Here is a 230,686-nt window from a genome sequence, read left to right on the forward strand (position 1 = left end):
ATTGCCGTCAGCGGTAAACCCGCAGGGCATTTTTGGAACGGCCTGATTCAGATAGCGTGCTACCGCAGCCCCCGAGAGGGCCCCTATGCTTGTGGCAGAACACGACTCTAGATGATCCATTTGAGATTGGACCCAACGTTCAAAATCAGGTAGCTCAGCTAGAGTTCTTGCAGCGGAGCGATCAGCCTTCAGGGGTTCGCCTACGACGACACCTATAAAATGGGTTAATTCATCTGCCTCCAAGCCTCCGACATAGATGGTGCAGCTCGGTGGATACCAAACGAAGGCACCGACTTCGTCTGGTAGCTCACGGCCGTCGACATCAAGCATTATCCGGCCAACTATTTCACCTGAGGCGTCGGTGAGATTCGCCGCGTGTCGCTCAAAGTTCGATCGCCAGTAGAGGTAGGTATCATCTCCCTCGCGTGCTCGAAAATTCGATCGTGGATCGACGAGCCGATCGAAAAGCTCTCCCGCCTTTATGAATTTCCAGTCATTCGCCCTAATGATTCTGACCGGCGTGGCCTCTGTCGGTCCTTGGACTTCAATGTCAACGTCGGCTAGCGCGCACATCGTGCGCATCCTTGATCGCAACAATTCATTAAGCGATAACGACGAGTCGACCTGGGGATCTTCCTGGTCAGGCCAGCTATACGACCAGAGAATGCCCTCGTCCTTCTGAAGTGGATGCGCACGGAGGCGTGCACGGACTACGGTGCCGCCAAACTGCAAGTGCTCATCCTCCTCCGCCCTACGTAGTAAGGGGCGAGTTTGTAGGCCGCTCTTGAATTCAAGGACGTGGGTGTTTTCAGGCTGATCGAACCAACGCAGACTAGTCACCGATACTTCATCCGCAACCATAAATATAGCGTAAAATCCGATTCCGAAACGTCCTGTTGACCTGAATCCCTTTGCCAACAATCGCGGATAGCGCGCAATCATGTCGTTGGATTGCCAGTTCGACCGACCGAAATCAGTGAGAGCGGCCACCAGAGTCGCTGCATCCATACCAATTCCTTGATCTGTGACCTCTAGCCAGAAGGACGGGTTCCCTCCCGCATCCTCCTCTTGCCGAAGCCTGATCTTAACGACGGAATCACTTCCGCCGTGCATAACCTGACGCACTCGGGTAGCGTCGGCAGCATTTGCTGCTAATTCCCTGATTGCGGCAAGGCGATTTTGGCCGTATAGGGCGCTGCCGCCGAGGGTTGCTACCAAGTGGGGCACATTCGATACTCTTAGGCGAGCGTCAACCGGCTCCCACTGATCGGTAGGGATGTAATTTGCGAGACGGGATGGTGTGTCGGCGCCTGCCACAGAGCGAGCAGCGAACCTTTGCCGTCCCAGGTCAGCGCATAGCGCATCCACTTTCCGCAACTCGCTATCGATCATGCGAATGGTTTCGTATGCAAGCCACCATGCGCCGGCTTCATCCTTGCGAAATTGCACAGAAGACGTATATTCAAGTCTGTCACCGACGCGTCGCGGCCTCATCAATCTCTGCTGAAAGTCCCAATGATCCCGCGAAGGACCAATCGGATTGCGGAAAGCATGCAGGAAGGTGGGCGCCCGCCTGCTATCGATGTGAGCAGCGTCGGCCAAGCGCAGAATGCAGGCAATCTTCAATGGGTCGATGTGCCAGTCGGCTGGATAGTCGGCTAGCGATCCCATCACTTGTCCAAACTGCTTAGGGAGGTTCTCGACCTCCCACCAATGGCTATGAGCGATACGGCCGATGAGAGGACCATATGCTTGCCGAAGTTGAGCATCTTGCAGGAGGTAGAATCCCTGCCGATTCGGAAGTTGGAAGAATTCCCCCACTAGCCTTTCAGCTCGCTTGGCATGACGGAGTCGAAGGATCGCAGCGACTGTCTCATCCAACGCAATCTCGGTTACCGCTGCTCCAGTGGCGTTTGGCAAATCGTTCGTCAAGCGCGCGACTGCGGCATAGTGTAGATCATCGAATAACGCATCCTGCTTGACTTCGTCAATTCCTCCCGGGTATGCAACTAAACCCATCCCGAGGTCGTGCAGTAGGAAAGCGCCCCCCAGGACGAATGCCTCGGCCGGATTCATCTCAAAATCGTCACCGCAAATGATAGAGGCAACGTCCCATAGCGCGTCTATGTGGTTGATCGAGTGATCGGTAAACATGGGCATGGACTGCGATATCTCAGACGCTAGTGGTTCGACCGTATCACGGAACTGCATGTAAGCGTGGCGCAGAGTCTCGCATTCCCTCTCGTATTCGCCGGCCTCTCTGCCGAGCGTCAACTGCCAAAGGGGTGTGCGTTCGAAAGCATGCGTCATGGGTTCTTCCCTGCGTTTCGGTGCTTAGCGGAACGATCTCTTCGGATGCGTCACTCTTGGCTCTTATGGACCGCCCCGGGGCCTGCGGTAGGTTCGCGTCACACTTTCGACCTCTGCTCCCTCTCGTGCGACAGCCTCATCCCTCACCAGAGTGGCTCCGATATTGATGCCAAAGATCGCAGCAAGTTCTGCATCGGCGGGGACTTCCCGATGGATCCGCTCAAGGTCGATGCTGCGAGGCGGTTCCTCCCCGGGCAAAAAGGCGGCAACCTGAGTGCCCCTGCCGTGCTCAGTAATGGCAATACCCTCGTGTCTCAAAAGCGCAATTGCCTGTCGAATCGTGCCGCGGCTCGCATTGAACTCTGCGGTGAGCGAACTTTCAGGGGGTAAAAGTGATCCGCGCGGGATGGAGCCGGCCTCGATCCGTCTTCTGAGCTCGTCAGCGATGAGGCGGTATCGAGGCTGTCCGTAGTGCGAGGTGGGCACCTGGTTACCGTACCTGGCACTTGTCTTACCAAGTGTCAACCAAGTGACCCCTTTCGACTGCTAGACAACTCGTTCACTTGTAGATACGCTTCCCTGTGTGCGGCTGGGGTGACGACTCGTGTCAGGGGTGGCCTCGCGCTGGCCCTCCTGGTCGCACCTGACGCGCGGCGTCCTGTCGGACCGGTTGCGGTAGCCGCGCGGACAAGTTGGCTCGGCGATATCCGACCCGTCCCCGTCGGGCGGTGCGCCGTGCCTCTATTCGAGTTGGCCACCGGCTGCATTGCCCCGTAGTCGGCCACCGGCTCTCTTCTACCTGTGGAGGTGCGATGTCCAGCCGTCCTCATCGACGCCGCCGGCTCTTCCTGTGGTGGCTCCGGAAGCGGCACCCCGTGCGTTCAGCCGAGGCTAAGGTCCCTCCGCGCACGCGCCTGGTGGTTGTCCCACGGGCATCGCGATGGTCAGTCGAGCAGACGCAGGAGTCGTCCACGTTGTGGCTCAGCGCGCCGATCACGCAAGTCCAGATCTACCCGGGCGGTGTCGGGTGGTGGCCACGGTGACGCCTACGAACAAGCCTGCAGGCATCGTGAACCATCCAAGCTGGTGTGCCCCCGATCGCTGCGGTCACCTGGTCCCGCCGCTGATGACGGAGATGACCCGCTATCATCGCGGTGCGACGCGCCGGATCGGCGACGCTCGCGCGGGCGGGATGGTGGTCGCGTACATCATTGGCGTCGACGCTCGGACTCCCCTAATTGCGCTGCATGCGACGTGTCGGGCCGGCATCGGCTGGGCCGAACTGCCCCTGACGCAGGCCACTCAACTAATCGAGCGCCTCAGTGGCCTGGTGGTCGAGGCCGGTGGAGATACCGGGAGCCACAGTGGCTGAGCCGAAGATCGAGCGGGAGAGCGTCATGGGCTTGGTGACGGGTGCTGTCGAATGCCCGGCGTGGTGCCGAGGATGCGGACCGAACGACCCGATGCACCGAGGCTTTCTCGCCACCGTTGGTCAGGAACGGACGGGCTGGGTCAGCGTTCAGATGCTCCTCGATCGGTTCGCGCGAAGGGACCTGGTCGTGAAGCTCGACGCCACTCGCAACGGCTCGACGCAACCCGTCCTGCTCGACCGGATCCGCCTGGACCGGCTCATTTACGAACTGAGCTATGCCCGGCTGGTGATGATGACCAAGGGCCAGTACCTGGAAGAGCGCGATGAGCAACCCTGAGCGCCGGCGCCCCGGCCGGGCTCCCTGGCTTGCTGGACGACAGACCAAGCGGCCTGCGGCGCCGGTTGCTCCGGTCCCCGAACGCCCGGCGGGGGGGACCACCTGGCAGACGTTGGAACGTCTAGGGGGTACGGTGACCGGTGTGCAAGGCCGGGACTGGCGCCCTCGATACCTGCAACTCGCGGAGGAGTTGCGGGCAAAGATCATGGGCGGAGAACTGGCTCCCGGCACCCTGATGCCGAGCGAAACCGAGCTTGCCGAGTCATCCGGCCTGTCCCGCACCAGCGTTCGCAACGCGATCCGGCAGCTCCGCGAGTGGGGCCTGGTCCGCGCCGAGCAGGGACGCGGCACCTACGTGCGAGCACCCCGCCAACGTGTACGCCGACGCAACGCCGAGCGCTACCAGTGGGAGAAGGACCGGGTCCTGCTCGACGAGGACGAGCGGCTGAAGACCGGTGCCACCGAGCACGACACCGGCCTGACCGTCGACGACCTCAAGTTCCACGCCGAGTACACCCGCGTGGAGGCCGATGCGGAGATGGCGGCGGCCTTGCAGGTCGACCCGGGCACGACGCTGCTACGCCGGGTCTACTGGACTTCCTCCCGGAATGAGAACGCGCCGCTGACGGTGTCGTACTCGTACCTGCCATACGACTTGGTGGCCGCGAACCCGGACTTGCTCGATGAGGGCAAAGAGCCGTGGCCGGGCGGTACACAGCACCAGCTCCACACCATCGGCATCGAGCTGGACCGGATCGACGACGAGATCCGCGCGCGTCCGCCGTCGCCGGACGAGGCCGAACTTCTGGACATCGACCCGGGCGTCTCCGTCCTCACCGTCCGGAAGACCTCAGTCGACACCACGGGGCGTGTCGTCGAGGTCGCCGACGTCGTGATGCCGGGTGATCGCACCGAGCTTGTCTACTCCCACAAACTTCAGCGGTGGAAAACGTGACGCAGCTCGTCTCGGTCGTCACCCCGGTCCACGCGCCCAGCATCGAGCACCTTGCTGGTGCCTACGAGTCGTTGGCTAAGCAGGAAATGCCCACCGGGTGGGACTGGCAATGGCTCGTCCAGGAGGACGGGCAGACCGGCGTCCTGGCCGACGAGCTGCCTGACGATCCCCGGATCAGCCTCGGCACCGGTCGCCCCGGTGGGCCTGGCGTCGCCCGTACCCTCGCTCTTTCCCGGGTCTCAGGCGATCTCATCAAGGTCTTGGATGCCGACGACCAGTTGACCCCCGGCGCGCTCGCCCGGGACATCGCCGCGTTCGACGCGCACCCGCAGATCGGTTGGACCACCTCGCGGGTACTCGATCTGCTGCCCGACGGGTCAACCGCCGGCTGGGACAAGGATCCAGCCGGCGGGGTCGTCGACCGCGGTTCGGTCCTGTCGTTCTGGCAAGCCAACGACTACCGGGCATCGGTGCACCCGGCGACGCTGTGCCTGCGGCGGGATCTCGTCTTCGCCCTTGGCGGCTGGATGGCGCTTCCCGCCTCCGAGGACACGGGCCTGCTGCTCGCCGCCAACGCCGTAAGCGCCGGCTACTTCACCCGGGAGTACGGGCTGCTCTACCGCAAGTGGCCCGGCCAAGTCACCAGCCAGGCAGCGCACCGGGAACCGGCCGAGTATCAGGCCCGAATGCGGATCATCGAGGCCAGAGCCAAGGCCCTAGCCTCGATGCTGCCCAACGGCTTGTCTCTCGATCGCCTGGTCTAGATCGAATTTATTCGACCTCGATCTCGAAAACTTGCTCTCTTTCGAGCCCTTCTCCGTTTTCGGTTTCCCTCCAGCCCTGGGGCCACACATTGGCACGCGCTCCATCCTTCTTCGAAATGACGGCTGCGGTGAATTCGAAGCTGCCCTTGATTTCAGAGACTCGAAAGAAGGTGGTTCCTTCGAATCGTGAACTATCGAAGCTCGCATCGCCGCCGAATGCTGTTCCATCGAATGCCAGTCTGTCAAGAAAGCGGCCGTTGTCGAACCATACATCATTTCCAAACTTGGTTTTGAAGAAGCGAGTACTATCCCGAAATGTGCAAAAGGAAAAGTCGCCATCAGCTAGAAATGAAGAGTTATCAAAGAATGTAACGTTCTCGAACGCTCCTGACGTGAAATCCGCTTCTCCTTCAAACTTAGTCTTATTAAATCTAGCTCTGTTCTGAAAGTGGACCTGGATAAAGTCTGCTCCTAGGGCGAAACGAGCGCCCGTGAAAGTTGCCTCAGCTGAAAATTTGGCTGCTCGAAAGTCGGGTCGCTTGTGAAAAGTTGAATCCCTAAAGCTGGCGTGCCCAAGGAACTTCGACCCTCTGCAGTTCAGTGAGCCAATTTGTGTCCCGGAGAAGTCGGCATCTATCAGTGTGGCTTCTGCCAGGTCCAAGTTGAGGCTGCCCCAAAATGCTCCCTCTGCCACGGTTTGCGCATCATTCTTTGCGTGCTTCACGAGAAGTCGCTGTGCTGCAAGCCTGACCTGTCGCTCTCCACCCCACTTCTCGGCATGCTGAGACTGTTCGGCAACATCGTCTGACGATTCACCTTCGCCGTACACGATAGGAAGTGGCATCCGCAGGTATGCGCAGATTACCTCAGTGATGCTTTGTCGGTGCATAGGATTGGCTTGTGCTAGTCGCTCAAGGGCGTAAAGACCCGCAAGTCGGACAGGCGCTTTCTCTGATCCCAACTGCTCAGCTGCCTTCACATATAGCTCTGTCACGCGCTTCTCACCCGCGTCGTACTCTGTGGCCTGCTGACTTCGCTCCGCCAGTTGTTGGCGACGAAGCGCTAGCAGCAGGGCAAGAGCGCCGACAGCGCCTGCGCCCACCGATAGGCCTGTCCGGATGGCATTAATTCGCAGTTGCGCCGCTTGCGGGTTCGTGCCCTTAGGAGCTGCTGATTGCAGCCATAGGACGGCAATCCAGGTGACTAATACAATGATTATGGCCCCGACGGGGAAGGTCCACGTTGGAATGGGCCTTAGTTGCCGATCCGGCGGGAGGGGCGCCGCGGAAGGTGGGCGTCCAGATCGGGGATGGCGACGAAGCCTCAGCCCGAAGGTCAGTGCGGCTGCCCCTAGTGTCGCGATTGCAGCAGCGAGCCAAAAATCAGTCAGCTTGCTGAATGCTTTGAGCCACCAATCAACTGGCACCGGAGTCAGGATGGCCAACAGCACCAATGCCGCTCCGACGATCAGCATGGCGGTGGATGCGCGGATAGTCACGCGAACATGATCCCGTATGCCTTTGTGCGCGGCGCGCTCGATGTTCAGAACAGACATAACAGATATTGAGGGCGAACCTCCGATGGTCGAGCTGGAGACTTGTTGACTTGTCTGCCAAGTGCCATCTACCTTGGACCGCGACTTGGCAGACAAGTTAACAAGTTGGAGGTTGGGCGATGGCTCTGCGAGGCGGAACCCGGTTCGCCGTGCGGTTCGAGGACGTGTTCCCGGCGGGGTGCGCGTTGGTCCCCGAGTCGATGGGTGAGGTCGAGGACTACGACGAGAAGACCGGCCGGCGTAGCCCGGCGAAGGACAAGCTGACCGGCCAGAGGGTGTGGCAGGTGCGCGTGATGGATCTCGACCCCGAGTTGGGCAAGCGGTCGCGGGAGACGACGGTGAAGATCTCTGCCGACTACCAGCCGGTGCCGCCGACAGGTGCGCCGTTCGAGGCGGTGGAGTTCGACGGGATGACGGTCACGCCTTACGTGAGCAACAACAACCGGATGGCGTACTCGCTTCGCGCGACCGGACTGCGGGCGCCAGCGGGCGTGACCAAGAAGGCGGCGGCGTAGCCGCATCTGGTGGGGGCGGGGCTGTCAGGTCTTGGCGGACGGCAGCCCCGCCCCTGTGTCTCTTTCCCCTGCTCTGTCGAGAGAGGTAGTGACGTGTCCAAGGGTATGCGTCCGGCTGGCCGTGGCTGGCCTCGGTGTGGCGTGTGTCAGTCGCGGTTCGATCCGACCACTGGCGCCGACGGTCGGTGTGAGGGCTGCGTGGGGCAGCTCGTCCTTCCGTTTCCTCCGGTCCGGGATGCGTCGGGCCGGTTCGTGTCGCTGCGGGGTGCCCAGTGATCGGGCGGCCTCGCGGTGAGGTGGTGACGACCTCGGCCGGTGACCTGCTGGTGTTCCGTCCGAAGCGGTTAGAGCTGCCCGTCTGGGCGGTGGCGGTCGGCCTGGTGCTGCGCTGGTCGGGGCGGCTGCTGTGGTGGTGCCTGCGTCACCCGGTGGCAACCGGCGCGGTGGTGTTGGCGCTCTGGCTCTACGTCGAGTTCGACTGGCCCGGCCTGGTGGTGCCGCTGGTGCTGGGAGCGGCGGTCTCGGCGGTGTGGCGCTGGCGGGATGAGTCGTCGTGGTGGGCGTGGCTGGCGGGTCCGCTGCTCGGGTCGTTCCGGCGGGTGTTCGTCTACCGGCGGGTGTGGCGTGAGGCCATGACGCTGTGCGGGCTCGCCGAGACGTTCGACCGTCGACACGTTCTCCCCGAGCTGCTGCGGGTCCGCTCGGATCAGGCCCTCGACGTGCTGACGGTGCGGATGGTCCGGGGGCAGACGCCGGAACAGTTCCAGCGAATGAGCGCGAACCTGGCCTACGCCTTCGGCCGCCGGCACGCCCGGGTCTACGCGGAACGCCCCGGCGACCCGCCGACGCGTGCCGGTCGGGGTGCGTGGGTGCTGCGGCTGGTGGATCGGGTGCGGTATCGGGACCGGCCGACGGTGGTCTACGTGGCGTTGGTGCGTACCGATGCGCTGCGCACGCTGGTGCCGCCGTTCCCGGTGCCGGCGGTGCCGGACTTCACCGCGCTCCCACTGGCCCGGCGGGAGGACCTGCGTCCCTGGTCGCTGCATCTGCTCGCCACGCACGTCCTGGTGGGCGGCGCCACCCGGTCGGGGAAGGGCTCGGTGCTGTGGTCGCTGGTCCGAGTCCTCGGCGGCGGTGTCGCCTCCGGGCTGGTGCGGCTGTGGGTGGTCGACCCCAAGGGCGGGATGGAGTTCGCGCTCGGCCGGCCGATGTTCGCCCGGTTCGCGTGCAAGTCATTCGAGGCCATGGCGGACCTGCTCGACGAGGCCGTGACCGTGCTGCGGGAACGTCAGACCCGCCTGGCGGGAACGGTTCGGGTGCACACGCCGACCGAGGCGGACCCCCTGGTCGTGGTCGTCGTCGACGAGATGGCGGCGCTGACCGCCTATTTGCAGGATGTCGAGCTGCGCAAGCGCATCGCGTCGTCACTGGGGTTGCTGCTGTCGCAGGGTGCCGGCGTCGGCGTCCTGGTGGTGGCCGCGTTGCAGGACCCGCGTAAGGAGGTGCTGCCGTTCCGGGACCTGTTCCCGACCCGCATCGCGCTCGGCCTGACCGAGGCGTCACAGGTCGACATGGTCCTCGGCGACGGGGCCCGCAACCGGGGCGCGCTCGCGGATCAGATGCCCCGGTGGGCAAAGGGCGTCGGGTACGTGATCCTCGACGGCACCCCCGACCCGATGCGGGTCCGGTTCTCCTACGTCAGCGACGACGACATCCGCGACATGGCCCAGCGGTTCCCGGCGCCGGCTGACGCCTCGGACATCCTCGCCCAGGTCGGCCGGGAAACCGCCACCGAACCGGTACGCCTTCCCTTGCCCCGCAAGCCATCCGGGCGACTGCTGCCCGACGCGTTGCGCAACCTCCTCGACTCCGACGGCGGGGGTGAACCGCGGTGACCACCCTCCCGAACGGTCGCCGCTTCTACCGGCTGCGCACCCCCGAACCCGTCACCGCCGTGTCCGTCCGCGTCGACCCGCAACGGCCCGACCCGTACCCGGTCTATCTCGCGGTCGGCGCGGGCCGGCGACGGATGTCCCTGACCCCCGACGAGGCATGGGCGCTGTGGCGCTGCCTCTCCGAAGCCGTCGCCACCCTCGGCGCCCCTCCCGACTACATCCGCACCGACATCCGACCGGCCAGGAGGTAACCCGTGATGACCACCCTCACCCGCATCGTCAACCGGCTCCGACGCCCGCTGCGCATCCGCCTGGTCGGCCCGGCCAACCAGACCGCCGCCGCCCTGCACGGCCTGGCGCACATGGTCAACCGCCGCCCCGACATGGCCGACCGGCGCATCCGCATCGACCTGACCATCTGTGAGAAGCCGTTGCGGGAGTGGCGATGACCGAGCGCACCGAATCGGCCGTACGGCTGGTGATCCTGCTCGCCATCGGCGCCATGGCCGGCGCCGCCGCCTTCACCCACGTCCACGACCTGTCCGTCGCCCACGGCCAACCCAACTGGATCGGCTGGGCCAACGCCGTAGCGGTCGAGCTGATGACGATCTACCTCGGCCTGGAACTACGCGCCCGCCGTCGCACCGGTCGACCCGTCGGCCTGGTCGGCTCGCTGCTGGTGGCGTTCGCGTTGCTGTCCCTCGCGGCCCAGGTCGCGGAAGCCGAATCGTCGGTGTGGGGCTGGACCGTGGCGGCGGTGCCGTCGCTGGCATTCCTCGCACTGGTCAAGGTCGTCCTGTCCAACGCCCCGGTCACCCCGCCGGCTGTCGAGCCGGACCAGCCCGGCGCGTACCGGTACGACGAGCCGGCGGAAGCCACCGAGGTCGAACCGGTCCGCCCGACCGTGCCGACGCCGCCCGTCGTCCCGGCGGCACTGCCTCCGCGCGCTGTCCAGCCCAACCGGCCGCACGTCGTCGGGATCATCCGATGACCGCTCCAACGCTGCCCGGCCTCGCGCCGGCCGCCCCGACCCCGGCCGCTGCTCCTCTGCCGGGGTCGCGGGCGGCCCGCATGGCGCTTCCCCGCTCGGTGGACGTGCTCAAGGAGATCGCCGCCGAGTACGGCGTCTGCGTGCGCCCCCTGGCGATGCGCCGCACGGATCTCGACACCGGCCTGACCGACGTCATCGACCTGCCCTGCGGGGCGACCCGGGAGGACAAGTGCGCGCCGTGCGCGAAGAAGAACCGCCGGCTGCGGCAGGCGCAGATCCGGGAGGGCTGGCACCGCGACGACGAGCCGCTACCGCCCCCGGAACCGGCGACCGAGGAACAGTCGTCCCTGATCCTCTTCCGTGCACACCTGGAGTTCTCCCGTGACGAGGCGTCCCGGGCGTGCCAGTGGGACCAGGTCGAAGACCTCGACGAGGCGATCCGCGAGGTGGAAGAGGCGATCGCGGCCGAAGGGCTCCGGGGACGGGTCGCCCCTCCGCACGCCACCGCCGACGAGGACCAGGGCGACGACGACATCGGCCCGCGCCGCAAGCGCTCCACCCGGCGGCGGCAGGACGCCCCGGAACTGCCTCGGCGCAAGGTCGAGGCGCGCACCGTCGGCAGGACATACACCGGATCGGACGGGGCCACCTACCGGCCGTCGATGTGGCTGACGCTCACCCTCGACTCCTACGGCCCGGTCCGCCCCGACGGCACCCCGCTCAACCCCGACCGGTACGACTATCGCCGCGCGGCGTGGGACGCGGTGCACTTCCCTCGGCTGCTCGACCGGTTCTGGCAGAACCTGCGGAGGTGTGAGGGCTGGAACGTCCAGTACGCCGGCTGCGTCGAGCCGCAACGCCGCCTCGCCCCGCACGCGCACTTCGCCATCCGGGGCACGATCCCCCGGGACATCCTGCGTACCGTCGCGGCAGCGACCTACCACCAAGTGTGGTGGCCGGCGGTCGACGCCCAGCGGTACACCGTCGAGCGGCCTCCGGTGTGGGACGAGGACGCCTGCGCGTGGGTCGACCCGGACACCCGCCAGCCGTTGACCACCTGGACGGAAGCGCTCGACGCCGTCGACGCCGACCCGGACGTGGAACCGGTGCACGTGGTGCGCTTCGGCGCCCAGGTCGACGCTCGCGGCGTCATGCCCGGCACCGCTGACGCGGAGCGGACCATCCGGTACGTCACGAAGTACATCACCAAGCACACCGGCGACTGCCACAAGGCGACCACCGATAGGCAGCGGGCGCACTTGGACCGGCTGTGGCGGGAACTGCGGGTGACCCCGTGCACCGACCGGTGCGCGAATTGGCTGTTGTACGGGGTCCAGCCGAAGAAGGCACACGCGAAGCTCAAGCCGGGCCGCTGCAAGGGCAAAGTTCACCAGCGGGACACGCTCGGCATCGGCGGCCGGCGCGTCCTCATCTCCCGCGACTGGTCCGGCAAGACGCTCTCCGACCACAAGCACGATGTGCGGGCCTGGGTGCGGGCGCTGCTCGGCGTCACCGTCGGCCTCGATGGCGTCGACGACCAGGGCGCCACCGTCGAAAGGGTCCGCCACGCCTGGGAACTGGCCCGCCCCGATGACCCGGACGTGCCGGCGATGGCTCACCGGCTGCTGCGGTCGATCAGTGAACGCGCCCGGTGGCGCTCCGAACTGCTCGCCGCCAAGGACCGCGCGGCCCAGCTCCCCGACGACAGCTCGACGACGGAAGCGGACGACAAGACGGGGGAGGGGCTGTGATGGCCAAGGACGAGCTGTGGACGGTTCGGGACGTGTCGGCGTATCTCCGGGTGCCGCAGGAGACGCTGTACCGCTGGCGCAAGGTCAAGTACGGTCCGCCGGCGGCTCGGGTCGGCCGACACCTGCGCTACGAGCCGGAAGCGGTCCGGGCATGGGTACGTGAGCAGGCGGCGGCCTGATGGGGCACGTCGAGGATCGCTGGTACAAGGTGATCAAACATCCCGGCGGCCGGAAGGAACGGATCAAGTCGGATCTGTTCGGCAAGGGGATGCGCTATCGGGTCCGGTACATCGGCCCGGACGGCCGGGAACGCAGCCAGTCCTTCCCGGACCGGGCCAAGCGCGACGCTGATGCCTTCCTCGTCTCCACCGAGACGGACAAGCTTCGCGGCTCCTACGTCGACCCGTCCGCCGGCCGCATCACCTTCGCCGAGTACGCCGAATCCTGGCTCCGAACTCGTTCCTTCGATGAGTCGACGCGGGAGGTTACTGAGCATCGGGTACGCAAGCACCTGTTGCCGTTCTTCGGCTCTCGGCAACTGGGGGCGATCAAGCCGGGCCACATCCGGGAGTGGGACGCCGCGTTGGTCGGCAAGCTGGCCCCGGCGACCCGGGCCGTCATCTTCGCGCACCTGCGGACCATCCTCGGCGCGGCCGTCGACGACGAACGGATCGCGAAGAACCCGTGTTCGGCAAAGTCGGTCACCGAGCCGCGACCGGTACAGCGCCGGGTGGTGCCGCTGCGCCACGACCAGGTCTCGGCAATCCGCGGTGGCCTCGCCCAGCGGTACCGGGCGATGGTCGACCTGGGCGCCGGCTGCGGTCTGCGGCAGGGCGAGATCCTGGGGCTCGGCGTCGACGACATCGACCTTGACGCCGGGTGGGTGCACGTCTCGCGTCAGGTCAAGCTCGTCCGGTCCCGGCTCGTCTTCGGCCTGCCCAAGAACGACCGGGACCGCCGGATACCGCTGCCTGACTCCGTCGCTTTGGTGCTGCGTCAGCACATCGACGGCTTCCCGTCGGTGTCGCTCACCCTGCCGTGGGAGAACCCGGCCGACGATGAGCGGGTGACGGTGCCGCTGCTGTTCACCACCACCCGGCGGGGTGCGATCAACCGACACACCTTTGACGACAAGAGTTGGCGCCCCGCCGTACGGGCGGCCGGCATCACGCCGACCCGGGCCACTGGTATGCACGCGCTGCGCCACTTCTACGCCTCGTCGCTGCTCGACGCGGGGGAGAGCATCAAGGCCCTCGCGTCGTATCTCGGGCACTCCGACCCCGGCTTCACGCTTCGGGTCTACACCCATCTGATGCCCGCCAGCGAGGAACGCACCCGAAAAGCGATCGACGACATTTTCCATCGCAACAGGCTCTAGTCTGTCGGAATTAATCACTATGTGGGTCTTTCTGTGTATCGCTCGATGGGGCTAGAGTGGTGGATGTGGCGGGAACAATTACTATCGGTGTGCGGCCGGTCCACATCTATCAGAGGCGTTTCGACTCTACGGATCTGGCGGTCGCTCTTCAGAGCTCGCATCTCTATCTGATTTCGCGCCGGCCGCAAGTGCGCCTTGACCCGGCTAGCGTCCTTTCGAAGCCTTACGGCGTGAAGGTCGACGTCGTAAGTCGACGAGAAGGTCATGCGGAAGAATGGCGTCAGAGGCTCGTGATCCCTGCGCCGGATGGTGAAGTGATTTCCAGCTTCCGACTACATGCCGATGGAAGCTACTTCTCGTTGCGTAGCGGTGATCACACAATCCACGGCGACGCATGGGCGTTTGCCAGCTTCTTCATGGACGCCAACGAAGAAATCGCCGGGCAAGAAGTCATGTACGTAGGTAAAGCGTACGGGCAAGATGGTTCAAGCAATGTGTGGGAACGGACTCGCAAGCACGAAACCCTGTCGAGGATCTACGAGGACCATCTCCCAGGCGGCTGGGATGTCTTCGTGACCCCACTGGAGGTCGAGTACGCCACCATGTCCTCGTCCGACCACATAAATGACTCCGATGATGGGCCTGACCTGTTCGGGGGATATTACGATCGCTACGTAGAAATGAAAACGGGTCGAGTGCTGGGGTCGGGGGTAGATCTCGCCGAGCATGCAATGATCGCTTACTTCGTACCTCATTACAATAAGAACTTACTCGACTGGTGTGCGGCGAAACCCACAAAAGATATGCAGACAATGCGGTCTGGCGGGTTCAGGCTCTTGCAGGTTCATTTGAATGGATGGTGGGGGTTGTCTCGCTTCTACTCTCGTCAGGTGCCCGCGAGGGTCCGTAGTCACTTGATCTCGCACGACCTCCCGCCGAACCCCTCCCCGTCAGTAACAAGAGGCATTGGATCTGCCGACCTGGACAACTGGCGTGCACAGCTGAGCTTGGTGCCGAACGGTCACGAGATATTTGCCAGCGATGCTGAGAGGGCAGGGGTCGCGCTACGAGTCTTCGGTGAGCACGCTCCAGAGGAGCGTCGTCCTCCTGAAGTCATCCTCGATCGCTGAGGTTGGCTGACTTCGGGGGGCCTTAGATTGGGCTGACGGCCGGCGCAGTTGCCTGTACGGCCTGGCGACGGCCTACAGCGGCCTTCACCAGGTTTCGCCCCAGGTCAGCAAGGGTGCGATGATCTTAATCCGGCGTACAGGTCGACTCGTCCGTCGCCCACCAGCTCAGAGCCGTGATCATGGCTCTGAGCTGGTTTTATGTCCGGGCGTCGATGGTCGTCGTCGGTCAACTTTGGCCGGCGTTTGACGCCCGGCGACGCCCTGGAGACGTCTTGAGCGCCGACTCAGTTGGTCTCGTCTCGGGTCGGTCGGGCCGTGCCGTCGTGGGGCCTCTCCGGGCCGGCATTCGTTGGTTACGGAGTCGGGGCAGGCGGCGGTGTGGGAGGGTCGGGCACGTCCTGTCGGTGGACGAGCTTCCCCCGGTTCGCCGGAGGGTTGACCTGGCGCCGGTGGGCTCAGGCTGAACGATAGCCGTCTCGTCCGGTCGGGCCTGGTGGGTGTGCCAGGCGGTCTCGTACTCGTCTGGGGATCGCCAGCCGAGGTCTTTCTGGATGCGGCGGGTGTTGTACCAGCCATCGATGTAGGCGAAGATCGTGTTCTCGGCCTCGTCGCGGGTCCGCCAGGAGTTGCGGTAGACCAGCTCGATCTTCAAGGTCGGCCAGAAGTTCTCCATCAGGGCGTTGTCGAACGAGTCGCCGACCGACCCATGGAGGGCAGGATGCCGTTGTCGGGCGGCATAAGGCCGTGGTCCTACCTTTGGAGGAAACCTGGTCGGATCGCTACGGTCTCGGGCGTGATTCTGTCGGTGAGCAGTCGCGTGTTTGATGAGTCCTGGCGCCACGCGACGACGTTGGAGGAGAAGGCTCAGTTGGTCGAGCTAACGATGGACCGGCTCCCATCTGACGATCTTGCCTGGTTCGGCATCGCCGACGGGCCCGTCAGTGACGACGAGCTGACGTCAGACACCTGGCTCGCCGTCGCGGTCAACAAGACCGCCGGTTACGGAGCCTTGATGTGGTGCGTCGATTCCCGCAGCCCGAGACGCGGCGGCACCAATGAGCACGTCTGGCTGACCGACAACCCAAGACCACCGAAGGTCGACCCCCAGGTCGTGGCGAACCCCGACGCTGGACTGATCCACAGCCCCCGCAGCACGCTGCCCAGACTTCAGATTCGTCTGGCTGTAGAAGAGTTCTGCTACGGGGACACCGGCGACCGGCCGGAACGAGTCAGCTGGGCACGCGGCGACCTGAACGGCCACCGCCACGACTGAGCCGGGCACGTCAGCCGCCCCAGTCTCACCAGCGTTTGGAGCCCGCGCCAACACCGGGCACCGAGACTTTTGCAGGCTTGCACGAGTCGCTTCGGCAGGCAGGATCGAGCAATGGAACGACGCCTCTCCATCCCTGGCGACCGCGTCGAGCTTGCCTGCGAAGCAGTCGACTAGGTGGACCTCCCTCGTTCCCGGCTGTGGTGCGGGTCGTGTTCACCGACGCGCAGGGCCGCGAATGGTCGCTCGTCGACAAGGCTCCGATCTTCGGCATCGGCATCGGCATCGGCGTCGGGCCCGAGCCCGTGTTGCCGAGTCCGGCTGCGGTGCGGTGCGTCGTAAGGGCACTGCGGACACGGCGTGTCGTGTCGTCGACTCCACTGGTCCTGGTGTCGGCGGAGGCCGATGGCGTGGCCGCCGACGACGGGACTGCCGTCTTCCTCGTTCGTGCGGACCTCCTGGGTTCCGGCGGCGCGTCCTTGATTGCCGCTGAACGCGACTCGCGCGCCTTCCCTGGCGTCGGGTGCGCCGCGCCGGTGCGGGAAACACGACAAAGTTCACCGGTGCGGGTGATCGCCTGCCTCCGGCCATCGGCTGAGGTGCCGCTCGACGACCTCTCGTACCTGACGACGGAGGTCCCGGTGCTCGCTGCCGCTCATCCCCTCGGCCGCGAGCACCGCGTCGGTGAAGCCGTCCACCCCACCCGGGGGCGACTCGCGGAGCAGTCGGCTCTCCGCCGGTGACAGGCAGAAGCCCAGCCTGACGCAGAGTTCGTCGAGGAGCCGGGGGATATCGGACTCCCGGTCGCTTCGATGGCCCATGGGATACAGCATGGCCGGGCGTCGCCCCTCCCTAGGGGAAGCATGGGTGCGGTTCCGGATGTCGGTCGCCGTACCGGCCGCGCAGGATCGGGGTATGAGCCTGCCCCGACAGCGCCTCCCGCTCCGGGACGCCGACGGCCTACGCCGCTTCCGGCTCTTCCTGGTCGCAGCCGCGCTCACCGTCGCGGTGACCCGGCTCTACCTGGCGGCCACCGGCTTCCCGCAGCTCGGCTCCGGCGAGCTGCACGTGGCGCACCTGCTCTGGGGTGGGCTCGTCATGCTCGTCGCGCAGCTGCTCCCGATGCTCTTCCTGGGCCGGGCGGTGCGCACCGCCGCCGCCGCACTGGCCGGCGTGGGGTTCGGGCTGTTCATCGACGAGGTGGGGAAGTTCGTCACCCGGGACCACGACTACTTCTACGAGCCGGTCGCCGCGCTGATCCACACCACGTTCCTCGCCGCGTGCCTGTTCGTGGTCCTCGTGGTGGGCCGCCGGCCGCCCACCGAGCGGGAACGGCGGGCCAACACGGCCCAGACCCTGGCGTACGCGGTGGCGGCGGGTGACGTTCGCCGTCCCGGGCTCCGCTGGCCGGACCGTCTGCATACCCCGGTCGAGCTGCTGTCGGGAACGACTCGGTCGCCGGCGCTGGACCGCGCCACGGTGGTGGCGGTCGGGCTGCTCGCCGTGTTCTCGCTGGGCCGGCCGCTGGTGTTGTTGTCCCGTGAGCCGGGGCCGTGGCGCGGCGTCCACGTGGCGGCGTCGGTCGCCGCGCTGCTCGTCACCGCCGTCGGGCTGGGCCTGTGGGTGGCAGGCCGGCGGGCCCGCGCGCTCGGCGCGCTCACGTTCGCGCTGGTGCTGCACCTGGTCGTGGTGCAGTTCTTCTGGCTGCTCGACCACGAGTTCGCCGGCTTCGCGCTGGTGCTGGTCACGCTCGCCCTGCTCGGCCGCTGCCGGGGGATGGCCGCCCGCCACCGGACGCCGGCGGGTGACGCGGACGGTCGGGCGCGGGTCGCGGTCTGAGTCGTTGGTGACATCAGCTCGACAGGCGGCGAGAACCGAGGTCCGGTCCCGTCCGGCGGTGTCGCCGACCGTCGGTCGCCGGACCGCCGGCGGGCAATTGACCGCCCCACCGCCCACCGCCGCTACCGGCTCAGGCCGACCAGCTCAGCGCCCGGCCGGCCCGCTCGTAGTGGCGCGCCAGCTCCGCGTCGATGCGCGCGGCGCGCTCCTCGGTCAGCTCCACCGCCGGCTGCCAGGGGCTGCGCGCCGTCAACATCCGGTGCCGCAGCCCGGCCGGCGGGTGCGAGGCGAACAGCGAGGCGTCCTCCCGGATGGTGAGCTGCCGTTCCAGCGGCAGCCGTTCGGCCGCGCCGTCCAGGGAACGGTTCATCCCCACCCGCCAGGTGGCCGGGCCCTGCCCGCCGCGCACCGCGTTGCGGACCACCATGGCCACCGACTCGGTGCGCAGCAGCACGTCGATCAGACGGGTCGCACCCGCCGTGCCGGCGGCCCGGGCGGCCATCTCGTCGGCCAGGTACTCGGCCCGCTGGCTGTCGCGCAACGCGGTGGCGACCAGCACCACGTGGCCGGCGAACAGCAGGCGGGACAGCGTCCAGGACACCAGCCGGCCCAGCCACTCGCCGACCATCGCCAGCAGCCCGTCGGCCTGGGTGTCGCCCCGCGGGCGGAACAGGTCGGCGGCGTTGCCGAGCATGGTCAGCGCCGGCTGGGTGACCGGGCCGCGTCGGATGTCGCCGTTGACGAAGTGACCGAGCTCGTGGCCCAGCAACGCCACCCGCGCCGGCCCGTCCAGCGCACCCCACAACGGCAGCCCGAGGCCGAGCACCCGCCGTCGACGCAGTCCCACCGACGTCGCGTACGCGTTGATGTCGTCGTCGACGCCGACCAGGTGCGGCAGCGGCGCGTCGACGGCGGTGGCCACCTCCCGGATCAGCGCGTGCAGCTCCGGCGCCTCCTCCGGGGTGAGCACCTCCAGATCCGGGTCGAGTCGGCCGAACCGGGGCCGCAGCGCCACCGCCAGCGCGATCAGGGCCACCCCGCCCACCACCGCGAGGTTCGGAAACGGGTACGCGACCAGCAGCCACACCCCGGCCACGGCGACTCCCACCACGCCGAGCAGGAGCAGCAGGGACATGCCGACGGTGACCGCGCCGGCGAGTGAGCGCCCGGTCGACTCCAGGGGCCGGCCGACGAGCGCGGCGTACTGCCGGCGGGTGAGGCGCGTGGCCAGTCGGTGGGTGCGCCTGTCGACCCAGGACCAGCCGAACTCGGGCGGCCGGCGGTCCGCGTCGTAGGCGTCGAGGTTCCAGTCGCATCCGGCGCACCAGGGCAGCGCCCCGTCCAGCGACACCGGCGTCCGGCCGCATCGCGGGCAGGCCCCCGTGCCCGTCGTCATGGTGATCACGAGCGGTCATCCTGGCCGGTGCGGACCGTCCGTGGTACCGGCCGTTCGGACGACGGTGGTCGCTGCGGTTGTTCCTCCATTCCCCGCCCCGACCGCCACGACCAGGTCTAATGTGGAGAGGGCGACGACTATTTGTGGCGTTCCGGTGGCGGCCGGGCGGTTCCCGGTGCACAGTGATCGCATGAGCGACGACGGAAGTGGTGGGCACTACTACTGGTGCACGCGACACCACCGGGTCGAGACCGATGCCGACGTGTGCCCCGCGAAGCACGTTCTCGGACCGTACGCCTCAGCCTCCGACGCGGAGAACGCCCTGCAGCAGGTGCGGGAGCGTAACGAAGCGTGGGATGCCGAGGACGCCCGTTGGGCCGGGGAGGGCCGCTAGACGGCGCGGGAGGGCCCGCGTCGAGGTGATCCGTGCTCCGCGAGGGCGAGAGCACGTCCCCAGGAAAGGGAACCGAGATGGCCGAAGCACAGCAGGCCACCCGCCCGGCCGCGAAACGGACGACCGCGAAGAGGACCACCGCGGGCAGGACGACGACGGTCACCAAGGCGTCGCCGAACGCCTCGGGCGCCGGCGCCGGACGGACGCCGGCGAAGAAGGCGGTGGCGAAGAAGGCCGCCGCCAAGAAGGTCGTGTCGGCGGCGCGTAAGGCGCCCGCCACCAGGGCCACGGCGGCCAGGACGACCGCCAAGAAGACCGCGGCCAAGAAGACCGCCGGTCGGACGGCGCCGGCCACGAAGACCACCGCCAAGAGCGCGCCGGCCAAGAAGGCCACCGCGAAGAAGACGGTGGCGAAGAAGGCGCCCGCGAAGAAGACCACGACGGCGGCGAAGAAGACCACGGCGGCCCGGAAGACGACCACCGCCCGGACGGCCACCGCGAAGAAGGCGCCGGCGAAGAAGAGCACCGCCGCCAAGAAGACCACCGCGGCGAAGAAGGCGCCGGCCAAGAAGACCACCGCCTCGACGCGCCCCGCGGCGCGCAAGACGGCGGCCAAGAAGGCCCCGGCGAAGAAGACCACCACCGCGCGCAAGACCACCGCGGCCAAGAAGACCACGGCGGCCAAGAAGGCGCCGGCCCGCAAGACCACCACGGCCAAGCGGACCACCACCGCCCGCAAGGCCCCGGCCCGCCGGGCCTGACCCCGACCGCTCACCCGCGCGGCGGGAGCTGACGCCGTCGCGCCGGTGAGCGGAACGTGCGGGACGCTGTCAGGATTGACCGCGTGGTGATCCGACGCGTACTGGCGCCCCGCATCGACTTCGGCGCGCTGCGCCGCGAGCTGGGACTGCCCGAGAGCTTCCCGGCCGCGGCGCAGCGCGAGGCCGACACGGCGGCGGCCGCGCCGCCGCCGGCCGTCGTCGACCGCACCGACGTCCCGTTCGTCACGGTCGACCCGGCGACCTCGCGCGACCTCGACCAGGCGATGCACCTCGCCCGCCGTCCCGGTGGCGGCTACCGCGTGCGGTACGCGATCGCCGACGTGTTCACCCACGTACGCCCCGGCGGTGAGCTGGAGGCGGAGACGTGGCGCCGGGGCCAGACGGTCTACCTGCCGGACGGCAACGTGCCGCTGCACCCGCACACGCTCAGCGAGGGGGCGGCCAGCCTGCTGCCCGACGCCGACCGGGCCGCGGTGCTCTGGACCATCGACCTGGACGCCGACGGTGGCACGGTCGCGGTCACCCTGGAACGGGCCCTGGTGCGCAGCCGGGCGAAACTTGACTACGGCGGGGTGCAACGCGACGCCGACGCCGGCCGGCTGCCCGAGCCGATCGCCCTGCTGCCCGAGATCGGGGCCCTGCTCACCACCCGTGGTCTGCACCGGGGCGCGATCAACCTGCCGCTGCCCGAGCAGGACGTCGAGCCCGACGGCGACGGCTGGCGGCTGGTGCTGCGCGGCCCCGGGGCGATGGAGGAACACAACGCCCAGATCTCGCTGCTGACCGGCATGGCCGCCGCCGACATCATGCTCGCCGGCCGGATCGGGCTGCTGCGGACGATGCCGCGTCCCCGCGCGGAGGCGGTCGAGCGGCTACGGACCGCCGCCGGCCCGCTCGGCGTGCCGTGGCCGGACGGTGTCCCGGTCGGTCAGGTGCTCGCCGGGCTGGACGCGTCGCGACCCCGGGCCGCCGCCTTCGTCGACCAGGCCGCCGAGCTGATGCGCGGGGCCGCGTACACCGCCTTCGACGGCGCGGTGCCCGAGCAGCCCGAGCACGGCGGGGTGGCCGCCGCGTACGCGCATGTCACCGCGCCGCTGCGCCGGCTCGCCGACCGCTACGCCACCGAGGCGTGCCTGGCCCTGCACGAAGGCCGGGAGGTACCCGAGCACGTCCGGGACGCGCTGCCGAAGCTGCCGGAGGTGATGGCGACGACCGACCGTACCGCCGGCGCGGCCACCCGGGGCGCGATCGAGCTGGCCGAGGCGGTGCTGCTGGCGCACCGGGTGGGGGAGACGTTCGAGGCGGCGGTGCTGGACGTGGACGAGCCGCGCCCGGCGGGCAACGGCCGGGCCGGCCGGCCGCCCGGCGGCACTGTCGCGCTGGACGAGCCGCCGGTGCGGGCCCGCTGCGTCGGCGACCTGCCGCTGGGCGAGCGCGTCCGGGTCCGGCTGACCGTCGCCGACCCGGTGGAGCGCAAGGTCGCCTTCGAACGCGCCTGACCGGCGGTGGACGTCCCGCACCGACCCGGCGGGGGCGGGGATTGTCACAGCGCCTCGACGCGCCGACGCCGGGCACCCTTTGCGAGGATGACCGCATGGCTTACGACGCGACCACGCTGCCCGACGTCTCCGGGCTGACCGTCGGCATCATCGGTGGCACCGGCGACCAGGGGCGGGGACTCGCCTACCGGTTCGCCCGGGCCGGGCAGACCGTGCTGATCGGCTCCCGCGCCGCCGACCGGGCCGCTCAGGCCGCCGCCGAGATCGCCGCCCTGCCCGGGATGCCGGCCGGCGCGACGGTCACCGGCGCCGACAACGACGAGGTCGCCCGGCGCAGCGACGTGGTGATCGTGGCGGTGCCGTGGGACGGGCACGCCGCCACCGTCGCCGCGCTCGCTGAACCGCTGGCCGGCAAGATCGTCGTGGACTGCGTCAACCCGCTCGGCTTCGACAAGCAGGGCCCGTACGCGCTCACCGTGGCCGAGGGCAGCGCCGTGCAGCAGGCCGCCGCGCTGCTGCCCGACTCCCGGGTCTGCGCCGCGTTCAACCACGTCAGCGCGCCGCTGCTGGCCGACCCGGAGGTCGATCGGATCGACCTCGACGTGCTGATCTGCACCGAGGACCGGGACCTGGTGGGCGTGGTCGCCGCGTTGGCCGCCCGGATCCCCGGGATGCGGGGCATCTACGCCGGCCGGCTGCGCAACGCCCACCAGATCGAGGCGTTCACCGCGAACCTGATCGCGATCAACAAGCGCTACAAGGCGCACGCCGGCATCCGGGTCACGGATCTCTGAGCGGCGCTCGTTAAGAAGGGGCCCCTCCTCTACGCCAGGCGTTAAGAAGGGGCCCTTCCTTACACCTCAGAAGGTGTGTTCGGGGGCGGGGAACTCGCCGCCGCGTACCTCGTCGGCGAACCGGCGGGTGGCGTCGGTGAGCGCGCCGGCCAGGTCGGCGTAACGCTTGACGAACCGGGGCGCCCGGCCGGTGCGCAGCCCGGCCATGTCCTGCCAGACCAGCACCTGCCCGTCGGTGTCCGGGCCGGCGCCGATGCCGACGGTGGGGATGCGCAGCTCACCGGTGACGCGCTTGGCCACCTCGCCCGGCACCATCTCCAGCACCACCGCGAACGCGCCCGCGTCGGCCACCGCCCGCGCGTCGGCGAGCACCTCCTCGGCGGTGTCGCCCCGGCCCTGCACGCGGTAGCCGCCGAGCGTGTGCTCGCTCTGCGGGGTGAAGCCGATGTGCGCCATCACCGGGATGCCGGCCCCCACGATCGCCTCGATCTGGGCGGCGCAGCGCCGGCCGCCCTCCAGCTTCACCGCGTGGCAGCCGCCCTCCTTCATGAACCGCACCGCGGTGCGCAGCGCCTGCGCCGGCCCCTCCTCGTAGGAGCCGAAGGGCAGGTCGCCGACGATCAGCGAGTGCCTCGTGGCCCGCACCACGGCGCGGACCAGCGGCAGCAGCTCCTCGGCGGTGACCGGCAGCGTGGTCTCGTAGCCGAAGACGTTGTTCGCCGCCGAGTCGCCGACCAGCAGCACCGGGATTCCCGCCTGGTCGAAGATCGAGGCGGTGTACTGGTCGTACGAGGTGAGCATGGCCCACCGCTCGCCGCGCTCCTTGGCGGCGATCAGGTCACGGGTGCGGATCCGCCGGGTGGCCGGCCCGCCGTAGAGGGCGGTCACCTCGGTCGGGGTGGACTCCACCATGACAATCTCCTTCCTCGAGGCCGCGCGCGCGGTCCCCGGGTTCCCCGCGATCGTCGCACCGGGCGGCCGGTCGGGGGCAGGTCGGAGTGGAGGAATTCACTCCCGGCCGAGGCCCGCTCAGCCGTCCTCGCGCCAGCGGTTGGTGATCGGCAGTCGCCGGTCCCGCCCGAACGCCTTCATGGAGATCTTGGTGCCGGGCGCGGACTGCCGCCGCTTGTACTCGGCGGTATCCACCATCCGCAGCACCTTGTCCACCACCGCCGGGTCGTGGCCGGACTCGATCAGGCCGTCGCGGCCCAGGTCACCGTCGACGTAGCCGATCAGGATCGGGTCGAGCACGTCGTAGTCGGGCAGCGTGTCGCTGTCGAGCTGGCCGGGGCTCAGCTCGGCCGACGGCGGCTTGCCGATCGAGTTCTCCGGGATCGGCGGGGTCTCCCCGCGCCGGGCCGCGTCCGCGTTGCGCCACTTCGCCAGCCGCCAGACCAGCGTCTTCCACACGTCCTTGACCGGGTTGTAGCCGCCCACCGAATCGCCGTAGAGCGTCGAGTAGCCCACCGCCAGCTCGCTCTTGTTGCCGGTGGTGAGCACCAGGTGGCCCTCCTGGTTCGACAGCGCCATCAGGATCACGCCGCGCACCCGGGCCTGGAGGTTCTCCACCGCCACGCCGGACAGCGACATGTTGGCCAGGAACGTGTCCACCATCGGCTGGATCGGCTCGACGCGGTAGTCGAGGCCGGTCCGCTTGGCCAGGTCCTCGGCGTCGGTGCGGGAGTGCTCGGAGGAGTGCTGGCTGGGCATCGAGACGCCGACCACCCGCTGCGGGCCGAGCGCGTCCACCGCGAGGGCCGCCGCCACCGCCGAGTCGATGCCGCCGGAGAGGCCGAGCACCACCGAGGGGAAGCGGTTCTTGTCCACGTAGTCGCGCAGCCCCAGCACCAGCGCCTGCCACACCTCGGCCTCGTCGGCGACCGGCTCGATGATCCCGCCGATCGCCGCCTCACCGGTCGGCGCGGCCGGGATGCCGGAGACCTCGTGGCGGACCAGCCGCATCCCGTCGGCCAGGTCGGTGGCGCCGCCGGTCGCCTCCGGCGCGGCGGGCAGCTCCACGTCGTGCACCAGCAGGTGCTCGACGAACTGCGGCGCCCGGGCCAGCAGCGTGCCGTCGGCGGCCACGATCAGCGAGTCGCCGTCGTAGACCAGCTCGTCCTGGCCGCCGACCATGTTCACGTACGCGATCGCCGCGCCCGCCTCGGCGGCGCGCCGGCGCACCAGCGGCAGCCGCGCGTCGTCCTTGTTCAGCTCGTACGGCGAGCCGTTGATGCTCAGCACCAGCCCGACGCCGGCCTGCCGGGCCACCGCGAACGGGCCGCCGGCCTGCCACAGGTCCTCGCAGATGGTCAGCGCCACGTCGACCCCGCCGACGCGCACCACGGTCAGCGTGTCGCCGGGAACGAAGTAGCGGTCCTCGTCGAACACCCCGTAGTTGGGCAGGTGGTGCTTGAAGTAGGTGGCCACCACCTCGCCGCGGTGCAGCAGCGCCGCCGCGTTGCGGGCCCCCCGGCCCGGCTCGGCGTCGGAGCTGACCTGCGGCGGCCCGTCCGCGTCCAGGTAGCCGACCAGGACCGGCAGGTCGCCGAGGCCGTCGGCGGCCAGGTCGGCGGCGAGCCGGTGCAGCGCGGCCCGGGACGCGGCGACGAAGGACCGGCGGAAGACCAGGTCCTCGACCGGGTAGCCGGTCACCATCAGCTCGGGGAAGAGGGCCAGCTGGGCGCCGGAGTCGGCGGCCTTGCGGGTCCACGCGCGGACCCGCTCGGCGTTTCCGGTGAGGTCGCCGACCGTCGGGTTGACCTGGCACAGGGCGAGACGCAGGGTGGGCATGTCCCCATCTTCCCCCAGTCGTCCCGCCCCAGTCCCGCCGGTCGCGGGAGACGCGGGCCACCGCCCGCCCGGCGTCCCCCGGGGCGGGACACGGCAGGACGACCCGCCGGGGGAGGGCGTAACGTCGGCGTAACGAGGCCGGTGAAGACTGAGCGGTCAGCCGGGCCGGCCCGACCGGTGCAGGACGTACGTGTCACGAGGGGTGGATGTGGACCGTCAGCAGGAGTTCGTCCTCCGTACGCTGGAGGAGCGGGACATCCGTTTCGTCCGGCTGTGGTTCACCGACGTGCTCGGCACGCTGAAGAGCGTCTCGGTGGCCCCGGCGGAGCTGGAGGCGGCCTTCGAGGAGGGCATCGGCTTCGACGGCTCCGCCATCGAGGGCTTCGCCCGGGTCTTCGAGTCGGACATGGTGGCCATGCCCGACCCGACCACGTTCCAGGTGTTCCCGTTCGAGGGCGGGGTCAGCGGCGAGAGCGCGCGGATGTTCTGCGACATCCTGCTGCCCGACGGCAGCCCGTCCTGGGCCGACCCGCGTCACGTGCTGCGCCGGATGCTCTCCCGGGCGGCCGACAAGGGCTTCACCTTCTACACCCACCCCGAGATCGAGTTCTTCCTGCTGGAGAACGGCCCGCAGGACGGCTCGGTGCCCGTTCCGGTGGACACCGGCGGCTACTTCGAGCACACCACGCACGCCGTGGCGCGGGACTTCCGCCGCCAGGCCGTGCTGGCGCTGGAGCGGATCGGCATCTCGGTGGAGTTCAGCCACCACGAGGTCGCTCCGGGTCAGCAGGAGATCGACCTGCGCTACGCCGACGCGCTCACCACCGCCGACAACATCATGACGTTCCGGCACGTGGTGAAGGAGGTGGCGCTCTCCACGGGGGTGCAGGCCAGCTTCATGCCGAAGCCGTTCACCGACCAGCCGGGCAGCGGCATGCACACCCACCTGTCGCTGTTCGAGGGGGAGCGCAACGCGTTCCACGACGCCGGCGACCCGATGAAGCTGTCCAAGGTCGCCAAGTCGTTCATCGCCGGGCTGCTCACCCACGCCCGGGAATACACCGCGGTCACCAACCAGTGGGTCAACTCCTACAAGCGGCTGTTCCCGCAGGCCCTGCCCGACCGGATCACCGAGAGCCCGGCGTACGTCTGCTGGGGTCACCTGAACCGCTCCGCGCTGGTCCGGGTCCCGGCCTACGGCAAGCCGAACTCGGCCCGGGTCGAGGTGCGGTCGCTGGACTCGGCGACCAACCCCTACCTGGCGTTCGCGGTGATGCTCGGCGCCGGCCTCAAGGGCATCGAGGAGGGCTACGAGCTGCCCCGGGCGCCGAGGACGACGTCTGGTCGCTGAGCAGCGCCGAGCGCCGCGCCATGGGCTACGAGGCGCTGCCGGAGAACCTGTCCGAGGCGATCGACGTGATGGCCGGCTCCGAGCTGGTCGCCGAGGTGCTCGGCGAGCACGTCTTCGACTTCTTCCTGCGCAACAAGCGGGCCGAGTGGGAGCAGTACCGCCGCGAGGTCACCCCCTACGAGCGGCAGCACTACCTCTCGCTCTAGATCACCGTGGCGCGGTGCCGCTATCGTCTGCGGCACCGCCCGCGCACCCGCGCCGGGCGAACGGAGCCGGGGAGGGCGTTCGGTGCTGGGAGACCTGCTCAACGGGGCGTGGCAGAGCATCGTGTTCGGGGTCGTCGGGGTGGGCCTGATGGCCGCCGGGTTCCTGCTGGTCGACCTGCTCACGCCGGGCAAGCTGCGGGAGCTGATCTGGACGCGCCGCAACGGCAACGCGGCGCTGCTGCTCGCCGCCAACCAGCTCGGCATCGCCGGCATCGTGTTCACCGCCGTGCTGACCAGCTACAGCTCCTTCGCCAAAGGGCTGGCCTCCACGGTGATCTTCGGGCTGGTCGGCCTGCTGGTGATGGCGCTGGCGTTCCTGGTGCTGGACCTGCTCACCCCGGGCAAGCTCGGCGACGTCATCGCCGCCGACGAGCCGCACCCGGCGGCCCGGGTCAGCGCCGCCACCCACTTCGGCGCCGCGCTGATCGTCTGCGCCTGCATCGCCTGACGGTTGTCGGACCCGGGGCATAGCGTCCGGGACGTGAACCGCACCGACCGTCTCTACGCCCTGGTCGAGGAGCTGCGGGCGGTGTCGCCGCGCCCGCGCAGCGCGCGCTGGCTGGCCCACCGCTTCGAGGTCAGCACCCGCACCGTCGAGCGCGACATCAGCGCGTTGCAGGGCGCCGGGGTGCCGATCTGGGCCGAGCCGGGCCGCACCGGCGGCTACGTGGTCGACCGGGCGCGCACGCTGCCGCCGGTCAACCTGAACCCGGCCGAGGCGGTGGCGATGGCCGTCGCGCTGCACCGCCTCGGTGGCTCCCCGTTCGCCTCGGCGGCCGGGGCCGCGCTGCGCAAGCTGGTCGCGGTGATGCCGCCCGCCGCGGTGGCCGAGGCGCACCGGCTCGCCGGCCGGGTGCACCTGGTGGGCGAAGGGCCGGGCACCCCCGTCCCAGCCGCCGTCGCCGACGCGGTCGCCGCCGGGCGCGTGCTGCGCCTGCGGTACGCCGACCGCGACGGCGCCGACTCGGCGCGTGACGTGGAGCCGCTGGCCTACCTGGGCAACGCGACGCACTGGTACCTGGTCGCCTGGTGCCGGCTGCGCGACGGGCTGCGGTGTTTCCGCACCGACCGGATCCGTTCGGTGCACCCGCTGGCCGAGCCGGTGACCCGGGAACTGCGCCCCGACGACCTCGACCTCCCGGTCGACCGGGTCCGCCCGCTCACCCTGGTCTGAAACCCGACAGCGTTTCCGGTCCGGATGGGGGAGGCTGGCGGGTCTGCCGCCCCGGGGGAGGAACACGCGTGCCCGACACGCTCAGCTACGCCGACGCCGTACGCCTGTTGGGCGGGGAGAAGAGCAAGGTCGTCGACTGGTTCGACAAGCTGACCGGGGGAGTGCTGCTGGCCGCGTCGGTGCCGGTGCCGGCGCTGCTCGGCCTCTTCGACGCCAAGGCGGAGTTCGTCCGGCTCGGCCACGAAGTGGTACGGGTCGCGTCCGAGAAGCGCTCCGGGCTGTCCCGGTACGGGCGCACGCAGCGGTTGGAGGCCGCGCACGCGGTGATCGCGGTGACCGCGTTCTTCGAGGCGCTCGCCGAGGCGGACCTGCCCTTCGACTTCGCCGACCTGGAGCTGCGTCGGTCCGAGCAGCTGACCCTGGCAGGGGCGGGGTCGGAGAGCAGGCGGTCCGTCGCACGGGTCCTCTTCGAGATCCCGGCGCCGCTCCCCGCGCCCGAGGTGCCCTATGCGAGGCTGCGGGAATTGCTGCGGAACCACTACGTGCTTCTGGTCGGGCGGGTCGCGGACTTCGTCGACGGGCTGGCCGTGGGCGAACGGCTGACCGACGGGGAGAAGCAGTCGCTGCGGCAGGCGCTGGAGCGGATACCGGAGTTCGCGGTCGAGCGCCATCGTGATCTGCTCACCGCCTTGGCGGCGGATTTCCCGGAGGTCGCGTTCTGGGCCGGGCTGCACGAGCACGAGGCGACCCGCGGAGAGGTACGCCAGCTCGCGGTCGGGTTGGTCGAGCTGCGCGAGACGTTGGCGGCGATGGCCACCGGCGGCACGCCCAGCGACTGGCGGGAGGCGTTGGCCCGCTCGTACCGCGCACAGCTCGACCGGCCGATCATCAACTCGGGTGAGGTGCCGGACGGTCTCCGGGTCCCGGCGCTCGGCGTCGCGTACGTGCCGCCGTCGTACCGGGTGGCCGCACTGGGCGAGCAGTCGCGGCCGAGCGACGAGTCGTGGTGGGCGGTGCAGCCGGCCCGCGAGGATCTCGTCCAGTTCCTGATCGGGCATCTCACCTCCCCCCAGGCGGTTCACGCGCCGTTGCTGGTGCTGGGTCAGCCCGGTTCCGGCAAGTCCGTGCTGACCCGGGTCCTCGCGGCCCAGCTGCCGGCCCGTGACTTCCTGGTCGTCCGCGTGGTGCTGCGGGAGGTCCGGTTGGAGGCGGACCTTCAGGATCAGATCGAGCAGGCCGTGCGGGACGCCACCGGGGAGCGGTTGGCATGGCCCAAGCTGGCGCGGTCGGCCGGCGACGCCCTGCCGGTGGTGCTGCTGGACGGCTTCGACGAACTGCTCCAGGCCACCGGCGTGACCCAGACGGACTACCTGCTCAAGGTGGCCCAGTTCCAGCAGCGCGAGGTGGATCAGGGGCGACCGGTGGCGGTGCTGGTCACGAGCCGGACCAGTGTGGCCGACCGGGCGAAGCCACCGCCGGGGACCGTCGCGCTCCGGCTGGAGCCGTTCGACCCGGCACGGGTCGCCCGCTGGGTGACCACCTGGAACGCGGCCAACTCCGACGGTTTCGCGGTGCTCGGCGTGCCGCCGCTGGATCCGGCGGCCGTGCTGACCCACCGCGAGCTGGCCGGGCAGCCACTGCTGTTGCTCATGCTCGCTCTCTACGCCGCCGACGGCAACGACCTGCGGTCGGCCGGCACGCTCGGCCGGGGTGAGCTGTACGAGAAGCTGCTGCGTAGCTTCGCCCGGCGTGAGGTGGTCAAGCACCGGGAGGGGCTGTCCGAGCGGGAGTTGTCCCGCGCCACCGAGGCGGAGCTGCGCCGGCTGGCCGTGGTGGCCTTCGCGATGTTCAACCGGGGCGTGCAGTGGGTCACCGAGGAGGAGTTGGAGGCGGACCTCGGCGAGCTCGCGTTCCTGGCCGGCGGGGCGCCGCAGGCGCGCGCCGACGGCAGCCTCCGGGTGCCGTTGCGGGCCGCGGAGATCGTGCTGGGGCGCTTCTTCTTCGTCCACCGGACGCAGGCGCTGCGGGGGGACCAGCGGACGGAGACGTACGAGTTCCTGCATGCCACCTTCGGCGAGTTCCTGGTCGCCCGGACGACCGCGCTCGTGCTGGAGGAGTTGGCTGCACGGGAGGCGGCGACGACCATGTTGCGGAGCGCGTCGGTCGACGACGATCCACTGCACGCGCTGCTGTCGTTCGCGACCCTGACCGGGCGGGCGCCGGTCGTCGCGTTCCTCGTCGAGGCTCTCCGGTCGTCTCCGGGCGATCACGCGGCGGGCATCCTCGACGTGCTGCTGCGCCTGTTCCAGAGCGTGCACCACGGACGGCCCGGGCGGACGTTCGCCTCGTACCGGCCCCGGGCGCTGTCGGTGCCCGAACGGCACGCCGTCTACAGTGCGAACCTGCTTGTGCTGGCGCTCTGCGCGGTCGAGGAGCTGGCCGGCGGTCAGCTCTATCCGGCGGAGCCGGACGTCCGGGTGCCCTGGACGCGCCAGGCACTGCTCTGGCGCTCGCAGCTCGCCGAGGGCGAGTACCGGAGTCTGGTGAACGCCGTCGCGCTGGACCGGCGGGGCGACGGCCGGCGCCGGGAGATCGGCCTGAGCCTCGCTCCGGAGGGATGGAGACCGCCGGACGTGGACCTCGGGTGGACGTTCCCGCCCACCTCGTCGTCGGAGTCGAACTGGTTGCAGGTGGAGTCCGGGCCGGACGCCGCCTTCCTGCGTTCGGTGGCCAACTTCGAGTGTGGCGTCGCCGGTGACGCGGTCCAGCACGCGCTGGAGCCGCTGGTGGAGATGTTCCCACCGGGGTTCGCCTGGGTGGTACGTGGTGGCGACACGGGGCAACTGTCGGTGGGCCGCATGCTCGTGACGACGGTCCTGGGGATGCCGGGCCTCGGGCCCGCGGACCGGGCGGCACACTATCGCGTGGTCGCGTCGCTGGTGATCGCCTTCCACGGCTCGGACGAGCGGGACGAGGTCGACATGGCGGTGGTGCTGCTGGACCGGCTCGCCGCCGATCGCCTCGTGACCCGGGCCGCCGCGATCGCGGTGCTGAGCAGTCTCGAGTTCGTGCCGACGGCCGGGGACCGGGCCGCCGGCGCCTTCCTCCGCTGTTGCCTCGCGCTGATCGGCGCCGACGACCCGGAGACCCGTCAGGTCGCCCGCATCGTGGGGCGAACGTTGCACGCCGACCAGGGCTCGTGGAGCGCGTACACCGAGGAGTTGGCGGTGGAGGCGGTGGTCCGCCTCACCGAACTGGGGATCGACGAGTTCCACCTCAGCCCGGCGGAGGCCGACCGGCTCGCCCGGCTGTTCGCCGGACGCCGCCCGGATCTCGTCGATCGGATCCGACCGCTGGTGCTGGCTCCCGTGCCGCCACGACCGTCCACCGGACGGGCTTTGTCCGGCGGTGACGTGGCGGTGTGATTCCGAAACACCGACAGGACGGTGTCGCGGCGGCCGCTCAGGCTGACTTCTGACGACGCCGGCCGGACGGCCGGCGCGACGACAGGAGGCAGCATGTCCAGCACGCCCGTGACCTGGTTCGAGATCGGCTCCGACCGGCCGGACGAGGCGCAGCGGTTCTACGCCGAGATGTTCGGCTGGTCCTTCGAGGAGCAGGGCGGCCCGGGTGGGTCGTACCGGCAGACGGCGGCCGGCGGGAAGCCGGGGATCGGCGGCGCGATCCGGGGCACCGACTCCGCCGCCGACAACTACGCGATCTTCTACGCGCAGGTGACCGACGTGGCGGAGACCTGCCGCCGCGCCGAGTCGGCGGGTGGCACGGTGCTGGCGCAGCCGGTCACGACGCCGAGTGGGCTGACGCACGCCCGCCTGCGCGACCCGTCCGGCAACCTCCTCGGCGTCTTCACCCCGCCGGCCGCCGGCTGACCGCACCCTTGCTCCCGGCCGGTGGGCCAGCCGGGAGCAAGGTGTTGCGGTGGGTGCAAGTGGTTGCGCGCATCGTCGATTGTGAACCCCTGGTTTCCGGGGATCGAAGCTGGTAACTTCCTGGCACCACGCGTCGCAAGTTCTTGCAACGCCTTCATCCCCTTGCGCCCGTCGTGCGGGCGGGGGTGTCAGGAGAGCGCCATGAGGGGCACGACCACCACCACCCGCCGCCGGTGGGGAGCGCTCGCGCTCGCCGCCGGCGTGCTCGCCGCGCTGCTGCCGTTCACCGCCGCCGCGGCGGCGAACACCGTCACCGTCTACTACCAGCCACCGGCCGCCTGGGGCGCGTCGGTCAACATCCACTACGGCGTCGACGGGCAGGCCTGGACCGCCGTGCCCGGCGTACCGATGGACACCGCCTGCGCCGGGTGGCGTCGCCGGACCGTCGACCTCGGTGCGGCCACCGGCCTCCAGGTCGTCTTCACCAACGGCAGCGGCGTCTGGGACAACAACAACGGCGCCAACTACCGGCTCACCGCCGGCGCGGTGACCGTCGCCGCCGGGCGGATCGGCGCGGGCGATCCCTGCGCCACGCCCCCGCCGACATCCACGCCGACGCCGACACCGACCGGAAGCACCGGCGGCGGGAACACCGCCGAGGTCTGGTACCACCTCACCCCGCGCGGCTGGTCCACCGCGAACCTGCACTACCGGCCCACCGGCGGCACCTGGACCACCGCGCCGGGCGTGGCCATGGAGACGCGCTGCGCCGGTTGGGCCCGCCGGGTCGTCGACCTCGGCGCCGCCACCGGGCTCACCGCCGCGTTCAACGACAACGCCGGCACCTGGGACAACAACGGCGGCGCCGACTACACCCTCGGCGCCGGGCGCAGCATCGTCGACAACGGCCGGGTCACCGCCGGGGCCGCCGACCCGTGCGCGCCGGTCGTGCCGGACACCGGCCCGCCGTCCACGCCGGGTGGGCTCACCGCCGTCGCCGACGGGCTGGCGGTCACCCTGAGCTGGACCGCCGCGACCGACGACCGGGCCGTCACCGGCTACGAGCTGACCCGCACCGGGGGCGCGGGCACCGTCACGGTCACCAGCACCACCACCCGGTACGTCGCGTACGACCTGCGGCCCGCCACCACGTACACCTGGACGGTGCGGGCGCTCGACGCGGCCGGCAACCGGTCGGCGGCGAGCGCGCCGGCGTCCGCGACCACCGGCAACCCGCCGGCCGGCGGCGCGCCACTCGGCGGCGATCCGCGCGAGGACAGCATCTACTTCGTCATGACCGCGCGGTTCGCCGACGGCGACCCGGCCAACAACCGGGGCGGCAGCCAGCACGTCGCCTCGGGAAACGCGGCGAACGACGACCCGATGTTCCGGGGCGACTTCAAGGGGCTCGTCGACAAGCTCGACTACGTCAAGGCGCTCGGGTTCTCCGCCATCTGGATCACGCCGGTGGTGCTCAACCGCTCCGACTACGACTACCACGGCTACCACGGCTGGGACTTCTACCGGGTCGACCCGCGGCTGGAGAGCGCCGGCGCGTCCTACCAGGACCTGATCAACGCCGCGCACGCCAAGGGCATCAAGATCTTCCAGGACGTGGTCTACAACCACAGCTCCCGGTGGGGCGCCAAGGGTCTGTTCACGCCCACCGTCTACGGCACCCGCGACGACCAGTGGAAGTGGTATTACGACCAGCCGCAGGCCGGCCGGGCCTACGACCCGATGGTCGAGGCCACCGGCACCGACCCGGCGCTCACCCCGGCGCAGAACGCCAAGGCCAAGGGCCGACCGTACAACGGCGATCTCTGGTCGTCCGCCGCGCCCGCCGGCAACCAGTGCCTGAACTGGGGTACGCCGACCGGCGGGCGCAGCGCCGAGGGCTACACCCTCTACCAGTGCCAGTGGCCCACGCCGACCAGCAGGCTCTTCCCCGCCGACAGGTACCACCAGTGCTGGATCGGCAACTGGGAGGGCGAGGACGCGCGCAGCTGCTGGCTGCACGAGGACCTGGCCGACTTCAACACCGAGAACGCGCAGGTGCAGCGCTACCTGATCGACGCGTACAACCGGTTCATCGACATGGGGGTGGACGGCTTCCGGATCGACACCGCCGTGCACATCCCCCGGGTCACCTGGAACCGGCGCTTCCTGCCCGCCATCCAGCAGCACGCCGTGTCGAGGTTCGGCGAGAAGGGCCGGGACTTCTACGTCTTCGGCGAGGTCGCCGCGTTCGTCAACGACAAGTGGAACCGGGGCTCCGTCAACCACTCCGCCCAGTTCTTCACCTGGTCCGAGCGCAGGGAGTACAGCCCCGACGACGTGCGGGCCGCGATCGAGCAGTACGACTACGAGCAGCTGCTCGGCCCGTCCGGACAGCCCACCACCGACAACGCGTTCCTGCGCGGCAACGCGTACCACGCGCCGGACCACTCGAAGTTCTCCGGCATGAACGTGATCGACATGCGGATGCACATGAACTTCTCCGACGCCGGCAACGCGTTCGGCAACGGGAAGGACTCCGACGACAGCTACAACGACGCCACCTACAACGTGGTCTACGTCGACAGCCACGACTACGGGCCGAACAAGTCCTCCACCCGCTACGCCGGCGGCACCGACGCCTGGGCGGAGAACATGAGCCTGATGTGGACGTTCCGCGGCATCCCGACGCTCTACTACGGCTCCGAGATCGAGTTCCGCAAGGGCGCCCGGATCGACTGCGGACCGAGCTGCCCGCTCGACACCACCGGCCGGGCCTACTACGGCGACCATCTCGCCGGCAGCGTCACCGCCGCCGACTTCGGGGTGGTCGGCTCGGCCAGCGGGGCGGTCGCCACCACGCTCAGCCAACCGCTGGTGAAGCACGTGCAACGGCTCAACCTGATCCGGCGGGCCGTGCCGGCGCTGCAGAAGGGGCAGTACTCGACCGAGGGCGTCAGCGGCGCGATGGCGTACAAGCGGCGCTTCACCCAGGGTGCGGTGGACAGCTTCGCCCTGGTCACCGTGTCCGGCGGCGCCACGTTCAGCGGCGTGCCGAACGGCCGGTACACCGACGCGGTCACCGGCGACGTCCGCACCGTCACCGACGGCACGCTGACCGCCTCGGTCAGCGGCCGGGGCAACCTGCGGGTCTACGTGCTCGACCTGCCCGGCAACCCGGCCCCGGGGAAGGTCGGCGGGGACGGGCCGTACCTGCGCTGACGACGGCGTGGCGGGGTCCGGACGCGTCCGGACCCCGCCCTCGCCTGGGTGGCCCCGCCGGGGCCGGCCGGGAGGGAGGTGCGGCCGGCGAGGGGAGGCGGGGCCACCGGGTCACTCGCCGGGCCTGCCGTCCTGGCCGTGCCAGCCGCGGTGGCCCATGCCGCCCGGGCCCGGGAACACGCCGGCCTCGGCGGCCTTGAGCACCGCGTCGGCCTGCTCCTGGGTCAGCTTCCCGTCCTTGACGGCCTGGTCCAGCCGCTCCTTCAGGGCGGCCTGCCGGTCCTGCGTCGACGGCGGCTGCGGCCGCTCCGGCCGGTCGGCCTGGCGCTGCTCGCGCAGCTTCTCCAGCGCGGCGGTCACCTTGTCGGCCGGGACGCCCAGCTCCTTGGCGAGCGCGTCGGCGAACTCGGCCTGCCGGTCGGCGTGCCGCTGCTGGCGCTCGCCGTCGCGGTCGGCGCTCGTGCTGGCGCTCGGGGCGGGGCTCTTGTCGTCGGCGAGCGCCACCGTCGGGGCGGCGATCCCGACGCCGAGCACCCCGGCGGCGGCGAGGCCGACCAGCAGGCGCTTCCTCGTCGTGCGGATCATGCGGTTCTCCTGTTCGGTGGTGGTGCGATGACGTCACCGACAGTGACCGCCGGAGCTGGGGGCCACCCGTGGCGAACCTGTCAGCGAGCTGGCAATCGGGGCCACCGATCCGGACAAATGCGGTTGCGGGGCCGCCGGGGCGGCCGTGAGGCTGGGCGGAATCCCGACGGAAGGCATCCCTCATGACACAGCCCGTCATCCGCGAGGTCCCGCTCACCGGGCCGGGCTCCGGCCCGTACGCGATCACGGTCGGGCCGGACGGCGCGCTCTGGCTGACGCTGGCCGGTTCCGGCGGTGTCGCCCGGCTCGGCCTCGACGGCGAGGTGCGGACCTACCGCGCCGACCCGCCGGAGAGCCGGCCGCTGATCATCACCACCGGCCCGGACGGCGCGCTCTGGTACACCCGCTCCGGCGACCACCGGCTCGGCCGGACCACCGTCGACGGCGAGAGCGGCTCGGTCGCGCTACCGCCCGGCTGTTCCCCGTGCGGCCTGGTCGCCGGGCCGGACGGGGCGCTCTGGTACGCCGGCATGGGCGACGACACGGTCGGCCGGGTCACCGTCGACGGGGAGGTCGCCACGTTCCCGCTGCCGGTCACCAAGGCGTTCCCGTCGATGCTGGCCGTCGGGCCGGACGAGGCGCTCTGGCTGACGCTGAACCAGGCGAACGCGATCGCCCGGGTCGACCTCGACGGGTCGGTGGCGGTGCACCCGCTGCCCACGGACGCGGCCGGGCCGGTCGGCATCACCCGGGGCGGCGACGACGCGCTCTGGTTCGTCGAGATCGGCGCCGGGCAGCTCGGCCGGATCACCCCGGACGGGCGGATCGACGAGTTCCCGCTGCCGGACCGGACGTCCCGCCCGCACGCGATCGTCGCCGACCCGGCGGGCGGCTGCTGGTTCACCGAGTGGGCCGCGAACCGCATCGCCCACGTCGCCCCCGACGGCCACGTCACCGCCCACGACCTGCCGACGCCGAATTCCGAACCCCACGGCCTGACGGTCACCCCCGACGGCGCGGTCTGGGCCGCCCTGGAAACCGGCGCCGTCGCCCACCTCCCCCCGGGATCGACAGGGGTCAGCGGACGGCGGGGGTGACCGTCAGGGTGGCGGTGGTGGTGTCGAGGACGGCGGGGGTGCCCACCGGGACGGTGAGCTGGTTCGGGCCGTGACCGACGGGGAGGCCGCCGAGGACCGGGACGCCGAGGTCGCCGAGGCGGTCGGTGAGCACGTCCACCACCGTCGTGTCCCAGCCGTCGGCGCACTCGGTGAACTGGCCGACCGCCACCCCGGCGAGCCCGTCCAGGGCGCCGCATCGGCGCAGGTGGGTGAGCATCCGGTCGATCTTGTAGGGCGGCTCCTGCACCTCCTCGACCAGCAGGATCGCGCCGCGCAGGTCGGGCATGTCCGGGGTGCCGATCGACGCGGTGATCAGACACAGGTTCCCGCCCAGCAACCGGCCCTCGGCCCGGCCGGACACCCGCACCGGATACGTCTCCTCCGCCTCGACCGCCGCGACGGTCACCGGTTCGGTGCTGGTCAGCGCCGCGTGCAGCGACTCCGCCGAGCGGATCGGGGTGCGCTCGTCCCGCCAGGCGGCGCCCGGGCCGTGCACCCCGGCGAGCCGCGCGCCGCGCCAGAGCGCGAACTGCAGCGCGGTGATGTCGGAGAAGCCCGCCACCACCTTCGGGTCCCGGCGTACCGCGGCCATGTCGATCAGGTCGACCACCCGCTGCGCCCCGTAGCCGCCCCGGGTGCAGATCACCCCGCGGATCTCCGGGTCGGCGAACGCCGCGTTCAGGTCCGCGGCCCGCAGCGCGTCGTCGCCGGCCAGGTAACCCCGGCGGGCGTACGCGTTCGGCGCGGGCACCGGCCGCAGGCCCCAGCCGGTGAGCAGCTCGACGCCGCGGGCCACCCGCTCCGGGCGGGTCGGGCCGGACGGCGACACCAGCATCACCGCGTCGCCGGGACGCAGGGCCGGTGGGCGCAGGCAGTCGTCGGTGGGCACGACCGGGAGCCTAGTGCGGCCGAGCCGGACCGTCCGCCGCCGGGCGCACCGGCTAGCCTCGACGTCGTGGCGACCGCGCTGGTGATCGAGAACGACCCGACCGACGACCTCCGCCGCCTGGGGGAGTGGCTCACCGAAGGGGGCCTGGAGCTGCGCGTCGTGCGCCCGCACGCCGGCGACGCGCTCCCCGACGACCTGGAGGGATACGCCGCCCTGGTGGTCCTCGGCGGCGACCAGCAGGCCTACCCGCTGCCCGACGACAGCCCCGGCGCGGCCTGGTTCCCGGCGCTGGAGGGGCTGCTGCGCAAGGCGGTCCGCCGGCGGGTGCCCACGCTGGCCATCTGCCTGGGCGCGCAACTGCTCGCCACCGCGCACGCCGGCCGGGTCGAGCGCAGCCCGTCCGGGCCGGAGATCGGCCCCACCGTGGTGGGCCGGCGCGACGCCGCCGAGACCGACCCGCTGTTCCGCTACGTGCCGTTGATGCCCGACGTGCTCCAGTGGCACGCCGACGAGATCACCGAGCTGCCGCACGGCGCGACGCTGCTCGCCGCCTCCACCCGCTACCCGCACCAGGCGTTCCGCCTCGGCGACCGGGCCTGGGGCCTGCAGTTCCACATCGAGTGCGACACCGCGATGATCGCCGAGTGGTCCCGCGACTCGGCCACGCTGGCCGAGCTGGGCTACGACCCGGAGCTGGTGGTGGCCGCCTGCGACCGGGCGATGGCCGACGTCGAGGAGGCCTGGCAGCCGTTCGCGATCCGGTTCGCCGCGCTCGCCCTCGGCGAACTCGGCGACGACAGCACCCGCCGCAGCCTGCCGCTGCTCGGGGCGTGACGTGACCCGGCCGGCCCGCGGACGCCTGGCCCGCTACGGCTTCGCCGAGGGAGACGGCGCCACCCGCGCCGCCGACCTGCTCGGCCCGGACGGGCTCGACCTGTGGCGCCCGGAGGCACAGGAACCGGCCGACGAGCACGCCGCCGAGCTGCTCACCGCGCTGTCCCGGGCCGCCGACCCGGACCTGGCCCTGCGCCAGCTGCACCGGCTGGTCGAGTCGGAGCGGCGCGCCGGGGACGAGGTGGCGGTCCGCGACGCGCTGGCCGCCGACCCCGGTCTGCGCCGCCGGCTGGTCGCGGTGCTCGGCGCGTCCTCGGCGCTCGGCGACCATCTGGTGGCCAACCCGGGGCAGTGGGCCGTGCTGGCCACCGAGCCGGACGGTCTCGCCCCCACCGCCGACGGGCGGCTCGACCTGACCGTGGCGGCCCGGCTGACCACCGTCACCGGCGCGGTCCCGCTGCTGCGGCAGGCGTACCGGCTGGCGCTGCTGCGGATCGCGGCGGCCGACCTGACCGGCGGGCGGGGCCTGGAGCAGACCATGGCCGCGCTGTCCGGGCTGGCCGACGCCACCCTGGCCGCCGCCTACGACATCGCCGTCGACGAGCTGCCCGAGGGCACCCCCCGGCCCCGGCTGGCGGTGGTGGCGATGGGCAAGTGCGGGGGCGACGAGCTCAACTACGTCTCCGACGTCGACGTCATCTTCGTCGCCGCCGCCGACGACGACCTGTCCGCCGCCACCCAGGTCGCCACCCGGCTGATCCACGTCTGCGGGCTGGTCGCCTGGCCGGTCGACGCGGCGCTGCGCCCGGAGGGCAACCGGGGCCCGCTGGTCCGCACGCTCGCCAGCCACCTGGCCTACTACAAGCGTTGGGCCCGCACCTGGGAGTTCCAGGCGCTGCTCAAGGCCCGCCCGGCGGCCGGCGACCTGGACCTGGCCCGGGAGTGGATCGACGCGCTCGCCCCGCTGGTCTGGACCGCCGCCGAGCGGCCGGAGGCGGTCGAGGACGTCCGCGCCATGCGCCGCAAGATCCTCGACAACGTGCCGCCGAAGGAGCTGGAACGCGAGATCAAGCGCGGTCCGGGCGGGCTGCGCGACATCGAGTTCGCCGTCCAACTGCTCCAGCTCGTGCACGGCCGCGGCGACGAGTCGCTGCGGGTGCCCGGCACCGTCCCGGCGCTGCGCGCCCTGGTCGCCGGCGGCTACGTCGGCCGCGCCGACGGCGAGGCGCTGCTGCGCGGCTACCGCTTCCTGCGCGCCGTCGAGCACCGGCTCCAGCTGCAGGGCCTGCGCCGCACCCACACCGTGCCGACCGAACCGGCCGCGCTGCGCTGGCTCGCCGCCGCGCTCGGCTACGCGGCCACCCCGGGCCGCAGCGCCGTCGAGGAGTTCCGCGCCGAGTGGGTCACCCACGCCGCCGAGGTACGCCGGCTGCACGCCAAGCTGCTCTACCGGCCGCTGCTGGAATCCGTCGCCCGGGTGCCGGCCGAAGGGCTGCGCCTCACGCCCGAGGCGGCCCGGCACCGGCTGGAGGTGCTCGGCTTCGCCGACCCGGCCGGGGCGCTGCGGCACCTGCAGGCGCTCACCGGCGGGGTCAGCCGCACCGCCGCCATCCAGCGCACGCTGCTGCCGGTGCTGCTGGACGAGTTCGCCGACGCCCCGGAGCCGGACCGGGGGCTGCTCAACTACCGGCAGGTCTCCGACAAGCTCGGCAGCACCCCCTGGTACCTGCGCCTGCTGCGCGACTCCGGCCCGGTGGCGCGCCGGCTGGCCCGGGTGCTCTCCTCCTCCCGCTACGCCGCCGACCTGCTGGCCCGCGAGCCGGAGGCGCTGCGGCTGCTCGCCGAGGACACCGAGCTGACCCCGCGCCCCCGGGACACCCTGGTCGAAGGCTTCACCGCCGCGGCGGCCCGGCACGACGACCCGGTCGAGGCCACCCGGGCGGTCCGCGCGTTGCGCCGCCGCGAGCTGGTCCGGATCGCCTGCGCCGACGTGCTCAGCCGGGCCGGGTCGCTCGCCCCGCTCACCCCGCGCCCGGTCGGCGGCGGGGAACGCCGGCCCACAGTGGTCGACGTGACCGCGGTTGGCACCGCGCTGTCCCACGTCACCGACGCCACGCTGGCCGCCGCGCTGCGCGCCGCCCGGGCCGCCCAGCCCGGCCCGCCCGGCCTGCGCTTCGCGGTGATCGGCATGGGCCGGCTCGGCGGGTACGAGTCCAACTACCTCTCCGACGCCGACGTGCTCTTCGTCTACGACCCGCCGGCCGGGACGGAGGAGAGCGCGGCCAGCGCCGCCGCGCACGCGATCGCCGAGGAGCTGCGTCGGCTGCTCTCCGCGCCCGCCCCCGACCCGCCGCTCGGCATCGACGCCGACCTGCGTCCGGAGGGCCGGCAGGGCCCGCTGGTCCGCAGCCTGGCCGCCTACGCCCAGTACTACGCCCGGTGGTCGCGGGTGTGGGAGGCGCAGGCGTTGCTGCGGGCCCGCTTCGTCTGCGGCGACGCCGACCTGGGCGCGCAGTTCGAGGCGATGATCGACCCGGTGCGCTACCCGGCCGACGGGCTGACCCGCGAGCAGGTGGTGGAGATCCGCCGGATCAAGGCGCGGGTGGAGACCGAGCGCCTGCCCCGCGGCGCCGACCCGGCCACCCACACCAAGCTGGGCCGGGGCGGCCTCGCCGACGTCGAGTGGGCGGTGCAGCTGCTCCAGCTCCGGCACGCCGGCCGGCTGCCGGAGCTGCGCGTCACCCGTACCCTCGACGCCCTGGCCGCCGCCCGCGACGCCGGCCTGCTCGACGGCGGGGACGCAGCCGAGCTGGCCGCCGGCTGGACCCTCGCCGCGCAGGTCCGCGACGCGTTGATGCTGGTCCGGGGTCGGGCCGGCGACCAGCTGCCCCGGCACGGGGTGGAGCTGGCGGGCGTGGTGCGCCTGCTGGGTCACGAGGACCCGGGCGAGTTCCTCGACGAATACCTGCGCACCGGCCGCCACTCCCGCACCGTCGTCCAGCGCATCCTCGAAGCCCCGCTCTGAGCTCGGGCGGAAACCGCCCCGGGTGATGAGTTCTCGCGCCCGTGCCCGTCACACCTACGACGGCACACGACGAGACGTGAGGATGACGAGATGAGTGCGGACACACGGCCCGCGGGGTGGGGCGAGGTCGACGAGCCGGTCTTCTCCGGGCTGACCGAGCGGCACCGGCGGGAGCTGCACGTGCACTGCTACCGGATGCTCGGGTCGTTCGAGGACGCCGAGGACGCCGTACAGGAGACGTTCCTGCGGGCGTGGCGGCGCCGGGAGACCTACGCGGGACGGTCGACGGTGCGGGCCTGGCTCTATCGGATCGCCACCAACGCCTGCCTGGACCTGCTGGCCAAGCGTCGCCCGCAACCGGCGACCGGCGGCGAGGTGCCCTGGTTGCAGCCCTACCCGGACCGACTGCTCGACGAGCTGCCCGCCGGCGACGCGGACGAGCCGGAGGCGGTCGCCGTCGCGCGGGAGACGATCGAGCTGGCGTACCTGGTCGCGGTCCAGCACCTCGCGCCCCGCCCACGGGCCGTGCTGATCCTGCGCGACGTGCTCGGCTGGCCGGCGCGGGACGTCGCCGAGCTGCTCGGCGACTCCGTCAACTCGGTGAACAGCGCGTTGCAGCGGGCCCGCGCCGGCATGCGCGCGCACCTGCCCGCCGAGCGACAGGACTGGACCGGCGGCGACGAGGACGCCGGCACCCGCGAGCTGGTGCGCCGCTTCACCGACGCCAGCGTCGCCAAGGACGTCGACCGGCTCGCCGCGCTGCTGCGCGACGACGTGCGCTGCTCGATGCCGCCCACTCCGGGCCTCCAGGTCGGCCGCGACGCGGTGGTCGGCGACTGGGTCGCGGACGGCTTCGGGGAGCTGGGGCGCCTGCGCGCCGTCCCGACCGCGGTGAACCGGCAGCCCGCCGTCGCCTTCTATCTCTGGCGGGAGGGGGAGGGCGCGTACCTGCCGCTGACGCTCGACGCCCTGCGCGTCACCGACGGGGCGATCACCGAGATCGTCACGTTCCACGCCGACCAGTTCCCCCGGCTCGGGCTGCCCGAGCGCCTGCCGGCCGACGGCACCGAGTAGCCCCCGGTGCGGACGCTCACGCTGCCCGGCGGCGCGCGCGTCGCCGTGGTCGCGGCCCAGTGGCGCGACGCGTTCGCCGTCGTCACCCGCGGGCGGGTGCAGCTGGAGCTGCGCGACGGCGCACCCGGGCCGGTCCTCGGCCGCGACGCCTGCTTCTGGCTGCGCGACACCGGCGTACGCGCCCTGCGCAACCCCGACCGGCGCACCGCGACGGTGCGCATCCACACCCCCGACAACGAACCCTGGAGGAACGACATGACCAGCGGCAACGACACCGCGGTGGCCGCCGGACCGGTGGCGGGCCGGACCGGCCACCGCTTCCGCCGGCTCGCCGGCACCGGCCTGCTCGCCACGCTCGCGGCGGTGCTGGCCACCACGCTCGCCGCCGCGCTCGCCCGCGCCCTCGGCGTCGACTTCGCGATCCCCGACGGCGGCGAGCGGATCCCGCTGGGCGGGTTCGCGGTGGTGACCGGCTTCTTCTCGGTCGTCGGCGTGGTCCTCGCCGCCGCCCTGCTGCGGTGGAGCGCGCGCCCCGCCGCGCGGTTCGGGTGGACGGCCGGGACGCTGACCGCGATCTCGTTGGTCCCGCCGTTCCTGGTCGGGGCGGACGCCGCCACCGTCGCAGCGCTGGTCGGGCTGCACCTCGTCGCGGCGGCGGTGATGATCCCGGCCCTGACCCGGAGCCTGCGCGCCGGGTGAGCCGGCGGCTCAGCTGCCGAGGGTGTACGTGCCGGCGCGGGGGACCGTCACCACGGTCCACCCGCCGTCGGCGGCGAGCGTCGCGCCGCCGGTGACGGTCAGCCAGCGGTCGTGCCGGACCCGGACCGGGACCCGGCCGGGTCCGGGGGCGCGGAAGGTGACCGAGGCGCCGTCCTGCCGGACCAGCTCGCCGGGCGCGCCCACGAGCGGGGTGGGGTCGGCCACCGCGTACAGCCGCCAGTGCCGGCCCGACCAGACCTCGGTCAGGTACGGCTGGCCCGCGGTCACCAGCTCCGCCTCCGGCCGCCCCACCCAGGACAGCTCGACGTCCGGCACCGCCACGTACTGCACCGCGTTGTCGGCCAGCCAGGCCCGGTAGGAGTCGGGGGTCAACGGGACGCCGGTGCCCGAGGCGCCGGGGACCGTGGTGAAGAACAGCGGGTTGCGGTCGATGTCGGCCTGCCGCAACCAGCCCCGGGCCAGCGGCATCTCGCCGAGGCGGGCGGCCTCCCAGTAGTTGCGCGTCGGCGGCACCTCCACCCGCCCGGTGAGCCCGCGCCGGTCCAGCTCCGCGCGCAGCGGCGCGAAGTAGGCCGGATCGGCCGTCGGGTCGCCGGCGCTGCGCAGGTCGGCGGTGACCACCGGCGGCTGCCACCAGCAGACCACCGCCAGCAGGGCGGCCAGCGTGATCGCGCCGGCGGCCCGGGGGAGCCGGCGCACGATCGGCCACCGCGCGGTGAACCGGTCCGGCGGCGTCGCGGCGGCGGCCAGCACCGGCAGCGCGAACATCACCACCAGGCGGGTGGCGTTCAACCCGACCGGGGTGGGCAGCAGCGCCGCCGCCAGCACCCCCGCCCCGGACAGCAGCGCGCCCACCCGGACCGGCCGGTACGCCACCAGCGCCGCCACCAGCAGGCTCGTCACCACGGCGTGCGTCGTGTCCGCCCGGCTGATGTTCATCCAGCCGCCCTCGCCGAACAGCAGCCCGGTCACCGCCAGCGGGCCGGCCGCCGGCACGGCGAGCAGCAGGCCGTCGGCGTACCGGCGGGTCAGCAGCAGCGCGACGCCGGCCAGGCCGACGAAGAGCCCGGCCACCGGACTGGCCGCGGAGGCGAGCAGCGCGGCGACGCCGACTGCCGCGGCGCGTACCCACCCGGCGCGGAACCGCCGGGCCGGGCCGGCGGGAGCGCCCGACGGCCGGCCGCCCGGGGCGGCGGGCAAGGTGAGCGCCAGCAGCGCGGCCAGGCCGAACGCGACGCCGAGGGCGTAGGTGACCCGGCCGGAGACCAGGTTGCCGGCGATGGTGACCACGCCGACCAGGCTGCCGAGCAGCGGGCGGGGCACCCGGAGCCGGACCAGCAGGGCCGCGAACGCGGTGGCCGAGGCGAACAGGGCGAGCGCGCCGGTGGGGCGTACCCCGAGCGCCGCCATCAGCGGCGGCGAGACGAGGCTGTAGCCCCACGGGTGCACCCCGCCGTACCAGCGCAGGTCGACCAGGGCGGACCCGTGCGCGGCGAAGAAGTCGGCGCGGGCGACCTGCGCGGACAGGTCCGACCCGGTGACCGGCAGAGTGAGCTGGAGCACGGCCAGGACGAGCGCCGACGCGGCGGACACCGCCACCACCCGAGTGCCCCGCATGCCCACCTCCTGATCGCGAACCACCGTACTGGCAGCATGTCGGACGTGCCTCACCACCTCTCGCGCTGGATCGGCCTGGCGGGCTCGGTGCTGCTCGCCGTGGCCGCCTTCCTCGGCGGCGCCCTGCCCGACGGCGAGCTGCGTCCGACGCCGGTCAGCATCTGGCAGGGCCCGAACGGTCCGCTGATCATCGGGCTCTGGCTGGTCGGCACCGGGCTGCTGGCGTGGGCCTGGTGGTCGCTGCGCGACCGGGTGCCGTCCGCCCGGTGGGTGCTGGTCACGGTCGCGCTCTGGCTGCTGCCGATGCTGGTCGCCCCGCCGCTGGGCAGCCGCGACGTCTACGCCTACGCCTGCCAGGGGGCCAGCTTCTCGGGCGGCATCAACCCGTACGAGCAGGGCGTGTCCGCGCTGCCCTGCCCCTGGCTGGACACCATCTCGTTCATCTGGCGGGACACCCCGGCGCCGTACGGGCCGCTGTTCGTGCTGCTCTCCGGCGCGGTGGTCAAGGCCACCGGTTCGCTGTGGGGCGCGGTCGCGCTGTTCCGGCTGCTCGCCGTCGCCGGGGTGGCGCTGACCGCCTGGGCGCTGCCGGTGCTGGCCCGCCGCTGCGGGGTGCCGCCGGAGCGGGCGCTCTGGCTGGCGCTGGCCAGCCCGCTGGTGCCGGTGCACCTGGCCTCCGGCGCGCACAACGACGCGCTGATGGTCGGCCTGCTCGTCGCCGGGCTGGCCGTGGTGGCGGCCCGACCGGGTCGGCCGGGTCCGCTGCTCGCCGGTGGCGTGCTGCTCGGCCTGGCCGCCGGCGTCAAGATCACCGCGCTGGTGGTGCTGCCGTTCGCGGCGCTGGCCGCGATCGTCGGGCCGTACCGGATCCGGGCGCTGGTCCGCGACGGCGCGTGGGTGGTCGGCGGCGCGCTGGCGGCGCTGGCCGGCGCGACGCTCGCCGCCGGGCTGGGGCTCGGCTTCATCAGCGGGCTGGAGCAGGGCGGGCTGGTGGTGGCCTGGACCTCGCCGCCGACCGCGGTCGGGCAGACCGTGGGCTACCTGCTGGCGCCGTTCGGCGTGCACGTGGACGCGCTGCCGGTGACCCGGGCGATCGGCATGGTGGTGCTGGTCGCGGTGTTGGTCTGGCTCTGGTTCCGGTCCTGGCGCCGGGGCGAGCCGTTCTGGCACGCGGCGCTGGCGCTGACCGCCACCGTCGCGCTCTCCCCGCTGTTCCACCCCTGGTACTGGCTGTGGCCGCTGGCCGTGCTGGCCGCCACCGCGCGGCGGACCCGGTGGTTCGCGATCGTCACCGTGGTGTCGTCGTTCCTGGTGCTGGCCGACGGGACCGGTTTACCCCGGTACACCAAGATGCCGGGTGCGCCGCTGATGACGCTGTTCGTGATCGTGCTGGTCGTGCGGTTGGTACGGTCGGCCCGGAAGGGTCGGCAGCCGGTTCCCGTGTCCTGAGGAGTGTGCCGGTGAGCGAGCCCGACGCGCCGGTCCGACCGGTCGCCGCCAGCGTCGCCCGGTATGCCGGTCTTGCCGGCGCGATCCTGCTCACCCTCGCGGGCTGGCTCGGCGGGGCGCTGCCCGACGCGCCGCCGCGCGCCACGCTCGCCGGTCTCTGGCAGGCCCCGCACGGGCCGGCGACGCTGCTCTGCTGGCTGGTCGGCACGGCGCTGCTGGTGGGCGCCTGGTGGTCACTGCGCTGGGGCGCCCCGTCGGGCCGCTGGGCATACCTGACCGCCGGGCTCTGGACCCTGCCGCTGCTGGCCGCGCCGCCGCTGGGCAGCCGGGACGTCTACTCGTACGCCTGCCAGGGCTGGACCTGGACGCGCGGGGTCAGCCCCTACCGGCTGGGCGTCGCCGCGGCCGGCTGCCCGTGGACCGACTCGGTGTCGCCGATCTGGCGGGACACCCCCGCGCCGTACGGGCCGTTCTTCGTGCTGCTGGCCGGGCTGGCGGTGCTCGTCGGTGGCGGCCTGGTCGGGACGATCGTGGCGCTGCGGCTGGTCGCGGTGGCCGGGGTGCTGCTGGTCGCGCTCTGCCTGCCCGGCCTGGCCCGCGCCGCCGGGGTGCCGACCCGCCGCGCCGCCTGGCTGGTGCTCGCGTGCCCGCTGGTCGGGACCCACCTGGTGGCCGGCGCGCACAACGACGCGCTCGCGCTCGGGCTGCTCCTGCTCGGCCTGCTGGTGCTGGTCCGCCGGCCGGGCAGGCCGCGCGCGCTGCTGGTGGCCGGGGTGCTGCTCGGCCTGGCCGTGGCGGTGAAGGCGGTCGCCGTCGTGGCGCTGCCGTTCGGGGCGCTCGCCGCCGTGCTCGGCCGCTGCACCTGGCGGGCGCTGCTGCGCGACGGCGGGCAGCTGGCCGCGTCGGTGCTCGGCACGCTGCTGGTCGTCTCGCTCGCCACCGGCCTCGGGCTGGGCTGGATCGGCGGGCTCGGGCACAGCGGCGACTCGCAGCAGTGGACCTCCCCGCCCACCGCCGTCGGTCTCGTGATCGACTACGCCGGTGAGCTGGCCGGGCAGCGGCCCGCGGCGGTGCCGGTGGCCCGGACGGTCGCGCTGGTGCTGCTCGCCGGGACGCTCGTCGCGCTCTGGTGGCAGGCGTGGACGGGGCTGCGGCGGCTCAACGACGCCCGGCAACGGGTGGCCCGGCTGACGTCGGCCCGCCCGCGGGTGGCGCTGCTCGGCGCGGGCCTGGCGCTCGCCGCCACCGTGCTGCTCGCCCCGGTCTTCCACCCCTGGTACGCGATCTGGCCGCTGACCCTGCTCGCGGTCGCGGCGGTGCCGCTGGCCCGGCAGGTGTGGTTCGTGGCACCTTGCGCGGTCGCGTCGGCGCTCACTCTGCCGGACGGATCCAATCTGGCCCGGTTCAGCAAGGCGCCGGGCGCGGTGCTGATGACGGTGCTGGTGGTGGTCGTCGCCGTCGTCGGTGTCCGGGCCGTGTTGCGCCGCCGTGCCGCGTGACACGGCCGGGACGGCTGGACGGAGGTTCTCGCCGTGGCGGGCTGGTTCTAGGAGATCGCGGCGGGCCAGCGGTGCCTGCGCCACTCGTCCCAGCTGGCGAACCCTTCCGGTGGGTCGTCGACAGGTTCGCTGCCGTCCAGTTCCCCCGGCGTCGGGACGCTCATGCGGGCAGCCCACGTGGCGAGTTCCTCGTCGGACATGTGCCAGGTCGTGTGCGGCTCCTCGGCCAGCCGCCGGTCAAGTCGTTGCCGCTGCTCGGCCGGTGTGAGCTGGAAGTAGCGCATCGTCACCGACGCGCCGAGGTCGGCTGCTGCCTGACGTAGGGCCGAACGCTCATCCCGGCCCCAGAGGCCGAAGTCGATGACGACGTTGACGCCGAGTTCGAGCGCCCGCAGCGCGATCTCGATGAGCCGTCCCTCGATGACGTCGGAAGCCGACGGCGGGTTCGCCAACCCGTAGAGGGCCTTCACCCACTCGTCCTTCGTCAGACGAAGGGCCTTCTCCGCGACCTCAATGCGCCGCGCCTCCGTGGTCTTCCCGGTGCCCGGCAGTCCTACGGTCAGGAACAGCGTCGGTCGTGTCGTCATCACTACCCCTACGAGCGGTCGCCCCATCATCGCTGACGTCCGGCCATGCCGCGATCGGCGCGCGACCGTCACGTTCGACACGAAACGGCGGTCATGCCGGCTGGGAGCCGGACATGACCGCCGTTTGTGAGGCCGGACCCGACTGGTGCGGGTCAGCGCCTCGATCTGTCTCAGCAGTCGAAGTACATCGCGAACTCGTGCGGGGTCGGGCGCAGGCGCACCGGGTCGACCTCGTTGGCCCGCTTCCAGTCGACCCAGGTGGAGATCAGGTCGGGCGTGAAGACACCGCCGTCGAGCAGGTAGTCGTGGTCGGCCTCCAGCGAGTCGAGCACGGCCGGCAGCGAGCCCGGCACCTGCTTGACGTCGCCCCACTCCTCCGGCGGGAGGTCGTAGAGGTCCTTGTCGATCGGGGCCGGCGGCTCGATCTTGCTCTTGATGCCGTCCAGGCCGGCCATCATCATCGCGGAGAAGGCGAGGTAGACGTTGGCCGAGGGGTCGGGGACGCGGAACTCGACGCGCTTGGCCTTGGGGTTGCTGCCGGTGACCGGGATGCGGGTGCAGGCGGACCGGTTGCGCTGGGAGTAGACCAGGTTGACCGGGGCTTCGAAGCCGGGCACGAGGCGCCGGTAGGAGTTGACGGTCGGGTTGGTGAAGGCCAGCAGCGAGGGCGCGTGGTGCAGCAGGCCGCCGATGTACCAGCGGGCGGTGTCGGACAGGCCGGCGTAGCCGGTCTCGTCGTAGAACAGCGGTTCGCCGTTCAGCCAGAGGCTCTGGTGGGTGTGCATGCCGGAGCCGTTGTCACCGAACAAGGGCTTGGGCATGAACGTGGCGGTCTTGCCGTTGGCCCACGCCTCGTTCTTCACGATGTACTTGAACAGCTGGAGCTGGTCCGCGGCGTGCAGCAGGGTCGAGAACCGGTAGTTGATCTCGGACTGGCCGGCGGTGCCGACCTCGTGGTGCGAGCGCTCCACGGTGAACCCGGTGTCGACCAGGCGCCGCACGATCGAGTCGCGCAGGTCGGCGTAGTGGTCGACCGGCGGGACGGGGAAGTAGCCGCCCTTGTAGGCGGTCTTGTAGCCGCGGTTGCCGCCCTCCTCGACCCGGCCGGTGTTCCAGGCGCCCTCGATCGAGTCGATGTAGTAGAACGACTGGTGCGCGGAGGTCTCGTGGCGGATCGAGTCGAAGATGTAGAACTCGGCCTCGGCCCCGAAGTAGGCGGTGTCGGCGATGCCGCTGGCGGCGAGGTAGGCCTCGGCCTTCTTGGCGACGTTGCGCGGGTCCCGGGAGTAGGCCTCCCGGGTGAACGGGTCGTGGATGAAGAAGTTGATCGCGACCGTCTTCTGCGCCCGGAACGGGTCGACGAAGGCCGTGGCCACGTCCGGGAGCAGGAGCATGTCCGACTCGTGGATGGCCTGGAAGCCGCGGATCGACGAGCCGTCGAACGCGAGGCCGTCGGTGAAGACGCTGTCGTCGAAGGACTCGACCGGCAGGTTGAAGTGCTGCATCACGCCGGGCAGGTCACAGAAACGTACGTCGACGAACTTCACGTCCTCGTTCTTGAGGTATCGCAGGAGTTCCTCGGGATTGGCGAACACACGTCCTCCTGGCAGGTCCACTCCGGTGGCTGGCTCCTGGCGACGCTATGGCCGGGCGGTTGCCCGGCCGTGTCTCCTCTGTTTCCGCCGTGTTACGTCGCTCGCGGAGCGTCATCCCCGCCCCTTCTGTGGTCATTTGTGGCGTTCGTCGGATTTACCGGTGGGTGCCGACGCGGCGCTACCCTGGCCGCTGTGACCGATACCGCCACCCCGGTGCCGCCCGCCACCGACCCCGCCTTCACGCCGCCCAGCCTCGGCCGCCGCTTCGGCGCGCTGCTCATCGACTGGATCCTGTGCCTGCTGGTCGCCGGCACCTTCGCCCACCCGACCCGGGACGGCTGGTCACCGGTCCTGGTGCTGGTCCTGGAGTACGGCTTCTTCCTCGGCCTGTTCGCCCAGACCCCGGGCATGTTCCTGACCCGGGTCCGCTGCGTGGCGTGGGCCGACGGCGGCCGGATCGGGATCGTCCGGGCGCTGCTGCGCGGCCTCCTGCTGGCCCTCGTCGTGCCGGCCCTGATCATGGACGAGCACCGGCGCGGCCTGCACGACCGCCTCACCGGCTCGGTCGTCACCGACGCGCCCCGCCGCTGACCCGCACGGGAAAGGAGCCGGCCCCGCGGGGGACCGGCTCCTTTCTCGCGTACGCCTGGGGTCAGCGACCCCGGGTCTGCCGGAACGCGCCGCGCGGCGGCCGCATGTTCTTCGGGACCGCGCCCTTGGGCATCTGCGGCCGCGCGGTCAGCGCCTTGAGGCGCTTGTCGAGGGCGTTGACGTCCTTGGGGGAGAGGCTGCGGGGCAGTCGCATCAGCGTCATCCGCAGCTTGCGGACCGGCAGCTCACCGTCGCCCTGGCCAATCACGTAGTCGTGCAGCGGGGCGCTGCCGATCACCTTGGCCAGCCGGCGCTTCTCCTGGCCGAGCAGGCCCCGGACGCGCTGCGGGTTTCCCTCGGCCAGCAGGATCACGCCGGGCCGGCCCACCACCAGGTGCACCATGTCCATCTGGGTGGTGGAGCTGACCGCCGGGGTGACCCGCCAGTCGCCGCGCATGCTCTCCATGATCTGCGCCGCCGCGCCGGGCTGCCCCTCGGCGGCGTTCATCATCGCCTTGTTGGACCGCAGGTTGAGCACGATCAGCACGGCGAGCAGGGTGAGCAGGATGCCGATCGGCAGCCAGAGCCAGCCCCAGGCGAGCACCGCGACCACGGTGAGCGCGAGCGGGATCAGCACCGCCGCCGCCGTCAGCGGCGCGAACCACTTGTCCTGCTTGGCGGTGAACCGGAACACCATCCCGATCTGCTTCAGCCGCTGGCCGAACGAGACCTTCTCCTGGGGCTTTGCCATGCCGCAGAGTCTAGTGGTCGGCGCCCGGCCCGTTGATCCGTGGCCGCCCCTTCCGGCGCGGGCTGAGTACCTTACGGCCGCGCCGGCCCGTCCCGGCCCCCGGGTAAGGAGGTGGGGCGGGCGAAGATCAGGCACCGTACCCATGCCCCGGGGGCACCTTCGCGCGGAAAGTCGATGTCGACAGGGACGGCACACCGCACGACAGGGAGATCGACGATGTTCGGCAACGACGCGGAATTTCTGCTCAGCATTCACCGCAGCCACGCCTCCGAGCTGCAGGCCGACGCGGCTCTCGACCGGCTCGCCCGGTCGCTGCCCCGCCGGCACGCGCACGGGTGGCTGGGCCGGCGCCAGCACACCGCCCGCACCACCGACGCCCGCCGGTGACCGCCCCGCCGGTCGCCGGCGCCGGCATCGAACCGGTCGTCGCCGGATCGGCGCGGAGGCCGGAGACCACGGGCCCGGACGTCGCCGGTCCGGCCGCCACGGGGGCGGTCGGACCGGCGACGCCGGCTGGACCGGTCACGCCGTCGGACCGCCATGGCATGCTCGACGGCGTGACCGTACGCGCCGCCAGCACCGTGCTCGTCGGCCGGCAGCCCGAGCTGGCCGTGCTGCGCGAGGCGCTGGCCCGGGCCCGCGGCGGCGACCCGACCACGGTGCTGGTCGGCGGGGAGGCCGGCGTCGGCAAGACCCGACTGATCGAGGAGTTCGGCGGCCACGTCGCCGCGGCCGGAGCGCGGCTGCTGGTCGGCCACTGCCTCGAACTGGGCGAGGCCGGCCTGCCCTTCGCCCCGTTCGCGGCCGCGCTGCGCGACGTGCTGCGGCACGACGGCCCGACGGTCTTCGCCGGCTACGAGGCGGAGTTCGCCCGGCTGCTGCCGGAGCTGGCCCGGATGCCGGCCGGCGCCGCCGCACCCGCCGGGCCGGCCCTCGCCGACACCCCGCGCGGCTACCTGTTCGACCTGGTCGCCGACCTGTTCCGGCGGATCGCCGAGGACCGCCCGCTGGTGCTGGTGATCGAGGACCTGCACTGGGCCGACCGGTCCACCCGCGACCTGATCGGGTTCCTGGTGCGCGCCGCCCGCGCCACCCGCCTGCTGGTCGTCTGCACCTACCGCACCGACGAGCTGCACCGCGGCCACCCGCTGCGGCCCTTCCTCGCCGAGCTGGACCGGGTCCGGGGCGTGGACCGGATCGAGCTGGGCCGGCTCGACCACGACGGCACCGCCGCCGTGCTCGCCGACCTGCTCGGCGCGGAGCCGGCCGCGCGCGCCGTCGACGACGTGCACGACCGCACCCAGGGCAACCCGTTCTTCATCGAGGAGCTGGCCGCCGCCGGCGGGCCCATCGGCTGCGCCACCATCCCGGAGACGCTGCGGGACCTGCTGTTGGCCCGCGTCGACCGGCTGACCGAGCCGGCCCAGCGGGTGCTGCGGATCGCCGCCGCCGGCGGCACCCGGTTCGCCCACCAACTTCTCGCCGAGGTGGCCGGGCTGCCCGAGGCCGAGCTGGAGGACGCGCTGCGCGCCGCCGTCGCCGGCCAGCTCGTGGTCGCCGACCCGGACGGGGACTACGAGTTCCGGCACGCGCTGGTCCGCGAGGCGGTGCACGACGACCTGCTCCCCGGTGAGCACGCCCGGCTGCACGCCCGCTACGCCGCCGCGATCGAGGCGCAGCCGCACCTGGTGGCCGCCGGTCGCGCCCCGGCCGAGATCGCCCACCACTGGTACGCCGCACACGACCACCCCCGCGCCCTCACCGCGGCCCGGGTCGCCGCCGCGGCGGCGGCCGAGCGATACGCGTACGCCGAGCAGAGCCGGCTGCTGGAGCGCGTCCTCGAACTGTGGGAGCTGGTCCCCGACGCCGCGGACCGTCTCGGCATGGACCACCTGCGGGTGCTGGAGGAGACGCTCACCGCCGCCGTCACCGCGGGTGACCTCGGCCGGGCGCTCACCCTCACCCGGGCCGCGCTGGCCGAGGTCGACTCCACCGCCGAGCCGCTGCGGGCCGCCGCCCTGCTCGACCAGCGGGGCCGGCTGCTCGCCCTGCTCGGCAAGAGCGACGGCGCCGCCGAGCTGCGCGAGGCGTACCGGCTGGCGGCCGGCGCGCCGGGCGGCGCGGACCGGCTCGGCGTGCTGGCCGACATCGCGGCGCACCTGATGAAGGTCGACCCGGGGGAGGCCGCCTCGGTGGCCGCCGAGGCGATGGCCGGCGCGGCCGAGATCGGCAGCACCGACCTGGCGCTTCTGCCCACCCGGATCGCGGTGCTGCACCGCACCGAGGACACCCCCGACCTCGGGCTGGCCGAGCTGCGCCGGGTGGAGGCGCGGGCCCGGGCCGCCGGCGACTCACGGGCGCTGGTCAGTGCCCTGGTCTTCCTCTCCGACGTGCTCTACGAGCTGGGCCGGTACGCCGAGTCCGAGGAGGCCGCGGCGGCCGGGGTGAGCGAGGCGCGTCGGGTCGGGATCAGCCGTTCGATCGGCGCCTACCTGCTGTCCAACCGGGCCGAGGCGCTGATCGCCCTGGGGCGGTGGGACGAGGCCGACGACACCTGCGCGGAGGCGGCCCGGATCGATCCGCCGGGTATGACCGGCCTGCACTGGCTGCAACTGCGGGCCGGGCTCCGGCTGGCCCGGGCGCATCCCGCGGCCGACGAACTGGTCGGGCGGGCGCTGGCGTTCCTGGGTCGGCCCTATCTCTGGCCGAACCACCGCCTGCCGCTGCACGAGCTGCGCGTGGAAGCGGCCCTGGCGGCCGACGACAAGGTGGAGGCGGTACGCGCGGCCTGCGCCGCCCTGGCCGACGCGCACCTGGCCGACCGGCCCCGCGAGGGGTGGCCGGTGCTCCACGTGGCGGCCCGCGCCGCCGTGTTGGCCGGTGACGCGGCACTGGCCGGTGAGGTCTCCGCGCTGGCCGCCGTGCTGCCCGTCCGGCACCCGGCCGAGCGCGCCCACCGCGCGCAGGTCGCCGCGATCCTGACCGGCCCCGGCGCGGGCGGTGAGGCACTGGGCGCGTGGCGGTCGGCGGTGGCGCAGTGGCGGGCGACCGGGCAGCCGTACCCGTTGGCTCGGGCGCTGCTCGGGCTGGCCGAGGCCGCCGCGGCGGCCGGCGAGCGGGACGAGGTGGCCGCCGCCGTCCGGGAGGCGGCCGAGGTGGCCGATCGCCTGGGCGCCACCCCGCTGGGGGAGCAGGTGGCCACGCTGGCGCGCCGGGTCGGGCTGCGCGGCACCGGCCGGCCGGGGCCGGACCTGTTGACCAGCCGGGAGCGGGAGGTGCTGCGGCTGGTCGCCGAGGGGCACAGCAACAGCCGGATCGCCGAGCGGCTCTTCATCTCGCCGAAGACGGCCAGCGTGCACGTCTCCCGGATCATCGCGAAGCTGGACGTGACCAACCGGGTGGAGGCCGCCGCGCTGGCCCACCGCCTCGGTCTGCTCGACCCGCCGCCGCCGCCGCCCGCGCCGACGCAGCGCCGGGCCCGGTAGTCCTCCGCGCCGACCGGCGGCGCGGAGGACGGGCCGTCAGCGGGTGGCGACGACTTCCTGGCGGGCGGCGAGCGCCTGCTGGTAGAGCCGCCCGGCCCGGTACGACGAGCGGACCAACGGCCCGCTCATCACGCCGGCGAAGCCGATCTCCTCGGCCTCCTCGCGCAGCTCGACGAACTCCTCCGGCTTGACCCAGCGGGTGACCGGGTGGTGCCGGGGGGAGGGGCGCAGGTACTGCGTGATGGTGATCAGCTCGCAGCCGGCCTCGTGCAGGTCGCGCAGCGCCTGGGAGATCTCGGCGCGCTCCTCGCCCATGCCGAGGATGAGGTTGCTCTTGGTGACCAGGCCGTCGGCCCGGGCCTGCCGGATCACGTCGAGCGAGCGCTCGTAGCGGAACGCCGGGCGGATCCGCTTGAAGATGCGCGGCACCGTCTCGACGTTGTGCGCGAGCACCTCCGGGCGCGAGCCGAAGACCTCGGCGAGCTGCTCGGGAACCGCGTTGAAGTCGGGGATCAGCAGCTCGACGCCGCAGCCGGACTGGAGGGCATGGATCTGCCGGACCGTCTCGGCGTAGAGCCAGGCGCCGCCGTCGGGCAGGTCGTCACGGGCCACGCCGGTGATGGTCGCGTAGCGCAGGCCCATCGCGGCGACGGACTCGGCGACCCGGCGCGGCTCGTCGGCGTCGAACTCGGCCGGCTTGCCGGTGTCGATCTGGCAGAAGTCACAGCGCCGGGTGCACTGGTCGCCGCCGATGAGGAAGGTGGCCTCCCGGTCCTCCCAGCACTCGTAGATGTTGGGGCACCCGGCCTCCTGGCAGACCGTGTGCAGCCCTTCGCGCGAGACGAGCCCGCGCAGCTGGGTGTACTCCGGCCCCATCTTGGCCTTGACCTTGATCCACGGCGGTTTGCGCTCGATCGGCGTCTCGGCGTTGCGCGCTTCGATCCGCAGCAGGCGCCGCCCCTCCGGGGCGGCGGTCGCGGTGCGCGCTGGCTGCTCAGTCGTCGGCGCGTTTTGCTCGATCGTCACGAAATCGAGCCTACGCCGGTCGGCGGCGGTCGATGAACGTCGGGCGACGGCCGTCACCCCGGAAACGTTGTGACACCGGACACGAGCGGTCAAAAAACCCCGTCACATTCCGGCGATCGTGGTGCTAGCGTGCCGGGCAGAGCTGCGACGGAGCCGAGTAGCGGACCGACCCGCCAGCCCAGAGAGCCGCCGGTTGCTGCGAGGCGGTCTGGCGCCGGCCCGCGAAGACCCTCCCGAGCTGCGGGAGGAACGGCCGCGTGTAAGGAAGGGCCCCTTCTTAACGTCTCCGGTAGAGGCGGGGCCCCCTTCTAACACCCGCGCCCAGTAGAACCCGCCCGGCTGGCCCCGGTGAAAAGGCGACGAACGAGGCTCCCGTTTCGGCGGGGGCGAAGGTGTGGTGGCACCGCGAGGTTCCCGCTCGCCCACGCCTCTCTGCGGATCGCGTTGCGAACGACCGAGGAGGTAGCCACCGTGCAACGCATCCTGTCCTCCCAGCTCACCCACCATGTCGGCGCGACCGTCCGGCTCGCCGGCTGGGTCCACCGCCGCCGGCTGCTCAAGTCGGTGGCGTTCCTGATCGTCCGGGACGCCGCCGGGCTCGCCCAGGTGGTGGTCGCCGCGCCCGACGTGCGTGCGCAGGTCGAGGCGCTGACCGAGGAGACCGTCGTCGAGGTGGTCGGCACCGTGGTCGCGAACCCCGCCGCGCCCGCCGGGGTCGAGGTCGTCGAGCCGACGGTACGTCCGCTCGGCCCGCCCGCCGTACCGCCCCCGTTCGACCTGTACCGGCCGGCGCTCACCGCGAGCCTGCCCACCCAGCTCGACCACGCGCCGACCGCGCTGCGCCACCCCACCCGGTCCGCCGCGCTGCGGATCTCGGCGGCGGCGGTGGCCGGTTTCCGGGCCACGCTCGACGCGCGACGGTTCGTCGAGGTGCACACGCCGAAGGTGGTCGGCTCGTCCACCGAGAGCGGCGCGAACGTGTTCGCGCTGGACTGGTTCGGCCGGCCCGCCTACCTGGCCCAGTCGCCGCAGTTCTACAAGCAGCTCATGGTGGGCGTCTTCGAGCGGGTGTACGAGGTGGGGCCGGTGTTCCGCGCCGAGCCGCACGACACGGTGCGCCACCTGGCGCAGTACACCTCGCTCGACGTCGAGCTGGGGTTCGTGACCGACCACCGGGACGTGATGGCGGTGCTGCGGGACACGGTGGCCGGGATGCTCGCGGCCGTGGCGGACCGGGCCGGCGCCGCGCTGGGCACGCTCGGCGTCACGGTGCCGCCGGTGCCCGCCGAGATCCCGGCGGTCCACTTCACCGATGCGCTGACGATCGCCGGCGCCCCGGCCGACGAACCCGACCTGGCTCCCGCCCACGAGCGGGCGCTGGGGGAGTGGGCCCACGCCGAGCACGGCAGCGACTTCCTCTTCGTCACCGGCTACCCGATGGCGAAGCGCCCCTTCTACACCCACCCGGACCCGGCCCGGCCGGCGTACTCCAACGGGTTCGACCTGCTGTTCCGCGGCGTCGAGCTGGTCACCGGCGGGCAGCGGCTGCACCGGCACGCCGACTACCTGGCCGCGTTGGCGGCCCGGGGGGAGCCGGTGGAGCCCTACGCCGGGTACGTGGACGCGTTCCGGCACGGGATGCCGCCGCACGGCGGCTTCGCGATCGGGCTGGAACGGTTCGTCGCCCGGCTCACCGGCGCGGCGAACGTTCGCGAGGTGACCGCCTTCCCGCGCGACCTGCACCGCCTGACGCCGTGACCGACCCGGCCGGCCCGGCGTCGTCGGGCCGGCCGGACCGGACGAGGGCACGCGTCAACCGGCCAACTCGGCCCGGCGGTGTCGAAGATGCGCGGCCTGGGGTTCGTTCAGCTCCAGCGTCAACGCTCGGTCGTAGGCGGCCACCGCCTCGACCCACCGACCCAGGCGCCGCAGCAGTTCGGCCCGGGCAGCGTGCCACCACGGATAGCCGGCCAGCCCGTCGATCGAGTCGACCAGGGCCAGCCCGGCCCCGGGGCCGTCCCGCTCGGCCACTGCCACAGCCCGATTGAGGCGGACCACCGGCGTGTCCCACAGCCGGAGCAGCACGTCGTACCAGGAGATCACGGCCTCCCACGGTGTCTGCGGCCAGCTCGGGGCGAGCGCGTGGCAGGCAGCGATGGCGGCCTGCACCGCGTACCGGTCGGGTCGGTGCGGGGCGCGACGCAGCGCCCGCCCGACCAGGGTGACCCCTTCGACGATCGCGTCCCGGTCCCAGGTCGACCGGTCCTGCTCGGCCAGCAGGAGCAGCCGCCCGTCCGGACCGCGTCGGGCGTGGCGGCGGGAGTCCTGCAGCAGGAGCAGCGCGAGCAGGCCCAGCACGGTGGGCTCGTCCGGCATCAACTCCGCGAGCAACCGGGCCAACCGGATCGCCTCGTCGGCCGTCGCGCCGCGCACGAGGTCGGCTCCGGCGCCGGCCGCGTACCCCTCGTTGAAGATCAGGTAGATGGTGGTGGCGACACCGGTGAGCCGGTCCGGCAACTGCTCCGCCTCCGGTACCCGGTAGGGGATCCGGGCCTGAGTGATCTTCTGCTTGGCGCGGGTGAGCCGCTTGGCCATCGTGTCCTCGGCGACCAGCAACGCGCGGGCCACCTCCGCGGTGGTCAACCCGCCGAGGGTACGCAGAGCCAGCGCCACCTGCGCGTCCAGCGACAGCGCCGGATGGCAGCAGGTGAACACCAGCCGCAGCAGGTCGTCGCGAACCGCTCCGGGTGGATCGGGGGGAACGTCGCGCAGGGCCATCGCCTCGGCCTCCTTCCCGGCCCGGTTGGCCTCCCGACGGATCAGGTCGATCGCGCGGCGGCGGGCCACCACGAGCAGCCAGGCCCGCGGGTTGTCCGGCACGCCGTCGCGCGGCCACACCTCCAGCGCGCGCACCACCGCGTCCTGGGTGGCGTCCTCGGCGAGGTCGACGCTGCCGGTGACGCGGATCAGCGTGGCCAGGATCCGCGCCCGCTCGTCGCGGACCACCCGGGCCACGGCCGCGTCACCGGGCAACGCCGCCATCTCAGAACTGGATGACCGGCCGGACCTCGACCGCCCCGGCCCACGCCGCCGGGATGGTGGCCGCGATCCGCACCGCCTCGTCCAGGTCGGCGCACTCCAGCAGGTAGAAGCCGGTCAGCGCCTCCTTGGTCTCGGCGTACGGGCCGTCGGTGGTGAGGATCTCGCCACCCTTGCCGGAGACCCGGACCGTGGTGGCGGTCGCGGTCGGGTACAGCGCGTTCCCGCCTCTGATCACCGCCGCGGCGGCCGCCCCGAACTCGTTGTACTCCCGCATCTCGGCGGCGTGTTCGGGCCGGGTCCAGTCGACGTCGGCGGCGTAGATCAGCGCGGCGTACAGGGGCATGGTCGCCTCCGGTGAACTCGGTGGCCGGCGTGTTCGCCGGCCTTCACCATAGGGACGATCGGCCTGCCGGCCGGCGGGACACACCACCGGCAGAATTCTCAGACCCGGGTCAGGGTGGGCAGGTGCCGCTCGACCACCGGGAGCACGTCGGCCACGGTGACCGGCCGGCCCAGCTCGGCGGTGAGCGAGGTGACCCCGGCGTCGCGGATGCCGCACGGCACGATCCGGTCGAAGAAGCCCAGGTCGCAGTCGCAGTTGACGGAGAAGCCGTGCAGCGTGACGCCGCGGGCCACCCGGATGCCGATGGCGGCCACCTTGCGGGCCGGGCCCCGGTCGTCCTCCGGCACCCACACGCCGCTGCGCCCCTCGACCCGGCCGGCGGTCAGCCCGAACTCGGCGCAGACGTCGATCAGCAACTGCTCGGTGCGTCGCACGTAGGCCACAACGTCGACCGGGTCGGGCAGCCGGACGATCGGGTAGCCGACCAGCTGCCCCGGACCGTGCCAGGTGATCTTGCCGCCGCGGTCCACGTCGACCACCGGGGTGCCGTCCACCGGCCGGTCCCACGGCTCGGTCCGCTTGCCGGCGGTGTAGACGCTGGGGTGCTCCAGCAGCAGCACGGTGTCGCCCTGCTCGCCGGCCACCACGGCGTCGTGCAGCCGGCGCTGCTCGTCCCAGGCGGCCTGGTAGTCGAGCAGGCCGGCGCGGACGGCGGTCAGCCCGGAAGTCGTCACGCTCACCCGTCCAGCCTAGTCCCGCCGGCCGGGACCCCGACCCGTGACGCTCGTCGCGTCACGCCGCCGGCACCCGCCACACCCAGACGTCCTCGACCCGCTCGGGCGGGCCCAGCAGGGCGGTGGCGGTGCGGCGCAGCGCCTCCTCGTCGACGTCGTACTTGGCGCCGTGCACCCGGTCGGCCAGCACGACCGCCCGCACGCCCCAGTAGCGCAGGTCGGCCCGCGACTGCTGGATGCTGCCCTCGGTGATGATCGGCACCAGGCCGGTCCGGCCGGCCTGGTCCATCAGCGTGTCGAAGGTGCGCGGCACCGGGCCGATCCGGCCCCGGTCGTCCGGGCCGCCCGGGCCGAGGAAGAAGCCCGCCGGGATGCGGAACTCACCCTGCCGGTGGGCCAGGGCGTGCGCCTGCCAGCGCTGGCCGTCGGGGTAGACGTCGACGGTGAGCGGCAGCGGCGTGAGCACCCCGTCGGGCGGGACGTAGCGCGTCCAGGCGCCGGTGGTGATGAACGCCGGGACCGGTTCGCGCACGCTGGTGAGCAGCGGGGTGGGCAGCAACGGCAGCAGCGCGACGGCGAACCCGACCGTCCAGGCCGCGCCGCCGGGCCGGCGCCGGGGCGGCCGGGCCCGCAGGCTGTCGACCGCGTACGCCAGCAGCAGGCCGATCACCGGCGCGACGACCAGCGCCAACCGCGACGGCAGCGCGGCGTTGACCACCGGCAGGTTGTCCAGCACCCCGAACGGCAGCAGCTGGTCGGTGCGCCGGCCGTTCCACTTGGCCGTCGGCCCCCAGGAGAGCACGGCGAAGACCACCGCGGTCACGCCGAGCGCGGCCAGGGTGGCCCGGAACGCCCGGTCGGCGCGCCGCCAGAGCAGGGCGAAGCAGGCGACCGCGACCAGCAGCAGCGGGACGCCGAAGAAGGAGTTCTCCTCGGTCGGGTTGGGCGCCAGCGAGGTGCCCCACCCGGCCCAGCCGGCCAGCGAGCGGCGCGGGTACGACCCGTAGGCGGCGATGTCCTCGGAGTGGACCAGCGGGTCGAAGCCGGTGCCGTGGAACCGTTGCGGCCCGGCGAAGTGCAGCCAGAGCGGGTACGCCAGCAGCGCCCCGGCCACCAGCGCGGTCACGCCGAGCCCGGCCGCCATCCGCGGCAGCGCGGCGCGCGCCTCGGCCCGGCGCGCCGGGGCCAGCGCCCAGACCAGCAGGAACACGCCGAGCGCCAGGGCGGTGAAGAACAGCCCCTCGGCGGCGATCGAGAAGGCGACCGCCACCAGCAGCCCCAGCACGATCCCCCCGGTGACCGCGCGCCCCGGCCGGCGCAGCCGGAACACGCCCCAGACCAGCAGCGGCACCAGCCAGCCCGCGGTCCAGTTCAGGTGCGCGTTGGCGTGCGACACCATGGCCGGGCAGTAGGCGATGAACAGCGCGCCCACCCCGGCGGCCAGCCGGCTGCCGACGAGGTGCCGGCTGAGCAGCCAGTACCAGGCCACCGCGGTGGCGGCCAGGTTGAGCGTGAGGATCACCAGGAACGTCGTGGGTGGCCCGATCAGGTACGTCAGCGGCGCGAAGACCGCCGCGTACACGGTGATCGAGGTGTTGACCGCGAGGTTCACGCCGTCCGGGACGTTGATCAGGTGGGTGAAGAGCGGGTTCTCGCCGTGGGTCAACGCGTGTCCGCCGAACGCCAGCAGCCACTCGAACAGCGCCTGGTCGCTGGAGTTGACGGTGATCGTGCGGCTGTTCGGGTCCCGCCACATGCCGCTGGTGACCCAGAGCGCCAGGGCCACCGCGGCCAGCGTCACCAGCAGGTCGGCGCGCCGGTCGCGAGCGGCGGTGCCCGGCGACGGGCCGGTGACCGGGGACGGGGAGAACGGCACGCAGCGGACGTTACCAATCGGACCTGGGCACACCGCCCGGACGGTGAATGTGTGACCGGCAACCATTCCTGTCGATGAAACACGGACGTAACGTCGCGGCAACTCGGAGGGTGACTCAGTTCACATTCCACGATCGGGAGGTCCCCGTGTCCCGCTCCTCATCCCTCATCACCCGCCTCGCCGGGGCGGCGGCCGGGGTCGTGCTGGCCGCGGCCGCCGTCCTGGTCTCCGCCCTGCCCGCGCAGGCCGCCTCGCTGACCCAGGTCAGCGGGTTCGGCTCCAACCCCGGCAACCTGGCCATGTACGCCTACCGGCCGGACGGCCTGCCGGCCAACGCGCCGGCCGTGGTGCTGCTGCACGGCTGCACCCAGAACGCCTCGACGTACTTCACCAACTCCGGCTGGCAGAAGTACGCCGACCAGTGGAAGTTCGCGCTGATCGTGCCGCAGCAGCCGTCCGGCAACAACGCCAACTCCTGCTTCAACTGGTTCGAGACCGGAGACACCGCCCGAGGCCAGGGCGAGGCCCTGTCGATCAAGCAGATGGTCGACTACGCGAAGACGAACTACGGCACCGACGCCGGCCGGGTCTTCGTCAGCGGCCTGTCCGCCGGCGGCGCGATGAGCTCCGTCATGCTCGCCACCTACCCCGACGTGTTCGCCGCCGGCTCGGTGATCGCCGGCATCCCGTACCGCTGCGCCACCAGCACGACCAGCGCCTTCAGCTGCATGAACCCGGGCGTGGACAAGACCCCCGCGCAGTGGGGCGACCTGGTCCGCAACGCCTACTCCGGCTACTCCGGCAAGCGGCCCCGGGTGGCGGTCTGGCACGGCACCAGCGACTACACGGTCAACGTGGCGAACGCGACCGAGTCGCGCGACCAGTGGACCAACGTGCTGGGCGTGTCCCAGACCCCGACCAGCACCTCGTCGCTGCCGGGCGGCACCAGCCTGGAGGTCTACGGCAACGACCAGGTGCGCGTCTACCGCGTCTCCGGCATGGGCCACGGCACCCCGGTCGACCCGGGCTCGGCGGCCGACCAGTGCGGCACCGCCGGGGCGTACTTCCTGGACACCATCTGCTCGACCTACCGGGACGCGCTCTTCTTCGGCCTGGGCGGCGGCACCACGCCGAGCCCGACCCCGACGGCGACCGCCTCGCCCACCCCGACCTCGTCGCCCTCGCCGACGCCCACCACGTCGCCGGTCTGCGTCACCGCCAGCAACTACGCGCACGTCGTGGCCGGCCGGGCCTACCAGTCCGGCGGGTACGCCTACGCGCTCGGCAGCGGCCAGCGGATGGGCCTCTACAACACCTTCTACACCACCGCGCTGAAGCAGACCGGCCCCAGCTACTGGGTCATCGGCTGCTGAGCACCCGCACCGCGTCGCCCTCGCCGGTCACTCGGTGAGGGCGGCGTGCAGCGCGCCCGCCAGCTCCGGGTGGGTCCAGGTGAAACCGGCCCTGCCGAGCACCCCCGGCAGCACCCGGGTGCTGGTGAGCGCCTCGTGCGCGAAGCCGCCCAGCGCCACCTTCAGCGCCAGCGCCGGGATCGGCATGATCGCCGGCCGGTGCAGCTGACGGGCCAGCTCCCGGGTGAACTCGGCGTTGGTGACCGGCGCCGGGCCCACCACGTTGACCGGGCCGGCCACGTCGTCGCGGGCCAGCAGGAACACCGCGGCGTCCAGCCAGTCCCGCATCGAGATCCACGGCAGCCACTGCCGGCCGCTGCCCAGCTTGCCGCCGACACCCAGCCGGAACGGCAGCAGCTGCGGCTTGAGCAGACCGCCGTCGCGGTGCAGCGGCAGCCCGGTACGCAGGCGCACCACCCGTACCCCGGCATCCTCGGCCGGTCGGGTCGCGGCCTCCCAGACCCGGCAGACGTCGGCCAGGAACCCCTCGCCGGCCGGCGCGTCCTCCTCGACGGTCCGGTCGCCGGTGTTGCCGTACCAGCCGACGGCGGAGGAGTTCAGCAGGGCCGCCGGCCGGTCCGTCGCGGGCAGCCCGGCGATCGTGATGGCCAGTGTGGTGGTGCTGTCCACCCGGCTGGTCCGGATCAGCTTCTTGTAGTCGTCGTTCCAGCGCTTGTCACCCACCCCGGCGCCGGCCAGGTTGACCACCGCGTCGGCGTCGGCGACCAGCTGCGGGTCGAGCTGCGCGGCGGACGGATTCCACTGCCGCTCGTCGGGGGTGCGCGGCGCGCGGCGGACCAGGCGGATGACCTGGTGGCCGTCCGCGGCGAGCCGGTCGACCAGTCGGGTACCGAGGAAGCCGGAGACGCCGGCCATGAGGATCCGCATGCTCATATCTTCGAGTACGGAGCGCGATCCGGATGCGTTGAGCGAAATCACTCACTCGTCACGCCCCCGTGTTGCGGAGTCGTCTCACTCACTCACTCGCCCGTGCGGCCGTCGACGGCCTCGCGCAGGATGTCGGCCTGACCCAGGTGCCGGGCGTACTCGTCGATCATGTGCAGGAGCACCCAGCGCAGCGAGCGTTCGGCCCCGGCCCCCGGCGTGCGCCCGACCGCGTCGAGGGGGAGGGCGGCGGCGATCCGGCGGGAGGTCGCCACCTGTTCCCGCCAGATCGCGAAGCTGCCCGGGCCGGTGGCCTCGGCGACGTCGTGGAACGGCGCGTCGAAGTCGTCGGTCAGGTCGAACAGGTCGCCGGGCCAGGGCGCGTCCGCGACCACGCCCTGGAAGTACCAGCGTTCGACGGTCGCGAGATGCCGGACCAGGCCGAGCAGGGACAGGCCGGTGGACGGCACCGGACGTGACCGCAACTGCTCGTCGGACAGGTCGGCGCACTTGCGGACCAGGGCGTCGCGCTGGAAGTCGAGGAACGTGTCGAGCAGCGTGCGCTCGTCCGCGCCGGGCGGCAGCGCGAAGCGGCGGTCGGACCCGGCGTCTCCGGGCGTCACGGCGCTCACGCCGCCGCCGTAGCCGTGCGCAGGTCGGCCAGGAGGCGCTCCACCTCGGCGTACGCCGTCTCCGGCAGCGGCCCGTACGCCAGCGCGCCGATGTTCTCCTCGGCCTGGCCCACCGTCCGGCAGCCGGGGATGGGCAGCGTGCGCGCGCTGCGGGCGAGCAGCCAGCCCAGCGCGCCCTGGGCGAGCGTGCGGCCGTCGGCGGTGAGCGCCTCGCGGACCCGGGCCACCCGCTCGGCCCACTCGGCGCGCGGCACACCCTCGCTGAACCAGTCCAGCCACTCGGGAGCCGACCCGCGTACGTCGTCGCCGCCCCGGGCGGCCGGGGTGCCCTGGTACTTCGCGGTGAGCAGGCCCATCGCCAGTGGGCCCCGGTTGAGGCTGGCCAGGTCGAACTCCTCGCAGACCGCGAGCATCGCGGCGTTGTCCCGCAGCACCGACTGGTCGTGCTGGATCGCCGCGCAGCGCGGCCCGGCCGCCGCGAACGCCCGCGCCGACTCCGGGTCGTCGGTGCTCCAGCCGTACGCCCGGATCTTCCCCTCGTCGACCAGCGCCTCCAGGGTGTCGACCAGGTCCAGCGCGCGGGGCACCGGCAGGCCGTTGAGGTGGAGCTGGTAGAGGTCCACGTGGTCGGTGCCGAGGCGGCGCAGCGACCCCTCCAGGCTGCGCCGCGCGTGTGCCGGGCCGGCGTCCTCGCCGGTGGCCTGCCGGGTCGCCTCGTCGGTGAGGTAGCCGAACTTCGTGGCGATCACCGCCCGGTCCCGGCGACCGGCGAGCGCCCGGCCGAGCACCCGTTCACTGTGCCCGGCGCCGTAGTTGCAGGAGGTGTCGAAGAGGTTCGCGCCGAGGTCCAGGGCCCGGTGGACGGTGCGGACCGACTCGTCGTCGTCCACCTCGCCCCAGCCCAGCGGCTGGGCGCCGGCCCAGAGCGGGCCGCCGATCGCCCAGCAGCCCATGCCGATGGCGCTGACCTCGATGTCGCTGCGTCCGAGTCGTCGTGTCGTCGTCATGGCCTCAGTGTCCTATCTCGAGTGCGCTCGAAGTCGACCCGTTTCCGGCCAGCCGGGGCAGGAGCGGCGCGAGCGCGGCGACGGCGTCGGCGCGTACCACGAAACGGGTGACGCCCCAGCGGCGCTCGTGCGCGGCGACGGCCGCGGCGATCTCGTCGGCGGTGCCGGCCAGCACGAACGGGGTGGCCAGCACCTCCGCCGGGGTGAGGCCGGTCTCGGCGGCCGTCTCCGCGGCGACCGACTCGGCGTCGTCGGTCACGGCGAACCGCTGGACCAGCGCCTCCAGGACCGGCGGCGCGTCCCGGCCGGCCGCGCCCGCCGCCACGTGGGCGAGCTGCGCCTCGATCTGGTCGGCCCGCCAGCGGGCCTCGTGCTGGTGGCCGTCGGCGAGGGTGCGGCCGAAGCCGGTCAGGCCGACCACGTCGGCGTGCGCGCCGGCCCAGCGCAGCAACGTCGAGTTGGCCGTGCCCACGGTGAGCGGGATCCGGTCCTGGACCGGCCGGGGCGCGTCCAGGCGGGCGGCGTGCGCGGTCAGGTCCGGCGTGTCGACGGTGACCTCGTCGCCGGCCAGCAGCGCCCGCACCGCCTCGGCCACCGCGACGCACCGGCGGACCCGGCCGGCGACGTCGGGGCGTTCGCGCCCGACCGCCCGCCACTCGGCCGGGGTGTGGCCGGCGCCGAGGCCGAGCCCGGCCCGACCGCCGGAGACCACGTCCAGGGTGGCCACGTCGGCGGCGAGCAGGACCGGCTCCCGGACGCCGGCGTTGGAGACGTACGAGCGCAGGCGCAGCGTGCCGGTCACCGTCGCCGCGGCGGCGAGCGCCACGAACGGGGACGGGCCGGAGCCGGGATGGTCGGCCGCGGAGAGCGCGTCGAAACCGGCGGCCTCGACGGTGCGGGCCAGCTCCGCCCAACTCGCCGCGTCGGTGGGCCGGGCCTGTACGGAGAAGATCGCCATCGGCCCAGTCTCCGGCCGCGCCCCTCGCCGCACCCACCCCTTCTGCCGAGGGCCGAAGGGGTGGGTCTGCCCGCCGCCTCAGACCGCGTCGAGGCGGGCCAGGTCGGCGGGGGAGAGGCGCAGGGCGCCGGCGGCGATGTTCTGCTCCAGGTGTGCCGGGTTGCCGGTGCCGGGGATCGCGAGCACGTTCGGGCCGCGTCCCAACGTCCAGGCCAGCCGGATCTGGGCCGGGCTGACGCCGTGCTCGCGGGCCACGGCGACGACCTCCGGGTGCTCCTCGCCGGTGGCGCCGGCCTCCCGCCCGCTGGTGACGATGGAGAAGAACGGCACGAACGCGGTGCCGTGCGCGGCGCAGTCCCGGATCAGCTCGTCGTGGCTGCGGCGGTAGCCGAGGCCGTACGAGTTCTGCACGCAGACCACCGGCGCGACCGTCCGCGCCTCGGCGACCTGGTGCGGGCGCACCGCCGAGACGCCGAGGTGCCGGATCAGCCCGGCGTCGACCAGCTCGGCGAGCGCGCCGTAGTGCTCGGCCAGCGGCTCCGGGCCGTGCACCCGCAGGTTGACCACGTCGAGGTGGTCCCGCCCGAGCTGGCGGAGGTTCTCCTCGACCTGGCCGCGCAACTGGTCCGGCCGGGCCGCCGGCAGCCACCCGCCGGACGGGTCCCGGCCCGGCCCGACCTTGGTCACGATGACCAGGTCCTCCGGGTACGGCCACAGCGCCCGGTTGATCAGCTCGTTGGCGGAGCGCAGCGGGGAGAAGTAGAACGCCGCCGTGTCGATGTGGTTGACGCCCAGCTCGACCGCGCGGCGCAGCACGGCGACGGCCCGGTCCCGGTCGCTCGGGCTGCCGTCGGCGTTCGCGGTCAGCCGCATCGCGCCGAGGCCCATCCGGTTGACGGTCAGGTCGCCGAGCTGCCAGGTGCCGGCCGCGCCGGCGTGGACGGTGTCGGTGGTCATGCGGTCCCCGTTCTCTCCTGGCCCGGTGGTGGGCCGAGTGGTTCCACGGAGGCCACCGCCGATCGGTTCACCGCAGCGCGCTCACTCGCCCTCGTCGCGGTCGTCGGGCTGCTCGTGCCAGCGGGCCCGCCACGCCGCCTCGTGCGCCTCGTGGCTGGCCCGTTCCTCGAAGACCAGCTTCCGCAGCGCCCGCCGGCCCTCGTCGAAGACGACCACCTCGGCGGCCACCATACCGACCGTGATCGCGGTCAGCAGGCCCAGCGCGGCCAGGCCCGGCACCCGCTCGGCCAGCGGGATCGACGCGCCGAGCAGGAGGACGGCCGCGACCCGGGTCCAGCTCAGCGTGCGCAGCGTCCGCGCCTGGAACAGCATGTTGCCGCAGAGGAAGCAGATCACGCCGCCGAACAGCAGCGGCACGCCCGCGCCGTGCGCCCGCTCGGTCGGTGGCACGTTCGGGTCGGCGATTCCGTGCACGATCATCTCCGCGCCGAGCGCGAACAGGATGATGCCCGCGATCATCGGCAGGAACAGGTACGCGTACGCGTCCCGGGCCATCGCCACCCGGGGTCCGTCCTCGGCGGCGTGCAGGGCGATCCGGGCGGCCGGCCCGACCATGTCGTAGTGCGCCCACCAGAGCGCGGCGGTGAAGAAGATGCCGAGCACCGCCGCCGCGACGGCCGGCCAGGTGGGCGGCTGCCCGAGCAGGTTGCTGCCCACGCCGACCGAGATGACCGACTCGCCCAGCGCGATGATCAGGATGAGGTCGTACCGCTCGGTCCAGTGCTCGGCCGAGGCGACGCCCCAGCCCCAGGTGCCGGCGATCAGACCGGTGCCGTACTGGAGCAGCACCACCGTCGCCCACAGCCCGTCCCGCACCACCGCGGCCGAGGTGAGACCGTCGACCTTCGGCGGCACCAGCGCGGCGACCAGCAGCAGCGCGGTGCTGCCGATCACCTCCGGGGCGAACCGGACCAGTTGCCGGCGCTCGTTCGGGCTGTCCCGCACGACGTGCAGGTAGAGCAGCAGGTGCACCAGCCGCAGCACGGTGTAGCTCAGCGCCGCGACGATCGGTCCGGCCGCGTTGCCGCGCGGGTCGCGGAACGCGTTCGGCAGTGACAGCGCGAACGTGAACAGCGCGGCCATGCCGACGGTCATGAGCACCGGGACGAAGCCCTCGCCGAGCCGTACCCGGGTGGCCACCACGCTGTGCACCACCCACGACCACCAGAGCACGGCCAGGACCAGCAGCGCGTGCAGCAGTGCGCCGCCGGTCACCTGGAGGGCGGTGGCCCGGGTGATGATGAAGAACGAGAAGACGAAGACCAGGTCGAAGAAGATCTCGAACCGGTCCACCCGGGCCCCCGGGGCCACCGGCACGGCCGGCCCGAGGCGCCCCCGCCACCCGTACCCGCTCACCGGCCGAGTCTGTCAGCGCCCCGGCGGCGGCGGGCCGGAACGACGCGGACCGGGTCCCGGTCAGCCCTGCCGGTGACGCAGCCCGTCCATCAGCAGGTCGAGCAGGCGGCCGGCCTGGTCGCGCTGGTCGGGCTCACCCGCCACCAGGGAGACGCCGCTCAGGCTCGCGAGCACGTCGGTGGCGGCCACGTCGGCGCGCACGGTGCCCTCGGCCGCGCCGGCCGCCAGCAGGTCGCCCAGCGCGGCGAGCAGCCGGTCCCGGCTGTGCGCGTACGGGTTGGCGCCGGAGGCGATGGCGAGCCGCAGCGCGTCGGCCATGCCCCGCTTGGTGGCGAGGTAGTCGACGAACCGGTCCATCCACGCGCGCAGCGCCGCCTCGGCGGGCCGGTCCGCCAGCAGTTCCGGCCCGGCGTCGCAGAGCTTGGCCAGCTCACTGCGGTAGGCCGCCTCGATCAACGCCTCCCGGGTCGGGAAGTGGCGGTAGAGGGTGCCGATGCCGACCCCGGCCTCCTTGGCCACCCGATCCAGCGTTACCTCGGCGCCTGCCCGGGAAAACGCCTGGACCGCGGCGTCCAGCAGTCGCTGCCGGTTGCGCAGCGCGTCGGCGCGCAGCGGTCGGTCGGGCACGGCTCCTCCTCGGCTCGACCGGGCGGGCACCCGGCCGGACTGGCAACCGGAGGATCCTCCGGTTAGTCTCGGTGTTAACGGAGGGTCCTCCGCTTCTCATCGTAGCGGGCGGACGTCGATCCGCCCCGCCCTCGACAAGGATGGATCATGACCACCAGCACTCCCGTCACCACCCCGTTCTCCCGCGAGACCACCGCCCTGGAGGTGGTCCGCGACCTCGACCTGACCGGCCGGCGCGCCGTCGTCACCGGCGGCGCCTCCGGGATCGGCGTCGAGACCGCCCGCGCGCTCGCCTCCGCCGGGGCGGACGTCACCCTCGCGGTCCGCAACCCGGACGCCGGGCAGCGCGCCGCCGCCGACATCACCGGCACCACCGGTAACGACCGGATCCTGGTCGCCCCGCTCGATCTCGCCGACCTCGACTCGGTGGCGGCCTTCGTCCGCACCTGGGACGGCCCGCTGCACATGCTGGTCAACAACGCCGGCATCATGGCCTCGCCCGAGATGCGCACCGAGCAGGGCTGGGAGATGCAGTTCGCGACCAACCACCTCGGGCACTTCGCCCTGGCCACCGGGCTGCACCCCGCGCTCGCCGCGGCCGGGGGCGCGCGGGTCGTCTCGGTCAGCTCGGCGGCCCACCTGCGCTCGCCCGTGGTGTTCGACGACATCCACTTCCGGCAGCGGCCGTACGACCCGTGGGCGGCGTACGGGCAGTCCAAGACCGCGAACGTGCTCTTCGCGGTCGAGGCCAGCCGGCGCTGGGCCGACGACGGGATCGTCGTCGACGCGCTGATGCCGGGAGCGATCCGGACCAACCTCCAGCGCTACATCAGCGATGAGGAACTGGACCGGATGCGCGCGCAGAGCGGCGGGGGAGCGGCGTACTGGAAGACGCCCGAGCAGGGGGCGGCCACCTCGGTGCTGGTCGCGGCCTCGCCGCTGGTCGCCGGCGCCGGTGGCCGGTACTTCGAGGACTGTCAGGAGGCCGGCGTGAACCAGCCGGGCACGCGCACCGGCTACGCCCCGTACGCCCGGGACCCGGAGTCCGCCGAGCGGCTCTGGACGGTCTCCGAGGAGCACCTGCGCGGCTGACAGGTGAAACGCCGGAGGGGCGCGCGGCAGTCGCCGCGCGCCCCTCCGCTGTCGAACGTCAGAGACCCAGCTCGGCCTCGAAGTTGCCGGCCTCCAGCCGCTCCTTGACCGAGGTCAGGAAGCGGGCGGCGTCGGCGCCGTCGATCAGGCGGTGGTCGTACGACATGGCCAGGTAGACCATCGACCGCACCGCGATGACCTCGCCCAGCTCCGGGTCGTTGACCACGACCGGACGCTTCACCACGGCACCCGTGCCGAGCATCGCCGACTGCGGCGACGGCACGATCGGGGTGTCGAAGAGGGCGCCCCGGCTGCCGGTGTTGGTCAGCGTGAACGTCGCGCCGGCCATCTCGTCCGGAGTGATCTTGTTGGCCCGGGTGCGCTCGGCCAGGTCGGCGATCCGCTTGGCGATGCCGCCCATGTTGAGGTCACCGGCGTTGTGGATGACCGGCACGAGCAGGCCGCGCTCGGTGTCCACCGCGATGCCCAGGTGCTCGGCGGCCGGGTAGGTGATCGTGCCGCCCTCCAGGTCCATGCTGGCCTGGATGATCGGGTGGGTCTGCAGCGCCTCGATCGCGGCCAGGGCGAAGAACGGCAGGAAGGACAGCTTCACGCCGTGCTTGGCCTGGAACGAGTCCTTGGCCCGGGCCCGCAGCTTGGCGACCTTGGTGACGTCGACCTCGACGACCGTGGTCAGCTGCGCCGTCTCGTGCAGCGACTGCTGCATCCGCTTGGCGATGGTGGCCCGGATCCGCGGCAGCTTCTCCGTGGTGCCCCGCTTGGCGCTCGGCTCCGGCTTGGCGGCCGGCTGGGCCGGCGCCTTCGCGGCGGCGGGCTCGGCGGCGGCCGGCGCGGCCGTGGCGGCCTTCGCCTTCTCGGCCGCCTCCAGCACGTCCTGCTTGCGGATCCGGCCACCCACGCCGGTGCCGTTGACCGAGCCCAGGTCGACGCCGTGCTCGGCGGCGAGCTTGCGGACCAGCGGCGTCACGTAGCCGGCGGCCTCCTCGCCGCCGCCCTGGGCCGGGGCGGTCGGGCGCTGCGGGGTGGCGGTCGGCGCGGCCGGCTGGGCGGCCTGCTCGGCCTTGGCCGGCTGCGCGGCCGTCTCCGCCTCGGCGGACGGCTCGTTGTAGGACAGACCCGGGGTCGGCTCCTCGACCTTCGGCTCCGGCTTCGGCTCGGCCTTGGGCTCCGGCTTCGGCTCGGGCTTCGCCTCCGCCTTGGGCTCGGGCTTCGGCTCCGCCTTCGGCTGGGCCGGCGCGGCGCCGGCCGCCCCGACGATCGCCAGCACGGCGCCGACGTCGGCGGTCTCGTCCTCGGCGACCTTGATCTCCTGCAGCGTGCCGGCGACCGGCGACGGGATCTCGGTGTCGACCTTGTCGGTGGAGACCTCCAGCAGCGGCTCGTCCACCTCGACGGTCTCGCCGACCTGCTTGAGCCAGCGGGTGACCGTACCCTCGGTGACGCTCTCACCCAGGGCCGGCATGGTCACCGGGGTGCCCTCGCCCGACGACGCGGCGGGCTGGGCCGGCTCCTCGACGGCCGGCTGCTCGGCCTCGGCGCCCGGCTCGGCGGCGGCCTGCTCGGCCTGCTGCTCCGGCTCCGGGCCGGTGCCCTCGGCGGCGGCCGTCGGCTCGGTGGCCGGCTCGGCCTTCTCGGTGGGAGCCGCGCCCGCGTCCTCGCCCTCACCGGCGATGACGGCCAGCTCGCTGCCGACCTCGGCGGTCTCGTCCTCGCCGACCACGATCCGGCTCAGCACGCCCGCCGCGGGCGACGGGATCTCGGTGTCGACCTTGTCGGTCGACACCTCCAGCAGGGGCTCGTCGACCTCGACGGTGTCACCCTCCTGCTTGAGCCAGCGCGTGACGGTGCCCTCGGTGACGCTCTCGCCGAGCCGGGGCATGGTGACCGATACCGGCATGTTCTCCAGACTCCTTCATTCCCCTGGTGGGATCATCGCCCGTCGCCGGACGCCGCGGTTGTCGTGTCAGGCGTGCGCGTGCAGCGGCTTGCCGGCCAGGGCCAGGTGCGCCTCGCCCAGGGCCTCGTTCTGGGTCGGGTGGGCGTGCACGAGCTGCGCCACCTCGGCCGGGTAGGCCTCCCAGTTGTAGATGAGCTGGGCCTCGCCGATCAGCTCACCCACCCGGGCGCCGACCATGTGCACGCCGACCACCGGGCCGTCGTCCACCCGGACCAGCTTCACGTGGCCGGCGGTCTTGAGGATCTGGCTCTTGCCGTTGCCGCCCAGGTTGTAGTTGTAGGTCTTGACCTTGTCGGCGCCGTACTGCTCCTTGGCCTTCGCCTCGGTCAGCCCGACCGACGCCAGCTCCGGGTCGCAGTAGGTGACGCGCGGGATGCCGGCCTCGTCGATCACGGCCGGGGTCTTCCCGGCGATCTCCTCGGCGACGAAGATGCCCTGCTGGAAGCCGCGGTGCGCGAGCTGGAGGCCGGGCACGATGTCGCCGACCGCGTAGACGTTCGGCACGCTGGTGCGCAACCGCTCGTCGGTCAGCACGTAGCCGCGGTCCATCTTGACGCCCTGCTCCTCGTAGCCGAGGTTGGCGGTGTTCGGGCCGCGGCCCACGGCGACCAGCAGCAGCTCGGCCTCGACCGTGTCGCCACCGGAGATCGTCAGCTTGACGCCGTTGTCGGTCTTCTCGACCTTCTCGAACGGCTTGCCGACCTTGAAGTTGATCTTCCGCTTGCGGAACGCCCGCTCCAGCGCCTTCGACGACTCCTCGTCCTCGGCGGCGACCAGGCGGGGCAGCGCCTCGACGATGGTCACGTCCACGCCGAAGGACTTCCAGACGCTGGCGAACTCGACGCCGATCACGCCGCCGCCGAGCACGATCGCCGACGCCGGGACGCGGTCCAGGGTCAGCGCGTGGTCGCTGGTGATGATCCGCTCGCCGTCGACCTCCAGGCCGGGCAGGCTCTTCGCGTACGAGCCGGAGGCCAGCACGATGTTGCGGCCGGTGTAGCGCTTGCCGTCGACCTCGACGACGTTCTTGCCGACCAGCTTGCCGTGGCCCTCGACGATGGTGATCGCCTTGTTGCTCTTGAGCATGCCCTGAAGGCCCTTGTACAGCCGGGAGATCACGCCGTCCTTGTACGAGTTGACCGCCGCCATGTCGATGCCCACCAGCTCGGCCTTCACGCCGAACTGCTCGGACTCGCGGGTCTGGTCGGCGATCTCGGCGGCGTGCAGCAGCGCCTTGGTCGGGATGCACCCGTTGTGCAGGCAGGTCCCGCCGAGCTTGCCCTTCTCGATCAGCGCGACCGTCAGGCCGAGCTGGACGGCGCGCAGGGCGGTCGCGTAGCCGCCGCTACCACCTCCGAGGATGACGATGTCGAAGGTCGTGTCGTTCGGCTCGCTCACATCCAACTCCCAGGTCGCGTCACTGCATCGGGGGTTACGGCGGAGTAACAGGCACACCCCACCTCGGTCATCTTGTCACCACCACGGACCGAGCGCGTACCGAGGTGCCCAACGACACGTCGGCGACACGTACCCTTGGCATCGTCTTCGATGACGTCCGGGGGAGGAGTGGGTCCGGTGGCGCTGTTCCGACGACGCAAGCGGGTGGCCGCGGTGAGCCGCGACCGGGCCGCCGACCGCGCCGATCTGGACCACCTTGAGAACTTCGTCCGCACCCGCCGGGGCGTCGAGGCGTTCCTGGAACCGCGGACGACGGTCACCGAGACCACCGTGATGCTGATCGCCGACGACGGCGAGTGGACCCGTCGGCGGGTCGGCAGCCCGGACGAGGCCCGGCGGTGGGCCCACAAGATCGCCATCCCGATCTACGACGTGCGGCTGATGGGCTACCCGCAGCGGATGCGCGACTACAACGAGCGCCGCAAGCGCCGGCCCGAGCTGTACTGAGCTACCTGAGCCCAGGTGTTAAGAAGGGCCCCTTCTACAACGCCAGGCGTTAAGAAGGGGCCCTTCCTTGCACGTCAGCCGTTGGCGGCGACGTCGTCCACCAGGTGGAGCAGGGTGCGCACCGGCACGCCGGTGCCGCCCTTGGTCCAGTAGCCGGTCGCCTCGCCCGAGTGGTAGCCCGGCCCGGCGATGTCGATGTGCGCCCAGGCCACGTCGTCGGTGACGAACTCGCGCAGGAACACGCCGCCCTGCAGCATGTGCCCGGCCCGGTCCATCCCGGCGTTGACCTGCGAGATGTCCGCGACGTCGGACTCCATGCCCTTGCGCACGTCGTCCGGCAGCGGCATCGGCCAGGCCGGCTCGCCGGTCGCGTCACCGGCCACCCGGACCCGCTCGCACAGCTCCGGGGTGCCCATCACGCCGGCGATCCGCTTGCCCAGCGCGACCACCTGGCCGCCGGTCAGCGTCGACGTCTCGAACAGGTAGTCGGCGCCGTCCTCGCACGCCCGGGCGATGGCGTCGGCCAGCACCATCCGGCCCTCGGCGTCGGTGTTGAGCACCTCCACCTTCTTGCCGTTGTACATGCTGATCACGTCGCCCGGCCGGTAGCTGGTGCCCGACGGCATGTTCTCGGCCATCGGCAGGTAACCGGTGACCGTCACCGACGGCTTGAGCGCCGCGACCGCCAGCATGGCCGCGCCGACCGCCGCCGCGCCGGCCATGTCCGACTTCATCTCCCACATGCCCTGCGCCGGCTTGATCGAGATGCCGCCGGTGTCGAACGTGATGCCCTTGCCGACGAGCGCGACCCGCTTGCCGTTGCCGCCACCCGCGGGGGTGTAGGTGAGCTTCACCAGCCGCGGCGGGGCCTCCGAGCCCTGGCCGACCGCGAGGATGCCGCCGTAGCCGCCGGCGGCCAGCGCCGCCTCGTCCAGCACCTCGACCTCCAGCCCCGCCTCGCGGGCGGCGGCGGAGACGACGTCGGCGAACGCCGGGGGACGCAGCTCGTTCGGCGCGGTGTTCACCCAGTCCCGGCTGGTCCGCACCGCGCCGGCCACCGCCTGCGCGCGGGTGACCTCGGCCTGGGCGGTCGCGTCGGCCGCGTCCGGCACCGCGACCAGCACCTCGGCCACCGGCTCCCGCCGGGTCGGCTGCGGCTTGGTCTTGTAGCCGGCGAACCGGTAGCCGCCGAGCAGCGCGCCCTCGGCGACCGCGCGCAGCGCGGCCGGCGCGTCGGCGTCGTCGGGCAGCGGCAGGGCGAGCGCGACGCGCGCGGCGCCGGCCAGCGCCCGGACCGCGGCGCCGGCGGCGCGGCGCAGCGACTCGGGCCCGGGGGCGGCGCCGGAGGGCTCCGGGCCGAGCCCGACGGCGGCGACCACCGGTGCGGTCACCGTGCCCAGCGTGGCCAGCTTGATCACCTCGCCGGGGCCACCGGTCGCGCCGAGCAGGGCCAGCGTCTCGGTCAGCTTGCCGTCGAACGCGGCGGCGATGCTCTCCGCGCCGCTGGCCAGCAGCAGGGCGTGGGCGGGTGCGCCGCTGCCCGGCTCGGTGGTCTGGCTGTGCACGCCGATCACGATCGCGTCGACGGCGAGTTCGGCGGGGTCGGTGTCGACCAGGCTGAGGGTGGTGCGGGGCGATGTCACGAAAGCTACTCCGGGCGGGCCGGGCCGGCCGCGTCGTCGCGTACCGGCGGTGAAGGTCTCTCCGGCGGCAACCTACCCGTCGGAGGCGTGGCTGTCCCGCCGATGGACGTCGACGGGATCCCGCCGATGCTAACCAGCCCGGTCCGGGCCGGTAAGTTGCCACCCATGACCGAGGTGACCTCCGACGCCGCCGAGACCCGGCTGCGCCGCTCCCCGCTGCACGAGCGACACACCGCGCTCGGCGCGAAGTTCGCCCCCTTCGGGGGCTGGCAGATGCCGCTGGAGTACGCCGGCGGCGGCGTGCTCAAGGAGCACACGGCGGTGCGGACCGCTGTGGGCGTGTTCGACGTCTCGCACCTGGGCAAGGTCCGGGTCACCGGGCCGGGCGCCGCCGACTTCGTCAACGCCTGCCTGACCAACGACCTCGGCCGGATCGCGCCCGGAAAGGCGCAGTACACGCTCTGCTGCGACGACGCCACCGGCGGCGTGGTGGACGACATCATCGCCTACCTGCACGCCGACGACCACGTCTTCCTGGTGCCGAACGCGGCCAACACCGCCGAGGTGGCCCGCCGGTTGCGCGCCGCCGCGCCGGACGGCGTGACCGTCACCGACGAGCACGAGGCGTACGCCGTGCTCGCGGTCCAGGGCCCGCGGTCGGCGGAGCTGCTCGACGGGCTCGGCCTGCCCACCGGGCACGAGTACATGAGCTTCTCCACCGCCACGCTGGCCGGCGTGGAGCTGACCGTCTGCCGCACCGGCTACACCGGCGAGCTGGGCTACGAGCTGGTCGTGCCCGCCGAGCACGCGGTCGCGGTCTGGGACGCGCTGCTCGCCGCCGCCGACGACGTGCGCGCCTGCGGCCTGGCCGCCCGGGACACGCTGCGCACCGAGATGGGCTACCCGCTGCACGGGCAGGACCTCTCCCCGGAGATCACCCCGGTGCAGGGCCGTTCCGGCTGGGCGGTGGGCTGGGACAAGCCGGCCTTCTGGGGCCGGGACGCGCTGCGCGCCGAGAAGGCCGCCGGTCCGGCCCGTACGCTGCGCGGCCTCGCCGCCGTCGACCGGGCCATCCCGCGTCCCGGCATGGCCGTGTACGCCGGCGACACGCAGGTCGGCGTCGTCACCAGCGGCACGTTCAGCCCGACGCTCAAGCACGGCGTCGCACTGGCGCTGGTCGCCACGGACCCGAAGCTGCCCGACGGCGAGGAGCTGGAGGTCGACATCCGCGGCCGGCGGGCCCGGATGCGCCTGACGAAGCCCCCGTTCGTCCAGCCGTCCGTCCGCTGAACCGCGCGGGTCAGTCCTCGGCGAGGCGCTCGCCGGCGTCGAGGACGGCCTGCGTCCAGCCGCCCTCCAGCACGCCGGTGCCGTCCAGCACGGCCCAGTCGACCACGTCCGACGCCTCCACCACCACCGGCGAGCCGATCCGCACGCCGGGGTCGGTGTTGGCGTCGCTGGCGCTGGCGCCGACGATCCGCTCCGGGACCTCCCAGGAGGTCACCCCGGCCCAGACGTACTCGGGGCCCTCGTCACCGGGCAGGCCGTACTTGACCACGAGCTGGCTCTCGTCGGGCAGCCGGCCGGCCAGGAACCGGGCCCGGATGTCGCCGAGCGAGGCGCGGGCGGTGGCCACCGCCCGGCTCATCGCGTCGCCGGTGCGGGTGTAGCGGACGTCCGGCTGGATGCCGTTGAACAGCGTCGCGCAGGCGGCGGCGAAGTAGCGCCCGGGCGGGCCCGGGTGCCCGGGCGGCGGGTTGAGGCTCAGGAACGAGTCGGCGTCCGGGTCGGTGGCCGGATCCAGCTCCAACCGCAGCAGCACCGGCGCCGTCGCGCCGTGCTGCTCCGGATTGCCGTACGCGACCGCGATGTCGTGCCCGGTCACCGTGGCCAGCACCGGCAGCTGCACGAACGCCGGCACCTCCTCGCCGGCCAGCCCGTCGGTCCAGTCCCGCAGCAGCCGCCGGGCCGCCCCGGTCATCACCGCGCCCCAGGCCCGGGTGAGGTGGTCCGGCACGCCCTGGGCCTGCAACTCCAGCAGCCCGAACCGGCGCAGCCCCTTGGTGGTGAACCAGAGCCCGTCGGCGTCCGAGGAGTAGGGCACCAGCACCCAGTCGACCAGCCGGATCCGGCCGTGCTCGTCGGGCAGCGAGCGCAGCGCGGCCGCCGGGTCGAGGAACTGGAGCCCGAAGACGTCCACCACGTCCCCGCCGACCGTTTCGGCGACCGCCGCGGCCACCGCCCGGGCCGCCCACTCGTGCGCCGGCGGCCAGCCCGGCCGGTACTCGGCCTGCACCACCACCAGGTGGGTGGCGGCGGCCAGCCGGGCCAACTGCTCGTCGGTGGCGCCGAACGCGCTGAGCAGGTCCGGCGGCAGCTCCGGGAACTCGTCGACGGTGCGCGTGTCCACGCTCATCAGAGGGCTGTCCAGCATCTGCTTCGCCAGCCCGTGCACCGGCTCGGCGAGCCGGCCGGCCAGACCCTCCACCGCGGTCTTCGGGCTGACCCGGGGCAGCCCGGCGATCGGCACCAGATAGGTCGCGTCGAGCGACTCGGGCACCGGTACGGGCAGGAAGTCGTCCGTGATGAGCATGTCGTCCCCCTCGACCGCGCCGGTGCACCAACCCGAACGCTACCCGTCCGACCGGGTGGCGATCAGCCGGTCAGGACCAGTCCCAGGTAGGACAGCGTGGTGACGATCTCCACGAGGGCGCCGAGGACGTCGCCGGTGATCCCGCCGAAGCGGCGTACCAGGTGTCGCAGGAGCCCGGCCGCGACGGCGAGCGCGCCGAGCACGGCGAGCGGCCCCTGCCACGGGCGGCCCGGCACGGCGGGCGCGGCCAGCAGCGCCACGGCGAGCGCGCCGACGGTCGGCGCCACCCACCCCACGGTGCCGGCCACCAGCGCGCCCAGGCCCTCCGGTCGGGCCGCCGGCACCCCGCGGCGACAGGCCAGCGTCACCCCCAGCCGTCCGGCCGCGGTGGCCGCGACCACCGCGGCGAGCGCCGCGACCGCGTCCCGCCCGACCAGCTCCGCGAGCACCGCGGTCTGGAGCAGGAGGACGAGCACCAGCGCGACCACCCCGAACGGGCCGACGTCCGGCTGTTTCATGATCTTCAGAGCGGCCGCGCCACGGCGGTAGGAGCCGAGCGCGTCCACGGTGTCGGCCAGCCCGTCCAGGTGCAGGCCCCGGGTGAGCAGCGCGCCCAGCCCGACGGTGAGCCCGGCGGCGACCAGCGGCGGGGTGACGGCGCCGGCGAGCAGCAGCACCCCGCCGAGCAGCGCGCCGAGCAGCGCGCCGACCGCCGGGGCCAGGGCCATCGCGGTGCCGGCGGTGGCCCGGTCGACCGGGCCGGCGCGCAGCGGCGCGGTGGTGAACGTGGTCAGCGCCAGCCGGACGCCGTCGGCGAGCCGGGCCTCAGTCGGCACGTCGGCCGGGGAAGACCGGTTCGTCCGCGCCGGTCGTGGTCGGTCCCGGTCCGGCCGGCTCCGGTTCGGCGAAGTCCGGTTCGTCCGCGCCGGTCGTGGTCGGTCCCGGTCCGGCCGGCTCGGGCTCCGCGAAGCTCTCGTCCTCCGCGCCGCCGCCGAGTGACGGGTGCACCGGCAGGGTGGCGGCCAGCGTCAACGCCGAGCGCAGCAACGGCAGGGCGGCCAGCGCGGTCGCCCCCTCGCCCAGGTCGAGGCGCAGGTCCAGCAGCGGCGTCAGGCCGAGGACGTCGGCGGCGAGCCGCACCCCGGGACGGCCGCCGTGGTCGGGCAGCAGGCACCAGTGCCGGGCCTGCCCGGCCAGGTCGCGGCTGACCATCCCGGCGGCGGTGCCGACGGGGCCGTCCAGCAGCACCGGGACCCGTCGGGCGGTGGCGCCGAGCAGCACGCCGGTGGCCATCGCGATGTCGCCGCCGCCCAGCTCGGACAGGATGTCGTGCGCCTCGCGGGGCGAGCGCCGGGTGCGGTGCAGCGCGTCCCGGACGGCCGCGCAGCGGACCATCCAGGCCGCGTCGTCGATCTCGCCCTGCTCGTTCACCACCCGGCCGAGCACGGCCGGCGGTTCCGCGCCGGCCGTGGCCGCCAGCACCGCGGCGGCCGCCGCCTCGGCGCCGGCCCCGCACGCCGCCAGCACCAGCAGTTGTACGCCGGCGTCGGCGGCCTGCTCGGCCAGGCGCCAGCCGTAGCGCAGCGCCGCCTCCACCTGGTCGGCGGGGAGCGCCGGACCGTCCTCGAACGGCGCCGAGGTGGGTGCCTCGACGACCTGGAGGCTGGCGCCGTTCTCGGCGGCCAGCCGGGCCAGCGCGCCCCGCCCGGCGCGGGCCTGCCGGGCGCGGCGGGCCGACTCGCCGGGCGCCGCCCCGGCCGATGCGCCGCCGTCGTGGTCGCCGTGCAGCAGCAGCACCCGGACGGCGTCCCACGGGCGCGGGGTGGCGGTGCCCTGGGTGGCGGCGGCGAAGCCGACCACCTGCTCCAGCACGCCGAGCCCGGCGCCGGGGACGTCGAGCGTGGCGAGCCGGTCGACCGCCTGCGGGCCGGTGTAGTCGTCCGGCATCGGCAGTTCCATGCCGGGCTGGATGACCAGCCCGGTGGCGATCATCGGCAATGCCATGGTGGGGGCCGCCCAGTCGCCCGCGCCGGACGTCCCGCCCTGCCCCGGGGTGGGCACCGGCGCGGCGGTCGGGGTGAGCACCTCGGGCAGCGCCACGTCCGGCACGGCCCGACCGCCCGGGTCCGGCGTGGAGGCGGTGGACGGCGCCCAGGGCCGGTCGGCCGGGCGGGACTCGGCCGTTCCCGGGCCGGTCGCCGGTTCCGCCGGCGTGGCTCCGCGGCTTCCCGGTGCCGCCGGCCGCGCCGCCGGGGTGGACCCGGGCGTCGCCGGGGCGGCGGCGGCCGGGGTGGGCGGCTTGAGCCAGGCGGTCTGGCCGGCCACCACGAGCGCGACCGCGTCGCAGGCGTCGGCGACCGCCCGGTTGGTCGCGCCCAGCGCGTCGGTGAACGCCCGGCCCAGCGGCGTGGTGGGCACCAGCGACAGGCCGACCTCCGGGCTGACCAGCACCAGCCGCGCCTGGCTCGCGCGGACCGCGGCGGCCAGCTCGGCGACGGTGGCGGTGTCGTCGGCCGGCTGGTGGGCCGGGTCGAGCAGCACGGTGACCCAGCCGCCGAGGTCGTCCACGAGCACGGTGTCGTTCGGGCCGGCGGCGGTGATCAGCTCGGCCAGCCGGCCCGGATCCGCCGCGGTCTCCTCGGTGGTCCAGCTCCCCGGCCGGCGGGCGCGGTGCGCCGCGAGGCGGCCCGCCCACTCGGTGTCCTCCGGCTCCCCGGCGGGGGCGGTGGCCACGTATCGGACCGTGGGCGCGTCGGCGACCAGTGACTCGGCGAACTCGGACTTGCCGGAGCGGATACCGCCGAGCACGAGGAGGGTGTGCCACCCGTCAACGGACATGCCCGTACCTTAGTTCTCCCGCCCGCACCCCGCCCCTCCCCGCCCCCTCCCCGCGTCGATCTTGCGGTTGCGGCCCTCGGGATGCCGGAAATGGTGGTTCTGTCGGGGCGGCAACCGCACGATCGCGGGCGCGGGGTCAGTCGCAGTGTTCGAAGGGGCTCGCGTAGGTGGCTCCGGGGGTGGAGCCGCCCCACTTCACGCAGACGCCGGCGGCGGTGGCCCGGACCGGGCCGGCGTAGTACTGGTAGCCGCCGCTCTGGGTCTGCCGGGCCCTGCCCTGGACCTCCAGGTACGTGGTCACCGTGGTGACCCGGCCGACGTCGGCGTCCTTGAGCGTCACCACGCAGTTGGTGCCGGACGCGGCGCGGTAGAGCAGGTAGACCCGTCCCTGCCGGATCCCGCCGGCGGTCAACGTGGCCGAGTCGATCACCTGGTAGCCGCTGCCGCACACCTGCGTCGCGGTGTACGGGTTCGCCTTCGGCGCCGCCGGCGGGCCGCTCGTCGGGGCGGGGGCGCCGGTGCTCGGCGCCGGTTCGCTCGGTGGCGCGGCGGTGCGGCTCGGCGTGGCCGACGGGGACCGGCCGGGCCGCCCCGCACGGCTCGGGCTCGGCGTCACCGGGGCGGCGTCGGCCGTCGTCGGCGCCACCGGATCGGCGACCGCCGACTCCCCGGCCACCGCGGTCGGGCCGGGCCCCGGACCCGGCTCGTCGGGGGAGCGCACCGCCGTCACGGCCACCGCGACCAGCACCGCGACCAGGACCACACCGGCCACGCCGGCCAGCGCCACCGCCCGCCGCCCGCGTCGCGCCGGCTCCTCCCGCGTCGCCGGCCCCTGGTCCGACCCCGCCGACGAGGGGCCACCCGGGCCGGACCTCGGGTACGGGTCGCCCGCTCGGGGCGACGGGAACGCGCCGCCCGTACCCCGGCCCGGGAGGCCGGTCGGCGCGGACGCCGGGTTCGGGGGGCCGGTCGGCGCGGACGCCGGGCTCGGGAGATCGGCCGGCGCGGACGCCGGGCCCGGTTCGGCGGGGCCGCTCACCGCCCACGGCGGGCGCGGCGGGACCGGCACGACGGCCAGCGTGGCGTCCCGGGCGTCCCGCGCGCCCTCGGCCAGGGCCAGCCCGGTCGGGAAGCGGTCGCGTGGGCTCTTCGCCAGCGCGCGTCGGACCACCTCGACCACCGCCGGGGGCGTGGTCGGCGGCAGCGGCGGCGGCTCGTCCTGCACGTGCCGCATCGCCACCTGCAGCGGGTTGTCGCCGTCGAAGGGCGGGCGGCCGGCCAGGCAGAAGTACGCCACCGCGCCGAGCGCGTACACGTCGGTGACCGGCGAGACGGGCTGGCCGGCGGCCTGCTCCGGGGACATGTACGAGGCGGTGCCGAGCACCATGTGGGCGGCGGTGATGCCGGCCATGGTGCTGGCCCGGGCGATGCCGAAGTCGACGAGCACCACCGTGCCGTCCCGCTTCACCAGCAGGTTGCCCGGCTTCACGTCGCGGTGCACGATGCCGGCGAGGTGGGCGGCGTGCAGCGCCTGCGCGGCCTGCCCCACCACCGACATGGTGGACGCCGGGTCGAGCCGGCCGGCCTGCCGCACCCAGCTCGACAGCGGCTGGCCGTCGACGTACTCCATCACCAGGTAGCTGACCTGGCTGCCGTCGGCGAGCACGGCCGAGCCGAAGTCGTGCACCTGCACGATGCCGGGGTGGCGCAGCGCGGCCAGCATCCGGGCCTCGGCGTGGAACCGGGTGGTGAACTCCGGGTCCGCGACCAGCGACGGCAGCAGCACCTTCACCGCGACGGCCCGGTCCAGGAGCGTGTCGGTGCACCTCCACACGGCGCCCATGCCGCCGGTGGCGACGCGTTCGTCCAGCCGGTACCGCTCGCTGAGCACCACTCCCGAAGTCAGCACCGCGACACCGTACCGGCCGGCGACCGGCATGATCCATGTGGCGGCGGGCCGTCGCGCGGCGGGCCGACTAGGCTTGCGGGGGTTTGGCGTCCCACGGGGCGACGGCGGCGAGGGGAGACGCGGCATGGCGTGGAGCTGGCGGTACGAGGGCACGAACGGCGAAGCGGTCGACGGGCCGGCTGAGTCGTTCCCGAATCAGGCGGACGCCGAGTCCTGGATCGGCCAGACCTGGCGGGAGCTCGCGACGTCCGGCGTCACCACCGTCTCACTGGTCGAGGACGACCGGGTGGAATACCGGATGAGCCTGCAGCCCCCGGCCGAATGACCGGCTACGACCGCCCGGGCGACCCGCTGGTGCTCGGGGTCCCCCGGGCGGCGTTCCGGCCCAGCCCGATCTTCCTGGCGCTGGTCGCGCTCTTCGTGGCCGCCGGGGTGATGACCTGGAACCGGTACGGCAACGTCCGGTTCGACGTGTTCCTCTTCGTGGTGTCGGGCTGGCTGGTGTCGCTCTGCCTGCACGAGTACGCCCACGCCGTGATCGCCTACCGGGCCGGCGACCGGGACATCGCGCACCGCGGCTACCTGACGCTCAACCCGCTGAAGTACACCAGCCCGCTGCTGTCGATCGTGCTGCCGGTGGTCGTGGTGCTGCTCGGCGGCATCGGCCTGCCCGGCGGGGCGGTCTGGGTGGACCGGCACGCCATTCCCGGCCGGCTGCGGCACTCCCTGGTCAGCCTGGCCGGGCCGGCCACCAACGTGCTGTTCACGCTGGTGCTGGTGGCGGCGCTGACCTGGGGGCCCGACCTGGGCGGGCCGCTGGAGTTCTGGGCCGGCGTCGGGCTGCTCGCGTTCCTCCAGCTCACCGCCAGCGTGCTCAACCTGCTGCCGGTGCCGGGCCTGGACGGCGGCAACATGCTCCAGCCCTGGCTCAGCCCCGCCTACCGGCGGATGTACGACCTGTTCGCCCCGTACGGATTCATCCTGCTCTTCGCGCTGCTGTGGAGCCCGCAGATCAACCGGGTGTTCTTCGGCGGGGTCTTCGCCGTCGGCGAGGCGCTCGGCCTGCCCCGGGAGCTGTACCAGCTCGGGTTCTACCTGATCCGCTTCTGGCAGGGCTGACGCGCCGTCCCGGGCCGACGGTGACCGCCGGCCCGGGACCGGGCGTCACGGACGCTGGGCCGGGCTCTCGGTCTGCGCCGGGTCCCGCTCGGTGACCGGCTCGACGATCTCGTCGATCGCCTTGAGCAGCTCGGCGTCGAGCTTCACGCCGGCCGCCTTGACGTTGTCGTGCACCTGCTCGGGCCGGGACGCGCCGATGATGGCGGAGGCGACGTTCGGGTTCTGCAACACCCAGGCGATGGCGAGCTGCGGCATGGTCAGCCCGGCCTGCTCGGCCAGGGGCTTGAGCTTCTGCACCCGGGTGAGCACGTCGTCGGTGAGCCACTTGGCGATGAAGTCGGCGCCGGACTTCTCGTCGGTGGCGCGCGAGCCGGCCGGCGGCGGCTGACCCGGCAGGTACTTGCCGGAGAGCACGCCCTGGGCCATCGGCGACCAGACGATCTGGCCGATGCCCAGCTCCTCGCTGGCCGGGACGACCTCGGTCTCGATGACCCGCCACAGCATCGAGTACTGCGGCTGGTTGGAGATCAGCGGGATGCGCAGCTCACGGGCGAGCGCGTGGGCCTCGCGCAGCTGCGACGCCTTCCACTCCGAGACGCCGATGTAGTGCGCCTTGCCGGAGCGCACGACGTCGGCGAAGGCCTCCATCGTCTCCTCCAGCGGGGTGCTGTAGTCGTAGCGGTGGGCCTGGTAGAGGTCGACGTGGTCGGTCTGCAGGCGGCGCAGCGAGCCGTCGATCGACTCCATGATGTGCTTGCGGGACAGGCCCCGGTCGTTGCGGCCCGGGCCGGTCGGCCAGTACACCTTGGTGAAGATCTCCAGGCCCTCGCGACGCTCGCCCTTGAGCGCGCGGCCGAGCACCGACTCGGCGCGGGTGCCGGCGTAGACGTCGGCGGTGTCGAACGTGGTGATGCCGCTGTCGAGGGCGGCCCGCACGCACGCGACGGCGGCCTCCTCCTCGACCTGCGAGCCGTGGGTGATCCAGTTGCCGTACGAGATCTCGCTGACCATCAGGCCGGAGCGGCCCAGGTGTCGGAATTCCATGCTTCCGACCCTAGTCCGGCCCGCCGGCCGGTGCCGCGCGGCGTTCACGCCGGCAGCAGCGCGTCCCGCATCCGGGCGCCGAGCCACCGGCGGAAGCTCTCCTCGGTCCACCCGCACCGGTGCACCAGCGCCGCGTAGTGCGCCGGGTCGTTGTAGAACCACAGGCCGTCCACGGCACGCTCGGTGTCGGTGTCCGGCCGCAGCGGTCCGTCCAGGGTGAGCAGCCGGTCGACCACCATCCGGGCGCCCGCCCGGCGGTTGCGCAGCAGGGTCTCCCACAGCTCGGCCGCCTCCGGCGCCTCGTCCGCGGCCCGGCGCACGGTCTCGAACGCGCCGGCCGCGCGGTGGCCGATGAGCGTGCAGACCCCGGCGTACGCGTCGAGCACCCCGCCCTGGTCGGGCGCCTCCCAAACCGGTTGGAACCACTGACGCCGGGCCACCGGCACCGGCTCGTCGTCCCCGGCGAGCGCCTCGTCGAGCACCTGCCGCAGCAGCGCGGCCTTGGACCCGAACGCGGCGAACACGGTGGGCCGGGCGACGCCGGCCTCGGCCGCCACGTCGGCCAGCGACGTCGCCGCGTATCCGCGTGCGACGAACAGCTCGGTCGCGGCCCGCACCACCGCCTGCCGGGTGCGGCGGGCGTTCTCCTCGCGCACCGGGGAGCGGTAGGGGCGCTTTCCGTCCTTGACTCCAGCCATGACGTCGCGATACTAACCGTATATTCACCAGACTGCTGGCTATCGAATATCCGCCTGTCCATCGGAAAGCCGGGAGGCCCCCATGTCCATCCGCCCCTACCTGCTCGGCCCCGACGACGGCGAGGCCCACTGGTTCCTCGGCAGCCTGTGCACCGTGAAGGCAGGTGGCCGGCACACCCGGGACCGGCTCACCGTCGCCGAGTTCGTCAACCCGCCCGGCTTCGCCCCGCCGCTGCACCGCCACCAGGTCGAGGACGAGATGTTCTACGTGCTCTCCGGCACCGCCCGGTTCCACTGCGACGGGCAGAGCCTCACCGCCGGCCCCGGGGACTTCGTCCTGCTGCCGGTGGGGATCGCGCACAGCTTCGTGGTCGGCCCCGACGAGCCGCTGCGCGCGCTCCAGATCACCACACCCGCCGGGTTCGAGCGGTTCGCCGCCGAGGCCGGCGTACCCGCGCCGGAACGCCGGCTGCCCGACCCCGGCCCGGTCGACCCGGCCGCGCTCGGGCACGCCGCCGCCCGCAACGGCATCGAGCTGCTGGGGTCCCCGCCGACGGCGTGAGACCGGGTCAGAGCACCGGGCTGGCGTCGGTGAGCAGCCGGTCGATCTCGGCGGCGACCTCCGCGCGGGCCCGGTGCACCGGATCGATCAGCGGCTCACCGCGCCGGTCCAACGCGCCCCACCGCCCCGACTCGGTGGTGACCAGGAACGCCACCGGGTGCACCACCAGCGTCGGGTACGCGGGCGCCACCACCACCCGGCCGCCCCGGTCCACCACGCCCCGGCGGCCGGCCAGCTCGACCACGGCCAGACCGTCGGAGGTGAAGCCGTCCAGGTGCCGGCCGTCGGCCAGCGACGTGCCCAGACCGTGGTAGCGGGTCGGCACCACCACCGCCCCGGTCCGGTCCACCGCACCCCAGCCGCCGTTCTGCCGGACCGCCGCCAGCCCGTTGCGGAACGGCCGGGCCTCCTCGTACCCGGGTGGGATCTTCACGATGTTCATCTGGTCGACGGCCATCCACCGGCCCTTGCCGTCCATGGACACCCAGGACAGTCCCTCGGAGAACGGGCCCACCGCCCGGTAGCCGTTGTTCGCCTCGATCAGCGCCGCGCCGGTGCCGTCGATGAGCGCCCAGCGGGACGCCTCCGGCCGACGCACCCAGGCCAGCCCCTCGTGGAACGGCTGGGCCTCCGCGTACCGGTAGGCGACGACCAGCTCGCCGTCGGCGTCCGCGTACCCCCAGAGCTGCTGCTCCTCGTCGAACGTCGGCACCGGGTAGCGCGGCGTGCCCAGGATCTCCTCCCGGCTGCGCGGCGCCGGACCGAAGCCGCCGTCCGCGGCCCGCTCGGCCACCGCGTCCAGCGCGACCACGGTACGCGCGTTGAGCGGCCCGTCCTCGCCCTGCCGCAGGTCCAGCGCCCGCTCGAAGTGCAGGCACGCCTCGGTCAGCCGGCCCTGGTCGAAGCAGGAACGCCCGGCGTGCTCGTGCAGCAACGCGCGCAGCCGGTCGGGCAGCTCCGGCGAGTTGGCCTCGGCGAAGAGCCGGTCGGCCTCCGCGTGCTCCGCACGCCAGCGCAGCACCTCGGCGAGGCGGGCGCGGGCCAGCGCGGTCCGCCGCAACTCACCGGTGGCCTCCGCGTACGTGAGGGCGAGCCGCGCGTCGGCGACCGCGTCGTCCAGGTCCCCGAGGACCCGGGACGCCACCGACCGGAGGCTGAGCAGCCGGGCCCGGCTGCGGTTGTCCAACGCGGTGTCGAGCTTGCCGGTGAGACCGTCCCGGATCCGCCGCAACTCGTCCGGGTCGGGGGCCTCCTCGCGCAGCGTCCCCGGGTGCAGCCGCCACCCCACGGCGGCCAGTGCCTGCTCCGGGTCGACCGGCGGCTCCGGCTCGGGAGCGGACGCCCCGGCCTCCGGTCCCGCCTCCCGGGCACCCGAATCCGCCGCCCCGCCCGAGCCGGCGTCGACGGTCGGTCCCTCACCCGCCGCCGCGTCGCCCCGCACCGGCTCCGCCGGGACCCCGTCCGGCTCACCGCCGGGCGCGCCGCTCACCGCGTCGTCCTCGGTACGCGCCGAGGCCCCGGCGGTGCCGACCTCGGCCGTGGTCGCGCCCCGGTCCGCGCCGGCGTCGGTCCCGTCGGTCGAGGTGTCGCTCCGCCCCGCGCCGGCGTCGGTCCCGTCGGTCGAGGTGTCGCTCTGCTTCGCGGTGGTGCCGGGCGCTGTTGCCGGGGTGTCCTGGCCTGCGGTGGTGCTGGCCGGTGTCGTCGGGGTGTCGTGTTTCGTGGTGGTGTTGGTCGGCGCTGTCGGGGCGTTCTGGTTCGTGGTGGTGCCGATGGGTGCTGTGGGGGCGTCGGTGCTCTCGGAACGGGTGGCACCGGCCGAGGCCAACGAGGCGGGCGTCGGCGCCGGGCCCGCTGGCGACGGCGAGGGTGCCGACGCCGGAGCGGGTGGTGCGGAGGTGACGCGCGGCCCATCGCCGAGGACCGGTTCGGTCGTCGTCCCGTCATACCCGGTGGGGCTCGGCGTGCCGGGCCCGGATGTCGGCGGCCGTGGCTCCACGCCGGGCCGGGACGCGTCGGTCCGCAGGGCCTCGACCGTGGTCGCGGAGTCCGGTACGGCGGCTGCCACCCCGGCGGCGTTCGGTTTCGGAGGTTGCGGGACGCCCGCCTCGCTGACGGGCGAGTCCGTGACGCTCGGTTCCGGGCCGGTGTCCTCGGCGCTCGCCCGCTCCGCAAGGGCCCCGTCCGTTGCGGCCCGTTCCGTCGCGGTGTCCGCCGTCGCGGCGAGCAACTCGGCGGCCTGCTCGGTCGCGGCCTGCCCCGGGTGGGCCGGTGCGATGGCCCGGTCCACCCCGTTCGCGGTACCGCCGGACGTCGCCGATCCGGTGCGCCCGGCCGTGTCGACGGACGCCACGAGATCACGGGCGTCGACGCCGGATTCGCCCGCTCCACCGGTGGCGGCCCCCGACTCGACCGCTCCACGGAGGCCGACCAGCCGCCCCTCCGCCCCCGCCTCCTCACCCGCGCGAGATCTTGGAAGGAAAGGGCCCTCATGGGGGCCGGAATCTTCCAAGATCTCCGGTGTTGCCTCCGCGGCGGGGGCCGGGCCGGCTGCTCCGGCCCGGCCGGTGGAGGTGGACGGGGCAGCCGGCTCCGCGAGGTCGACCGGCTCCACGGAAGTGACGGGCTGCGCGAGAGCGGGCGGCGGTACGGAGTCGGCCGGCTTCGTCGCTTCGGCCAGGTTCACGGAGCCGGCGGGCCCGGCCGGGTGACCGAGGTCGGCCGGGTTCGGGGAGTCGGTGGGCTTGGCGAGGTTGTCCGGGTGCCCGGGGTCGGCCGGGTTCGGGGAGCCGGCGGGCGTCATGAGGTCGGCCGGGTGCCCGGGGTCGGCCGGGTGCATGGGGCGGCCCGACTGCGCGGGGGTGGCCGGCCTCGTCGCGGCGGTCACCGGCTGGTCGGCCTCCCGGATGACGCCGGTGACGGTGACCCCGCTGTAGCGGTCGCCGGAGTGCGGGAGGCCCGCCGGCTCCGCGGCATGGTGGGTGTCGGCCTCGACCAGTCGGTCGGCTCCGGGACGGTCGGCGCTGTCCGCGGGGCCCGACTCGGCCGGGGTTGACCCGGCGACCGTCGCGTCCTGGTCCGCAGGTCGCGTACCCGCGTCCCGGTCCCCGGTGGCCGTCGGTCGGTTCGGTCGGAACCAGGCTTCCGCGCCCGCGCCCGCAGCCTGCGGTGCGGGACCTGCCCCCGCCGGGGAATGCCCGCTGCCGGCCCGTTCCGGCCGTTCCTCGACCGCTCGGCCGTCCTGCGCTCGGCCCGGCCGCTCCTCGACCCGGTCGGCGTTCGTGCCGGTCGGAGGTTGACCGTTGTCCATCGGCGGGGTCGGCGGGGTCGGCCGTGTTTCCGGGCCGGGCGGAAGGTCGGCGGCGGCGCGCGGCTCGGACGCCGTCGCGGAGCCGGGACGGTCGGTCGTGCCGACCTGGGGGCCGGTGGCCGGTCCCCGCTCCGGTCCCGAGGCGGTGTCGGTCCCGGCCTTGGTGATCGTGCTGTGGGTCGTATCGGATCCGGCCTCGGTGACCGGGCCTCGGGTCGTCCCGGTCCCGGTCCCGGCCCCGGCGACTGTGCGGTGGGTGGCGTCGGTCCCGGCCCCGGTGACCGTGCTGTGGGTCGTGTCGGTGCGCGCCCCGGTGACCGGGCCCTCCTCGGGCCGCTGATCCGTACCCGGCTGCGGCCCGCCAGGCGCTCGGGGGGCGGGTGGGGTCGCTGTCTCCGGGCGGCGGTCGGCGGGTGGTGTCGGGACGGTCTGACGCGGGTGAGCCTCGGTGGGTCCGGTCGGTGCGGACAGGGGCGCGCCGCTTCCGACGGCCGGGGTCGACGAGGGGCCTGGGTAGACGGGCGGTGCCGGGCGGGCCGGCGGGGCCTGGGTCGGGCCCGGCCGGGCGGTCGGGCGCGGGTCCGGGCGATCCGCGTGCCGGGTCGGCGCTGCCGGTGGGACAGGCTCGCCGGACCCGTTCGTCAGCGGTGCGGACCTGCCGGCGTCCGTCGGCGCGGCCGGCTCGCCGGGGCGGGGGATCGACGGCGCGGCCGGCTCCCCGGGGCGGGGGATCGACGGCACGGGTCCGGTTCCGGGCGTGTCACGGACGGGCGCGGCCGGCGTCGGGCCGGCGGCCACCCGCCGGTCGGGCTCAGCGGCGGCTGGACGGCGGGTCTCGTCGTAGCGTCCCGGTCCCTCCGACCGGTGCGGGTCCTCCGGACGCGCCGGCGGTACGGGACGTGCCGGCACGTTCTCGGCGCCGGGCACGGTCGGTCCCTCGCCGGGGCGGACCGGTGCTGCCGTCGGCGTGATCCCGTCCGGTCGTACCGCGGCGGGCCGGGGTCGGGCGTCGTCGGGGCGGGTGCGAGCGGCGGGCTCGACCGGAGCCGCACCCCGGGCGTCGGGGACACGGGTCGACGGATGCCCGTCCGGCCGTGCCGTCCACTGCTCGGACCGGGGCCGGTACTCGGCGCTCGCGGCGACGTCGGACCGTCTGCCGTCCTGCTCCGGCTGCGGTCGGCCGGACCCGGGCCGGCCCGAGGCGGCCGGCGGCCGAGAATCCCGCGCCTCCGGGCGGGTGCCGGGCTGACCGGCGCGGACGTCCACGGCCGGGGACCGAGGGTCGCGCGGCTCCGGGCGGGTGCCGGGCTGACCGGGGCGGGCGTCCACGGCGGGGGACCGAGGGTCGCGCGGCTCCGCGCGGGTGCCGGCCGGGTCGGGGCGGCCTTCCACGGCGGGCGGTCGCGCATCGCGTGGTTCCGGACGCGGGGTGGCCTGACCGGGACGGGCGTCCACGGCGGGCGGCCGGACGTCCCGCGGTTCGGGGCGGCCGGCGCCGGGCTGGTCGGGGCGGCGACCGTCGGGGCGTGCGCCGTCGACGGGCTGGACCGGGTATCCGGGCGGCGTCGGGCGGGCCACCGGCGGGCGGTGCCGCTCGTCGGGCCGGTAGGCGGCGGGCTCGACCCGTGGACGCGGCTCGACGACCGGCCACTCGCCCTGGTGGGAACGGGCCCGGTCGGCGGGCGGGCGCTGCCCGTCCCACCGCTGGTCGGCGGCGGGGCGGGGAGGGCCGTACCGGTCGGGCTCGGTGCGGGGGCGCCCGCTCTCGGGCGCCTGGCGGTGGGTCTCGGGGTACGCGGCGGCATCGCGGCGCGGCGCGCCGCCGTCCCACCGGCTTCCCGCCGGCTCACGCCGCTCGGCCGGGGGACGGGCCCCGGGGTCACGCCAACCGTCGCGGCCGTCCCGCTCCGGCGACGCCATCGGATGGTCCCGCCGGTCGACCGGCCGACCGGGACCGGCCTCACGTCGACCGTCGAGGGACGCCTCCCGGTGGCCGTGGGGGAGGGCGTCCCGACGCGGGTCGAACGCCGGACCGCGGCGACCGTCCGGGGTGGCCTCGTGGTCGTCCCCGGGGACACGTCGGCCGTCCACCGGGCGGCGGCGCTCGGACCAGCCCGGGCCGGCGTGCGGGACCTCGTTCGGTTCCGGCACCCAACCCGGCTCGGATCCGGGCGGGGCCGGTCGGTGCGACGCCGCGGCGGGACGTACCCACCGCTGGTCGGCGCGCTCCGGGCCGGGCCGGTGCCGCTCCTCGGGCCAGGGCCGCCGGTCGTCCGGGCCCGGTCCGTCCGGACGACCGTTCCGGTCGCGCGGCCCCGCGCCGCCGGGGTGCGACCCGCGCGAACCGTCCGCGGCGGCCGGACTCACCGGGTACGACGCACGACGCCCGTCCGGGCCGGCCGGAGTGGACGGACGGGCCTCGCGCGGTCCGGCGGGGCTGAGCGGGTAGGTACCGCGCGGTCCGGCGGGGCTGACCGGGTAGGTACCGCGCGGCCCGGCGGGGCTGACCGGGTAGGTGCCGCGCGGTCCGGCGGGGCTGGTCGGACGGGCCTCGCGCGGTCCGGCGGGGCTGACCGGGTACGAGCCACGCGGGCTCGCGGGGCTCACCGGGTACGCGTCGTCGGGGCGGGGACCGGCGGGGCTGACCGGGTGCTCGACACCCGGAGCGGGGCTGACCGGGCGTACCTCGGCGCGTCCGACCACGGCGCGACGGCGGGGCGGAGGCGTCAGGTTCTCGAGGCCGATGTCGCCGGGGTAGCGCTGTCCGGGGAACTGCGGCTCCCACTCGTGGGTGGGCTCGGCGGCCCAGGCCGGTTCGGCCGGCTCGCGCCAGCTGCCCCAGCCACTCATCGGCAGCCCCTCCCGCCGCTCGCGCGGCGCGGCCCCGGGGCCGGCTCGCGTCGCTCGCTCACGGCGGTGTCACCTCGTTGGAAATTGTCGCGCTGGGCACCGGACGTGCCGGTAGAGTCGCCCGGTCCAGCACGTCGTGGCTGCGGAAGGAGGGTAACGGCGTGGGCTCGGTCACCGCCACTGTGGGACCACCCACGGACGCACACGTTACCCCATGGTTTCGGACATTCGGCGCGATAGTGGCGGCCGGCTTCCGCCGGTACGCGACCTACCGCCAGGCCGCGGTGGCGGGCGTCGTCACCAACACCGTGTTCGGCTTCCTGCGCTGCTACATCTTCCTCGCCGCGACCGGCGCGGCCGGCGCCGTGGCCGGTTACGACCGGACGCAGCTCGCCACGTTCGTCTGGGCCGGGCAGGGCCTGCTGGCGGTGATCGCCATCTGGGGCTGGACCGAACTGGCCGACCGGATCCGCACCGGCGAGGTGGCCGCCGACCTGCTGCGGCCGGTGCACCCGGTGACCAGCTACCTCGCGGTCGACCTCGGCCGGGCCGGGTTCGCCGCGCTGGCCCGGCTGGTACCGCCGCTGGTGGTCGGCCCGCTCTTCTTCGCCGTCTACCTGCCCCGGCACTGGGCCACCGTGCCGTTGTTCCTGCTCTCCACGCTGCTTGCCGTGGTGGTCTGCTTCGGCTGCCGCTACCTGGTCAACGCCACCGCCTACTGGCTCCAGGACGTCCGCGGTCCGATGATCCTCTGGACGCTCGGCTCGGGCGTGCTGGCCGGGCTCTACTTCCCGCTGGGCTTCCTCCCCGGCTGGCTGGAGGCCACCCTGCGGTACGCCACTCCGTTCCCCAGCATCCTGCAGGTTCCGCTGGACGTGCTGGTCGAGCGCGAGCCGATGTCGACCGGTCTCGGCCTGGTCGGGCTGCAACTGGTCTGGGCGGTGCTGCTGCTGGCGCTCTGCCGGCTGGTCCAGCGCCGTGCCGAGCGCCGCCTGGTGGTACAGGGTGGCTGAGCGCGACAGCGCGCCCAGGGTGGCTGAGCGCGACAGCGCGCCCAGGGTGGCTGAGCGCGACAGCGCGCCCAGGGTGGCTGAGCGCGAGAGCGCGCTGCGGGCGTACCGGGCGCTGCTCGGGGCGCAGGCCCGCTCGCAGGCCGCCTACCGCACCTCGTTCGTGGTGGACCTGGTCGGCAACCTGGGCGCGACCGTGTTCGACGTGGTCACCGTCCTGGTGATCTTCGGGGTGACCCGTGAGCTGGGCGGGTTCACGCTGCGCGAGACGCTCGTCGTGGTCGGGCTGTCGTCGTGCGCCTTCGCCGCCGCCGACCTGCTGGTCGGCAACATCGAACGGCTGCCCCGGTACGTCCGCACCGGCCTGTTCGACGCCGTGCTGGTCCGCCCGCTCGCGGCGCTGCCCCAGCTGCTGCTGATGGACCTGCCGCTGCGCAAGGTGTCCCGGGCCGTGTTCGGGCTGGCCGTGCTGCTGTACGCGCTCGCCTCGGCGGGGATCGACTGGACCCCGGGCCGGGTGGCGCTGGCCGTGGTCGCCCCGCCGGCCGCTGTGGTGTTCTTCGCGTCGGTCTTCGTCACCACCGCCACGGTGTCGTTCTACTGGGTCGACTCGGGGGAGATGGCCAACTCGGTGACCTACGGGGGGCGCGACTTCACCTCGTACCCGATCACCGTCTACGGCGGCTGGTTCCGCGCGCTGTTCGCGTACGGGATGGGGTTCGCCTTCGTCAGTTACCACCCGGCGCTGGCGCTGCTCGGCCGCGCCGACCCGCTCGGCCTGCCGCCCTGGGTGGGGTGGGCCTCGCCGGGCGTCGCGCTGGTCGCGGCGGCGGTCGCCGCCCTGGCCTGGCGGGTCGGGATCCGTCACTACCGGAGTACGGGGTCATGAACGTCATCGAGACGGACGGGCTGCGCAAGGAGTTCACGGTCCGGGTCAGGGCCGGGGCGCTGCGCCGCGAGAAGCGGACGGTGACCGCTGTCGACGGGGTCGACCTGCGGGTGGAGCGCGGCGAGATGCTCGGCTACATCGGGCCCAACGGCGCCGGGAAGTCGACCACGCTGAAGATGCTGACCGGGGTGCTGACGCCGTCGGCGGGCCACGCCCGGGTCTGCGGGCTGCGGCCGGTGGCCGACCGGACCCGGTTGGCGTTGCGTATCGGGGTGGTGTTCGGGCAGCGTTCGCAGCTCTGGTGGGACCTGCCGCTGCGGGACTCGTTCGACCTGCTGCGGCACGTCTACCGGGTGCCGGCCGCCGCGCACGCCGCCCGGCTGGCCCGGTGCCGGGACCTGCTCGACCTGGACGCGTTCCTGGACACCCCGGTCCGGCAGCTCTCCCTCGGTCAACGGATGCGCGGCGAGCTGACCGCGGCGCTGCTGCACGGCCCGGAGGTGCTCTTCCTGGACGAGCCCACCATCGGGCTGGACGTGGTCAGCAAGCAGGCGGTCCGTGGCTTCCTGGCCGAGCTGGGCCGGGCCGGTGACACCACGCTGGTACTCACCACGCACGACCTGGCCGACATCGAACGGCTCTGCCGTCGGCTGGTGGTGATCGACCACGGGCGGGTGGTGCACGACGGCTCGATCGCCGAGCTGCACCGCCGGTACGGGTCGCGCCGGATGGTGGTCGCCGAACTGGACGCCGCGCTGCCGGAGCCGCCGGTGCTGCCCGGCGCGCCGGTGCAGCGGGTGGAGGCGGACGGCCGGCGGCTGGTCTTCGCGCTGGAGGCGGCGAGCGTGGCGGAGGTGGTGGCGGGGCTCGCCGGCCTGGCCACGTTGCGGGACATCTCGATCGTCGAGCCGGACATCGAGGAGGTCGTCGCCCGGCTCTACCGCAGTGAAAGGAAGGGCCCCCTCTTAACGCCTGGCGTATAGGAAGGGGCCCCGCTTAACACGTGTGCGCGCCGGTCAGACCTTGTCGCCGATGTTGACCCGGGGGGCGGGGGCGCGCATCTTGCGGAACGTGATCGACCGCATGATCGCGTAGAAGTAGAGCGACCCCAGCTTCTCGGTGCTCTTCGGGAAGCGCTCGCGGACCAGCTTCTTGATCTTCCGGGCGATCAGCACGGAGTCGATCAGCACGCCGAGGGCCAGCGCGCCCCAGAGCAGGTTCGACACCAGTCGCACCTGCGGCGGCATGGCCTGGTTGGAGCCGACCAGGACGATCAGCGCGCCGCCGAAGAACCAGGTGCCGACCGTACGCCGGGAGTCGACCACGTTGCGGGCCAGCAGCCGCTCCGGGCCCCGGTCGCGTGGCCCGCCCTCGCGGCGGAACTCGGCCGCGGCCTCGGCGCGTGCCGCGCGGCGCTGCTCCCGGGCCTCCTCCTTGGTCAGCGCGCGGGCCGGGGCGGCCGGACGGCGACCGGCGGCGGGGCGCTTCGGGGTGGTCTGCCCGAGTTCCTTCTTGCTGGGCGTGTAGCCCCGGGGACGGGCGGAGGACTCCTCGTCGGTCGTCACCGGGGTGACGGACTCCTCGACGAGGTCGGCTGACTTGCGACGAAACAACGACGGCACGCCGGCAAGGGTAGCCAAACGCGTCGGCCCGGTGCACACGCGGTGCACCGGGCCGACGGAGAGAGTGTGATCAGGGGCGCTCGACGTGCGCGCCGAGGTCGGCCAGCTTGGCCTCGAAGTCCTCGTAGCCGCGGTTGATCAGGTCGACGCCGTACACCCGCGAGGTGCCCTCGGCGGCCAGCGCCGCGATGAGGTGGCTGAACCCGGCCCGCAGGTCCGGGATGACCAGGTCGGCCGCGTGCAGCTTGCTCGGGCCGGCGATCACCGCGGAGTGCTTGAAGTTGCGCCGGCCGAAGCGGCACGGGGTGCCGCCGAGGCAGTCCCGGTAGACCTGGATGTTGGCGCCCATCGTGTTCAGCGCCTCGGTGTAGCCGAGCCGCTGCTCGTAGACCGTCTCGTGGACGATCGACAGGCCCCGGGCCTGGGTGAGCGCGACCACCAGCGGCTGCTGCCAGTCGGTCATGAAGCCGGGGTGCACGTCGGTCTCCAGCGCGACCGCGTTCAGCTCGCCGCCCGGGTGCCAGAACCGGATGCCACCCTCCTGGCCCGGGTCGCCGAGCTTCGGCGGTCGGGCGTCGGTGACCTCGTACTCGCCGCCGACCGACCGGAAGATGTTCAGGAAGGTCATCATGTCGGCCTGCTGCGCGCCGAGCACCTCGACGTGGCCCCGGGTCGCCAGCGCCGCCGCCGCCCAGCTGGCCGCCTCGATCCGGTCCGGGATCGGCCGGTGGGTGTAGCCGTGCAGCTTCTTGACGCCCTGGATCTCGATCACCCGGTCGGTGTGGACCTTGATGATCGCGCCCATCTTCTGCAGGATGCAGATCAGGTCGATGATCTCGGGCTCGACCGCCGCATTGCGCAGCTCGGTGACGCCCTCGGCCATCACGGCGGTGAGCAGCACCTGCTCGGTGGCCCCACGCTCGGGTACGGCAGGGCGAACTTGGTGCCGTGCAGCCCGTTCGGTGCGGACAGGTGCAGCCCTTCGGGGGTCTTCTCGACCGTGGCGCCGAACTCGCGCAGCGCCTGGAGGTGGAAGTCGATCGGGCGGGGGCCGATGTGGCAGCCGCCCAGGTCGGGGATGAAGGCGTGGCCGAGCCGGTGCAGCAGCGGGCCGCAGAACAGGATCGGGATCCGGCTGGACCCGGCGTGCACGTTGATCTGGTCGGTGCTGGCGCTCTCGACGTTGGACGGGTCGAAGACCAGCTCGCCGTCCTCGGTGCCGTCGGTCACCTTCACCCCGTGCAGGCCGAGCAGCCCGCGGACCACCTCGACGTCGCGGATCCGCGGCACGTCGAACAGTCGGCTGGGTGTGTCGCCGAGCAGAGCGGCGACCATCGCCTTGGACACGAGGTTCTTCGCGCCGCGCACGCGGATCCGCCCTTCGAGCGGAGTGCCTCCGTGTACGACCAGGACGTCGTCGGTCAACGCAACCTCCAGCGCGTTGGGTGCTGCCGTGTAGGTGAGGGGTCTGCGAAGTACATCGCTACCCGAATCGCGGTCATCGAAAAACGGCCCGCGTGTGTCGTCGCCCCGGCAGCATAGCCCTCCGTGACGAGAATGGAATCGGTCACATCGCCAGCGAGGGCACGAACCGGGGTGTCCGGTGCGTTTCCGTGCCAGCGGGGTGACCGACGGTGATCAGACCCCCGGCAGGGCGAGCATCTGGTCCAGCGCCGTCCGGGCGTGTCGGGCGGTGTCGGGGTCGACGGTGATCTGGTTGACCACGCGACCCGCGACCAGCTCCTCCAGCGCCCAGACCAGGTGCGGAAGGTCGATCCGGTTCATCGTCGAGCAGTAGCAGACCGCCCGGTCGAGGAACATGATCTGCTTGTCCGGGTGGGCCAGCGCGAGCCGGCGGACCAGGTTCAGCTCCGTGCCCACCGCCCACGCCGAGCCGGCCGGGGCCGCCTCGATCGTGGAGATGATGAACTCGGTCGAGCCCACCAGGTCGGCGGCGGTGACGACCTCGTGCCGGCACTCCGGGTGCACCAGCACGTTCACGCCGGGCACCCGGGCCCGCACGTCGTTCACGCTGTCGAGCGTGAAGCGGCCGTGCACCGAGCAGTGCCCGCGCCACAGGATCATCTTCGCGTCGCGCACCTGCTCCGGGGTCAGCCCGCCGCCCGGCTTGTGCGGGTCGTAGAGCACGCAGTCGTCCAGCGAGAAGCCCATCTCCAGCACCGCCGTGTTGCGGCCCAGGTGCTGGTCGGGCAGGAACAGCACCTTGCGGCCCTGCTCGAACGCCCAGTCCAGGGCGCGCTTGGCGTTGGACGAGGTGCACACCACGCCGCCGTTGCGGCCGACGAAACCCTTGATGTCGGCCGAGGAGTTCATGTAGGTCACCGGGACCGTGTCGGCGGCGACACCCAGGTCGGTCAGCGTGTCCCAGGCGGCCTCGACCTGCGTCAGCACCGCCATGTCCGCCATCGAGCAGCCGGCGGCCAGGTCGGGCAGGATCACCTTCTGCGCGTCCGAGGTGAGGATGTCGGCGCTCTCGGCCATGAAGTGCACACCGCAGAAGACGATGTACTCCGCGTCGGGCCGGGCCGCGGCCTCCCGGGCCAGCTTGAACGAGTCGCCGGTCACGTCGGCGAACTGGATCACCTCGTCGCGCTGGTAGTGGTGGCCCAGCACGAACACCTTCGTGCCGAGCGCGGCCTTCGCCGCCGCCGCGCGGGCCACCAGGTCGGGGTCGCTCGGCGCGGGGAGGTCACCCGGACACTCCACGCCACGCTCGGTGGCGGGGTCGCTGCCGCGGCCGAGGAGCAGCAGCGCAGTGGCGGTGTTGGAGGGCTCAACCCAGGTCGAAGTCACGACCCCATGGTCCCACAGCCCGGCCGCCGCGCAGCCGCCACCGATGTGGCCTGCCACACTGCTCGGCATGCGCGTGCTGCTCTGCCCGGACAAGTTCGCCGGCACGCTGTCGGCCCCCGACGTCGCCGCCGCGGTGGCCGAGGGCTGGCGGAGCGTCGCCCCCGACGACGAACTGCTGCTGCGACCCCTCGCCGACGGCGGCCCCGGGTTCGTCGCCGTGCTCGCCGAGGCGCTCGGGGGACGCCGGCTGCCGGTGCCGACGGTCGACCCGCTGGGCCGCCCGGCCGCCGGTGAGATCCTGCTCACCGACGACGGTGTGGCCTACCTGGAGAGCGCGCAGGCGTGCGGCCTGCACCTGCTGTCGCCCGCCGAGCGCGACCCGAAGGCCACCACCTCGTACGGGCTGGGCCTGCTCGTCGCCGCCGCGGTCGAGGCGGGCGCGCGGACCGTCGTGGTCGGGCTGGGCGGGTCGGCCACCAACGACGGGGGCGCCGGCATGCTCGTCCCGCTCGGCGTGACAGCGCTCGACGGGGCCGGCCGGGCCCTCCCGTACGGCGGCGCGGCGCTCGCGGCCGTGGCCGGGCTCGACGGCGCTCCCCGACTGCGCGGCGCGGCGCTGGTCGCCGCCACCGACGTGGACAACCCGCTGCTCGGGCTGCACGGCGCGAGCAGCGTCTTCGGGCCGCAGAAGGGCGCCACCCGGGCGGACGTGCTGCTGCTCGACGCCGCGCTGGAGCGCTGGGCCGACGTGCTGGTCGAGCGGCTGCCCGACTGCCCGTCCGGGCTCGGCGCGCTGCCCGGCGGCGGCGCGGCCGGCGGACTCGGCGCGGCGGTGCTGGCCCTGGGCGGCCGGTGTGAGTCGGGCATCGGGCTGGTCACCCGGGCGGTCGACCTGGACACCGCGCTGGACACCGTCGACCTGGTGGTCACCGGCGAGGGCTCGTTCGACCACCAGTCGCTGCGCGGCAAGGTGGTCGCCGGCGTGGCCGGGGCGGCCCGCGACCGCGGCGTGCCCTGCGTGGTGCTGGCGGGACGGGTGAGCACCGGCCGGCGGGAGGCCGCCGCGGCCGGCGTGACCGAGGCGCACAGCCTGGTCGAGCACTTCGGCGGCGAGGAGCGCGGGGGAGTGGCCGCGGCGATGGAGCGCCCGGCCGAGGGGCTGCGGGCGCTCGGGGCCCGCCTGGCCGGCCAGTGGAGCCGCTGAGCGCGTTCCGCTGGTCACGCCGCCGGGTGGTCACGCCGGCAGCGGCGTACGATCGGAGACGGACCACCGGGAATACTGGCGGACGTGCGGCGTTGGCCAGTACGTCCGGACCTCATACCGCGCAGGGAGACTTCCACGTGACCACGCCAGCGCAGACCGAGTCGACCGAGGCCACGCAGGCCCCCAGCACCGTCGTCCTCACCGACGTCGCGGCGCAGAAGGTCAAGGCCCTGATCGAGCAGGAGGGCCGCGACGACCTGCGGCTCCGGGTCGCCGTGCAGCCGGGTGGCTGCTCCGGCCTGCGGTACCAGCTCTTCTTCGACGAGCGGTCGCTCGACGGTGACGTCGTCACCGACTTCGGCGGTGTCGAGGTCGTCGTCGACCGGATGAGCGCCCCCTACCTGGCCGGCGCCACCATCGACTTCGCCGACCGGATCGACGCCCAGGGCTTCACCATCGACAACCCGAACGCCGGCAACTCCTGCGCCTGCGGCGACTCCTTCAGCTGAGTCGGCGGGCCCCGCTCGACCGGAAACGGCGGGACCACCCCGGACGGGGTGGTCCCGCCGTTTCGTCGTACCGGTGGGTGTCCGTGCGGTGACGTCCGGATGTGCGGGGAGCGACCGGTCGGCGGCCGACCGCCGTCCGGGCGACCGGACCGACCGGTAGGCTGACCGCGCCGTGCTCCCGACCACGAGGGTTGACATGAAGATCGCCGTGACCGGCTCGATCGCGACCGACCACCTGATGAGCTTCCCCGGCCGCTTCGCCGACCAGCTCATCGCCGACCAGCTCGACAAGGTCTCGCTGTCCTTCCTCGTCGACGAGCTGGTGCTGCGGCGCGGTGGCACCGCCGCCAACATCGCGTTCGGCATGGCCCAGCTCGGGCTGCGACCGGTGCTCCTCGGCGCCGTCGGCGCGGACTTCGCCGACTACCGCTCCTGGCTGGAGCGGCACGGCGTGGACTGCGACTCGGTGCACGTCAGCGAGGTGGCGCACACGGCCCGCTTCGTCTGCACCACCGACACCGACATGTGCCAGATCGCCTCGTTCTACGCCGGCGCGATGAGCGAGGCCCGCAACATCGAGCTGTCCCCGGTCGCGCAGCGGCTCGGCGGGCTGGACCTGGTGCTGGTCAGCGCCAACGACCCGGCCGCGATGATCCGGCACTCCGCCGAGTGCCGCGACCGCGGCTACTCCTTCGTCGCCGACCCCTCGCAGCAGCTCGCCCGGATGGACGGCGCGGACGTGCTCGGCCTGATCGACGGCGCCGACTACCTGATGACCAACGAGTACGAGCGGTCGCTGCTGCAGAGCAAGGCCGGTCTCACCGACGAGCAGCTGCTGGACCGGGTGAAGGTGCGGGTCACCACGCTGGGCAAGCAGGGCGTGGAGATCGCCGGCCGGGAGGTCGGCACCATCCGGGTGCCGATCGCGCGGGAGATCCAGGCGGTCGACCCGACCGGCGTCGGTGACGGCTTCCGGGCCGGCTTCTTCGCCGCGCTCGACTGGGGCGTCGGCCTGGAGCGCGCGGCCCAGGTCGGCTGCCTGCTGGCCACGCTCGTGCTGGAGAACTTCGGTGGCCAGGAGTACGAGGTCCGCCGGGACCTGTTCGTGAAGCGGCTCGCCGAGTCGTACGGCGACGCGGCCGCCGAGGACGTCCGGCCGCACCTGCTGTGACCGGCGTGGCGGGCGGCGGCGGGGTGGACCCGGGGGTCCGCGCCGGCGCCGGCGGCCCGCTGCTGGTCGCGTTCGCCGGGCTGCCCGGCGTGGGCAAGAGCACCCTGGCCACCCGGGTCGGCGCGGCGTTGCGCGCCCCGGTGCTGCCGGTCGACCCGGTCGAACGGGCGCTGGGCCGCTACGGCCTCACCGGCGACGTGTCCGGCATGGCCGCCTACGGGGCGGTCGCCGGGCTGGCCGAGGTGCAGCTCGGCCTGGGGTTCAGCGTGGTGGTCGACGCGGTGAACCCGGTCGCCAGCGCGCGCGGCCTCTGGCACGACCTGGCCGAGCGGGCCGGGGTGCCGCTGCGGGTGATCGAGGTGCACTGCGGCGACGAGGCGGAGCACCGCCGCCGGGTCGAGGCCCGGCCGCCCGAGGAGCACGTCACCTGGGAACAGACGCTGCGGCGCCGGGCCGAGTACGAGCCGCTGATCGGCCCGCGCCTGGTGGTCGACACCGCCGTGGCCGTCGACCCGCTTCCCGGCATCCTCGCCTACCTGGGCTGAGCTCCGGCCGTCACCGGCGTTAAAAGGGGCCCCCTGCTCTACCGGAGGCGTTAAGAAGGGGCCCCTCCTTACACCCGGACGTCGTAGGCGGGACCGGCGTGCGGGTGGGCGGCGAGGAACTCGTGCCCCCGCATCCGGCACCACGCCGGGATGTCCACCGCGGCGGCCGGGTCGTCGGCGAGCACCCGGACCACCGCGCCGGCCGGCAACCCGGGCACCCGGCGAGCGAGATTGATCACCGGCAGCGGGCAGCGCTGCCCCCGACAGTCGAGCACCTCGTCCGGTTCGCTCACAGGTCGGTCACCCCCGCCTCGGCGCGCAGGGCCGCGACGATCCCGGGCAGCTCGGCGAGGAACCGCTCCACGTCCGCCTCGGTGGTCTCCCGGTGCAGCGACACCCGCACGTTGCCGTGCGACAGCACCCCCATCGCCTCCAGCACGTGTGACGGCCGCAACGTCGAGGACGTGCAGGACGAGCCGGAGGAGACCGCGAAGCCACGCCGGTCCAGCGCGTGCAGCAGCGCCTCGCCGTCCACGTACAGGCAGGAGAACGTCACCAGGTGCGGCAACCGGTCCACCGGGTCGCCGACCACCTCCACGTCCGGCACCTCCGCCGCCACCCGGGTCCGGATCCGGTCCACCAGCGGCGCCAGCCGGGCCGCCTCGGCCGCCGCGTCGGCCGCCGCCGCGCGCAGGCTCGCCGCCGCGGCCACCACCGCCGGCAGGTTCACCACCCCCGGCGTACGCCCCGACTCCCGCTCGTCGGCCGGGTACGGCGACTCCCACCGGGTGCCCTTGCGCACCGCCAGCAGCCCGACGCCGGGCGGGCCGCCCCACTTGTGCGCGCTGGCGGTCAGCACCGACCAGCCCGCCGGCAGCGGCGCCCGGCCGACCAGCTGCGCCGCGTCCACGTACAGCGGCACCCCGGCCTCGGCGCACAGCTCGGCCGCGGCGGGCACCGGCTGCACGGTGCCCACCTCGTGGCTGGCTCCGATCAGCGCCGCGAGGGCCACGCCGGGGGCGGCCACCGCCGCCGCCCAGGCGTCCAGGTCCAGCCGGCCCAGCCGGTCCACGGGTACGGACACCGCCGCGCCGCCGGCCGCCGTGTGCCGCTGCGCGGCGTGCAGCACCGCCGAGTGCTCGATCGCCGAGTGCACGAGCGTCGCCCCGGCCCGCCGCCGCCCGACCAGGCCACCGAGTACGGCGGCGTGCGCGGCCGCCGTACCGCTGGGGGTGAAGGAGAGCTCGTCGGCGCGGACGCCGAGCGTCTGCGCGGCGGCCTCCCGGGCGGCGTCGAGGAGCTGACGGGCCCGACGGGCCGGCGCGTAGAGCCGGGCCGGGTCGGCCCAGCCGTCGTCCAGGGCGGCCAGCATCGCCTGCCGCGCCACCGGGTGGAGCGGAGCGGCGCTGGCGGCGTCCAGGTAGACCGGGGAGGCGTCCATGACGTTCCACGCTATCGCTCGGGTACGCCCAAGATCCCCCCGATGGGGGCGGACAGTGACCCCAAGACGGTCAGGCCCGCCATGGTCGAGTAATCTGCGACCGTCGGTGACGCCTTTGCCGTCGGTGTCAAGAACACGGAATCGCCGCGGCGCGCTAGGGAGGCAGGACCAGGTGGTCGCAAGGAGTTCGGAGGTACGGCCGTCGGCCGTACGGCACAGCGCTTCCCCGGGGGCCGGTGGGCGCCGGCGGCGTGGTGCTGGTCGAATCGCCGGGCTCGGTCTCGGCGGAGCGGCGCTGCTGGTTCTGCTCACCGGCTGTGACGTCGGCAAGACGTTCGACGGCTTCGGCTGGCCGCAGGGCGGCATCACCCCCGAGTCGCACCGGATGTACGACCTGTGGATCGCGTCCTGCATCGCGGCGCTCGCGGTCGGCGTCTTCGTGTGGGGCCTGATCTTCTGGTGCGTGATCCGCTACCGCAAGCGCGGCAACGAGCTGCCGGTGCAGACCCGCTACAACCTGCCGATGGAGTTCCTCTACACCATCGCGCCGATCCTCGTGGTCTCCGTGCTCTTCTACTACACGGCGGTCGTGCAGACCGACGTGAACAAGGAGTCGAAGAACCCGGACGTCACCGTCGAGGTCGTCGCCTTCAAGTGGAACTGGCAGTTCAACTACCGCGACGGCCAGGGCCGTGACGCCAACACCGTCGCCTCGGTGCTGGGCACCAGCGAGGTCATCCCGGTGCTGGTGCTGCCGAGCGGCCGGTCGATCCGGTTCGAGGAGCAGAGCCGCGACGTCGTCCACTCGTTCTGGGTGCCGGAGCTGCTGTTCAAGCGCGACGTGATGCCGGGCAGCATCCGCAACACGTTCGAGGTCTCCAGCATCGACCAGGAGGGGGCGTTCGTCGGCCGCTGCGCCGAGCTGTGCGGCAGCTACCACGCCTTCATGAACTTCGAGCTGCGGGTCGTCTCGCCGGAGAAGTACGAGCAGTTCCTGGCGGCCAAGAAGGGCGGCCAGTCGACCCAGGACGCGCTCAAGGCGATCGGCGAGCCCGAGTACGCCACCGAGACGAAGCCGTTCGACACCCGCCGCACCAAGGACAACTTCAACCCGTCCGACGCGACGGCCGGCGCGGGAAACTGAGGGGTTCGGCATGAAGACCGAGTGGAAGATCTTCCTGACCATCGCCACGTTCCTCCTCGGCGCGACCGTCCTCTACGGCGCCTGGACGTACGCCGACAGCGACGGCCGGGTCGAGTGGGTCGGCACCGTGGCACTGCTGCTCTCGTTCCTGCTCTGCGCGATGTGCGGCGGCTTCTTCTGGTTCGTCTCCCGCCGGATCGACCTGCGGCCGGAGGACCGGGCCGACGGTGAGATCGCCGACGGCGCCGGTGAGATCGGCTTCTTCAGCCCGGGCAGCTACTGGCCGTTCGGCCTGGCCCTGGCCGCCGCGATCGCCGGCCTCGGGCTCGTGTTCTGGCAGTTCTGGCTGCTGGGCCTGGGCATGGTGGCGGTCGTCTTCGCCACCTGCGGGCTGCTCTTCGAGTACTACTCCGGCACCCGCCGCACCGCCGAGCACTGACCCCCGAACCACCAGTCAGGCCCGCCGCCCCTCCGGGGCAGCGGGCCTGACTGTTTCCCCCTCTGGCGCCGTTGACCATGAAGTTGGCGGCGCGATCCGCCCCTTTCATCCCCGCCAACTTCATGATCGACGGCTCTCCGTGGTGGGTGACGGCGGGTTGGTGCTCGCTGTGGACGACGGGTCGCCGAGGTCTCGGCCGGACCTGGGCGGTGGCGCCTGGTGCGGGATGGCCGGGCGATCCTGCCCCTCTCGCGCCTGCCCCTCTCGCGCCCGCCTCGCGCTCGTCCAGCGCCGGCTCTGGGCCGCCTGTCGGTCCGTCCGCTGCCTGCCCTGACCCACCTGTCTGACGTTGATCAAGGAGTTTGTGTCGCCTGGGGCGTCGTCACCTGACGCCAACTCCTTGATCACCGGGTGCTGGGGTGGAAGGGGAGTGGGTGGGGGATGGGTCCGGGGGGGGGGGGGGGGCGGTGGGGCCTGGCGGGCTGGTGCTGGATGGTGGCGCGGTGGGACAGGCTTGGGTGCCTGCCTGCCGGGGCTCGGCTGCCGCCATGGGTCTGCCCGCCGGCTCGGCTCAGGGGGGCCCGGCTCGGCTCGGCCCGGACGGGCGATCGCGGCCTTGCCTGGCCCTGCCGGCGCCCCGCTCAGTCCTGCCCTACCCGGCGCTGTGGGGCAGTGGCCGAGGGGGGCCACGGTCGGCTGGCGGGTGGGAGGGGCGTGACGTCGCTGCGCTGGTCGCCGCTGGCCGGCGGCGCGGACCTTTCGGTGGTGGCTCGTCCTGCCGAGGTCCGACCGGCGGACGAGAAGAAGATCGGCGATCCGGCGGGAGCGGAACCGGGGTGGTCAGGCGGCGTGGCGGTGGGCGGCGCGGCGGGCCGGGCGGCGGGACGGGCGCAACGCGTGCGGGGCGATCAGGATCGCCGTGCCGCAGCCGGTGCAGATCAGCTCGGGGCAGTCGACGCCGTGCCCGTCGCCGCAGGGCGGCGCCTCGAACAGCACGACGCCCTCACAGGTGTCGCAGGGCAACTCGCGGGCGGACACGGGCGTCTCCTCTCGGACCGGTGCCGGTCGCGGCGGGGAAGCCATCGACCGAAAACGGAAAATTACTCCCGTGTAGTTTGGCACGCGGGTATGACAGACACCCGTTCAGGCGGTGCGGGCGACCTCCAGCCAGCGGTCCAACGCGGCAGCGGCGGAGCCCGAGTCCACCGACTCGGCGGCCCGGACCAGGTTGGCCCGCAGCGCCTCGTGCAGGTCGCCGTCGAGCGGGCCCTGGGTGGACAGCGCGACCGCGGCGTTCACCAGCACCGCGTCCCGCACCGGGCCGGTCTCGCCGGCCAGCAGCCGCCGGACCACGTCGGCGTTGTGGACGGCGTCTCCGCCCCGCAGGTCGGCCAGGGTGGCCCGGGGCACCCCGAGCTCCGCCGCGTCCAGCAGGGCCTCCCTGACGGCGCCCTGCTGGGCCACCCAGACCCGGGTCGGCGCGCCGGTGCTGAACTCGTCCAGCCCGTCCTCACCGCGGACCACGATCGCCGAGTCGCCCCGAGCGGCGAAGACGGCCGCCATCACCGGCGCCATCCGCCGGTCGAAGCAGCCGACCGCGCCCGCGCGCGGGCGCGCCGGGTTGGTCAGCGGGCCGAGGAAGTTGAACGCGGTGGGTACGCCGATCTCCCGCCGGACCGGACCGGTGTGGCGCATGCCGGGGTGGAACCGGGCGGCGAAGCAGAAGCCGATGCCGGCCTCGGTGACGCAGCGCGCCACCTGCTCCGGTTCCAGGTCCAGCGGCACGCCGAGCTGCTCCAGCACGTCGGCCGTGCCGCACGAGGAGGAGGCGGCCCGGTTGCCGTGCTTGACCACCCGGACCCCGGCGCCGGCGACCACCAGGGCGGCCATGGTGGAGATGTTGACCGTGTGGGCCAGGTCCCCGCCGGTGCCCACCACGTCCAGCGCGGTGGCGCGCACCTCTTCGGGCAGGCGTACCGGCACGGCCCGGGTGAGCATCGTCTCGACCAGGCCACCCAGCTCGGCCGGGGTCTCACCCTTGGTGCGCAGCGCCACGGCGAACCCGGCGATCTGCGCCGGGGTGGCCGAGCCGGCCATGATCTCGCCCATCGCCCAGGCGGTGTCGGCGGTGGAGAGCTCCTCGCCGCGCAGCAGCGCGTTGAGCAGAAGCGGCCAGGTCCGTTCGCCCATGGCGGGCCTCCCGAGCGGCGTGAGTGAAGCGGTTGGGGGCGCGCGCCACGGCCGCGTCGCCGTGGCGCCGCAGGATGGGTCAGGCCGCGGCGTGGGTGCGGCGCAGCAGCTCGACCACGGTGCTGCCGGCGGTCACCGGGTCGAGCGGGTGGGTCAGCGTGGCGTCGACCTCGGCGTACGCGGCCAGCCAGCGGTCGGCGGCGCGGGCCAGCACCACGCAGGTCGGCGGCGCGTCGTCGCGGTCGTCCTTGATCTGGCGGGCGATGCCGATGCCGCCGCCCGGGCTCGCCTCGCCGTCGAGCAGCAGCAGGTCGATCTCGTAGTCGTCGACCAGCCGGACGCAGCCGGCGTAGTCGTCGGCCTCGACGAACTCGATCTCGATGCCGGGCGCCGGCCGGGTGCCGACGGCGAGCCGCATCCGGTCCCGGACCTTCGGGTCGTCGCTGTAGAGCAGGACGGTGCAAAGACGATCGCTCATCGTGACGTGGCTCCCACCTCGTAGCTGCCCGCTGATCGTAGCGGGCGTCACATTCGACCCGACGCCCTGCCCGGGCGGGACTCAGGCGCTGGCCTCCGCGGCCTTCTGGCGGGCCTCCTGGCGGTCCAGTTCCCGGTCCAGCCGGCGGGCCTCGCGCTCGGACTGCTTGATCCACTGGACCACCAGCACGGCCAGCATGGTGACGCTGACGAACTCACCGCCGGCCCAGAGCACGCCGCCGGCGACCACCTGGTCCTCCCAGGGGTCGGACCAGGACAGGTTCAGCGACGGGTACCAGTCGCCGCCGAACAGCGTGGTGCTCTGCATGATGGTGAGCCCGAGCACGGTGTGGAACGGCACGGAGAGCACCATGAGCAGCGCGCGGGCCGGGTAGGGCCAGCGACCGGGCAGCGGGTCCAGGCCGAGCAACGGCCAGAAGAAGACGCAGCCGGTGGCGATGAAGTGCGCGTGCACCAGCTCGTGCGCCCACTCGTGCCGCAGCGTGAACTCGTAGAGGTCGGTGAAGTAGAGCGCGAACGGGTTCACCACGAAGATGGTGAACGCCACCAGCGGGAAGCTGTAGATCCGGGCGATCCGGCTGTGCACGATCGCCAGCAGCCGCTTGCGGGGCCGCACCGGCAGCGTGCGCAGCGCCAGCGTCACCGGGGCGCCGAGGGCCAGGAAGATCGGCGCGATCATCGACAGCACCATGTGCTGCACCATGTGCACCGAGAGCAGGGCGGTGTCGTACGCGCCGAGGCCGGTGAGCGTGACGAGCGCGATACCGCCGAGGCCGGGGCCGAGGAACGCCACCGTGCGGATGACCGGCCACCGGTCGCCGCGCAGCCGCAACCGGTGCACCCCGTAGAGGTAGAGGCCGGCGGCGAGCACCAGGCCCAGGGTGAGCCAGCTGTCCAGCCGGGTCTCGGTGAGCACCCGGGCGACGGTGAACGGCGGCGGGGCGGCCTCGCCTCCCGCCGCGAGCGTCGCCGGAGCCGCCGAGGTGACGGCGAGGATCTGATCGACGTGCAGCACGCTTTTCAGGGTAGGTCAGGCGAAGCGGACGACCACGATCGGGCCACTGCGGGCACCGGTTTGCCACCCCGCTGATCGTCGGTCCCGGTCAAGGGCAATAATGACCGCGTGACTGCGGCCCCAGCCATTGACAAGAGCCGGATCCACTCCCTGACGCGTCCCAACATGGTCAGCGTCGGGACGATCGTGTGGCTCTCCAGCGAACTCATGTTCTTCGCGGCGCTGTTCGCGATGTACTTCTCGATCCGCGCGGCGGCGCCGGAGCTGTGGGAGAAGCACACCGAGGCCCTCGACGTGCCCTACGCGACCACCTTCACGGTGATCCTGGTGCTCTCCTCGGTGACCTGCCAGCTCGGTGTCTTCGCGGCCGAGAAGGGCGACGTCCACGCCCTGCGTCGGTGGTTCACGATCACCTTCGTGATGGGCCTGATCTTCGTGCTCGGCCAGCTGAACGAGTACCGCCACCTGGTGCACGAGGGCGTCAAGATCAACGAAGACGGTTACGGGTCGATGTTCTACCTCACCACCGGCTTCCACGGTCTGCACGTGACCGGCGGTCTGGTCGCCTTCATCATCTTCATGATCCGCACCACCATGGGTCGGTTCACCCCGGCCCAGGCGACCTCGGCAATCGTCGTGTCCTACTACTGGCACTTCGTCGACGTCGTGTGGATCGGGCTCTACGCCATGATCTACTGGCTTCAGTGATCTTGGCGCGTCACGAACCGCGCCGCTGCTCCGTCCCCTGAGACAAGGTCCAACCGGTTAAGGACACAGGTCATGACTTCTGACAACGACCGCCGACGCGGTCTGCTCGCGCGGCTGCGCGGGCGGCCCGTAGCGCGCAGCAGGGGCCGCCGCCGGCTGGGCGCCGCGGTCCGGCTGGCCGCCGCGCTGATGCTGGCCGGCGGCGCCTACACCGTCTTCGCCCCGGGCGTGCAGGCGCAGGACAACCCGCCGCTGAGCGCCGCCGGCAACGAGGGCAAGGCGCTGTTCGACGTGAGCTGTGTGACCTGTCACGGTCGCAACGCCCAGGGCGTCGAGGGGCGGGGTCCGAGCCTGATCGGCGTCGGATCGGCCTCGGTGGAGTTCCAGGTCAGCAGCGGCCGCATGCCCATGGCCCGGCAGGAGGCCCAGGCGATGCGCAAGCCGCCGGTCTTCACCGACGAGCAGGTGCGCCAGCTGGGCCAGTACATCCAGGAGCTGGGCGGTGGCCCGCAGGTGCCGTCGGGCAACCTGCGTGAGGGCGCCAACATGTCCACCGGTGGCGAGCTGTTCCGGATCAACTGCTCGCAGTGCCACGCCTTCGGTGGTGGCGGCGGCGCGCTCTCCTCCGGCAAGTACGCCCCGAGCCTGAAGCCGGCCAGCGACCGGCAGATCTACGCCGCCATGCTGAGCGGCCCGCAGAACATGCCGGTGTTCGGCGACAACCAGATCACTCCGCAGGAGAAGGCGGACATCATCGCCTACATCCAGGAGACCCTGAAGCACGACCAGGACCAGGGCGGTTTCAACCTGGGCCGGTACGGCCCGTCGACCGAGGGTCTGGCGATCTTCCTGGTCGGCATCGTCGCGCTGGTCTTCGCGAGCCTGTGGATTGCGGGCAAGTCGTGACCCGGCCGAACATCTGTATCATTGCCCTGGTGCCGGCCACCGGCGCCACGCGTAGCGAGGTGACGGCATGAGCACCCACACCGAGCACCAGGCCCAGCCGGGCCCGGAGCCGCTCGACGTGAACGACCCCCGGCTCTCCCGGTTCGACATCGTGCAGGAAGGCGCCCGGCGCGACGACATCGAGATCGTCCACTACGAGGCGCAGGTGGTCCCGGGCAGCAAGGCCGAGCGCCGGCTGACCCGCACGGTCGCCATGATGTTCCTGCTGACCGGTGCCTTCGCCACCGCCTTCCTGGCGATCTACATCTGGTGGCCGTGGCAGTGGGAGGCCGGTCGGGGCGGCGACAAGCTCTACACCCCGCTGCTCGGGCTGACCCTGGGCCTGGCGCTCCTCGGCGTCGGCTTCGGCATCCTGACCTGGGGCAAGAAGCTGCTGCCCAAGGAGGTCTCGATCCAGGACCGGCACGACCAGGTCGACAACCCGGAGGATCGCAAGATCACCGGTGAGACCATGCTCTACCTGGCCGACGAGCTCGGGGTGAAGCGCCGTCCGCTGCTCGGCATCTCGCTGCTCGCCGGTCTCGCGCCGGTCGGCGCGGTGGTCGCGGCTCCGCTGGTCGGTGGTCTGATCCAGCAGCCGCACAAGAACAACCAGATGTTCACCACCGGCTTCCAGCCGGCCGAGGGCGGCGAGAAGATCCGGCTGATCCGCGAGGACGGCCGCCCGATCCGCCCCGCGGACGTCAGCGTCGGCGGTCAGCTCACCGTGTTCCCCGGCATCGAGGGTGGCGTCAGCAACAAGCACGCCGACTCGCCGACCCTGCTCATCCACCTGCGCGAGGACGACGCGCAGAAGTCGCGCGAGGCGAACGAGCGCAAGGGTCGCGGCGACTACATGTGGGGCAACTACGTCGCGTTCTCCAAGATCTGCACGCACGCCGGCTGCCCGGCCAGCCTCTACGAGCAGCAGACCAACCGGCTGCTCTGCCCCTGCCACCAGTCGCAGTTCCTCATCACCGACAACGCCAAGCCGATCTTCGGCCCGGCGAACCGGCCGCTGCCGCAGCTGCCGATCGAGGTGGACGAGGAGGGCTTCTTCGTGGCGAGGTCCGACTACACCGAGACCATCGGTCCCGACTTCTGGGAGCGGCCATGAAGCGCCGAAAGTTCGATCGGGCCGCGCTGCCGGCCAAGACCGCCGGGGCGGTTGACGACCGCTTCCAGGTCGCCACGCCGCTGCGCAAGCTGCTGAACAAGGTCTTCCCCGACCACTGGTCGTTCCTGCTCGGCGAGATCGCGCTCTTCTCGTTCGTGGTCCTGCTGCTGACCGGTGTGTTCCTGACCTTCTTCTACGAGCCGGCGATGACCGAGGTGGTCTACGACGGCAGCTACGCCCCGCTGCGTGGCACCCCGATGTCGGCCGCCTACGCCTCCAGCCTGGACCTCTCGTTCGACGTCCGCGGCGGCCTGATCATGCGGCAGATGCACCACTGGGCGGCCCTGCTGTTCATGGCCGCGATCGTGGTGCACATGCTCCGGGTCTTCTTCACCGGCGCGTTCCGCAAGCCGCGTGAGACCAACTGGATCATCGGCTCGCTGCTGTTCTGGGTCGGCTTCCTGGCCGGCTTCACCGGCTACTCGCTGCCGGACGACGGCCTGTCCGGCACCGGTCTGCGGATCGCCTCCGGCATCATCCTGTCGATTCCGGTGATCGGTTCCTGGGTCAGCTCGTCGATCTTCGGCGGGGAGTTCCCCGGCACCATCATCATCAGCCGCTTCTTCATCGCCCACGTGCTCCTCATCCCGGGCCTGCTGGTGGCGCTGATCAGCGTGCACCTGGGCCTGGTGTTCAAGCAGAAGCACACCCAGTGGCCCGGCCCCGGCCGGACCAACGAGAACGTGGTCGGCGAGCGGATGTTCCCGCGCTACGCGCTCAAGCAGGGCGGCTTCTTCATGGTCGTCTTCGGCGTGATCGCGCTGATGGGTGGCCTCTTCCAGATCAACCCGATCTGGTACTTCGGCCCGTACGAGGCGTGGGTCGTCTCGGCGGCCAGCCAGCCCGACTGGTACGTCATGTTCCTCGACGGCTCGACCCGACTCATGCCGGGCTGGGAGATCAGCATCCCGATCGGCGACGGGTACGTCATCCCGCCGCTGTTCTGGCCGACGGTCGTGCTCCCGGGCATCCTGGTGGGCCTGTCGACGATGTACCCGTTCCTGGAGGCGCGCCGCCTCAAGGACTACAAGCACCACAACCTGCTCCAGCGGCCCCGGGACGTTCCGGCCCGGACCGCGGTGGGCGCCATGGCCGTCGCCTTCTACATCGTGCTGACGCTCTCCGGCGGCAACGACGTGATCGCCGACAAGTTCCACATCAGCTTGAACGCGATGACCTGGGCCGGCCGGATCGGTCTGCTGGTCGTCCCGCCGCTGGCCTACTACATCACCTACCGGATCTGCCTGGGTCTCCAGCAGCACGACCGGGAGGTGCTGGCCCACGGCGTGGAGACCGGCATCATCCGACGCCTGCCGGACGGCCGGTTCGTCGAGGTCCACCAGCCGCTGACCTCGGCGGACGGCCACGACGGTCACGCGCCGGCGCTGGACTACGTCGGCTGGGTGGTGCCGAAGAAGATGAACCGGCTGGGCGCCCTCGGGCCCGCCATCCGGGGCTTCTTCTACCCGATCGAGAAGCCGGCCGAGGCGCCGGTCTCGCCGGGCCACCCGCCGGTCGAGCCCCGACCGGAGCGGGAGGAGATCAGCAGCGGCGAGAGCCGTCGCTGACCCCGTCGCGTACGACTGACCGTGGCGCCCGCCGGGCCATCCGGCGGGCGCCACGGCCGTTTCCGGCACTGTCGTCCGGTTGTGCCCGCCGGACGCCCGGCGGCCCCGCCCCCGTGCCCCGCCGCCCCCCGACACGGACGGGTGGAATCGCAGGAATAACCCCGGTCAGCCGGGTATCCGTGCGGTCCGACGTCTCATGGGGGAGGAAGCATGTTGGGAATCAAACGCCTGGGCCTGCTGGCCGCGCTGGTGGTCGTGGGGCTGGCGCCCGCCGCCGCGGCGCAGGCCGCGGCGCAGCCGTCGACGCAGGACACCCAGTATCTGCAGGCGGTGCACCAGGTCAACCTGTTCGAGATCACCGCCGGTAACCTGGCCCAGCAGAAGGGCCAGAACCAGCAGGTCAAGGACCTGGGCAAGATGTTCGTCACGGACCACACCCAGCTGGACCAGACGGTGCAGTCGACCGCCCAGCAGCTGAACGTGCAGCTGCCGGCCGACCCCACCGCCGACCAGCAGAAGGTCCTCGACAAGCTGAACAACCTCAGCGGGGCCGAGTTCGACAAGGCGTGGGTGACCGCCCAGCTGGCCGGCCACGTCCAGGCCATCCAGGCCACCCAGACGGAGATCTCGCAGGGCTCCGAGCAGTCGGTGGTGCAGATCGCCCAGGACGCGCTGCCGGTCCTCCAGGCGCACTACGACGCGTTGGTGGCCCTGGCCCAGACCCTGGGCATCCCGGTTCCGCAGACCAGCGCCAGCGGCACGCCCAGCCCGGGCGGCACCACGTCGCCGGCGCCGGGCGGTGGCGGCACCGAGTCGCCGGCTCCGGGCGGCACCGAGACCGAGGAGCCCGCTCCGGGCACCGAGTCCCCGGCGCCCGCGCAGAGCTGACGCACCGCACGACCCAGGTCGGCCGGCCCGTCCCCACCAGGGGCGGGCCGGCCGCCCGTCTCAGTCGGCGTTGGCCAGCCCGATCGCGAACGCCTCCTCCAGGTCGTGCTGCGAGTAGGCACGGAACGCGATGTGCGACTCGGTGTTCAGCACGCCGGGCACCTTGGAGATGCTGCCGGCGATGACCTGGGCGATCTGCTCGAACTCGCGGACCCGGACCATGGCGATCAGGTCGACGTGCCCGGCCACCGAGTAGACCTCGCTGACGCCGGGCAGGTTGGCCAGGGTCTCGGCCACCTCGGGGATGGAGTCGGTGGCGCAGTCGATCAGCACGATCGCGGTGATCACGGGACGTTTCTCCGTTCGTCGGCGACGAGGCCCATGCTAGAGCCCGGCGCGGTCACCGCGCGGCCGGGACGGTCAGGTCGGCGCCGGCCCGGACCACGCGATCGAGGCGTTCCCCGGCGGCGACGGTCGCGCCCGGCCAGATCACCGACCGGTCGACCGTGCCGTGGACCCGGGCGCCGGCGCCCACCACCGAGCGGATGACCCGGCCGTCCACGGTGGCGGACGGGTCGACCAGCCCGTCCGGGCCGGCGGCGTGCAGGTTGGCGGCCAGGTAGTCGGCCGGTGTGCCGGTGTCGTAGAAGGTGCCCCGGTAGGGGACCACGGTCAGCGCGCCGGCCGCCTCCGCCGGCCGCCACACCGCCCGGACCAGGTCGCCGAACGTGGCCGGCAGGTCCCGGACCATCCGCCAGGGCAGGAGCGAGAAACCGACGAAGCGGTGCCCGTCGAACGTGCCGGGGGCGGCCGGGTCGTCCGCCGGCTGTCCGAGCAGGCGTACGCTCCGCCCGTCCCAGCCGTCCAGCAGCGCGGCCACGTCCGGGCCCGGTGGGGTCTCCGGGTCGGCCAGGTAGGCGTCGGCGTTGCCGACGAGCACGCCCCGCCCGGCGATCCAGTCCCGCAGCCGCCCCAGCCCGCCGGCGGTGCCCAGCGGGTCGCCGGGCTCGACCGACAGGTGCGCCCGGTCACCCACCCGGGCCACCACCTGGTCGCCCAGGTAGCAGGCGTTCACCGCGACCCGGTCCGGGCCGGTCAGGCCGAGGCCGGCCAACCGTGCCAGGGCCCGGTCGAGCAGCGGCACGTTGCCGACCGGGCAGAGCGCCTTGGGCACCCGCTCGGTGAGCGGGCGCAGTCGGGTGCCCTCACCCGCCGCCAGCACGACCGCGCACACCTCGACCCCGGCCGTCGTCGCTCCGGCCGCCGGTGGGCTCACGCGGCCGGTGGCGTCGCCGGCGGGACCTCGCCGGCGCGCGGCCCGATGCCGTAGTAGCCGAGCAGGTTGGCGGTGGCGCGGCTGAGCCGGGGCAGGTCGTCCAGCGGATGCCAGGCGGCCTCGAAGACCTCGGCCCCGTCGACCGCCAGCTCGGTGCGCGACGCCGGCACCTCCGCCTCGAACACCACGTCGACCCAGCCCTTGGCGTGCACGACCGCGTTCGGCACGGCCGGCCGGAGCGCGTCGGGGGAGAGGCGGACGCCGGACTCCTCGTACAGTTCCCGGGCGGCGCCGACCACGGGCGCCTCACCGCGTTGCAGCAGACCGGCCGGCAGGGTCCAGCTGTGGCCGGGCGGCTGGCGCAGCAGCAGGATCCGCCCGGCGCCGGTGGCCTCCGTGTCCCGGACCAGCGTGACCGCCCCCACGATGTACTTCGGCACGGCCAACCGCACCAGTCGCCGCCGCAGCGGGACCGGAAGCCGGTAGAAGAGCTGGTAGCCGAGGGCCCGTCCGGTGGCACGCGCGCGGGGGATCATGCGTCCAGGCTAGTGGCCGCCGGGCGGACGCGGGCGAACGACCTTCACCCTACTGCCGGTGGTCGACCAGGTCGATCAGTTGCTGGACCACCGTGTCCGGCTCGACCGTGCGGTCGAAGACCGCCACCAGCAGCGTCTCCAGGTCGGGGTAGCCCAACTCCTCGGAGAGCCGCAGCAGCGGCAGGTCGCTGGCCAGGCCCCGGTTGTGCTTGCGCAGCGCCAGCCCGATGGAGGCGCGGCCGAGGCGGACCTTGTCGGCGATCGAGATGCCCGGTTCGGTGTGCTCGGCGAACCAGCGGTTGATCTGCATCTGGGCGTGCGGGGACTTGACGAAGCCCAGCCACTCCCGGCGCGGGCCCCGCGGGGCCACGTCCACCTCGAAGCCGCTCTCCGCGTCGCTCTCGGTGAAGATCTCCACCACGTCGCCCTCCTCCAGCTCGGAGGAGAGCGGGGCCAACCGGCCGTTGATCCGCGCGGCCAGGCAGTGGTCGCCGCGCTCGGTGCCCAGCTCGTACGCGAGGTCGACCGGGGTGGCCCCGGCCGGCAGCACCACCTGGCGACCGTCGGCGACCACCTGGATCTGCGCCTCGGCCAGGTCGCACCGCAGCGACGCCATGAACTGGGTCGGGTCGACCGTGTCCTGCTCCCAGTCGAGCACCCGGCGCAGCCAGGCCAACTCGTCGGCCCGGTCGGCGGCCCGGCCCGCGGCCCGGGGGAAGCGGTAGTGGGCGGCCACGCCGTACTCCGCGGAACGGTGCATCTCGCTGGTGCGGATCAGCACCTCCACGGTGCGGTCCTGCGGGCCGCACACGCTGGTGTGCAGCGAGCGGTAGAGGTTGTTCTTCGGGGAGGCGATGAAGTCCTTGAACCGGCCCGGCACCGGCCGCCAGAGGCCGTGCACGGCGCCGAGCGCGGCATAGCAGTCGGTCGGTGGGCCGTCCACCACGATCGCGATGCGCGGCAGATCGTACGGGGCGGCGTGGTCGCCGGCGACCGTGTCCTTCCAGATCGAGTAGAGGTGTCGCGGCCGGGGGGACACCTCGGCGTCCACCCGGTTGCGGCGCAACGCGGCCCGGGTCCGGGCCACCACGTCGCCCAGGTAGGCGTCCCAGCCCGGCCGGTCGTGCACGAACCGCTCGATCCGCGCGTGCTCGTCGGGTTGGAGGTGCAGCAGCACCACGTCGTCCAGCTCCCGTTTGAGGGTCTGGATGCCCAGCCGGTCGCAGAGCGGGACCAGCACCTCCTGCGTCTTGCGGGCGATCCGCTCCCGCGAGGCGGCCGAGCGGACGCCGAGGGTGCGCATGTTGTGCAGCCGGTCGGCCAGCTTGATGACCAGGACCCGGACGTCCTTGCCGGCCGCCACGATCATCTTGCGGACGGTCTCCGCCTCGGCGGCCTTGCCGTAGAACGCCTTGTCGAACTTGGTCACGCCGTCGACCAGGTGGGCCACCTCGCGACCGAAGTCCTCCTGGAGCGCCTGGAGCGTGTAGCGGGTGTCCTCCACGGTGTCGTGCAGCAGCGCGGCGACCAGGGTGATGGTGTCCATGCCGAGGTCGGCGCAGATCTGCGCCACCGCGAGGGGGTGGGTGATGTAGGGCTCGCCGCTCTTGCGGAACTGGCCGCGGTGCATGTTCTCGGCGATCGTGTAGGCCCGGCGCAGCACCGAGGCGTCGGCGCTGGGGTGGATCCCGCGGTGGGTGCGGACCAGGGCGGTGACCGGGTCGCCGTCGGTGGTGGGCCAGGTGAGCAGGGAGCGCAGGCGGCGGGTGAGCGGCAGCTCGCCCTGGGTCGGAAGGGCGCCGCCCAGGGCGGCGCCGTGTCCGGCGTCGACGTCCACCTGGGACACCTCCTCACCCCGACCCTCGACCGCCGGGACCGGCGACCGGGAGCAGGCCCGCGAATCGGGCAGGTCTGCACTTCTTTAACAGACTAAGGGAGTCGACGTAGTCCGATCGGACACTTGGTCATGAGCGTTCGGTCGAGAGTTGGTGGGACCCGCCGTTCTCCGCCTTCGCCAGCAGGTCACGGAACCGCCCCGCGCCACCCACCGGGGAGGCCCAGCCGTCGGTCGCCTCGACCAGCCGGGTCTCCGGTCGCTCCAACCAGGACAGGATCCGCTCGGTCTCCTCGGCGGTGGCCGCCGGCACCGGCCCGTGCCCGGGCAGCACCGTCTCGGCGGTGGCCCGGATCGCGGCGATCGTCGGTCGCGGGTGGACACCCGGCGGGGACACCCCGGCCCCGGCCAGCCGGCCGTGCCGGACCAGCGCCAGCTCCCAGCCGCCCCGGGCGGCCGGTCGGGCGGCGGCCAGCTCGGCGATGCCGGTCAGCGCGGCCAGCCGCTGCATCCGGACCGCCGCGCGCAGCACCGCGACCAGCCGGCCCCGCGCCACCGCGGCCTCCTCGTAGCGCTGGGCCGCGGACAGCACCTCGATCCGGGCGAGCAGGGCCTCGACCACCACCCCGGGGTCGTCGCGCGTGGCGGTGCGGAACGGGGTGGCCGCGCGGTGCTCGTACTCCTCCGGGGTGATCCGGTGCTCGCAGGGCGCCGGGCAGCGACCCAGCTCGGCCAGCGCGCAGGCCGGCATGGTGGTGCGCCGGGAGAGCCGGTGGGTGCACTGGCGCAGCGGCACCGCGTCGTGGAAGCCGGCGGCGGCCAGCTCGGCCGCCTGCCGGGACCGGAACGGGCCGAGGTAGGCCGAGTCGGTGGGCGCGAGGTCGCGCACGATCGACAACCGGGGGTACGCCTCGTCGGTGAGCTTCAGCCACACCTGGCGCTCGGGATACTTCGACCGGCGATTGTACGGCGGCGCGTGCGCCGCGATCAGCCGTAGCTCGCGGACCTCCGCCTCCAGCGAGTGGGCGCACTCGACCGCCTCCACCCGCTCGGCGGCGGCCAGCATCTCGGAGATCCGGGCCCGCTTCTCCGCCGCGGTGAAGTAGCTGCGCACCCGGGTGGCGATGTCGCCGGAGGTGCCCACGTAGAGCGGACGGTCGTCGGCGGCCCGGAAGATGTAGACCCCGGGGACCTTCGGCAGCCCCTCGGCCAGGTGCCGTTTGCGCCGCTGGGTGGGGGTGACCGCGCGGGCGAACTCGATCGCCTCGCCGACGGTGTCCACCCGGTGCCCGCCGAGGCGGCCGATCAGCCCGTGCAGCACGTCGACGGTGGCCTTGGCGTCGTCCAGCGCCCGGTGGGTGGGCTGGGTGGCGGTGCGGAAGTAGGCCGCCAGGGTGCCCAGCTTGCGGTTGGGCACCTCGTCGCGGGTGAGCACCCGCCGGGCCAGTGCGGCGGTGTCCAGCACCCGGGGGTTGGGCCACGCGTAGCCGTGCTTGGCGCAGGCGGCCTTGAGGAAGCCGACGTCGTAGGGGGCGTTGTGGGCGACCAGCACGGCGTCGGTGACGAACTCCAGGAAGCTCGGCAACACCTGCTCGATCGGCGGGGCGGGCAGCAGCATCGCCTGGGTGATGCCGGTCAGCACGGTGATGAACGGCGGTATCGGCACCCCGGGGTTGACCAACGTGGCGAGCACGCCCAGCTCCTCGCCGCCACGGACCTTCACCGCGCCGATCTCGGTGATCCCCCCGCCGTCCGGCGCGCCGCCGGTGGTCTCCAGGTCGACCACCACGAAGGTGGTCGCGTAGAGCGGCAACGCGGGGTCGACCCCGCTGCCCGCCGCCCGGTCCAGACCGGCCAACGCCTCCTGGACGTACTCCGCTCGCGTCACCCGCCGGACGGTAACGGCACGGTCCGACACTCCGGTCACTCCGGCCCCTTCCGTTACCACGGGGGTACGATGAGAGATCGGCTCACTCACCGGGCGGTGGGCCCGTTCGGGGTGGGAGACTTGCCACATGCCCCTCACCGAGCCGCACGACGACCGCACCTCCCCGGAGGAGCCGGTGGTCGGTGCGCCCGGAGCCGGTGAGGAACCGTCGACCACGGTCGAGCCCGAGCCCACCCTTCCCGAGCCGGTCCGCCAGCGGATCGTCACGCTGACCGCCGCCGTGCTGCCCGGCCTGCCCGCCGACGAGGTGCCGGTGCCGCTGCGCCGGGTCGCCAAGTTCGCCCCGAACCGCCGGGCCCGGCTCGGCGCCCCGGTGATCGCCGCCCAGCTCACCGCCGACCCGCTGTTCCGGCAGCGGGTCACCGCCCGGGTGCTGGCCGACGCCGGCGACCTCGGCGCGGCCGTGGTGGAGGGCACCGCGCCGGCCGCGGCCGACCCGGTCGAGGTGGCCGCCCTGGCCTACCTGGCCCGACCCAGGGGTTGGCGGGAACTCATCGACGCCAGCGGCGAGGCGGTACGCGCCGAGGCGGACAGCGCGGTCGTGGCCGAGCTGGTGCGGGAGGCCGAACAGCGGGCCACCCGGGCCGAGCACGACCGGGCGGTGGCCCGGGTCGAGGCCGACAAGCTGCGCGACGAGCTGGCCCGGGTCCGGGAGGAACTGGGCCAGCTCCGCGAGGAGGCGCGCCAGTTGGCCCGTACCCTGCGGGAGACCCAGGCCCGGGAGCGCAAGGCCAGCGAACTGCTGGCCACCGAGCGCGGCCGGGCGGCCCGCGCGGCGGCCGACGCGGACGCCGAGCTGCGCCGCGCCCGGGCCCGGCTGGCCGAGGCGGAGGCCGCCGCCGGCGTGGCCCGGGCCAGCGCCAAGGAGGCCCGCTCCGTCGACGACGCCCGGTTGTGGCTGCTGCTGGAGACGATCGGTCAGGCCGCGGTCGGGCTGCGCCGGGAGCTGGCGCTCGACCCGGTCGACGCGCTGCCGGCCGACTTCGTCGCCGACGCGTTCGCCGACCAGCCGGGAGCCGCGCCGGCCGGCGCCGCGACCCGGGCCCGCGACACGGACGACCCGGCCCGCCTCGACCAGCTCCTCGCCCTGCCCAGGGCACACCTGGTGGTGGACGGCTACAACGTCACCAAACGCGGCTTCGGCGAGATGTCGCTGGAGCAGCAGCGCAAGCGGCTGATCACCGGCCTGGGCGGGATCGCCGCGCAGACCGGGGACGAGGTCACCGTCGTCTTCGACGGGGCCGAGCGGATCCACGGCCTGCCCCCGGCGCCGCGCGGCGTACGCGTGCTCTTCTCCCGCAAGGGGGAGACCGCCGACGAGCTGATCCGGCGGCTGGTCCGCGCCGAGCCGGCCGGCCGCCCGGTGGTGGTGGTCTCCTCGGACCGGGAGGTCGCCGACGGGGTCCGCCGCCACGGCGCGTACCCGCTCGGGGCCGACTCCCTGCTGCGCCGCCTCGCCCGCTCCTGACCCGACTCGACGGCGGCGTTCCGATCGCGCCACTTCGGCGTACTGGTGGCCGGATGATCGTTTTCGAGATGGGTGCTGCCTCGTTGTCCGATTCTGTCACACCCCAGGCATAGCCTTTCGGTGACCGACGGTGGTGGTCCCTTCCCCGACCGCCACCGGCGACCCGTCAGGAGGCGTTGATGCTCATCGACTGCGACACCTGCGGCATCCGCGGCGCCGGCTGCTCCGGCTGTCTGGTGACCGCGCTGCTCGACCCCGACTCGCCGTCGGCCGACCTGGGCCCCGCCGAGCACCGGGCGATCGAGGTGTTCGCCCGGGCCGGCTTCGACGTGCAGGTGCTGCCGTCCGCGCCGGCCCCGGCGCCCCGCCGCTCCGCCCGCCGCCGCGTCGCCTGACCACCGCCTGCCTCCGGGCGGCCCGACCCCCGCGCCCGGACTCTCCCCGTCCATCGGTCCGGCTCGCTGAGTCCGTCGCGTTCCAGGCCGGCCGGGCGGGCACTCCGGGTTGAGCCCGTGACGGCCGGCCCTCGGGCCGACTCCGCCGGCCTCGCCGGTCCGGCGCCCGAGCACCGACCACGGACCACGGCCCACGGCCCACGACCGACGGCTGACGGCCGACGGCTGACGGCCGACGGCCGACGGCCGATCCTGCCGGGCGGACCACTGTCGACCTCGCGCCACCGCGCCGTCGGGCGTGGACGCGCGGCTGCCAACCCCGACATGGGGCTGCACGTGCCGCTACCGCTGCTGCCGCTGCCGCTGCTGCTTCCGGCTTGCGGCGATGACCGCCCATTGCGAGGTCGGCGGCGCCGCTGTCCTGCCGGCCGGCCCCGGCTCAGCCCGCCACGGGTCCGCTCCGCTGCTGTCGACTGGCTGTTCCCTCCGGCATGATCCCGAGCCCGGTTCCCTTGGGCGTGTCGCGCCCGCCAGACGCATGCATCAGGAGCGATATGACTCCTGGTCATAAATATGACTGAGAGGCATATCGATCTCGGGCCCTGCCTTTCGCCGCCCGCGCATGCGACCCGCCCACGACGCGCCGCGGAGCGCCCGTCGCCCGAGCGCCAGTAGTCCGAGCCGTTGCCCGAGCCGGCCGCCCCCACCTGCCCCGGCCGCCCGCACCCGCGCCGGTCACCCCCACCTGCGCCGGCCGCCCGCACCCGCGCCGGTCACCCCCACCCGCGTCGGTCACCCACCACCCGCGCCGGCCGCTCGGCCCGCGCCGGCCGCTCGGCCCGGGCCGGTCACTCGGCCCGGGACGCCTGTCCCCGCGCCGGTCGCCCGCCGCTCACGCCCCGGCCACCTGCCGCCCACCGCCCGCGTCCGCGCATGCCGCCGGCTCCTGTCGCCCGCTGCCGTGCCACCGCCGTCAGCCGCTGCCCGCTGCCGCCCCAGGGCTGACGCGGGGAGCGGGGCGACGTGCGCCGGCGCGGGCCGGGGCGGGTGGGACCGGGCGGGGTCGGCGGCGGCGGTGTGCGGTCGGGCACCGGAGCGGATCCGCTCGGATCGGGCAATAGGATGGGCGGTCACGGTGGAGGGGAGCGGCATGACGCGGACGGGTCGCGACGGCGGGGTGGGCTGGTGACCCCGCGCGGTTGGGCGGTGCTGAGCCTGGCCGGGCTGGCGGTCGCGCTGGTCGTGGCCGTCGTGCTGCTGGTGCCGTGGGGCCGGCCGCCGGCCCCCCGGGCGGACCAGCTCGCGGCGTTGCGGTCGCTCCCGGTCGACCAGGTCGCCCGGGGTCGGGCGTTTCACGACGCGTTGCGTCCGGCCGGCTGGTCGGCGCTCGCGGTCGGGCTGGTGGTGGCGCTGCTGCTCGGACTCACCCCGCTGGGTGGGCGCCTGGTCGAGCTGGCCGGCCGGCCCTTCGGCGGCCACTGGGTCGCGCAGGCCGTGCTCGGCGGGCTGGCCGTCATGTTCCTCGCCGACCTGCTCACGCTGCCCTTCTCGGCCTGGCGCCGCACCGTGCTGGTCCGCTACGGGCTGAGCACCCAGGGCTGGGGCGGCTGGGCGGTCGACCTGCTCAAGTCGTACGCCGTCAGCGCGGTCATCGGGGCGCTGGTGCTGCTCGGCTTCTACACGGTGGTGCGGCTCGCCCCCCGCTGGTGGTGGGCGTTCGGCGCGGCCGGCGCCGCCGCCCTGGTGGTCGTGCTGTCGTTCGTGCTGCCGGTGCTGGTCGAGCCGGTCTTCAACCGGTTCACCCCGATGGAGCCGGGCCCGCTGCGTACGGAGTTGACCAGCATGGCCGCCCGGGACGGTGTCCCGGTGCGCGACGTGCTGGTCGCTGACGCCTCCCGACGGACCCGGGCGGTCAACGCCTACGTCTCCGGGCTCGGACCGACCCGGCGGGTCGTGGTCTACGACACCCTGCTGCGCGAGGCCGAGCCGGCGGAGGTGACCAGCGTGGTCGCGCACGAGCTGGGGCACGCGAAGGACCGGGACGTCTGGACCGGCACCGTGCTCGGCGCGCTCGGCGCCGCCGCCGCGGTGGTGGCCCTCTACCTGGTCGGCTCGTGGACGCCGCTGTTGCGGCTGGCCGGCGTCGAGTCCATCGCCCAGCCCCGCGCGTTCCCGCTGCTGATCGCGTTGGTCACGGTGGCAGGTCTGCTCGCGACCCCGGTGCAGGCGCTGGTCTCCCGCCGGGTGGAGGCCCGCGCCGACGCGCATGCGCTGGCGCTCACCGGCGACCCGACGACGTTCGAGGCGATGCAGCGCCGCCTGGCCGGGGTCAACCTGTCCGACCCCGACCCGCCGCGCTGGGAGTACCTGTGGTCGGCGTCCCACCCGTCCACCGTGGAGCGGATGGCCGCCGCCCGCGCCTACGCCAGGGAGACCGGCCGATGAGCCGCACCTTGCTGATCACCAACGACTTCCCGCCCCGCCCCGGCGGCATCCAGTCCTTCGTGCACAACCTGGCCGTACGGCAGCCCGCCGGCTCGGTGGTGGTCTACGCGTCGAGCTGGCGCGGCGCGGAGAAGTTCGACGCCGACCAGCCGTTCGAGGTGGTCCGCGAACGCACCAAGGTGCTGCTGCCCACCCCGCTGGTGGCGCGGCGGGCGGCTCGACTGGCCCGGTCGTACGGCTGCGACACGGTGTGGTTCGGCGCGGCGGCCCCGCTGGGGCTGCTGGCGTCCGGGCTGCGCCGGCGGGCGGGGATCCGCCGGGCGGTGGCGCTGACCCACGGGCACGAGGTCGGCTGGGCCGCGCTGCCCGGCGCCCGCGCCGCGCTGCGCCGCATCGGCCGGGGCGTCGACGTGACCACCTACCTCGGCGAGTACACCCGGGTCCGGCTGGCCCGGGCGCTGGACGGGCTCACCGAGCTGCGGCGGCTCGCGCCCGGGGTGGACGTGGACACCTACCACCCGGGCGTGGACGGCGGGCAGGTCCGGCTGCGGCTGGGGCTCGCCGATCGGCCGGTGGTGGTGTGCGTGTCCCGGCTGGTGCCGCGCAAGGGACAGGACATGCTGATCCGGGCGATGCCCGAGATCCGCCGTCGGGTGCCGGACGCCGCGCTGCTGGTCGTCGGCGGTGGGCCCTACCGGGCGACGCTGGAGAAGCTGGCCCGACAGACCGGGGTGGAGCGGGACGTGGTCTTCACCGGCTCGGTGCCCACCGCCGAGCTGCCCGCGCACTACGCGGCCGGTGACGTCTACGCGATGCCCTGCCGCACCCGCAACCGGGGCCTGGACGTGGAGGGCCTCGGCATCGTCTACCTGGAGGCGAGCGCGACCGGGCTGCCGGTGGTGGCCGGTGACTCCGGCGGCGCGCCGGACGCCGTCCGTGACGGGGAGACCGGGTACGTGGTCCGGGGCCGGGACGTGGCCCAGCTCGCCGACCGGGTGTCCACCCTGCTCGCCGACCGCGACCTGGCGCAACAGTTCGGCGCGGCCGGACGCGCCTGGGTGGAGCGGGAGTGGCGCTGGGAGACCCAGGCCGAGCGGATGGCCGCCCTGCTCGCCGGCTGACCAGCGCGGCCACCAAACTGTCAGACCCGCAGCGCGGCCCGCTCGGCCGCGGGCGACGGCGCCGCGGCCACCCGCCGACGGGACAGCCGCCCCGGCCACCAGGTACGCGCGCCCAGGTCCAGGGTCAGCGCCGGGATCAGCAGGCTGCGCACCAGGAGCGTGTCGAGCAGGATGCCGACCGCCACGATCACCCCCATCTGCACCGACGGCACCAGCGGCAGCACCAGCAGGGCGCCGAAGGTGGCCGCCAGCACCACCCCGGCGCTGGTGATCACACCGCCGGTGACGGTGAGCGCCCGCAGCATCCCGGGCCGGTGCCCGATCGACGCGGTCTCCTCCCGAGCCCGGGTCATCAGGAAGATCGTGTAGTCGACGCCGAGCGCGACCAGGAACAGGAACGCCTGCAGCGGCACCCCGACGAACAGCCGTGGGTGACCCAGCGCGTCGAGCAGCAACCCGGCCGCGCCCATCGCCGCCGCGTACGACAGCACCACGCTCGCCATCAGCAGCAGCGGCGCGACCAGCGCGCGCAGCAGGAGCACCAGGATCACCAGGACGACGGCGAGCACCAGCGGAATGACCACCCGGTTGTCCCGGTCCACCGTGCGCCGCTCGTCGAGCAGCGTCGCGGTGCGCCCGCCGACCAGCGCCTGCGCGCCGGGCACCGCGTGCACCTCGGTCCGCAGCCGGCTCACGGTGTCCCGGGCCGGGGCGCTGTCCGGGGCGGCGGCGAGCACCGCGGTGACGCGTACCCAACGGCCGTCGGCGGACCGCCGCGGGCCGCCCACCTCCGCGACGCCCGGCACCGCGCGGACCGCGTCCACCACCCGGTCGGCCGCGCCGGCGGCGGCCAGCACCTCGACCGGCGCGGTCGACCCGTCCGGGTAGTGGGCGGCGACCAGCCGCTGGCCGGTGACCGAGCCGACCTCGGTGGTGAAGGACTCGTCGTCGGGCAGGCCGAGGGTGAGGTTGCCGATCCCGAGGGTCAGCGCGACCAGGGCCGCGGCGGTGCCCACCCAGACCAGGCGTGGCCGGCGACCGACCAGGCCGGCGACCCGCCGCCACACCCCGTGGTCGGCGGTGCGGTCCCGCTCGTCCGCGCCGGGGGTGTGGCGCGGCACGAACGGCCAGAACAGCCACCGGCCGCACAGGACGAGCACCGCCGGCAGCAACGTGGTCATCGCCAGCAGCGCGGCCACGATGCCGACCGCGCCGACCGGTCCCAGGCCGCGGGTGGCGGGCAGGTCCGCCGCGACCAGGCAGAGCAGGCCGAGCGCGACGGTCGCCGCGGAGGCGCAGACCGCGCCGTACGACCGGCGCAGCGCGACCGCCATCGCGGCGTGCCGGTCGGCGTGCCGGCGCAGCTCCTCCCGGTAGCGGGCGATGAGCAGCAGGGCGTAGTCCACGCCGACGCCGAAGACCAGCACGGTGAGGATGGTCTGGCTCTGGAAGTCCACGGCCAGGCCGGCGTGCCGGGCCAGCAGGTAGACGGTGGCGCCGGCGAGCTGGTTGGCGACGCCCACCGCGAGCAGCGGCACCAGCCACAGCACCGGGCTGCGGTAGGTGACCAGCAGGAGCAGGGCGACGGTGACGGCAGTGGCCAGCAGCAACGCGCCGTCCATCCCGTCGAACGCGTCCCAGATGTCGCTCTCGGCGGCCGCGTCGCCGGTCAGCGCGGTCCGCAGCCCCGGCACGCCCTCGGCGAGGCGGTCCTTCATGGCGCTCACCGCGTCGGCGCGCCGCTGCTCGTCGGCGGTGACCGGCAGCGAGAACAGCAGCGCCCGGCCGTCCGCGCTCGGCACCGGAGGGGAGACCGCGCCGCCGTCGGCGTACCCGGCGAAGGCCGCCCGGTCGGCGTCGACCCGGGCCCGGTCGGCGGCGGTGAGGCCGGTGTCGCGGACGTAGACGGCGACGGCCAGCTGCCGGCGGGCCTCGGGGAAGGCGGCCTCGGCCCGCTGCGCGGCGCGGCTGCTCTCGACGCCGGGCGGCAACGCGCCGAGCGTCGAGTTGTCCTGCGTCTCGCCCAGCTTCAGCGCGAGCGGCCCGGCGGCCGCGAGCAGCACCAACCAGAGGACGAGGACGGCGTACTTGCCGCGGCGGCCGGCGGGCAGCCCGGCCATTCGGTACGGGGACATCCGGTTTCCTCTCACTCGTGCCCGGCGCGGACCGCGGGCCCTGTCTGCGATCCTTCGCCGCCGGCGGCCCACCGGTCAGGGGTGCCGCCCCGACTCCACGGGTGGTGCCAGCACCACCGGATCCGCGGCGGCGGTGCCGGAGAATGAGGTCCGTGGACGCATCGGTGCGCGTACTGCTTCGGACCTGGCTGCGGCCCGGCGCGGTGACCGCCGCCCAGGGGCTGCTGATCGCGCTGCTGTCGTTGACCACGCACGTGGCCCTGTTCGTGCTGTCGCTGGCCGCGCTGGTGCTGATCCCGGCGTTCGGCGTCGGCTTCGCCCTCTTCCCGGTGGTCACCGCCGGGGTACGGGTCTGCGCCGGGCTGCACCGTCGGCTGGCCGGGTGGGGCGGCGTCGGGATGGCCACGCCGTACCTGCCGGCGCCGGCCGGCGCGCAGTTCGGCACGTGGCGGCGGTTCCGCTGGGTGGTGGCCGACCCGGCGACCTGGCGGGACCTGGCCTGGCTGCTGCCCGGCGCGGTCACCGGCGCGGTGTGCCTGGCCGCGTTCGCCCTCCCGCTGTACGGCCTGGAGGGGCTGGTCGGCGTCCCGCTGGTGCTGCACACCGTCGACGTCTGGTACGGCTACGGCCCGTTCTGGCCGGTCGACAACCTGGTGGAGGCGCTGCTCTGCTTCCCGCTCGGCGCGTTGCTGCTGGCCGTCGGCGTGGCGGCCGGGCGCTGGCTGGTCTGGCTGCACGTCACGTTCGCCGGGTTCTTCCTGCCGCCGACGCGCAGCGCCGAGCTGGCCCTACGGGTACGGCAGTTGACCGTCACCCGGGCCGAGACGGTGGACGCGCAGGCCGCCGAGCTGCGCCGGATCGAACGGGACCTGCACGACGGCGCGCAGGCCCGGCTGGTCGCGCTGAGCATGAGCATCGGCCTGGCCGAGCAGCTGGTGCGCGACGACCCGGAGGCGGTCCGTCGACTGCTCGCCGAGGCCCGGGAGAGCAGCGGGCAGGCGCTGGCCGAGCTGCGTGGGCTGGTGCGCGGCATCCACCCGCCGGTGCTCGCCGAGCGGGGCCTGCCCGGCGCGGTACGGGCGCTGGCGCTGGCCGTACCGCTGCCGGTGGACGTCACCGTCGACCTGCCCGGCCGGCCGGCGGCCCCGGTCGAGTCGGCCGCGTACTTCGCGGTGGCCGAGGCGTTGGCGAACGTGGGCAAGCACAGCGGGGCGACCCGCGCCTGGGTGCAGCTGCGGCACGCCGGCGGACGGCTGTCGGTCGTGGTCGGTGACGACGGCCGGGGTGGCGCGGAGGCGGCGGCGGGCGGCGGGTTGGCCGGGACGGGGCGTCGGCTGGCCGCGTTCGATGGGACGATGACGGTGACCAGTCCGGTGGGTGGGCCCACCGTCATCAGCATGGAGCTGCCGTGCGAGTTGTCATCGCCGAGGACCTCGCCCTCCTCCGGGACGGGTTGACCCGGATCCTGGAGGCGTTCGGCTGTCAGGTGGTGGCGGCCGTCGACAACGGACCGTCGGTGCTGCCGGCACTGACCGCGCACCGGCCGGACGTCGCGGTCATCGACGTCCGGTTGCCGCCGACGTTCACCGACGAGGGGTTGCAGGCGGCGGTGCGGGCCCGCGCCGAGCTGCCCGGGCTGCCGGTGCTGGTGCTGTCCCAGCACGTCGAGCAGCTCTACGCCCGGGAGCTGCTCGCCGACCGGCGCGGCGGGGTCGGCTACCTGCTCAAGGACCGGGTGTCCCACGTGGACCAGTTCGTCGACGCGGTGCGCCGGGTCGCCGCCGGCGGCACCGTGATGGACCCGGAGGTGGTCGCGCAACTGCTGGCCCGCCGGGCCGGCGCGGAGCCGCTCGACGAGCTGACCCCGCGGGAGCGGGAGGTGCTCGGCCTGATGGCCGAGGGCCGGTCGAACGCGGCCGTCGCCGCCCGGCTGTTCGTCACCGAGAAGGCCGTCGACAAGCACATCAACAGCATCTTCAGCAAGCTGCGGATGCCGCCGTCCGGCGACGACAACCGGCGGGTGCTGGCGGTCCTGGCCTACCTGGACGGGGCGGACACCCGACGCCTCCCGAGCTGACGCGCCGCCGCGTCCCCTGCGTGGCCCCAGGTGTCGGGCGGGCGCCCGCCTGTACCGGATGCGTCGAGAAGGGGTTCCGCCCTACGCCACGGGCACGCGGTGCAGGTGCTGCACGGCCGGTCCGGGGCGGCCGAAGTGCCAGCCCTGCCCGGCGTCGCAGCCGATCGCGCGCAGGCGGTCCGCCTGGTGCGCCGTCTCCACCCCCTCGGCGGTGACGGTGAGGCCGAGCGCGTGCGCCAGCGAGACCAGCGAGCCGAGGATCCGCTCGTCGGTGCGGCCGCCCGGGTCACCGGCCGGGGCCCGCAGCCCGGTCACGAACTCACCGGCCACCTTCAGCTCGTCGACCGGCAGGTCCCGCAGGTACGCGAGGTTGCAGTAGCCGGTGCCGAAGTCGTCGATCGCCACCCGGACACCGAGGTCGCCCAGCACCCGCAGCGCCCGCACCGGCTCGACCACCGTGCTCATCATGGTGCTCTCGGTGATCTCCAGTTGCAGCCGTTCCGGCGCCAGGCCGGTGCGGCCGAGCACGCCTCGCACCTCCGGCACGAGATCGGCCCGGTGCAGTTGGCGGACGGCCAGGTTGACGCTGACGAACGGGGCGGCGCCGTCCGTCGCCCGCCAGGTGCCCGCCTCGCGGCACGCCTCGGCCAGCACCCAGCTGCCGAGCCGGACGATCAGGCCGGTCTCCTCGGCCAGCGGGATGAAGCTGTCCGGCCGGAGCACACCCAGCTCCGGGTGGCGCCAGCGCACCAGCGCCTCCATGCCGAGCACCCGGCCGTCGCGCAGCGACGTGAGCGGCTGGTAGTCGAGGTAGAACTCGCCCCGGTCCAGCGCGGCGGGGATCGCCGCGGAGAGCGCGTACCGGGCCAGCTCGCGGCGGTTGCGGTCGGCGTCGAACAGCGACCAGCGCGCCCCGCCGGCGGCCTTGGCCCAGTGCAGCGTGCTGTCCGCCGCGCGCATCAGCTCCATCGGGGAGGTGCCGGCCACGGGCCGCTCCACGATGCCGATGCTGGCCGACACGGTCAGCTCGTGCCCGTCGACCAGCGCCGGCTCCCGCACCGCGGCCAGCGCCGCCTCGGCCACCTTGACCGCGTCGTCGGTGCCGGCGGTGCGTTCCACCAGGACGACGAACTCGTCGCCGCCCAGGCGGGCCACCATGTGCTCGCCGAGCGCCCGGCGCAGCCGCCGGGCCACCGCGACCAGCAACGAGTCGCCGACCTGGTGGCCGAGCGAGTCGTTGACCACCTTGAAGCGGTCCAGGTCGAGGAAGCAGACGCCGACCCGGTCGGCGCCCCGGCCCGGGGTGTCGATCGCGGCGGTCAGCCGCTCGGTGAACAGCGTCCGGTTGGGCAGGTCGGTCAACGGGTCGTGGGTGGCCTGGTGCCGGAACCGGGCCTCGCTGTCGCGCAGCGCCCGTTCGGCGTGGGCCCGGGCCATCATCGCGGCCCGGCGGATCGACTCCTGCTCGTCGAGCGTACGGTCGCGCAGCGCGCGGGCGTACCCGGTGGCGACGGTGGCGAGCAGCCGGGCCATCCGATCCTCGACGTCGTCGACGACCAGGTCGAGGTCGCGGACCAGGCGCAGCTGGATCACCTCGACGGTGCGGCCCAGGCCCTCGGCGGAGGCGATGTGCGACTGCACCAGCTCCGCGCCCACCTGCTGGCCGATCCGCAGGTCGAACGGGTCGGCCCGCAGCGCCTGGGCGAGCCGCTCGGTGAGCCGCTGGAGCACCTCCTCCAGCTGCGCCTGGGTCATCGGCAGGTAGCTGGTGCCGGAGACCGCCTTGGCCCAGGCCCGGGCGAAGACGCTGGGACGGTGGCGGCCGGCGGTGGCGGCCACGTCGTCAGCCACCGAGCCGCCCGACCCCGCCCATGAAGACCGCCCGCTCGGCGTTCTCCGCCTGGTCGGGGGCGTCCGGACGCCACTGCGGCACCCACACCACGCCCGGGTCGACCAGCTCGAAGCCGTCGAAGAGCGCGGTCAGCTCGGCCCGGCCGCGGATGAACAGCTGGCTGTCGGTGCGCCGGTAGACCCGTTCGGCCTCGGCCCGCTCGCCGGTGCCGTCCCGGCCGTCGTCGCTGGCCTGGGAGAGCACCAGGTGGCTGCCGGGGGCCAGCGCCGCGCGCAGCGTCCGCAGGATCTCCTCCGGGCGGTCGGCGTCGGGGACGAAGTGCAGCACCGCCACGATCATCACGGCGACCGGCTGGGAGAAGTCGAGCAGCCGGTTGACCGCCGGGTGGCCCAGGATCGCCTCCGGGTCGCGCAGGTCCTCGCGCACCACCGCGGCCCGCTCGTTGCCGGCCAGGATCTCCTGGCTGTGCGCCACCGCGACCGGGTCCACGTCGACGTAGACCACCCGGGACTCGGGGTCGATCCGCTGGGCGATCTCGTGCACGTTGCCCACGGTCGGGATGCCGGAGCCGATGTCCAGGAACTGGCGTACGCCGGCCTCGGCGAGGTAGTGCACCGCCCGGCGCAGGAAGGCCCGGTTGGCCTGGGCCATCAGCGGGGCCTCCGGCACCGCCTCCACCATCGCCCGGGCGGCGGCCCGGTCGGCCGCGAAGTTGTGCGAGCCGCCGAGGTAGTAGTCGTACATGCGGGCCACGCTGGGGCGCTCGATGTCGATGGTCTCGGGTGCCCAGTCCGGCCGCTGCATGTCCCTGCCCCTTGGGTGTCGGCGACGCGCGGCCGTCACCGCCGCGCGGATCACCCGGGTATTCTGCCTGCCCGCCGTCGTGCTGCAAAGACCGCCGTCGCTACGCGTCCGGCTCTTCACCGTACGCGGTCACGTGCGCCCGGAATGCCGGAGAGGCCCGCGTCCGGCATGCGGACGGGGCCTCTCCGGCGACGGCGTCAGAACTTCGGCGCGTCCGGGGCCTCCAGCAGCCCCAGCCGCAGCGCGGTCATCAGCGCCTGGGCGCGGTTGGCCGCGCCCAGCTTCTCGTAGAGCTTGGAGATGTGGGTCTTGGCGGTCGACTCGCTGACGAAGAGCTGCTTGGCGATGCCGGCCACGCTCATGCCGTCGGCGAGCAGGCGCAGCACCTGGCCCTCGCGCGGGGACAGCTGCGGGCCGGACGGGGCGAGCCGGCGCTTCATCGCCTCGGCCAGGTCGGCCGCGGTGAACGCGCTGGGGGAGGAGGCGGCGTGCCGGGCGGCGGCCACCACCTCGTCGGCCGGCGCGGTCTTCGGCACGAACGCGCTGGCACCCGCCTCCAGGGCGCCGAAGAGCTGGTCGTCGCCGGCGTACATGGTCAGCACGACGATGCCCATCGACGCGCTGGACTTGCGCAGCGCGCGGGTCGCCTCGAGGCCGCTGCCGTCGGGCAGCCGCAGGTCCATGATCACCACGTCCGGCTGGAGCGCGCCGGCCTGGCGCACGCCCTCCGCGGCCGTGGCGGCCTCGCCCACGACCTCGAACTGCCGGTCCCTCTCGAAGGCGTGCCGCAGACCCTTGCGGATCAGGTCGTGATCGTCGACAAGGAGAACCTTGGTACGGGTGGCCGGTGTCGGGCTAGTGGTCATCCTCGGGTTACTCCCCTTCTGCTGCTGCGGCGCTGCCGCGCACCTTATCGCGCCGGGGCGACGAGCCGAGTACCACCGCCACGGTTGTGCCGCTGGGTTGCCGCGGCCTGATCTCCAACCGGCCCCGGATACGTTCCGCCCTCTCCGCCATGATCGCAAGACCATAGTGCCCCTCGGGGCGCTGGTCACCGATGCCGTGACCGTCATCCGACACTTCGATTCGGGCGTACGGGGGATCCACCTCACACGTGACCCAGAGGTTCGACGCGCCGGCGTGCTTGCGGGCGTTGGTCACCGCCTCCTGCGCGATGCGCAGCAACTCGGCCTCGGTGGCGGCCGGCAGCCGGGCGGTGGACTCGTCCAGCGACAGGTTCACCCGCAGGCCGCCGGCCGCGCCGACGGTGCGCGCGTACTCGGCGATGGCCGCGGCCAGGCCGCCGTGCCGGTCCACCTCGCTGCGCAGCTCGAACAGGCTGAGCCGCAGCTCGGTGATCACCCGGGTGACCTCGTGGCGCAGCGTGCGCAGCGACTCGGCGGTCTCCTCGGCGTCGTCGTGCACGGTGGCCAGGGCGTTGTCGATGCCGTAGCCGACCATGACCAGCTCCTGGGCGACCCCGTCGTGGATCTCCCGGGCCAGTCGCTGCCGCTCCTCGTTGGTGGCCAGCGAGCGCACCTCGTCGAAGAGCAGGGCGGCCTCCAGCCGCAGCGCGGCCGGGCCGGTCAGCGCGGTCACCCGGGACACCACCGGCGGCGGGTACGCGGCGGCGGTGTCCGCCTCGACCACCACCAGGCCGACCGTGCGCACGCCGGCGACCAGCGGCACGATCAGCGCGGAGACCTCGCCGGAGCGCCGGGACCGGGCCTGCGAGCGGGCCGAGACGGTCGGCTGCTGGCTGGCCCAGGCGTCGGCGATGGCCGAGTCGGCGTCGAGCGTCGTCTCCCAGTCGACCCGGTCCGCGCCGATCTGGGCGAGCACGACCAGCCGGCCGCCGCCGCTGGCGGAGAGCACCGCGCCGCGGTCGGTCTTCGCCACCACCCGCAGCTCCTCCAGCAGGTGCTCGGAGATGCCGCCCGGGTCCAGGGTGGCGCCGGGCAGCTGACGGGCGACCGTCCGCAGCTGGGTGAGCAGGCGGGTGGCCTCCGCGTACGGCTGGGGCTTGCCGGCGTTGCGGACCCGGATCACGCGTTGCAGGGTGCCGGCGGTGTAGAGGCCGAGGCCGGCCAGGATCAGCCACTGGGCGCAGACCGCGAGGTAGCCGAGCTGGCCGAGCTGCGGCTCGCCGCCCACCTCGGTGAACGCGGCGCTGGCCAGCAGCGTGGCCGCCGCCACGGCGAGCAGCGCGGCGCCCTCGCGGAACCGGCGGCGCAGCGCGGTCACGGTGACCGGCACGGCGAGGTAGGGCAGCACGGCCGAGGCGCCCAGCCCGCCGGTGACACCGGTGAGCTGGGTGTCGGCGGCGACCTGGCTGGCGGCCAGGCCGAGCACCACGACCTCGGCGAAGCGGCTGATCGGGGCGAGCAGCCGGTGCTGCGGCGCCAGCACGGCGGGCAGGCCGGCGACGCCGAGCAGGGCGATCCACCAGAGCTGGCTGGCGTCGCGGGTGGCGAACAGGGTCAGGGCGGCGACCAGCGCGAGGAGGACCGCGCGGGCCGCGACCGCGAGGGGCTGCGTCTGCGGCTGGCCGGATGTGGAGGCGGGCACCTGACGGATGGTAGTCAGCGCTGGTAGATCTCCGCGATCTCCGTGGCGTACGTCTTGTGCACGACCTGTCGCTTGACCTTCAGCGAGGGGGTCAGCTCGCCGGTCGTCTCGGTGAAGTCCTGGGGCAGGATCCGGAACACCTTGATCGCCTCGGCCTTGGAGACGGACAGGTTGGCCTGGTCGACCGCGCTCTGCACCTCGGCCCGCAACGCCTCGTCCTCGCGCAGCTCGGCCGCGGTGGTGGTCTCCGGGCGCCCGTGCGCGGCCAGCCACTTCGGCAGCGCCTCCTCGTCGATGGTGACCAGCGCCGAGATGAACGGCTGCCGGTCGCCCACGACCACGCACTGGCTGACCAGCGGATGCGCCCGGACCTGGTCCTCCAGCACCGCGGGGGCGACGTTCTTGCCGCCCGCGGTCACGATGATCTCCTTCTTGCGGCCGGTGATGCTCAGGTAGCCGTCCTCGTCGAGCTGGCCCAGGTCGCCGGTGCGGAACCAGCCGTCGGTGGTCAGCGCCTCGGCGGTGGCCGCCTCGTTGTGCCAGTAGCCCTGGAAGACGATGTCGCCGGAGATCAGGATCTCGCCGTCGTCGTCGATCCGGATGGTCACGCCGGGCAGCGGCCGGCCGACCGTGCCGATCCGGGTGCCGGTGGGCAGGTTGGCGGCGGCGGCCGGCGAGGTCTCGGTGAGGCCGTACCCCTCGCAGATGGTCACCCCGACGCCGCGGAAGAAGTGGCCGAGCCGGGCGCCGAGCGGCGCCCCGCCGGAGATGGCGTCGCGGCACCGCCCGCCCATGGCGGCGCGCAGCTTGCCGTAGACCAGCTTGTCGAACAGGGTGTGCTGGGCGCGCAGCGCCAGGCCCGGGCCGCCCGGGGTCTCCAGCGCCTCGCTCCAGGCGATGGCGACCTTCTCCGCCCGGTCGAAGATCTTGCCCTTGCCGTCGGCCTCGGCCTTCTGCCGCGCGCCGTTGTAGACCTTCTCGAAGACCCGGGGTACGGAGAGCACGAACGTCGGCTTGAACTCCTGCAGCTCGCCGACCAGGTCCTTGGTGTCGGCGCAGTGCGCCATGGTGGCCCGGGCCTGCACCACGCCGACCTGGATCAGCCGGGCGAACGCGTGTGCGAGCGGCAGGAAGAGCAGGGTGGAGGCGCCCTCGCGGAACAGGTTGGGCAGCACCGGCACCGCGTTGGCGATGTCGGCGTAGATGTTGCGGTGGGTCAGCACGCAGCCCTTCGGCCGGCCGGTGGTGCCGCTGGTGTAGATGATCGTGGCGACGTCGTCGGCCTTCAGCATCGACCGGCGGACCTCGATCTCGGCCGGGTCCACCGAGGCGCCGGCGGCGACCAGGTCGTCGACCGCGCCCAGCTCGATCTGCCAGACCTCGCGCAGCTCGGGCAGCCGGTCCCGGACGCCGGCGACCAGGGTGGCGTGCGCGGTGCTCTCCACGACCACGGCCACGGCGCCGGAGTCGCCGAGGATCCAGGCGGCCTGCTCGGCGCTGGAGGTCTCGTAGATCGGCACGGTGACCGCGCCGGCGGCCCAGATGGCGTAGTCGAACAGGGTCCACTCGTAGCGGGTGCGGCTCATCAGGGCGACCCGGTCGCCGGGGGAGACGCCGGCCGCGACCAGGCCCCGGGCCACCGCGACCACCTCGTCGCGGAACTGCCGGCAGGTCACCTCGGACCGGGACGCGGGCCCCGCGTCACCGATCTGGCGGACGAACTGCACGGTGTCCGGGGCGACCTCGGCGTTTTCCCAGACCGGGTCGGTCAGGTTGGCCGCGTCGCCGACGGTGACGATCGGCGGAACGGAGAACTCGCGCACCTGCACTCCCTCGTGCTCGCACCGGCGGGGGCCGGCCTGGTCGGCTAGTCGAAACCTACCCGCCCGCCCCGGTGGGTCGGCCAGGGAGGTTGCCCGCCCGGCTGGTGGGACACCCGGCGGGCGGGTGGAGCGGCGCGGTCCGGCCGGTGGCCGGGTAGCCTCCCCCCATGGCGGACACCTCCACCCAGTCGATCATCATCGGCGCCGCACCGGACCGGGTGGCGGCGGTCATCTGCGACTTCCCCCGCTACCCGGAGTGGGCCGAGGCGGTGCGGCAGGCCGAGGTGGTCGAGGAGTACGAGGACGGCTACGCCAGCCAGGTCCGGTTCACGCTGGACGCGGGCGTGCTGGCCGACGAGTACGTGCTGGCCTACGAGTACGCCGAGGACATCTCCCGGATCGAGTGGCACCTGGTCGCGCCGTCGAAGATGCAGCGGTCCCAGCGCGGCTCGTACGACCTGGTCGGCAATCCGGACGGGACGACCACGGTGACCTACACGCTCGAGGTGGAGCTGTCCGTGGCGATGCTCGGCATGTTCCGCCGCAAGGCCGAGAAAATGATCATGGATGCCGCGTTGAAGCAGCTCAAGCGCCGGGTAGAAGCACCCGGTGCGGCGCACTGACCCGACCGTCGTCCCGGTTGCCACGCTGGAGGAGCCGAACCATGGGCACCACTGATCCGGGTTCGGCCCGGGAAGAGGCCGAGCGCCTCGTCGCCACGCTGCTGGCCTCCGCCAGGTTGGCCGCCGCGGCCCCCGGTTCGGGCCCGTGGGGTCCGCTCGGTGGGATCCTCTCCGGTGTCCTCGGTCACACCCCGGGCGGGGCCGGCCCGGGGCGCCCCTCGTCGCACGCCTCGGCCCCGGCGGCCGGGGGCGCCGGTTTCGCCACCGGTTCCCCGGAATGCTGCGTCTGTCCGGTCTGTCGCGGGATCGCGGCGTTGCGTGACCCGAGTCCGGAATTCGCCGAGCGGCTGGCCACCGGCGCCGGCGACCTGGCCGCCGGGGTGGCCAGCCTGCTGCGGGCGTTCGCCCCGGCCGAACCGGCCGGACCGGCCACCCCGAGCGGTGCCGCTCCCGGCGAACCCGGGGACCACGTGTGGCGCGAGGCGACCCGTACCGGGCATGATTCTCAGCCGGCACCCGAGCAGGACGTCTGGTCCGCCGCCACCCGGGGGGCGGACGCTTCCGACCCGGGTGCCTCGTCGCAACCGCCCGCCGACGCCGCCGGGCCGGACGAGCCGGCGTCGAGCCGGCCGCCGGCCGGCCAACCCGTGGTGCCCGCCTCGCGGGCGTCCGGCGAGGTGGGCGCGGACGCATCAGGCGACGGGGCCTGACCACCGGACATCCCGGGACCGCAACGGCCGGTTCGGCCGGTGCCGGGGCAGCACAGCAGAGGGGAGTGGCAGCGGTGACGCTGACCATCGGAGTCGACGTCGGTGGCACGAAGGTGGCCGGCGGTGTCGTGGACGACACCGGCGCGGTACTCGTGCAGACGCGACGGGACACCCCCGCCGACGACGTGGCCAAGACCCGCGACGTCATCATCGAGGTGGTCACCGAGCTGGCCACCGGCCGCACGGTCGAGGCCGTCGGCATCGGCGCGGCCGGCTGGATCGACGCCTCCCGCTCCACCGTGCTCTTCGCCCCCAACCTGGCCTGGCGGGACGAGCCGCTGCGCGAGTACGTCGGCAACGCCACCGGCCTGCCGGTGATCGTGGAGAACGACGGGAACGTGGCCGCCTGGGCGGAGTTCCGCTACGGCGCCGCCCGCGACGCCGACGACTCGATGGTCATGTTCACCATCGGCACCGGCGTCGGCGGCGGCATCGTCCTCGGCGGCGAGCTGGTCCGGGGCGCCCACGGCATCGCTGCCGAGCTGGGGCACATGCTCACCGTGCCGGACGGCCACCAGTGCGGCTGCGGCCGGCTGGGCTGCATCGAGCAGTACGCCAGCGGCAGCGCCCTGGTCCGCTTCGCCCGGGCCGCCGCCCGGCAGGAGCCGCACCGGGCCACCGCGCTGCTGGAGCTGGCCGACGGCGAGGCCGAGGCGATCACCGGCCCGATGGTGACCGCCGCGGCCAAGGGCGGCGACCCGGTCTCCACCGAGGCGTTCGCCCAGGTCGGCCGCTGGCTCGGCACCAGCCTCGCCGACATGGCGCAGATCCTCGACCCGCAGGTGCTGGTGGTCGGCGGCGGCGTGATCGACGCCGGCGACCTGCTGCTCGGCCCGACCCGGCGGTCGTTCACCGACGCCCTGGCGCAGCGCAGCCGCCTGCCCGTCGCCGAGGTGCGCCCGGCCGAGCTGGGCAACACCGCCGGCGTGATCGGCGCCGCCGACCTGGCCCGGCGGATCTGACGTGGCGGGTCCGGGTGTGCCGCTGCGGGTGCTGTCGTACAACGTCCACAGCCAGCGCGACGACACCGCCGCGCTGGCCGAGGTGGTCCGGGAGGTCGCCCCGGACGTGGTGATCGTCCAGGAGGGACCGCGCCGGTTCCGGTGGCGGCAGAAGTCCGCCACGCTGGCCGAGTCGTTCGGCATGGTGGTGGCGGCCGGCGGCCTGCCGTCGCTGGGCAATCTGTTGCTGACCACCCTGCGGGTGCGGGTCACCGAGACGCGGTGCCAGCGGTATCCGCTGACCCCGGGCCGGCACCTGCGTGGCGCGGCGTACGCGCGGTGCCGGGTGGGCGGGGTCGACTTCCTGCTGGCCGGCTCGCACCTGTCCACCGACCCGACGGAGCGGCCGGCTCAGGCGGCGGCGTTCAAGCGGGAGCTGGCCGCGTCGCCGCTGCCCGTGGTGGCCGGCGCGGACCTCAACGAGGGGCCGGACGGGCCGGCCTGGCGGACCGTCGCCGAGGGGCTGACCGACGCCGCGGTGGCCGCCGACCGGGCCGACCGGCACACGTTCTCCTGCGCCGACCCACGCCGCCGTATCGACGCGCTCTTCGTCGACCCGCGGATCACCGTGGCCGACTACGACGTGGTCGACACCCCGCGCACCCGCCGGGCCAGCGACCACTTCCCGGTCCTGGTCGATCTGCTGCTGCCCACCGACTGACCGCCCCGGCGCGCGCCGGGGCCGCGCGTCCGGGTGGGCCGTGGCGGACCGGACGGCTGGACAACGGCGGGCATTGTCGGCAGGATTTCGCACCGACCGGCACGCGTGCCGCACAAAAGGAGATGTCCCGGTGTCCTCCTCCACCGACCTCGGTCGCCCCGACCCGGACCCGACCGTCGTCCCGAGCCGGGACGACCGACCGGTCTCCGACCGGGGCGACACGGTCTGCGTCATCGGCGCCGGCGCCAGCGGCCTGACCGCCGTCAAGAACCTCCGCGAGGCCGGCTTCGGCGTGGACTGCTACGAGCGGGAGACCGGCGTCGGCGGCGCGTGGAACTGGCGGCACGACCGCAGCCCGGTGTACGCCAGCACGCACCTCATCTCGTCCCGGCCGTTCACCCAGTTCCCGGACTTCCCGATGCCGGACGACTGGCCGGACTACCCGCACCACAGCCAGCTGCTGTCCTACTTCGAGCGGTACGCCGACCACTTCGACCTGCGCCAGCACGTCTGGTTCGGCACCGAGGTGGTCCGGGTCGAGCCGGTCGAGGGGGACCGGTGGGACGTGACCACCCGCAGCACCGGCGGTTACGGCCCGGAGCGCACCTCCCGTTACGCCGCCGTGGTGCTGGCCAACGGGCACAACTGGTCGCCGAAGCTGCCCCGCTACGAAGGGCTGGAGGAGTTCCGCGGCGAGGTCATGCACGCCTCGTCCTACAAGGACCCGGCGCAGCTGCGCGGCAAGCGGGTGCTGGTGGTCGGCGCCGGCAACACCGGCTGCGACATCGCGGTCGAGGCGGCCCAGCAGGCGTCGCACTGCTGGCATTCCACCCGGCGCGGCTACTGGTACGCCCCGAAGTACGTCCTCGGCCGCCCCGCCGACCAGGTGAACGACACGCTGCTGGCGTTGCGGGTGCCGCTGCGGGTGCGGCAGTGGCTCTACCACTGGACGCTGCGGCTGACCGTCGGCGACCTGACCCGGTTCGGCCTGCCGAAGCCCGACCACCGGGTCTACGAGACGCACCCGATCGCCAACAGCCAGCTCGTCTACTACGTCGGCCACGGCGAGATCACCCCGGTGCCGGACGTGGCCCGGTTCCACGACCGCACGGTGGAGCTGGCCGACGGCCGGCGGATCGACCCGGAGCTGGTCGTCTTCGCCACCGGCTACCTGCCGCGCTTCGAGTTCCTCAAGGGCCGGGTGCTCGGCGACGAGGACGGCTCCGGCCGCCCCCGGCTCTGGCTGAACGCCTTCACCGCCGGCCATCCCACGCTGGCCGTGGTCGGTCTGGTGCAGCCGGATTCCGGCATCTTCACCATCTCGCACTGGCAGAGCGTGCTCTTCGCCCGGCTGCTCACGCTGCGCGCGACCCGGCCGGAGCGGGCCGAGGCGTTCGACCGCCGGGTCCGTGCCGGGCTCGGCGAGCGGTACTCGGCGAAGGTCAAGGACAGCACCCGGCACTGGTTCGAGGTCGGGCACGCCGACTACCTGCGCGCTCTGCAGCGCGCCTTGCACGAGCTGGAGGAGGGCAAATGACCAGCGAGCGGGTGCGGGTGGTGCGGGGCTGGGAGTGGGCCCGACCGGAGCGGCCGGTGCGGCGGGAGGTGCTGGCCGCGGTGCCCGAGCGGGAGGAGGCCAAGCCGCCGCTGCTGTTCGTGCCCGGGTTCGGGCACGGCGCCTGGGCGTTCGCCGAGCACTGGCTCGGCCACGCCGCCGAGCGCGGCTTCCCGGCGTACGCGCTGAGCCTGCGCGGGCACGGCGGCAGCGAGCCGGCGCCGGAGGCGACGCTGCGGTCGTACACCCATGACGTGGTCCAGGTGGCGGCGAGCCTGCCGCGGCAGGCGGTGCTGGTGGGGCACGGCGCGGGCGCCCGGGTGGTGGCGCACGCGATGTCCCGCTACCCGGCGCGGGCCGCGGTGCTGGTGGCGCCGGTGCTCGGCGGCTGGGCGACGGTCGGCACCGCCCTGCGCCGCAACCCGGCCGGCACGCTGCCGGCGGTCTTCGGCGCGGGGCTGCGGCTCAACCGGCGGCAGTTGTTCAGCCGGGAGCTGCCCGACGCCGACGCCCGCCGGCACGTGGCGCGGCTGGGCCGGGCCGGGCGTCGGGCGCAGTGGCAGCTGCTCACCGGCCGGCAGCCCGAGCCGGCGGTGGGCCGGCCGCCGGTGCTGGTGCTGGGCAGCCCGGACGACCGGGTGCTGCCGCCGGCCGCGCTGACCCGGGCGGCCCGCCGCTACGCCTCCGCGCCGCTGCTGTTCCCCGGCATGGGCCACGACCTGATGCTCGACGCCCGCTGGCGGGAGCCGCTCGACGCGCTCCTGGACTGGCTGGACAAGGACCCGGCACCCGCCCCGCTCGGCTGAGCGCCGGGCGCCGGCTCAGCGGGGGGTGGGGCGGCGGCCCAGCAGCGAGCCGCTCTCCTCCAGCGCGCTCAGGTAGGACGCCGCCCACGCGTGGATGTCGTTGTGGGCCACATGCTCCCGCATGGCGCGCATCCGGGCCGCGACATCCTCCGGGCCGGCCCGCAGCGCGGCGAGCAGCCCCTGCTTCAGGCCGTCCAGGTCGTGCGGGTTGACCAGGTACGCCTGCTCCAGTTCGGCGGCCGCGCCGGCGAACTCGCTGAGCAGCAGCGCGCCGGTGCCGTCGACCCGGGCCGCGACGTATTCCTTGGCGACCAGGTTCATCCCGTCGCGCAGCGGGGTCACCGCCATCACGTCGGCGACCCGGTAGAGCGCGACCAGCTCGGCCCGGTCGAACGGCTGGGTGAGGTAGTGGATCGCCGGCTCGCCGACCCGGCCGAACTCCCCGTTGATCCGGCCGACCTGGTGCTCCACCCGGTCGCGCAGGATCTGGTACTGCCCGACCCGGTCCCGGCTGGGCACCGCCACCTGCACCAGCACGGTGTCGCGCACCTTGACGTCGCCGCTGGCCAGCAGCTCGCGGTAGGCCTTCAACCGCTGCTCGATGCCCTTGGTGTAGTCCATCCGGTCGACGCTGAGGATCACCTTCTCCGGCTGGCCCAGGTCCTGCCGCAGCCGGCGGGCCCGGTCGGCGACCTCGGGCCGGGCGGCGAGCGCGGACATCTCGGCGGTGTCGATGGCGACCGGGAACGCGCCGATGCGCACCACCCGGTCGTCGACGGCGATCCGCCGGTCGGTCGCGGACAGGCTGAGCACCTTCGCGGCGAGCTGGGCGAAGTTGTGCGCGGCCTGGGCCCGCTGGAAGCCGATCAGGTCGGCGCCGAGCATGCCGCGCAGCAGCTCGGCCCGGCGGGGCAGCTGCATGAACAGCTCCGGCGGCGGGAACGGCACGTGCAGGAAGAAGCCGATCCGCAGGTCGGGGCGGAGGCCGCGGAGCAGGCCGGGCACCAGCTGGAGGTGGTAGTCCTGCACCCAGACCAGCCCGCCGGGCTCGGCCACCTCGGCGGCGGCCTCGGCGAACCGCTGGTTGACCCGCTGGTACGCCTCCCACCAGCGGCGGTGGTACTCCGGCTGCTCCACCGCGTCGTGGTAGAGCGGCCAGAGGGTGGCGTTGGCGAAGCCCTCGTAGTGGTCGCGGAAGTCCTCACCGGTGAGCGGGACGGTGTGCATCCGGACCCCGTCCACGTCGGGCAGGGCGGGCGCCGGACCGGTGCCGCCGGCCCAGCCCACCCAGGTGGCGGGGGTGTGCCGGAGCAGGGGGTGCAGGGCGCTCACCAGGCCGCCGGGGCTGCGGCGCCACTCGAAGGCGCCGTCGGGCGCCACACTGTCGTCGATGGGGAGGCGGTTGGCCACCACCACGAGGGGGCTCTGTCGCATCTCGGGCAATCCGCTCAGCAGGGGACCGGTGCCCGGAGGGGACGCAAGCCGGACAGCCGGTGCGGGAAGTGACGTTCAGCGGTATTCCTACTGACCGTAAGTTACACCCCTGTTACACGGCGAGCCGGGGCGCGCGGCGTCCCGCGATCCGGGCGGCCGCTGTCCGCGCCTCAGACCACCGCGCCGTTGTCCGGGTCGTCCTCGTCCCGGTCGCCCGGGCGCAGCCGCCACACGAGCATCACGAAGCCGGCCAGGATGCCGGTGAAGCCGAGCAGCGTCACCACCGCCGGGTCGACCAGCGACACCACGGTGGGGGAGAGGAAGAGCAGGAAGCCGAGCACGACGCAGAGCACGCCCAGCACCGCGTACTTCGAGAAGCGCGGCAGCGGTGGCGGCGGGGGCGGGGTGTAGTGCTCCTCCTCGGCGTCGCCCGGCAGGTCGGCGCCGAACGTGTCCAGCCCGTCCAGCAGGGAGGGCTCGTCGGACCGGTCACGGCCGAGCGAGACGCCGGAGACGTCCGCCGCGTAGGGCAGCCGCCGCACGTCGGTGGCGGTCGGGCCGGCCGGCTCCTCGGCGCGGCCGGCGGTGGCGCCGGCCGGCGGGACCGGGTCGTCCACGTCCTCGGCGGCCGGCCAGGGGTGGCTGCCCGCGGTCGGCGTGGTGTGGAAACCGGCCACGATCTTGGCCCACTCGGCCTCGATGTCCGGCTCGTCCGGGCGCGGCGGGTCGTCGGACCCCTCGTCGGCGAGCTGGGTGAGGTAGTCCCGCGCGGTGGTCAGGTGGGACCGGTCGACGTAGAGCCGGTCGACCGGTCGGGCCGGCACGGTGGTGGTGCGGGTCACCGGGTTCAGGTCGGCCGAGGGCTGGAGGTATGCGGCGATGCCGCCGGCGGCGAGCACGTCGAGCAGGTGCTCACCCACGCGCGGATCGACGTCGCCCGCGACCGCGTACTCGGCCGCGTCGAGCCCGTTGTCCCGCCGTCCCCGACGGGGCCCGCCCCCTGACACCGGACACCCCCTTCGCCGTCGTGCTCTGAATCCTGACACGCCGGCACCCGGTTCCGGGAGTGCGTTGTGGCGTGCCGCTCGTGCTTCGTACCCTCTTCCCGCACGGTCCCGCGCGTCGCCACCCCACCCGGAAGGACCCCGGTGCTGTACTGGCTGCTGAAGTACATCATCCTCGGCCCAGTGTTGCGGCTGGTCTTCCGCCCGCAGGTCGAGGGTCTGGAGCACGTGCCGGCGACCGGCCCGGTGATCCTGGCCAGCAACCACCTCTCGTTCTCCGACTCCATCTTCACACCGCTGATCGTCAAGCGAAAAGTCACCTTCATCGCAAAAGCGGAATACTTCACCGGCCGGGGCCTCAAGGGCTGGCTGACCAAGATGTTCTTCGTCGGATCCGGCACCATCCCGGTCGACCGCACCGGCGGCCGGGCCGCCCGGGCGGCGCTCGACACCCAGCTCCAGGTGCTGCGCGCCGGGGGCATCGCCGGCATCTACCCCGAGGGCACCCGCTCCCCGGACGGCCGGCTCTACCGGGGCAAGACCGGCGTCGCCCGGCTCGCCCTGGAGAGCGGCGCGCCGGTGGTCCCGATGGCCATGCTCAACTCCGACGCCATCCAGCCCACCGGGCAGATCGTGCCCAACCTCGGTCGGGTCCGGATCCGCTTCGGGCCCCCGCTGGACTTCTCCCGCTACGCCGGCATGGTCGGCGACCGGTTCGTCGAGCGGGCCGTCACCGACGAGATCATGTACGAGCTGATGGAGCTCTCCGGCCGCGAGTACGTCGACACGTACGCCCAGAAGGCGAAGGCCGCGCCCCGGGAGCCGGTGCCGGCCTGAGGCGCCGCGGGCCGGGTCAGCAGGCCATCGCCGGACCGGCGTCCGGCACCGGACGCCGGGCCAGCGCCAACAGCCCGGGGGCCTCGTTGCGCTGGGCGAACGCGTGCACCTCGGCCAGCGGCCCGGCCGCCCCGGGGTCGCCGGCCAGCGTCAGCTCCCCCACGGCCAGCGCCAGGGCCAGCATCCGGTCGGTGACGTCCGGGATCCCGGCGTAGATCTCCGCGCCGGCCAGGTGCAGCTCGGCGGCCCGGCGATGGTCGCCGTCCGCCGCCGCCACGGCGCCGGTGACCGTCCGCAGCGCCGCCTCCGACCAGGGCGTCCGGTGTCCGAGCCGGTCCAGCATCGCGCGCACCCGCACCGCCGCGTCCCGCCCGGACAGGGCCGCCGCGTACGCCGCCGCGGCGATCCACTCGCCGCTGGCCAGGGCCGGCACGCTCGACCAGGAGCCGGCCAGCTCGTCGACCAGCTCCGCCGCCTCCTCGGCCCGGCCCTGCAGCGCCCGGCAGAGCGCCGCCATGCCGAGCATGGTCCAGTGCGGGCGGTGGAAGCCGCTGCGCCGGGCGGTGTCCAGCGCCGCGGACACGTCGTCGCGGTACGCCGACCCGGTCACCTCGGCCGCGCGGGGCGCGGGCGGCACCGGCTGGCCGCGCAGCACCCGCAGACAGGACCGCAGGCCGCGCACCTGCATGTCCCACCCGCCGGTGGGGGTGTCCACGAACGCGTCGGCGGCGGCGAGCAGCCGGGCGAAGTCCCCGTCGAAGTAGGCCCGCATAGCCTCGCCGGAATAGCTCGTGGTCAGCGTCTGCCCGCTGGCCGTCCGGGTCGGGCCGGCGGTCAGCAGCGCGTCGGAGCGCAGCCAGTCACCCTCCTCGCGGACCGCGTACGCGAGGTTCTGCACCGCCCGGTGCAGCGCCAGCAACTGCTGCCCCCGGCTGAACTCGACGATGGCGCGCAGGTCGTCCAGCCCGGACCGGTCACCGGCCTGGTACCGGGCGGTGGCGGCGGTGACCCGGGCGTTGGTGCGCGTCTCGGTCAGGCCCAGCCGCTCGGCGATCTCCGCCGCGGTCTCGGCGGCGGACACCGCCGCGTCCCGCTCGTAGTTGAGCATGTGCAGCCGGCCCAGCTCGGCGTACGCGTCGGCCTTCTGCGAGCTGTCCGGCAGCGGCTCGAACAACCCCACCGCCCGGTCCAGGCAGGCCACCGCCGCCGTCCGGTCGGCGCGCAGCCAGGCGGCCTGGCCGAGCAGCGTCCACGCCCGGGCCGCGCAGGCGTCGTCGCCGTGCGCGAGCAGCCGGTCGGCCAGCGCCTGCAACTGCTCCGGCCCCCCGCCGGAGAGGAACGCGTTGCCGTCGCGGTAGAACGAGATCTCGGTGGCCAGCAGCTCCAGTTGCAGCCGGCCCACCGGGTCGCTGTCGTCGGCCAGGCCGAGCGCGCGCCCGGCGTGCGCGGCGGCGGCGTCCAGCCCGTGCAGGGCGTACGCCCGCCGGGCCGCCCGGTGCAGCGCGGCGCGGGCCGGGCCGGCGTAGCGGTGTGTCGGGAGGCCGAGCGTGCGGGCGATCTCGTGGGCCGCCCAGCGGTGGTGGGCGAGGACCTCGGCCAGGTCGGTGTCCCGGGTCTGCGACAGCGCGTCCAGCCAGTCCGCGGTCCGCTCGTGCCGGGCCACCCGCTCGGTGCGGGGCAGCCGCTGGTAGCAGACGTCGCGGACCAGCACGTGCCGGAACCGGAACTCGGCCTGCCCGGCCATCGTGGACGCCGACTGCTCGTGCACGAAGTCGCGCTGCTCCAGCCGGCGCAGCGCGCGTTCCACCGACTCCACCGGCTGCCCCAGCGCGGCGGCGACCGCGCCGGGCCAGAACTGCACGCCGACCACCGAGGCGGCCAGCAGCACCGCCCGGTCCTTGGCGTCGAGCAGGTCGACCCGGTTGGCGATGACCGAGTGCACGCTCTCCGGCATCGGCAGGTCGAGGTGCTTCTCCAGCGACCAGCCGCGCCCGGACTGGCGCAGCGCGCCCTGCTCGATCAGCATCCGGACGTACTCGTGGGCGTAGAGCGGGTTGCCGCCGGCCACCTCGACCAGCGGGGTGAGCATCTCGGCCGGGAACGCGGCCTGGCCGAACATGTGCGCGTAGAGCGACGCGATGCCGGTGTCCCGCAGCGGCGGCAGCGTGACGGTGACCGAGCCGGTGATCGTCCCGGCCCAGCTCGGGTCCCGGTCGACCAGCTCCGGGCGGGCGGTGCAGAGCAGCAGCAGGGGAACCTCCCGGGCGGCGGCGCCGAGCAGCTCGACGAAGCGCAGCATGGCGTCGTCGGCCCAGTGCAGGTCCTCGAAGACCAGCACGGTCGGGCGGCGGGCCGCGAGCGCCAGCAGGAACCGTCGCCACGCCGACTCCGCCTCCTCGGCGGGCAGCGTCGTGCCGGTCAGCCCGACCAGCGGGCGCAGCGCGTCCACCAGGCGGTTCCGCTCGCCGGGGCCGACCAGCTCGGCGACCGCGGCGGTGAGGCGCTGGGCCGCGGTGGAGGCGGGGTCGGTGTCGAGGATGCCGGCCTCGGTCTTGACGATGTCGGCCAGCGCGGCGAACGTGACGTTCTCGCCGAACGGCGGGCACCGCCCGGTGCGCCAGGTCAGCGGCTCGTCGACCAGCCGGCCGGCGTGCCGGTGCAGCTCCCGCACCAGCCGGCTCTTGCCCAACCCGGCCCGGCCGAACACGGTCACCACCTGCGGCAGCCGGTCGCGCAGCGAACGGTGCAGCGCGTTGACCAGCAGGCCCAGCTCGTGCTCGCGGTCGATCAGCGGGGTGGTGTCCGGCTCCCGGTCGGTGGGTTGCCGGCGGACCGGGGCGAGCGCCAGCCAGACCTCGGTGGGGGAGGAGCGGCCCCGCAGCGTGACCGGCGGCTGCTCGTCGTAGCGGATGGCGTCCTTGGTGAGCGCGTGGGTGACGCCGCAGACCAGCACGCCGCCGGGCGGGGAGACCGACTGCATCCGGGAGGCCGTGTTCACCACGTCGCCGGCGACGATCGCCTGCCCGCCGTCGCGGGCCGCGGCCACGTCCACCAGCGCCTCCCCGGTGGCCACCCCGACCCGGAAGCGCAGCTCGTCGTGGCCGGTGGGGGTGAACCGGGTCAGCACCCGTTGCAGCTCCAGCCCGGCCCGGACGCACCGCAGCGCGTCGGTCTCGGTGGCCACCGGGGCGCCGAAGAGCGCCATGACCGCGTCGCCGATGTACTTCTCCACCACGCCGCCGTACTGCCCGACCACCCGGCGGGCGGCGGAGAAGAAGCCGGTCTGCATGCCGCGCACCTGCTCCGGGTCGGCGCGCTCGACGTACGGGGTGAAGTCGATGAGGTCGACGAAGAGCACGCTGACCCGGCGCCGGTCCTCCTGCGGCGTGGGCACCGACTGCCGGGCGCCCGGGCGCGGCGAGCCGCAGGTGGTGCAGAAGGCCACGTCGGTCGCGAGCGGGCGCAGGCAGTGCGGGCAGACCGCGCCCAGCTCGGCGCCGCAGCCACCGCAGAACCGGTCGCCGTCGGCCGCGGTACGTCCACAACGGTCACACTGCGCGGAGATGACAGGCCTCCACTGGGTCGGTCGGCCGGTGTCGGCCGGGCGCCGCCCCCCGCGGCGTCACCGTGAGTATCCCGGGCGCCGCCAATGTCAGGTACCGGGCTGTTGGTTTGTGGACACTCGTCCGGGCGGTCGAGGGCGCGTGCGGCGACTACATTCATCCCCGCCGGACGAGGACGACGTGACCAAGGGGGATCTCATGGTGTTCGTGAAGCTGGAGAGCGACTGGACCGACGGCGACGGCGTCGCCCACTCGGCGGGCGAGTCCGTCGACGTGGACGCGGCCACCCTGGCCAGCCTGCAGGCCGAGGGCATCGTCAGCGAGGGCTCCGCCGGGGGCAAGGACAAGAACGAGTGGGCCGGCCCGGGCAGCACCACCGCCTGGGCGGGACCGGGCAGCGCCGGCGTCTGACCGACGCGTACGACGAGGGCCGGGGCGTGTCGCCCCGGCCCTCGTCGCGTATCCGTCAGCGGTCGTTCATCCCGGCGCGGCGGCGCAGCGCGGCCACGTCGGTGACCACGATCCGGCGCCCCTCGGTGCGCAGCCAGCCGCGGCTGGCGAACGAGCCGATGGCCTGGTTGACGCTCTGCCGCGAGCCGCCGGCCATCTCGGCGAGCTGGCTCTGGTTCAGCTCGATCGTGATCATCGGGGCCTGGCTCTCGCCGGCCAGCCGGACCAGCGTCTTGGCCACCCGGCCGGGCAGGTCGAGGAAGACGTGGTCGGCGTTCTGCTCGGTGAGCCGGCGGATCAGCTGGCCGAGCGAGCGCATCACCGCGTCGAGGATGCGCGGGTTGGAGTGGACCAGCTCCATGAAGGCGGGCCGGGACAGCGCCAGCGCGGCGCAGTCCTCGATGGCCTCGGCCGAGGCGGACCGGGTCGAGGCGTCCAGCAGGGAGACCTCGCCCAGCACGTCCGGGGGTCGGATCACCGACAGCACGGCCCGCTCGCCGGTGGGCGCGGTGCGGAACACCGCCACGGCGCCGCGGCGCAGCACGATCAGCGACTCGCCGGGGTCGTTCTCGACGAAGAGAAGTTGCCCCTTGCGGTAGGTGCGCGGGACGGCCGCGGCGATGACCCGCTGGCGCACCTCCGGCTCCAGCCCGGCGAACATCTCCACACCCGTGAGCGCGTCACCCGGCTCCGGCAGGCGAGACTCCACGGCCCAACCCCTCCCCGGTCAGAAGTCACCACTCGCACACCGGGTGAAGCTGTCAGTCCCGGCAAGAGGCAGCTCAACCGGTTCGGCGCCCGACGGCGGTACACATCAGATCATGACGTCCCCGTCGCGTGCTGTACACCCCTGGAAACACTTCCGTGACCATGCCCGGTCTGCCGGCGGTACCGCGCCGACCTCGGCGGACGCCCCGGCGACGACCCCGCGACGGTGATGGGCGAGGATGGGGGCGATGGTCTACCGCTATTTCTACGACTGCGAATTCATCGAGGACGGCCGCACCGTCGACCTGGTGTCGATCGGCGTCGTCGACGAGTACGGCCGCGAGTTCTACGCGGTCTCCACCGAGTTCGACGACTCCCGGGCGGTGCCCTGGGTGCGGCGCAACGTGCTGGACAAGCTGCCGTCGCCGGCCGACCGGGCCTGGCGCTCGCGCGAGCGGATCCGGGACGACCTGCACGAGTTCCTGCTGGCGCCGGTGCGGGACCGCCCGGGCGAGCAGCTGGAGCTGTGGGCCTGGTACGCGGCGTACGACCACGTCGTGCTGGCCCAGCTCTGGGGCGCCATGCCGGCGCTGCCCCGGGAGATCCCGCGGTTCACCAAGGAGCTGCGCCAGCTCTGGGACGACCGGGGGCGGCCCCGGCTGCCCGACGCCGAGGCGGACCGGCACGACGCGCTCGTCGACGCCCGGCACAATCTGGCCCGCTGGCGGGCGATGACGACTCGGGAGGTTTGACCCGTTCCGCCCGGGGCACCGGAGCGGCATCACGCCGATCCGAGACAGGAGTGCCCCCATGAGCAACGAGCCGACCAACGCCGCCGAGGCCCGCGGCCGGGTCACCGAACTGATCCGGGACGCCCGGATCTGCCTGCTCACGACCAGCGCGGTGGACGGGCGCCTGGTCAGCCGCCCGATGGGGCTGCAGGAGGCGGAGTTCGACGGGGACCTCTGGTTCTTCGCCTACGCCGACTCGGCCAAGGTCCGCCAGATCCGGGTGAACCCGCAGGTCAACGTCGGCTTCTCGGACCAGCGGCACAACGCCTGGGTCTCGGTGGCCGGCACCGCCACCGAGGAGTGGGACCGGGCGCGCGCCGAGAAGCTGTGGAACCCGCTGCTCAAGGCGTGGTTCCCGGACGGCCTGGACACGCCGGGCATCACGCTGATCAAGGTGCACGCGGGCTCGGCGGAGTACTGGGACTCGCCGGGCAGCACGGTGGTCAACCTGCTCGGCTTCGCCAAGGCGGCGGTCACCGGCAAGCCGCCGAAGGCGGGGGAGAACCACGAGGTCAGCTACTGACCGGTAGCCGGTCCGGGGGTCGGGACGGGCCGGGGCGCGGTGTCGGCGCGCACCAGCGACGACTACAGTTCGCACTGACGGCCCGCCCCGGGCCGGCAACGGCGCCGATGGTCTGATCTGACACATATCCTGGGGCTTATCCGGGCTTCACCTGATGCTCCAGGAGGATGAGCAGATCATGCGTATCGGCGTGCTCACCGGCGGCGGCGACTGCCCAGGTCTCAACGCGGTCATTCGGGCGGTGGTCCGCAAGGGCGTCGCCACCTACGGTCACGAGTTCGTGGGCTTCCGGGACGGCTGGAAGGGCCCGCTGGAGGGCCTGACCAAGCCGCTGGGCATCGCGGAGGTGCGTGGCATCCTGCCGCGCGGCGGCACCATCCTCGGCTCCTCCCGGACCAACCCGTTCAAGATCGAGAACGGCGTGGAGCGGATCAAGGAGAACCTCGCCGCGCAGGGCGTGGACGCCCTGATCGCGATCGGCGGCGAGGACACCCTCGGCGTCGCCACCAAGCTCCACGAGCTGGGCGTCAACGTGGTCGGCGTGCCGAAGACGATCGACAACGACCTCGGCGCCACCGACTACACGTTCGGCTTCGACACCGCCGTCAACATCGCGATGGAGGCGATCGACCGCCTGCACACCACCGCGGAGAGCCACCACCGCACCCTGGTCGTCGAGGTGATGGGCCGGCACGCCGGCTGGATCGCCCTGCACGCCGGCCTCGCCGGCGGCGCCAACGTGATCCTGCTGCCGGAGCGGCAGTTCGACGTCGAGCAGGTCGCCGGCTACGTCGAGAAGCGCTTCCAGCACCAGTACGCCCCGATCGTCGTGGTCGCCGAGGGCGCCCAGCCGCTGGATGGCCAGATGGTGCTGCACAACCAGGAGCTCGACTCCTTCGGCCACGTCCGTCTCGGCGGCATCGGCCAGTGGCTGGCCGAGCAGCTGGAGGCCAAGACCGGCAAGGAGGCCCGCACCGTGGTGCTCGGGCACATCCAGCGCGGCGGCACCCCGACCGCGTTCGACCGGGTGCTCGCCACCCGGCTCGGCCTGCAGGCCATCGACGCGGTGCACGAGGGCGACTGGGGCAAGATGGTCGCGATGCAGAGCACGGACATCGTCCGGGTCCCGCTGGCCGAGGCCACCCGGGAGCTGAAGACCGTGCCGCTGGAGCGGTACGCCGAGGCCGAGGTCTTCTTCGGCAGCTGAGGTGTAAGGAGGGGCCCCCTGTTAACGCCTCGTGCAGAGCAGGGGCCCCCTCTTAACAGTTGTCGGAGCGGGACGAGGAGGCACGGTGGGCGGGCACACGGTCGCGGTGATCGGCGCGGGCAAGATCGGCGAGCTGATGCTCTCCGGGCTGCTCCGCTCCGGCTGGCCGGTCGAGCGGCTGCTCGCCACCGCCCGGCGCCCCGCCCGCGCGCAGGAGCTGACGGACCGCTACGGCGTGCGGGTGGTGGACAACCCGACCGCGGTCGAGGAGGCCGACGTGCTGGCCGTCTCGGTCAAGCCGCAGGACGCCGCCGCGCTGCTCGACGAGATCGGCCCGAAGGTCCCCGCCGGCAAGCTGGTGATCTCGCTCTGCGCCGGCCTGCCGACCGCGTTCTTCAACCGGCGGCTGCCCGAGGGCACCCCGGTGGTCCGGGTGATGACCAACACCCCGGCGCTGGTCGACGAGGCGATGAGCGCCATCTCGGCCGGCGCGCACGCCACCGGGGAGCATCTGGCGCTGGCCGAGGAGATGTTCTCCCCGCTCGGCGCCACCGTCCGGGTGCCCGAGTCCCAGCAGGACGCGGTGACCGCGCTCTCCGGCTCCGGCCCGGCCTACTTCTACCTGCTGGTCGAGGCGATGATCGACGCCGGCATCCTGCTCGGACTGCCCCGCCAGGTGGCGCACGAGCTGATCGTGCAGACCGCCATCGGCTCGGCGGTGATGCTGCGCGACTCCGGTGAGCATCCGGTCAAGCTGCGCGAGGCGGTCACCTCACCGGCCGGCACCACCATCTCCGCGATCCGCGAGCTGGAGAACCACGGCGTACGCGCGGCCATGCTGGCGGCGCTGGAGGCGGCCCGCGACCGCGCCCGCGAACTGGCCGCCCAGGCCGACTGAGGGGCAAGGCGGGAGCAACGCTCGAAACCTGTGGATGAGCGCGGCGGCGGGTGGTCAACGCACCCCGACTCGTCACACGAGCTGCACAGTTCGGTCCGGGCCGAACCATCCCAGTCCTAAGGTCGAGGACTCGGACAGCTGAGAGGGGAACAGACGGAATGAGCGACGACACTCCCATCACCGATGACCGCGACCCGGCCCGAGTCATCGAGGACGCCGTCGCACATGCCCTACGGCTGGCGGAGACCTGGCCGGCGTGGGACGGGCAGCCCCGCACCGCCGGGGACCGGGTCTACACCCCGCACAAGGCGATTCGTCGTCTCGCCGACCACCTTCTGGACCACCTCGCCGAACTCGAGGCGCGCCTGGCAGGGCAACCTCCCCTGCCCGACCACTGGCACGCCTCCGCCATCACCACCCCGGCCGACCTCGCCCCCTTCACCCTCGAGGATCTGGACGAAGCCCGCAGCCGACTGACCAGGTTGGCGCAGATCTGGTCACTGCGTCTCCGCGCGCTCGACGACGAGCGCCTCGACCGGGTCGAAGGAGACGCCTGGACGCTGCGCCAGGTCGCCTTCCACCTCGACAACACCTTCTACGCCGACGCCGTCGGCGACCTCACCACACAACGCGAAGGGTGAACGACACCCATCGCGGCAGCGACTCAATCAGGATCTTTCATCGGCAACTCTCGACAATCGCTCGAAGGTGGTCCGCCGCTCGACCTCCTCGGTGGAGGCCGGGGTCCGCTTGACCGCTCCGGGTCACCCGGCGTCGCTGGTCGTCGGTGCCCGAACCCGGCCGGGAGGTCTTCCTGTGCGGGCCGCCGTCGACGGTGGTCGGGCTGCGACGACGGCGGCTCCCACGCCATCGGGCCGGCGCGGCTGCCGGCCAGACGACGTCGACCTGTTGCCGCACCGGCTCGTCCACGAGGTGCCGGAGCGGGCCCGCCTGTCGGACGACGCCCCGGACAAGAACGACCGGATCGAGCCGCCTGGCAGGCTGACATGCGGGAGGCCGGGTGCGACACCACCGCGAGGCGCGGATGACGGGCCGCCTTCGGGTCATGTCGTGCCCCATACTGGCCCGGTGTTCACTCTCGCCCAGGCGCGACACCTGGTCGCCACGCTGCGGCCGCGCGTCGACGAGCTGATCCGGCACCGGGCCGACCTCGCCGAGCTGCGGGTCGACCTGGCCGACCACGGCGCCAGCGCGCTCGGCGGGCTCGCGGAGGTGAAGGCCCTGGAGGCCCGGCTGCACGCGGTCGTGGAGGAGTTCCACCAGCACGGCATCGAGGTCAAGGGGATCGCCCCGGTGCTGCTCGACTTCCCCGGCGAGCGGGAGGGGCGGGCGGTGCTCTGGTGCTGGCTGGAGGGGGACACCGACGTCCGCTGGTACCACCGGGTCGAGTGCGGCTTCGCCGGCCGCCGCCCGGTCTGAGCCGGCGTGGCGACGGGTGCCGTGCGTCGGGCGGTGCCGGCGGACGCCGACGAGCTGGTCCGGCTGCGCGGGCTCATGCTCGCCGCGATGAGTGGCACGCCGACCGCGCGGGGCCGGTGGCAGGAGGTGGCGCGGGACAACCTGCGCGCCTGGCTGGTGGAGCCCGATCCGTGGCTGGCCGCCTTCGTGGTCGACGCGCCGGAGGGCACCTCGTTGGCGGCGTGCGCGGTGGGCACGGTCGAGCGGCGGCTGGGTGGCCCGGACGATCCGAGTGGCCTGGTCGGGTACGTCTTCAACGTCAGTACCGACCCGGCACACCGGCGGCGGGGCCACAGTCGCGCCTGCGTCGCCGGGCTGCTGGCCTGGTTCCGTGGTCGGGGCGTACGCCGGATCGATCTGCGGGCGACGGCCGCCGGCCGGCCGCTCTACCGCGCGCTGGGCTTCCGGGAGACAGCGGACCCGGCGATGCGGTTGACCCTTCCCACCGAGGTGGACTGAGCGTCGGGCCGGCGGGCGGTCCCGCCGGCCCGACCTCCGTGCGTCAGCTGTCTGCGTAGCGGCGGGCGGCGGAGAGGGCGGCGCGCAGCCGCTGCGCGTCGACCGGTCCCGGCCGCTCCCAGTCGCCGTCCGTGGCGTAGATGCCCGCGTACGCGCTGGTGTCGCGCTGGAACCGCCAGCCCTCGGCGAGCGGCCCGACGTCGACCGCGTCGTAGCCCAGTGAGTCGAGGAACGCCGTGACGGTGGCCTTGGCCCCGTCGTCGTCACCGGCGATCGGCAGGGCGGTCCGCTCCGCCGCGCCGGCCGGGCGGCCCAGCACCCGCAGGTGTGCGAAGTAGATGTTGTTGAAGGCCTTGACCACACGCGACCGCGGCAGGTGCCGCTGGAGCAGTTCGCTGGTGGTGGTCGACTCGTCGTCCAGCTCCGGGAAGCTCCCGTCGCGCTCCGGGTAGTAGTTGTTCGTGTCGATCACGATCTTTCCGGCGAGCGGTGCCGCCGGCACCTCGCGGTAGGCCCGCAGCGGGATCGTGACGACCACCAGGTCGCCGGCGGTCGCCGCCTCGTCCGGGGTGGCCGCGCCGGCCCGGGGGCCCAGCTCGGCCACCAGGTCCCGCAGCGTCTCCGGGCCCCGCGAGTTGCTGAGTACCACGTCGTGGCCGGCGTCCACCGCGAGTCGGGCCACCGTGCCGCCGATGTTGCCGCTGCCGATCAGTCCCACAGTCGTCATGTCCGATGCCAACCCCGGCGGGACGCGGCCGCATTCCCTGGCGAAATCCTTCAACTACCAACGCAAAGCCGGCAACGATTTGTATGGACAAGTCTCTATCTGCTGGGACTGCAAATCGGTGATCTTCCATGCATGGTGATCTCATTGATATCTATCTCTCACCACCACTTCCCACCCCCAGGAGTGCGACGTGCGGAGATCCCGTCTTGCCACCCTCGCCCTGTCCCTCGCCACGTCGATCGGGGTCGCGCTGACCCTGGCCGCCGCGCCCGCCCAGGCCGCCCCGTCCGACCGGTACGTCGCACTCGGCGACTCGTACGCCTCCGGCGTCGGCGCCGACAGCTACACCTCCGAGAGCGGCAACTGCCTGCGCAGCACGAACGCCTACCCGGCGCTCTACAACGCCAACATCCGGCCCGCCTCGTACCGCTCGGTCGCCTGCTCCGGCGCGACCACCGCGGACGTCATCAACAGCCAGCTCTCCGCGCTCTCCTCGACCACCACGCTGGTCAGCGTCACGATCGGCGGCAACGACGTCGGCTTCGCCTCGATCATGAGCACCTGTGTGCTCCAGGGCGAGACCCAGTGCGTGGCGGCCGTGGAGTCGGCCATGAACATCGCCCGCACGCAGATGCCCGGGCGACTCGCCAACGTCTACAACGGCATCCGGAACCGGGCGCCGTCGGCCCGGGTCGTGGTGGTCGGCTACCCGGTCTTCTACCAGCTCGGCACGACCTGCGTCGGGCTCAGCGCGACCTCGCGCGCGAAGATCAACGAGGGCATCAACCTGCTGGACGACATCACCCGGACTGCCGCCACCTCGGCCGGCTTCACGTTCGCCGACGTCCGGTCCATCTTCGTCGGGCACCAGCTGTGCAGCTACGGCACGAAGTGGCTGCACGCGTTGAACGTGCTGAACCTGACCGTCTCGTACCACCCGACGGCCGCGGGCCAGTCCGGCGGCTACTACCCGGTGTTCCGGTCCGCCGCCGGCTGACCGGCCCGTCGACCGCGAGCGGCATGCCTCCGGTGGGAGGCATGCCGCTTCACCGTGCTCCTCAGGCCGGCAGGACCTTGTCGATCGCCGCGCGCAGCTCGGGGTCCTCGGGCGTGACCTGCGGGCCGAACCGGGCGGCCACCGAGCCGTCCGGCGCGACGAGGAACTTCTCGAAGTTCCAGCGCACGTCGCCGCTGTGTCCCTCGGCGTCCGGGGTGGACACCAGCGCGGCGTAGAGCGGGTGCCGGTCCGGCCCGTTGACGTCGACCTTCTCCGTCAGCGGGAACGTCACGCCGTAGTTCACCTGGCAGAACTCCTCGATCTCCGCGGCGCTGCCCGGCTCCTGGCCGGCGAACTGGTTGCAGGGCACCCCGAGCACGGTCAGCCCCCGGTCGGCGTACCCGTCGGCGAGCGCCTGGAGGCCCGCGTACTGCGGGGTGAGGCCGCAGCGGGAGGCCACGTTGACCACCAGTAGGGCGCGACCGCGGTAGCGGTCGAGGTCGGCCGGGCCGCCGCTCAGGGCGTCGATCTGCACGTCGAAAACGGTCATGCGACGAGGCTACGGCCCGTCGCGTCGACCGTCCCGCGCCACCCGTGAAATAGACGCATCTACATCTTGACGAAGTGATGACGGCGTGAGTAGCGTCTCAGCAATCAATTTGGAAAGTTTCCTAACTATTGGGGAGACGCCGTATGAAGAGATCGCTCCGCCGGGCCCTGTGGGCCGGCGCCGTGGTCGCGCTCGCGGTCGCCGCGGTGCCCATGACCACCGCGTCGGCCGCCGGCAGCGTCACCGCCACGTTCACCAAGGTGCAGGACTGGGGGACCGGTCACGAGGCGCGGGTGACCGTCACCAACGGCACCGGCGCCAGCGTGAACGGCTGGCGCATCGAGTTCGACCTGCCCTCCGGGACCGCGATCAGCAGCTCCTGGGACGCCGACGTGACCCGCAGCGGCAACCACTACGTCGCGGTCAACAAGAGCTGGGCCGGGACGCTCGCCCCGGGCGCCAGCTTCAGCTGGGGCTACAACGGCAGCGGCGCCTACAAGGGGCCGCTGAACTGCACCGTCAACGGTGGATCCTGCGCCGGTGGCGGCACCCCGCCGACCACGACCCCGCCGACGACGACGCCGCCCACCACGACGCCGCCGACGACCACCCCGCCGACGACGACGCCGCCGACCACCACGCCGCCCACCACCACGCCGCCCACCGGCGGCAAGAAGGTGGTCGGCTACTTCGCCGAGTGGGGCGTCTACGGCCGCAACTACCACGTCAAGAACATCCACACCAGCGGCTCGGCCGCCAAGCTGACCCACATCCTGTACGCCTTCGGCAACACCACCGGCGGGCGGTGCAGCATCGGTGACAGCTACGCCGACTACGACAAGGCGTACACCGCGGCGGACAGCGTCGACGGCGTCGCCGACACCTGGGACCAGCCGCTGCGCGGCAGCTTCAACCAGCTGCGCAAGCTGAAGAAGATGTACCCGCACCTCAAGGTCATCTACTCGATCGGCGGCTGGACCTGGTCGGGCGGCTTCACCCAGGCCGCGCAGAACCCGGCCGCGTTCGCCGAGAGCTGCTACAACATGGTCGAGGACCCGCGCTGGGCGGACGTCTTCGACGGCATCGACATCGACTGGGAGTACCCGAACGCCTGCGGTCTCAGCTGTGACAGCAGCGGCCCGAACGCGTTCAAGAACGTGATCGCCGCACTGCGGAGCAAGTTCGGCTCCTCGGCCCTGGTCACCGCGGCGATCACCGCCGACGGCAGCAACGGGGGCAAGATCGACGCCACCGACTACGCCGGCGCCGCGGCGAACCTCAACTGGCTGATGCCGATGACGTACGACTACTTCGGCGCGTTCGCCGCCCAGGGGCCGACCGCCCCGCACTCCCCGCTCTACTCGTACAGCGGGATCCCGCAGCAGGGCTTCTGGTCGGACGCGGCGATCCAGAAGCTCAAGTCCAAGGGCGTGCCGGCCAACAAGCTGCTGCTCGGCGTCGGCTTCTACGGCCGGGGCTGGACCGGCGTGACCCAGACCGCACCCGGCGGCAGCGCCACCGGCGCGGCGCCCGGCACCTACGAGGCCGGCATCGAGGACTACAAGGTCCTCAAGAACACCTGCCCGGCCACGGCCACGGTCGGTGGCACGGCGTACGCCAAGTGCGGCAGCAACTGGTGGAGCTACGACACCCCGGCGACCATCGGCGGGAAGATGAGCTACGCCAACACCCAGGGCCTCGGTGGCGCGTTCTTCTGGGAACTCTCCGGAGACACGAGCAACGGTGAGTTGATCAGCGCCATCAAGGGCGGTCTCGGCTGAGCCGAGGGCCGACGCACCACCCACCCGGCGGGGAGGGGCCGCACCGGCCCCTCCCCGCCCGCGTGGTCAGCCCCGCACGGCCCGTTCCCGGTGCTCCCGGGGCGACGACCCGTAGGCGGCCCGGAACGCGCGGCTGAAGTGCGCCGGGTGCGCGAACCCGCACCGGGCGCCGATCTGCGCGACGCTCAGCCCCCGCAGCCTCGGGTCGGCCAGGTCCCGCGCCGCCCGCTCCAGCCGGCCGGTCCGGATCAGCTCGCCGACCGTCGTACCGGTGCCCTCGAAGAGCCGGTGCAGCGACCGCACCGACAGGTGGTGCGCCGCCGCGACGGCGGCCGGGGAGAGGTCCGGGTCGGTCAGGTGCCGCCGGACGAACGCCGTCACCCGGGCCCGGAGCCCGGTGACCCGGACGTCGACCGGCAGCTCCCGCTCGACGTCCAGCAGCCCCGCCAGGGTGCCGGCGATCAGGTCCAGGGCGACCCGGTCGAGGTGCGGGGCGTCGGCCGGCGCGTACTGCTCCGGGTGCGCCGCGATCCGCCGCAGGAACGCGGCGAGCAGCGCGCCCATCCCGGTGCGGGCCGGGATACCGGCGGCGAACAGCGCCGCCAGTCGGTGCGGGGCCAACGGCAACGCCCGGTGCGGCACCAGGGCCGTCAACGTCTCCACCGCTCCCGGCGTCGCGCCGTCCGGTCGCAGCCGGGAGCCGTGCGGCCGGACGGTGTCGACCAGGGCGAACGCGGACGGGTCCAGCGGCGTCTCGTGGCGCTGCTGGGTCATCACCCCACGCCCGGACAACGGCAGGGCGAGCTGGTACAGCTCCGGGTCGCCGCTGTCGATCAGGTGGGCCGGGCGGGTGAACTCCAACGACGGGTAACGCCAGACGCCGAGGCGGATCGTGCCGAGATCGACCACCCGGGCCGAGGCGGTGAAGTCGTCCGCGTGCGCGCTGCGGATGGTGGCCGTCGACGACTGCCGGGCGACGAGATCCTGCCAGAAGTCGAAGCGCTCGGCCGGGGGCAGCCGCGCGGTGTCGACGGATGTCACGGCGAGGATGGTCCGTCACCTCCGGGGGATGGCGCGGTCCGGTACCGTCCCGCGACCCGAGACTATCGACCCCCGGCGGCTGCCGAGGATCGAGGTGCGTGCCGGGCCGGGCGATCGGACGAGGGCGCGGGACGGCGTCGGCCGGGGCGCCGGTCGGTGTGTCAGACTCGGTGGCCGGGCAGCCACGATGCCCCGATGGGAGGAACCGATGGGTCAGCAGCACCGGAGGGCGGCGACCGCCACCGTCCTGCTCGCGCTCCTGCCGGTCGCCCTGACCGCCTGCGGCGACGACGGGGCCCCCGGGGGAGCCACGCCCGCGGCGCAGCAGGCGCCGGCGCAGGAGGCGGCGGCAAAGAGCCGGGAGCGGGTGCAGGCATACCTGGACGCGCTGGCCGCCCGCGACGCCGCCGCCGGCCGCAGCCAGCTCTGCGCGCCGATGCAGGCCGCGTTCGACGCCGGGGCCACCGGCCCGAACGGCGACTTCGCCGACCACTTCACGGTGCCGCAGGCGACCATCACCGACGTCCGGTCCGGGCCGCACGGCCAGGAGGTCAGCGCCACGGTCACGGTGGCCGCCGGGTCCCGCACCGCGACCCGCGCGCTGCTGTTCACGGTCACCCGCACCGGCGCCGACTGGTGCATCTCCGGCGAGACGCCGGGCGGCCGGACCGCCCAGCCGACCGTCTCGCCCTGACCCGGGCGCCGGTGTGGCGCTGATCTCCCAACCACCGGAACCGTCCCCCTCGGCGGTGGGCGGCCTCGACGGTCGCCGTACGCTTTCCTTCATGCGCCATGAGTGGCATCAGCTGAGTCACCCCGCCGTGGGCAGCCCCGGTCTGCAGACCAGCCGCCCGACCGCCGACTCCGCCGAGGACGCTGCCCTCGGCCTGGACCGATGGCGGGAGCTGCCACGCGCGCAGACCCCGCCCTGGGCCGACCAGGACCAGGTCGCCGAGGTCTGCACGGTGCTGGACACGGTGCCGTCGGTGGTCGCGCCCTACGAGGTCGACCAGCTGCGGCAGCGGCTGGCCCTGGTCTGCGAGGGCAAGGCGTTCCTGCTCCAGGGCGGCGACTGCGCGGAGACCTTCGCCGACAACACCGAGAGCCACCTGCTGGCCAACGCCCGCACCCTGCTCCAGATGGCGATCGTGCTCACCTACGGCGCGTCGCTGCCGGTGGTCAAGGTGGCCCGGGTCGCCGGGCAGTACACCAAGCCCCGGTCGCTGCCCACCGACGCGCGCGGGCTGCCGGCCTACCGCGGCGACATGATCAACTCGCTGGAGGCCACGCCGGAGGCGCGGGTCGCCGACCCGCAGCGCATGATCCGGGCGTACGCCAACTCGGCCGCCGCGATGAACATGCTCCGGGCGTACCTCGCCGGCGGGCTCGCCGACCTGCACGCGGTGCACGACTGGAACAAGGACTTCGTGCGGCAGTCGCCGGCCGGCGAGCGCTACGAGGCCATCGCCCGGGAGATCGACCGGGCGCTCGCCTTCATCCGCGCCTGCGGGATGACCGACGACGAGGCGCTGCGCACGGTCACGCTCTACTGTTCGCACGAGGCCCTGGCCCTGGAGTACGACCGGGCGCTCACCCGGATCTCCAACCGTAAGGCGTACGGCCTGTCCGGGCACTTCCTCTGGATCGGCGAGCGGACCCGCCAGATCGACGGCGCGCACATCGACTTCATCTCCCGGATCGCCAACCCGATCGGGGTCAAGCTCGGCCCGACCACGACGCCGGACGAGGCGATCGAGCTCTGCGAGAAGCTCAACCCGGACAACATCCCGGGCCGGCTCACGCTGATCAGCCGGATGGGCAACCACCGGGTGCGCGACGCGCTGCCCCCGATCGTCGCCAAGGTGACCGCCGCGGGGGCCAAGGTCGTCTGGCAGTGCGACCCGATGCACGGCAACACCCACGAGTCCTCCAACGGCTACAAGACCCGGCACTTCGACCGGATCGTCGATGAGGTGCTCGGCTACTTCGAGGTGCACCGCGGCCTGGACACCCACCCGGGCGGCCTGCACGTCGAGCTGACCGGCGAGGACGTCACCGAGTGCCTCGGCGGCGCCCAGGGCATCGAGGACCTCGACCTGCCCGACCGGTACGAGACCGCCTGCGACCCGCGACTGAACACCCAGCAGTCGCTGGAGCTGGCCTTCCTGGTTGCGGAGATGCTCCGTGGCTGACGCGAGGAGTGAGCTTGCGAGCCCCGCAGTCGGCAGCCGAAGGAGGCACCGTGGCTGACGCGAGGAGTGAGCTTGCGAGCCCCGCAGTCGGCAGCCGAAGGAGGCACCGTGGCTGACGCGAGGAGTGAGCTTGCGAGCCCCGCAGTCGGCAGCCGAAGGAGGCACCGTGGATAGTGTGATCGATCTTCGGTCGGACACCGTGACCCGGCCGACGCCGGGGATGCGGGAGGCGATGGCCACCGCCGAGGTGGGTGACGACGTCTACGGGGAGGACCCCACCGTCGCCGCCCTCGAGGCCGAGGTGGCCGCCCGGTTCGGGCACGAGGCCGCGCTGTTCGCCCCGTCCGGCTCGATGGCCAACCAGATCGCCCTTCAGCTCCACGTCCCGCCCGGCGACGAGCTGCTCTGCGACGCCGACGCGCACGTGGTCACGTACGAGATCGGGGCCGCGGCCGCGTACGCCGGAATCTCGTCGCGGACCTGGCCGGCGGTCGGCGCGGAGATCGACCCGGACGTGGTCGCCGGGATGGTCCGGCCGGACGGCTACTTCGCGGTGCCCACCCGGGCGATCGCGGTGGAGCAGACGCACAACCGGGGTGGCGGCGGGGTGATCCCGCTGTCGACGCTGCGCCGGCTGCGGGAGGTCGCCGACGCGCACGGGCTCGCCCTGCACTGCGACGGCGCCCGGATCTGGCACGCGCACGTCGCCGACGGGGTGCCGCTGGCGGAGTACGGCGCGCTGTTCGACACCCTCTCGGTCTGCCTGTCCAAGGGCCTCGGCGCGCCGGTCGGCTCGCTGGTCGTGGGCAGCGCGGAGAAGATCGCCCGGGCCCGGTTCCTGCGCAAGCGGATGGGCGGCGGCATGCGGCAGGTCGGCATCCTCGCCGCTGCGGGCCGCTACGCGTTGGCGCACCACGTCGAGCGGCTCGCCGACGACCACGCCAAGGCCGCCCGGCTGGCCGAGGCGGTCGCGCCGCACGGTGTGCTCGCGACCGTGGTACGCACCAACATCGTGCCGCTCGACCTGACCAAGCACCCGCTCGACGCGCCCGCCCTGGCGGCGGCCGCGCGGGCGGAGGGCCTGCTGATCTCGGTGCTCGGCCCGCGTACGGCCCGACTGGTCACCCACCTGGACGTCACCGACGCGCAGGTGGACCGCGCCGCCGAGACCCTCGCCACCATCCTCCGCGCCTGACCCCGCGCTTCCTTCAATGATCAAGGAGTTCGCGTCGGCGTCGGCGTGAACTCCTTGATCACGAAGTTGGTCAGCCCCGCCCGGCCGGTCAGGGGTGGAGGCGCTTGAGGGCGGCGATGTCGGCGGCGTGGCCGACGTGCTTCTCCGTCGGCGTCTCCACCAGCACCGGTACGCCCGCGGTCGCCGGGTGGCGCATCAGCTCGGCGAACGCCGGCTCGCCGATGCTGCCCTTGCCGATGTTCTCGTGCCGGTCCCGGGTGGAGCCGCACAGGTCCTTCGAGTCGTTGGCGTGCACCAGCCGCAGCCGGTCCGCGCCGACGGTGGCGACCAGCGTGTCCAGCGTGGCGGTCATGCCGCCCTCGGCGGCCAGGTCGTGCCCGGCCGCCCACGCGTGACAGGTGTCGAAGCAGACGCCCAGCATGGGGTGCCGGTCCACCGCGTCGAGGTAGGGGTCCAGGTGCTCGACCCGCGAGGCCAGTGACCGGCCGCCCCCGGCGCTCGGCTCGACCAGCAGCATCGGCCCGCCGATCGCCGCCGCCTCGTCCAGCAGCGGGAGCAGCGACTCCCGGACCTGCCGCAGGGCCGCCTCCGCGTGCCCGGCGTCGACCGCGCTGCCGGCGTGGAACACCACACCCTCGGCGCCGATCGCGCGGCCCCGCCGCAGCGCGTGCGCCAGCGTCTCCGCCGACCGGGTGACCGTGGCCGGGGTGGGGGAGCCGAGGTTGACCAGCAGCGAGGCGTGGATGAACACGGGCAGCCCGCGTTCGCCGCAGCCGTCCCGGAACAGCGCGTCCTGCGCCGGGTCGCCCGCCGGCAGCGCCCAGCCGCGCGAGTTGGAGACGTAGACCTGCACCACCTCGGAGGCGGCCGCCTCGGCGTACGGCAGTGCCGCCCGGGCCAGGCCGCCGGAGGTGGGCGTGTGCGACCCGACCCGCCGGCGCTCGCTCCTCGCGTTCATATCTGCGCTCACAGGCAGGTCACCGTGACCGTCGTGCCCGGCGGCACCGGCGTGTTCTCGGCCGGGTTCTGCAACCGGGCCACGCCGTTCGGGTTGAGCTGGATGTTGACCGGGAAGCCCTGGCTCTCCAGCGTCTGCTTGGCCTGCTGGCAGGGCATGTCGATCACCCGCGGGACGGCGACCTGCGCCGGGCCCTTGCTGATCTCCAGCTTGACCTTGGCGCCCTTCTCCACGCCGGTGCCGTCGGCCGGGCTCTGACCGAGGATCTCGTCCTTCGGCTTGTCGGAGTCCTTGTAGTTCTCCTCCGGGGTCAGCCCGAGCTGCCCGAGGATCGTCCGCGCCTCGTTGACGTTCTTGCCGACCAGGTTCGGCACGCTCACCGGGGCGCGGCCCTTGCTGAGGATCAGCGTCACCTTCGACCCGGGCTTGACCACCGTGCCGACCTTCGGGTCGGTGGCCAGCACCACGCCGGCCGGCAGCACGTCGTCGTAGCGGGAGGGGCCCTTGGCCGGCACCAGCTTGAGGCCGGTCAGCTCGGCCTGGGCCAGCTCGAAGTCCTTTCCCACCACGTCCGGCACCGGCAGCCGCTCCGGGCCGAGCGACAGGGTCAGCGTGATCGTGCCGCCCTTGACGATCCGGGCGGCCGACGCCGGCGCCTGCCCGAGCACGGTGTCCTTCGGCACCTTCTCGTCGTGGCGGGGGTCGGCGTAGCGCAGCGTGAAACCACCGCGCTGGGCCTGCGCCTCCGCCTCGGCCTTGGTCAGGCTCACCATCTGCGGCGCGACCGTGTAACGGCCGACCCCGAACCACCAGCCGCCGATCGCCGCCACCAGGCCGAGCACCACGACCGCCGCGGCGACGGCGAGGCGGCCGCGCGGCGAGCCCATGACCCGGGTACGCAGGGCGGACAGCCGTGCGCCCAGCCCCTCCGGCGCGTCGGCCCGACGCCGGTGCGGGCGCTGCCCGCCGCTCTCGGGCAGCCGGGCCCACGGGGGACGCTCGGCGGGCCGGACCGCGGCCACCACCTGGGTCGGCTGGCTCAGCACCGCCGTGTCGTCGCTCACCCGGCGCAGCACCGCGGTGTGCGCGTGCGGGTTGCCCAGTTCGTCGCGAGCCGCCTGCACCTCGGTCAGCAGCGCGCCGGCGTCGGCCGGGCGGGCGGCCGGGTCGCGGCGGGTGGCCCGGGCGACCAGCGCGTCCAGGACCGGCGGCAGCGCCGGGACCAGGGTCGACGGGGCCGGCACGTCGCGGTCGACGTGCTGCCAGGCGACCTCGACCGGCCGGTCGCCGTCGTAGGGAACCCGGCCGGTGAGCATCTCGAACAGCACGATGCCGGCGGAGTAGACGTCGGTGCGCGGGTCCGCGTGCCCCTGGGTGACCAGCTCCGGCGCCACGTAGGCGACGGTCGCCATGAGCTGGTTGCCGTTCTCCTCCTCGGCGCTCGCCTCGACGGCCCGGGCCAGCCCGAAGTCGGCCACCTTGACCACGCCGTCGACCAGGTTGCCGCTGCCGCCGGTGGGCGCCTCGGCGACCAGCACGTTCTCCGGCTTGACGTCGCGGTGCACGAGACCGGCGCGGTGCGCGGCGGCGATCGCGGCGAGCATCTGCTCCGCGATCGCGAGCGCCTCGTCGGGGGCGAGCCGGCGCCGCTCGGCGAGCACGTCGCGCAGGGTCCGGCCGCGGACGTACTCCATCACCAGGTAGGGCAAACCGGCGTGGATCCCCTGGTCGTAGACCGCGACGACGTTGGGGTGGGTGAGCCGGGCGATGGTCTTGGCCTCGTCGGTGAAGCGCTCGACGAAGCCGGCCATCCGGGCCCGCGCCTGCGGCGCCTGGGTCGGGTGAATGATCTTGACCGCCACGGTGCGCTCCAGGCGCTCGTCGGTGGCGGTGTACACGGTCGCCATGCCGCCACGAGCCACGCGACCGCGAATGCGGTAGCGCCCGTCGATCAGCGAGCCCAGCAACGTGTCGGCGACCTGTGTGTCCATCGGCAGGCAGTCTATGTGTCGGGACGGTGAAGGTTGAACAGGATGCTACCGCCGGGTTCGGACGAGGGGGGACCGCCGCGCTGCCGCCACCGGGTCCGGGGTGCCGTGCAGCCGGTGGGGCGGGCACGTGGCAGGGTGGTCGGGTGACCGATTCCGTACCCACCGAGACGGGCGCCGACCTGCCCGGACCGACCGACCCGGCCGGCTGGCTGACGCTGCCGGACGTGGCCGAGCGCCTCGACCTGTCGATCAGCAAGGTGCACCAGATGATCCGGGACCGCGAGCTGCTCGCGATCCGCCGCGACGGTGTCCGCCGGATCCCCGCCGACCTGGTGGCCAACCGCACCGTGCTCAAGCACCTGCCCGGCGTGCTCAACCTGCTCGCCGACGCCGGCTACGACGACGAGGAGGCGTTGCGCTGGCTCTACCGGGAGGACCCGTCCCTGCCCGGCACGCCGGCCGTCGCGCTCGGCGGCGACCTGGCCCGCGAGGTCAAGCGCCGCGCCCAGGCCGTCGCCTTCTGACCCGACCCCGCCCCCGCCCGTCGATCATGAGGTTGACGGCACGATCGGAGATCAACTCCGCCGTCAACTTCATGATCGACGGGGCGCGGGCGGGGTGGGGTGGGGTCAGTCGGTGCGGCGGGTGGCGGCCATGGCCAGGTCGACCAGGGCCTGGCGGGCCTCGGTGTCGAGGTCGACGGTGGTGAGCGCGGCCAGGGCGCCCTCGGTCAGGCCGGCGATCCGGCGCTCGGTGCGCGCCAACGCACCGCTCGACGTGATCAGCTCGCGCAGCCGGTCCACCCCGGCGGCGTCCAGATCCGGCGCGCCCAGACCGCCGAGGAGCAGCTCCCGGCCGGTCGGGTCGAGCGTCTCCAGCGCCGCCGCCACCAGGTAGGTGCGCTTGCCCTCGCGCAGGTCGTCGCCGGCCGGCTTGCCGGTGCGCTCCGGGTCGCCGAAGACACCCAGCACGTCGTCGCGGAGCTGGAACGCCTCGCCCAGCGGCAGCCCGTACGCCGAGTAGGCCGCGTGCACCTCGGCCGGCGCGCCGGCCAGCGCGGCGCCCAGCAGCAGCGGACGCTCGACCGTGTACTTCGCCGACTTGTACCGGGCCACCTTGCCGGCCCGTTCCAGCGACGTGTCGCCGGTGGCCTGGGTCAGCACGTCCAGGTACTGCCCGACGGTCACCTCGGTGCGCATCTCGTCGAAGACCGGCCGGGCCCGCGCCACCGTCGTCGGCGCCAGGCCGGCCGAGTGCAGCAGCTCGTCGGACCAGACCAGGCAGAGGTCGCCCAGCAGGATCGCCGCGGCGTCGCCGAACGAGTCGGCGTCGCCGCCCCAGCCCGCCGCCCGGTGGCGCGCGGCGAACCGCCGGTGCACCGCCGGCTCACCCCGGCGGGTGTCGGAACGGTCCATCAGATCATCGTGGATCAGGGCGCTGGCCTGCACGAACTCCAGCGCGGCCAGGGCGGCCACGACCTGGTCGGAGTCGACCCCGCCGGCGCCCCGATAGCCCCAGTAGCCGAAGGCCGGGCGCAGTCGCTTCCCGCCGCCCAGCACGAACGCCTCGATCGCCTCGGCGACCGGCAGCAGGCCGTCGTCGACGGCGGTCAGCCAGCCACGCTGGCCGGAGAGGAACTCGGTGAGCGCCTTGTCGATCCGCTGGCGCAGGCCGGCGCGGTCGACCGGGGAGACGGGAGCAGCGTGGGTCACGCCCCGACGCTAGTCGCTCCCGACCGGTCGTGGCGCGCCCCCACCCCGGCGTGCCGCGCGACGCGCCGGGTGCGCCCGTCGCGCCCGCGCCTCCCCGGACCAGCCGGGGGCCGGCCCGGGGAGGTAGGGGCGGGCGGACGCGGTCAGCCCCGCGTAGCGCCAGGCGGCCGGTTCGGACGGGTGGGCGGCCAGGGCGCGGCGGAACTCGGTGAGCTGGCCGACGGCCCGGTGCGAGCCGGAGCGGACGGCGTCGAGCAGCGCCGCCGAGGCCACCTCGCACGCCTCGGGCACCTCACCGAGTCCCAGGTGCGCCCGGGCCAGCCAACTGCCGTAGACGGCGGCCCGGCGCGGCCGGCCCGGGACCGTCGCCGCCCGGGCCAGCAACGGGACGGCGCGCGCCGGCCGGCCCGAGGCGACCAGCGTCCGCCCGGTCATCGCCGCCAACTCGGCCTCGTCGAGCCAGTAGAGCCAGGGCGGTTCCCGGCCCGGCTCCGGCGCACCGGCCCCGGCCGCGCCGGCGAGCGCCCGGTCGGCGGCGCGGTGCCGGCCGGCGAGCGCCGCCGCGAGCGCGACCCGGTGCAGCAGCAGCGCCCGCAGGCCTGCTGAGGCGGTGGCGCGGCCGGCGGCGTACCCGATCCGGGCCAACGTGAGCGCGCCGGCCGGATCGCCGGCGTCGGCCAGCAGGTGGCTGGCGGACCCGAGCACGTACGCGGCGAGCGGCCGGTCCCCGGCGGCCAGGGCGGCGCGCAGCGCCAGCCGGTAGGCCGCCAGACCCGCGGCCGGGTCACCGGCGTCGGCGGCCAGCCATCCGGCCAGCTGGGCCGACTCGGCCAGGACCGGCAGCAGCCGGCGGCGGCCGGTGGGCCCGGCGAGCCGGTAGCCCCGTGCGGCGCGGCGCAGCCGGCGGGCGCCGAGCACGGCGAGGTCACCCCCGCCGAGCAGGTCGTCCCAGCGCCGCAGCGCGGCCAGCCCGACCCCGTCCGGTGGGGCGTCCGGCGCGGCGCGGGGACGGGCGCCGCCCGGCGGCGCGTCCGGACCCTCGGGCGCGGTCGGGGAGACGCCGGCCACCGGGTCGGCGCGGAGCAGCGCGTCGCCGAGCGGCCCGGCCGACGTGCCGCCGGTCGGGTCGGCGGCCCAGCGGTGCGCCAGGGTGAGCAACGCGAACCGGGCGCGCGACCCGGCCGGGTCGACCGCCGCCGGCGCCACGCCGAGGCGGCGGCTGCGCGCGGCGGCCTCGGCGATCAGCTCGCCGGGCACCCCGAGGACGGTGGCCAGCCACGCGGACCAGAAGTCACCGGGAAGGCGGACCTGGCGTTCCCACCGGGACACCTCGTGGCGGGTCAGGGTGGGCACGCCGGAGGCGGCGCAGAGCTCGGCGGCGACCCGCTGCTGACTCCAGCCGCGGGCGGAGCGCAGCTCGGCCAGGAGCGGCCCGAGCAGGCGGGGGCCGGACGGCGAAGACGGGATCATCGGGTCCTCCGGGGGTACGGCGCGGGACGGCGACACGGACACCGGTCGTGCCGGACCGGCGCGTCGCCGTCGTGGCGACCCCCGACGCGGGCCCCCGGGCCGGCCACCGGCCACCCCACCGCGCTGCCGTCGTTTCTACCCCCGGGGTACGACGCTCCGGCGGGGCCTGCTCGCGGGCTGGGAACATCCTCGGTGCGCCCGCCCGGTCCGGCTAGAGTCGGTCCGTGGCGCTCGGTCTTCCCTCGGTCCTCCCCAACTCCCAGCCGGCGATCGGGGAGCTGATCCGTGACGGCCGGCCGACCTTCTCCTTCGAGTTCTTCCCGCCGAAGACGCCGGCCGGCGAGAAGCTGCTCTGGCAGGCCATCCGCGAGCTGGAGTCGTTGCGCCCGTCGTTCGTCTCGATCACCTACGGCGCCGGCGGTTCGACCCGGGACACCACGGTCGCGGTGACCGAGCGGATCGCCACCGAGACCACGCTGCTGCCGATGGCGCACCTCACCGCGGTCAACCACTCGGTCGCCGAGCTGCGACACGTCATCGGGCGGCTGGCCTCGGTCGGTGTGCGCAACGTGCTGGCCGTGCGGGGCGACCCGCCCGGCGACCCGGGCGGCGAGTGGGTCCCGCATCCCGAGGGCGTCCACTACGCCGAGGACCTGGTCCGGCTGGTCCGCGACAGCGGCGACTTCAGCGTCGGGGTGGCCGCCTTCCCGTACAAGCACCCGCGCTCGCCGGACGTGGCCAGCGACACCGCGCACTTCGTCCGCAAGTGCCGGGCCGGCGCCGAGTTCGCCGTCACCCAGATGTTCTTCGACGCCGACGACTACCTGCGGCTGCGCGACCGGGTCGCCGCCGCCGGCTGCGACACCCCGATCCTCGCCGGCGTGATGCCGGTGACCCAGATCGGCACCATCGAGCGGTCGGTGCAGCTCTCCGGGGCGCCGTTCCCGCGGGCGCTGGCCGAACGGTTCGAGCGGGTGGCCGACGACCCCGCGGCGGTCCACCGGCTCGGCGTCGAGCAGGCCGGCGAGATGTGCGCCCGCCTGCTGGACGAGGGCGTGCCGGGGATCCACTTCATCACCCTCAACCGGTCGACCGCCACCCGCGAGGTCTGGCAGCGGCTGCGTGCCGACGCCCGGGTGTGACCACCCGCCGGACGACACCCGCGCCGCCCTTCTACGGTTGATCCGTGGTGGGCACACAGCTGAACTGGGACCAGTACGCGACCGCGTGGGCGCGGCTGCACGGCGGGTTCGATCCCCGGACCGCGGCGCCGGTGGTGCGCGCCTGGCTGCGCTTCGCCTACCACGTGGGCTACGTGCTGGGCCGGCTGCGGGTCGGCCCGACCGCGGTGACCGTGTTCGGCGTGCTGCTCTGCTTCTGCGTACCCCTGCTGGTGGGCCGGGTCGGCGACGGACCGTTCCTGGGCTCGCTGTTCGTGCTGCTCGCCGCGGTGGCGGACAGCGTCGACGGCGCGGTGGCGGTGGCCACCAACCGGACCACCCGGCTGGGCTACGTCTACGACTCGGTCGCCGACCGCCTCGGCGAGGTGGCCTGGCTGATCGCGTTCTGGCTGCTCGGCGCGCCCGGCGCGCTGGTCGCGGCGGCCGGCGGACTGTCCTGGCTGCACGAGTACGTGCGGGCCCGGGCCGTGTCCGCCGGGATGCGGGAGATCGGCGCGGTGACCGTGGGGGAGCGGCCCACGCGGGTCTGTGTGGCCCTGGTCGGCCTGCTGGTCGCCGGGCTCACCGGGCTGATCGACGCCGACCTCACCGCCGGCACCATCACCATGGCGACCACGGTGTGGGTGCTGCTCGCCGGGTTCGGCCTCGGCCAGTTGCTCGCCGCCGTGCGTCGCGCCCTGGTCGACGCCGGCTGACCGGCCGCGCGGGCGCAGTGGGCGCGTCGCGTGGGGTGGGTGTTAACAAGGGGCCCTTCCTCTACCCGAGGCGTTAAGAAGGGGCCCTTCCTTACACCCTCACCAGGCCGGGCCGACCGCCTCGGCGACGATCTCCGCGGACAACGTCACCATGGGCAGCCCGCCCCCCGGGTGGCTGGAGCCGCCGACCAGCCAGAGCCCGGCCGCCGGTCCCCGGTTGGCGGGGCGCAGCAGCCCGCCCGCGGTGCCGTAGATCGCCCCGCCCGGCGCGCCGGTGGCCGCGTCCAGGTCGGCCGGGGTGCGGATCTCCCGGAACACCAGCCGGTCCCGCACGTCCACGCCGCGTTCGGCGAGCACGTCGAGGATCCGGTCCGCGTACGCGTCGGCCAGCCCGGGCCGCCGCCAGTCCACCGCCCCGGCGGCGGTGCCGTGCCGGGGCGCGTTGACCAGCACGAACCACGCCTCGTGGCCGTCCGGCCGGACCGTCGGGTCGTCGGCGGCGGTGACGAAGACGGTCGGGTCGGGCGCCGGACGGGCCCGCACGCCGCGACCGGGGTCGCCGAAGACGGCGTCGAATTCGGCGTCGTAGTCGCCGGGGAAGAAGACGGTGTGGTGGGCCAGCCCGGAGTCGCCGCGGACGCCGAGCAGCAGCACGAAGCCGGCCAGGCTGCGGTCGGTGAGCGCGGCCAGCCGGCGCGGGTCGGGCAGCAGGTCCCGGTAGACGGTGAGCGCGTCCACGTTGGCCACCACCACGTCGGCCGGAACGGGGGCGGCCGACCCGGCGACGCGTACGCCGTGCACCCGGCCGCCGGCGGCGTCGATCCGGGTGACCGCGGCGTCGGTGCGCACCACCACGCCCAGGTCCAGGCAACGCGACAGCAGCGCGTCGGCGAGCGTGCCCAGCCCGCCGCGCAGATACCAGCCGCCGTACGCCAGCTCCGCGTAGGGGACGGCGACCAGCGCGGCGGGCGCGCGGCGCGGGTCGGCGCCGGTGTAGGTGGCGTAGCGGTCGAGCAGCATCCGCAGTCGCGGGTCGGACAGGTATTTGCGGCCCAGGCCGCGCAGCGTGCGGCCGGGGCCGATCGCGGCGAGGTCGCCCAGCCGCCAGGCCAGCGCGGCCAGGTCGCGCGGGGAGTCGACGGTGCGGCGCAGGATGTCCCGGTGCGAGGCCGCCCACACCCGGTCGGCCCGGCGCCACAGCCGCTGCCAGTCGGCGGCGGACCGGTCGCCGAACGCGGCGCCGACACGGGCGGCGAACTCGTCCGGGTCGGCGCAGGAGTCCAGCGTGGGACCGCCGCCCGGGAAGACGTGCCGCACGATCGGGTCCAGCGGGACCAGGTCGAGGTATTCGTCGAGCTTCGCGCCGGTCGCCTCGAACAGGTCGGAGAAGACCTGCGGCAGGGTGACCAGGCTCGGCCCGGTGTCGAAGCGCCACGCCCCCTCCGGGGTGTGGTGGGTGTAACGGCCGAGTTTGCCGCCGACCGTGCCGGCCCGTTCGAGGACGGTGACCTCGTGCCCGGTGACCGCGAGCCGGGCGGCGGCGGCGAGGCCGCCCACGCCGGCGCCGATGACCACGATGCGCGCCATGACGTGCCCCTCCTAGGTGACCGGGCGACCCCGCCAGGTGAGCCGGCGTCGCTTCCGCAGATGGTACGACCGGACGGTCAGCCAACCGAGGACCACGACCGACACGGGGTGCGCCAGCGCGTCGGGCCAGGCCCGGCCGCCGGTGGCACGGGCGCTGACCACGCGCCCCGCGACGCCGCCCAGGTAGGCCAGGAACGCCACCGCGGCCACCGCCGGCGCGCCGGCCACCAGCGCCGCCACGGCCAGCAGCGGGGGCGCCGTGTAGAGCAGGAGCAGCAGGGTCAGCACGGCGGCCGCGCCGGCCGGGTGCCCGAACGACGCCCAGAGCGACTTGGTGTAGCCGTCGCGCAGCTGCGGCCAGTCGTCGTACATCCGGCAGGAGGCCAGCCGGGAGCCGTCGGCCAGCGCGATCCGGCCGCCGGCCCGCTTCACCGCCCGGGCCAGCTCGATGTCCTCCAACACCTTGTCGGCCACCGCCGCGTGCCCGCCGGCCCGCAGGTAGCCGGCCCGGTCCACGACCAGGAACTGCCCGCCGGCGGCGGCCAGCGAGGGCCGCCGCGAGCGTTCCATCGCGCGCAGCGGCAGGAACGTCAGCCACAACCACTGCAACAACGGCTGCACCAGCCGGTCGGCCGCGGTCCGCACCACGATCCGGGGGTACGGCGACAGCAGCGTCGCGCCCGCCGCGCGCAACTCGGCCACCGCCGCCGCGACCGCGTACGGGGTGAGCACCACGTCGGCGTCGACGAACGCCAGCACCGTCGGTTCCGGGTCGGCCCGGGTGGCGAGCTGCCAGCAGGCGTGCGGCTTGCCCAGCCAGCCGGGCGGTGGGGCGACGCCGCTGAGCAGCGTCACCCGGGGATCGGCGCCGGCCACCGCGCGGACCACGTCGGCGGTGCCGTCGGTCGAGCCGTCGTCGAGCACCACGATCCGCAGCCCCGGCACCCCGCGCTGGGCGAGCAGCGCGCGCAGGCACGGGGTGACCCGGCCGGCCTCGTCGCGCAGCGGCAGCAGCACCGCCACCGCCTCGGCGGCCTCCACCGGGGCGGCGCCCGGGCGGCGCAGCCAGGCGAGCGCGTTGACGAGCGTGTGCCCGGTGAGCGCGGCGACCGCCACCACCGACGCGAGGGCGGCGGTCATGCCGGCGCGTCGACGCGCGGCGTGGGATCCGGCGCGGCGGCCCGGTCCCGGCGGCCCCGCCACAGCGCCACCGCCAGCGGCACCGCGGCCACCGCCATGCCGGCCGCGCCCCAGAGCGCGGACGCGGGCAGCCGGAGGAAGACCGCGTGCGCCAGCACGCTGGAGGCGTACGTCCAGAGGTAGAGCGCGAACATCGGGGCGTCCCGGCCGTCGACCCGGTCGACGGACGGCCCGGCGAGCGGGCGCAGCGCGGCGGCCAACAGGACCGCGAAGCCCAGCCAGCCGAGGTAGTTGCTGACCGGGATGCCGGGCAGTCCGGGCAGCGCCGGGGTGGCGTCGAGCCAGGTCCAGTAGCCCTCGGCCACCATCTGCGGGTCGAGGAACAGATCCCACGCGGCCAGCCCCACCGCCGCGAGCGCGACCCGTGCAAGGAGGGGCCCCTTCTTAACGCCTCCGGTAGAGGAAGGGCCCCCTTTTAACGCCTGGGTGAGCCGGACCGCGGTGAGCCACGCCGGCCAGGCCATCCAGGTCCAGGCCAACGGGATGATCAGCGGCACGCCGGCCAGCTTCGGGCCCAGCTCGCCGGAGTAGTCGTAGCTGCCGAACGGGAACCCGGTGGCCACGCCGAGCGCCTCGACGGCGAACCCGCCGCCGGTCGCGACCGCGACCAGCGCGGCCGCGGCCCGGACGCCCCGGGTGAGCAGTGCGTGGCCGACGGAGAGCAGCCAGCCGAGCACCACGGTGGCCACGGTCAGCCCGGCCCGGGTCGCGCCGCCGGTGAGCGGGTAGCAGATCTGGGCGAGGACCAGGACGGCCAGCAGCGCCCAGGGCAGCCGCACGCCTCTCATGTCCGGTCCGGCGGGGGGAGTGGCAGGTCCCGGCCGAGCACGCCGAACGGCCGCTCGTCACCGGGGAAGTGGAAGTGCCGCAGGACGTCGGTGAAGCCGAACCGGCGGTAGAGCCGCCAGGCCCGGGACGTCTGCTCGTCGGCCTCGGGGGTGGAGAGGAGCGTGGTGTCGCCCTCGGCCATGGCGAGCAGCGCGCGCAGCTGGCGGGCGCCCAGGCCGTGCCCCTGCGCGGGTGGGCGGACGTGCAGCTCGACCACCTCGAACGGATGGGTCAGCCAGCGCTGCCGGGCCGGCGGGGTCAACGCCCGCAGCACCTGGTCGTGCCACCACTGGCCGCTGGCGCCGAGGTAGCCGTACCCGAAGCCGGCCAGGTGTCCCTCGGTGGTCAGGCTGGCGACGGCGCGGAAGCCGGGCCGGCGGACGTGGGTGGCGATGTAGCCGCGCCGGGCCTCCAGCAGGTCGGGGCGGTAGCCCATCGCCTCGCCGTAGACGGCCACCACGTCGTCCAGACGCCGGACCAGGTCGTCCGGCGTCCACCGCACCAGCCTCATGCGTTCCCTCTCGCCGAGTCGGGGTCGCCCTCGGCGGCGACCCAGCCGAGCACCCCACGGTCGCCGACCACGTCGCCCACCGCGAACCGCGCGAACAGTTCCTCCGCGTACCAGCCCTCGGTGGGGGTGCGGGTGATCGCGGCGCGGTGCTCGGGGGAACGGTACGCGAACGCGACCAGGTCCGCCGGGTCGCGCCACACGCTCACCGTGCCCTGCCAGCCCAGCGGCGCCTCGCCCACGCCGAACCGGGCGAGCAGCCCGGGCGCGGCGTGCAGCGCGCCGGCGACCGGCGGGATCGCCCGCCAGAACGTGGCCGCCCGCCGGGCCCGCAGCCGGGCCCGGGTCAGCGCCAGCACCGGCCCGGTTGCCCGGCCGCCGGCCGGCGCGCCGAACGGCTCCCGGCCGGACCACTGGCCCCGGCTGGTCAGCGGACGCAGCTCCACCCGCACCGCGGCGCTCGCGATCCGGGCCCAGGACCGGGCGACCGGGGAGGAGTCGAAGCCTGCCGCGTCGGCGGGGGAGTCCCACACCGCCAGCGCGGCCCAGCGGGTCAGGTCGGCGTCGCCCGGCCCGAAGCCGGTGCCGGTCCCGGTGCCGAGCAGCTTGGCGAAGCGGACGCCGGGCAGCCGGCGCAACCGGGCCGGGTGGGTGGCCATCCGGGCCAGCGCCCCGGGCACGGACCGGCGGGGGATGCGCCACACGTGCAGCGTGACGAGGTCGGGGTTCACGCCACCTCGGCCGGGGTGCCGGCGGTGATCCGCAGCAGTTCCGCGTACGTGGTGGGGAACACCGCCTGGGGCACGCCGCCGGCCGCCCACACCTCGTCGTATCCGGCCAGGGCCGTGTCGACCAGGGTGCGCAACGGTCCGGGGTGGCCGACCGGGGCGACCCCGCCGATCACCTGGCCGGTGTGCCGCTTGACGAAGTCGGGGCTGGCCCGGCGCAGGTGGGTCACGCCCAGCGTGGCGGCCAGCCCGGCGGTGTCGACCCGGTGCGCGCCGGAGGTGAGCACCAGCAGCGGCGCGTCGTCCGCGTCGAAGATCAGCGAGTTGGCGATGGCGCCGACGGCGACGCCGAGCGCGTCGGCCGCCGCGGCGGCGGTGTGCACCGCCTCCGGCAGCAGGCGGACGCGGCTCGGGCCGCCGGAGCCGTCCCGCGCTCCCGCGTCGTCGAGCGCCCGCTGCACCGCCTGCACGTTCGGGTGTGGCTGCATGCCGGCCATTCTCCCCGCCGCGCCCGCCCGGCGCGCAGCCACCCACGCCGCGTCCCGCCGGCCCGGCTACCGGAACCGGTCGGCGAGCCCGGTCAGCTTGGCGACGTACGCGGGCCAGTCGTGGTCCCGGGGAGGCTGGTGTTCCCCTGCTGCCAACCGATCGCCCCGTCGTGCTGTTCGCGCAGGATGTCGGCCTGCCCGGCGTGGCGGGCGAGGTCGTAGACCACCCGCACGACGATCTCGTGCAGGGTCACGTCCGGGGCGTCCGGCCCCCACCACGGCACCCGTCCCGGGGCGTCGAGCGGCAGCTCGGCGATCGTCTCGTCGGCGAAGGCCCCGACGCGCCGGTAGAGGTCGATCAGCCCGTCCTTCGTCTCGTCCTCCCGGGCGTACCAGTCCGCCTGGGGGTCCTCCTCCTGCGCGGCCAGGGAGACCAGTTCCTCGGGCGTCGGGAACTCGCGGCCGAAGGTGGGCCCGAAGTAGCCGGCCTCGACGTTGAGGCAGTGCTTGATGATGCCCAGCAGGCTGGTGCCGGTCGGGGTACGGGGCAGCCGGGCGTCGCGTTCGCCCAACCCGTCGAGCTTCCAGATCAGGTCGTCGCGGCACGCCTGGAGGTAGTGGCGCAGCGCCGTCTTCGGGTCGTCCTTGTCAGCCATGCGCGTCAGTCTGCCGCCCGCGGACGAGCCGGTGGGGTCACGGCGGGTCGCCGCCGGTGGCGCGGGCGGCGATGAACGCGGCGATGCCGTCGAGGATGCGGGCCAGGCCGAAGTCGAGGGTGTCGTGGTCGGCCGGGCCGTCCGGGCCGGGGCGCAGTGCGGCGTCCAGCGCCGGGTAGCGGTCCTCGCGGCCCCGCACCAGCGCGCCGAACGCCGCCTCCCGGCCGGACCCGGGCGGCAGGCCGGCCAGGTTGCGGGCGTGCCCGACCAGCAACGTCGCCACGTCCAGCCGCTCGGTCGCGGTGAGCCCCGTCCCGGCGAGCGCGGCGACGACCCGTTCCACCCAGGACAGTTCGTGCGGTCCGGGCAGCCGGGCGCCCACGGCCGCCGCCTGCGCCCACGGGTGCCGGCGGAACCGCTCGACCAGCCGCCGGGTCCAGTCGTCGAGCTGACCGCGCCAGTCGGCCCCGGCCGGCGCCGGAGGGGGTTCGCCCAGCGCCGCGTCCAGCATCAGCGCGACCAGCTCGGCCCGTCCGGGCACGTAGCGGTAGAGCGCCATCTTGGTGACGTCGAGCGACTCGGCGACCCGCTGCATGGTGAGCCCGTCCAGCCCGTCCACGTCGGCGACGGCGATGCCGGCGCGGGCCACGGCGGCGGGCGAGAGGGTGGGGCGGGGGCCCCGCCGGGGGCCGGCGGGCGCGCCCCAGAGCAGCTCGAACAGCCGCTTCTTGTCGACCTCACCGGCCCGCACGGATCGCCCTCCCACCTCGCCGGGCGGCGCCGGTCCGCCCGCTACGCCGACGATACGGCCACCTGCGCTCCGGACCCGGCCCGGCCCGCGCCGGACCGGGCCGGGAAACGGGAACCGGGCCAGCCCGGCGTGGTCCGGACCCGCCCGGCGGCGTCCACCACCAGCGCGGCGTACCCGTTCAGGGTGGCCAGCCAGTCCGGGGCGTCCGGGCCGCGGGCGACCGCCGCGGTCGCGTACACGTCGGCCCAGAGCAGGTCGGGGCCGACCACGGTGACCGACCGGACGGCCCCGGCCGGTCGCCCGGCGCGGGGGTCGGTGATGTGCGTGCCGCGCCGGGCGGTGCCCGAGGTGGCCACCGCGCCGTCGGCCCGCTCGACCACGTCGAGCATCCGGTCCGGCCGGTCGGGGTCCTCGACGCCGACCCGCCAGGGCGGCCGGCCCGGCGCGGCCCGCAGCAGCACGTCACCGCCCGCGTTGAGGCACAGGTCGTGCCCCGCCAGGTCGGTCAGGTGCCGCGCGGCGCGCGCCACCGCCCAGCCCTTGACCAGCCCGGACGGGTCGAAGCCCACGCCGCCGAGGGGCAGCGGCAGGCGACGGGCGTCGAACCACCCGCCGGTACGCGCGCGGGCGGTCTCGCAGAGCGCGGCCACCTCGCGCAGCAGCGGGTTCGTGGTGGTGGCCGGATCGGGCGGCGCGCCGCCGAGGCGACCCAGCTGACTGTCCGGCCGGTACGTGCTGAACACCGCGTCGGCCCGGCGCAGCTCGGCGAAGACCCGGGCCACCCGCTCCGCCACCGCCTCGGTGCGCACCGCCGGACCGCGCAGGTGGATGCTGACCGGCAGCCCCATCACCTGCTCCACCCAGGCGCGCCGGTCCGGTCCGGCCGGCGTGGTCACCGCAGGTGCGCCGCGTCGATGGCGGACTGGAGCGACTCCCGGTAGCCGTCGCTGGTGACGGTGGCCCCGGAGACGGTGTCGATCCGCGCGCTCTGCGCCGCCAGGGCCTCCTGCCGCAGGATCGGCACCGCGTAGTCGTTGATCTCCTGGTCCCGGTGGTTGCCGTCGGGCACCTGGACGGCGGCCACATCGGTGATCTTCCCGGCGGAGACGGTGATCCGTACCTGCACCGGCCCCCACCGGGTCTGCGCCACCGACCCGGTGGCCGTGCCGCTGCCGCCGCTGTCGGTCGTGGCGCCGCCGGTGGCGACCGCGCCGGTCTCCCCACCCGCGCCCATGGTGCTGGTCCGGTAGCTGAACAGCAGCACCAGCGCGGCCACGGTGGACAGCAGCCAGACGGTGATCCGTCGCACGGATCCTCCCTTCGCGCCCGTCACCAGGCGAAGCGTTCGTGATGGACGTGCGCGTCGGGCACCCCGGCCGCGCGGGTCGCGACCCGGACGGCGTCGACCCAGCCGTCCGGCCCGCAGAGGAAGACGTCGTGTCCGGCCACGTCGGGGGAGAGCCGTCGCAGCGCCTCGGCGTCGGAGAGCCCCTCGGCGTACCTCGGCAGCCAGGACGGCCGCGCCGCCCGGGGCCCGACCAGGTGGTGCACCACCAGCCCGCGTTCGGTGACGAGGCGGTCCAGCTCGGCGGAGAAGACCAGGTCCTCCGGGGTGCGCGCGCGGTGGACGAGCACCGCCTCGCCGGGCGTGTACGGCAGCTCCCAGAGCAGCGCCAGCAGCGGGGTGAGCCCGACACCGCAGGCCAGCAGCGTGATCCCGCCGCCCCGCCAGTGCTGCCCGGTGAGCCGCCCGTACGGCCCCTCGATCAGCACCTGGGTGCCGGGGCGCAGGGCGGCCACCCGGGCGCTGCCGTCGCCCAGGTCCTTGACCGTGATCCGGAGCAGGTCCCCCCGCGGCGGCGCGGACAGCGAGTACGGGTGGGCGCGGGACCAGCCGGGACCGTCCAGGAACCGCCAGAGCAGGAACTGGCCGGCCCGTACCGGCAGCCGGTGCAGGTCTCGCCCGCGCAGCCAGACCGAGGTGACCCCGGGCGCCTCGGCGACCACCGCGGCCACCTCGATCCGGTGGCGCAGCGAGCGCCAGGCGGGCAGGCCGAGCCGCCAGATCAGCACGCTGGCCAGCGCCAGCAGGTAGACCGTCCACCAGTAGGCGCGGGCGAGCGGCGAGGCGAGGAAGTCGGCGCCGGTCCAGAGCTGGTGCGGCAGAGCCAGCGCGACGCCCAGGTAGGCGTAGAGGTGCAGCAGGTGCCAGGACTCGTAGCGCAGCCGCCGCCGGGCCGCGCGGACCGAGGTCACCACCACCAGCGTCAGCAGCGCCAGCGCCGCGGTGGCCAGCAGCATCCCGGGGTACGTGACGACGAGGTCCCAGGTCTCGGCGAGCACCCCCCGGCGGGCGGTGCCGGCGTATCCGAGCACGGTCAGCAGCACGTGCGTCAGCAGCAGGTGGAACGAGGCGAATCCGGCGAGCCGGTGCCAGCGGGCGATCCGGTCCTGGCCGAAGCGGCGTTCCAGCAGCGGCACCCGGGCCATCAGCACCACCTGGACCAGCATCAGGTCGGCGCTGACCAGGCCGGCGAGCCGGCCGAGCGAGGTGAGCCCGGTGGCCGCGCCGGCCAGCAGCTCCTGCACGCCACGGTCGGCGGTCCAGAGGGCGGTGACGACCAGCAGGCTGAGCGCCGCGAGGGCGCCGGCGACGTCGGCCCACCAGGCGGGGGCGGTCGGCGGCGGGCGGCGTGGGGCCTGCCGGCCGGCCACGGCGGCGGTCACCGGAGGGTCTTCTCGGTACGGCTGACGCTCATGGGGTAAACCCTGGGCCGGCGAGTTCCGGTTCTCCTTTGCCGCTGCTGTGCCCCGGCTGGGAATCCGACGGGGTGCCGGCGTGTCCCCGGCGCGTCACACGTTGCGTTTTCGTCGGTGGGGAGGTGTACTGTCAGGGTAGTTAGAACGAGTGTTCGATTCCGACCCCCGGGTCGCACACCTCGTTCCACGGCTCCGGAGACGGTGTTTCGCGGCACCGGCCTCCGGAAGGTGCGGCTCCGCGGGCCGCACCGGGCCTCGGACAGTCGCGAGTCCAGGCCCGACAGGCAGGTCGTCGCCCGCCGCCCACGACCCCCGGGCGGCGGGCGACGGACCCGCCGGTACGCCGGCCGGGTGTGGGTGTGGGGAAGCGTCCACACCCGGCCGGCCGCCACCTGAGGTGCGTCTTCCTCCGCACCGACCGCTCCGGGCGACCGGGCGACGGATCCCGTCGCGCGACCGCCCGCCCCGGCCACACGCGGAGGAGAGACCCATGCCGACCAGTCCGGCCCAGGCGCCCACGGTGCCCGCGCACGTGTTGCCGCACCGCACCCCCGCCCAGCTGCTCGTGGTGGCGCGCGAAGGGCTGGCCGAGGCCGCCCGCACCCGTCCCGACGGCCTCCGCTACGCCGCCGCCCACCTCGCGGCGCTGCGCGCCGCCGCCGCCGTGCTCGCCGCCCGGGCCCGCCCCGCACCCACCCGGCGCAACCGGATCACCAGCGTCTGGGTGCTGCTCGCCACCGTCGCCCCCGAGCTGGACGAGTGGGCCGCCTACTTCGCCGCCGGCGCGAGCAAGCGGGCCGCCGCCGAGGCGGGCATCCCCCGGGTGGTCACCGCCCGGGAGGCCGACGATCTGCTCCGTTCCGCCGAGCAGTTCGTCACCGTGGTGGAGACCGCACTCGGGCTGGCCCACCAACCGACGCTCGACGGCCTGCACCGGCCCCTGCGGCTCGGCGGTTCCGACGCCCCGGCGCGATCCGGGGCGGCCGCCGCCTGACGTGGCGCCCGGCCGCCGTCGGCGGGACCCCGGGCGGCCGGGCGCCGCTCCCACGGCACGCGCGTGCCGCGCAGCACATGATCCACAGCACCATCCGCGGGCGGGGCCCGTGGCGAAACACGACGGGGGGTTGGTCCGATGGCGGGCCGCATGGTGGTCGGTTCCGCCGCCCTGGCCGAGCTGGTCCGGCCGGCGAGCGCGCCCGACCCGGCCGGCGGCCACCGGGTGCTCCCCGTCCGGTCCGAGTTGACCGGGCTGCTGCCCAACCGGGGCCTGCGTCGTGGCAGCACCGTCGCGATCGGCGCCGGCCAGCCCCGGCACAGCGGCGCCACCTCGCTGATCCTCGCCCTGCTCGCCGAGGCGTCCCGGGCCGGCTCGTGGTGCGCCGTGGTCGGCGTACCCACCTTCGGGGCCGGTGCGGCGGCCGAGGCCGGGATCGCCCTGGACCGGCTCGCGCTGGTGCCGCACCCCGGCCCGGAGTGGCCCACCGTCGTCGCCGCGCTCATCGACGGGGTCGACGTGGTGGTCACCGCCGTGCCGACCACGGTCGCCGCCTCGGTCGCCACCCGGTTGGCCGCCCGGGCCCGGCAGCGCGGCAGCGTGCTGGTCCCGTACGGGCGGTGGGACGGCGCGGACGTGACGCTCCAGGTGGTCCGTGGGGTCTGGCAGGGGCTCGGGCCCGGCCGGGGGCGGCTGCGCCGCCGCGAGGTGACCGTCTCGGCCCGCGGCCGGGGAGCGGCCGCCCGGCCCAAGGAGATCAAGGTGTGGCTGCCCGGCGACGAGCTGACCCGGGTGATCCCCCGCGCGTCCGGGGCCGGCGTCCCGTCCGTCACCGCCCCGGCCCGTCGGCTGCGCGTGGTGGCCCCCGCGGTGGGCCGGTGAGCACCGCCCCGCCGCGGGCCCTGCTGCTCTGGTGCCCGGACTGGCCCGTCCTCGCCGCCGAGATCGTCGACGGCGTGCCGGCCACCGACCCGGTCGTGGTGCTGCACGCCAACCGGGTGGTCGCCTGCTCCGAGCGGGCCCGGGCCGAGGGGATCCGGCGCGGGCTGCGCCGGCGGGAGGCCCAGGGGCGCTGCCCGCACCTCACCGTGGTCGACCACGACCCCGGCCGGGACGCGCGGGCGTTCGAACCGGTGGTGGCCGCCGTCGAGGAGGTGGTCGCCGGGGTCGAGGTGATCCGCCCCGGCGCGTGTGTCACGGCCGCCCGGGGGCCGAGCCGCTACCTCGGCGGCGAGGAGGCGGCGGCCGAGCGGATCGTCGAGCACGTCGCCCAGAGCTGTGCGGTGGAGAGCCAGGTCGGCATCGCCGACGGGGTCTTCGCGGCCGGGCTGGCCGCCCGGGAGGGGCACATCCTGCCCCCCGGCGGCACCCCGGAGTTCCTGGCCGGCCGGCCGGTCGAGGCGCTGGGCCGGCCCGCCCTGGCCGACCTGCTGCGCCGGCTCGGCGTCCGTACCCTCGGCGACTTCGCGGCGCTGCCCGCGGGGGACGTGCTGGCCCGGTTCGGCTTCGACGGGGCGCTGGCGCACCGGCTCGCCGCTGGCCGGGACGACCGGCCGCTCGCGGTCCGGCAGCCGCCCGTCGACCTGACCGTCACCGCCGACCACGACGAGCCGATCGAGCGGGTCGACGCCGCCGCGTTCGCCGCCCGCACGCTGGCCGAGCGGCTGCACGAGCGGCTCGCCGCGTACGGCCTGGCCTGCACCCGGCTCGGCATCGAGGCGGTCACCGCGCACGGCCAGGAACTGCACCGGGTCTGGCGACACGACGGCCTGCTCACCGCCGCGGCCATCGCCGACCGGGTCCGGTGGCAGCTCGACGGCTGGCTCTCCGGCAGCAACGGCCGGGGCGGGGCCCGGCCGGCCCGCCCGACCGCGGGCATCATCCGGCTGCGGCTGGTGCCGGACGGCGTGCTCGCCCAGGCCGGCCTGCAACCCGGGCTGTGGGGGGAGACCGGCGCGGAACGGGAGCGGGCGCACCGCGCGCTGAGCCGGGTGCAGGGCATCCTCGGCCCCGAGGCGGTGGTCACCGCCGTCCTCGGCGGCGGGCGCTCCCCGGCCGAGCAGGTGCGCCTGGTGCCGTGGGGCGACGAACGGGTGCCCGCCCGCCCCGGCCCTCCGCCCCTGCCGACCCTTCCGTCGTCGGGCGTCGCGTCGTCGGCCCTTTCGCCGTCGGCCCTTCCGTCGTCGGGCGCCCCGTCGTCGGCTCTTCCGTCGTCGGGGGCCGCGTCGTCGGGGGCCGCGTCGTCGAGGGCCGCGTCGTCGGGCTTCGGGTCGTCGGGTCCGGCCGCTGTTCCGGCCGTGCGGTCCGGTGCGGCTGCCGCGCCGGTCGCGTCCGGCGGCCCGGGCGCGGCGGCGAGGCGGGTCGGTGGCCGGGCCGGCCGAGGTCGGGCGGTGCCCGAGCCGCCGTGGCCGGGGCGGATCCCGCCACCGTCACCGGCCGTGGTGCTGCCCACCCCGGTGTCGGCCGAGGTGCACGACGCGTCCGGCCAGCCGGTCGTGGTGAGCGCCCGGCTGGCGGTCAGCGCGCCGCCGGCCCGGTTGACCGTGGGCACCGGCCGCCCCGCCGACATCTCCGGATGGGTCGGCCCATGGCCGGTGGACGAGCGCTGGTGGGCGCCGGCCGAGGCGCGTCGTCGCGCCCGGTTCCAGGTCTGCCTGGCCGACGGCACCGCCCTGCTGCTCGCGGTCGAGGGCGGGCAGTGGCTGGTGGAGGCCATCTATGACTGAGCGGCATCCGCCGACGCCGCGACGTGCCGACATGCCGCGCCGACTCCCACCCTCCGGAGGCTACGAACTTGACGATGCGAATGGATCGCGGTGCCCCGCCGTCGTCGTCGCTGTGACTCATCCGTGTCATCAAGTTTGTAGGCAGCCGCAGGTCGACCTTCGGCCGGTGGACGCGACAGGCGGGGGAGACCGCAGGTCAGGGCCAGGGAGCGCGGGATGAGCTTCCACAACCCGAAGATGCCCTGGTCGAAGCTGGAGCAGGTGCTCTCCGGGCGGGGCGGGGACGAGCCGGGCCGGGGCGAGCGGCACCTGCACGTGGTGGACCCGCTCGCGGTCGACGCCGACGGCGGCGACTCCCCGGCCTGGAGCCGCAAGCGCCAGGAATACCAACCGCCGGAGCTGGACCGTCCGGACGGCGTCGTCCCCTACGCGGAACTGCACGCGCACTCCAACTTCAGCTTCCTCGACGGGGCCAGCCACCCGGAGGAACTGGCCGAGGAGGCGGCCCGGCTCGGGCTCACCGCGCTCGCCGTCACCGACCACGACGGCTTCTACGGCGTGGTGCGCTTCGCCGAGGCGGCCCGCGCGCTGCGGCTGCCGACGATCGTCGGGGCGGAGCTGTCCCTCGGGCTGCCCGGCCCGCAGAACGGCGAACCCGACCCGCTCGGCCGGCACCTGCTGGTGCTCGCGCACGGCCACGAGGGGTACGCCCGCCTCGCCGCCACCATCTCCCGGGCCCAGCTGCGCGGCGGGGAGAAGGGCCGCCCGGTCTACGGCGAGCTGGAGGAGATCGCAGCCGAGCTGAAGGACCACGTGCTCGTGCTCACCGGCTGCCGCAAGGGGCACGTGCCGGCCGCGCTGCTCACCGAGGGCGTCGACGCGGCGGCCCGGGAGCTGGACCGGCTCACCGCGTTGTTCGGCGCGGAGACGGTGGCGGTGGAGCTGACCGACCACGGCCACCCGGTCGACGCCGACCGCAACGACGCGCTCGCCGAGCTGGCCGCCGCGTCCGGGCTGCCCACGGTCGCCACCAACAACGTGCACTACGCCACCCCGGGCCGGCGGCGGCTGGCCACCACGGTGGCGGCGGTCCGGGCCCGGCGCAGCCTCGACGAGATCGACGGCTGGCTGCCCGCCGCGGCCACCGCCCACCTGCGCAGCGGCGCGGAGATGGCGGCGCGGTTCGCCGCGTACCCCGGGGCGGTGGCGCGGGCCGCGGAGTTCGGCGCGGAACTCGCCTTCGACCTGCACCTGGTCGCGCCGCAGCTGCCGGCGTACCCGGTGCCGGCCGGGCACACCGAGATGAGCTGGCTGCGCCGGCTGACCATGGACGGCGCCCGCGAGCGGTACGGCCCACCCGAGGCGCACCCGGAGGCGTACGCGCAGCTGGAGCACGAGCTGCGGATGATCGAAGACCTCGGCTTCCCCGGCTACTTCCTGGTGGTCTACGACATCGTCGCGTTCTGCCGCGCGCAGGACATCTACTGCCAGGGCCGGGGGTCGGCGGCCAACTCGGCGGTCTGCTACGCGCTGCGCATCACCAACGTGGACGCGGTCCGGCACCGGCTGCTGTTCGAACGGTTCCTCGCCCCGGAACGCGACGGGCCACCCGACATCGACGTGGACATCGAGTCCGACCGGCGGGAGGAGGTGATCCAGCACGTCTACGCCCGCTACGGCCGGGAGCACACCGCGCAGGTCGCCAACGTCATCTCCTACCGGCCCCGGTCGGCGGTGCGGGACGTGGCCAAGGCGTTCGGTTTCTCGCCCGGGCAGCAGGACGCCTGGAGCAAGCAGATCGACAGGTGGGGTTCGGTCGCCGCGGTCGACGTGGCGGACATCCCGGAGCAGGTGGTCGCGTACGCCAACGAGTTGCTGACCTTCCCCCGGCACCTGGGCATCCACTCCGGCGGCATGGTGATCTGCGACCGGCCGGTGATCGAGGTCTGCCCGGTGGAGTGGGGCCGGATGCCCGGGCGCAGCGTGCTCCAGTGGGACAAGGACGACTGCGCGGCCGTCGGCCTGGTCAAGTTCGACCTGCTCGGCCTCGGCATGCTCTCCGCGCTGCACTACGGCTACGACCTGATCGGGATGAGCCTGGACCTGGGCGACATGACGCTGGACGACCCCGAGGTCTACGACATGCTCTGCCGGGCCGACTCGGTCGGGGTGTTCCAGGTGGAGAGCCGGGCCCAGATGGCCACGCTGCCCCGGCTCAAGCCCCGCGAGTTCTACGACCTGGTGGTGGAGGTGGCGCTGATCCGTCCCGGCCCGATCCAGGGCGGCTCGGTGCACCCGTACATCCGGCGCAAGAACGGCCAGGAGCCGGTGACGTACGCGCACCCGCTGATGCGCAACGCGCTGGAGAAGACGCTCGGTGTGCCGCTGTTCCAGGAGCAGCTCATGCAGCTCGCCATCGACCTGGCCGGGTTCGACGCGGCCGGCGCCGACCAGCTGCGCCGGGCCATGGGGGCGAAACGCTCGGTGGAGCGGATGGCGCAGATCGCCGACCGGCTCTACGCCGGGATGGCCGAGCGGGGCATCACCGGCGAGCTGGCCGACGACGTCTACCGCAAGCTCACCGCGTTCGCCAGCTACGGCTTCCCGGAGAGCCACGCGATGAGCTTCGCCTACCTGGTCTACGCCAGCTCGTGGCTCAAGCGCTACCACCCCGGCCCGTTCCTGGCCGCGCTGCTCAACGCCCAGCCGATGGGCTTCTACTCGCCGCAGACGCTCACCGACGACGCCCGCCGGCACGGCGTGGAGGTGCGCCGGCCGGACATCAACGCCAGCGGCGCCAAGGCGGTGCTGGAGTCCACGCCGGAGACCCGGTGGGGCAGCGTGCCGGGCGAGCCGCCGCACGCCTGGGGGCTGGGCGGCCCGGTGGTCCGGCTCGGGCTGGGCAGCGTCCGTACCCTCGGCGCGGACGTGGCCGAGCGGATCGAGGCGGAGCGGGCGGCGCACGGGCCGTACCGGGACATGCCGGACCTGGCCCGCCGCGTCGGTCTCACCGCCGCGCAGCTGGAGGCGCTGGCCACCGCGGACGCCTTCGCCTGTTTCGGGCTGACCCGGCGGCAGGCCCTCTGGGCGGCCGGCGCGGCGGCCCAGGACCGGCCCGGTCGGCTGCCCGGCACGGTGACCGGCGCGGACCCGCCCACGCTGCCCGGCATGGCGGACGTGGACCGGCTGGTCGCCGACGTGTGGGCCACCGGCCTGTCCCCGGAGAGCCACCCGGCCCGGTTCATCCGGGACCGGCTCGACGCGCTGGGCGCGGTGCCGATCGCCCGGCTCGGTCAGGTGCCGCCCGGGCAGCGGATCCGGGTCGGCGGGATCGTCACCCACCGGCAGCGGCCGGCGACCGCCGGCGGGGTCACGTTCCTCAACCTGGAGGACGAGACCGGAATGCTGAATGTCACTTGCTCCCCGGGGCTGTGGCAGCGCTACCGTCGAATCGCCCGCACCAGCGGAGCACTGGTGGTGCGGGGCCGGCTGCAGCGGCACGAGGGCGTCACGAACCTCACCGCGGACCGGCTGGACGCGATCGAGCCGCCCGTCACGCCGGCGTCCCGGGATTTCCGCTGAGTGGAGTGATCCACATTACGGTTTCCCGGAGCCCGAGGCGGGAGACTCCCGGACACGGGTTGGGCAGAGTGGCCCACCCGGGTATGGGGGATGAACCAGATGACCTTTCACAGCACGTACCCCGGTGGCGTGGCCAACGCCCGACGGACCCGCCTCGGCACCGGGTGGGCGCCCACCCACGAGGTCGAGCCGCGGGAATACCAGGTGACCGAGGGACCGGTGGCCAACGCCCAGCGCTCCCGCGCCGAGGAGGACCCGGCCGGCGGCGGCGAGTCCTGACCCGCGGGCCGGGGGTGACTAGGCTCGGCGACGTGGAGCAGACCCGAACCCTCACCCCCCGCACCGCCGTGATCTGGGCCGTGCTCCGGGCCGAGCTGGACCGGCGGGCCGGTGAGCGGCTCTCGGTGCTCGACGTCGGCGGTGGGACCGGCGGCTTCGCCGTCCCCCTGGCCGAGGCCGGTCACCGGGTCACCGTGGTCGACGCCAGCCCCGACGCGCTCGCCGCGCTGACCCGCCGGGCCGCCGAGGCCGGGGTCGCCGACCGGGTACGCGCACGGCAGGGCGACGCGGACGCGCTCGCCGGGGTGGTCGAGCCCGCCTCCGTGGACCTGGTGCTCTGCCACTCCGTCCTCGAGGTGGTCGACGACCCGGAACCGGTGACGACGGCGCTGGTCGCCGCGCTCCGACCGGGCGGAGCGGCGAGCGTACTGGTCGCCGGGCGGGCCGCCGCCGTGCTCGGCCGGGCGATGAACGGGCAGCTGGACAACGCCGCCGCGCTCGCCGCCGACCCGCAGGGCACCGCCGGCGGTCGGGACAGCCTGCGGCGCCGATACGACGCCGACGGCGCGGCCGCGCTGCTCACCGCCGCCGGGCTCGTCGTCGAGGAGATCCACGGCGTACGCGTCCTCGCCGACCTGCTGCCGGCCGCCGTGGCGGACGGTCAGCCGGCCGCCCTGGTGGAGTTGGAACGGTCCCTGGCCGGTCGGTCGCCGTACCGGGACCTGGCCGCCCAGCTGCACGTCTTCGCCCGCCGCCCGGCATGACCGGCCCTCTCGACCGGGTCGCGCCCCGCTACGGCGGCGGCAGCCTGGTCGACGTGCTGCCCAGCGCGCTCACGCTGCTCGGCGTGCCCGGCGCGGTCGACCTGCTCGACCTGACGCCCCGGCTCGCCGGGGTACGCCGCATCGCCGTGCTGCTGGTCGACGGGCTGGGCTGGCACCAGATCCCCACCGCCGCCCCGTACGCGCCCACGCTGGCCGGACTGGCGGCCACCACCGGCGTGCCGCTCACCTCCGGCTTCCCCTCCACCACCCCGACCAGCCTGGTCAGCCTCGGCACCGGCACCCCGTCCGGCGCGCACGGGGTGCTCGGCTTCACCGTCCGGGTGCCCGGCACGGACCGGGTGCTCACCCACGTCGACTGGTCCGCCGACCCCGATCCGACCCGCTGGCAGCCGGTCCCCACCTGGTACGAGCGGGCCCGGGCCGCCGGGGTGGCGGTCACCGTGGTCAGCCGACCCGAGTTCGCCGGCAGCGGCCTCACCCTGGCCGCGAACCGGGGCGGCGACTACCGGGGCGCGACCGGGGTCGACGCGCTCGCCGCGCGGATGCTGACCGCGCTGGCCGCCGGCGCCGGGCCCACAGTGGTTTCCGGCTACCACCCCGACCTGGACCGGCACGGGCACCTGAGCGGCATCGACTCCGCGCCGTGGCGGACGGCGGCGGCCGAGGTGGACGCGCTGCTGGCCCGCCTGGTGGACGGGTTGCCGCCGGACGCCGCGCTGCTGGTCACCGCCGACCACGGCCAGCTCGACATCCCCGCCGGGCACCGGGTCGATCTGGACACCGACCCCCGGCTGCGGGCCGGGGTACGGGTGGTCGCCGGCGAGCCCCGGGTCCGCTACCTGCACGTCGAGCCGGGCGCCGAGGCGGACGTGGTGGCCACCTGGACCGGGGTGCTGGGCGGGGCGGCCGACGTGCTGACCCGGGCGGAGGCGGTGGCCACCGGCTGGTTCGGGCCGGTGCCCGAGGCGCACCTGGGCCGGATCGGCGACGTGGTGGTGGTCTGCCGGGACACGTACGCGGTGGTCGCCACCCGCTCCGAGCCGCCGGTGGTGTCGCGGCTGGTGGCGTACCACGGCGCGGACACCGCCGCGGAGATGACCGTCCCGCTGCTGGTGGTCCGGGGCTGACCGGCGACCCTGTCGGACCGGCGGGTTAGCCTGCGGGGCATGGGCCGCAGCCAGTCGTTGCCCCGGGGCGGGGATCCGCGCTTCGGGCCGGACGCCGACGACACCGGCTGCGCGATCCTGCACGTCGACATGGATGCGTTCTTCGCCTCGGTGGAGGTGCGCCGGAGCCCCGAGCTGCGCGGCCGGCCGGTGGTGGTGGGTGGCGTCGGCCCGCGCGGGGTGGTCAGCTCCGCCAGCTACGAGGCCCGCCGCTACGGCGTCCGCAGCGCCATGCCCACCGCCCGGGCCCGGGCGCTCTGCCCGCACGCGGTCTACCTGCCGCCCGACTTCACCGCCTACTCGACGGCGTCCCGTGCGGTGATGCGGATCTTCCGCGACGTCACGCCGCTGGTCGAGCCGCTCTCGCTGGACGAGGCGTTCCTCGATGTGACCGGCGCCCGGCGGCTGTTCGGTCCGCCGGCCGCCATCGCCGGCCTGATCCGTCGCCGGGTCGCCGAGGAGCAGCACCTGACCTGCTCGGTCGGCGTGGCGTCGAGCAAGTTCGTGGCCAAGCTCGGTTCCACCCGGGCGAAGCCGGACGGGCTGCTCGTGGTGCCCGCCGACCAGGTGCTGGATTTCCTGCACCCGCTGCCGGTGTCCGCGCTGTGGGGCGTGGGGGAGCGCTCGGCCGAGGCGCTGCACCGGCTCGGCCTGCGCACCGTGCGCGACCTGGCCGAGGCGCCGGCCGGTCTGCTGCGTCGGGCGGTGGGTGAGGCGTCCGCCGCCCACCTGCACGAGCTGGCCTGGGGGCGGGACCCGCGCCGGGTCTCTCCCGAGCAGGTGGAGAAGTCGATCGGCGCCGAGGTCACGTTCGACACCGACGTCACCGATCCGACGGAGATCCGGCGATCCCTGCTCGCCCTCGCCGACAAGGCCGGCGCCCGGCTGCGCGCGGCCGGCCAGGTGGGCCGCACGGTGTCGCTGAAGGTCCGGTTCGCCGACTTCCGCACGATCAGCCGCTCCCGCACCCTCGCCGTGCCCACCGACACCGCGCGGGAGATGTTCGACACGGCCTGGGCGCTCTGGGGCGCCCTCGCCCCGGGTGAACCGGTCCGACTGGTCGGTGTCCGGATGGAGGGGCTCGCCGCCGCCGAGGAAACGCCGCAGCAGCTCACGCTGGGCGCGCCGGAGCGGGGCTGGCGGGAGGCGGAGGCGGCGGCCGACGCGGCGGCCGCCCGATTCGGGCGGTCCGTCATAGGTCCGGCCAGTCTTCTCGGCAGGCGGGATCCACGACGAGTCGAAAAACCGACCCGGCCGTAGGTCGTCCCGCTTTCCGACGCGCGAGGGCCCTCGTAGACTTGCGGGTAAGCAGCCGGTTGGCTGCCACGGTCTGTCGGCCCGCCCGGGCCGACCAACGTGACCGGGGAGGAGTGCCGTGCCGCTCTCGGAGCACGAGCAGCGGCTGTTCGAGCAGATCGAGCGGTCGCTTGCCGAGGACCCCAAGTTCGCCTCGGCCGTGCGCGCCAGCGACCCGCGTTTCCACGCGCGGCGTCGCGTGCTCGTCGCTGCCGGCGTGGTCGTCGCTGGTCTGGCCCTGTTGATCTACGGTGCCGTGATCAAGATTCCCGCGGTGGCCGTGGCGGGTTTCGTCGTCATGCTGGCCTCGTTGATCTTTGCGGCGCAGTCGCACCGCAGATCCCAGTCACCCGACCTGCACGTGGTGGGTGGCACGACGAGCCGGCGTCGTCCCCGTGGCCGCAGCGCCGGTCGCCGGGGCTCCTTCCTCGACCGGATGGAGGACCGCTGGCGGCAGCGCCCGGAGGGCCACCGCTGACCGCGCCCCGCCCCTGAACCCGGGGCGGGCCGCAGCGCCGACTCGTCGACCCGTCGACGAGCGCGCTCCCGTCACCATGGCCGCGGTCCGGCCCGTGTCGCGCCCGCCGCCCGCCGCCCGCCGAGCGTCGTGCGCCGACAGCTGACCGTTGCCCGTCGTGCGTCGACAGCTGACCGTTGTCCGTTGTGCCGACCCTGCACCCCTGACCGCCGCGCCGGTCTCCTCCGCCGCACCCGCCACCGTCGCCAGTCGATACCGGAAGCCGATCGCTGCGGCTGATCCGGTGCGTGCCTCCCCCTCCCGTGACCGGCCCCCGTCCTCGCTCACGAGATCGATCGTCCACCTCACCGGAATCACGAAGATCTTGGTACGAAAGCGCCCCTACCGGGGCCGCTGCGTACCAAGATCTCGCCGCGGTGCGGCGTAGGCCGGCGGCGGTGATCAAGGAGTTTGTGTCGGGGGAGGGGTTCGCGCTGGCGCAAACTCCTTGATCGACCGGGACGCGGCGGGCCGGGGCGAGTGGGGGCCGGTGGGGTAGCGGGTCGGGTGGGTCAGCGGGCCGGGCGGCCCGCCAACAGGCGGCGCGGGCTCCAGCGCAGCATCCGCTGCCGCGCCCGCCCGGTCGTGGTCACCAGTCGGGCCGACCGCTCGGCCGCGGCGGTCCGCCACCGCGCCAACACCGACGGCGGCAGCAACGCGGCCAGCAGCCTCGTCCGCCGGTCCGCACGGGCCGCCAGGGCTCCCCGGACGCTGCGCAGCGCGGGGTGCAGCTCGGCGCCGCCGAGCGGGTCCCGGGCGTAGCGGGCCCGCTCCTCGGCCCGACCCAGCAGCCGTACCCCGGTCGCCGCGCCGGTGTCTTCGGCCAGCGCCTCCCGACTCAACCGCTCGGCGGTCGCCCGTGGCGTCTCCGTACGGTCCACCCGGACGTGGAAGTCGACAAGCGTGTCCAGCAGTTCGTCCCACGCGGCGTGCGCGTCGGCACGGACCGCGTCGGCGTCCACCCCGACCACGATCTCGCGCGGGCCGCCCCGCTGGCCGGGCACGGTCACCGCGGTGGCCGTCGGCGCGGCTGTCCGGACCCGCCGTCGGCGCAGCGTGGAGCGGCGCAGGGCCGGCACGGCGAGCAGGGCCAGCAGGGCGAGCGCCCCGGCCAGCCACCACGGCCAGACCGGGTTCTGCTGGGCCCGCCCACCGTCGCCGAGCGCCAGGCCCTGGTCGATGTCCCGCTCCTCACGGTTCGGCTGCTGCGCCCCGGCCGACGGGTCGGTGGCACCCGGCGCGGCGGTGGTGCCGGCCGAGGGGGAGATCTCCTCCGGGGCGTCGGTGTCCGGCGCCCAGGACGAGCGGACCGAGCCGGTGACGGCGGCCGCCGGCGTGGCGTCGAACGGCACCCAGCCGATCCCGCCGAAGTAGACCTCGGTCCAGGCGTGCAGGTTGCGGTTGGTCAGGACGTAGGTGCCGCCGTCGGCCCGGCCGCCGTTGGTGAACCCGACCGCGACCCGGGCCGGTACGCCGGCCGCCCGGACCAGCCAGGCCATGGCCGCGGCGTACTGCTGGCAGTAGCCGACCTTGGTGGCCAGGAAGTCGGTGATGTCCTCCCCGCTGCTGCCGTTGCGGGTCGACAGGGAGTAGGAGAAGCCGTTCTCCACGGAGAAGTACTCGTAGATCGCCCGGACCTTGTCGTAGTCGTTCTGCCGGCCGCTGACCAGCTTTCGGACCAGGTCCTCGACGGCGGCGACCGACGGCCGGGACGTCTGCTGCCGCATCACCGCGCTCTCCGCCGGCGGGGTCGGCGCGGCGCGCAGCGCCGACGGGCTGAACGTCGACCGGACGTACTCGAAGGAGTAGCGCTTGCCGCGGGCGTTCTCCCGGTTGGAGAAGACGATCTGCTGGTTCGGGTCGTAGAGCCAGTTGCCGCTCAGGTCGTCGGTGTCGACCGGCTCGGCGTAGACCGGCATGAGCGGCATGTTCAGGCTCTTCGTCACCTCGACGGTGGCCCGGTAGCGCCGCTGCTCGACCCCACGGGGAGCGCGGTCGCCCGGGTCGGGCAGGGCGCGGGTGACCGGCCCGCCCGACGGCACCCGGGCCTGGAAGCCGCTCGGTCGCAACTCGTCCACCACGCCGAGACGCAGGTAGAACGGGCTCGGCTCGTTGGTGCTGACCTTGACCAGCTCGACCTCCTCGCTCTGGTTGAGCTGGCCGCTGAGCGCGGCGAACAGGTCGATCCGGCCGGGACTGCCACCCTGCCCGGGGCGCCCGGTGCCGTCGCCCGGGCCGGCGCCGACGTTGTTCATCAGCCCGCCGGTCATCCCGGGCACGGCCAGGGGCAGCGCGACCGCCACGGCCACACCGACCACCGCGAGCCGTCGGCCGGCCGCCGCCAGCGGCGAGGCCTCCCAGACGTCGACGTCGCGCCCCTCGCCGGTGAACCGGCGACCGAACCGGCGGACCCGGTCGACGTTGTCGGTGACCAGCAGCCACAGGTAGCCGCAGGCGCCCACCACGAACGGGGTCGCGGGGACGCTGTCCAGGTAGACCGCGACCGGCACCGAGTAGATGGCCAGCATCGGCAGCCCGGCCAGCGCCGGGCGGCGCAGCCCGACCGCGAGCACGTCCACCACCACGGCTACCGCGCCGATGCCGAGCACGGCGAGGAAGAGCAGCGAGTCGACGTCGGGAACCTTCACGCCGTAGGTGCGCATGTCCTGCAGCGACGCCTGGAGCAGGTCGCCGAAGTGGCCGAACGTGGCCGGGGTCGGCACGAACGCCAACGCCTCGGTGCCGCCCGGGAAGACCCAGGTCAGCCCCAGGGTCAGGCCGGCCAGCATGGCCAGCAGCTGTCCCCACAGCGGCGCCCGGCCCAGCCGGCTCAGCGCCGCCGCGCCGGCCACCACGGCGACCACGATCGCGGCCTGGATCAACCAGGTCCAGCGCTCGAAGATCGCCGACAGCGGGGCCGATGCCAGCAGGGTCGCCGCCGCGGCGACGAAGCCGATGTTGCGGTGCGGGGTCACAGGACCACCCTTCCGGTTATCGCATGCCTCCGGCGACCGTCTCGGCCAGCGCCGCCCGCAGGGCGAAGCCCTGGGAGCCACGGCCGGCCTGCGGCCACAGCACCGGCAGCCGGTTGCCGTGCTCCACGCCGATCACCCGCCAGCCGCTCTGCAGCAGGGCGAGCGCGGCGCTGCCGTGCGCCCGCTCCGCCTCGGCCCGCGCCTTCGCCGGCAGGTTCAGCCAGGTGTTGCTGTCGAGCAGGAACGCCACGCAGGTGGCGCCGTTGCCACGCAGCCCGGCCAGCAGCTCCGCCTCGGCGGTGCCGAGCGTGCCCAGCAGCGCGATGATCAGACCCCCGTCGGCCCGCTGCCGGACCTGCTGCACCAGCGTGGTGATCTCGCCCCGCCGGTCCAGGTGCACCTCGGCGAGGTGGTCGAGGAGCAGGCCCTCGCCGCCGGCCTCGGTGGCGCCGACGTCGACGCCGTTGCCGGTGACCAGGCGCAGCTTGTAGCCGGCCTGCCGCAGGTGCATGGTGATGCTGGCGGCGGCCGAGACCGCCCACTCGAAGCTGGCCGTCGGGCCCTCGCCGCGGTGGCCGGCGGCCCGGGTGTCCAGCACCACGGTCGCCCGACTCTCCCAGGGCTGCTCCTCGCGCCGCACCATCAGCTCGCCGGTGCGGGCGGTCGACTTCCAGTGCACCCGGCGCAGGTCGTCGCCCATCCGGTATTCCCGGGTGGCGGCGTCGTCCTCGCCGTGCACCGCCACCGAGCGGGCCCGGCTGTCGCCGCTGCCCGCGTACTCGCCGGGCAGCCGCACCGAGGGCAGCGGGGTGACCTGCGGGATCACGGTGAGGTGGTCGGTGCTGGGGAAGGACCGGGTCAGCTCGCACAGGCCGAACGGATCGGTCAGCCGGATCACCAGCGGACCCACCTCGTAGCGGCCGCGCACGTCGGCGCGGACCGTGTACGCCACCGAGCTGGCCTGGTGCGCGCCGAGCCGCTCCAGCACCACCCGGGGCCGGCTGCCCAACGCGTAGGGCAGCCGGTCCTCCAGCAGCAGCGTGCCGGTGGGCAGCCGGGACAGGTTCTGCAGCCGCAGCACCACCCGGGAGCTGGCCCCGACCGGCGCCCGGTGCGGTTCGAGCGAGCGGTTGCAGGCCAGCTTGTAGCGGCTGCGCCCGACGTAGGCCGCCGCGAGCAGCGGCAGGACGGCGAGCAGCACGGCCACCCGGAGCAGATCCTTCTCGCCGAGGATGCCCGCGGAGATCGCGGCGGCGACCGCGGCCGCCAGGAAGGAGCGGCCGCGGGTGGTCAGCCCACGCAGCCCGTCGCGCACGTCACGGCCTCCGCGGCTCGTACGGCCCGCGGCCGTTGTTGCCGCCGCCGGGCCGGGTGTCGTACGGGGAACGCTGCCGGTCGTGCGGCAACGGCAGGCGGTGCACCAGCTCGGCGACGATCGCGTCGGTGGTGCGCCGGGCCAGCTGCGCGTCCGCGGTCGGGATGATCCGGTGCGCCAGCACCGGCACCGCGAGCACCTGCAGGTCGTCCGGCAGGACGTAGTCGCGGCCCTCCAGGGCGGCCACCGCGCGGGCGGTGCGCAGCAGTTGCAGGGTGGCCCGCGGGGACGCGCCGAGCCGCAGGTCGGGTGCCTCGCGGGTGGCGGTGACCAGGTCGATCGCGTACTGCTTGACGGCGTCGGCGACGTGCACCTGGCGGACGTGACCGATCAGCCGGCGCACGGTGGCCGCGTCGGAGACCGGGCGCAGCCCCTGCAACGGGTCGGTCGCGCCGTGCCCGTCGAGCATGGCCAGCTCCGCGCGCGGGTCCGGGTAGCCCATCGCGATCCGGGCGGTGAACCGGTCCCGCTGCGCCTCCGGCAGCGGGTAGGTCCCCTCCATCTCGATCGGGTTCTGCGTCGCGATCACCATGAACGGCGTCTGCAGCTGGTAGGTCACCCCGTCGACCGTGACCTGCCGCTCCTCCATGCACTCGAGCAGCGCCGACTGGGTCTTCGGCGAGGCCCGGTTGATCTCGTCGCCGACCACCAGGTTGGCGAACACCGCGCCCGGGCGGAACTCGAAGTCGTGGGTCTCCTGGTTGTAGACGCTGACGCCGGTGACGTCGCTGGGCAGGAGGTCGGGGGTGAACTGGATCCGGCGGACCGAGCAGTCGATGGAGCGGGCCATCGCCTTGGCGAGCTTGGTCTTGCCGACGCCGGGCACGTCCTCGATGAGCAGGTGGCCCTCGGCCAGCAGCACCGCCAGGGCGAGCCGGACGGTGGCCGTCTTGCCCTCGATGACCTGCTCGATGTTGGACACGACGGCCTCGCTGGCGGCACGGAACTCGTCGTGCGGCAGCAGACCGCCCACCTCGTCCCAGGTCTGTTGTGTCACGGGCCTCCTCCTCGTCGCCTGGACGGCAGCTCTGTATAGAGCACCTGGACCCGCCGTTGGGTTCGCGACGCCGAGCCTCGTTTGCCGCAGAAATCTCACTGGCCTCTCAGGCTAACCATGTTTGTCGTTATCGCCGACCCCCGCAGGTGGTCGGTCGGTTACGCCCCGAATATTCGCCGGACGGGGGACGGGGGTACACTGCCGGACATGGCCGGAGTCTTCCTGCTTCTTACCGAGCCGTGCTGATGCGCTGACGCGCGACAGCACGGCCGCCCCTCCTGCGCGAGGGGCTTTTTTGTGCCCGCAGCGCAGCTCCCACATCCGACCTGACCCGCGCCGAGGAGACGCCATGAGTGAGGAAGCCGCACCGGCCACCGACATTCCCCCGTTCCGGTACACCGCCGCCCTGGCCGACGAGATCGAGACCCGCTGGCAGGACACCTGGGCGCGGGAGGGCACCTTCCACGCGCCGAACCCGGTCGGCCCGCTGGCCGACCCGGGCCACCCGCGGGCGGGCGCCGAGAAGATGTACGTGCTGGACATGTTCCCGTACCCGTCCGGTGCCGGCCTGCACGTCGGTCACCCGCTGGGCTACATCGGCACCGACTGCTACGCCCGTTACCAGCGGATGGCCGGGCGCAACGTGCTGCACGCGATGGGCTTCGACGCGTTCGGCCTGCCCGCCGAGCAGTACGCGGTGCAGACCGGCACCCACCCGCGGACCACCACCGAGGCCAACATCGAGCGGTTCAAGGCGCAGCTGCGCCGGCTGGGGCTGGCCCACGACGAGCGGCGCTCGGTGGCGACCATCGACACCGACTTCTACCGCTGGACCCAGTGGATCTTTCTGCAGATCTTCAACTCCTGGTACGACGCGGACGCCAAGAAGGCCCGGCCGATCGCCGAGCTGATCGCCGAGTTCGAGGGCGGCACCCGCGCCACCCCGGACGGGCGTCCGTGGACCGAGCTGACCGTGGGGGAGCGGCGGCGCGTCGTCGACGACCACCGCCTGGCGTACGTCTCGGAGGCGCCGGTGAACTGGTGCCCGGGACTGGGCACCGTGGTGGCCAACGAGGAGGTCACCGCCGACGGCCGGTCCGAGCGCGGCAACTTCCCGGTCTTCAAGCGCAACCTGAAGCAGTGGATGATGCGGATCACCGCGTACGGGGACCGGCTGCTGGAGGACCTGGACACGTTGGACTGGCCCGAGCCGATCAAGCTGCAGCAGCGCAACTGGATCGGCCGCTCGACCGGCGCGCACATCGACTTCCCGACCGACGACGCCCCGGTGCGGGTGTTCACGACCCGGCCGGACACCGTCTTCGGCGCCACCTACATGGTGCTGGCCCCCGAGCACGAGCTGGTCGACGTGCTGGCGCCGGCCGCCTGGCCGGAGGGCACCCGGGACGCCTGGACCGGTGGGCACGGCAGCCCGCGCGAGGCCGTCGAGGCGTACCGGAAGGCCGCCGCGGCCAAGACGGACGTGGAGCGGCAGTCGGACAGCAAGGAGAAGACCGGCGTCTTCGTCGGCGCGTACGCGACCAACCCGGCCACCGGCGGGCGGGTCCCGATCTTCATCGCCGACTACGTGCTGGCCGGCTACGGCACCGGCGCGATCATGGCGGTGCCGGCCCAGGACGAGCGGGACTGGGACTTCGCCGAGGTCTTCGAGCTGCCCATCGTGCGGACCGTGCAGCCGCCGGAGGGCTTCGCCGGCAAGGCGTGGACCGGTGACGGCCCGGCGGTCAACAGCGCCGCGCCGGAGCGCGGCATCGACCTGAACGGCCTGGGCGTGGCCGAGGCCAAGGCGCGGATCATCGAGTGGCTGGAGGCCAACGGGCACGGCGCCGGCGCGGTCACCTGGCGGCTGCGCGACTGGCTGTTCTCCCGGCAGCGCTACTGGGGCGAGCCGTTCCCCATCGTGTACGACGAGACCGGGGCGCCGATCGCGCTGCCCGAGTCGATGCTGCCGGTCGAGCTGCCCGAGGTCGACGACTTCTCGCCGAAGACGTTCGACCCGGAGGACGCGGCGAGCGACCCGGAGACCCCGCTGTCGCGGCGGCGCGACTGGGTGGAGGTGGAGCTGGACCTGGGCGACGGGCCGAAGCGCTACACCCGCGAGACGAACGTGATGCCGCAGTGGGCCGGCTCCTGCTGGTACGAGCTGCGCTACCTGGACCCCACCGACACGCGACGGTTCGCCGAGCCGGAGAACGAGGCGTACTGGATGGGGCCGCGCGGCGCGGGCGACCCCGGGGGCACCGACCTGTACGTCGGCGGCGCCGAGCACGCCGTGCTGCACCTGCTGTACGCGCGCTTCTGGCACAAGGTGCTGTACGACCTGGGCCACGTCTCGTCGTTCGAGCCGTTCCGCCGCCTGTTCAACCAGGGCATGATCCAGGCGTACGCGTTCACCGACCCCCGGGGCGCCTACGTGCCCGCCGAGGAGGTCGTCGAGGTCGACGGCCGGTGGTTCCACGGCGAGACCGAGGTCCGGCGCGAGTACGGCAAGATGGGCAAGTCACTGAAGAACGTCGTCACCCCGGACGAGATGTGCGCGGCGTACGGCGCGGACACGTTCCGGGTCTACGAGATGTCGATGGGCCCGCTGGAGGTGTCCCGCCCGTGGGAGACCCGGGCGGTGGTCGGCTCGTACCGGTTCCTGCAGCGGGTCTGGCGCACCGTCGTCGACGAGCAGACCGGTGCGCTGCGGGTCACCGACGCGCCGGCCGACGAGGCGACCCGGCGGCTGCTGCACAAGGTGGTCGACGGGGTCCGCGGCGACATGGACGGGATCCGGTTCAACACCGCGATCGCCAAGCTGATCGAGCTGACCAACGGCCTGACCCGGCTGGAGCGGACGCCGCGCGAGGTGGCCGAGCCGCTGGTGCTGATGGTCGCCCCGTTCGCCCCGCACCTGGCCGAGGAGCTGTGGCGCAAGCTGGGCCACGACACCTCGCTGGCGTACGCGGACTTCCCGGTCGCCGACCCGGCCCTGCTGGTGGCCGACTCGGTCACCTACCCGGTGCAGGTCAACGGCAAGGTCCGGGGCCGGATCGAGGTGCCCGCCGACGCGACCGAGGACACCGTCCGCGCCGCCGCGCTGGAGGCGGTCGCCGGCCCGCTGGCCGGCAAGGAGCCGCGCAAGGTGATCGTGGTGAAGGGCCGGATGGTCTCGGTCGTCGTCTGAACCGGCTCGTGGGCGCGCCCGGTGCGGCGCGCCCACGACGGATCAGGGCTCGCGGCGGTGCACGACCACGGCGGCGAGCAGCGCGGCGGCCACCGGCCAGGCGGCGTACACCGCCCAGGACGCGGGCACGGTCGCCACGTGCAGGTTCGGCAGCACGTACGGGTTCCCGACCAGGCGTTCCCAGGCCGACACCGGCAGCGCGTTGTGGATCGCCGCGGTCCACCGCCGGTCGATGTCGAAGGCCAGCGGGGCGAGCAGCAGCAGCGTCGTGGTGACCACGATCGCCGGGGCGGTGTGCCGCACCAGGGCGCCGACGCCGAGCCCGAGGAGCGCGCAGACCGGCAGCAGCAGCGTCGAGGCGACGACGGCACGCAACGCCCCCGGGTCGCCGATCGACGCGCCCGCGTCGCGGTCGGCGAGGATCGTCTGGGACGCCCAGAAGGAGGCGGAGGCGGCCACCGCGCCGACCGCCAGCATGACGGCGGCCAGCACCGTGACCTTGGCGGCGACCACGGCCCGCCGGTCCGGCACGGCGAGGAACGTGGTGCGGATCTGCCCGCTGGCGTACTCGCCGGCGATCATGACCGCGCCGACCGCGCCGGCCGCGAGCACGACGAACAGCCAGCCCTCCTCGGGGAAGGCGTCGTGGATCGGGTCGAAGGCGGCCCGGCGCTCGGCCGGGTAGTCCGGCCAGTTGTGGTGGTCGCCCAACGCGGCCCGGGCGCTGAACAGGACCGCCGAGACCGCGATCAGGGCCAGCGCCCCGTAGGTGGAGCGCAACGACCACAGCTTGATCCACTCGGCGGCGAGCAGGTCACGGAAACGAGCGCGCATCATCGGCCTCCGGCGGCGTAGTCGAGTCGGTCTGCGGTGAGCGCCATGAACGCCTCCTCCAGCGAGGCGGCGCCGGCGTGCAGCCCGTGCACCACGACACCGGCCCGGAAGGCCAGCTCACCGACCCGCCCGGCGGGCAGGCCGGTGACCGTCAGGCCGTCGCCGTCGCGGGTGACCACCCCGCCGGCCGCCGCGAGCGCGGCGCCGAGCGCGGCCGGATCGGGCGTACGCACGACGACCCGGTCGTGGGCGGTGCGGGCGGCGAACGCGGCGAGGCTCTCGTCGACGAGCAGTTCACCGCGCCCGATGACCACGAGGTGGTCGGCGGTCTGTTCCACCTCGCTCATCAGGTGACTGGAGACCAGCACGGTCCGGCCCTCGGCGGCGAGCCGGCGGAACAGGCCGCGCACCCAGCGCACCCCCTCCGGGTCGAGGCCGTTGAAGGGCTCGTCGAACATCAGCACCGGCGGGTCGCCGAGCAGCGCGGCGGCGATGCCGAGGCGCTGCCGCATGCCGAGGGAGAAGCCGCCGATCCGGCGTCGGGCCACCTCGGCCAGGCCGACCTGCTCCAGCACCTCGCCCACCCGGGTTCGGGGGAGCCCGTTGCTGCGGGCCAGCGCCGCCAGGTGCGCCCGGGCGCTGCGCCCGCCGTGCACGTCGCCGGCGTCCAGCAGCGCGCCCGCGTACCGCAGCCCGCGTGGTCGGCCGGCGAACGGCCGCCCGTCCACCAGGGCGACGCCGCCGGTCGGCCGGTGCAGGCCGAGGACGAGTCGGAGCGTGGTGGACTTGCCGGCGCCGTTCGGGCCGAGGAATCCGGTGACGTGTCCGGACCGGACGGTGAGGGTCAGTCGATTGACGGCGGTCGTCCCGCCGTACCGCTTGGTGAGGTCCCTGAGCTCGATCATGGCCTCGACGCTCCCGCGTCCCGGCCGCCGGGTCGTCGTGCCGGGGACCACACCCGGCCCGGCGACACCCGCCCCCGGGCGTACGCCCGCCGGCCGATGACCGGGACACCGGCCGCTGACTACGGTGGGTCCATGGAGGCGGTCGTCCCGCGTCCGCGCGTCGTGGCCCGACGGGTGCGGACGGTCCTGATCTGGTCCGCGGTGGCGTTGCTGCCGGTGGCGCTGCTGCTCGCGGCCACCTCCGGCGCGGGCGGGCCGGTGCTGGTCGTGCCCACCCCCGACCACAGCGTGCCGGTGCTCCCGTTGCGCTACCTCGCGCCGGTCCTGGTGGTGCTGCTCCCCGCCGGCCTGCTGCGTCGCCGGCCGCTGCTCGCCCTCGGCCTCATGCTCGCCGGCGCGTCGCTGGTCACCGCCACCACCAACGCGTGGGAGCAGGGCTATCTGAACGGCCTCTGGTACCTCCAGTTCCTCGTCGTGGACGTGATGCTCGGCGTGGTCGCGGCCCGCGCACCGCGTCGGGTGTCGGTGCCCGCGGCGGTCATGGTGCTCCTGGTGCAGGTGGCCGCCGCCTTCGTGAACCCGGCCGCCGACGCGGCGGACCGGGCCACGCTCTCCGTCCCGGCGGTCCTCGCCGCCTGGGTGGCCGGCAACTCGGTGCTGGCCCGTCGCGCGTACGCCGAGCAGATGCGGGCCCACGCCGCCACCGAGGCGGTCACGGCCGAACGACTCCGCATCGCGCGGGAGCTGCACGACGTGGTGGCACACAGCATCGGCGTGATCGCCATCCAGGCGGGCGTGGGCGCCCGGGTCATCGACACCCAACCCGCGCAGGCGCGGGCCGCGCTCACCACCATCGAGACGACCAGCCGGGAGACGCTGGCCGGGCTCCGCCGTACCCTCGGCGCGCTGCGCCGCCCCGACGACGCGGCGGCGTCGCTGGACCCCACCCCCGGACTGTCCGACCTGGACCGGCTGGTCGCGGGCGCGGCCGACGCCGGGGTTCGGGTGACGCTCGCCGTCGACGGCGAGCCGGGTCCGCTGCCCGCCGAGGTGGAGCTGGCCGCGTACCGGATCGTGCAGGAGGCGCTGACCAACGTGGTACGCCACGCGCGGGTCGACCGGTGCCGGGTGACCGTGCGGCACGCGCCGGACGGGGTACGCGTCGAGGTGGTCGACGACGGGCGGGGCGGCCCGGTCGGCGGCGACGGGCACGGGATCGTCGGCATGCGGGAGCGGGCCGCGCTGCTCGGTGGCCGATGTGCCGCCGGGCCACGGCCGGAGGGCGGCTTCCGGGTCGCCGCGGTGCTGCCGGTGGGTCCGGCATGACGATCCGGGTGCTCCTCGTCGACGACCAGCCGCTGGTGCGGGCCGGCCTGCGGGTGCTCATGGCCGACGCGCCGGACCTGGTGGTGGTCGGCGAGGCGGGCACCGGCGCGGAGGCGGTCCGGTCGGCGCGGGAGCTGGCGCCCGACGTGGTGCTGATGGACCTGCGGATGCCCGGCACCGACGGGATCGCGGCCACCCGGGACATCGTCGCCTCCGGTGGAGCCACCCGGGTCCTCGTGCTCACCACCTTCGACGACGACGAGCACGTGCACGCGGCGCTGCGCGCCGGCGCGAGCGGCTTCCTGGTCAAGGACATGGCCCTGGAGGAGATCCTGGGCGCGGTGCGGGTGGTGGCGGCCGGCGACGCGTTGATCGCGCCGGGGGTGACCCGGCGGCTCATCGCCGAGTTCGCCCGCCGGCCCGCCCCGGCGCCCCGCCCCCGTGCGCTGCCCGGCGTCACCGACCGGGAGCGGGAGGTGCTCGGCCTGGTCGCGCGCGGGCTGTCCAACGCGGAGATCGCGGCGGAGCTGGTGATCAGCCCGGCCACCGCCAAGGCGCACGTGGCCCGGCTCTTCACCAAGCTGGGCGCCCGCGACCGGGTGCACCTGGTGATCGCCGCCTACGAGGCCGGCCTGGTCGTCCCGCCCCGCTGACCGGGTCCCGCCAAGGTGGGGCGAGCGCCCATGCGGTTGCCGCCGTTACGGGCGGTCGAGCGGACGCGGGGACGTCGGTGGTGCCCGCCGGCCGGATGCCGACGGCGCCGGGTGGGTGAGCTGCTCGCCTCGGGACGTCCGGTGACCCTGCACCGTCCGGCCGTCCGGCCGGTGGGGCGGCCGGACGGCCGGCGGGGGTGGACCGGGTGCTGGCCGGCTACCTGACAGTCGTCGGTTCGGGTCAAACCCCGACGTAGTCGGCGACGTGTTCGCCGGTGAGCGTCGACCGGGCGGCCACCAGATGCTGTCACGGTGCCTTTCGAGCTGATGTCGTCAACGACTCACGCGTTCCCGGAGCGGGCGGGCACCGGTGCCCCGAGTCGTTTCTGATATCAGCTCGAAAGGCGTTGCGGAGGCGACAAGCCGGCGCCGCGCGGCCGGAGGTCGGCGTGGCCGGGGCCGGCTACCGACGCCCAGTGACCGGCGCCCAGCGCCCGACGCCCAGTGGCCGGCGCCCAGCGCCCGACGCCCAGTGGCCGGCGCCCAGCGCCCGACGCCCAGTGGCCGGCGCCCAGCGGCCGAGGGCCGGCCGGCTACCGGAAGCCGCGGAGCGGTGCCGGGCCGGTGGCCGGCCGTGCCGGAGCACTCACCCCGTGAAGAGCGCGGCCTCGACCGTCGGGCGGTGCCGGCGCAGCCAGTCGTGCCAGCCGCGTACCGTCTCGACCACGCCGGCGGCGCGCAGCCGGCGCATGGCGGGCTCGCCCCGGTCGGCGCCGGTGGCGATGCCGCGCCACGTGCCCTCGACCTGGTCGAGCAGGACATCGACCAGTTCGTCGCGGGGGAGCAGCCGGCCGGCCGGCCCCTCGTAGGCGTCGCAGATCAGTCGGCAGCGGCGGCCCAGCTCGGCCGGGTCGGCGTCGCCGCCGAGGGTGGCCCAGTGCCAGCCGGCGAACGCCACGTCCTCGATCCGCCGCCCCGGCGCGGCCAGGTCCCAGTCCAGCAGCGCCACCGGCACCGGACCGTCCGGGCCGTCCCGGTACACCGTGTTCTTCGGCGACAGGTCCCGGTGGCAGACCGTCTCCGCGCCGGCGGCCAGGTCGGTGCCGGCGCAGGCGTCGTGCAGCGACCGGACCAGCCCGGCGAGCCGGGTCAGCGCGGCGTCGGTGAAGAAGGCCGGGTCCTCCCGGTCGCGCCACGGCACCCGGCCCTCGACGTGGGACAGCACCTGCCGGCCCTGCTCGTCCACCCCGAGGTACGCGGGCGCGAGCCCGGGCGCGGTGGCCGCCAGGTGGCGCAGCAGCGCGGCGACGAACGCGGCGTCGGCCGGTGGGGTCCGGCGCACCGTGTCTCCGACGCGGACCACCTCGGCGACGAAGCCGCCGGGCAGGATCTCGCCGGAGCCGGTCACGTCAGCTCGGGCCGATCCGGCGCTGCCGTTCGGCCCGCCACCACCGATGGATGATCAGCACGCTGGCGATCAAACCGAGACTGGCCGGCGCGGCCGCGTACCAGTTGATCGAACCGGGACTGCTCACCGCCGCGCCGATCGCGGCGTAGCCGATGGCGGTGGGGGCCGAGGCGATCACGCTGCCGGCGAGGAACGGCAGGATCCGGGCCGCCGTGGTGCCGTAGCCGTAGCTGACCAGCCCGAAGCCGGCGATCGGCAGCAGTCGGACGGTGATCACCCCGAACACGCTCTGCCGGGCGAACCAGCCGTCGAGGCGGGCCAGCCGGCCGCGTACCCGCTCAGCGACGAAGTCGCGGCCCAGCAGCCGGCCGACGGTGAAACCGAGCGCCGCCGCGAGCAGCGCCGCGCCGAGCGCGTACGCGGCGCCCTGCACCGGACCGAAGATCGCGCCCGCGGCCAGCGTCACGAACGTGCGGGGCACCAGCGCCACCAGCAGCAGCGCGCCGCCGACCACGGCCGCCACCGGACCGTAGCCGCCGAGCGCGTCGGCGAGCCGGGGCAGCTCGGCCGGGTCCGGCCGGGGCACCAGCAGCAGCGTCACGCCGAACCCGGCGAGCAGCATCAGGAGCAGCCCGAAGCGGCGCGCCGACGGTTGCCGCAGCAACCCGACGAGCCGGCGGGCCACCGGTCGCCGCCCCGGCCGGGCGGCGCCGGTCATGCCCGGGCGGCGGCGGCCACCGCGGTGCGGCGCTCGGACCGGAGCCGGTCGGCCCAGGTGTCGTCGAGCGGGGGGAGCTGGTGGATGCCGGTGGCCCAGCGCAGCAGCAGGTCGGCCAGGTCGGGGTTGCGGGCCAGCGCCGGGCCGTGCGAATAGGTGCCGAGCAGCTTGCCCCGCCACGCGCCCTCGGTGGTGCCGTCGTTGCCGACGCCGGCCGTGACCCGGGCCAGCGGTGACACGCCCGGGCCGAGGTGGGTGCGCCCGCCGTGGTTCTCGAACCCGGACAGGTGCGGGATGCCCAGCCGTGGGTCGACCTCGCCGGCCAGCTCGCCGACCGCCCGCGTCGGCCCCCGGTCGGAGGAGAGGTCGAGCAGTTCCAGGCCGGCGCACCTGGTGCCCTTGGCGAAGAAGGAGGTGCCGAGGAGCTGGTAGCCGGCGCAGACCCCGAACACCACCGAGCCCTGTGCCACCGCGCGGTGCAGCCCGCCGTCGGCGATCAGGCGTTGGGCGCCCAGCGCCTGCGGGCCGTCCTCGCCGCCGCCGATCAGGTAGATGTCGGCGGTGGCGGGCAGCCGCTGGTCGGAGCGGACCTCCAGCACCTCGACCGGCATGCCGCGCAGCTGGGCCCGGCGGGCCAGGATCAGCGCGTTGCCCCGGTCGCCGTAGGTGGACAGCAGGTCGGGATAGATCCAGACGATGCGCAGGCTCTCAGTTGACACGGTCCAGCTCCGCTCGGATGTCCTGGAAGGCGGTGTAGTTGGCGATGACCTCCAGCCGGCCCGGCGGCACCGCGCGGACCGCCTCGTCGAACGTGCGCACGTGCCGGAACGGCACGCCGTTGACGTCGAGTCGCACCGCCAGGTCGTACGCCCGGTCGCCGGTGATCAGCACCTGCCGGCCGGCCAGCGGTGAGAAGTCGACGTCGAAGAGCCACGACGTGTCCAGCCCGTCGGGGTCGCGCGCGTTGATGGAGAGCAGTGTCGGCGCGACGTCGGCCATGTCGAACGCCTCCAGCCAGCTCGCCGGGTTCTTGGCCAGCAGCAGTCGGATGTTGCGCCCGTCCCGGTCGACCTGGGCGTAGCGGCCGGCCACCGAGGTGACCGAGCCGAGCCGGGAGACCGCGTCCACCGGGCGTACGCCGAACTCGGCGGCGACCGCCAGGGCGGTGGCCGCGTTGCCGAGGTTGACCTTGCCGGGGAGCTGGAGCTGGATCTTGTGCCAGGCGCCGGTGGGGTCGAGCACGCCGTCGTCCTCGACGGTCCACTGCGGCTCGGGGCGGCGCAGCGGGCAGCCGGTGCACCACCACTGCTCGCCGGAGCGCTGGATGGTGGAGCCGCACTCGGGGCAGACCCACGAGTCGTCGTGCCACCGCTGGCCGGCGCTGAACCAGGTGACGTGCGGCGGTACGTGCCCCTGGGCCGGGTCGGCCGGCGGGCAGGCGGCCCAGACCACCATCGGGTCGTCGGCGTTGGCGACCACCCGTACGTCGGGATGCCGGACCAGGGCGGAGCGCCAGAGCTGCGCCATCATGGCGACCTCCTTGGCCCGGTCGAGCTGGTCGCGGGAGAGGTTGAGCAGCGCCACCACGTGCGGCTCGGTCGCCTCCAGCACCTGGGCCAGGTAGTGCTCGTCCACCTCCAGCACCGCGTAGGGCGTGCTGCCGGCCTTGGCCAGCGCCGAGGTGTGGCCGGTGGGCATGTTGGCACCGAAGGAGTTGGTGGCGACCCGGCCCAGCACGCCGACCGCGGCGGTGGTGAGCCGGGTGGTGGTGGTCTTGCCGTTGGTGCCGGACACGAGGGCGATCGCGCGCCCGGTGGAGAGGTGGGCGAGCAGGTCGGGGTCGATCTTGAGGCCGATCCAGCCGCCGATCACCGAGCCGTCGCCCCGGCCCGCGGCCCGCGACAGCGCCGCGGCGGTGCGCGACACGGAGCTGGCCACCTTTGCCCGCAAGGGCATCTTCGCGTCCGTCACCCGAGCGAGGTTACCGGACCACGGCCCCCGCCAGATCGCCGCCGACGGTGAACCGTTCGGCCGGGGACGGCGCGGCGGACGGTCGGGCCGCGCTCGCCCGGACGGCGGCGGTCGATGTCGGGTAGCGGACCGCGCCGAGGGGGCCGCCACCCCCTCCACTCCGCCCCACCCGCATTGACGTGCGGTTTTGCGCGCGGACACGCCACGCCGGACGGGCGATTCTGGTTGCAGGTGGAGGGAAGTGGAGTAGAGTGGGGCGCGATGGTGAGGCCGGGAGGGCCACACCGGCCCGGGGGGTCAGCGGCGCCGCGAACGCCGCTCAGGGCGAGGGGGTTGGGCCGATGTTCCTCGGCACCCACACTCCGCGCCTGGACGACAAAGGCCGGTTGATCCTGCCGGCGAAGTTCCGGGACGAGCTGGCGGGGGGTGTCGTGATCACCAAAGGGCAGGAGCGCTGCCTCTACGTCTTCCCGATGCCCGAGTTCCAGCGGATCGCGGACCAGTTGCGCGCGCAGCCGATGACCAGCAAGGCGGCCCGGGCCTACAGCCGGGTCTTCTTCGCCAGCGCGCACGACGAGGTGCCCGACAAGCAGGGCCGGGTCACCATTCCCGGTCACCTGCGGTCGTACGCGGCCCTCGACCGGGACCTGGTCGTGATCGGGGCGAGCACCCGGGTGGAGATCTGGGACAGGGCGGCCTGGGAGGCCTACCTCGCGGAGAGCGAAGACGACTTCGCCGACATCGAGGAGGGGGTGCTGCCCGGCGGTCTGTAGGGCGTGACGGCGCCCGACGTACTGCGAGATCTCCAGCCGCTTTCGAGTTCCTGGCACCCCTTCCCCGGTGCCAGGCGCACGATCCGACACGGAGGGCCGCGGCCTCCGGCGGGCGGGAGCGGATGGGGATCTGGCGGTATGGCGAGGCGCCGTGGCGACGACGGACACGTGACGGAAACGGTTGACGAACGGGTGGGGGTCGAGATGGGGGAGCTACGCGGCACGCACGTGCCGGTGCTGCTCGAGCGGTGTCTCGAGCTGTTGGCCCCCGCGCTGGGCCGCCCCGGCCGGACCGTGCACGTCGACGCCACGCTCGGCCTGGCCGGGCACGCCGAGGCGGTGCTCACGGCGCACCCGGAGACGGTGCTGATCGGCCTGGACCGGGACACCGAGGCGCTCGCCCACGCGCGGGTCCGCCTGGCCCGGTTCGCCGACCGGATCCACCTGGAGCACGCCGTCTACGACGAACTGCCCGAGGTGCTCGACCGGCTCGGCTACCCGGCGATCGACGGGGTGCTGTTCGACCTCGGCGTCTCGTCGCTGCAACTGGACGCGCCCGACCGCGGGTTCGCGTACGCGCAGGACGCGCCGCTGGACATGCGGATGGACCAGACCCGGGGGGTGACCGCCGAGGAGGTGGTCAACACCTATTCCCACCCGGATCTGGCCCGGCTGCTGCGGGTGTACGGCGAGGAGAAGTTCGCCGGGAAGATCGCCTCGGCGATCATCCGGGAACGGGAGCGCACCCGGATCACCTCCTCGGCCCGGCTGGCCGAGCTGGTCCGGGACGCCATTCCGGCACCGGCCCGACGAACCGGCGGACACCCGGCAAAGAGAACGTTTCAGGCTTTACGGATCGAGGTAAACAGAGAACTGGCAGCGCTGGAGACGGCGCTGCCGGCCGCGCTGGACAAGCTCACCGTGGGCGGCCGCATGGTGGTCCTGTCCTACCACTCGCTGGAGGACCGGCTCACCAAGCAGGCGCTCGCCGACCGGGTCCGCAGCAAGGGCCCGGTCGACCTCCCGGTCGAACTGCCCGGGTCGGGCCCGACGTTCCGGCTGCTGAGCCGGGGCGCCGAGCTTCCCGGGGAGGACGAGGTGGCCGCGAACCCGCGGGCCGCCTCGGTGCGGCTGCGGGCCGCGGAACGGCTCGACCCGGAGGCGACCCGGCAGGGGCGTACCGACCGCGAACGGTACCGCCGCCGGGTGAAGGCGATGCACCAACCGGGGACGGGGTCACCGGGGTCCGCGACGGACCCGCGGTCGGCCCCGGGGGACGGGAACGGGACGGACGAGGAGGGGGAGGGGACATGAACGTCGAGAAGCGCGACGGCCGGGGCGCCGTCGGGCAGCGCGCACCGCGGTCGGGGGGCCGGACCACGGCGCAGCGCATGACGCGGGACACGACGGCGGCGACCGACCGCCGGGAGGGGACTCGCGCCCGGGGGGCGCGCGAGTTCCCGACCCAGGGCAGCGCCGCGCTGCGGCCGGCCGAGCGCACCCGGACCACCGGCGCGACGACGCCGCGGCTGCGGGTCGCCCCGCCGCCGCCGATCCGGGTGCCGCGGGCGCCGTTCGTCGGGCTGATCCTGGTGCTCGTGGTCGGCGGGGTGCTCGGCATCCTGGCGATCAACACGAAGATCAACGAGAACGCCTTCCGGCTGGAGAAGCTCCAGCAGCAGCAGGCGAAGCTCGACGTGGACGAGCAGCAGCTGAACAAGGAGATCGCCGAGCAGAAGGATCCCGGCAACCTGACCGCCAACGCCCGCAAGCTGGGCCTGGTCGAGTCGGAGGACCCGGCCTACATCCGGCTGCCGGACGGGAAGACGATCGGCGTCCCGCACCCCGCCGAGGGTGCGCCGTCGGTCACCAGCCAGCAGGGCAACGGAGGCTGAGCAGTGCCACCGAGGTCGGAGGAACCGCGCCGGGACGCCACGGGCTCCCGGCGCGGCTCGTCACGGGGGGCCGAGCCACGGGAGCCGGGCGTCGGGGGCATCTCCGACGCCCGGGCCTACACGCCGCGCGGGCGCACCATCCGGGAGGGCGGCGCCGAGCAGCGTCGTACCCCCCGCAGCAGCCGGTCCGGCGACCCGTTCCGGCCGGCGTTGCAGGTGCTCGACGGCGGTCGGGCCGGTCGGGCCGGCCGCCGGGAGCCGGCGCCGGCGGGCGAGCCGGCCCGCGCCGGCCGCCGCACCACCACGTCGGGCGGCCGCGCCGGCGTGGTCCGGACCGTCGCGGACCGCTCCGCCCGCGAACCGTTCGACGACGAGGACGAGGGCCCGCCGCCACGGCGCCGGCCCGGCCCGCGCCGTCCGACGGCCCGCCGGCCGGTACGCAAGCCCCGCCGCCCGCCCAAGCTGGGCGACGCGGGCCGCCGGCTGCGGCTCGGCACCGTGCTGGCGCTGACGCTGTTCGCCAGCATCGGCGTCCGGCTGGTCTACCTGCAGACCGTGGACACCCCGGCGTACGCCGACGGCGGCCTGCCCAACCGGCTCGCCGTGGTCGAGCTGCCGGCGCCGCGGGGGGCCATCCTCGACCGGGCCGGCGAGCCGCTGGCGCACAGCGTCGAGGCCCGGTACGTCTTCGCCGACCCGACCCGGGTCAAGGACCGGTTCGCCACCGCGCGGCTGCTCTCCCCGCTGCTCGGCGTGCCGGCCTCGGACCTGGCCGACAAGATGCGCAAGCGCACCCTGCCCGGCACCGACACCCCGTCGCAGTTCGTCTACCTGGCGCGCGGCGTCGAGATCGGCCGGGCCAAGCAGATCATGGCGCTGGACCTGGCCGGCATCAACGTGCACCGGGACGAGCGGCGCGAGGTGCCCGGCGACGACCTGGCCGCCAACCTGATCGGCTTCGTCAGCCAGGACATGAACGGCCTGGAGGGGCTGGAGGCGAAGTACGACGACGTGCTGCGCGGGCAGGCCGGCAAGCGGACCTACGAGGTGGGTCTGGGCGACCTGGCCGCGCCGATCCCGGGCGGCTACAGCCGCACCACCCAGCCGAAGCCGGGCAGCTCGTTGCGCCTCACCATCAATCGCGACCTCCAGTTCATGACCCAGCGGATTCTGTCCAAGCACCTGGCCGACGCCAAGGGCAGCGTCGGCGCTGCCGTGATCATCGACGTCCCGACCGGCGAGGTGCTGGCCCAGGCCAGCCAGCCCACCTACAACGCGGCCGACCCGGGCAAGGTCGACTCGCCGTCCGACCGGGACGACACCGCCACCACGTTCGTGGTGGACCCCGGCTCGATCCACAAGGCGATCACCTACGGCGCGGCGCTCCAGGAGGGCGTGATCACGCCGAACACCACGTTCCCGGTGGCGAACACGATCGTCCGGGGCGGAGTGCCCTTCAGCGACACCCACCCGGCGAACGGCCGCACCATGAGCATCCCGGGCATGCTCGCCTTCTCGTCCAACGTCGGCACCATCGAGATCGCCGAGAAGCTGGGCAAGGAGCGGCTGATCGACTACCAGAAGCGGTTCGGGCTGGGCCAGGCGACCGGCGAGGGACTGCCGGGCGAGGCGCCCGGCCGGCTGCTCCCGGCCGACCAGTGGAGCGGCTCGGCGTACGGGTCGGTGCCGATCGGGCACAGCGTGGACGCCACGCCGCTGCAGATGGCCGCCGCGTACGCCGCCATCGCCAACAACGGGACGTACGTGCAGCCGCACCTGATCAAGGAGACGATCGGGCCGGACGGCACCCGGACGCCCGCCGCCGCCCCGGTCACCCGCTCGGTGCTCAGCCCGGACAACGCGGCCGACCTGCGCCGGATGCTGGAGGCGGTCACCACGGTCGACAACGGCCCGGGGGAACGGGCCACCGGCCTGGCCGCCGCGGTGCCGGGCTACCGGGTGGCCGGCAAGACCGGCACCGGGCTGCGCTACGACAACGGCAAGCGGCAGCCCGGCGACGTCGGCTCGTTCATCGGGATGGCTCCCGCGGAGAACCCGCGCTACGTGGTGGCGGTGTTCGCCTGGAGCCCCGGCGGCGAGGGCAGCTCGGTCGCCGCGCCGGCGTTCCGGGAGATGATGGGCTACACGCTCCGGCAGAACCGGGTGCCCCCGTCGCTGACCGACAAGTCCCCGAAGTTCGAGGTCTTTCCGCGCTGAGTCGGCACGGCGGGACATCATCGGTGAGTGGCGACGAACCACCGGGGCGGCTGTGCGGTCGGAACCGGACGACCGGGTAGGGTCTGACGCCGTGCCCGGCAATCCACGTCCCGCCACCGTGCGTCCCGTCCGGCTCGGCGACCTCGCCGCCCGACTGGCGCTGACGCCGCCGGAGGCCGCCGCCGAGCCGGCCGTCACCGGCGTCACCCACGCCAGCCAGGAGGTCCGTCCCGGCGACCTGTACGCCGCCCTGCCCGGCGCCCGCCGGCACGGCGCGGAGTTCGCCGCCGCCGCGGCCGGCGCCGGCGCGGTGGCCGTGCTGACCGACCCGGCCGGCGTGGCGCTGGCCGCCGACGCCGGGCTGCCCGTGCTGGTCGTCGACGACCCCCGGGCCGCGCTCGGCGAGGTCGCCGCCATGGTCTACGGCGACCCGACCGCCGGGCTGACCGTGATCGGGGTGACCGGCACCGCCGGCAAGACCTCCACCAGCTACCTGATCGAGTCCGGCCTGCGCGCCGCCGGGCACACCACCGGCCTGATCGGCACCGTGGAGACCCGCCTCGGTGACCTGGTGGTGGACAGCGTCCGGACCACCCCGGAGGCCACCGACCTGCACGCCATGCTCGCGGTGGCCCGCGAGCGGGGAGTGGACGCGGTGGTCATGGAGGTGTCCAGCCACGCGCTCGCCATGGGCCGGGTCGGCGGGGTCCGGTTCGACGTCGGCGGCTACACCAACTTCGGCTCCGACCACCTGGACTTCCACGCCGACGAGGCGGACTACTTCGCCGCCAAGGCCCGCCTCTTCGACGGGCGCTGCCGGGTGGAGGTGCTCAACCACGACGACCCGGCGCTGCGCCCGCTGCACAAGCTGGAGACCGTGACCTACTCGGCGGCCGGCGACCCGACCGCAACCTGGTGGGCCGACGGGATCGACGGGGAGGGCTACGCCCAGCGCTTCACGCTGCACGGCCCGGACGGGCTGACGCTGCCCACCGCCGTGGCGCTGCCCGGCCGGCACAACGTGGCCAACGCGTTGCTGGCCGTGGCCACCCTGGTCGCCGCCGGCGTCGACCCGGCCGTCGCGGCGCGCGGCGTGGCCGCCTGCGGCGGCGTGCCCGGCCGGCTGGAGTTGGTCAGCGGCGACGCCCCGGTGCGCGGGGTGGTCGACTACGCGCACAAGGCGAACGCCATCGAGGCGGTGCTGACCGCGCTGCGCGGCCTGACCGACGGCCGGCTGGTCTGCGTGCTGGGCGCCGGCGGCGACCGGGACCGGGGCAAGCGCCCGGTGATGGGCGAGGTGGCCGCCCGGGGCGCCGACGTGGTGCTGGTGACCGACGACAACCCGCGTACCGAGGACCCGGCCCTGATCCGCTCCGAGGTGCTGGCCGGCGCGTACGCCGCCGCCGCACCGGCCCGGATCATCGAGGTGCCCGGCCGGCGGGCGGCGATCGAGGAGGCGGTCCGGGTGGCCGAACCGGGTGACGTGGTGGCGGTGCTGGGCAAGGGCCAGGAACGTGGCCAGGAGATCGGCGGCGAGGTGCTGCCGTTCGACGACCGGGTGGAGCTGGCGGCGGCGCTGCGCGCCCGCTTCGGTGACCTGGTGGGTCGGCGATGATCCCGCTGACGCTGGCCGAGGTGGCCGCCGCGGTCGACGGTCGACTGACCGGCGCCGACCCGGACGCCCGGGTCACCGGGACGGTGGAGTTCGACTCCCGCAAGGTGGTGCCGGGCGGCCTCTTCGTCGCCTTCCCCGGCGAGCGGGTCGACGGCCACGACTACGCCGCCGGCGCGGTGGAGTCCGGCGCGGTGGCCGTGCTCGGCACCCGGGAGGTGCCCGGCGTGCCGATGGTGCTGGTCGACGACGCGCTCGACGCGATGGGCCGGCTGGCCCGCGCCGTGGTCGACCGGCTGCCCGCACTCACCGTGATCGGGCTGACCGGCTCCTCCGGCAAGACCACCACCAAGGACCTGATCGCCCAGCTGGCGGTCCGGCTCGGCCCGACCGTGGCGCCGCCCGGATCGTTCAACAACGAGCTGGGGCACCCCTACACCGCGTTGCAGGCCACGCCGGAGACGCGCTACCTGGTGATGGAGAAGGGCGCCCGCGGGGTGGGCCACGTCCGTTACCTGTGCGACGTGGTGCCGCCGCGGATCTCGGTGGTGCTCAACGTCGGGGTGGCGCACCTCGGTGAGTTCGGTTCGGTGGAGGCCATCGCGCTGGCCAAGGGGGAACTGGTCGAGGCGCTGCCCGCCGACGGGCTGGCCGTGCTGAACGCCGACGACCCCCGGGTCGACGCGATGGCGTCGCGGACGCCGGCCCGGGTGGTCCGCTACGGCGAGTCTCCGCACGCCGACGTGCGCGCCGTGGACGTGACGCTGGACGGCCGGGGACGGCCCTCGTACACGCTGGTCACCCCGGAGGGCAGCGCCCCGGTGCGGCTCGGGTTGACCGGCCGGCACCAGGTGTCCAACTCCCTCGCGGCCGCGGCGGTCGGCCGGGAGCTCGGCCTGCCGCTGTCCGACCTGGCGGCGGCGCTGAACGAGCTGGGTCTGGTCTCCACCCGGCGGATGGACGTCGTCGAACGCTCCGACGGCGTGACCCTGATCGACGACTCGTACAACGCCAACCCGGCCTCGACCGGCGTGGCGCTGCGCGCCTTGGCCAGCATGCGCGGCGAGGGGCGTACCGTCGCGGTGCTCGGCTACATGGCCGAGCTGGGCGACTTCGAACGGGAGGGACATCAGCAGGTCGGCCGCCTCGCGGCCGAGCTGGGTGTGGACCGGCTGCTCGTGGTGGGCGAGCCGGCGGCGCCGATCCACGAGGGCGCGACAGCGGTAGGCAACTGGGGAGGAGAGTCGGTGCTGCTCACCGATCAGGCGGCGGCCGTCGAGGTGCTGCGGAGCGAGCTGCGTCCGGGTGACGTGGTGCTGGTGAAGGGCTCCCGGTACCGGACCTGGGAGGTGGCCGACGCGCTGCGCGCGGACGCCGGTGCGGACGGGACGGAGGGCGGCGCCGCATGAGGGCGGTCATCGTCGCCATCGGGGTCGCGTTCCTGATCTCGCTGTTCTGCACCCCGATCGCGATCAAGGTGTTCGCCCGGCTGAAGGCCGGCCAGCCGATCCGATCGAACCTCGGGCTCGCCAGCAACGAGGGCAAGAAGGGCACGCCGACCATGGGCGGCGTGGTCTTTATCCTGGCCACGGTCATCGCGTACGTCGCCGGGCACCTGGCCCTGACCACGCTGCCGGACGCGCAGATCGCCCAGGTCGAGCCGACCATCACGGCGCTGGTGCTGCTGGGGCTGATGGTGTTCTCCGGCGCGGTCGGCTTCATCGACGACTTCCTGAAGGTCCGCAAGCGGCACAGCGGCGGCCTCAACAAGCGGGGCAAGCTGGCCGGGCAGATCCTCGTCGGCGCGGTCTTCGGCGCGGTGGCGGTCTACTTCCCGTCGAGCATGACCGACGTCAGCGGCAACGCGACCAACACCGAGACGGTGGGCAGCACCACGCTGAGCTTCATCCGGGACATCCCGGCGCTGGAGATCGGCAAGATCGGCGCGGTGATCGTCATCATCATGGTGGTGATGGCGGCGACCAACGGCGTCAACCTCACCGACGGCCTGGACGGCCTGGCCACCGGCGCCTCGGTGATGGTGCTCGCCGCGTACGCGTTGATCGCGTTCTGGCAGTACCGGCACTGGTGTGCGGACCCGAACTACCCGGCCGGGGAATACTGCTACACCGTGCGCGACCCGCTGGAGATCGCGCTGATCGCCGGCGCGGCGGCCGGGGCCTGCGTCGGCTTTCTCTGGTGGAACACCTCGCCGGCCCGCATCTTCATGGGTGACACCGGCGCGCTCGGGCTGGGCGGCCTGATCGCCGGCATGGCGATGTCCACCCGGACCGTCCTGCTGCTGCCGATCCTGGGCGGCCTGTTCGTGATCATCACGATGTCGGTGGTCATCCAGATCATCTCGTTCCGCACCACCGGCAAGCGGGTGTTCCGGATGTCGCCGCTGCAGCACCATTTCGAGTTGGCCGGCTGGAGCGAGGTCAACATCGTGGTCCGGTTCTGGATCATCGCCGGGATCGGGGTGGCCATCGCGCTGGGCCTGTTCTACAGCGAGTTCCTCGCCGCGGTCAGCTAGGTGTAAGGAAGGGCCCCTTCTTAACAGACGTCTGTTAAGAAGGGGCCCTTCCTTCAGTTCCGACACGCCGACCGGGCGGTTGCGCCACGGGCGGGCGGGTCGAGCCGCCATGATGGGCGTGTGGGGGAGGGACGAGACATCCAGGCCAGCAGCGACCCGCCGATCCGCCGCGCGCCCGCGGCCACGCCGCCGGCCGATCCACCGACCGTCGCGGCGGGCTGGGATCCGGCCGGCGGCCTGGCCGCGTTGCGCGGCCTGCTGGCCCGCCCGCTCGCCTCCTACTACCTGTTGCTGTCCAGCACCGGCCTGCTGCTGCTGATCGGCCTCACCATGGTCTTCTCCGCGACCAGCGTGAAGGACTTCGCCGAGGGCGGCGACGCGTCGGCGTCGCTGACCAAGCAGGCCGTCTTCGCGGTGATCGGCATCGGCGCGTTCTGGGCCTGTCAGCGGCTGCCCGCACGCACGTTCCGGGCGGTGAGCCGCCCGGCTCTCGGCGTGGCGGTGGCGCTGATGCTGCTGCTCAACCTACTCGTCGCGCTGGAATCGCTGTTCGGGGTGGCGTCCATCGGGCCGTTGAAGGCCGAACTCCTGTCGCTCTCCCTCGGCCCGATCTCGCTGCAACCGGTCGAGGTGGCGAAGTTCGCGCTGGTGCTGTGGGCGGCGCACGTGCTGGCCCGCAAGGGCGCCGCGCTGGGCTGGTGGCGGGAACTGGCCACGCCGCTGTTCCCGGTGGTCGGTCTGCTGTTCGTGCTGGTCGGCTTCAACGACCTGGGCAGCATGCTCTGCCTGCTGGCGCTCGTGGTCGGGCTGCTGTGGGCGGCCGGCGTGCGGGGCCGGGTCTTCGCCGCGCTCTCCGCGATCGGGCTGGCCGGCATCGGCCTGCTGGTGGCCGCCGCCTCGCTCGGCGCGGGCTCGGGCTCGCGGGACGCCGACAACTACCGGCTCGGCCGGCTCACCATGTGGCTCGACCCGCCGTCGCCGAAGACCTGCTTCGAGCAGGAGCTGGACTACTGCTACCAGCTCGTGCAGGCCCGCTACGCGATCGGCAACGGCGGCTGGTTCGGCGTCGGCCTGGGCCAGAGCTCACTGAAGTGGAACTACCTGCCCGAGGCGCACAACGACTTCATCTTCGCCATCGTCGCCGAGGAGTTGGGCGTGGTGGGCTGCACCGTGATCCTGGCGCTGTTCGCCGTGCTCGCGTACACCGGGATGCGGATCGCCCGCCGGGTCGAGGACCCGTTCCGCCGGCTCGCCGCCGCCGGTGTGACCGCCTGGCTGGTCGGCCAGGCCGTGATCAACATCGGTGGCGTCACCGGTCTGCTGCCGCTGACCGGCGTACCCCTGCCGTTCATCTCCGACGGCGGCAGCGCCCTGGTGGTGACGCTGGCCGCGATCGGCATGCTCGCCTCCTTCGCCCGCGCCGAGCCGGACGCGGCCCGCGCCCTGCATGCCCGTCCGCCGGCCCGATGGGTCCGACTAGTGTGGGCCCCGTTGCCGCCGCTTCCCGGCCGGCGCCGTCGACCGGCGCCGCCCCCGGCGGACCGTGGGTCCGTGCCCCGGTCCCGGCAGCGACGGCAGGACGACCAGGCCGCGCCGCGCGGCGCCCGGCCCGACCGGGCGCGCGCCGGCTCGGCGAGCGAGAGGAGACGCTGATGGGTCCGCTGCGTTCGGTGGTGCTCTGCGGAGGGGGTACGGGCGGGCACATCTACCCGCTGCTCGCCTTCGCCGACTGCCTGCGCCGACACGACCCGAGCGTCCGGATCACGTGTCTGGGCACACCCAAGGGCCTGGAGAACGAGCTGATCCCGCCGGCCGGCTACGACCTGCGCCAGATCCCGGCCTACCAGCTGCCCCGGTCGGTCAACATGAGCCTGGTGCGCACGCCGGACCGGATGTGGAAGGCGGCCCGCGCGGCGGGCAAGGTGATCGACGAGGTCCAGGCCGACGTGGTGATCGGCTTCGGCGGGTACGTCTCGGTGCCCGGCTACCTGGCCGCGTGGCGCCGCGACCTGCCGATCGTCATCCACGAGGTCAACGTGCCGCCGGGCGTGGCGAACCGGCTCGGCATGAAGTTCACCAAGAACGTCGCGGTGGGCTTCCCGCACCAGCCGGCCCAGGCCGAGGCGCTGCGCGACGCCCGGGTGGTCGGCGTACCGCTGCGTCGTGGCATCGCCGGGCTGGACCGGGCCGCCCTGCGCGACGCCGCCCGCGCCCACTTCGGGCTCCGCCCCGACCTGCCGGTGCTCTTCGTGGCCGGTGGCTCGCAGGGCGCCCGCTCGATCAACCTGGCGGTGTCCGGCGCGGCGAAGGAGCTGGCCCGCAACGGCGTGCAGGTGCTGCACGTGATCGGCGCCCGCAACGAGGCGGTCTCCGTCCCCACCGACCTGCCGGTGCCGTACGTGACGCTGCCCTACCTGTCCGAGATGGAGCTGGGCTACGCGGCGGCCGACCTGATGCTGGGTCGGGGCGGCGCCATGACCTGCGCCGAGGTCGCCGCGATCGGCCTGCCCACGATCTACGTGCCCTACCCGCACAGCAACCAGGAGCAGAAGCGCAACGCGCTGCCCGTGGTGGAGGCCGGTGGCGGCCTGCTGGTCGACGACGCCGAGGTGACCCCGGCCTGGGTGGAGCGCACGGTGATCCCGCTGATCCGGGACCCGCAGCGGCTCTGGGCGATGAGCCACGCCGCGGCCGCGTACGGCCGACGCGACGGGGACGTGGCGTTGCTGAACTTCGTCTACGAGGCGGTCTCCCGCTGATGCGGGCCGTCGCGACGGGAAGGTACCTGGAATGAACACCGCGCAGTTCACGCCCGCCGGCACGACGACCGCGGAGGACCTGGGCCGGATCCACCTGATCGGGGTGGGCGGGGTCGGGATGGCCGGCCTGGCCCGGCTCTTCCTCACCCGGGGCCTGCCGGTCTCCGGCAGCGAGCTGCGGGAGTGGCCGTCCCTGGCCGGCCTGCGGGCGCTGGGCGGGACGATCCACTCGACGCACGAGGCGGCCAACCTGGACGGGGTGGACACGGTCGTCTACTCCTCGGCGATCCCGCAGGACCACCTGGAGATGGTCGAAGCGCGCCGGCGGGGCCTGCGGGTGCTGCACCGATCCGAGGCGCTGGCGGCGGCGATGACCGGCCGGCGCACGGTGGCGGTCGCCGGCACGCACGGCAAGACCTCCACCACGTCGATGGTCACCATGGTGCTCCAGCAGGCCGGCACCGACCCGTCCTTCGTCATCGGCGGGGAGATCTCCGAGGTCGGCTCCGGCGCGCACCACGGCACCGGAGAGCACTTCGTGGTCGAGGCGGACGAGAGCGACCGGTCCTTCCTCATCTACCGCCCGTACGTGTCGATCATCACGAACATCGAGGCGGACCACCTCAACACGTACGGCGACCTGGCCAACCTGGAGGCCGCGTTCGCGGAGTTCGCCCGCCTCACCGACCCGGACGGGTTCGTCGTCACCTGCGCCGACGACGCGGGCGGCCGGCGGCTGGCCGAGACGCTGCGGGCGGAGGGGCGTCGGGTGTGGACGTACGGCGAGTCCGCCGACGCCGACCTGCGGATGAGCGACGTCACCTCCTCCGCGCAGGGGGTGCGCTACCTGGCCGAGGTCGAGGGCCGGTCGCTGGGCGAGATCCGGCTGCCGATCCCGGGTCGGCACATGGCGCTCAACAGCGCCGCCGCGGTGCTCGCGGCGTACCTGCTGGAGTTGCCGGTGGCGGCGGCGGAGGCCGCGCTCGGCGCGTTCCCCGGCGTGCGGCGGCGCTTCGAGCGCAAGGGTGTCGCGGACGGCGTGCTGGTCTACGACGAGTACGCCTACCACCCGACCTCGATGACGCTGGCCCTGCAGACGCTGCGCGAGGTGGCCGGCGACGGACGGCTGATCGTGGTGTTCCAGCCCTACCGGCTCTACCGCACCCGGGACCTGCAGGCGGAGATCGCCGCCGCCCTCGGCATCGCCGACGAGCTGGTGCTGCTGGAGGTGTTCGGCCCGGGCGAGATGCGCCGGCCCGGCGAGGGCTCGGCCGCGTTGATCGAGGCGGTGCCGCTGCCGGCCGAGCACAAGGTGTTCGTCGAGGCGTGGGACGACGTGCCGGCCGAGGTGGCCCGCCGGGCCCGTACCGGAGACGTGGTGGTGACCATGGGCGCGCCGCCGATCTCGCTGATGGGCGACCAGTTGCTGGACGCGTTGCTGGCGCGGGCCGGAGGCGCCGCGGCGCTGGGCGCCGGCGTCGACCCGGACGGCGCGGCGGCCACCGCCGGATGAGCCCGGGGCCGGCCCGCGGCCGCACCCCCGGCCAGGACGGCGGGTCGGGGCGGCGCAGCCCGGTCCGGCGCTGGCAGCTGGTGCGCGCCGGCGCGGACGCGGTGCCGCCGTCCACCCGTCGCTTCATGGCCCGGGCCCGGCAGCGGCGGATGCGGGCGGCGCTGCCCTGGGCGGTCGCCGCCGCGGTGGCGGCCGTCGCCGGGCTGGTCGCCTGGACGGTGCTCGGCACCGGCCTGTTCGGTGTGCGCGACGTCCGGGTGGTCGGCGCGCGCATGGTCACGCCGGTGGAGATCCGGGACGCCGCGGCGGTGCCGGACAACGCGCCGCTGGCCCGGGTGGACCTGGCCGCGACCGCGCGCCGGGTGGGCGCGCTGCCGCCGGTGGCGCGGGCCACGGTGGAGCGGGACTGGCCGGGGACGCTGGTCATCCGGGTCGAGGAGCGGGTGGCGGTGGCGGCGGTGCCGCAGGGCGAGCGGTTCGCGGTGGTCGACGGTTCCGGTGTGGTCTTCCAGCACCTGGACCAGGCGCCGACGGGGATGCCGTTGGTCAGGGTCGCCCGCCCGGGCCCGGACGACCCGGGCACCCGGGCCGGGTTGGCGGTGCTGGCCGCGCTCGGTCCGAAGCTGCGCGCGGAGCTGGTCGCGGTCGACGTGGCCGGGCTGGCCCGGATCACGTTGCTGCTGCGCGGCGACCGCGAGGTGTTCTGGGGGGACGCCTCGCGCAGCTCGGACAAGTCCACGGTGGCCACCGCGTTGCTGGGGCGCCGGGCCGACCGCATCGACGTCAGCGCCCCGGACGTGGTCACGTTCCAGTAGCCCTGGGGCGGCGAGCGGCCCTTGTGTCCCGGGTCGCTCGGTCGGCGACACGCCGGAAGGGTCCTTGGCTCCTGGCGCGGCGGCGCATACGTTGCCCCGAAGAGATCAGTGGTTGACATAGCCCTAAGCCTCTAGTAGAGGGTGAGGGTTCAGCCGTCGGAGAGTTCAGGGCAGATGCTCCGCCGCTGGTCCGGCCAAGCCGTGTGGGGTCGGCCCATGCCAATCTCGAAGGGAAAGGACCGGAGATGACACCTCCGCACAACTACCTGGCGGTCATCAAGGTCGTCGGCATCGGGGGTGGCGGCGTGAACGCCGTCAACCGGATGATCGAGGTTGGGCTCAAGGGCGTCGAGTTCATCGCGATCAACACCGACGCGCAGGCGCTGCTGATGAGCGACGCCGACGTGAAGCTCGACGTGGGCCGGGAGCTGACCCGGGGGCTGGGCGCCGGCGCCAACCCGGACGTCGGCAAGAACGCCGCCGAGGACCACCGGGACGAGATCGAGGAGGTGCTCAAGGGCGCCGACATGGTCTTCGTGACCTGCGGCGAGGGCGGCGGCACCGGCACCGGCGGCGCGCCGGTGGTGGCGAACATCGCCCGCAAGCTCGGCGCGCTCACCATCGGCGTGGTCACCCGGCCGTTCTCGTTCGAGGGCAAGCGCCGCCAGGTGCAGGCCGAGGCGGGGATCGAGGAGCTGCGCAACCAGTGCGACACGCTCATCGTCATCCCGAACGACCGGCTGCTGGCCCTCGGCGACCGCAACATCTCCATGATGGACGCGTTCCGCACCGCGGACCAGGTGCTGCTCTCCGGTGTCCAGGGCATCACCGACCTGATCACCACGCCGGGTCTGATCAACCTGGACTTCGCCGACGTGAAGAGCGTGATGAGCGGCGCCGGCAGTGCGCTCATGGGCATCGGCAGCGCCCGGGGCGAGAACCGCGCCGTGGAGGCGGCCGAGGCGGCCATCTCCAGCCCGCTGCTGGAGCAGAGCATGGACGGCGCGCGGGGCGTGCTGCTCTCCATCGCCGGCGGCTCGGACCTCGGCCTGTTCGAGATCAACGACGCCGCGCAGCTGGTCACCGACGCGGCCCACCCGGACGCGAACATCATCTTCGGCGCGGTCATCGACGACGCGCTCGGCGACGAGGTGCGGGTGACCGTGATCGCGGCCGGCTTCGACGGGGGCGCTCCGGCGTACAAGGCGGTCGAGCCGCCGCGCAAGAGCAACCAGAACCCGCCGGCGCAGTCGAACGCGCCGGTGAGCCCGCCGGCCACCATGCCGGCCCCGCAGCAGCCGTCGCGCCGGGTGCTCTTCGACGACGTCGACGTGCCCGATTTCCTCAAGAACGGGTCCTGAGCCGCCCCGATGACGGAGTCACCCCTGACGGTGCGGCCGGAGCGTCGCACCGAGCTCGCGGCCGGGCTGGCCCGGGTCCGGTCCCGGATCGCGGACGCCTGCGCGGCGGCCGGCCGGTCCCCGGACTCGGTCACCCTGGTCGCGGTCACCAAGACGTACCCGGCGGTCGACGTGCTCGCGCTGGCCGAGCTGGGGGTGCGCGACGTGGGGGAGAACCGGGACCAGGAGGCGGCGCCGAAGGCGGCGGCGGTGGCCGGCGCCGGGGCCACGCCGCGCTGGCACTTCATCGGCCAGCTGCAACGCAACAAGGCCCGGTCGGTGGTCCGGTACGCCGACGTGGTCCAGTCGGTCGACAGCGTCCGGCTGGCCGCCGCGCTCGCCACCGCCGCGACCGCCGCCCGGGACCGGCCGTTGGACGTGTTGGTGCAGGTGAGCATCGACGGCGACGCGGCCCGGGGCGGGGCGCTGCCGGGCCTGGCCGACCCCGATCGGGGGCTCGACCCGGTGGCCGCGGCGGTGGCCGGCGCGGACGGGCTGCGACTGGCCGGTCTGATGGCGGTGGCCCCGCTGGGCTGGGAGCCGGACCGGGCGTTCGCCCGGCTGGCCGAGGTGGCGGCGCGGCTGCGCGGCGACCATCCGGGTGCCACGGTGCTGTCGGCGGGGATGAGCGGCGACCTGGAGAGCGCTGTCGCGCACGGCGCGACACATGTCCGCGTCGGCAGCGCGTTGCTCGGAATGCGCCCCACGCTGGGGTAGCCTGACCACGACGGAAGCAAATTACATCAGTGTTGTTCAGGACGGCGTTCCCGTAGCCGGGGGCCGTGGCGGGCGGGCCGCGAACCGCACGTCAGGGGATTGCCGATCCGGTCCGGTGGGCATGATCGTCCACTCGTGATCAAGCGACACGGCACGGGGGCGCGTGCCGCACGGCGGACGGAAGGGCGCGGGGATGGGTGCACTGCGCAAGGCGGGGGTCTGGCTCGGTCTCGTCGAGGAGGACGACGAGCGGGCGTACGAGGACGGTGGCTACGACAAGGGTGGCTACCGGGACTCGTCGCGCTACCGGTCGAGCCGGTACGCCGAGGAGTTCGCCGACGAGGACGACGACGAGGCCGACGAGCCGCCGACGACCCGGAGCCGGGTCGGCGAGCGGGGTCGGCTGAGCGAGCGCACCGGCCGCGCCGTCGACGCCGACCGGTCCGAGGTCGAGCGCCCGGAGCGGGCCGAGCGGACCGAGCGCTCCAGCGTCCGGTCGATCACCCGCTCCTCCGACGGCTCCGGCGCGCTGAGCTACCACACCCGGGACAACCTCGCCCTCGCGCCGCAGGCCCAGCCGCGCGAGCGGGTGGTGGCTCCGGAGGAGGAGCAGCGCTACCAGATCACCACCCTGCACCCGACGACGTACCGCGAGGCGCGGACCATCGGCGAGCACTTCCGGGACGGGGTGCCGGTGATCATCAACCTCACCGAGATGGACGAGGCGGACGCCCGCCGGCTGGTGGACTTCGCCGCCGGGCTCGCGTTCGGCCTGCGCGGTACGATCGAGCGCGTGACCAACCGGGTGTTCCTGCTCTCACCGGCCAACGTCCAGGTCACCGCGGAGGACAAGGCCAAGATCGCTGAGGGCGGCTTTTTCAGCCTGAGCTAGCCCGCACGACCGAGGGACGTCGCCTGCCGTGTTGTCGATCCTGTTCCAGGTGCTCTACCTGCTGCTGTACTTCTTCCTGCTCGTCCTTCTTGCCCGATTTGTTCTCGGCGCGGTGCTGGCCTACGGTCGCCGCTGGCAGCCGGGGCGTGGCGCATCGGCGGGACTGGAAGTCGTGTGGAGCGTCACTGATCCGCCCCTGCGAGCGTTGAGGCGTGTGATCCCACCACTGCGAATTGGTACCGTGAGCATCGACCTGGCCTCCCTTGTGCTCCTGGTTATCCTGTTCGTGCTGATGGAGTTCGTGTTACAGCGCCTGATCGTGGCGTTCGCCTGACCAGAGCGCTTTCGCGGCCGCAACTGACCCGAGGAGTTTCGATGCCGCTGACCCCGGCCGACGTCCACAACGTCGCCTTCAAAAAGCCGCCGATCGGCAAGCGGGGGTATGACGAGGAGGAGGTCGACGCCTTCCTGGACGAGGTCGAGCGTGAGCTGGCCCGTCTGATCGAGGAGAACAACGAGCTGCGCGCCCAGGTGGAGCGCGGCGGTCGGGGTGGCGCGCCCGCCGGCCCCGGCGGCGACGCCCGCCTCGCGGCGGAGCTCAACGACGTCAAGGCCCAGCTCGACCGGGTGCAGCGCGACAAGGCGGCCGCCGAGCAGGCGGCCCGGGCGATGCAGGCCGAGCTGGAGCAGGTCCGCACGCAGGGCGGCCCGGCGGGGGTGACCGGGGACGGCGAGCAGCAGGCGCTGCGCGTGCTGATGATGGCCCAGCGCACCGCGGACGACCACGTCTCCGACGCCCGGCGCGAGGCCGACAGCCTGCTCTCCGAGGCCCGGTCCAAGGCCGAGGAGGTCACCCGCGAGGCGCGCGCCAAGGCCGACGCCCTGGAGCGGGACGCCCGCCAGCGGCACCAGGAGGCCATGGGCGGCCTGGACGCCAAGCGGACCGCGCTGCAGAAGCACATCGAGGAGCTCAAGCAGTTCGAGCGGGAGTACCGCACCCGTCTCAAGGCCTACCTGGAGAGCCAGCTGCGTGACCTGGACGGTCGCGGGCAGGGCCTCGAGGTCGAGATGAACCGCGCCGAGGGCACCCGTGCCGCCGGCGGCAGCAACGGCCTCGCCACGGCCGGCCTCGCCGGCTCGTACGGTGGCGGCCGCGCCGGCTCGCTCGAGTCCGGCCGCTGATCCCGCGTCGGTGGCCGTCCCCGGGACGGCCACCGACCGCCCAGACCGACACGACGCGGCCGGGGGTGAGCTGTGATAGCCGCGAGCGTCCTGCTCATCCTCGTCGCGGTCGTGCTGCTGGTGGTGGGCCTGGCCGGTGGGTCGAGCCCGCTGCTGATCGTGTCGATCGCGGCCAGCCTGCTGTCCGCCGTCGCCTTCGTCGCGTTCGCCCGCCAGGCGGCCGCCGCGAGGGCCACGGCGGGTCGGGAAGCCGGCCCGCGCACCCGGACCGCGCGCTCCGGCCCGTCCCCGGACGAGCCGGTGAGCCCGGTCCCGCACCACACGTCGACGGTCGGCGCCGGCGGATCCGGGTGGCGGCAACCGCCCGGGTCGCCGGTGGCCGAGCCGTACGACCCGCCGGCCGACGCCTGGGCGCCCCCGGTGCCCCGCGCCGCCGGCCGCGCCGAGGTGACACCGACCTCGCCCGCGCCGGGCGACCTGTCCGAGGGTGAGCCCCCGGCCGAACACCTCACCGCCGGCGAACTGGCCCGGCTGGTGCGGCTGCCGGAGGAGGTCCGGGTCGTCGACGGCCACCCCCGCTTCCACCTGACCGACTGCCCGCACCTGGTGGGCCGGGCGGACGAACCGCTGCCGGTCGCCGAGGCGGTCGAGCTCGGCTTCACCCCGTGCGCCCACTGCGCCGCGGGCACCACGCTGCTCGCCGACGCCCGGCCGTACTGACCATGACGATCGCGGACACCCCGCTCACCGTCGCGGTGCGCGTGAAGCCCGGCGCGTCCCGGGCCCGGGTGGGCGGTCGCCACGACGGGCCGCACGGTCCCGCGCTCGTCGTCGCCGTGCACGCGCCGCCGGTCGACGGCCGGGCCACCGAGGCGGTCCGGCGGGCGCTGGCGGACGCGCTGGGCGTCCGGCCCGCCGCGGTGTCGCTGCGGTCCGGCGCGGCCAGCCGGGACAAGATCTTCCTGGTGGCGCACCCGCCCGACGGGTTGCCCGAGGTGCTGCGTCGGCTGCGCGACGGCAGCGCCGGGTGAGGAACCGTCGGGCCGGTCGGCGATGACCCCGGGGCTGAACCTCGCGCTGCTGGTGGGCGCGGCCGTGCTGCTGGTCGCGGTGGGCGCGGTGCGCTTCTCCACCCGCCTCGGCGTGCCCAGCCTGCTGGTCTACCTGGCGCTGGGCGTGCTGATCGGCGAGGCGGGCCTGGGGATCGACTTCGACGACGTCGAGCTGACCCGGGTGCTCGGCTTCTGCGCGCTCATCGTGATCATCGCCGAGGGCGGGTTGAGCGCCCGGTGGAGCACGCTGCGCCCGGTGCTCGGCCTGGCCTCGGCGTTGTCCACGGTCGGCGTGGTGGTCAGCATCGTGGTCGTCGGCGTGGTGGTGCACCTGCTGCTGGACCTGGACTGGCGGCTGGCCCTGCTCTACGGCGCGGTGCTGTCGTCCACCGACGCGGCGGCGGTCTTCGCCACCCTGCGCCGGCTGCGCCTGCCACCGCGACTGGTGGCCACGCTGGAGGCCGAGTCCGGGATGAACGACGCCCCGGTGGTCCTGCTGGTGCTGCTGCTGTCGCGGGCCGGGGCCGAGGCGGCCCACCCCTGGTGGTACGAGGCGCTGGTGCTCGGCTACGAGCTGGGGGCGGGCGCGGCGGTCGGGGTGGGCGCCGGCCTGGCCGGGCGGTACGCCTTGCGGCGCGCCGCGCTTCCCTCGTCCGGGCTCTACCCGATCGCGGTGGTCGGCTTCACGGTGCTGGCGTACGCGGCCGGGTCGGTGCTGCACGCCTCCGGCTTCCTGGCCGTCTACGTGGCCGGGGTGCTGCTCGGCAACTCCCGGCTGCCGCACCGGCAGGCGATCCTCGGCTTCGCCGACGGGCTGGCCTGGCTGGCCCAGATCGGCCTGTTCGTGCTGCTGGGCCTGTTGGTGTCGCCGAGCCGGCTGGACGCCGCGGTGCTGCCGGCGGTGATCACCGGG

201 protein-coding genes and 3 pseudogenes (2 of these 204 running past the window's edge) are annotated in these 230,686 nt (G+C 73.8%); 118 read left to right on the top strand and 86 right to left on the bottom strand.

All coding sequences use genetic code 11. The annotated features are described in order from the left end of the window. Positions 1 to 2,310, bottom strand: the 5' portion of a protein-coding gene (locus tag CO540_RS27415) for an ATP-binding protein (RefSeq protein WP_099164971.1). Its footprint begins 495 nt before the window's first position; the window shows 2,310 of its 2,805 coding nt (coding positions 1–2,310); its start codon is at positions 2,308 to 2,310; its stop codon lies beyond the left edge, outside the window. 63 nt (positions 2,311 to 2,373) lie between these two features. Then, on the bottom strand, positions 2,374 to 2,796 hold the full coding sequence (locus tag CO540_RS31400; protein WP_157779185.1) for a GntR family transcriptional regulator: 423 nt from the start codon (positions 2,794 to 2,796) through the stop codon (positions 2,374 to 2,376). A gap of 544 nt (positions 2,797 to 3,340) precedes the next feature. On the opposite strand from CO540_RS31400, the gene CO540_RS27425 reads away from it, so the two are divergent. The 4 genes from CO540_RS27425 to CO540_RS27440 all read left to right on the top strand — a co-directional run bounded on the left by CO540_RS27425 (position 3,341) and on the right by CO540_RS27440 (position 5,738). Further along, positions 3,341 to 3,682: a hypothetical protein gene (locus tag CO540_RS27425; RefSeq protein ID WP_253866219.1), complete on the top strand. Its 342-nt coding sequence runs from the start codon at positions 3,341 to 3,343 to the stop codon at positions 3,680 to 3,682. After that, the gene (locus CO540_RS27430) at positions 3,675 to 4,019 is read left to right on the top strand and encodes a hypothetical protein (RefSeq protein WP_253866221.1); all 345 of its coding nucleotides are present in this window, start codon (positions 3,675 to 3,677) and stop codon (positions 4,017 to 4,019) included. Before CO540_RS27425 ends, CO540_RS27430 begins: the two co-directional genes overlap by 8 nt. Before the next feature lie 133 nt (positions 4,020 to 4,152). After that, the gene (locus tag CO540_RS27435) at positions 4,153 to 4,974 is read left to right on the top strand and encodes a GntR family transcriptional regulator (RefSeq protein WP_099164174.1); all 822 of its coding nucleotides are present in this window, start codon (positions 4,153 to 4,155) and stop codon (positions 4,972 to 4,974) included. Further along, complete coding sequence (locus CO540_RS27440; protein WP_099164175.1) at positions 4,971 to 5,738, top strand: glycosyltransferase; 768 nt, start codon at positions 4,971 to 4,973, stop codon at positions 5,736 to 5,738. The genes CO540_RS27435 and CO540_RS27440 overlap by 4 nt, the downstream gene beginning before the upstream one ends. Positions 5,739 to 5,745: 7 nt before the next feature. On the opposite strand, the gene CO540_RS30250 is transcribed toward CO540_RS27440, so the two are convergent. After that, on the bottom strand, positions 5,746 to 7,293 hold the full coding sequence (locus CO540_RS30250) for a hypothetical protein (protein ID WP_157779186.1): 1,548 nt from the start codon (positions 7,291 to 7,293) through the stop codon (positions 5,746 to 5,748). Positions 7,294 to 7,412: 119 nt separating this feature from the next. On the opposite strand from CO540_RS30250, the gene CO540_RS27445 reads away from it, so the two are divergent. The 9 genes from CO540_RS27445 (at position 7,413) to CO540_RS30255 (ending at position 14,953) form a co-directional block, all read left to right on the top strand. Beyond that, a complete protein-coding gene (locus CO540_RS27445; protein ID WP_099164176.1) occupies positions 7,413 to 7,808 on the top strand; it encodes a transcriptional regulator in 396 nt (131 codons plus the stop codon). Positions 7,809 to 8,104: 296 nt separating this feature from the next. Then, positions 8,105 to 9,703 (top strand): FtsK/SpoIIIE domain-containing protein, encoded by a 1,599-nt coding sequence (locus tag CO540_RS27450; RefSeq protein WP_099164177.1) that lies wholly within the window; start codon positions 8,105 to 8,107, stop codon positions 9,701 to 9,703. Further along, a complete protein-coding gene (locus tag CO540_RS27455) occupies positions 9,700 to 9,954 on the top strand; it encodes a hypothetical protein (RefSeq protein WP_099164178.1) in 255 nt (84 codons plus the stop codon). The genes CO540_RS27450 and CO540_RS27455 overlap by 4 nt, the downstream gene beginning before the upstream one ends. A gap of 6 nt (positions 9,955 to 9,960) precedes the next feature. Next, a complete protein-coding gene (locus CO540_RS27460) occupies positions 9,961 to 10,152 on the top strand; it encodes a hypothetical protein (protein WP_099164179.1) in 192 nt (63 codons plus the stop codon). Further along, positions 10,149 to 10,694: a DUF2637 domain-containing protein gene (locus CO540_RS27465; RefSeq protein WP_099164973.1), complete on the top strand. Its 546-nt coding sequence runs from the start codon at positions 10,149 to 10,151 to the stop codon at positions 10,692 to 10,694. Before CO540_RS27460 ends, CO540_RS27465 begins: the two co-directional genes overlap by 4 nt. Further along, on the top strand, positions 10,691 to 12,445 hold the full coding sequence (locus CO540_RS27470; protein ID WP_099164180.1) for a replication initiator: 1,755 nt from the start codon (positions 10,691 to 10,693) through the stop codon (positions 12,443 to 12,445). The genes CO540_RS27465 and CO540_RS27470 overlap by 4 nt, the downstream gene beginning before the upstream one ends. Beyond that, positions 12,442 to 12,624, top strand: a complete 183-nt coding sequence (locus tag CO540_RS27475) for a helix-turn-helix domain-containing protein (RefSeq protein WP_069088959.1) — start codon at positions 12,442 to 12,444, stop codon at positions 12,622 to 12,624. The genes CO540_RS27470 and CO540_RS27475 overlap by 4 nt, the downstream gene beginning before the upstream one ends. Beyond that, positions 12,624 to 13,823 (top strand): tyrosine-type recombinase/integrase, encoded by a 1,200-nt coding sequence (locus tag CO540_RS27480; RefSeq protein WP_099164181.1) that lies wholly within the window; start codon positions 12,624 to 12,626, stop codon positions 13,821 to 13,823. The genes CO540_RS27475 and CO540_RS27480 overlap by 1 nt, the downstream gene beginning before the upstream one ends. Before the next feature lie 230 nt (positions 13,824 to 14,053). Continuing rightward, positions 14,054 to 14,953, top strand: a complete 900-nt coding sequence (locus CO540_RS30255; RefSeq protein WP_157779187.1) for a hypothetical protein — start codon at positions 14,054 to 14,056, stop codon at positions 14,951 to 14,953. Positions 14,954 to 15,179: 226 nt separating this feature from the next. On the opposite strand, the gene CO540_RS31405 is transcribed toward CO540_RS30255, so the two are convergent. Beyond that, entirely contained in the window at positions 15,180 to 15,794 is a 615-nt protein-coding gene (locus CO540_RS31405; RefSeq protein ID WP_371682250.1) for an IS3 family transposase, read from the bottom strand. Between CO540_RS31405 and CO540_RS27490 the strand changes: the two genes are divergently transcribed. From CO540_RS27490 to CO540_RS27505, 3 genes are all read left to right on the top strand, one after another. Further along, positions 15,747 to 16,226 (top strand): Imm1 family immunity protein, encoded by a 480-nt coding sequence (locus CO540_RS27490; RefSeq protein ID WP_157779189.1) that lies wholly within the window; start codon positions 15,747 to 15,749, stop codon positions 16,224 to 16,226. The genes CO540_RS31405 and CO540_RS27490 overlap by 48 nt on opposite strands. 209 nt (positions 16,227 to 16,435) lie before the next feature. Next, complete coding sequence (locus CO540_RS30635) at positions 16,436 to 16,966, top strand: hypothetical protein (RefSeq protein ID WP_216642308.1); 531 nt, start codon at positions 16,436 to 16,438, stop codon at positions 16,964 to 16,966. Between the two features lie 172 nt (positions 16,967 to 17,138). Then, positions 17,139 to 18,062 carry a hypothetical protein gene (locus tag CO540_RS27505; RefSeq protein WP_099164183.1) on the top strand — a complete coding sequence of 308 codons (924 nt, stop codon included), beginning with the start codon at positions 17,139 to 17,141 and terminating at the stop codon, positions 18,060 to 18,062. A gap of 130 nt (positions 18,063 to 18,192) precedes the next feature. Here the strand turns inward: CO540_RS27505 and CO540_RS27510 are convergent, their stop codons facing one another. After that, on the bottom strand, positions 18,193 to 19,458 hold the full coding sequence (locus CO540_RS27510; protein ID WP_099164975.1) for a M48 family metalloprotease: 1,266 nt from the start codon (positions 19,456 to 19,458) through the stop codon (positions 18,193 to 18,195). A 190-nt stretch (positions 19,459 to 19,648) separates the two neighbouring features. On the opposite strand from CO540_RS27510, the gene CO540_RS27515 reads away from it, so the two are divergent. The 4 genes from CO540_RS27515 (at position 19,649) to npdG (ending at position 22,927) form a co-directional block, all read left to right on the top strand. Further along, on the top strand, positions 19,649 to 19,852 hold the full coding sequence (locus tag CO540_RS27515; protein ID WP_099164976.1) for a hypothetical protein: 204 nt from the start codon (positions 19,649 to 19,651) through the stop codon (positions 19,850 to 19,852). Positions 19,853 to 19,929: 77 nt separating this feature from the next. After that, a complete protein-coding gene (locus tag CO540_RS27520) occupies positions 19,930 to 20,613 on the top strand; it encodes a histone (protein ID WP_253866224.1) in 684 nt (227 codons plus the stop codon). An 83-nt stretch (positions 20,614 to 20,696) separates the two neighbouring features. After that, positions 20,697 to 22,133: an RNB domain-containing ribonuclease gene (locus tag CO540_RS27525; protein WP_099164185.1), complete on the top strand. Its 1,437-nt coding sequence runs from the start codon at positions 20,697 to 20,699 to the stop codon at positions 22,131 to 22,133. A 95-nt stretch (positions 22,134 to 22,228) separates the two neighbouring features. Then, entirely contained in the window at positions 22,229 to 22,927 is a 699-nt protein-coding gene (npdG, locus tag CO540_RS27530; protein ID WP_091572837.1) for an NADPH-dependent F420 reductase, read from the top strand. A gap of 66 nt (positions 22,928 to 22,993) precedes the next feature. On the opposite strand, the gene panB is transcribed toward npdG, so the two are convergent. Both panB and CO540_RS27540 read right to left on the bottom strand, forming a co-directional pair. Then, entirely contained in the window at positions 22,994 to 23,839 is an 846-nt protein-coding gene (panB, locus tag CO540_RS27535) for a 3-methyl-2-oxobutanoate hydroxymethyltransferase (RefSeq protein ID WP_099164186.1), read from the bottom strand. A 117-nt stretch (positions 23,840 to 23,956) separates the two neighbouring features. Then, positions 23,957 to 25,717: an NAD+ synthase gene (locus CO540_RS27540; RefSeq protein ID WP_099164187.1), complete on the bottom strand. Its 1,761-nt coding sequence runs from the start codon at positions 25,715 to 25,717 to the stop codon at positions 23,957 to 23,959. A 208-nt stretch (positions 25,718 to 25,925) separates the two neighbouring features. Here CO540_RS27540 and glnA (CO540_RS27545) point away from each other — a divergent pair. From glnA (CO540_RS27545) to CO540_RS27570, 6 genes and pseudogenes are all read left to right on the top strand, one after another. Further along, positions 25,926 to 27,274, top strand: a pseudogene (glnA, locus tag CO540_RS27545) (type I glutamate--ammonia ligase). A gap of 82 nt (positions 27,275 to 27,356) precedes the next feature. Continuing rightward, on the top strand, positions 27,357 to 27,782 hold the full coding sequence (locus CO540_RS27550) for a DUF350 domain-containing protein (RefSeq protein ID WP_091572853.1): 426 nt from the start codon (positions 27,357 to 27,359) through the stop codon (positions 27,780 to 27,782). A 33-nt stretch (positions 27,783 to 27,815) separates the two neighbouring features. Continuing rightward, positions 27,816 to 28,508: a YafY family protein gene (locus CO540_RS27555; protein ID WP_099164188.1), complete on the top strand. Its 693-nt coding sequence runs from the start codon at positions 27,816 to 27,818 to the stop codon at positions 28,506 to 28,508. Between the two features lie 68 nt (positions 28,509 to 28,576). Continuing rightward, positions 28,577 to 31,933 carry an NACHT domain-containing NTPase gene (locus CO540_RS27560; protein WP_099164189.1) on the top strand — a complete coding sequence of 1,119 codons (3,357 nt, stop codon included), beginning with the start codon at positions 28,577 to 28,579 and terminating at the stop codon, positions 31,931 to 31,933. 93 nt (positions 31,934 to 32,026) lie between these two features. Then, complete coding sequence (locus tag CO540_RS27565; protein WP_099164190.1) at positions 32,027 to 32,398, top strand: VOC family protein; 372 nt, start codon at positions 32,027 to 32,029, stop codon at positions 32,396 to 32,398. 201 nt (positions 32,399 to 32,599) lie between these two features. Beyond that, the gene (locus CO540_RS27570; protein ID WP_099164191.1) at positions 32,600 to 35,617 is read left to right on the top strand and encodes a carbohydrate binding domain-containing protein; all 3,018 of its coding nucleotides are present in this window, start codon (positions 32,600 to 32,602) and stop codon (positions 35,615 to 35,617) included. A 111-nt stretch (positions 35,618 to 35,728) separates the two neighbouring features. Here the strand turns inward: CO540_RS27570 and CO540_RS27575 are convergent, their stop codons facing one another. Then, the gene (locus tag CO540_RS27575; protein WP_099164192.1) at positions 35,729 to 36,202 is read right to left on the bottom strand and encodes a hypothetical protein; all 474 of its coding nucleotides are present in this window, start codon (positions 36,200 to 36,202) and stop codon (positions 35,729 to 35,731) included. Between the two features lie 182 nt (positions 36,203 to 36,384). Between CO540_RS27575 and CO540_RS27580 the strand changes: the two genes are divergently transcribed. After that, complete coding sequence (locus tag CO540_RS27580) at positions 36,385 to 37,299, top strand: virginiamycin B lyase (protein ID WP_099164193.1); 915 nt, start codon at positions 36,385 to 36,387, stop codon at positions 37,297 to 37,299. Here the strand turns inward: CO540_RS27580 and CO540_RS27585 are convergent. Beyond that, positions 37,280 to 38,209 carry an LD-carboxypeptidase gene (locus CO540_RS27585; RefSeq protein ID WP_099164194.1) on the bottom strand — a complete coding sequence of 310 codons (930 nt, stop codon included), beginning with the start codon at positions 38,207 to 38,209 and terminating at the stop codon, positions 37,280 to 37,282. The two genes, CO540_RS27580 and CO540_RS27585, sit on opposite strands and share 20 nt — an antisense overlap. Positions 38,210 to 38,275: 66 nt before the next feature. Between CO540_RS27585 and CO540_RS27590 the strand changes: the two genes are divergently transcribed. From CO540_RS27590 to CO540_RS31090, 4 genes are all read left to right on the top strand, one after another. Continuing rightward, positions 38,276 to 39,043, top strand: coding sequence for a type 1 glutamine amidotransferase (locus CO540_RS27590; RefSeq protein WP_099164195.1), 768 nt, complete (start codon positions 38,276 to 38,278; stop codon positions 39,041 to 39,043). A gap of 1 nt (position 39,044) precedes the next feature. Continuing rightward, positions 39,045 to 42,068, top strand: coding sequence for a bifunctional [glutamine synthetase] adenylyltransferase/[glutamine synthetase]-adenylyl-L-tyrosine phosphorylase (locus tag CO540_RS27595; RefSeq protein ID WP_099164196.1), 3,024 nt, complete (start codon positions 39,045 to 39,047; stop codon positions 42,066 to 42,068). A 90-nt stretch (positions 42,069 to 42,158) separates the two neighbouring features. Next, the gene (locus CO540_RS27600; protein ID WP_099164197.1) at positions 42,159 to 43,142 is read left to right on the top strand and encodes an RNA polymerase subunit sigma-70; all 984 of its coding nucleotides are present in this window, start codon (positions 42,159 to 42,161) and stop codon (positions 43,140 to 43,142) included. Positions 43,143 to 43,148: 6 nt separating this feature from the next. Continuing rightward, positions 43,149 to 43,841: a DUF6069 family protein gene (locus CO540_RS31090; protein ID WP_099164198.1), complete on the top strand. Its 693-nt coding sequence runs from the start codon at positions 43,149 to 43,151 to the stop codon at positions 43,839 to 43,841. 9 nt (positions 43,842 to 43,850) lie between these two features. Here CO540_RS31090 and CO540_RS27610 read toward each other — a convergent pair whose 3' ends face one another. After that, positions 43,851 to 45,479, bottom strand: a complete 1,629-nt coding sequence (locus CO540_RS27610; protein ID WP_099164977.1) for a hypothetical protein — start codon at positions 45,477 to 45,479, stop codon at positions 43,851 to 43,853. Between CO540_RS27610 and mptB (CO540_RS27615) the strand changes: the two genes are divergently transcribed. Continuing rightward, entirely contained in the window at positions 45,378 to 46,928 is a 1,551-nt protein-coding gene (gene mptB, locus CO540_RS27615) for a polyprenol phosphomannose-dependent alpha 1,6 mannosyltransferase MptB (protein ID WP_172968083.1), read from the top strand. The two genes, CO540_RS27610 and mptB (CO540_RS27615), sit on opposite strands and share 102 nt — an antisense overlap. Before the next feature lie 11 nt (positions 46,929 to 46,939). Continuing rightward, positions 46,940 to 48,427 carry a polyprenol phosphomannose-dependent alpha 1,6 mannosyltransferase MptB gene (gene mptB / locus CO540_RS27620; protein WP_099164978.1) on the top strand — a complete coding sequence of 496 codons (1,488 nt, stop codon included), beginning with the start codon at positions 46,940 to 46,942 and terminating at the stop codon, positions 48,425 to 48,427. 47 nt (positions 48,428 to 48,474) lie between these two features. On the opposite strand, the gene CO540_RS27625 is transcribed toward mptB (CO540_RS27620), so the two are convergent. Further along, the gene (locus CO540_RS27625) at positions 48,475 to 49,014 is read right to left on the bottom strand and encodes an ATP-binding protein (RefSeq protein WP_099164979.1); all 540 of its coding nucleotides are present in this window, start codon (positions 49,012 to 49,014) and stop codon (positions 48,475 to 48,477) included. Positions 49,015 to 49,184: 170 nt separating this feature from the next. Beyond that, positions 49,185 to 50,609 (bottom strand): type I glutamate--ammonia ligase, encoded by a 1,425-nt coding sequence (gene glnA / locus CO540_RS27630; protein WP_099164200.1) that lies wholly within the window; start codon positions 50,607 to 50,609, stop codon positions 49,185 to 49,187. 192 nt (positions 50,610 to 50,801) lie between these two features. On the opposite strand from glnA (CO540_RS27630), the gene CO540_RS27635 reads away from it, so the two are divergent. Next, positions 50,802 to 51,200 (top strand): RDD family protein, encoded by a 399-nt coding sequence (locus tag CO540_RS27635; protein ID WP_091573167.1) that lies wholly within the window; start codon positions 50,802 to 50,804, stop codon positions 51,198 to 51,200. Positions 51,201 to 51,261: 61 nt separating this feature from the next. On the opposite strand, the gene CO540_RS27640 is transcribed toward CO540_RS27635, so the two are convergent. Further along, entirely contained in the window at positions 51,262 to 51,951 is a 690-nt protein-coding gene (locus CO540_RS27640; RefSeq protein WP_091573168.1) for a DUF4191 domain-containing protein, read from the bottom strand. 216 nt (positions 51,952 to 52,167) lie between these two features. Here CO540_RS27640 and CO540_RS30495 point away from each other — a divergent pair, with 216 nt between their 5' ends. Together CO540_RS30495 and CO540_RS27645 are read left to right on the top strand one after the other, a co-directional pair. Then, positions 52,168 to 52,338 (top strand): hypothetical protein, encoded by a 171-nt coding sequence (locus CO540_RS30495; RefSeq protein ID WP_172967948.1) that lies wholly within the window; start codon positions 52,168 to 52,170, stop codon positions 52,336 to 52,338. 170 nt (positions 52,339 to 52,508) lie between these two features. Next, positions 52,509 to 55,436 carry a helix-turn-helix transcriptional regulator gene (locus tag CO540_RS27645; protein WP_253866226.1) on the top strand — a complete coding sequence of 976 codons (2,928 nt, stop codon included), beginning with the start codon at positions 52,509 to 52,511 and terminating at the stop codon, positions 55,434 to 55,436. 36 nt (positions 55,437 to 55,472) lie between these two features. Here the strand turns inward: CO540_RS27645 and lipA are convergent, their stop codons facing one another. Beyond that, entirely contained in the window at positions 55,473 to 56,519 is a 1,047-nt protein-coding gene (lipA, locus tag CO540_RS27650; RefSeq protein ID WP_172967949.1) for a lipoyl synthase, read from the bottom strand. A gap of 414 nt (positions 56,520 to 56,933) precedes the next feature. On the opposite strand from lipA, the gene aspS reads away from it, so the two are divergent. Next, positions 56,934 to 58,220, top strand: coding sequence for an aspartate--tRNA(Asn) ligase (gene aspS, locus CO540_RS27655; protein ID WP_099164202.1), 1,287 nt, complete (start codon positions 56,934 to 56,936; stop codon positions 58,218 to 58,220). Positions 58,221 to 58,274: 54 nt separating this feature from the next. On the opposite strand, the gene CO540_RS27660 is transcribed toward aspS, so the two are convergent. The 4 genes from CO540_RS27660 to CO540_RS27675 form a co-directional block, all read right to left on the bottom strand. Then, the gene (locus CO540_RS27660; RefSeq protein ID WP_099164203.1) at positions 58,275 to 59,504 is read right to left on the bottom strand and encodes an RNA polymerase sigma factor; all 1,230 of its coding nucleotides are present in this window, start codon (positions 59,502 to 59,504) and stop codon (positions 58,275 to 58,277) included. A gap of 1 nt (position 59,505) precedes the next feature. After that, positions 59,506 to 59,847: a YciI family protein gene (locus tag CO540_RS27665; RefSeq protein WP_099164204.1), complete on the bottom strand. Its 342-nt coding sequence runs from the start codon at positions 59,845 to 59,847 to the stop codon at positions 59,506 to 59,508. A gap of 98 nt (positions 59,848 to 59,945) precedes the next feature. Next, complete coding sequence (gene lipB, locus CO540_RS27670) at positions 59,946 to 60,587, bottom strand: lipoyl(octanoyl) transferase LipB (RefSeq protein WP_099164205.1); 642 nt, start codon at positions 60,585 to 60,587, stop codon at positions 59,946 to 59,948. Between the two features lie 52 nt (positions 60,588 to 60,639). Then, positions 60,640 to 62,457, bottom strand: a complete 1,818-nt coding sequence (locus CO540_RS27675; RefSeq protein WP_172967950.1) for a DUF2079 domain-containing protein — start codon at positions 62,455 to 62,457, stop codon at positions 60,640 to 60,642. A 146-nt stretch (positions 62,458 to 62,603) separates the two neighbouring features. Here CO540_RS27675 and CO540_RS27680 point away from each other — a divergent pair, with 146 nt between their 5' ends. Continuing rightward, complete coding sequence (locus CO540_RS27680; RefSeq protein WP_099164207.1) at positions 62,604 to 63,830, top strand: PHB depolymerase family esterase; 1,227 nt, start codon at positions 62,604 to 62,606, stop codon at positions 63,828 to 63,830. Positions 63,831 to 63,857: 27 nt separating this feature from the next. Here CO540_RS27680 and CO540_RS27685 read toward each other — a convergent pair whose 3' ends face one another. From CO540_RS27685 to CO540_RS27715, 7 genes are all read right to left on the bottom strand, one after another. After that, positions 63,858 to 64,757, bottom strand: coding sequence for a TIGR01777 family oxidoreductase (locus tag CO540_RS27685; protein ID WP_099164981.1), 900 nt, complete (start codon positions 64,755 to 64,757; stop codon positions 63,858 to 63,860). 92 nt (positions 64,758 to 64,849) lie between these two features. Beyond that, complete coding sequence (locus CO540_RS27690; protein WP_253866229.1) at positions 64,850 to 65,386, bottom strand: DinB family protein; 537 nt, start codon at positions 65,384 to 65,386, stop codon at positions 64,850 to 64,852. Beyond that, positions 65,383 to 66,393 carry an aldo/keto reductase gene (locus tag CO540_RS27695; RefSeq protein ID WP_099164208.1) on the bottom strand — a complete coding sequence of 337 codons (1,011 nt, stop codon included), beginning with the start codon at positions 66,391 to 66,393 and terminating at the stop codon, positions 65,383 to 65,385. The genes CO540_RS27690 and CO540_RS27695 overlap by 4 nt, the downstream gene beginning before the upstream one ends. 4 nt (positions 66,394 to 66,397) lie before the next feature. After that, positions 66,398 to 67,351: an LLM class flavin-dependent oxidoreductase gene (locus CO540_RS27700; protein WP_099164209.1), complete on the bottom strand. Its 954-nt coding sequence runs from the start codon at positions 67,349 to 67,351 to the stop codon at positions 66,398 to 66,400. A 78-nt stretch (positions 67,352 to 67,429) separates the two neighbouring features. Beyond that, positions 67,430 to 68,308, bottom strand: a complete 879-nt coding sequence (locus tag CO540_RS27705) for an oxidoreductase (protein WP_099164210.1) — start codon at positions 68,306 to 68,308, stop codon at positions 67,430 to 67,432. Between the two features lie 81 nt (positions 68,309 to 68,389). Beyond that, positions 68,390 to 69,724, bottom strand: a complete 1,335-nt coding sequence (locus CO540_RS27710; protein WP_099164211.1) for a low temperature requirement protein A — start codon at positions 69,722 to 69,724, stop codon at positions 68,390 to 68,392. Positions 69,725 to 69,784: 60 nt separating this feature from the next. Continuing rightward, positions 69,785 to 70,351, bottom strand: coding sequence for a TetR/AcrR family transcriptional regulator (locus CO540_RS27715; RefSeq protein ID WP_099164212.1), 567 nt, complete (start codon positions 70,349 to 70,351; stop codon positions 69,785 to 69,787). Between the two features lie 147 nt (positions 70,352 to 70,498). On the opposite strand from CO540_RS27715, the gene CO540_RS27720 reads away from it, so the two are divergent. Further along, the gene (locus CO540_RS27720) at positions 70,499 to 71,443 is read left to right on the top strand and encodes an SDR family NAD(P)-dependent oxidoreductase (RefSeq protein WP_099164213.1); all 945 of its coding nucleotides are present in this window, start codon (positions 70,499 to 70,501) and stop codon (positions 71,441 to 71,443) included. Positions 71,444 to 71,501: 58 nt separating this feature from the next. Here the strand turns inward: CO540_RS27720 and sucB are convergent, their stop codons facing one another. Both sucB and lpdA read right to left on the bottom strand, forming a co-directional pair. Beyond that, positions 71,502 to 73,361: a 2-oxoglutarate dehydrogenase, E2 component, dihydrolipoamide succinyltransferase gene (sucB, locus tag CO540_RS27725; protein ID WP_099164214.1), complete on the bottom strand. Its 1,860-nt coding sequence runs from the start codon at positions 73,359 to 73,361 to the stop codon at positions 71,502 to 71,504. Between the two features lie 66 nt (positions 73,362 to 73,427). Then, on the bottom strand, positions 73,428 to 74,819 hold the full coding sequence (lpdA, locus tag CO540_RS27730) for a dihydrolipoyl dehydrogenase (RefSeq protein ID WP_099164215.1): 1,392 nt from the start codon (positions 74,817 to 74,819) through the stop codon (positions 73,428 to 73,430). 177 nt (positions 74,820 to 74,996) lie between these two features. Here lpdA and CO540_RS27735 point away from each other — a divergent pair, with 177 nt between their 5' ends. Beyond that, positions 74,997 to 75,326, top strand: a complete 330-nt coding sequence (locus CO540_RS27735) for a hypothetical protein (RefSeq protein WP_099164983.1) — start codon at positions 74,997 to 74,999, stop codon at positions 75,324 to 75,326. Between the two features lie 74 nt (positions 75,327 to 75,400). Here CO540_RS27735 and CO540_RS27740 read toward each other — a convergent pair whose 3' ends face one another. Beyond that, positions 75,401 to 76,969, bottom strand: coding sequence for a leucyl aminopeptidase (locus tag CO540_RS27740; RefSeq protein ID WP_099164216.1), 1,569 nt, complete (start codon positions 76,967 to 76,969; stop codon positions 75,401 to 75,403). A 165-nt stretch (positions 76,970 to 77,134) separates the two neighbouring features. Here CO540_RS27740 and gcvT point away from each other — a divergent pair, with 165 nt between their 5' ends. After that, complete coding sequence (gene gcvT / locus CO540_RS27745) at positions 77,135 to 78,259, top strand: glycine cleavage system aminomethyltransferase GcvT (protein WP_172967951.1); 1,125 nt, start codon at positions 77,135 to 77,137, stop codon at positions 78,257 to 78,259. Positions 78,260 to 78,269: 10 nt separating this feature from the next. Here the strand turns inward: gcvT and CO540_RS27750 are convergent, their stop codons facing one another. From CO540_RS27750 to CO540_RS27765, 4 genes are all read right to left on the bottom strand, one after another. Further along, positions 78,270 to 79,562 (bottom strand): DUF2314 domain-containing protein, encoded by a 1,293-nt coding sequence (locus CO540_RS27750; protein ID WP_091573183.1) that lies wholly within the window; start codon positions 79,560 to 79,562, stop codon positions 78,270 to 78,272. A gap of 62 nt (positions 79,563 to 79,624) precedes the next feature. Beyond that, a complete protein-coding gene (locus tag CO540_RS27755) occupies positions 79,625 to 80,398 on the bottom strand; it encodes an adenosylcobinamide-GDP ribazoletransferase (RefSeq protein WP_099164217.1) in 774 nt (257 codons plus the stop codon). Then, positions 80,388 to 82,400 carry a bifunctional adenosylcobinamide kinase/adenosylcobinamide-phosphate guanylyltransferase gene (locus CO540_RS27760; RefSeq protein ID WP_099164218.1) on the bottom strand — a complete coding sequence of 671 codons (2,013 nt, stop codon included), beginning with the start codon at positions 82,398 to 82,400 and terminating at the stop codon, positions 80,388 to 80,390. The genes CO540_RS27755 and CO540_RS27760 overlap by 11 nt, the downstream gene beginning before the upstream one ends. A gap of 136 nt (positions 82,401 to 82,536) precedes the next feature. Beyond that, positions 82,537 to 84,309 (bottom strand): serine/threonine-protein kinase, encoded by a 1,773-nt coding sequence (locus CO540_RS27765; RefSeq protein ID WP_099164985.1) that lies wholly within the window; start codon positions 84,307 to 84,309, stop codon positions 82,537 to 82,539. A 124-nt stretch (positions 84,310 to 84,433) separates the two neighbouring features. Here CO540_RS27765 and CO540_RS27770 point away from each other — a divergent pair, with 124 nt between their 5' ends. Both CO540_RS27770 and CO540_RS27775 read left to right on the top strand, forming a co-directional pair. After that, complete coding sequence (locus CO540_RS27770; RefSeq protein ID WP_091573186.1) at positions 84,434 to 84,634, top strand: hypothetical protein; 201 nt, start codon at positions 84,434 to 84,436, stop codon at positions 84,632 to 84,634. Further along, complete coding sequence (locus CO540_RS27775) at positions 84,631 to 85,428, top strand: site-2 protease family protein (RefSeq protein WP_099164219.1); 798 nt, start codon at positions 84,631 to 84,633, stop codon at positions 85,426 to 85,428. Before CO540_RS27770 ends, CO540_RS27775 begins: the two co-directional genes overlap by 4 nt. A gap of 45 nt (positions 85,429 to 85,473) precedes the next feature. Here CO540_RS27775 and CO540_RS27780 read toward each other — a convergent pair whose 3' ends face one another. Together CO540_RS27780 and CO540_RS27785 are read right to left on the bottom strand one after the other, a co-directional pair. Next, positions 85,474 to 86,472, bottom strand: coding sequence for an aldo/keto reductase family protein (locus CO540_RS27780; RefSeq protein ID WP_099164220.1), 999 nt, complete (start codon positions 86,470 to 86,472; stop codon positions 85,474 to 85,476). A 44-nt stretch (positions 86,473 to 86,516) separates the two neighbouring features. Continuing rightward, on the bottom strand, positions 86,517 to 87,170 hold the full coding sequence (locus tag CO540_RS27785; RefSeq protein WP_099164221.1) for a TetR/AcrR family transcriptional regulator: 654 nt from the start codon (positions 87,168 to 87,170) through the stop codon (positions 86,517 to 86,519). Positions 87,171 to 87,252: 82 nt separating this feature from the next. Between CO540_RS27785 and CO540_RS27790 the strand changes: the two genes are divergently transcribed. Then, positions 87,253 to 87,732 carry a quercetin 2,3-dioxygenase gene (locus CO540_RS27790; RefSeq protein WP_099164222.1) on the top strand — a complete coding sequence of 160 codons (480 nt, stop codon included), beginning with the start codon at positions 87,253 to 87,255 and terminating at the stop codon, positions 87,730 to 87,732. Between the two features lie 7 nt (positions 87,733 to 87,739). Here the strand turns inward: CO540_RS27790 and CO540_RS27795 are convergent, their stop codons facing one another. Further along, on the bottom strand, positions 87,740 to 89,557 hold the full coding sequence (locus CO540_RS27795) for a WG repeat-containing protein (protein ID WP_253866786.1): 1,818 nt from the start codon (positions 89,555 to 89,557) through the stop codon (positions 87,740 to 87,742). A gap of 4,493 nt (positions 89,558 to 94,050) precedes the next feature. Here CO540_RS27795 and CO540_RS27800 point away from each other — a divergent pair. The 3 genes from CO540_RS27800 to CO540_RS27810 all read left to right on the top strand — a co-directional run bounded on the left by CO540_RS27800 (position 94,051) and on the right by CO540_RS27810 (position 96,771). Further along, complete coding sequence (locus CO540_RS27800) at positions 94,051 to 94,902, top strand: ABC-2 family transporter protein (RefSeq protein WP_099164223.1); 852 nt, start codon at positions 94,051 to 94,053, stop codon at positions 94,900 to 94,902. Positions 94,903 to 94,975: 73 nt separating this feature from the next. Further along, on the top strand, positions 94,976 to 95,788 hold the full coding sequence (locus CO540_RS27805; RefSeq protein ID WP_253866238.1) for an ABC transporter permease: 813 nt from the start codon (positions 94,976 to 94,978) through the stop codon (positions 95,786 to 95,788). Continuing rightward, on the top strand, positions 95,785 to 96,771 hold the full coding sequence (locus tag CO540_RS27810) for an ATP-binding cassette domain-containing protein (protein ID WP_099164224.1): 987 nt from the start codon (positions 95,785 to 95,787) through the stop codon (positions 96,769 to 96,771). The genes CO540_RS27805 and CO540_RS27810 overlap by 4 nt, the downstream gene beginning before the upstream one ends. A 33-nt stretch (positions 96,772 to 96,804) precedes the next feature. On the opposite strand, the gene CO540_RS27815 is transcribed toward CO540_RS27810, so the two are convergent. From CO540_RS27815 to nadA, 3 genes and pseudogenes are all read right to left on the bottom strand, one after another. Beyond that, entirely contained in the window at positions 96,805 to 97,410 is a 606-nt protein-coding gene (locus CO540_RS27815; protein ID WP_099164225.1) for a DUF3043 domain-containing protein, read from the bottom strand. Between the two features lie 70 nt (positions 97,411 to 97,480). Beyond that, positions 97,481 to 98,835 (bottom strand): annotated as a pseudogene (murA, locus tag CO540_RS27820) (UDP-N-acetylglucosamine 1-carboxyvinyltransferase). Positions 98,836 to 99,048: 213 nt separating this feature from the next. Continuing rightward, positions 99,049 to 100,224, bottom strand: a complete 1,176-nt coding sequence (nadA, locus tag CO540_RS27825) for a quinolinate synthase NadA (protein ID WP_091577160.1) — start codon at positions 100,222 to 100,224, stop codon at positions 99,049 to 99,051. A gap of 43 nt (positions 100,225 to 100,267) precedes the next feature. Here nadA and CO540_RS27830 point away from each other — a divergent pair, with 43 nt between their 5' ends. From CO540_RS27830 to CO540_RS27845, 4 genes are all read left to right on the top strand, one after another. Beyond that, positions 100,268 to 101,428 (top strand): glycerate kinase, encoded by a 1,161-nt coding sequence (locus CO540_RS27830; RefSeq protein ID WP_099164226.1) that lies wholly within the window; start codon positions 100,268 to 100,270, stop codon positions 101,426 to 101,428. A gap of 137 nt (positions 101,429 to 101,565) precedes the next feature. Then, complete coding sequence (gene erpA, locus CO540_RS27835) at positions 101,566 to 101,937, top strand: iron-sulfur cluster insertion protein ErpA (protein ID WP_091573194.1); 372 nt, start codon at positions 101,566 to 101,568, stop codon at positions 101,935 to 101,937. Between the two features lie 196 nt (positions 101,938 to 102,133). Further along, positions 102,134 to 103,108, top strand: coding sequence for a carbohydrate kinase family protein (locus tag CO540_RS27840; RefSeq protein ID WP_091573195.1), 975 nt, complete (start codon positions 102,134 to 102,136; stop codon positions 103,106 to 103,108). Then, positions 103,105 to 103,653: an ATP-binding protein gene (locus tag CO540_RS27845; protein WP_099164227.1), complete on the top strand. Its 549-nt coding sequence runs from the start codon at positions 103,105 to 103,107 to the stop codon at positions 103,651 to 103,653. Before CO540_RS27840 ends, CO540_RS27845 begins: the two co-directional genes overlap by 4 nt. Positions 103,654 to 103,721: 68 nt before the next feature. On the opposite strand, the gene CO540_RS27850 is transcribed toward CO540_RS27845, so the two are convergent. Both CO540_RS27850 and CO540_RS27855 read right to left on the bottom strand, forming a co-directional pair. After that, entirely contained in the window at positions 103,722 to 103,946 is a 225-nt protein-coding gene (locus CO540_RS27850) for a sulfurtransferase TusA family protein (RefSeq protein WP_091573197.1), read from the bottom strand. Continuing rightward, on the bottom strand, positions 103,943 to 105,094 hold the full coding sequence (locus CO540_RS27855; protein WP_099164228.1) for a cysteine desulfurase family protein: 1,152 nt from the start codon (positions 105,092 to 105,094) through the stop codon (positions 103,943 to 103,945). Before CO540_RS27855 ends, CO540_RS27850 begins: the two co-directional genes overlap by 4 nt. Before the next feature lie 172 nt (positions 105,095 to 105,266). Here CO540_RS27855 and coxB point away from each other — a divergent pair, with 172 nt between their 5' ends. Together coxB and CO540_RS27865 are read left to right on the top strand one after the other, a co-directional pair. Then, entirely contained in the window at positions 105,267 to 106,238 is a 972-nt protein-coding gene (gene coxB, locus CO540_RS27860; protein WP_099164229.1) for a cytochrome c oxidase subunit II, read from the top strand. A 10-nt stretch (positions 106,239 to 106,248) separates the two neighbouring features. Further along, a complete protein-coding gene (locus CO540_RS27865) occupies positions 106,249 to 106,677 on the top strand; it encodes a cytochrome c oxidase subunit 4 (protein WP_099164230.1) in 429 nt (142 codons plus the stop codon). A gap of 840 nt (positions 106,678 to 107,517) precedes the next feature. Here the strand turns inward: CO540_RS27865 and CO540_RS27875 are convergent. The 4 genes from CO540_RS27875 to CO540_RS27890 all read right to left on the bottom strand — a co-directional run bounded on the left by CO540_RS27875 (position 107,518) and on the right by CO540_RS27890 (position 110,380). After that, entirely contained in the window at positions 107,518 to 107,715 is a 198-nt protein-coding gene (locus CO540_RS27875) for a hypothetical protein (RefSeq protein WP_099164232.1), read from the bottom strand. A 105-nt stretch (positions 107,716 to 107,820) separates the two neighbouring features. Next, positions 107,821 to 108,867 carry an anthranilate phosphoribosyltransferase gene (trpD, locus tag CO540_RS27880; protein WP_099164233.1) on the bottom strand — a complete coding sequence of 349 codons (1,047 nt, stop codon included), beginning with the start codon at positions 108,865 to 108,867 and terminating at the stop codon, positions 107,821 to 107,823. 79 nt (positions 108,868 to 108,946) lie between these two features. After that, positions 108,947 to 109,345, bottom strand: coding sequence for a hypothetical protein (locus CO540_RS27885; protein ID WP_091573203.1), 399 nt, complete (start codon positions 109,343 to 109,345; stop codon positions 108,947 to 108,949). 81 nt (positions 109,346 to 109,426) lie between these two features. Further along, positions 109,427 to 110,380: a cytochrome c oxidase assembly protein gene (locus CO540_RS27890; RefSeq protein WP_099164234.1), complete on the bottom strand. Its 954-nt coding sequence runs from the start codon at positions 110,378 to 110,380 to the stop codon at positions 109,427 to 109,429. Positions 110,381 to 110,488: 108 nt separating this feature from the next. Between CO540_RS27890 and CO540_RS27895 the strand changes: the two genes are divergently transcribed. The 5 genes from CO540_RS27895 (at position 110,489) to CO540_RS27915 (ending at position 115,666) form a co-directional block, all read left to right on the top strand. Further along, the gene (locus CO540_RS27895) at positions 110,489 to 111,088 is read left to right on the top strand and encodes a heme-copper oxidase subunit III (RefSeq protein ID WP_091573205.1); all 600 of its coding nucleotides are present in this window, start codon (positions 110,489 to 110,491) and stop codon (positions 111,086 to 111,088) included. Positions 111,089 to 111,160: 72 nt separating this feature from the next. Next, entirely contained in the window at positions 111,161 to 111,994 is an 834-nt protein-coding gene (locus CO540_RS27900; RefSeq protein ID WP_091573206.1) for a cytochrome c, read from the top strand. Between the two features lie 67 nt (positions 111,995 to 112,061). Continuing rightward, entirely contained in the window at positions 112,062 to 113,150 is a 1,089-nt protein-coding gene (locus CO540_RS27905; protein ID WP_099164235.1) for a ubiquinol-cytochrome c reductase iron-sulfur subunit, read from the top strand. Further along, positions 113,147 to 114,778, top strand: a complete 1,632-nt coding sequence (locus CO540_RS27910; RefSeq protein ID WP_091573208.1) for a cytochrome b N-terminal domain-containing protein — start codon at positions 113,147 to 113,149, stop codon at positions 114,776 to 114,778. The genes CO540_RS27905 and CO540_RS27910 overlap by 4 nt, the downstream gene beginning before the upstream one ends. Before the next feature lie 210 nt (positions 114,779 to 114,988). Continuing rightward, positions 114,989 to 115,666 (top strand): DUF4142 domain-containing protein, encoded by a 678-nt coding sequence (locus CO540_RS27915; protein WP_091573209.1) that lies wholly within the window; start codon positions 114,989 to 114,991, stop codon positions 115,664 to 115,666. A 60-nt stretch (positions 115,667 to 115,726) separates the two neighbouring features. Here CO540_RS27915 and CO540_RS27920 read toward each other — a convergent pair whose 3' ends face one another. The 5 genes from CO540_RS27920 to CO540_RS27940 all read right to left on the bottom strand — a co-directional run bounded on the left by CO540_RS27920 (position 115,727) and on the right by CO540_RS27940 (position 121,200). Beyond that, positions 115,727 to 116,014: an Lrp/AsnC family transcriptional regulator gene (locus CO540_RS27920; protein WP_013287689.1), complete on the bottom strand. Its 288-nt coding sequence runs from the start codon at positions 116,012 to 116,014 to the stop codon at positions 115,727 to 115,729. A gap of 52 nt (positions 116,015 to 116,066) precedes the next feature. Continuing rightward, positions 116,067 to 116,942 (bottom strand): NTP transferase domain-containing protein, encoded by an 876-nt coding sequence (locus tag CO540_RS27925; protein WP_091573210.1) that lies wholly within the window; start codon positions 116,940 to 116,942, stop codon positions 116,067 to 116,069. Further along, on the bottom strand, positions 116,939 to 117,478 hold the full coding sequence (locus CO540_RS27930) for an NUDIX hydrolase (protein ID WP_098746719.1): 540 nt from the start codon (positions 117,476 to 117,478) through the stop codon (positions 116,939 to 116,941). The genes CO540_RS27925 and CO540_RS27930 overlap by 4 nt, the downstream gene beginning before the upstream one ends. 49 nt (positions 117,479 to 117,527) lie before the next feature. Then, on the bottom strand, positions 117,528 to 119,315 hold the full coding sequence (locus CO540_RS27935) for a bifunctional (p)ppGpp synthetase/guanosine-3',5'-bis(diphosphate) 3'-pyrophosphohydrolase (protein WP_099164988.1): 1,788 nt from the start codon (positions 119,313 to 119,315) through the stop codon (positions 117,528 to 117,530). A 127-nt stretch (positions 119,316 to 119,442) separates the two neighbouring features. Continuing rightward, entirely contained in the window at positions 119,443 to 121,200 is a 1,758-nt protein-coding gene (locus tag CO540_RS27940; RefSeq protein ID WP_099164236.1) for a DEDD exonuclease domain-containing protein, read from the bottom strand. Between the two features lie 127 nt (positions 121,201 to 121,327). On the opposite strand from CO540_RS27940, the gene CO540_RS27945 reads away from it, so the two are divergent. The 4 genes from CO540_RS27945 (at position 121,328) to CO540_RS27960 (ending at position 126,689) form a co-directional block, all read left to right on the top strand. Then, complete coding sequence (locus CO540_RS27945; RefSeq protein WP_099164237.1) at positions 121,328 to 122,728, top strand: NYN domain-containing protein; 1,401 nt, start codon at positions 121,328 to 121,330, stop codon at positions 122,726 to 122,728. A 179-nt stretch (positions 122,729 to 122,907) separates the two neighbouring features. Beyond that, positions 122,908 to 123,123 carry a hypothetical protein gene (locus CO540_RS27950; RefSeq protein WP_099164238.1) on the top strand — a complete coding sequence of 72 codons (216 nt, stop codon included), beginning with the start codon at positions 122,908 to 122,910 and terminating at the stop codon, positions 123,121 to 123,123. A gap of 1,185 nt (positions 123,124 to 124,308) precedes the next feature. Beyond that, entirely contained in the window at positions 124,309 to 125,568 is a 1,260-nt protein-coding gene (locus CO540_RS27955; RefSeq protein WP_099164239.1) for a M48 family metallopeptidase, read from the top strand. Further along, entirely contained in the window at positions 125,565 to 126,689 is a 1,125-nt protein-coding gene (locus CO540_RS27960) for a glycosyltransferase family 4 protein (protein ID WP_099164240.1), read from the top strand. The genes CO540_RS27955 and CO540_RS27960 overlap by 4 nt, the downstream gene beginning before the upstream one ends. Positions 126,690 to 126,709: 20 nt before the next feature. On the opposite strand, the gene CO540_RS27965 is transcribed toward CO540_RS27960, so the two are convergent. Next, complete coding sequence (locus CO540_RS27965) at positions 126,710 to 128,824, bottom strand: MMPL family transporter (RefSeq protein WP_099164241.1); 2,115 nt, start codon at positions 128,822 to 128,824, stop codon at positions 126,710 to 126,712. 164 nt (positions 128,825 to 128,988) lie between these two features. On the opposite strand from CO540_RS27965, the gene CO540_RS27970 reads away from it, so the two are divergent. Further along, positions 128,989 to 130,281 carry a sensor histidine kinase gene (locus CO540_RS27970; protein WP_253866255.1) on the top strand — a complete coding sequence of 431 codons (1,293 nt, stop codon included), beginning with the start codon at positions 128,989 to 128,991 and terminating at the stop codon, positions 130,279 to 130,281. After that, positions 130,233 to 130,901: a response regulator transcription factor gene (locus CO540_RS27975; RefSeq protein WP_091573219.1), complete on the top strand. Its 669-nt coding sequence runs from the start codon at positions 130,233 to 130,235 to the stop codon at positions 130,899 to 130,901. The genes CO540_RS27970 and CO540_RS27975 overlap by 49 nt, the downstream gene beginning before the upstream one ends. Before the next feature lie 81 nt (positions 130,902 to 130,982). On the opposite strand, the gene CO540_RS27980 is transcribed toward CO540_RS27975, so the two are convergent. The 5 genes from CO540_RS27980 to CO540_RS28000 form a co-directional block, all read right to left on the bottom strand. After that, complete coding sequence (locus CO540_RS27980; RefSeq protein WP_253866788.1) at positions 130,983 to 132,656, bottom strand: bifunctional diguanylate cyclase/phosphodiesterase; 1,674 nt, start codon at positions 132,654 to 132,656, stop codon at positions 130,983 to 130,985. An 88-nt stretch (positions 132,657 to 132,744) separates the two neighbouring features. Then, positions 132,745 to 133,557, bottom strand: a complete 813-nt coding sequence (locus CO540_RS27985; protein WP_098746707.1) for an SAM-dependent methyltransferase — start codon at positions 133,555 to 133,557, stop codon at positions 132,745 to 132,747. A 197-nt stretch (positions 133,558 to 133,754) separates the two neighbouring features. Further along, a complete protein-coding gene (locus CO540_RS27990; protein WP_007072219.1) occupies positions 133,755 to 134,423 on the bottom strand; it encodes a response regulator transcription factor in 669 nt (222 codons plus the stop codon). A gap of 7 nt (positions 134,424 to 134,430) precedes the next feature. Next, complete coding sequence (locus CO540_RS27995) at positions 134,431 to 136,125, bottom strand: GAF domain-containing sensor histidine kinase (protein WP_091573221.1); 1,695 nt, start codon at positions 136,123 to 136,125, stop codon at positions 134,431 to 134,433. A gap of 14 nt (positions 136,126 to 136,139) precedes the next feature. After that, positions 136,140 to 137,948, bottom strand: coding sequence for a long-chain fatty acid--CoA ligase (locus tag CO540_RS28000; protein WP_099164990.1), 1,809 nt, complete (start codon positions 137,946 to 137,948; stop codon positions 136,140 to 136,142). Between the two features lie 167 nt (positions 137,949 to 138,115). On the opposite strand from CO540_RS28000, the gene CO540_RS28005 reads away from it, so the two are divergent. From CO540_RS28005 to CO540_RS28030, 6 genes are all read left to right on the top strand, one after another. Beyond that, complete coding sequence (locus CO540_RS28005) at positions 138,116 to 138,571, top strand: SRPBCC family protein (protein ID WP_091573222.1); 456 nt, start codon at positions 138,116 to 138,118, stop codon at positions 138,569 to 138,571. 41 nt (positions 138,572 to 138,612) lie between these two features. Beyond that, positions 138,613 to 139,281 carry a hypothetical protein gene (locus CO540_RS28010; RefSeq protein WP_099164243.1) on the top strand — a complete coding sequence of 223 codons (669 nt, stop codon included), beginning with the start codon at positions 138,613 to 138,615 and terminating at the stop codon, positions 139,279 to 139,281. A 74-nt stretch (positions 139,282 to 139,355) separates the two neighbouring features. Beyond that, the gene (locus tag CO540_RS28015) at positions 139,356 to 140,303 is read left to right on the top strand and encodes an ROK family glucokinase (protein ID WP_099164244.1); all 948 of its coding nucleotides are present in this window, start codon (positions 139,356 to 139,358) and stop codon (positions 140,301 to 140,303) included. A 1-nt stretch (position 140,304) separates the two neighbouring features. Then, positions 140,305 to 141,003, top strand: a complete 699-nt coding sequence (locus CO540_RS28020) for an endonuclease/exonuclease/phosphatase family protein (protein ID WP_099164245.1) — start codon at positions 140,305 to 140,307, stop codon at positions 141,001 to 141,003. Positions 141,004 to 141,133: 130 nt separating this feature from the next. Next, positions 141,134 to 142,540: an NAD(P)/FAD-dependent oxidoreductase gene (locus CO540_RS28025; RefSeq protein ID WP_099164246.1), complete on the top strand. Its 1,407-nt coding sequence runs from the start codon at positions 141,134 to 141,136 to the stop codon at positions 142,538 to 142,540. Further along, the gene (locus CO540_RS28030; RefSeq protein ID WP_099164247.1) at positions 142,537 to 143,364 is read left to right on the top strand and encodes an alpha/beta hydrolase; all 828 of its coding nucleotides are present in this window, start codon (positions 142,537 to 142,539) and stop codon (positions 143,362 to 143,364) included. The genes CO540_RS28025 and CO540_RS28030 overlap by 4 nt, the downstream gene beginning before the upstream one ends. Positions 143,365 to 143,379: 15 nt before the next feature. On the opposite strand, the gene CO540_RS28035 is transcribed toward CO540_RS28030, so the two are convergent. Then, a complete protein-coding gene (locus CO540_RS28035) occupies positions 143,380 to 144,798 on the bottom strand; it encodes a trehalose-6-phosphate synthase (protein WP_099164248.1) in 1,419 nt (472 codons plus the stop codon). A gap of 170 nt (positions 144,799 to 144,968) precedes the next feature. After that, positions 144,969 to 145,805 (bottom strand): DUF308 domain-containing protein, encoded by an 837-nt coding sequence (locus tag CO540_RS28040; protein ID WP_099164249.1) that lies wholly within the window; start codon positions 145,803 to 145,805, stop codon positions 144,969 to 144,971. Positions 145,806 to 145,946: 141 nt separating this feature from the next. Between CO540_RS28040 and CO540_RS28045 the strand changes: the two genes are divergently transcribed. Continuing rightward, positions 145,947 to 146,639: a 1-acyl-sn-glycerol-3-phosphate acyltransferase gene (locus CO540_RS28045; protein ID WP_099164250.1), complete on the top strand. Its 693-nt coding sequence runs from the start codon at positions 145,947 to 145,949 to the stop codon at positions 146,637 to 146,639. Positions 146,640 to 146,655: 16 nt separating this feature from the next. Here CO540_RS28045 and CO540_RS28050 read toward each other — a convergent pair whose 3' ends face one another. After that, complete coding sequence (locus CO540_RS28050; protein ID WP_157779204.1) at positions 146,656 to 150,204, bottom strand: adenylate/guanylate cyclase domain-containing protein; 3,549 nt, start codon at positions 150,202 to 150,204, stop codon at positions 146,656 to 146,658. A gap of 178 nt (positions 150,205 to 150,382) precedes the next feature. On the opposite strand from CO540_RS28050, the gene CO540_RS28055 reads away from it, so the two are divergent. Next, entirely contained in the window at positions 150,383 to 150,613 is a 231-nt protein-coding gene (locus CO540_RS28055; protein WP_245666182.1) for a hypothetical protein, read from the top strand. A 55-nt stretch (positions 150,614 to 150,668) separates the two neighbouring features. On the opposite strand, the gene CO540_RS28060 is transcribed toward CO540_RS28055, so the two are convergent. Continuing rightward, positions 150,669 to 151,361 carry a Crp/Fnr family transcriptional regulator gene (locus tag CO540_RS28060; RefSeq protein WP_013287664.1) on the bottom strand — a complete coding sequence of 231 codons (693 nt, stop codon included), beginning with the start codon at positions 151,359 to 151,361 and terminating at the stop codon, positions 150,669 to 150,671. Positions 151,362 to 151,608: 247 nt separating this feature from the next. Here CO540_RS28060 and CO540_RS28065 point away from each other — a divergent pair, with 247 nt between their 5' ends. The 7 genes from CO540_RS28065 to CO540_RS28095 all read left to right on the top strand — a co-directional run bounded on the left by CO540_RS28065 (position 151,609) and on the right by CO540_RS28095 (position 156,717). Next, the gene (locus CO540_RS28065) at positions 151,609 to 152,112 is read left to right on the top strand and encodes a polyadenylate-specific 3'-exoribonuclease AS (protein ID WP_099164251.1); all 504 of its coding nucleotides are present in this window, start codon (positions 151,609 to 151,611) and stop codon (positions 152,110 to 152,112) included. Positions 152,113 to 152,170: 58 nt separating this feature from the next. Further along, a complete protein-coding gene (locus CO540_RS28070; protein ID WP_099164252.1) occupies positions 152,171 to 152,674 on the top strand; it encodes a pyridoxamine 5'-phosphate oxidase family protein in 504 nt (167 codons plus the stop codon). A gap of 178 nt (positions 152,675 to 152,852) precedes the next feature. Further along, entirely contained in the window at positions 152,853 to 153,881 is a 1,029-nt protein-coding gene (locus tag CO540_RS28075) for a 6-phosphofructokinase (protein ID WP_091577173.1), read from the top strand. 85 nt (positions 153,882 to 153,966) lie between these two features. Then, positions 153,967 to 154,779 carry a pyrroline-5-carboxylate reductase gene (gene proC / locus CO540_RS28080; protein ID WP_091573234.1) on the top strand — a complete coding sequence of 271 codons (813 nt, stop codon included), beginning with the start codon at positions 153,967 to 153,969 and terminating at the stop codon, positions 154,777 to 154,779. A gap of 158 nt (positions 154,780 to 154,937) precedes the next feature. Next, the gene (locus CO540_RS28085) at positions 154,938 to 155,420 is read left to right on the top strand and encodes a hypothetical protein (RefSeq protein WP_099164253.1); all 483 of its coding nucleotides are present in this window, start codon (positions 154,938 to 154,940) and stop codon (positions 155,418 to 155,420) included. Positions 155,421 to 155,868: 448 nt separating this feature from the next. Next, positions 155,869 to 156,219: a DUF2203 domain-containing protein gene (locus CO540_RS28090; protein WP_099164254.1), complete on the top strand. Its 351-nt coding sequence runs from the start codon at positions 155,869 to 155,871 to the stop codon at positions 156,217 to 156,219. A 6-nt stretch (positions 156,220 to 156,225) separates the two neighbouring features. Further along, on the top strand, positions 156,226 to 156,717 hold the full coding sequence (locus CO540_RS28095; protein WP_253866257.1) for a GNAT family N-acetyltransferase: 492 nt from the start codon (positions 156,226 to 156,228) through the stop codon (positions 156,715 to 156,717). 43 nt (positions 156,718 to 156,760) lie between these two features. Here CO540_RS28095 and CO540_RS28100 read toward each other — a convergent pair whose 3' ends face one another. Continuing rightward, positions 156,761 to 157,444: an NADPH-dependent F420 reductase gene (locus CO540_RS28100; RefSeq protein ID WP_099164255.1), complete on the bottom strand. Its 684-nt coding sequence runs from the start codon at positions 157,442 to 157,444 to the stop codon at positions 156,761 to 156,763. 190 nt (positions 157,445 to 157,634) lie between these two features. Between CO540_RS28100 and CO540_RS28105 the strand changes: the two genes are divergently transcribed. Beyond that, a complete protein-coding gene (locus CO540_RS28105; protein WP_099164256.1) occupies positions 157,635 to 158,441 on the top strand; it encodes an SGNH/GDSL hydrolase family protein in 807 nt (268 codons plus the stop codon). A 61-nt stretch (positions 158,442 to 158,502) separates the two neighbouring features. Here the strand turns inward: CO540_RS28105 and CO540_RS28110 are convergent, their stop codons facing one another. Continuing rightward, complete coding sequence (locus CO540_RS28110; protein WP_099164257.1) at positions 158,503 to 158,991, bottom strand: glutathione peroxidase; 489 nt, start codon at positions 158,989 to 158,991, stop codon at positions 158,503 to 158,505. 143 nt (positions 158,992 to 159,134) lie between these two features. On the opposite strand from CO540_RS28110, the gene CO540_RS28115 reads away from it, so the two are divergent. Further along, on the top strand, positions 159,135 to 160,772 hold the full coding sequence (locus CO540_RS28115) for a glycosyl hydrolase family 18 protein (protein ID WP_099164258.1): 1,638 nt from the start codon (positions 159,135 to 159,137) through the stop codon (positions 160,770 to 160,772). Between the two features lie 66 nt (positions 160,773 to 160,838). On the opposite strand, the gene CO540_RS28120 is transcribed toward CO540_RS28115, so the two are convergent. Then, positions 160,839 to 161,813 (bottom strand): AraC family transcriptional regulator, encoded by a 975-nt coding sequence (locus CO540_RS28120; protein WP_099164259.1) that lies wholly within the window; start codon positions 161,811 to 161,813, stop codon positions 160,839 to 160,841. Between the two features lie 208 nt (positions 161,814 to 162,021). Between CO540_RS28120 and CO540_RS28125 the strand changes: the two genes are divergently transcribed. From CO540_RS28125 to CO540_RS28135, 3 genes are all read left to right on the top strand, one after another. After that, positions 162,022 to 162,507, top strand: coding sequence for a hypothetical protein (locus CO540_RS28125; RefSeq protein ID WP_091573242.1), 486 nt, complete (start codon positions 162,022 to 162,024; stop codon positions 162,505 to 162,507). A 91-nt stretch (positions 162,508 to 162,598) separates the two neighbouring features. Then, complete coding sequence (locus tag CO540_RS28130; protein WP_091573243.1) at positions 162,599 to 164,005, top strand: class II 3-deoxy-7-phosphoheptulonate synthase; 1,407 nt, start codon at positions 162,599 to 162,601, stop codon at positions 164,003 to 164,005. Between the two features lie 175 nt (positions 164,006 to 164,180). Continuing rightward, positions 164,181 to 165,200, top strand: a complete 1,020-nt coding sequence (locus tag CO540_RS28135) for a low specificity L-threonine aldolase (RefSeq protein WP_099164260.1) — start codon at positions 164,181 to 164,183, stop codon at positions 165,198 to 165,200. Positions 165,201 to 165,288: 88 nt separating this feature from the next. Here CO540_RS28135 and CO540_RS28140 read toward each other — a convergent pair whose 3' ends face one another. Next, positions 165,289 to 166,158: a deoxyribonuclease IV gene (locus tag CO540_RS28140; RefSeq protein ID WP_099164261.1), complete on the bottom strand. Its 870-nt coding sequence runs from the start codon at positions 166,156 to 166,158 to the stop codon at positions 165,289 to 165,291. An 8-nt stretch (positions 166,159 to 166,166) separates the two neighbouring features. Then, positions 166,167 to 168,149: a Stk1 family PASTA domain-containing Ser/Thr kinase gene (gene pknB, locus CO540_RS28145; protein ID WP_099164262.1), complete on the bottom strand. Its 1,983-nt coding sequence runs from the start codon at positions 168,147 to 168,149 to the stop codon at positions 166,167 to 166,169. Positions 168,150 to 168,292: 143 nt separating this feature from the next. On the opposite strand from pknB, the gene CO540_RS28150 reads away from it, so the two are divergent. Further along, the gene (locus tag CO540_RS28150; RefSeq protein WP_091573246.1) at positions 168,293 to 168,673 is read left to right on the top strand and encodes an Rv2175c family DNA-binding protein; all 381 of its coding nucleotides are present in this window, start codon (positions 168,293 to 168,295) and stop codon (positions 168,671 to 168,673) included. Between the two features lie 105 nt (positions 168,674 to 168,778). Here CO540_RS28150 and CO540_RS28155 read toward each other — a convergent pair whose 3' ends face one another. Then, positions 168,779 to 169,861 carry a polyprenyl synthetase family protein gene (locus CO540_RS28155; protein ID WP_099164263.1) on the bottom strand — a complete coding sequence of 361 codons (1,083 nt, stop codon included), beginning with the start codon at positions 169,859 to 169,861 and terminating at the stop codon, positions 168,779 to 168,781. 9 nt (positions 169,862 to 169,870) lie between these two features. Then, positions 169,871 to 171,331, bottom strand: a complete 1,461-nt coding sequence (locus CO540_RS28160; protein ID WP_099164993.1) for a helix-turn-helix transcriptional regulator — start codon at positions 171,329 to 171,331, stop codon at positions 169,871 to 169,873. A 224-nt stretch (positions 171,332 to 171,555) separates the two neighbouring features. Between CO540_RS28160 and metF the strand changes: the two genes are divergently transcribed. Continuing rightward, complete coding sequence (gene metF, locus CO540_RS28165; protein WP_091573248.1) at positions 171,556 to 172,473, top strand: methylenetetrahydrofolate reductase [NAD(P)H]; 918 nt, start codon at positions 171,556 to 171,558, stop codon at positions 172,471 to 172,473. A gap of 44 nt (positions 172,474 to 172,517) precedes the next feature. Further along, the gene (locus tag CO540_RS28170; protein ID WP_098746681.1) at positions 172,518 to 173,207 is read left to right on the top strand and encodes a CDP-alcohol phosphatidyltransferase family protein; all 690 of its coding nucleotides are present in this window, start codon (positions 172,518 to 172,520) and stop codon (positions 173,205 to 173,207) included. A gap of 99 nt (positions 173,208 to 173,306) precedes the next feature. Here CO540_RS28170 and CO540_RS28175 read toward each other — a convergent pair whose 3' ends face one another. The 11 genes and pseudogenes from CO540_RS28175 to CO540_RS28225 form a co-directional block, all read right to left on the bottom strand. Then, positions 173,307 to 174,794 carry an NAD(P)/FAD-dependent oxidoreductase gene (locus CO540_RS28175; RefSeq protein WP_099164264.1) on the bottom strand — a complete coding sequence of 496 codons (1,488 nt, stop codon included), beginning with the start codon at positions 174,792 to 174,794 and terminating at the stop codon, positions 173,307 to 173,309. A gap of 12 nt (positions 174,795 to 174,806) precedes the next feature. Beyond that, the gene (locus tag CO540_RS28180) at positions 174,807 to 175,934 is read right to left on the bottom strand and encodes a glycosyltransferase family 2 protein (RefSeq protein WP_099164994.1); all 1,128 of its coding nucleotides are present in this window, start codon (positions 175,932 to 175,934) and stop codon (positions 174,807 to 174,809) included. Beyond that, a complete protein-coding gene (locus CO540_RS28185) occupies positions 175,931 to 176,782 on the bottom strand; it encodes a carotenoid biosynthesis protein (protein WP_099164265.1) in 852 nt (283 codons plus the stop codon). The genes CO540_RS28180 and CO540_RS28185 overlap by 4 nt, the downstream gene beginning before the upstream one ends. Further along, positions 176,779 to 177,333 (bottom strand): GNAT family N-acetyltransferase, encoded by a 555-nt coding sequence (locus CO540_RS28190; RefSeq protein WP_099164266.1) that lies wholly within the window; start codon positions 177,331 to 177,333, stop codon positions 176,779 to 176,781. Before CO540_RS28190 ends, CO540_RS28185 begins: the two co-directional genes overlap by 4 nt. Continuing rightward, positions 177,330 to 178,061, bottom strand: coding sequence for a monooxygenase (locus CO540_RS28195; RefSeq protein ID WP_099164267.1), 732 nt, complete (start codon positions 178,059 to 178,061; stop codon positions 177,330 to 177,332). Before CO540_RS28195 ends, CO540_RS28190 begins: the two co-directional genes overlap by 4 nt. Next, entirely contained in the window at positions 178,058 to 178,546 is a 489-nt protein-coding gene (locus CO540_RS28200) for a YbaK/EbsC family protein (RefSeq protein WP_099164995.1), read from the bottom strand. The genes CO540_RS28195 and CO540_RS28200 overlap by 4 nt, the downstream gene beginning before the upstream one ends. A 66-nt stretch (positions 178,547 to 178,612) precedes the next feature. Beyond that, positions 178,613 to 179,202, bottom strand: a pseudogene (locus CO540_RS28205) (DinB family protein). 37 nt (positions 179,203 to 179,239) lie between these two features. Beyond that, on the bottom strand, positions 179,240 to 179,953 hold the full coding sequence (locus tag CO540_RS28210; RefSeq protein ID WP_253866259.1) for a TetR/AcrR family transcriptional regulator: 714 nt from the start codon (positions 179,951 to 179,953) through the stop codon (positions 179,240 to 179,242). Positions 179,954 to 179,994: 41 nt separating this feature from the next. Further along, positions 179,995 to 180,849 carry an FAD:protein FMN transferase gene (locus tag CO540_RS28215; RefSeq protein ID WP_216642309.1) on the bottom strand — a complete coding sequence of 285 codons (855 nt, stop codon included), beginning with the start codon at positions 180,847 to 180,849 and terminating at the stop codon, positions 179,995 to 179,997. Next, complete coding sequence (locus CO540_RS28220; RefSeq protein WP_172967953.1) at positions 180,846 to 181,262, bottom strand: FMN-binding protein; 417 nt, start codon at positions 181,260 to 181,262, stop codon at positions 180,846 to 180,848. The genes CO540_RS28215 and CO540_RS28220 overlap by 4 nt, the downstream gene beginning before the upstream one ends. Before the next feature lie 20 nt (positions 181,263 to 181,282). Next, positions 181,283 to 182,680, bottom strand: a complete 1,398-nt coding sequence (locus CO540_RS28225; RefSeq protein ID WP_253866261.1) for a ferric reductase-like transmembrane domain-containing protein — start codon at positions 182,678 to 182,680, stop codon at positions 181,283 to 181,285. A 523-nt stretch (positions 182,681 to 183,203) separates the two neighbouring features. Here CO540_RS28225 and CO540_RS28230 point away from each other — a divergent pair. The 9 genes from CO540_RS28230 (at position 183,204) to CO540_RS28270 (ending at position 194,019) form a co-directional block, all read left to right on the top strand. Next, complete coding sequence (locus CO540_RS28230; RefSeq protein WP_099164268.1) at positions 183,204 to 183,707, top strand: SAV_6107 family HEPN domain-containing protein; 504 nt, start codon at positions 183,204 to 183,206, stop codon at positions 183,705 to 183,707. Positions 183,708 to 183,845: 138 nt separating this feature from the next. After that, on the top strand, positions 183,846 to 184,589 hold the full coding sequence (locus CO540_RS28235; RefSeq protein ID WP_099164269.1) for a hypothetical protein: 744 nt from the start codon (positions 183,846 to 183,848) through the stop codon (positions 184,587 to 184,589). After that, the gene (locus CO540_RS28240; RefSeq protein WP_099164270.1) at positions 184,586 to 186,433 is read left to right on the top strand and encodes a DNA polymerase Y family protein; all 1,848 of its coding nucleotides are present in this window, start codon (positions 184,586 to 184,588) and stop codon (positions 186,431 to 186,433) included. The genes CO540_RS28235 and CO540_RS28240 overlap by 4 nt, the downstream gene beginning before the upstream one ends. Positions 186,434 to 186,649: 216 nt before the next feature. Next, positions 186,650 to 190,015 (top strand): error-prone DNA polymerase, encoded by a 3,366-nt coding sequence (locus CO540_RS28245; protein WP_099164271.1) that lies wholly within the window; start codon positions 186,650 to 186,652, stop codon positions 190,013 to 190,015. A 99-nt stretch (positions 190,016 to 190,114) separates the two neighbouring features. Next, positions 190,115 to 190,294 carry a hypothetical protein gene (locus CO540_RS28250; RefSeq protein WP_091573261.1) on the top strand — a complete coding sequence of 60 codons (180 nt, stop codon included), beginning with the start codon at positions 190,115 to 190,117 and terminating at the stop codon, positions 190,292 to 190,294. A 14-nt stretch (positions 190,295 to 190,308) separates the two neighbouring features. After that, positions 190,309 to 191,058, top strand: coding sequence for a methyltransferase domain-containing protein (locus CO540_RS28255; protein ID WP_172967954.1), 750 nt, complete (start codon positions 190,309 to 190,311; stop codon positions 191,056 to 191,058). After that, complete coding sequence (locus CO540_RS28260; RefSeq protein WP_099164273.1) at positions 191,055 to 192,206, top strand: alkaline phosphatase family protein; 1,152 nt, start codon at positions 191,055 to 191,057, stop codon at positions 192,204 to 192,206. The genes CO540_RS28255 and CO540_RS28260 overlap by 4 nt, the downstream gene beginning before the upstream one ends. 39 nt (positions 192,207 to 192,245) lie before the next feature. After that, a complete protein-coding gene (locus CO540_RS28265; RefSeq protein WP_099164274.1) occupies positions 192,246 to 193,505 on the top strand; it encodes a DNA polymerase IV in 1,260 nt (419 codons plus the stop codon). A 115-nt stretch (positions 193,506 to 193,620) separates the two neighbouring features. After that, the gene (locus CO540_RS28270; RefSeq protein WP_091573265.1) at positions 193,621 to 194,019 is read left to right on the top strand and encodes a DUF3040 domain-containing protein; all 399 of its coding nucleotides are present in this window, start codon (positions 193,621 to 193,623) and stop codon (positions 194,017 to 194,019) included. Positions 194,020 to 194,570: 551 nt separating this feature from the next. Here CO540_RS28270 and CO540_RS28275 read toward each other — a convergent pair. The 3 genes from CO540_RS28275 to CO540_RS28285 are packed head-to-tail and all read right to left on the bottom strand — an operon-like array spanning position 194,571 to position 199,405. Continuing rightward, on the bottom strand, positions 194,571 to 197,033 hold the full coding sequence (locus tag CO540_RS28275; RefSeq protein ID WP_099164275.1) for a DUF3488 and transglutaminase-like domain-containing protein: 2,463 nt from the start codon (positions 197,031 to 197,033) through the stop codon (positions 194,571 to 194,573). Positions 197,034 to 197,049: 16 nt separating this feature from the next. Continuing rightward, positions 197,050 to 198,348 (bottom strand): DUF58 domain-containing protein, encoded by a 1,299-nt coding sequence (locus tag CO540_RS28280; protein ID WP_099164276.1) that lies wholly within the window; start codon positions 198,346 to 198,348, stop codon positions 197,050 to 197,052. A gap of 1 nt (position 198,349) precedes the next feature. Further along, the gene (locus tag CO540_RS28285) at positions 198,350 to 199,405 is read right to left on the bottom strand and encodes a MoxR family ATPase (RefSeq protein ID WP_099164277.1); all 1,056 of its coding nucleotides are present in this window, start codon (positions 199,403 to 199,405) and stop codon (positions 198,350 to 198,352) included. Between the two features lie 349 nt (positions 199,406 to 199,754). On the opposite strand from CO540_RS28285, the gene leuS reads away from it, so the two are divergent. Further along, entirely contained in the window at positions 199,755 to 202,595 is a 2,841-nt protein-coding gene (leuS, locus tag CO540_RS28290; protein ID WP_099164278.1) for a leucine--tRNA ligase, read from the top strand. A 42-nt stretch (positions 202,596 to 202,637) separates the two neighbouring features. Here leuS and CO540_RS30265 read toward each other — a convergent pair whose 3' ends face one another. Together CO540_RS30265 and CO540_RS28300 are read right to left on the bottom strand one after the other, a co-directional pair. Then, positions 202,638 to 203,429 (bottom strand): ABC transporter permease, encoded by a 792-nt coding sequence (locus CO540_RS30265; protein WP_157779190.1) that lies wholly within the window; start codon positions 203,427 to 203,429, stop codon positions 202,638 to 202,640. After that, positions 203,429 to 204,334, bottom strand: coding sequence for an ABC transporter ATP-binding protein (locus tag CO540_RS28300; protein ID WP_099164279.1), 906 nt, complete (start codon positions 204,332 to 204,334; stop codon positions 203,429 to 203,431). The genes CO540_RS30265 and CO540_RS28300 overlap by 1 nt, the downstream gene beginning before the upstream one ends. A gap of 132 nt (positions 204,335 to 204,466) precedes the next feature. Between CO540_RS28300 and CO540_RS28305 the strand changes: the two genes are divergently transcribed. After that, the gene (locus tag CO540_RS28305; protein WP_099164280.1) at positions 204,467 to 205,660 is read left to right on the top strand and encodes a sensor histidine kinase; all 1,194 of its coding nucleotides are present in this window, start codon (positions 204,467 to 204,469) and stop codon (positions 205,658 to 205,660) included. Further along, positions 205,657 to 206,313 (top strand): response regulator transcription factor, encoded by a 657-nt coding sequence (locus tag CO540_RS28310; protein WP_099164281.1) that lies wholly within the window; start codon positions 205,657 to 205,659, stop codon positions 206,311 to 206,313. The genes CO540_RS28305 and CO540_RS28310 overlap by 4 nt, the downstream gene beginning before the upstream one ends. 646 nt (positions 206,314 to 206,959) lie before the next feature. Here CO540_RS28310 and CO540_RS28320 read toward each other — a convergent pair. Genes CO540_RS28320 through CO540_RS28335 form a run of 4 tightly spaced genes read right to left on the bottom strand, consistent with a single transcriptional unit; the run spans position 206,960 to position 210,395 of the window. Further along, a complete protein-coding gene (locus tag CO540_RS28320) occupies positions 206,960 to 207,721 on the bottom strand; it encodes a phosphotransferase (RefSeq protein ID WP_099164282.1) in 762 nt (253 codons plus the stop codon). A 1-nt stretch (position 207,722) separates the two neighbouring features. After that, on the bottom strand, positions 207,723 to 208,439 hold the full coding sequence (locus CO540_RS28325; RefSeq protein WP_099164283.1) for a TVP38/TMEM64 family protein: 717 nt from the start codon (positions 208,437 to 208,439) through the stop codon (positions 207,723 to 207,725). Further along, positions 208,436 to 209,158: a type 1 glutamine amidotransferase gene (locus tag CO540_RS28330; protein ID WP_091573276.1), complete on the bottom strand. Its 723-nt coding sequence runs from the start codon at positions 209,156 to 209,158 to the stop codon at positions 208,436 to 208,438. The genes CO540_RS28325 and CO540_RS28330 overlap by 4 nt, the downstream gene beginning before the upstream one ends. Beyond that, positions 209,148 to 210,395, bottom strand: a complete 1,248-nt coding sequence (locus tag CO540_RS28335) for a MurT ligase domain-containing protein (protein ID WP_099165000.1) — start codon at positions 210,393 to 210,395, stop codon at positions 209,148 to 209,150. The genes CO540_RS28330 and CO540_RS28335 overlap by 11 nt, the downstream gene beginning before the upstream one ends. 356 nt (positions 210,396 to 210,751) lie before the next feature. On the opposite strand from CO540_RS28335, the gene mraZ reads away from it, so the two are divergent. From mraZ to CO540_RS28430, 19 genes are all read left to right on the top strand, one after another. Further along, positions 210,752 to 211,183 carry a division/cell wall cluster transcriptional repressor MraZ gene (mraZ, locus tag CO540_RS28340; RefSeq protein WP_073831045.1) on the top strand — a complete coding sequence of 144 codons (432 nt, stop codon included), beginning with the start codon at positions 210,752 to 210,754 and terminating at the stop codon, positions 211,181 to 211,183. Positions 211,184 to 211,387: 204 nt separating this feature from the next. Then, a complete protein-coding gene (gene rsmH, locus CO540_RS28345; RefSeq protein WP_099165001.1) occupies positions 211,388 to 212,497 on the top strand; it encodes a 16S rRNA (cytosine(1402)-N(4))-methyltransferase RsmH in 1,110 nt (369 codons plus the stop codon). Beyond that, positions 212,494 to 213,078: a hypothetical protein gene (locus CO540_RS28350; RefSeq protein WP_099164284.1), complete on the top strand. Its 585-nt coding sequence runs from the start codon at positions 212,494 to 212,496 to the stop codon at positions 213,076 to 213,078. Before rsmH ends, CO540_RS28350 begins: the two co-directional genes overlap by 4 nt. Positions 213,079 to 213,081: 3 nt before the next feature. After that, positions 213,082 to 215,295: a penicillin-binding protein 2 gene (locus CO540_RS28355; protein WP_099164285.1), complete on the top strand. Its 2,214-nt coding sequence runs from the start codon at positions 213,082 to 213,084 to the stop codon at positions 215,293 to 215,295. Positions 215,296 to 215,347: 52 nt separating this feature from the next. Continuing rightward, positions 215,348 to 216,910: a UDP-N-acetylmuramoyl-L-alanyl-D-glutamate--2,6-diaminopimelate ligase gene (locus tag CO540_RS28360; protein WP_172967955.1), complete on the top strand. Its 1,563-nt coding sequence runs from the start codon at positions 215,348 to 215,350 to the stop codon at positions 216,908 to 216,910. Then, positions 216,907 to 218,316, top strand: a complete 1,410-nt coding sequence (gene murF / locus CO540_RS28365) for a UDP-N-acetylmuramoyl-tripeptide--D-alanyl-D-alanine ligase (protein ID WP_099164287.1) — start codon at positions 216,907 to 216,909, stop codon at positions 218,314 to 218,316. The genes CO540_RS28360 and murF overlap by 4 nt, the downstream gene beginning before the upstream one ends. Beyond that, positions 218,313 to 219,443, top strand: coding sequence for a phospho-N-acetylmuramoyl-pentapeptide-transferase (gene mraY / locus CO540_RS28370; protein ID WP_098748050.1), 1,131 nt, complete (start codon positions 218,313 to 218,315; stop codon positions 219,441 to 219,443). Before murF ends, mraY begins: the two co-directional genes overlap by 4 nt. Before the next feature lie 162 nt (positions 219,444 to 219,605). Further along, positions 219,606 to 221,096: an FtsW/RodA/SpoVE family cell cycle protein gene (locus tag CO540_RS28375; protein WP_371682315.1), complete on the top strand. Its 1,491-nt coding sequence runs from the start codon at positions 219,606 to 219,608 to the stop codon at positions 221,094 to 221,096. Continuing rightward, positions 221,096 to 222,202: an undecaprenyldiphospho-muramoylpentapeptide beta-N-acetylglucosaminyltransferase gene (gene murG, locus CO540_RS28380; protein WP_099164288.1), complete on the top strand. Its 1,107-nt coding sequence runs from the start codon at positions 221,096 to 221,098 to the stop codon at positions 222,200 to 222,202. The genes CO540_RS28375 and murG overlap by 1 nt, the downstream gene beginning before the upstream one ends. Before the next feature lie 31 nt (positions 222,203 to 222,233). After that, complete coding sequence (gene murC, locus CO540_RS28385; protein ID WP_099164289.1) at positions 222,234 to 223,715, top strand: UDP-N-acetylmuramate--L-alanine ligase; 1,482 nt, start codon at positions 222,234 to 222,236, stop codon at positions 223,713 to 223,715. Beyond that, positions 223,712 to 224,530 carry a cell division protein FtsQ/DivIB gene (locus CO540_RS28390; protein ID WP_099164290.1) on the top strand — a complete coding sequence of 273 codons (819 nt, stop codon included), beginning with the start codon at positions 223,712 to 223,714 and terminating at the stop codon, positions 224,528 to 224,530. Before murC ends, CO540_RS28390 begins: the two co-directional genes overlap by 4 nt. 245 nt (positions 224,531 to 224,775) lie before the next feature. Continuing rightward, a complete protein-coding gene (gene ftsZ / locus CO540_RS28395) occupies positions 224,776 to 225,891 on the top strand; it encodes a cell division protein FtsZ (protein ID WP_091573285.1) in 1,116 nt (371 codons plus the stop codon). Between the two features lie 9 nt (positions 225,892 to 225,900). Then, entirely contained in the window at positions 225,901 to 226,647 is a 747-nt protein-coding gene (locus CO540_RS28400) for a YggS family pyridoxal phosphate-dependent enzyme (protein WP_099164291.1), read from the top strand. Positions 226,648 to 226,840: 193 nt separating this feature from the next. Further along, entirely contained in the window at positions 226,841 to 227,539 is a 699-nt protein-coding gene (locus tag CO540_RS28405; protein ID WP_099164292.1) for a cell division protein SepF, read from the top strand. Between the two features lie 28 nt (positions 227,540 to 227,567). Then, entirely contained in the window at positions 227,568 to 227,873 is a 306-nt protein-coding gene (locus CO540_RS28410; protein WP_091059628.1) for a YggT family protein, read from the top strand. Positions 227,874 to 227,914: 41 nt separating this feature from the next. After that, the gene (locus CO540_RS28415; protein WP_091573288.1) at positions 227,915 to 228,721 is read left to right on the top strand and encodes a DivIVA domain-containing protein; all 807 of its coding nucleotides are present in this window, start codon (positions 227,915 to 227,917) and stop codon (positions 228,719 to 228,721) included. A gap of 72 nt (positions 228,722 to 228,793) precedes the next feature. Then, positions 228,794 to 229,441: a hypothetical protein gene (locus tag CO540_RS28420; protein ID WP_099164293.1), complete on the top strand. Its 648-nt coding sequence runs from the start codon at positions 228,794 to 228,796 to the stop codon at positions 229,439 to 229,441. Between the two features lie 2 nt (positions 229,442 to 229,443). After that, on the top strand, positions 229,444 to 229,752 hold the full coding sequence (locus CO540_RS28425) for a DUF167 domain-containing protein (protein ID WP_099164294.1): 309 nt from the start codon (positions 229,444 to 229,446) through the stop codon (positions 229,750 to 229,752). Between the two features lie 22 nt (positions 229,753 to 229,774). Beyond that, positions 229,775 to 230,686, top strand: the 5' portion of a protein-coding gene (locus tag CO540_RS28430) for a potassium/proton antiporter (protein ID WP_099164295.1). 594 nt of this gene lie beyond the right edge of the window; only the first 912 of its 1,506 coding nucleotides appear in the window; the start codon lies at positions 229,775 to 229,777; the stop codon falls past the right edge of the window.

Source organism: Micromonospora sp. WMMA2032, assembly GCF_002688545.1.
Lineage (GTDB): Bacteria > Actinomycetota > Actinomycetes > Mycobacteriales > Micromonosporaceae > Micromonospora > Micromonospora sediminicola.

Bases quoted from the DNA above. Each gene is read 5' to 3' on its own strand.
- CO540_RS28100 (WP_099164255.1), bottom strand. From the start codon at position 157,444: ATGACGACTGTGGGACTGATCGGCAGCGGCAACATCGGCGGCACGGTG.
- CO540_RS27570 (WP_099164191.1), top strand. From the start codon at position 32,600: ATGAGGGGCACGACCACCACCACCCGCCGCCGGTGGGGAGCGCTCGCG.
- CO540_RS27930 (WP_098746719.1), bottom strand. From the start codon at position 117,478: ATGATCCCCCGCGCGCGTGCCACCGGACGGGCCCTCGGCTACCAGCTC.
- CO540_RS28125 (WP_091573242.1), top strand. From the start codon at position 162,022: ATGGGTCAGCAGCACCGGAGGGCGGCGACCGCCACCGTCCTGCTCGCG.
- CO540_RS27965 (WP_099164241.1), bottom strand. From the start codon at position 128,824: ATGTCCCCGTACCGAATGGCCGGGCTGCCCGCCGGCCGCCGCGGCAAG.
- CO540_RS27980 (WP_253866788.1), bottom strand. From the start codon at position 132,656: ATGACCCAGGCGCAGCTGGAGGAGGTGCTCCAGCGGCTCACCGAGCGG.
- CO540_RS28180 (WP_099164994.1), bottom strand. From the start codon at position 175,934: ATGACCGCCGCCCTCGCGTCGGTGGTGGCGGTCGCCGCGCTCACCGGG.
- CO540_RS27480 (WP_099164181.1), top strand. From the start codon at position 12,624: ATGGGGCACGTCGAGGATCGCTGGTACAAGGTGATCAAACATCCCGGC.
- CO540_RS27905 (WP_099164235.1), top strand. From the start codon at position 112,062: ATGAGCACCCACACCGAGCACCAGGCCCAGCCGGGCCCGGAGCCGCTC.
- CO540_RS28005 (WP_091573222.1), top strand. From the start codon at position 138,116: ATGGCGGACACCTCCACCCAGTCGATCATCATCGGCGCCGCACCGGAC.
- CO540_RS28190 (WP_099164266.1), bottom strand. From the start codon at position 177,333: ATGAGGCTGGTGCGGTGGACGCCGGACGACCTGGTCCGGCGTCTGGAC.
- sucB (WP_099164214.1), bottom strand. From the start codon at position 73,361: ATGCCGGTATCGGTCACCATGCCCCGGCTCGGCGAGAGCGTCACCGAG.
- CO540_RS27770 (WP_091573186.1), top strand. From the start codon at position 84,434: ATGGCGTGGAGCTGGCGGTACGAGGGCACGAACGGCGAAGCGGTCGAC.
- CO540_RS27985 (WP_098746707.1), bottom strand. From the start codon at position 133,557: ATGCAGCGGCCGGACTGGGCACCCGAGACCATCGACATCGAGCGCCCC.
- CO540_RS28065 (WP_099164251.1), top strand. From the start codon at position 151,609: ATGGTCTACCGCTATTTCTACGACTGCGAATTCATCGAGGACGGCCGC.
- murF (WP_099164287.1), top strand. From the start codon at position 216,907: ATGATCCCGCTGACGCTGGCCGAGGTGGCCGCCGCGGTCGACGGTCGA.
- CO540_RS30495 (WP_172967948.1), top strand. From the start codon at position 52,168: ATGTTCGGCAACGACGCGGAATTTCTGCTCAGCATTCACCGCAGCCAC.
- CO540_RS28265 (WP_099164274.1), top strand. From the start codon at position 192,246: ATGGGCCGCAGCCAGTCGTTGCCCCGGGGCGGGGATCCGCGCTTCGGG.
- murC (WP_099164289.1), top strand. From the start codon at position 222,234: ATGAACACCGCGCAGTTCACGCCCGCCGGCACGACGACCGCGGAGGAC.
- CO540_RS28390 (WP_099164290.1), top strand. From the start codon at position 223,712: ATGAGCCCGGGGCCGGCCCGCGGCCGCACCCCCGGCCAGGACGGCGGG.
- panB (WP_099164186.1), bottom strand. From the start codon at position 23,839: ATGGTGGAGTCCACCCCGACCGAGGTGACCGCCCTCTACGGCGGGCCG.
- CO540_RS28140 (WP_099164261.1), bottom strand. From the start codon at position 166,158: ATGAACGCGAGGAGCGAGCGCCGGCGGGTCGGGTCGCACACGCCCACC.
- CO540_RS28035 (WP_099164248.1), bottom strand. From the start codon at position 144,798: ATGCGACAGAGCCCCCTCGTGGTGGTGGCCAACCGCCTCCCCATCGAC.
- CO540_RS27960 (WP_099164240.1), top strand. From the start codon at position 125,565: ATGAGCCGCACCTTGCTGATCACCAACGACTTCCCGCCCCGCCCCGGC.
- CO540_RS27445 (WP_099164176.1), top strand. From the start codon at position 7,413: ATGGCTCTGCGAGGCGGAACCCGGTTCGCCGTGCGGTTCGAGGACGTG.
- CO540_RS27885 (WP_091573203.1), bottom strand. From the start codon at position 109,345: ATGAGCGATCGTCTTTGCACCGTCCTGCTCTACAGCGACGACCCGAAG.
- ftsZ (WP_091573285.1), top strand. From the start codon at position 224,776: ATGACACCTCCGCACAACTACCTGGCGGTCATCAAGGTCGTCGGCATC.
- CO540_RS27520 (WP_253866224.1), top strand. From the start codon at position 19,930: ATGGCCGAAGCACAGCAGGCCACCCGCCCGGCCGCGAAACGGACGACC.
- CO540_RS27580 (WP_099164193.1), top strand. From the start codon at position 36,385: ATGACACAGCCCGTCATCCGCGAGGTCCCGCTCACCGGGCCGGGCTCC.
- CO540_RS27750 (WP_091573183.1), bottom strand. From the start codon at position 79,562: ATGCTCATCACGGACGACTTCCTGCCCGTACCGGTGCCCGAGTCGCTC.
- npdG (WP_091572837.1), top strand. From the start codon at position 22,229: ATGGCTTACGACGCGACCACGCTGCCCGACGTCTCCGGGCTGACCGTC.
- CO540_RS27910 (WP_091573208.1), top strand. From the start codon at position 113,147: ATGAAGCGCCGAAAGTTCGATCGGGCCGCGCTGCCGGCCAAGACCGCC.
- trpD (WP_099164233.1), bottom strand. From the start codon at position 108,867: ATGGGCGAACGGACCTGGCCGCTTCTGCTCAACGCGCTGCTGCGCGGC.
- CO540_RS30265 (WP_157779190.1), bottom strand. From the start codon at position 203,429: ATGCGCGCTCGTTTCCGTGACCTGCTCGCCGCCGAGTGGATCAAGCTG.
- CO540_RS27900 (WP_091573206.1), top strand. From the start codon at position 111,161: ATGACTTCTGACAACGACCGCCGACGCGGTCTGCTCGCGCGGCTGCGC.
- CO540_RS28175 (WP_099164264.1), bottom strand. From the start codon at position 174,794: ATGGCGCGCATCGTGGTCATCGGCGCCGGCGTGGGCGGCCTCGCCGCC.
- CO540_RS27720 (WP_099164213.1), top strand. From the start codon at position 70,499: ATGACCACCAGCACTCCCGTCACCACCCCGTTCTCCCGCGAGACCACC.
- CO540_RS27705 (WP_099164210.1), bottom strand. From the start codon at position 68,308: ATGACCACCGACACCGTCCACGCCGGCGCGGCCGGCACCTGGCAGCTC.
- CO540_RS27610 (WP_099164977.1), bottom strand. From the start codon at position 45,479: ATGCGGGGCACTCGGGTGGTGGCGGTGTCCGCCGCGTCGGCGCTCGTC.
- CO540_RS28235 (WP_099164269.1), top strand. From the start codon at position 183,846: ATGGCGGGCCGCATGGTGGTCGGTTCCGCCGCCCTGGCCGAGCTGGTC.
- pknB (WP_099164262.1), bottom strand. From the start codon at position 168,149: ATGGACACACAGGTCGCCGACACGTTGCTGGGCTCGCTGATCGACGGG.
- CO540_RS28405 (WP_099164292.1), top strand. From the start codon at position 226,841: ATGGGTGCACTGCGCAAGGCGGGGGTCTGGCTCGGTCTCGTCGAGGAG.
- CO540_RS28185 (WP_099164265.1), bottom strand. From the start codon at position 176,782: ATGAGAGGCGTGCGGCTGCCCTGGGCGCTGCTGGCCGTCCTGGTCCTC.
- CO540_RS27565 (WP_099164190.1), top strand. From the start codon at position 32,027: ATGTCCAGCACGCCCGTGACCTGGTTCGAGATCGGCTCCGACCGGCCG.
- CO540_RS27790 (WP_099164222.1), top strand. From the start codon at position 87,253: ATGTCCATCCGCCCCTACCTGCTCGGCCCCGACGACGGCGAGGCCCAC.
- CO540_RS28070 (WP_099164252.1), top strand. From the start codon at position 152,171: ATGAGCAACGAGCCGACCAACGCCGCCGAGGCCCGCGGCCGGGTCACC.
- leuS (WP_099164278.1), top strand. From the start codon at position 199,755: ATGAGTGAGGAAGCCGCACCGGCCACCGACATTCCCCCGTTCCGGTAC.
- CO540_RS28250 (WP_091573261.1), top strand. From the start codon at position 190,115: ATGACCTTTCACAGCACGTACCCCGGTGGCGTGGCCAACGCCCGACGG.
- CO540_RS27865 (WP_099164230.1), top strand. From the start codon at position 106,249: ATGAAGACCGAGTGGAAGATCTTCCTGACCATCGCCACGTTCCTCCTC.
- CO540_RS28400 (WP_099164291.1), top strand. From the start codon at position 225,901: ATGACGGAGTCACCCCTGACGGTGCGGCCGGAGCGTCGCACCGAGCTC.
- mraY (WP_098748050.1), top strand. From the start codon at position 218,313: ATGAGGGCGGTCATCGTCGCCATCGGGGTCGCGTTCCTGATCTCGCTG.
- CO540_RS27700 (WP_099164209.1), bottom strand. From the start codon at position 67,351: ATGGCGATCTTCTCCGTACAGGCCCGGCCCACCGACGCGGCGAGTTGG.
- CO540_RS28425 (WP_099164294.1), top strand. From the start codon at position 229,444: ATGACGATCGCGGACACCCCGCTCACCGTCGCGGTGCGCGTGAAGCCC.
- CO540_RS27470 (WP_099164180.1), top strand. From the start codon at position 10,691: ATGACCGCTCCAACGCTGCCCGGCCTCGCGCCGGCCGCCCCGACCCCG.
- CO540_RS28325 (WP_099164283.1), bottom strand. From the start codon at position 208,439: ATGACCGGCGCCGCCCGGCCGGGGCGGCGACCGGTGGCCCGCCGGCTC.
- CO540_RS28160 (WP_099164993.1), bottom strand. From the start codon at position 171,331: ATGATCCCGTCTTCGCCGTCCGGCCCCCGCCTGCTCGGGCCGCTCCTG.
- CO540_RS28335 (WP_099165000.1), bottom strand. From the start codon at position 210,395: ATGCCCTTGCGGGCAAAGGTGGCCAGCTCCGTGTCGCGCACCGCCGCG.
- CO540_RS28030 (WP_099164247.1), top strand. From the start codon at position 142,537: ATGACCAGCGAGCGGGTGCGGGTGGTGCGGGGCTGGGAGTGGGCCCGA.
- CO540_RS27830 (WP_099164226.1), top strand. From the start codon at position 100,268: ATGTGGCCTGCCACACTGCTCGGCATGCGCGTGCTGCTCTGCCCGGAC.
- CO540_RS28230 (WP_099164268.1), top strand. From the start codon at position 183,204: ATGCCGACCAGTCCGGCCCAGGCGCCCACGGTGCCCGCGCACGTGTTG.
- CO540_RS27465 (WP_099164973.1), top strand. From the start codon at position 10,149: ATGACCGAGCGCACCGAATCGGCCGTACGGCTGGTGATCCTGCTCGCC.
- CO540_RS27855 (WP_099164228.1), bottom strand. From the start codon at position 105,094: ATGGACGCCTCCCCGGTCTACCTGGACGCCGCCAGCGCCGCTCCGCTC.
- mraZ (WP_073831045.1), top strand. From the start codon at position 210,752: ATGTTCCTCGGCACCCACACTCCGCGCCTGGACGACAAAGGCCGGTTG.
- CO540_RS27460 (WP_099164179.1), top strand. From the start codon at position 9,961: ATGACCACCCTCACCCGCATCGTCAACCGGCTCCGACGCCCGCTGCGC.
- CO540_RS28200 (WP_099164995.1), bottom strand. From the start codon at position 178,546: ATGCAGCCACACCCGAACGTGCAGGCGGTGCAGCGGGCGCTCGACGAC.
- CO540_RS27505 (WP_099164183.1), top strand. From the start codon at position 17,139: ATGAGCCTGCCCCGACAGCGCCTCCCGCTCCGGGACGCCGACGGCCTA.
- rsmH (WP_099165001.1), top strand. From the start codon at position 211,388: ATGGGGGAGCTACGCGGCACGCACGTGCCGGTGCTGCTCGAGCGGTGT.
- CO540_RS27685 (WP_099164981.1), bottom strand. From the start codon at position 64,757: ATGCGGATCCTCATGGCCGGCGTCTCCGGCTTCCTCGGTACCCGACTG.
- CO540_RS27660 (WP_099164203.1), bottom strand. From the start codon at position 59,504: ATGGCGGCGTTGCCCGGTGACGCGGCCGTGGCCCGGGTGGTCCGCGAC.
- CO540_RS28350 (WP_099164284.1), top strand. From the start codon at position 212,494: ATGAACGTCGAGAAGCGCGACGGCCGGGGCGCCGTCGGGCAGCGCGCA.
- CO540_RS28110 (WP_099164257.1), bottom strand. From the start codon at position 158,991: ATGACCGTTTTCGACGTGCAGATCGACGCCCTGAGCGGCGGCCCGGCC.
- CO540_RS27915 (WP_091573209.1), top strand. From the start codon at position 114,989: ATGTTGGGAATCAAACGCCTGGGCCTGCTGGCCGCGCTGGTGGTCGTG.
- CO540_RS28115 (WP_099164258.1), top strand. From the start codon at position 159,135: ATGAAGAGATCGCTCCGCCGGGCCCTGTGGGCCGGCGCCGTGGTCGCG.
- murG (WP_099164288.1), top strand. From the start codon at position 221,096: ATGGGTCCGCTGCGTTCGGTGGTGCTCTGCGGAGGGGGTACGGGCGGG.
- CO540_RS27625 (WP_099164979.1), bottom strand. From the start codon at position 49,014: ATGACGACACGACCGACGCTGTTCCTGACCGTAGGACTGCCGGGCACC.
- CO540_RS28300 (WP_099164279.1), bottom strand. From the start codon at position 204,334: ATGATCGAGCTCAGGGACCTCACCAAGCGGTACGGCGGGACGACCGCC.
- CO540_RS27515 (WP_099164976.1), top strand. From the start codon at position 19,649: ATGAGCGACGACGGAAGTGGTGGGCACTACTACTGGTGCACGCGACAC.
- CO540_RS27695 (WP_099164208.1), bottom strand. From the start codon at position 66,393: ATGACGACGACACGACGACTCGGACGCAGCGACATCGAGGTCAGCGCC.
- CO540_RS27665 (WP_099164204.1), bottom strand. From the start codon at position 59,847: ATGCCCCTGTACGCCGCGCTGATCTACGCCGCCGACGTCGACTGGACC.
- CO540_RS27950 (WP_099164238.1), top strand. From the start codon at position 122,908: ATGCTCATCGACTGCGACACCTGCGGCATCCGCGGCGCCGGCTGCTCC.
- CO540_RS27640 (WP_091573168.1), bottom strand. From the start codon at position 51,951: ATGGCAAAGCCCCAGGAGAAGGTCTCGTTCGGCCAGCGGCTGAAGCAG.
- CO540_RS28075 (WP_091577173.1), top strand. From the start codon at position 152,853: ATGCGTATCGGCGTGCTCACCGGCGGCGGCGACTGCCCAGGTCTCAAC.
- CO540_RS27510 (WP_099164975.1), bottom strand. From the start codon at position 19,458: ATGACGACGGGCACGGGGGCCTGCCCGCGATGCGGCCGGACGCCGGTG.
- CO540_RS27575 (WP_099164192.1), bottom strand. From the start codon at position 36,202: ATGATCCGCACGACGAGGAAGCGCCTGCTGGTCGGCCTCGCCGCCGCC.
- CO540_RS27780 (WP_099164220.1), bottom strand. From the start codon at position 86,472: ATGGAATTCCGACACCTGGGCCGCTCCGGCCTGATGGTCAGCGAGATC.
- CO540_RS28305 (WP_099164280.1), top strand. From the start codon at position 204,467: ATGGAGGCGGTCGTCCCGCGTCCGCGCGTCGTGGCCCGACGGGTGCGG.
- CO540_RS27760 (WP_099164218.1), bottom strand. From the start codon at position 82,400: ATGTCCGTTGACGGGTGGCACACCCTCCTCGTGCTCGGCGGTATCCGC.
- CO540_RS28130 (WP_091573243.1), top strand. From the start codon at position 162,599: ATGCGCCATGAGTGGCATCAGCTGAGTCACCCCGCCGTGGGCAGCCCC.
- CO540_RS27810 (WP_099164224.1), top strand. From the start codon at position 95,785: ATGAACGTCATCGAGACGGACGGGCTGCGCAAGGAGTTCACGGTCCGG.
- CO540_RS27785 (WP_099164221.1), bottom strand. From the start codon at position 87,170: ATGGCTGGAGTCAAGGACGGAAAGCGCCCCTACCGCTCCCCGGTGCGC.
- CO540_RS27840 (WP_091573195.1), top strand. From the start codon at position 102,134: ATGAAGATCGCCGTGACCGGCTCGATCGCGACCGACCACCTGATGAGC.
- CO540_RS28415 (WP_091573288.1), top strand. From the start codon at position 227,915: ATGCCGCTGACCCCGGCCGACGTCCACAACGTCGCCTTCAAAAAGCCG.
- gcvT (WP_172967951.1), top strand. From the start codon at position 77,135: ATGACCGAGGTGACCTCCGACGCCGCCGAGACCCGGCTGCGCCGCTCC.
- CO540_RS27540 (WP_099164187.1), bottom strand. From the start codon at position 25,717: ATGCCCACCCTGCGTCTCGCCCTGTGCCAGGTCAACCCGACGGTCGGC.
- CO540_RS27775 (WP_099164219.1), top strand. From the start codon at position 84,631: ATGACCGGCTACGACCGCCCGGGCGACCCGCTGGTGCTCGGGGTCCCC.
- CO540_RS28245 (WP_099164271.1), top strand. From the start codon at position 186,650: ATGAGCTTCCACAACCCGAAGATGCCCTGGTCGAAGCTGGAGCAGGTG.
- CO540_RS30250 (WP_157779186.1), bottom strand. From the start codon at position 7,293: ATGTCTGTTCTGAACATCGAGCGCGCCGCGCACAAAGGCATACGGGAT.
- CO540_RS28085 (WP_099164253.1), top strand. From the start codon at position 154,938: ATGAGCGACGACACTCCCATCACCGATGACCGCGACCCGGCCCGAGTC.
- CO540_RS28310 (WP_099164281.1), top strand. From the start codon at position 205,657: ATGACGATCCGGGTGCTCCTCGTCGACGACCAGCCGCTGGTGCGGGCC.
- CO540_RS28260 (WP_099164273.1), top strand. From the start codon at position 191,055: ATGACCGGCCCTCTCGACCGGGTCGCGCCCCGCTACGGCGGCGGCAGC.
- CO540_RS27990 (WP_007072219.1), bottom strand. From the start codon at position 134,423: ATGACCACTAGCCCGACACCGGCCACCCGTACCAAGGTTCTCCTTGTC.
- CO540_RS27945 (WP_099164237.1), top strand. From the start codon at position 121,328: ATGCCCCTCACCGAGCCGCACGACGACCGCACCTCCCCGGAGGAGCCG.
- CO540_RS28010 (WP_099164243.1), top strand. From the start codon at position 138,613: ATGGGCACCACTGATCCGGGTTCGGCCCGGGAAGAGGCCGAGCGCCTC.
- CO540_RS27600 (WP_099164197.1), top strand. From the start codon at position 42,159: ATGAGTGCGGACACACGGCCCGCGGGGTGGGGCGAGGTCGACGAGCCG.